This is a genomic window from Haloarchaeobius sp. FL176, from assembly GCF_024609245.1.
Taxonomy (GTDB): Archaea; Halobacteriota; Halobacteria; order Halobacteriales; family Natrialbaceae; genus Haloarchaeobius.
On record NZ_JANJYH010000004.1, the window covers coordinates 1 to 223,363 of the forward strand.

The following is a 223,363-nucleotide window of genomic DNA, read 5'->3' on the forward strand; positions in this document are numbered from 1 at the left end:
TGCTGGCGACGTGGCGCCAGCAGGGACGCAATCCATACGAAGAGCTTCGTCGAGTCGTCAGCAGCAATGATATGATCTCACGGGCTCACGCTGTGCCGGCTGTCGAGACCTCGGGGTAAACACATACAGCAGATCTATCCGTGCTAGTAGTAGTCGTCGAAGCCCTACGAGTCGCGAACGGCGTCTGCCGGTTCAAGGACAGCATCTCCGTACGGTCACTCGTCGTCCTCAGAGCGCTGTAGCCATTCAGAACGACTGCTCGGTCCCGGTTCCGTCTTCGGTCGCCGACTCGTACACCTCGGCAGCCGCTGCTGCGTCGAGCACCGCCGTCCCGACGCTCTCGACGACGATAATCTCCTCGTCGGACTCCCGCCCCGATTCACCCTCGAACACCGCCGAGAGCGGAATCAGGTCCTCGGCGGCCAGGTCGGTCGCCAGCAGGTCGCCGATCTCGGCGACCTCCTCGGGAACGTCCGCGAACACGCGGGCGGAGCGGTCGAACACCGCGGATTCGAGCTCCTGCATCTCACCGGTGTACGCGCCGACGGCGACGACGAGCGCGCCCGGCGCGAGCGCGTCGGCGGGGAACACCGGCTCCGGGCTAGTCGTCGCCGTCACGACGACGTTCGAATCCGCGACCGCGGCCGCGGGTGAGTCGACGGCCTCGGCGGGGATATCGTGGTCCCGGAGATCGGCCGCGCAGTCGTGGCGCGAGTCGCTCGGCGAGTAGACCTCGACCGACGCTACGTCACAGAGCGCCGCGATGGCGCGGGTCTGCCAGCGCGCCTGCGTGCCGGCGCCGAGCACGCCCACGCGGAGCGGCTCCCCCGCTGCCAGGTCACGGGCCGCCAGCCCGCCGATACAGCCGGTCCGGGCGTTCGTGATCCGTCCGCCGTTCATGAACGAGACAGGCTGGCCGGTCCGCGCGTCGGCGAGGACGACCTGCGCGTGGATGGTCGGCAGCCCGTACTCGGCGTTGCCCTCGTGGACGCCGACCAGCTTCGTCGCGAAGTACGGCTCTCCGTGGACGTACGCGGGCATCGCCAGGCCCATCCCCAGCGGCTCCGGCCCGTCGAGCCCAGTCCCGACGTCGTAGTGCGGACGCTCCGGGCGTTCGACCTCGCCACGGCCCTGCTTCACGAGCGCGTCCTCCACCACGGGTGCGAGCGACGGGAGGTCGACCAGCGACGCGACCTCGTCGTCGGCGAGCACGAGTACCATGTCCGGGGAGTGGCCGAGTGGCGTGTTAACTGTTTCCGGCCGATTCACTTCGCAAGCCGGGCCTCGTAGTAGACCTCGTGGTGGTGCTCCACGTCGACCACCGACCACGGCGTCCCCACACAGCTGTCCCGCAGGCGGTCGGGGGAGAACAGCAGGAAGTGCAGCGCCCGGCCGAGAATCCGGTCGCCGTCACGCGGTTCGTACTCGAAGTGGAACGCGCGGTGGGCGAAGCCGTCGCGGGGGTCGGGCCGGTAGCCGAACAGCGCCTCGTCGACCAGGTTCGGGTCGTAGTTGTCCACCTGTGCGGTGGCCTCGCTGTCGGTGATGTGGGCGAGGTCCGACAGCAGCGAGCGCACGCCCGCGACCGAGTGCGCGAGCCCGACCTGCGTGCCGTTCAGCAGCACCGAGCGGAACTGATCGCGGCGGAACGGCAGGTCGAACATGTCCGCGACGGCGACCGACTCGACGCCGCGCTCGCGCGCCGCCTGCACCGCGCCGGGACTCACGTCCACACCCAGCACCTCGGTCCCGCGGTCCTCGAAGAACCGGACGTGCTGGCCCGCGCCGCAGCCGAGGTCGAGCACCGGGCCGTCGAGGGCGGCGAACCGCTCGCACCGTTCCTCGTCCCAGTCTTCGTGGCTGCCGAAGTAGTTCTCCTCGATGTGGCCGTCCATCCGGTCCACGCCGTCGACGTACCGACAGTCGCCGAGTTCGCCGCGCTGATAGTCCCGCATCGCCGTGCCGAGTGCATCTGCGCTCATACACGTAAGCCAACACACCGCAATTGTAATAATATTGTAATGAATGGCGGTAACGTGCCACATCTGTGAAAGCCTCACGTCTGCAAGGGGCGCTACAGGCCTGGAGAAAACACTTACCGGCCCCGCAGGATGACGCGAGTGTGCCAGCACGCCGTCGGTTCCTCCAGACGCTCGCTGGAGCCGGAGTCGCCTCGCTCGCCGGCTGTTCGTTCGGCGGCGAGTATCACGACTTCGAGGCCGAGAATCGGGGTGACGATGCCGAGACCGTCCGCGTGGCGTGGGACGACCACGAAGAGCAGTTCTCGCTCGACCCGGACGAGTCCGTCTCGCGGCACGACCTGCTTCCCGACGAAGGGACGACCACCATCGAGGTCAGCGCCGCGAACGCCTATGAGGAGCTGGAGTGGACCGGGAGCGGCACGCTCGCGGTAGACATCGACGTCTTCGACGTATCCATCGACAGAGTCTACGACGACTGAAAATCGAAGCGTCGGCTACCCGAACGGCCCGCCACCGCCGCCGCCGAGGCCGCCCATGCCGCCACCACCGCCGCCGCCCTGCTGTTGCATCTTCTTCATCATGCGCTGCATGTCGCCGTCCATGCCGCCCTGGAACTGCTTCAGGGTCTGCTCCATCATCTTGTGCTGCTGGAGCAGCTCGCGGATCTTCTCCTCGGGCTGGCCGGAGCCCCGCGAGATACGCTCGACCTGGGACTGCCCGACCGAGCGCGGGTTCTCCATCTCACCGTCGGTCATCGAGTCCATGATGACCTCGAAGCTGCGCATGCGCTCCTGGGTGACGTCCATCGCGTCGTCGGGCAGCTGGTCCTTCAGCCCGCCGCCGCCGAAGCCCGGAATCATGTCCATCACCTGGTCGAGCGGCCCCATGCGGTTCATCGCGTCCATCTGCTTCTTCATGTCCTTCAGGGTGAACTGGCCCTGGAGCATGTCCTCGGGGTCCCAGTCTTCCTCTTCCTCCTGGGTTTCCTCCATCGCCCGCTCGACGCGCTCGACGAGCGAGCCCAGGTCGCCCATGCCGAGCAGCCGGGAGATGAACCCTTCGGGCTCGAAGCGCTCGATGTCCGGGACCTCCTCGCCGGTGCCGAGGAAGGCGATCGAGGAGTCCGTCTCGTTGACGGCGGTCAGCGCACCGCCACCCTTCGCCGTCCCGTCGAGCTTCGTGATGACGACACCGCCGATACCGACGGACTCGTCGAACTGCTGGGCCTGCTCCTTCGCACCCTGTCCGATGGCCGCGTCGAGCACGAGCAGCGAGATGTCCGGGTCGACGGTCGCCTCTATCTCCTCGATCTCGTCGATGAGGTCGTCCTCCAGCGCGTGGCGACCCGCCGTGTCGACGATGTGGACGTCGGCGTCCTCGGTCGCTTCGAGCCCCTTGCGGGCGATGTCGACCGGGTCGTCGTTGTCCGGGTCGCCGTAGAAGTCGACCTCGGCGCGCTCGCACATCTGCTTGGCCTGGTCGTACGCACCCGGGCGGAAGGTGTCCGTCTGGATGACCGCCGGGCGGAGCCCCTTCTTCGAGAACCACCACGCCATCTTCGCCGCGGACGTCGTCTTCCCCGACCCCTGCAGACCGGCGAGCATGATGGTCTGCTCCTCCAGCGGGAGCTCCGTCGAGTCCCCGATGAGGTCGACCAGCTCCTCGTAGACGATGCGGAGGACGAAGTCACGCGCCGGTGTGCCCGACGGCGGCTCCTCCTCCAGCGCGCGCTGTTTGATGTTGTCCGACAGCTCCATCACGAGGGAGACGTCCACGTCCGCCTGCAGCAGCGAGCGCTGAATCTCTTTGACGACCTCCTCGACGTCCTCCTCGGAGATGCGTGACTTCCCGCGGAGTTTGTCGAGGGTGCCTCGGAGAGAGCTCCCCAAATCGTCGAGTACCATTATTGAATACCCGTACGTGGCTCCCGCCTAAAGGCCTTTTTCTCGCACGGAGCCGGCACCGATACCCACTCCTGCGGATCTCGAATCGGCAGCAACCTCTCGATTTGACTACCGAAACTGGCTTCTGGGACCGCTTTTAACTCCGGTCGTCGTACGACCACGTGCAGCACGTCGCCAGCTGTCATCCCACCCACTTCCATCATCCCGATGGCACCCTGGCGATTCTTTTCACTCTACCACCCCGAGTCTTCTCTCTAAAAATGTCAGTTTAGTGTATACAGTCCCGATAAAACAGTTATGTGAGCGACAAACCCGCTAGCAAAGACTAACAAAGTTATACGTCCGATGAAATCAACAGCGATCATCAGTATTCCCCCAGTCAGGAGGCCAGTTGTGATTAATACGAGTATATTATCTTCCACAAATACTCTGGATTCTTCTAATAGATTAGTGCCTTGAATAAAAAAGCTCAGAGACGCAACGACGACGAACGCCAGGCTAGCTCCAAGAATTGATGAACCCGACAGCACTTGCTCTGAGTGCCTTCCGCTAACACTATAGGTACCCGCAAGCAGGACGGCACCGACCACAGAGGTCGTGAAAATACGCCGCTTGAGATGTTCTCTTTCTTCGGATTCCTGTAGCACGCTCATATGGAGCTATTACTAATAGAAATAGTTTAACGTTCCCCCCTGAGACGACGACCGTTCGTCCCCATCTCTCTCATCCACTCGCAACTCCCAGAGTGGAGTTGCTTACGCCTCGTCGCCGAGGAGCCGCCCGACGACGACCTCGGGGTCGAACCGTTCGAGGTGGTCGTAGCCCTGTCCGACGCCGAGGAACAGGATGGGCTTGCCCGTGACGTGGGCGACCGAGATGGCCGCGCCGCCGTTGGAGTCGGCGTCCGCCTTCGTGAGGATTGAGCCGTCGATGGTGACGGCCTCGTCGAACTGCTCGGCGCGTCGAACCGCGTCCTGTCCCGCGACCGCCTCGTCGACGAACAGCGTCATGTCGGGGTCGACGACCCGCCCGATCTTCTCGAGCTGGTCCATCAGCCCCTCGTTCGTGTGCAGGCGACCCGCCGTGTCGCCCAGCACCACGTCGACCTCGTTCGCCTCGGCGTACTCGACGGCGTCGTAGATGACCGCCGCCGGGTCACCGCCCTGCTGGTGCGAGATGAGCTTCCGGTCGAGCGCCTCGGCGTGCTCGCCGATCTGCTCGTTCGCCCCGGCACGGTAGGTGTCGCCGTTCGCGAGCACCGACGAGTAGCCCCGTTCCGCGAGGTAGCGGGACATCTTCGCGATGCTCGTCGTCTTCCCGACGCCGTTGACGCCGGTGAAGATGATGACGAGGGGCTTGTCGGCGTCGGCGATGCGCTGTTCGAAGTCGAACTGTCCGACCGAGATGACCTCGAGCAGCGCATCGCGGAGTGCGTCCTCGACGATGCCCCCGGTCGATTCGGTGAACTTGCGGCGCTCGCCGATGAGCTCTTCCTCGACGCGGTCGAGAATCTCCTCGGCGACGCTCATCTCCACGTCGGACTCGAGCAGCGCCATCTTGAGGTCCCAGAGCGGCTCCTTCAGGTCCTCCTCCTCGATGACGAACTTCCCCGTCGCCGCGGCCTTCATCTTCGCCCCGAAGCCCGTCGACTTCTCTTCCTCTTCGGTGGCTTCGTCGGACGGCTCGTCGGCGGCCGGTTCGTCGGCGGTCGTGGACGCCTCGTCGGCGTCCTCCGCGACCGGCTCCGCCACGGCGGACTCGGCAGCCGGGGCGTCCTGCTCGGTCGCCTCCTCGGCGACCGTCGCGGCCTCCGCAGTCTCGCCCTCGGGAGCCTCGGTCGCGGCCTCCTCCTCGGCGGCCTTCTCCTCGGCCGTCTCCTCGACGTCTTCGCGGAAACTGCCGAGCTTCTCCTTCAGGCTGTCGAACATCGTCGCTTACTCGTCGTCGGCCTCTTCCTGCTGCTGGGCCTGCTGCATCTGCTGCTGGAGCTGCTGCTGCTGGGCCTGCTGGGCCTGCTGCTGGAGCTGCTCGTTCTCGCTTTCCAGCTCGGCGATCTCGTCCTGCACGTCCTCGATGCGGTCGTCGACGTTCTCTTTCTTCGTCTCGAGCGTGTCGATAGCGCCTTCCTGGTCGCGCTCCGCGGCGTAGCCGCCGCCGAGACCGACGACGATCTCGTCGATGTCCTCGACCGTCGCGCGGATGTAGGCGTCGCCGCCGAGCGGCACCTGCACGACCGAGTCCGACTCGAGCGTCTCGAGCGCTTCGATTGCCTCGTCGATCTCGGTCTGCTCGTTGCGAAGGTCCGTGACCTCGCCCTCGAGCTCCTCGATCTCCTCCTGGATGGCCTGCATCTCCTGCTGGAGCTGCTGCATCTGGCCACCGCCGCCACCACCGCCCATCATTGTGCCTCGACCTCCGTGACGTCCATCTGCGTGCGCTTCAGCCCGTGCTGGCTGCCGAATGTCGCGAACGTACGCTCACGTGCGACGTTCTCGTTGGGCGCGTCGACTGTCGTCTCGAAGGGTCGGTCACCCTCGCGTGCCTGGAACGTCCCGCGGACAGTAAACTGACTCATGGCCGCTACTCGGTCGGGCAGATGGAAGAATGTTCCCTTCTGTCCGTGCGCGTGTCGGTTCGGAGTGGTGTCCGGAGCCAGTCGGTGGCGGTGCACGCGCCCCCGTGTTCGACGCGAAAACCCTCAGCAGTCGTCGGAGTCGTGCGGGTCGACACCCGCTCGAAGCTCTCCCCACCGCCGTCGGGGTTTACACTTGTCGTAAACTTCGGCTAGAAGCGACAGCAGAAGCGCCGAAGCTCAGTCCACGAGCCCGAGCGCGTCCTCGATACGTCCGAGTTCGGGACCTGTCGTGTCCCCACCGGCCACGTAGCCGTTGTCGTTGACGACGAGGCCAGAGCCGACGAGCGGTGCACCGTAGTTGACGGTGCCGACGTCGGCCGGGACGCCGAGCAGGTCCTCGAGCGCGTCGAGCTCTGCGTCGGTCGACTTGGGGTGACAGAGCACGCCCTTGTTCGTCGCGACGGCGGCGGTGCCGACGGTGCGCACACCCGCGAGGTCGCCACGTTCGACGGGCACGTCGAGAGTGTCCTCGACGATGGCGACGGCGTCGTCCGAGAGGTCCGGGTGGACGTACGCGCCAGTGTCGTTCGCGAGGACGATGTTCCCGACGGCGTTGTGCCGACCGGGCAGCTCGCCGAGCGTGCCATCGATGGCGTCATCGAGGCGCTCGCGCTCGTTGTCGCGGATTCGGCTGGTGACGAGCAGGCCGCTGGAGTTCCCCGTCGCGAGCGCGCCGACAGTGGAGGAGCCGGCGACGTTCGTGGGGATGGCCGGCACCGAAAGCTCGTCGGCGAGCTGGCTCTGGAGGGACTCGTCGAGGTCGGGGCGACACAGCAGACAGGTGTCGGTGGCCCGCGCGAAGACGCCGACGTAGGGAGACCCGGCGAACGCGGTCCGTAGCACGGCTTCGTTACTCCGCGTGTTCGGCTTCCACGATCGACTCGCCGTCCTCGTCGAAGCGGGCGGCGCGAACGCGGAGCTTGCTCGGGGGCTTCTTGCGACCGCGCGACCAGACCGCCTCGTTGATAGAGGGGTCGAGGCGCACGGCGTCGCCGTCGACACTGAAGTGCTGCGCGAGGTGGTCCCGTATGAGGGACATCGCCTTGTCGGCGCGCTTGTGCTTCGCTTCCGCGTTCACGTCGCGGAGCGGCACGGTGATGACGCGCTCCTCGAAGTCGTTCGCGCTCATTATTCGTCGGTGTCGTTACGCCGCCAGTTCCGGCGCTTGTAGTTGCGCTGGGTCTCCATGTCGGTCTTGAGCATAACCCATGCAGGCACCCGGCTGTTCTGTCGCTCGAGCTTGGCGAGGCGCTTTTTCTTCGCCTTCGACTTCTTACCCATAGTGCCCGCAGATACCCCGTCCGCGTTTATAGTGTTGTTCTTTTCGAGCCGCCATCCGCGACCGGGCGGTTCGGGCCCGTTCGCCGCCGTGCCGGAGCACTACAGCGGGAATCGCGCGACGGTCTCGTACTCCGGCCCATCGTCGGTCAACGTGCTCTCGGTCAGGCGGACCTCGTCGACGTGCATCGAGCCGACAGTGGGGTCCGTCTCGCGGACCAGCTCCTGTACCCGCTCCTTCCCGCCCGCGTGGCGCATCCGTCCGAGGGTGACGTGCGGTGTGAACGCGTGGTCCTCGGGCGAGAACCCGATGGCCGTCGTCTCGGCCTCGATGCCCTCGTGGAGCGTGACGAGGTCGTCGCCACCGTCACGGAGCCCGACCCAGACGACGTTGATGTAGTCGAGCGACGGGAAGACGCCGAGTCCCCCGAACGTCGCCTCGAACGGCTCGACGGCAGCGCGGTCGACGCCGGCGGCGACGGCATCCTCGACTCGCCCGCGGCGGGCCTCGCTCACCTCCCCGAGGAACTTGAGCGTGACGTGGACGCTCTGGGGGTCCGTCGGGTCCAGCCCGGAGACTCCGCCGAACCGCTCCTGCACCGAGGCCACGTCGTCGGCGAGGGCGTCGGGGAGGTCGACACTGACAAACAGTCGCATAGGTCACCAGATGCCCGACTGCGACTTGAAACTATCTCCCGTTCAATCGCAAGCAGAGAGCGGGTTCTTACCCGGTCCGTACGTCGCAACCCTTACCCGTCCGGACCGCCAACCGCGGTGTATGACTGACGAGGACCCAAAGCACGAGTTCTCCGAGGGTCAGGGCTTCTCCGACCCGTACGAGGGCTTCGACCTCGACCCCCCAGAGCTGGGCGTCGACCCGAGCAAGGTCGACCCCGTCGACTCCCGCGTCGTCACCGACATGCTCGACCGGGAGAGCCTCGACAGCGGCAACGTCGACGCCGACGCGCTCATCGACGTCGGCCTGAACTACATGGGCATCAACCGCCACGAGCAGGCCGCCGACGCGTTCGAGCGCGCCGCGCGCTTCGCCGAAGACGAGCTCGTCGAGCAGGAGGGCTGGGTGAACAAAGGTGTCGCCCACGCCGAGATGGAAGAGTGGGACGCCGCCATCGGCGCGTACCGGGAGGCGCTGCACATCGACGACGACTCGGAACACGCCGCCTCCGCCGAGACGAACCTCGCCTACGCACTGTGGGAGTCCGGCGACGTGTCCCGCGCGCTCGAACACGCGGAGCGGGCCGTCGAGCTCGACTCGCGGTTCGCACAGGCGTGGTACAACCGCGGCTTCTTCCTGCTCGAGCGCGGGCTGGCCGAGGACGCGCTGAACTGCCTCGACAACGCCATCCGCCTCGACATGCGGAACGCGGACGTGCTCGAGGAGAAGGCCCGCGCGCTGGAGGAGCTCGATAGACACCAGGAGGCCGAGGAGATCGCCGAGGAGGCCGAGGCCATCCGCCGGCAGCAGGAGGAGGAACTCGTCGACGGATGATACTCAACGAGCGACGGACCGAGGAGGGACTGCTCGTCTCCGTCTGCGACCCGGACGTCCTCGGCGAGACGTTCGAGGACGGCGACCTCTCGCTGACCGTCTCCGAGGAGTTCTACGCCGGCGACGAGGTCGACGAGGACCAGGTCATCGACAGCCTGCACCGCGCCAGCGTCGCCAACATCGTCGGCGAGCGCTCGGTCACCGTCGCCATCGACGCCGGCATCGTCGAGGAGGCGAACGTGCTGACCATCGAGGACACGCTCCACGCACAGCTGCTCCGCCTCGGGTAGCGCCGGCGTACCTGACCGCCGGTCGACCGCGGCAGCCGTGCCCCGCGAGAACGTCCCGCACAGCCGCGCAACGCGGGCCGCTAGAGGAAACGTTAACCCGGCCGGGCTGGTTGCTTGCGGCATGAAGGTTCTCGTAACGGACCCCATCGCGGACGCGGGTCTGGACGTGTTCCGCGACGCGGGGCACGAGGTCGAGACGGCGTACGAGGTCTCCGGCGACGAACTGCTCTCGGCAGTGAGCGACGCGAACGCGCTCGTCGTCCGGTCTGGAACGGAGGTCACCGAGGAGGTGTTCGCGGCGGCCCCCGACCTCGTCATCGTCGGGCGGGCCGGCATCGGCGTCGACAACATCGACATCGACGCCGCCACCGAGCACGGCGTCATCGTCGCGAACGCGCCCGAGGGCAACGTCCGCGCGGCCGCCGAGCACACGGTCGCGATGGCCTTCGCCGCGGCGCGCTCCATCCCGCAGGCACACATCCGACTGAAGGGTGGGGAGTGGGCCAAGGGCGACTACCTCGGCACCGAGGTCAACGGCAAGACGCTCGGCGTCGTCGGCCTCGGTCGCGTCGGCCAGGAGGTCGCGAAGAAGTGCGGCTCGCTCGGGATGGACATCGTCGCGTTCGACCCGTACATCTCGGAGGACCGCGCCGACCAGCTCGGCGCCGAGCTCGTCGATCTCGACGGCTGTCTCGACCGCGCCGACTTCCTCACGGTCCACGTCCCACTGACCGAGGAGACGGCGGGCATGATCGGCGAAGAGGAGCTCGCCCAGCTCGAGGGTGGGTACGTCGTCAACTGCGCCCGCGGCGGCGTCGTCGACGAGCCGGCGCTGGCCGAGGCGGTCGAGGACGGCGTGCTCGCCGGCGCGGCGGTCGACGTGTTCGCCGACGAGCCCGTCAGCGAGGACAACCCGCTGCTCGGGGTCGACGACGTGGTCGTCACGCCCCACCTCGGGGCGAGCACCGAGGCCGCACAGGAGAACGTCGCGACCTCGACGGCCGAGCAGATCGTCGCCGCGTTCGCGGGCGAGCCCGTCATGAACGCGCTGAACGCGCCCTCCATCGACGAGACGGCGTTCCCGCGCGTCCAGCCCTACGTCGAACTCGCCGAGACCGCCGGCAAGGTCGCCGCACAGCTGCTCGACGACCGCATCTCGAACGTCGAGGTCGTCTACCAGGGCGACATCGCCGAGGAGGACGTCGACTTCGTCACCGCCAGCGCGCTCAAGGGCGTGTTCGAGCCGCTCGAGTGGCAGGTCAACGCCGTCAACGCCCCGCGCATCGCCGAGGAGCGCGGCGTCGATGTCACCGAGTCGAAGACTCGCTCGGCCGAGGACTTCCAGAGCCTCGTCACGGTGAAAGTCGCCGACGGCGACCGCGAGGTCTCGGTCTGTGGTACCCTGTTCGCGGGCGACGACCCGCGCATCGTCCGCGTCGACGGCTACCGCGTCGACGCCATCCCGCACGGGCGCATGGTCGTCGCGCGCAACGCGGACGAACCGGGCGTCATCGGCCTCATCGGGAGCGTCATGGGCGACTACGGCGTGAACATCGCGGGGATGTTCAACGCCCGAGAGACCATCGGCGGCGAGGCGCTCACCGTCTACAACGTCGACGGCGAGGTGCCCGAGGGAGCGATGGAGGAACTGCTCGGCGACGGGCGCATCATCGAGGTGCGCCAGATCGTCCTCGACGACGACTGAGCGCGGCCGGAACGACACATCACCGCCTTCTTCCGACGACGACCCACCTACAGCGACAGCGCGTGCCAGAGCCGGCCGACGAGCGTCCGCCCGCCGTCCGTCCGGAGCTCGCGGTCCTCGTCGGCGTCGCGGGCCGCGAGCGCGGTCTCGTACTGCTCCCGCAGCGCGTTCACCTGTGACTCGCGCGCTTCGAGGTCTCGTTCGAGGAGCGCGACCTGCGCACGCAACGCCGCGGGGTCGGTCGGCGTGTGGTCGGTGTCGCGCTTGTCGGTCGGTTCCTCCCCCGGCTGGGCCGACGACGGGTCGGGTTGGGCGTTTCGGGACACGGACGGTATGCTACGGTCACACACTACAAAAATCGGCGGCAGACTCCCGAACGACGGCCGTCTGACTGGCGGGTGAAAGTGGTCCCGTTCAGCTGCCGAGGTGGTCGAGAACGCCGGCGGTGTCGCCGGGCACCGGCTCGGGGTCGGCACCGGCCGCGGCGGCCGCGTCGGGGTCCTTCAGCAGGTGGCCCGTGGTCAGGCAGACGACGCGCTCGTCGGCGCTCACGTCGCCGCGTTCGCGGAGCTTCCGGAGGCCGGCGAGGCTGGCCGCCGAGGCGGGTTCGACGCCGATGCCCTCGCCCGCGAGGTCGCGCTGGGCCTGCGTGATGGCGTCGTCCTCGACGGCGACGGCGGTGCCGCCCGTCTCGCGGATGCCCGGCAGGGCCTTCGGCGCGTTGACCGGGTTGCCGATGCGGATGGCGGTCGCCACGGTCTCGACGTGGTCCCAGCGCCGGGTCTCGTCGTTGCCCTCCTCGACGGCCTCGACCATGGGGGCCGCGCCGGCGGCCTGCACGCCGGTCAGCTTCGGCACCTCGTCGCGGTCCATCGCGCCCGCCTGGACGAGTTCGCGGAAGCACTTGTACAGCGCCGCGGTGTTGCCGGCGTTGCCCACGGGCAGGACGATGCGGTCGGGGTACTCGCCGTAGTCCGCCTCGTGCGCCTCCAGTATCTCCAGCCCGATGGTCTTCTGGCCCTCCAGCCGGAACGGGTTGAGCGAGTTGAGCAGGTACGCCTCCCCGCGCGACGCGAGGTCCTGCACGATGTCGAGGCAGGTGTCGAAGTTGCCATCGACCTCCAGGATGCGCGCGCCGTGGAGGCTCGCCTGGGCGACCTTCCCCGCGGCGACCTTCCCGGCCGGCAGCAGCACGAGCGTTTCCAGCCCGGCACGTGCGCCGTAGGCAGCCAGCGCGGCGGAGGTGTTGCCCGTCGAGGCGCAGGCGAGCCGACCGACGCCGAGCGCCTGGGCGGTCCGGACGCCGACGGTCATCCCGCGGTCCTTGAACGAGCCCGTGGGGTTCATCCCCTCGTGCTTGACCCGGAGGCTCTCGACGCCGACCTCCTCCTCGAGCCGGGGGACGCGGTGGAACTGGGTGTCGCCCTCGGGGAGGCTCACGCCCTCCTCGAACGGGAGCGCGGCCGCGTAGCGCCAGACGCCGCGACCGGAGAAGTCGTCCCAGGTCGGCAGGTCCTCGTAGCGGACCTCCAGCAGCGAACCGCAGTCACACGTGTAGCGGACGGACTCGAACGGCGCGTAGGCGTCGCTGCAGTCGATGCATTCGAGCCAGACGCCGTCGACGGCGGCCGGCGGTGCCGAGGGAGCCTCGGCCGAGAGCGAGAGCGAACTCATTATCGTGGGGTGGCGCTACGCGGGGAAAAAGACGCAGGTTCGTGCGAAGTGATGCCGAAGTCGCAGGCTCAGGCCTCGCCGTCGAACTCGTCGATGGCGCCGTGGACCTGCTCGGTCCACTCGTCGAGGGCCGCGTGGAGCATCTCCTTCGCCTCGGGCAGTTCGACGCCGGTGTACTGGTAGACGTAGCCGCCGGAGTCGAGGAGTCGACGCTCGCGCGCGACGAGCCCGCGTTCGAGCAGCGTCGACAGCGACCGGTTGACGTTGCTGCGGTCGCGTTCGAGCTGGTTCGCCAGCTCCTCGACGGTGCTGCCGGGCTCGTCGAGCAGCAGCAGGTAGGTGCGTGTCTCGTGTTCGTGGATGCCGAAGACGCAGCTCATCACCTGGCGGAAGCCCGGCTCGGGCTGGTCGAGCAGGTCGCCGAGGTCACCGGGGGACGCGTCGCTCATGAGCGAACGCAGGGCGGGTGTGACCTAAAGCCTACGCACCGCGACCGCACTACTCCTCCCGCACTGGCACGTAGCCCTGGTTCTCGATGCACTCGCGCATCGCGGCCTCGGTCTCGTGCTTGTGGAGGGTCGTCGGCGTGTCACAGTAGAAGATCGTCCCGTCGTGTCTGAGCGTCACCTCGTGTTCCGACCCGAGCAGTTCGGTGACGACGCGGACGCGCCGTCCCTCCCGGAGCGCGGCGAGTATCTCGTCGGCCTCCAGTTCGCCGGCACGGACGCGAAGCGGCTCTGTCATCCTGTCTAACTGCTCGCTTCGACACCTTCGCTCTTTTCCCTCGCGGCGGAGCGCGGGCAGCGGGCGGCGGGTTTGTTCGCCACGCTCGGTGACCGACGGCACGAAAATCGCGAGACGAGGCCCGGGCGACCGGCGGTCAACAATCCGGCGTCGAGCGGCGGTCGTCGACGCGCAGTCGCCGACCGTGGTGGTCCGGCTAGCCAGGGCACCGACAGTCAGACCTATTCTTTACCGGAGGTATCATACAATAGATATATCTGGATAGGCGGTCGAGCTAGCGTATGGCACACTCACCGGAGCGTCCCGAACTGTACGTCTGTGGCGACTGCCAGATCGTGTACGCCGGGACCGTCGCTGAACACATGGAGAGCGGCGACCACGTGTACGAATCGCCGACGGAGTGCGAGGTCTGTGGGGCGACCGACTTCGTCGAGAACAGCCAGTGGCCCCACCACCACGACTGACGCCTACCCGACGAGCGTCGCGAGCAGCGCCTTCTGGGCGTGCATCCGGTTCTCGGCCTGCTGCCAGACGACCGAGCGGTCGCTCTCGATCGTCTCGTCGGTGATCTCCTGCCCACGGACCGCGGGGAGACAGTGCATCACCTTCGCGTCGGTGCCGTCGAGCAGCGATTCGCTCACGATGAAGCCGTCGAAGTCGTCGACCTTGTCGTCGTCCTCGCCCATGCTCACCCAGACGTCGGTGTAGACGACGTCGGCGTCAGCGACGGCGGGCTCCGGGTCGGTCGTGACCGTGGGCGGTGTCCCGACCTCGGCTGCCGCCTCGAGCACCTCGTCGTCCAGTCCGTGTCCCTCGGGACAGGCGACGGTGAGGTCGATGCCGGCCATCGCACAGCCCACGGCGAAGGAGCTGGCGACGTTGTTGCCGTCACCGACCCACGCCGCGGTAACGTCGTCGAAGTCGCCGAACAGCTCCTGGATTGTGAGCAGGTCGGCGAGCGTCTGGCACGGGTGCGCGTCGTCGGTCAGGCCGTTGACCACCGGCACCTCGGCGTAGGCCGCCAGCTCGGTCAGGTCGTCGTGGTCGAACACGCGAGCCATGATGGCGTCGACGTAGCCCGAGAGCGCACGGGCGGTGTCTTTCACCGGTTCGCCGCGGTCGAGCTGGGTGTCTTCCGGGCCGAGGAAGACCGCGTGGCCGCCGAGCTGTGTCATCCCCGTCTCGAAGGAGACGCGGGTGCGCGTCGACGGCTTCTCGAACAGCATCGCGAGGGTCTTGTCGCCGAGCTCGCCGTGGGGCTCGCCGTGTTCGACGGCGCTCTTGTACTCGGCCGCGAGGTCGAGCACCGACTGGAGCTCGGCCGCCGACAGGTCGTCGACGGTGAGGAAGTGCTTCGGTGGCTGTGCTGGGTTCGTTGCTGTCACGTCAGTGTGTGTGCTCATTGCAGGTCGTCGCAGACGGTCTCGAGGACCGCGATTGCGCGGTCGTACTCGGGCAGTGCGAGGCGTTCGTCGGGCGCGTGGTCGAGGGCCGAGTCGCCCGGGCCGTAGGTGGCCATGGGGCAGTCCCACGCGCCGGCGAACAGGTTCACGTCGGCCGTTCCGGTCTTCTTGAGGAGGCGAGGGGAGCCCCCTCGCTCTCGGATACCGACGCGGAACGCTCGCCCGACCTCGCTGCGCGGGCTGTCGAGCACGGGCGGGATGGCGTCGCGCCACGCGACGGTGCCCGTGTCGAGTTCGGCCTCCGCCATCGTGCGTATCTCCTCGGCGCTGCTCCCCGGCGGGATGCGGAACTGCACGTCCACTGTCGTCGCCACGGAGAGCCCGTCGTCGGCGACGCCGCCGGTCACGTCCACCGGCTTGGCCGTCACCGACTCGAAGACGGCGTCGTCCGGGCTGTCGAATGCGGCCTCGACCCGATTCCACCACGACATCGCGTGCTGGATGGCGTTGGGCTCCGGGCGCGACGTGTGGCCCGCCTCCGTCTCGGCGCGGTAGGTCCCGGCGAGGAAGCCGCGGTACCCAAGCGTCAGGGCGTCCCAGCCCGAGGGCTCGCCGTTGACGACTGCGTCGGGAGCGTCGCGGTCGTCGACCAGATGGCGCGCGCCGCGGGAGTCGGTCTCCTCGCCGACGACGCCGACGAAGGAGACGCCCGTCCGCACCGCCGCGACGGCCATCGCACAGAGCGGGCCGGTCGCGTCGACGCTCCCCCGGCCCCGGAGGACGGCCGCATCCCGGGGTACCTCGTCACCGCCGCCCCAGGGAGCGGGCTCGTCGGTGTCGCCGGCTTCGGGGTGCTCGATGCCGACGGGCACGTCGCCCGGCACGGTGTCGATGTGGGAGGTCAGCAGGACCGCGTCGTCGCCCGGCGCGCGGACGTTGCCGACGTCGTCCAGCCACGCCTCGCGGCCGTGGTCCCGCAGGAAGTCGCGCAGGTGCTCGGCGGCCGCGCGCTCCTCGCCGGTCGGCGACGGGATGGCGACCATCGACTCGAGCAGGTCGCGTGCCTCGGCGTCCGAGACGGGCGTAGCTGCCTCGCTCACGCCTCCATCACCTCCAGCGTGGCTTCGAGCGCCGTGGCGACCTCGTCGGCGTGCTCCCGGGTCATCGTCAGCGGCGGGAGCAGGCGCACGACCGTCCGACCAGCCGGCAGCGCGAGGATCTGGTGGTTCATCGCGAGGTCGCGCAGGACGCGGTTCGCGCCGCGCCCGACCTCGATACCGACGAGCAGGCCCTCGCCGCGTACGTCCCGCACCGGCAGTTCGGAGAGGCGGTCGACGAGGTAGTCACCTACCTCGGCTGCCTGCCCGGGCAGGTCCGCGTCGACGATGGTGTCGAGCGTCGCCGTCGCCGCGGCGGAGACTGCGGGGCCACCGGAGAACGTCGAGCCGTGCGGCCCGGCGTCCTCGGCGACCCAGTCGGCACAGAGCGTCGCGCCCATGGGTAGGCCGTTCGCGAGCCCCTTCGCCGTCGTCACCACGTCAGGCGTGACGCCGGCGGCCTCGCAGGCCCAGAACGTGCCGGTGCGGCCGAGCCCGGTCTGGACCTCGTCGAAGACGAGTGCCGCGCCGTGGTCGCCGGTCGCCTCGCGGGCGGCCTGCAGGAACTCCGTCGTGCTGGGATTCACGCCGCCCTCGCCCTGCACGGGTTCGAGGATGACCGCGGCCGTCTCGTCGTCGACGGCCTCGCGGATGGCCGCGCTGTCGCCGTAGTCCACGAACTCCACGTCGTCGAGCAGCGGCTCGAACGGCGCGCGGTACTTTGGCTTCCACGTCGTCGACAGCGCGCCCATCGTCCGGCCGTGGAAGCCCCGCTTGGTGGCGACGAACTTCGTCCCGCCGGTAGCGCTCCGGGCGAACTTCAGCGCCGCCTCGTTCGCCTCGGTGCCGGAGTTACAGAGCCAGACGTTGTCCACGCCGGGCGGCGCGACCGACGCCAGCTTCTCGTACAGCTCGTCGCGGGCGCTCGTCGGGTACGAGCCCTGGACGTAGGTGAGGTCGGCGAGCTGTGACTGGGCCGCCTCGACGACGTCGGGGTGGCCGTGGCCGGCGGGCACGCAGGCGTAGCTCGCGCCCACGTCCAGGTACTCGGTGCCCGAGTCGTCGTAGAGGAACACGTCCTCCCCGCGCTCGATGGTGATGGGCTTGCGCGAGAAGACGAAATCGTTCGGCATTCAGCCGCTCACCTCCGATTCGTCGGCGTCCGCGTCGTCGGCGTCCGCGCCGTCGTCGAGCGCACCCGGAAGCAGCGTCGTTCCGTCGCCGGCCAGTGCGGACTGGATGGGTGCGTCGGCGTTCGCCGTGGCGACGACCACCGAGGACGCGCCGCCGGAGAGCGCCTCCTCGGCGGCGAGCACCTTCCGGGTCATGAACCCCTCCGCGGCGGCTTCGAGGGCGTCCCAGTCGGCCGCCGTCTCGACGGTGTCGATACGCGTCGACTCGTCGCCGGGGTCCGCGTAGACGCCCGACACGTCGGTGAGGACGACGAGGTCCGCGCCGAGCGCGCCCGCCACCGCGGCAGCCGCGCGGTCGGCGTCGGCGTTGACCGCGGTGTACGTACCGTCGCCCTCCGCGCCGAGCATCGGGACGGTCACGACGGGCGTGTAGCCGCCCGAGAGCATGGTCTCGAGGAGGTCGACGTTCACCGACTCGATGGTGCCGGAGTGGTCGCCGCGGCGGATCTTCTTCTTGCCGTCCTCCAGCACGCGGACCGCGGACTTGCGCGGGCCGGAGAGCAGGCCGCCGTCGACGCCCGAGAGCCCGACCGCGTTCACGCCCTCGCTCTGGAGCGACTCGACGAGCCCCGTGTTGAGCTTGCCCGGCATGACCATCTTGAACACCTCGACCGTCTCCTCGTCGGTGAACCGTCCGACGACGCCGCCGGGCGTCTCGACGTACTCGGGCTCCATGCCGAGCGATTCGAGCGTCTCGTCGACGGCCGTGGAGCCGCCGTGAACGACGACGACCTCCTCACCTGATTCGACGAGGTCCGCAACGTCGGCGAGCGCACCTTCGGGGTCGACGGCGCGTGCACCGCCGACCTTCACGACGACAGCCATCTACGGACTCCCCACGGGGTGCAGCCCCGCGAACTCGAGCCCTGCTGTCTCCTCGAAGCCGAGCGCGACGTTGGCGGCGTGGACCGCCTGCCCGGCCGAGCCCTTCATCACGTTGTCGATGGCCGAGAACACCACGATGCGCTCGTTTCCGGGGTCCAGCTCGAAGCCAACGTCGGCGTAGTTCGTGCCGGCGACGGCCTTCGGCTCGGGGTAGCGGTAGGAGCCCGAGCCGCCAGCGACGAGCCGGACGAACGGCTCCGCCTCGTACGCGCCGCGGTAGGCCGTCCAGAGCTCCTTCTTCGAGACGGGGCCGTCGGGGAACACGTGGCAGGTCGCGCTCGCGCCACGCACCATGTCGACGGCGTGGCAGGTGAAGGAGACGGAGAGTCCGAGCCACTCCTCGATCTCGGCCTCGTGACGGTGGCCTGTCGGCGCGTAGGGCCGGACGACGCCCGAGCGCTCGGCGTGGCTGGAGGCCGCGCCGCCGCCCGCGCCGCCCTCCGAGGAGCCGACCTTCACGTCGACGACGACGTGGGCGCCGTCGAGGATGTCGGCGTCGGCGAGGGGCTTCAGTCCGAGCAGCGTCGCCGTCGCGTTGCAGCCGCCGGAGGCGATGATGTCCGCGCTCCCCAGGTTCTCGCGGTTGAGCTCCGGCAATGCGTACTCCGCGACGTCCAGGTACTCGGGGGCTGCGTGGCCGTCGTACCACTCGTCGTACTGTCCCTCGGTGGCGAGGCGGAAGTCCGCCGAGAGGTCGACGAGCAGGTCCGACGCCTCGGAGTACTCGTCGACGTGCTCCATCGTGACGCCGTGGGGCGTCGCCGTGAACAGCACGTCGACCGATTCGAGTTCCGAGGGCTCCGAGAAGCGCAGCTCGCGTCCACGGAGGTTCGGGTGGACGCCGCCGATGGACTTGCCGGCGTACTCGCGGCTCGTCGCCTGGACGAGCTCGACGTTCGGGTGGCCGTCGAGTAGACGAAGGAGCTCGCCGCCGGCGAAGCCGGAGCCGCCGACGACGCCCGCGGTGACGGTCTCCGTCTCGGTGTCGGCGTCGGCCGTAGCGGTGGTCCCCACTACGCCGTCACCTCCGCGGTCTCGAGTCCGGGCTCGACGACGGACTCCAGCCAGTCGACGACCGTCGCGGGCACGTCGACGGCGGTCGCGTCGTTGAGCGACTTGAACTCGACGGTGTGGTTGACCTCGTGGACGGTGTAGCCGCCGTCCTCGGTCTCCATCAGGTCCACACCAAGGAGCCCGCCACCGACCGCGTCGCTGGCGCGCTGGACGAGCTCGCAGACCTCGTCGTCGAGGTCGAACTCCTCGGTGTCCGCGCCCTTGGCGGCGTTCGTGAGCCAGTGGTCCGACGAGCGCGCCATCGCCGCGACGGGCTCCCCGTCGGTGGCGAGCACGCGCAGGTCGCGGTCCGGCTTGCCGACGAACTCCTGGACGTAGAACACCGAGTGCTCGTAGTGCCCGAGCGTCGACTTGTGCTCGAGGATCGCCTCGGCGGCCGAGCGCGACTCGACCTTCGCCATCAGACGGCCCCAGGAGCCGACGACCGGCTTGAGGACGCAGGGGTAGCCGAACTCCTCGATAGCCGCGATGGCGGCGTCGGTCGTGAACGCGACCTTCGTGTCGGGCGTGGGGACGCCCGCGTCGGCGAGCGCGAGGCTCGTCTTCGCCTTGTCCGCGCAGATGTCCGCTGTCTCGGCCGCGTTGACGACCGGGATGCCGTATGCCTCGCAGAACTGCGTCGCGTACAGACTCCGCGAGGTCGCCATGCAGCGGTCGAGCACCACGTCGAGCCCGTCGAACGACTCGGGAGCCTCGTGGAGGTCGAACTGCTGTTTCCGCACGTCGATCTTGACGACTTCGTGGTCGCGGTCGCGCAGTTCCGCGAGCAGGAGCTTCTCGTCCCGGCGGATGCGCGAGTAGAGCAGTCCGACCTTCACGCAGCCCACCTCGACCCACGGGCTCGCGTCGGGAGTGCCTGTGCCAGCCCCGTCATCCTACTCACCCCAGTCCTCGGCCAGCTCGGGCGCCACGTCCAGTGTGACGGGGTCCGTGTCGATCACTTCGAGTTCGGCACCGCAGGTGGTACAGTCGACGATCTCTCCGGCTTCGAGGTCCTCGTGCAGGGACAGTGCTGCCCCGCATTCGACGCATTCTGTCATCACCTGTTGTTCGAGCCCGACATCACTTAAAGATTGCGAACATACCAAAAAAATTATAAAACTAGAGAAGCCTCTAAGTGCCTCAGACAACCAATGGCCAGCGAACTCGAACTATTATATCGAGTTCTAAATATTCCGTCCCCGTCGGGGGACTGGTGGGAGTGGTGGCCGTGGTGCCACCGCCGTATCGTGCCTAGACATAGTCGGTCACCGCTTCGGTGAGTTCGTCGTGGGAGGCGTCGATGCCCTCGGCGATGCCCTCGACGACCGCCTGGTCGCTGGTGAGGGAGCGTTCGGCCTCGTTCAGTGCGTCGACGACGGCGTCGGGTGCGGGGCCGCCGGCCGAGTCGCGCATCGTCACGCTGGCGGCCGGGTCAAGCGCCGTCTCGACCGCCTCGCGCTCGACGTACGCCGCGATGGACTCGCCGAGGATCTGCTCGGTCGCCTCGTCGATGATGGCGTAGTCGGGCTCGGTGTCCGTCGCGCTCGCCAGTTCGCCGGCCGTGGCGACGACCTCGTGGGCCGTGCGGAACGGCAGGCCGGCCATCGCGAGCAGGTCGGCGACGCCGGTCGCCGTCGAGAAGTTCGACCCGGCCTCGGCGGCCAGCGTCTCCTCGTTCCACGTCGCGGTGGCGACCCCACCCGCCGCGACCTCGGTCGCCTCGGTGACGGCGTCGACCGTCGCCCAGACGTGCGGCGTCGCGTTCTGCAGGTCGCGGTTGTACGCGCGGGGCAGCCCCTTCAGCGTCGTCAACAGTCCGGTCAGGCTTCCGGAAGCGTCGCCCGCGACCGAGCGGACGAGCTCGAACGTGTCCGGGTTCTTCTTCTGGGGCATGATGGAAGAGGTCGACGAGTAGTCGTCCGAGAGCTCCAGATAGCCCTGGTTCGCGAAGAGGATCACGTCCTCCGCGAGCCCCGACAGCGTGGTCGAGAGCGCGGCCAGCGCGGCCGCCGACTCCACGAGGAAGTCACGCGCGGCGACGGCGTCCGTCGCGTTCGTGATGACCTCGTCGAAGCCGAGCAGCTCGGCGGTGCGCTCGCGGTCGACATCGAAGGGCGTGCCGGCGAACGCGGCCGCGCCGAGCGGCGAACGGTTCACGCGCTCGAACGCGTCGAGCAGGCGCTCTGTGTCGCGCGCAAGTGCCGACTCGTAGGACAGCAGGTAGTGTCCCACCGTCGTCGGCTGGGCGTGCTGCAGGTGCGTGAAGCCGGGCATCGTCGTCTCGGCGTGTGCTTCGGCGGCCTCGAACAGCACGGCGCGCAGGTCACAGACCGCTACCGCCGCGTCGAGGAGGTCCTCGCGCAGGCGGTAGCGGATGCACGTCGCCACCTCGTCGTTGCGCGAACGAGCGGTGTGCATCTTCCCGCCGTCGGGGCCGACCTGCTCGACGACCGCCGTCTCGATGGCCTCGTGGACGTCCTCGCCGTCGGGGAGCGCCGCGTGCCCCTCGACCTCGACGACGTTCAGCGCGGTGAGTATCTTCGATGCGGTGTCGTCGTCGATGACGTCCTGTTCGGCGAGCATGACGACGTGCGCGCGGTCGACGGCCACGTCGGCCGCGAAGATGCGCTCGTCGTCGGCGAGCGACGAGAGGAAGCCACGGGCCGGGCCGCCGCTGAAGCGGTCGCCGCGGACCGCGGTCCCGTCGCTCCCGCCGAGGCTGTCGGCGTCGTCGCCGTCGAGGGGGAACTCGCCGTCGTCGCCGCCGAAGCCGGACATCTCAGTCGTCCGCTGTGAGTTCGACATCGGTCTCGTCCTCGTCTGTGCTACCCGCGTTGGCGAGGCGGGCCTGGAAGCCGTGGTACTTGGCGACACCCGTCGCGTCCGCCTGTGCGATGCCGTCGACGGTCTCCGTGTCGAACGATGCCGCCGACTCGGAGTAGACCGCGTGTTCGCTCTCGCGGCCGACCGGGCGGACCGTCCCGCCCTGAAGCTTCACCGTGACCGTCCCGGTCACTTTCTCCTGGCTCGCCGCGACGTAGGCGTTCAGCGACTTCATGATGGGTGCGTGGATGAGCCCCTCGTAGGCCTTCTTCGCCCACTGCTGTTCGACCTGGGGCTTGAACTCGCGCTCGTCGGCCGTGAACACGAGCTGTTCGAGCGCCTCGTGGGCCGTGAGGAGCACCGTCGCGGCCGGGTGCTCGTAGTTCTCGCGCACCTTCAGGCCGAGCATGCGGTCCTCCATCATGTCCGTGCGGCCGACGCCGTACGCGCCGGCGTACTCGTTGAGGAACTCGATGAGTTCGACCGCGCCGAGCGCGCCACCCTCGCCGTCAGCGGTGGTCGCGGAGACGGGGTAGCCCTGCTCGAACTCGATGGTGATGGTCGTCGTCTCGCCCGTGGGCGCGTCGGTCCAGTCGTAGATGTCCTCCGGCGGCTGGTAGCTCGGGTCCTCGAGGTTCTTCCCCTCGACCGAGCGGCTCCAGAGGTTCGTGTCGACCGACCAGTCGCCCTCGTTGCCGCCCTCGACGGGCAGGCCCTTCTCGGCGGCGTACTCCTGCTCCCACTCGCGGGTGAGCCCGAGTTCGCGCACCGGCGCGATGACCTCGAGGTCGGAGTCGCGCCAGACCGCCTCGAAGCGGAGCTGGTCGTTGCCCTTGCCCGTGCAGCCGTGGGCGATGCCGGTACAGCCCTGCTCGATGGCGACCTCGAGGATGGCTTCCGCGATGACCGGGCGGGCCATCGCGGTCCCGAGCGGGTAGCCCTGGTACGTCGCGTTCGCGGTCACGGAGTCGAGGCAGAGCTCGGCGAACTCGTCCTTCGCGTCGACCACGTAGAGCTCCAGCCCGAGCGCCTCGGCGGTCTCCTCGGCCTCGTCGAACTCGGCCGCCGGTTGGCCGACGTCGACGGTGACGCCGATGACCTCGTCGTAGCCGTACTCCTCCTCGAGCAGCGGGACACAGACCGTCGTGTCCAGGCCGCCGGAGAACGCGAGTGCTACTTTGCCGCCCGATTCTTGTGTGCTGCCGTCCGATGTCGTGTGTGTCATTGAATGTCGTGGAAACTGGCGGACTGACGTCCGCCGGAGTTAGTTGCAAACTGTGCCCAGCGCTGGGGATGAATGAGTGTGGCCCTAACGGGCCGGTCGTGGTCGCGGTCGTCGGACGGCAACACCGCTCGCCGAAGAAGTGCGAGCGCGGGGGTCGCGGTGTTGCTTCATCGTACTCACTGTTACAACGAGGCCGGTATTAAAGCCTTGCGGGCAGGCAACGCTTGCACGTCAGGCGATTGCGCGGCTCGTGCGAACACCCCCCACGGATTGGGCCCCGTTTTATCATCACCCGCGCTGAACGACCGTCTATGTTCGATGGACTCGACCACAGAGCCGACATCGAGGCCGAATCGCTCCTGCTGATCGTCCTCGGGCTCGTCGTGGTCTGGATCGCACTGGAGGTCGTCAGCGAGCTGCTCGGCCTGCTCGGCTGGCTGCTCGGGCCGTTCAAGCCGGTGCTCGGGCTGGCCATCGTCGTCATCATCGTCCTGTGGCTGACCGACCGGCTCTGACCGCCAGCCTCTTCTCTCGCGACGCTCGAGTACGACCGTGTTCAGCCTGAACGTCCCGGTCCCCGGCTCTGTCTCGCGGCTCGCCAACGAGCTCCAGCCGGCGCTGTTCGGCTTCGAGCGCGTCCGCGACGAGCACACCCTGCTGGCAAAGCGCATCGGCGACCCGGACAACTTCGACGCCCGTACGCACGAAGTCCGCCTCGCCCTCCGCGGGCAGCCCGCCTTCGAGGTGCAGGTGACCGGCGTCGACTACTTCGCACAGCCCGCCGTCGGCACCGCACCGGTCGTCTACCTCACCGTCGAGAGTCCCGGCCTGCGCGCCCTCCACGACTCGCTGGTCGACGAGTTCGGCGCCATCGACGGGCTGGAGGGCGCAGACTACACGCCACACGTCACGCTCGCCCGCGACGGCGACGTGGCGAGCGCCGAGCGCGCCGCGGAGCACGACGTGGAGCCCGTGACGTGGACCGTCACCGAACTGGAGTTCTTCGACGCGCAGTACCGGGAGGTCGCCGGGCGGGTCTCGTTGCCGGCGTGAGGCGTTCGCGGACCGTGTGAACGCCCACGCCCCGTCGTGGTACCACGTCTCTCGGAAGTGTTATCCCTCGTCCGAGTGAATGTTTTGTTGTAATGGCAAACGGTAAGGTTGACTTCTTCAACGACACAGGCGGCTACGGTTTCATCGAGACTGAGGATGCGGACGAGGACGTTTTCTTCCACATGGAGGACGTTGGCGGACCGGACCTCGAAGAGGGACAGGAGATCGAATTCGACATCGAGGACGCCCCCAAGGGCCCCCGCGCGACGAACGTCGTCCGTAACTAACTACGAGATTCGTCCGTCGCCTCACGCGACCGGTCGATAATTTCGTTCTACCACTCTCACACTCCCGAGCGGCTGCTCTAGGCGTCGGCAAAGTCGATTCCGGCTCCATGGGCGGTCGACGAGCTGTGCTTCGGCGCGTAGAACCGGGCGGTCACGAGCCAGGCGCCGTTGCCGACGTAGTCATCGCGTCCGGAACCGTGTCACGAGTGCACCGAGAACCTGGCAGCGACTCCGTAGTCCGTTTCGTAGTCGTTCTCGACCTCCTGCTCCGACGTGACGCCCCAGTACACGAATCGATACTCCCCACTCCTGAGCGGCGCACAGACGTGGTACGTCGGCGAGTGGCGAACTGCATCCGACGCACCGTCCTGCGTGAACGTGAGTTCCCACCGGAACCCCTCCCCGGGGTCGTGTCTCACGCCCTCGTCCGACCACCCCGCGAACACCTCCTCCCGTCCGAAGATGGTCCGCCACCGGTCCGAGTCACGGTACTGGATGTCGAACTTGCCTCTGTTCCCGGAGCTGTTGGTCTCGCCCGAGACGTTCTCCAGCGTCGCGAGGAGCGTCTCCCCCACCGAGATCGGTTGGTCCTCGATTCGAAGGATGTACCCGGCGAGTCGTCCGTAGCTCTCTACGACCCAGTACGGGTCGATGGACCGGTAGCCGTCTCGGCAGGACTCGGCCACGCCAGCACTCCCGTCAGGTACCGGCGTAGCCGTTCCAATCTCTGTGGTCGCTGGCGTCTCGTCGGCTGTTTCGGTCCGCGTAGTTGTCTGCCGTCTCGTCGTTCTCTCCGAGCCGTCCTGGGTGTCACTGGTCCCGAGACACCCTGCGGTAGCGCCGGGGAGCGTAGCGGTCATCGTGAGTAGTTTCCGGCGGGTCGGAGGACACATATCACAGTAACAGTCCCGGTTATGACAAATTATCTTTGTCAACCAACCGATTTCTTACGGCTGCGGCGGCTCCCCGTCGTAGCCGTCCATGTCCTGGTAGAAGTTCAGCATGGCGAACTTCAGCTTCTCCGGACTGAGGTCGAGCATCTCGTCGCGCTCCTCGGGCGGGAACGTGTCGCGGACGCTGTACTTGCCCATCTCGCCCTTGCTCTTGGCGGTGTAGCGCTCGTCGAGCAGGATGCGCACCCCGAAGTCCTCGGGCGAGCGGATGACCCGGCCGATGGCCTGTCTGGTCTTCCTGACGGTGGGAATCTCGACGGCGTAGCGCCAGCCGGCCTCGCGCTCGCCTTTCCGGCCGAACGCCTCGCCGTAGGCTTCCTGTACGGCCTCGGCGCGGTCGTCGAGGTGCGGGTACGGCACGCCGAGCACGACCACGGTGCGGGCGTCGTCACCGTCGAAGCTCACGCCTTCCGAGAGGGTTCCCCAGAGCGACGTGAAGAGCACGCCGTTCTCGTCGTCGGTGAACCGCTGGCGGAGGTCCTCGGCGCGGACCCCGGGCTCGTCGAGGTACACCGTGGCGTCGGTCTCGCCGCGGAGACGCGTCGCGTAGCGCTCGGCCTCGGCGTAGTTCGGCGTGAACACGAGGGTGTTACCCGGAGTGAACTCGACCGCGTCGGCGAGCGTCGAGCCGACGGTCTCCTGCACCTCGGCGTCGTTGCGGGCGCTGGCGAACAGCGCGGGCGTGGAGACGGCGTAGGTGCGCCGGCGCTCCGGCGGGAACTGGAGGCCGAACGCCATCGTCACCGGCTCAGTCAGCCCGAGCACGTCGTTGGTGACGTTGAACGGACGGAGGGTCGCGCTCATCAGCACCGTCGCGTGGACCTCCTCGAACAGGTCCCGCGTCACGTCCTGCGGGATGCAGTTGTACACCTCGGCTCGCCCGTACACCTCGTCGGTGCTCTGGTCGCGACGGACCGAGGCGACCGGGTACAGCCCCTCGTCGGTGCCCTCGCGCATCCACGCACCGACGAAGGCCGCCGCCTGAAGCGTCTGGCACTCCTGACGGGTCGTCGCCTCGCCGTTCTTGTACGCCTCCTCGTAGGCGTCGTCGAGGTCCGAGCCGAGCGTCACCGCCGCCTCGAGGTCGGTCTTGTAGCCCGGGCCGCTGTACAGCTGGAGGAACGTGAGCGTGAGGTCGTCGCGCCGGTCCTCGTTGGCGACGGTCACGTCGACCCAGTCGTCGCCGACGCGTTCGCGCTCGCCGAAGCCGAACGAGTCCTCGTACGTCTCCACGAGCGCGTTCCGGAACGGCCGGAGGACGTTCTCCGCGCGCTCGGCGCGGCTGTCGTCGCTCTCCGCCAGCTCCTCGAGCGCCGCGTCGAGCGTCTGCTCGGTCAGCGTGCGGGTCGCGTGGTCCCGGGCGGCACCCTCGACATTGTGCGCCTCGTCGAACACCGTGATGACGTCCTCCGGCTCGCGCCCCAGCCAGCGGAAGAACTGCTCGCGGATGTTCGGGTCGAGCAGGTGATGGTAGTTGCAGACGACGAGGTCGACGCCCTCCATCGACTCCTTCAGTAGCTCGTAGCCGCACATCGTCCGCTCGTGGGCGTAGTCGTACACGTCGTCCGGCGTGCGCACGTCGTCGAACAGCCACGACCGGAACCCCTCGACGTCGCCGGTGAGGTTGTTCCGGTAGTGGTCGCAGACGTTCTTCTCCTCCGAGATGGCGGTGGCGCGCTCCTCGACGGTCTCGAGCTCGTCCACGACCGCCTGCCGGGCCTCTGCGGCGTCGGCCTCGCCCGTCTGGGCCTGTGCCAGGAGTTCGCGCTCGCGCTCGCGCAGTTCCGCGGCCTCGCGTCGCGTGTCGACCAGTTCGCGGGTGTTGTCCCGCAGCACCTGACACTCCTCGTAGCCCACGTCGATGTGGCACATCGAGGCCTTTCCGCGGAAGACGACCGCGCGGATGGGTTCCTGTCTGGTGATGGCACGGGCCTCCGCGACGAACTGGCGCATCTGCTGGTGGACGTCGGTCGTGATGACGACCGTCTTGTCCGCCTCGCGGGCGTACTCCAGCGCCGGGACCAGCGCGGAGAGCGTCTTCCCCGTCCCACAGGCCCCCTCGAACAGCACGTCCTGGCCGCGCTCCAGGGACGTGTGGATACGCGTCATCGCGCTGTCCTGGTTGGCGTATGGCGTGTCGTACGGGAAGAACCGCATGTACGCGTCGGTGTCGGCCACACCCGCCTTTGGCCGGCTTCGGATAAAATGGTTCGTGACTGCCGACCGTAGGACGGAACCGGCCATCTCGCCGCGCGGAGGGTTACGTACGTCGTAAACTTCGGGGCAGGCGAACCGCTTCGATGCGGGCCCACCTTCTCCGACGCTTCTGGGATGGTCGCGGTGCCCGCCGAGTCCGTCTCCGCCGAGCAGTTCGAGCGAGTCGCAGCCCAGGCCTCCAGCCGAGCACGTCCGGCTGTCACTCCCACAGAGCTAAGAGTCATCGAGACATATGGTACCACATGCCAGTGCCCGGCTACGACCTCGACGATCTGGACGAATCACTCCGGGAACGCCTCGCACAGCGGGCCCTGCAGGAGATGCTCGACGACGACGAACTCGCTCGGCTGGAGGCCGGTGAGGGCCTGACCGACGTGCTAGAACCGGAGGAGATCAGTCGACTGCTCGAGACCGAGGCGAGCTGAGCTACGCCGCCGCCGCGTCGGTGCCCGAACCGTCGTCGAGCTCCGACTCCGGCTCGATGTACACCGTCTTCACCGCGCTGTCGCGTGCCTTCAGCTCCGTCTCAATGGCGCCGATGGCGTCGTCGATCTCGGCGGTGTCGAGGCCAGCCTCGAACGAGACGTCGGCGGTGACGACGAGCCGACCGGGGCCGAAGTACACCGTCCGGAAGTCGTTGACCGAGATGACGCCGTCACCGTCCCTGATGACGCCCCGAAGCTCGGACTCCTCGTCCTCGGGCATGGACTCGCCGAGCAGGAGCCGCTTGTTCTCCCACGCCAGCGCGACGGCGAAGAACATGAGCAACAGCCCGATGAGCAGCGCCGAGACGGCGTCGTAGATGGGGTCTCCGGTGGACCGCGTGAGGAAGACGCCGAACAGCGCGATGCCGGCACCGCCCATCGCGATGGTGTCCTCGGTGAACGCCGTCAGCGTCGTCACGTCGCTGGTCTTGCGGAACGCCTCGCGGTAGCCCGACCAGCCGTGCTGCTCCATCTGCAGCTTCAGCGCCTTGTTCGCCTTCCAGAGCGCCCACGCCTCGAAGATGATGGCACCGATGAGCACGGCGTAGTTGACCCAGACTCCCGGGAACGTAAAGCCCAGCACAGTCGGGTCCTGCATCTCCGGCATGTGGGGGTGCATGATGGCGTTGTAGCCGTGCTTCGCGGACTCCCAGCCCGCGATACCGAACAGCAGCACACTGACAAGGAAGGAGTAGAAGAACTGTGCCTTCCCGTAGCCAAAGGGATGACTACGGCTCGCCTCCTTGTCGGAGTAGCGGATACCGACCAGCAGGAACACCTGGTTCCCGGTGTCGGAGACCGAGTGATACGTCTCGGACAGCATCGCCGGGCTCATCGTCAGGAGATAGCCGACGAACTTCAGTATCGCAATCGCCGCGTTGGCGATGAGTGCGGCGATGACGACTGACTTGCTCGATGCCATTGTCTACTCGACTGACATGCAGGCAAAAAACCGTTCCGGAGCGGCTTCGACCGTCGCGCGGGCGGCGGCGCGTTTCAGGGGCCGGCGTACGTCCAGGTGGAGCCGTCGTCGGAGGGGCCGTCGACGCCGGGGAGCCGGCCGAGCCGCGGACGGACGAACGCCCACCACGCATCGGCCGTGTCGTAGCCCGCCTTGTGGCCCGGGTACACCTCGCGCCTGAACGCCCGGTCGCTGGTCCGTCCCTCCTCGGCGAGGAACTCCCAGGCCCGTTCGAGCGCGTCGCGCCGCCAGTCCTGCATCATCTCGCTCACGCCCGGTACGTCGAGCTCGGCGATGGTGCGCTCTACCGCCGCGCGACGGGCCGTCTCGGGGTCGATGCTGCCGCCCGGATGGACGTCCGGGGAGAGGTAGTACGCCGTGAGCGCGTCGTCGCCGTCCACCAGCTCGGCCGCTTCGAGCTCGCCCGCTTCGACGAGCGCCGACAGCGTCGCGGCGGTGTGGTCACGGCCAACGTCGATCTCCTCGGCGACCCCCTCCGCCGTTCGCGGGCCGAGCGAGTCGAACGTCGCGAGGACGACTGCGCGGGGTGGTGCGTCTTCCGCCTCGGGACGCTCGCGCTCCTGTGCCATGTCCCACCGTTGCGGCGGTGGCACCAAAGTGGTTTCTGTCGAACGAAACACACGTCACCCCGGGGCACCTACCACTGCGCATGCTCGTCGTCTGCTCCGACACGCACTCACACACCGGGCACGCCCTGACCGGCCGGACTCGCGAGGCGGTCGCAGCCGCCGGTCTCGTCGTCCACGCAGGCGATTTCGTCTCGCCGGACGCCCTCGACGCCTTCTACGAGGTGGCTCCCGAGCTCCGCGCGGTCCACGGCAACGCCGACGACCCAGCCGTCACCGAGCGGCTCCCGACCGCCCGCGTCGTCGAGTACGCTGGCGTCCGCATCGCGGTGACACACCGACAGAGCGGCGGGCCGACCGGCCTGCGGATGTTCGGCCGGGAGAAGGATGCGGACCTCGTCGTCTCCGGCCACACGCACCGGCCGACCGTCGTCGAGACCGACGAACTGACCATGTTGAATCCCGGGAGTCACGCCCAGCCGCGGGGGAACCAGCCCGGCCACGCCGAACTCGAACGGACCGACGACCGCCTCTCGGGCCGCATCGTCCGGCCCGACGGCACGCTCATCGAGGAGTTCTCGGTGAGGGCGACGGGTCGCGACACGCGGGAGTAAGCGTCTGGCAGCGGGTGTCTGACACGTGGGATGAAGGGAGCGGGGTGCCACAGCGACGGTCGCGGGTCGACGTGCCCCGGGGCGCGTGTCATGACAGGTGGAGGGCCGAAGCCCCGGGGTACACGTCTACCGACGACGTACGTATCAAAAGACCTACTGATAGCACAAAGCAGCGTTTCACCTACCGGTTCGCCGTGTACCAGTAGGCGAAGCCGGCGGCGAGGATGAGCGTCCCACCGAGCATGAACGCCAGTCCCGGAGAGACCGACGAGCCGGCTGAATCGACCGCGACGCGTGTCGCCGCCGTCGTCGTCTCGACCGCCGTGGTCGCCGTCTCGTTCGGGTTGTTCGCGACTGTCTCGGTGGACGGTGGGGGGAGCGGCTCCCCGCTCGGGGGAGTGCCGCCGCCGAAGTCGAAGAACGAGCCGAGTCCGCCACCGAACGTCTGCTGGACGAGCAACGACCCCACCGCGAGCAGCCCGAACGCACCTAGCAGTCGGGAGATGGCCGCCTTCAGTCCCGTCGACTGTTCCGAGCCGCCGGCGAAGACCACGAGCGGCTGGTCGGCTGGCGCGTACACCTTCATCTCCCTGCCCTTCGCGGAGTACGCCGTATCCACCACCTCGATGATGTCGGCGTCCTCCAGTTTCTCCAGATGGTACTGCGTGTTCTGGAGGGAGGTGTCGACCGCGTCGGCGAGCTGGGAGGGCGTCGCGGGTTCGTCGTGGAGCGCGGTCAACACCTCACGCGCCGTCGACGAGGAGAGTGCCCCGATGAGGTCGTCGGCGTCGTCGCTGTCGAGGCCGATGACGCGAGGCTCCGCGTCGTCGGCAGCCGACGTGTCCGGAGAGGAGGGCAACAGATCCGCCATACCGTAGGGATGGGTATCGTCGAACATGAACGTTTGTATATCTTCGATAACTATTTGTCTTTCCAGAATCGCAAGACAGCGGCGCTATTGGTACCCCTTACCACACCGCTACCAGCAGTGATTTCCGCGGGAAAGGATAACGAGACGCTAGACCAGCTCGCCCCCGATCAGTTCCCACGGGAAACGTCGAAACGCATTTGTCTCGAGCCGCGAAACGAAGACCCATGCAGACACCCGTCCCCGCACAGGTCGACGGCTTCTTCGAGGACCCGTTCACGCTGTTCGTCGTCGTCGTGCTACTCGCGCTCATCTTCTTCTTCTACTTGCTGTTCCGGCGCACCATGCTCGGCTTCAAGGAAGGCATGGACGAGGGCTCGGGGAAGAACTAGAGCACCGACTCGACCCGCTCCACCGCCGCCGCGACCGCCGCCTCGTCCACGTCCCAGTGCGTGCAGAACCGGACGACGTACTCGCCGAAGGCCGAACCCAGCACGTCCTCGTCCGCGCAGCGCTCGAGGAACGCCTCCGCGGTCAGTCCGCTCTCCGTCGTGTCCACGAGCACGATGTTCGTGTCCGGCTCGACCGCCGACAGCCCCGCAATCTCGTCCAGCCCGGCCGCCAGCGTCCGCGCGTTCTCGTGGTCTTCGGCCAGCCGCTCGACGTTGGCGAGGGCCTGTAGCCCCGGCCCGGCGATGATGCCCGCCTGCCGCATCCCGCCGCCGAACAGCTTGCGGTTCCGGCGTGCACGCTCGATGAACTCGGCCGGGCCCGCGAGGATGGAACCGACCGGCGCACCAAGCCCCTTCGAGAGACAGAACATCACGGAGTCGACGTGCTCGGTGATGTCGCTTGCCGGGACGCCCAGCGACACCGCCGCGTTGAACAGCCGCGCGCCGTCGAGATGTACCGGCACGTCGAGGTCGTGGGCCGCCTCGGCCGCCGCCGCGATCTCGTCGGGCGTGATGGCCACCCCCCCCTTCGAGTTGTGCGAGTTCTCCAGCGTCAACAGGCCCGTACCGGGGCGGTGCAGGTCCTCCGCGACGTAGCCCTCGTGCACCTGCTCGGGCGTCGGCACGCCGCGCTCGCCTCCGTCGAACGTCCGCACCTGCAGTGAGGAGAGCTGGGCCATCCCGCCGAGCTCCCACTTCACGACGTGACTCTCCCGCCCCGAGAGCACCTCCTGCCCGCGGTCGGTGTGGGTGCGCACCGCGACCTGATTGCCCATCGTCCCTGTCGGGACGAACAGCGCGTCCTCCATGCCCACGAGTTCCGCGGCCTCACTCTCGAGCTCGTTCACCGTCGGGTCCTCCTCGTACACGTCGTCACCGACCGGTGCTGACGCGGCCGCCTCGCGCATGGCGTCGTCCGGCTTCGTGACCGTGTCGCTGCGTAGGTCGATCATCGTGTGTGAGTGTGTGGGGACCGGGTGCAAATAGCTCGTGGTCCGAGCGCGTGAGCTGTCCGTGTCCGCCCACCCGACCATGGTAGGTGTTGACATATCACTTAAGATTCTGGCCGCCGTCGTTCCACACATGAGCCAGCAAGACGAGCAGCCACGCATCAGCTTCGGCATGAGCATCTACAGCGAGGACGGAACCAAACTCGGCCACGTCCGTGGGTTCGACGAGCACGGCTTCTACGTGACCGCCGAAGACGGCATCGAGGGGCTGAGCATCGGGCATCACCGCAGCGGCCACGAGTTCGGCGAAGGCGAGCTGATGTGGCGCTGCTGGGAGTGCGGCGAGATGGGCACACTCGACACCGATATCCCCGACGAGTGCCCGGGCTGTGGGACCGAGAAGGAGGACATCTACTACTGGACCGAAGACTGACCGGCACGCTTTTTCTCCGTCGGCCACCCACGTCGAGCCATGCGAATCGTCGTCTACGGCGCGGGCAGCCTCGGCAGCCTCCTCGGCGGGCTGCTCCAGGCGGACGGGCACGACGTGACCCTCGTCGGCCGGGACCCCCACGTCGCAACCGTCCAGTCGTCGGGCCTCCGGGTCGAGACACGGGAGAGCACCGAGACGGTCCACCCCAACGCGACGACCGACGGGACCGGCCTCGATGCCGACCTCGCGCTCGTGACGGTGAAGGCGTTCGACACCGAAACCGCCGCGGCCGACCTCGCCACCGGCAGCTTCGACGCAGTCTGCTCGCTCCAGAACGGGCTGGGCAACGAGTCGACCCTCGCCGCCCACGTCGACTGCCCCGTCTACGCCGGCACCGCCACCTACGGGGCCATCCTCCACGAACCCGGCCGCGTCGAGTGCACGGGCGTCGGCGAGGTCGTCGTCGGCTTCCACGAGGGCGGGACCGGACCCGCGGACGACCTGCTCGAACGCGCGCTCGTCGGCGGCGGCCTCGTCGCCGCGGTGGTCGACGACATGCCCCGCCGGCTCTGGAAGAAGCTCGCGGTCAACGCCGGCATCAACACCGTCACCGCGCTGACCCGGAGCGAGAACGGCGCGCTGCTGGACGGCACGGCGAACGGGCTCGCGCGCGATGCGGCCCGCGAGACCGCCCGCGTCGCCCGCGGCCACGACGTGCGCCTGTCGAACCGCGAGGCCGTCGCCGCGGTCGAGGACGTCGCCGAGGCGACCGCCGCGAACACCTCCTCCATGCTGCAGGACGTCGAATCGGGCCGCCACACCGAGGTCGACGCCATCACCGGCTACGTCGTCGACCGCGCCGGCGAGGTTCGGGACGCCGACGTCGACGTGCCGGTCTGTGCGACGACGGCGCGGTTGCTGAGGGCGTGGGAGGAAGCGCGAGGACTCCGGTGAGGGTGGCCGTCGAGATTGGGTTCCTCAGGCACTTCGATTCCTGAAACGGCTGTTAGGTAGAGATACGAGTCTAACGGAGGGGTCTACGCGGATAGGGAAGACAGTCATAATGAATTTACCAACAGAGTGTGCACGTGGTGATATGGCAGTTGCATCCGTCGCGCGGTACACGGGAAGCGCGCTCGACCTGACCATCGGCGTTGGGCTGCTTGGTATCGCCGCCTTGCACGCCGCTGCGGGCGTTCCTATCGCTATTCTCCCAGCGATTGGCGGTATCGGGCTACTCGGGGCAGGAGTAGCACTCGCACCAATAGGTCGGCGGCGGGTGCGTCAACACGCAACTGCCCGTGACGACGTGATGATCTTCGTCGGGACACTCGTCGTTGCGGCCATCACGCTCGTCGGCTTCTTCGTGCTCGGAACGAGCTTCTAACTGACGCTCGGTGGTGTGTTAGACCCACGATCTGCACTGACCAGTTTCAGACCCTCGCCGTCACCCACAGCGCTGCGATTCCACCGACCACCAGCGCGAACACGAAGCTCTCGACGCGGTAGAGCGTCGTCACCGCAAAGGCCGTATCGGCGGGGAGCTGCCCGATTTCGACGAGCAGGCCAGTCAATGCCCCCTCCACGGCCCCCAGCCCGCCGGGCGTCGGCACCATGCCGGCGACCGTGCTCGCGGGGACGATGAAGAACACGAGCAGGAGCTGCATCGACGCGTCGACCGCCTGGAGCGCGGCGACCATCGGCAGCGTGAAGAAGAGCCAGCCGACGTAGGAGTAGCCGAGCGCTCGGGCGAGCTCCCGGGGTTCGGCGGCGATGGTCTCGATAGAGCCGTAGAACCGCTCGATGCGCTCGCGGGTTCCGTCGACGCTCACCCGGCTCGTGACGCGAGCGACCGGCCGGACGAGCCAGACGACGAGCGCCTCGACCGCACCGCGGTGCCGCCAGCCGAACCAGACCACGAGCGGGATGCTCACCGCGAGCAGCCCCAGTACGAGCACGAGATTGCCGACCGTCTCGGTGTCTCCGAGCGAGGTCTGGACGACCAGATAGGCGGTGCCGACCGCCGCGAAGTTGAAAAAGGGGAGCAGGTTCAGCAGGTCCGCGGTGACGACGCTCGCGAGACTCTGCTCGTAGTCCGCCTCGGTGTCGCGGGCGAGCACGTAGGCGATGAACGGCTCGCCACCGGCCTGCCCGAACGGGGTGACGTAGTTCGCGAACGTCGCCGCGAAGTAGGTGACGACGAGCTTCCGGTACGGCACCTCGACGCCGCCGACGGCGAGGACGATCTGCCACGCCCGCCCCCACGCCGCCAGACAGCAGAACGTCGAGAGACAGCCCGCGGCGACCCAGGCGGGGTCAGCCCTCGCGAGCTGGTCGAGCGTGCGCTCCCAGCCGACTGCGGTCCCGAGGAGGTAGACGAGCAGCAGCGAGATACCGAACCCGAGCCCCATCTTCGCGAGCGTCCTGCGAGCGAACAGGTCCCCGAACGCCCCACCAGATGTCCCGCTCACGCTACTCCATGTACCCGAGGTCCTGTAGTCGTTCCTTCGCGGTGTCACTCATCTCGTCGAACTCGCCGTCGCCGTCGTCGCTCGACCAGTCGCCGTCCCACTCGTCGGCGACGCGCTCCTCGAACGCGGCGAGGGCGGCCTCGACCTCGCGCTCGACCGGGTCGTCCTCGCCGCGGCGGTCGTCGGCCTCGTCGGGGTCCTCGTCGAGCCGGTAGAACTCGTCGGGGATGCGCTCGTTGCGGATGTACTTGCCGTCCGTCCGGCGGGCCGCGCGCATCCGGGAGTAGAACCGGGACTCCTCGTCGAGCGTGATGCCGGCGTCCGCGGCCTTCCCTTCCAGCTGTTTGAGCTCGACGACTGGTCGGGAGTACTCGACGAAGGCGTACTCGCCCTGCTCGCGGTGTCCGTGGGAGTCGTCCAGCAGCGACCGAGCAGGGTCGAGGTCGACGCCGTCGTCGGCGGCCGTCTCCACGCCCGCGTGGTCGAGAACGGTGTGATAGAGGTCGAGCAGCTCGAACTGTCGGTCGTAGCGGCCCGGATCGAGGTCGGAGTGCTTGACCATGCAGGGGACGTTCACCAGCGGGTCGTAGATGCCGAACTCGTGGCCGTAGAGGCCGTGCTCGCCGAACAGCTCGCCGTGGTCCGCACAGACGACGACGAGCGTGTCCTCCCAGTGGCCCTCGGCCTTGAGCCAGTCGAACAGCCGCGTGAGCTCGGCGTCGATGTGGTGTATCTCGGCGTCGTACAGCCCGCGGATGTCGTCCCACTCGTCGGCGTCGATGTCGCGGGCCCCGGAGTTGTACTCCTTCGAGTTCTGGCAGACCGTCGCCGAGTCCACACCGGGGGCGAACTCCTCGCGATGCTCGTCCGGTGGGTGGTACGGCAGGTGGGCGTCCATCAGGTTGACGAACTGGAACCAGTGCTCGCCGTCGGCCTCGGCCTCCGCGATGAACTCCTGCGTGCGGTCGATGACCTGTGGCGTCTTCGAGTCCGCGCCCTCGCTCGAGGCGGTGTACTCGTGGATCTTGTTGCCGACCGAGACCATCCAGTCGGCGACCCGTCGCAGGGTCGGGCTGTCGTTCATCGCCTTCCAGGCGCGGGCGATGGGCCCGGAGAGGAACTCGCCGGGCATCACCTCGAAGAAGTTGTCCTGGTCGTCGAAGCCGTCGGTGAGGTGGGTGTACGGCGTGATCCACGCGTTCGAGGAGTAACACGCCGTGCGATGCGTCGAAGCGAGCGTCTCCGCGAGCGTCGTCGCCCCTTCCAGATACGGGTTCTCCTGGCTCGCCCCGTGCTGGCTCGGGTACAGCCCGGTGAACAGCGAGGCGTGCACCGGGAGCGTCCACGGTGCCTGCGCGACGGCACCCTCGTACACTGCAGCCTCCGACGCGAACGCCTCCAGACCCGGCGTCGTCGGGCGGTCGTACCCGTAGACGGACAGGTGGTCCTTCCTGACCGTGTCCATCACCACGAAGAGGACGTTCCGCCCGTCTGTAGGGTTCATACTCGGCTTCGGGGGGACGAAGGATTAAGAACTGTTGTTTTGCCCGGAGCGAACGCCGGTTCGACGGCGGTGACTCAGAACGGGGCCTGCGGCCCTTCGTCCGTCTCGCTGCCGTCGTCGCCGTCCTCGACGGTCTCGCCGGGGAACGAGGGTGACATGCCGCCACCGCCGCCGCCGCCACCACCGTCCATGCCGGTGTCGGCGTGGACCTGCTCAATCTCGGGGATCTCCTTGACCATGCGGCTCTTGATGGCCTGGATGGTCATCGGGGAGATACCACAGCCGGAGCAGGCACCACCGAGGAGGATGGTGACCTCGCCCGTCTCGCGGTTGAGGTCCTGAATGGCCGCACTGCCGCCGTGCATCTGAATCTGCGGGAAGTTCCGACGGAGGAAGTTGGTGACGCGCTCCTCCAGGTCGTCGCCGCCCTGTGTCTCGGTGCTCATACCGCGAGCTTCGGGACGGGCGTCCCTAAACTTTGCGCACCACGTATTCGCCCGGCGATGACGGGCGTTCCCCTCGATTCACCCGCGGCCGCGATGTCACGAACGTTTATTCGACGCGGTATCGTCTCTCGGCCAGAGATGAACGTACTCGAAGTGATACTGGAGGCGATCGATGGGTTCCGAGACGGCGGTGCGACGGAAGCCATCTCGGAAGGTGTCGAGGAGGCCGCAGAGCAGGAGACCGGCCGCGAACTCTGACTCGTTGCGCGACACCGGCCATCGGTGAGCGGCCGCCGGCATCGTGTCGTGCGGCCAAGATACCGGGAACGACCCGTCGAACTGGAGAACACGCCGACGGGAGAGCTCGCCGGGGGGTGAGCCCGACTACAGCCCGAAGACCCGCCGGAGCTCGCTCCGGATCTCCTCGCGGTACCGCTCCATCACCGCGTCGAACTTCTCCTCGTCGACGACCACGGCCGTGAGTCGGTCGTACGCGTCGTCGGGGAGCTCGACGGTGAACCCCTCGTCCTCGTCGTAGAACGGCTCGGACTCGTTGAGCACCTGCTGGTCGATGCCGTGGACGAGCTGCGAGTCGAACTCGTCGTTCATCGTCTCGAACGCGTTCTTGTAGGCGCGCTGGAGCTTCGGGAAGTAGTCGACGTACTTCTCCGCCTCGAAGCGGTCCGGGTCGAACTCGGTCATGCGTGGACGAAGGGACAGGGCAGTCAAAAGTGGGGCGTTTCCGAGGTCCGGGAGTCGGCCGTGCTCAGGACGCCGCCGTCAGCGCCGGTTCCGCTCGACCACGGCGAGTGACCCGTCGACGACCAGTTCGAGCTCGTCGTCGGCCAGCGAGACCGTGAGCGAGAGGCGGAGCGGCTCCTCGGACAGCAGTGCGACCGACCGGTCGGTCGCGGCGAAGGGAATCTCCCACGAGGGCGTCCGCACGACGTCGAGACCCCGTTCGAGGCAGAACGAGACGACCGCCGGGTCGTAGAGCAGTGCCTCGCCGAGCGAGAGGTAGAACTGGTCGCCGCAGTTCTCACAGAGGCGGTAGACCCTGACGACTGCGGTCTCGTCGTCGTCGAACGGTATCTCCGGCGACCGCCTGATCTCCGTCCCGACCGCTGCACCGCAGGTCGGACAGTCGCCGTTCGCGAACGCGAACCGTTTCTGCCGGCAGTGGCCCACGAACCGCTCGACTGCGTCGTCTCCGTCGGCGTTCAGGACTGCCGGTGGGACGCCGAGTATCTCGTACAGGTGCTCGCAGTCCCGACACTCGACCCTCGCGACTCCGTCCTCGAAGGTCGCCTGAAGCGTCCCGTCGCAGTAGTAACAGTCGACGTCGAGGTCGTGGGTCGATGCCGGCCCGGCCCTGTCGAACGTGCCGGCCCGGAGCGCCTGATAGACGAGACGGCCCTCCACGCGCATCCGGTAGCCGTCCTCGGTCTTCTCGACGAACGTCCCGAGCAGGCGCTGCAGGTGGTAGTTGAACTGGCTACTCGGGATGTCGAGGTCGGCCCGGGCCCGCAGTTCCGAGAACGACACGGTGGGTCGGACCCCCGCCTCGACGCGGGCGTCCCCGAGCGTCTCGACGATCGCCGCGCGCTGCTCGTTCCCGAGCAGCTCGAACGGGTCCGTCTGTGTGTCGTCCGTCGACGGTCGGCTCTCGTCTTCCATGGGTCCAAGCGGGCGCGTCTCTCACCTCGTACCTACTACGACCGTTCCGGGAGGAACGACAAAAAATCATCCCGTGGCCGCGTGTGGAGCCGCGGGGTGGAGCCGCGGGGTGGAGCCGCCGAATCGCTCCAGTGCAACCGAGTACCTCGGCTCTCGCTGCCGACCGGCGGAACCGCCGTGCGGCGCTGGGAGCCGTTTTCGTATAGTGATATCTGATTTATCTCCAATGAGCCGACGAACAGCCGGCAGACACAGAAACTCGTCTCAGGCAGCGAACTGGCTGAAATCGAGCTTTCACCTTGGAATCGCGTTATGTGTGTCGCGAAAAAAGAGGGCCGTATGTCCCCACGAAAGCGACGCTCGTTCCTCGCGCTGGCGACGGCGACGGCCGCGTCGCTGGCCGGCTGTAGCACCAGTTCGACGCCCGGGAACGACCCCACAGCGGACGTGCCCACCGACCTCCCGACGACGGCACCACCGGGCAGCCTCGTCGACGACTGGCAGTTCGACCCGGCCGACATCGGCCAGGGTGGCGGCTCTGGTTCGAAGGGCGGCAGCGGCGGCGGGAATGTCACCTACACCGCGCAGACCTCCGCCGGCAACGCCGTGGGCCTCGCCGCCGGCGGCGCGAAAGACGTGAACAACTTCCGCCAGAACGTCGAGGACGGATTCCTCCCGCTTCCCAGCGACATGCCCTACGAGGGGCTCTTCTACGACTACTACTTCGACACCGGGAGCGCTGGCGACTGCGACTCGCTGTTCTGCCCGCGCTACGCGCCCGCCATCTCGGCCGACCCGCTATCGGGCGAGACCGAGCGCTACCTCTCGGTCGGCCTGAACTCCGGACTCGATGCCGCCGACTTCGAGCGGAAACGCCTCAACTTCGTCGTCGTGCTCGACGTCTCCGGCTCGATGGGGTCGCCGTTCGACGAGTACCACTACGACCAGAACGGCGGCGAGGAGACGGACGACACCCGCCCGAAGATCGAGGTTGCCCGCGACGCGCTCGCCTCGCTGACCGAGCAGCTCCGCCCGGGCGACCGCTTCGGTGTCGTCCTGTACAACAACCAGGCGACGGTCGCGAAGCCGCTGAACCCCGTCGAAACGACCGACATGGACGCCATCCGCGGCCACATCGAGGCCGACATCGACGCCGGCGGCGGCACGAACCTCTCGGCTGGACTGGACGAGGCCAGTGCCCTGTTCGACGACGTCGCAGACGCCGACCCCGACGTCTACGAGAACCGCATCGCCGTGCTCACGGACGCGATGCCGAACCTCGGCGACACCAGCGAGAACGGTCTCGAGAGCCGCCTCGAGACCGAGGCAGGGCGTGGTGTCCACTCGACGTTCGTCGGCGTCGGCGTCGACTTCAACACCGAGATCATCGACGCCATCACGAGCGTACGCGGCGCGAACCACTACTCGGTCCACTCCGCCGACGAGTTCGAACAGCGGCTCACCGACGGCTTCGAGTACATGGTCACGCCGCTCGTGTTCGACCTCTCGCTGGAACTAGACGCCACCGGCTACGAGATAGAGACGGTGTACGGCTCCTCTGCGGCCGAGGAGTCCACCGGCGAGGTCATGCACGTCAACACCCTGTTCGCCTCGGACCGCGAGGATGGGGAGACGAGAGGCGGGGTCGTGCTCGCGAAACTCCGACAGACCGGTGAGAGCGGTTCTCTGCAGCTACGAGCGAGCTGGGAGGACAGAGCGGGAGAGACGAGCGAGACGACCGCGACGGCCACCTTCCCCGACGGCGGCCCGGAGCAGTTCGCGGACACGGGCGTCCGGAAGGCGGTCCTGCTGACCCGCTACGCCGACCTCTGCCGCAACTGGGCGGTCGCTATGCGCGAGGACGACGGCGACCCGCCCGATGACGGCATCACCCCCGTCGACTACGACGACCTCGGACGCTGGGAGCGGCAGTCGACCGACCTGACCGTCTCGGCCGAGTACGCCGAGCGCTTCGAGTCGTTCGCCGACTACTTCGAGTCCGAGATGGCCGAAATCGGCGACGACAGCCTTTCGCGAGAGCTCGCAGTGCTCGAGCAGCTGGCCGACGCCGGCGTGACGACCCGGCGGTTCGGCCGGCTGCTGGAACGGTGAGAGTGTGACTGATGCCCGTTTTTGAGGCCTGTTTCGACTGTTTACGACCGTTCTGCTGATTTCTGGGCGACGAGTCCGCCCCTCGCGCTGCACCCCCCGGTAAATGGCATGTTACGATATAGAATACGTTACCGGTGGTTCCCCCACCGACTGCGAGGACATCTCAGTTCGTGCGGAGTCGCGACCGAATCGGGCTCAGGAGCCAGACCAGCGGCGACCTGCCGGCGGTCCGCATCCTCCGCGAGGAAACGAGTGTGGGTCACGGTTAGGACTCGCACGCAATGGGTTCCTAGCTCGCCTCCAGCCGTCGGTCGACCCAGTCGGCGAGATCCTCTCCCCAGTGACGCAGTCGGGTCGTCGCGAACACCATCACTACGATGCCGCCGAGAAGGTCGAACAGCAGGTCGAACATGCTGTCTTCGAGTCCGTAGAGGATGAGGACCGGCTGCTGTCCGAGCGCGATCGCGACCACGCGAGCGAGGAACTCCGCGGCCTCCCAGAGCACGCCCATCGCGAGCACGAACGCGAGCACGAACAGACCGGTGAACGGCGGCGGAAGGTGGATGTCGTCCCGGTGGACGTCGACGGCCCAGACGACGGTGTAGGCGACGACGGCGACGACGGTCGCCGAGAACGTGTGGGTCAGGTGGTCCCACCACCAGACGCGGTCGTACAGGCCGACCATACCGATGGAGTGCAGGAAGACGGCGGCGGAGACGACCAGCGTGAATCGTGGGTCGAGCAGGAGCTCCCGGTCACGCGCGAGCACGGCGGGGACCAGCGTCACGCCGAAGCCCGCGAGGGCGTTCACGACGACGCTGACGTTGCGGGCGAGGATGCCGAACGCGAGGATCCCGACGAGACCGACCTGGAGGGTCCGATTCAACAGCCGGAGGCGGTCCATACAGCGTGGTAGCTCCGGCGGCGACAAAAACCCACCCTCTGTCCTTGCAGAGGGGACAGATTAGTAAGGCCGCGTCCCATACGGAGGCGTGATGATGGCTATGACCCACGCGCTGGCGGGACTCGTCCTCGCCGCGCTCGCTGTCGCCGGCGGTGGCGACCCGGTGACGGTCGCGGTGGTGGGGCTCTCCGGGAGCCTGTTCCCCGACCTCGACATCTACGCCGGCCACCGGAAGACGCTGCACTACCCTGTGTACGGGTGGATTCCGGCAGGTCTGGCCGTGGCAGTCGCCGTCGCCGTTCCGACGAACGCGACCGTCGCTCTGGCGACGTTCCTCGTCGCCGCGGCGCTCCACCCGGTGATGGACATCTACGGCGGCGGCCTCGAACTCCGCCCGTGGGAGGGACGCTCCGAGCGTGCGGTGTACAGCCACTATCACGGCCGCTGGCTTCCCCCGAAGCGCCTTGTCCCCTACGACGGTTCACCCCACGACCTGGGGACGGCGGCCGTGCTGGCGGTCCCGGCGATGACGCTGCCCGACCCCGTGCCGGTGTTCGCGCTCACGCTGCTCGCCGTCGGCGCGGTGTACGTGGCACTCAGGAAGCGGCTCGCGGCGGTGTGGGCCGCGCTCGCCCGGGCGCTACCGGAGCCAGTCGCACGGCACGTGCCAGCACGTTTCTTCGAGTAATCCGGCTCAGCCGAGCTGTTCGCCCACGATTCGGTCTGCCTCTGCGACGAACGCTTCGACCTCACCCCGTGGAATCGTCGCCCCGGCCGCGACGACGTGGCCGCCGCCGTCGCCGCCGACCGACTGCGACGCCTCGCGCATCACGACCGACAGGTCGAGTCCCCTGCGAACGAGCGCACCGCTCCCCCGGGCGGAGACCTTGACCTCGGTGTCGCTCTCGTTTGCGAACGCCAGGATGGGCTTGCGAGGGTCGATACCCCCCGCGCCGAGGGCCATCCCGGCGACGATGCCGACGATGGTCTCGCGGATCCGGTCGTCGGCGTGGAACCACTGCACGTGCTCTTCCGTCGTCGTTCCCTCGTTCTTCACGAACTCCAGCCCCTCCGAGAGGTTCCGCCGGTGGTTCCGCAGCAGCGTGCGGGCCGACGTCAGCGCATCGTCGCGGTCGCCCAGACAGACCGCGAGCCCGACGTCCGCGCGCTCGTACCGTGCGGTGGCGTTCAACAGCGTGGAGAACTCGCTGGCGTCACGGAGCTCGGTGCCTTCGGGCTCGGCCGTGAGGGTGTACGTCGTCCCGACGAGTTCGTCGATCCGGTCGGCGGGCACGCCCGAGGCGACCGCCCGCTTGACCAGTGCGCTCGCGACGGTCTGGCGCTCGTCGGCGGTGAGGTCGACCCACCGACGCCACTCGCCGTCCGCCCGGCAGTCGACGTCGAGGTCTTCGAGGAACGCCACCGCGCCGTTGTGGTCGTTCGTCACGCCGGGAATCTGTACGTCGCTCGCGTACTCCAGCAGCTTCGGGAGCGGGCGGGTCTGCTTGCCGTACACCGCGAGGTCGGTGCCGCTCTCGACGACCCCCGCCGCGACGCCGTCGTCGACGATGGCCGCGTTCGCGCCGTGGAGCTCGCCGTCCTGGTCCTGCATGTCCCCGACCGCACCGACGATGGCCAGCCGTGCGAGGTCGCGGTTGTCGCCGTCGCCCTCGAGCGCCCTCGCCAGCACGTAGGCCGCACCCGCGCCCGACAGCTCCGAGCCGCCGTCGATGCCCTCGAGCAGTGGGTTCAGGTGGAACTCGGTGTCGGCGTCGCCGGGCTGGTGGTGGTCCGCGATGACCGGCGTGAACGCGCCGCGCTCCGCGTGGGGGACAATGTCGTCGATCTGGCCGCTGCCAAAGTCGGTGAACAGCACGGTGTCGTAGTCAGTTTCGGCGATGGCGGCGATGCGGTCCGCGTCGAGTTGCTTCTCGAAGACGACCTCGTGGTCGATGTCGGCGCGTTCGAGCGCGCTGGAGGCGACGGCCGCGCTGGTGAGCCCGTCGGCGTCGATGTGCGAGGCGAGCAGCACCTCGTCGGCCGCGCGCAGGCGCTCGGCGCACGCGTCGGCCCTGTCGGCGAGTTTCGGGACGGGGGCGCTGGCAGACATTCGTCGGAGGATGGGTCGTAATCGCGGTTAAAGCCTCGGATGAACCCTTCCGGACGCTCGATCAGGGCACGCTTTTCACGGCCGTCGCCGTAGCGCAGGCCATGCCCGACGCCGGTGCAACACCGACGGTCGACGCACCCCGGAGCGGCAAGCGGGTGCGCTATCTGGCGACGGCCGAGGAGACCGACGGCGAGTACGCCCGGTTCGAGATGTGGCTGGCCCCACCGCCGGACTCGCACGGGCCGATGCGGCACATCCACCCGAAGCAGGATGAGTACCTCGAAGTTCGTGACGGAACTCTCGGCGTCTGGCACGACGGTACGGAACGGCTGCTCGGCCCCGGCGAGAGCGTGACGATTCCGTCTGGCGACCCCCATCGGTTCTGGAACGCGGGCGACGGCGAACTCCACCTCGTCGGCGAAGTCCGCCCCGCACTCCACACGGAACTGTTCATGTACGTCACCTACGGCCTCGGCCGCGACTACGCGACGACGCCGTCCGGCATGCCGCTCAACCCGCTGCGGCTCGCGCCGGTCGTCGACGAGTTCGACGACCTGCTCTACCTCTCACACCTCCCGGCGTGGGTCCAGCGTGCCGGCGTGCGTGCGCTGGCCCCCGTCGCTCGCCGTCTCGGGTACGGCCACGAGTACCCGGAGTACGTGCCGGCCGAGCGGCGGCACCTGCTCGATGCCGACTGAGGAAACGAGCCACCCGGCACGTGTCCGACTCCGCCCCCGTTCTCGCGCCGACAACCCGGAGAGCCACCGGAGTCCCCGAGCAGCGCGGTTCGCCGGAGCCCGCCGTTCACAGCCGCATCCGTATTCTGTATCGTGATATTTGATTTATTTCCTGTCTGCGTCGCTCGTCGCCTGCGACGAGCCGACGGCTCCGAGAACGCTCGAATCGTCCGAGAAGCGCCGATAGAATCAGTCGCGGTACGTCGGTGCGGCCGCCTCGACGACCGCACAGGCCAGCTCCTCGAAGTCGGCGTGCTCTGGCACCACGTCGACCGCGACACCCTCGCCCTCCGCGGTCTCCCGGGTGGGGGGGCCGATGACGCCGACGACCGCATCGGTCAGCCCATCGACCGCTTCGGCTCGAATCCCGCGCTCCTCGGCCGCGTCGAGGAAGTTCTCGACGGTCAGCGACGAGGTGAAACAGACCGCATCGAGCTCGCCGGCGGCGGCCAGTTCGGCCGACTCACCCGCACCGTCGGGTCGGACGAGTTCGTACAGCACTGTCTCGTGGACGTACGCGCCGGCCGACCCGAGCCCCTCGAGCAGCACCTCGCTGCCGTGATCGCTGCGGGCGACCTCGACCCGCGAACCGTCGACGCGGTCCCCGAGTGCCTCGACCAGTCCGGTCGAGGTGTACTCCTCGGGGACGAGGTCGACCCCGTACCCTTGCTCGCGCAGTGCCTCGGCGGTCGCGGAACCGATGGCACAGACGGTCGTCCCGCCCGATTCCCAGCCCGTCTCGCGGGCGATTTCGGCACCGGTCTTGCTCGTCAGGATGGTGTACTCGGCGTCGGCCCGGGGCGACGCGCCCGTCTCGCGCACTTCGAGCATCGGGTCCGGGACCGGCGTCGCACCGAGTGATTCGACGAGTTCGACGGCGTCGCGCAGGCGCTCGTCGTCCGGGCGGAACACGGCGACCGTGGTGTCTCTCGTGGTCATGTGCGGGTTCTCAGGAACTCGACGACGCGGTCTCTCGTCCCGGCCACGTCCCCGATGACGGTGATTGCGGGCGGTTCGATACCTGCATCGTCGCGGACGTCGACGATTGTGTCGAGTGTGCCGGTCGCGACCTGCATGTCGGGCCAGGTGGCGCGCTCGACCAGCGCGACGGGCGTCGCGGGATCCATGCCCGCCTCACGGAGCGCGGCCGTGTAGTCGGGCAGCTTCCCGACGCCCATCAGGACGACGAGTGTACCACCCGTGGCCGCGAGCGCCTCCCAGTCGACCGCGGACTCCTCTTTCGTGGGGTCCTCGTGACCCGTGACGAAGGAGACGGAGGAGGCGTGGTCGCGGTGCGTAACGGGGATACCTGCGACGCCGGGCCCCGCGATGGCCGACGTGACCCCGGGGACGTACTCGAACGGGATGTCGTGTGCGGCCAGGTGTTCGGCCTCCTCGCCGCCACGGCCGAAGACGAACGGGTCGCCGCCCTTGAGCCGGACGACCGTCTTGCCCTCCTCGGCGAGTTCGACCAACCGCCTGTTGGTGTACTCCTGGGGCGTCCACTCCCCGCCGGCACGCTTGCCGACATCCTCGCGGCGCTTCTCGTCGATGGTGCCCAGTATCTCCGGGCCGGGGAGCTTGTCGTGCAGCACCACGTCGGCCTCGTCGAGCAGCCGGCGGGCCTTCACGGTCATGAGGTCGGGGTCGCCGGGGCCGCTCCCGACGAGGTAGACGAACCCCGTCATCGCTCGCGAGCGGCCGCGACGTGGTCGTCCGCGCCGGCGTCACGCAGGTTCCCGGCGAACTCCTTGGCCGCCGCGACGTGGGTCTCGACCGGGATGTCACGGCGCTGCTGGACGACGTCGTCGCCGTCGGGGTGCAGCACCTGTGCGGCCGTGTGGACGTACTCGCCCTGCAGGACGGCGTGGACACCGATGGGGGCGATGCAGCCACCGTTCAGCCCGGCGAGGACGGTCCGCTCGACGGTGGTCTCGACCCGGGTCCGCGGGAAGTCGAGCACCTCGTGCAGCTCCTCGGCGGTCTCGTCGTCGCGTGCCGTGACGGCGAGTGCGCCCTGCCCGGCCGCGGGGACGAACGACTCGTTCGAGAGCCGCTGGAACTCGATGTGGTGGGCCAGCCCGGAGCGCTGGAGTCCGGCTTCGGCGAGGACGATGGCGTCGTACTCCGTCTCGACCTCGCGGCCGAGCGCGCGACGCTCGATCTCGCTCCGGTCGTCGAACCACTCCTCGACGGGCAGGTCGTACTCCGGCTCGTCGTCCCCCGCGTTGCCGTCCGTCTCCGCCTCCGTCCGACGTTCGTGTTCGGCCTGGAGCGCCGGTGCGAGCACCTTCTCGACCCGTGTATCGACGTTGCCGCGCACGGGTTCGACGGTCAGGTCGTCGCGTTCGTGCAGCAGCTGTGCCTGCCGACGCATCGAGGCGGTGCCGACGACTGCGCCGGACTCGAGGTCCTCGAGTCCGGTGCCGTCGGGCGTCACCAGCACGTCACCGGCCGGTGCGCGCTCGGGGATGCCCGCGACGACGAGGTCGTCGGGCATCTCGGTCGGCATGTCCTTCATCGAGTGGACGGCGGCGTCGACCTCGCCGTCGAGCACTTTCTCGTCGAGCGAGCGGACGAACGCTCCGGTCTTGCCGAGGTTCGCGATGAGCTCGTCGCGGATCTTGTCGCCCTCGGTCTCGACCTCCACGAGCTCCACCTCGTAGCGTCGCTCCTCCAGCGCATCGCGTACCGTCGTCGCCTGGCGGATGGCGAGGTCGGAGCCCCGCGTCGCCAGCCGAATCGTCCCACGTGTTCTCATGCGAGGCAGTCGGTGGCCGACGGTGAAAAGCCCACCAGTTTGCACTCGGCAAGGCCGCCGCGGACGTGACGGCCCAGGCGACCGCCGAGTCGGCCGTTTTCGGCCGTTGGAAGCTTCTTTGCCCCCGTCAACGCAGTTGCGGTTGAATCAGCGATGAATCCCATACGACGATACAAAATCAGTCGCGGTCGGCCACGATCGCGTAGAACGGGTCACCGCCGAGCCCGGGCAGGACCGAGCGCCGCGAGTCACTGACCGTCTCGATCCGCCCGAAGCCGCCAGCCTCGCAGTACTCCCGGACGAGGGTGGCGCGCTCGTCCATCGACCGCTCGCGCCAGGCCCGGATTGCCTTCGTGTGGAACGTCCGGTTCGAGAAGGAGACGACGAGGACGCCCTCGGGCGCGAGGACGCGGTGGAACTCGCGGAAGACCGCGGTCGGGTACTGGAGGTACTGCACGGAGACGGCACACAACACCGCGTCGAAGCTCGCGTCGTCGAACGGGAGCAGCTGGTTCTCGTTGAGGTTCTGGACGATGCACTCGTCGAGGCGCGGGTTCTCGGCGAGTTCAGCCTCGTTCAGCCCGTGGCCGACGACGCGGGCGAACTCGCGGTCGTCGGGGAGGTGTGACACCCAGCTCGACATCGCGTCGAGCACGCGGTCGCCGTCGGCGAGCTGTTCGCGGTAGAGGTCGGTGAGCCGCTCGCGGAAGCCCTCGTCGACGTGCTGGACGAACCGCGGCTGGTCGTAGAACGCATCGTCCGGGCTCGGGTCGGACTTGCGACGGTCGGCCTCGGAGAGGGCCAGGTCGTCGGTCATCGGTGGAAGTAGGTGCCGGAGCAAGAAAGAGGCCGCGACGGGTCTGTCGGACGGTTCGAGCCCGAGCCGGCTACAGCGCCGCTTTGTACGCCTCGAGCGTCTCCTCGACGTCCTCCTCGGTGTGGGCGTAGGAGACGAACTGGGACTCGAACTGGTTCTGGCTGAGGAACACGCCCTGCTCTTTCATCTGCGGCCAGAAGACGCGCCGCCAGCGGTCGGTCTCGCCCGACGCCACGTCGCCGCCGTTCTTCGGGCAGTACTCGTAGCGCGGGCAGGCCGTGCGCTGGCGACAGCCGGCCTCGCACTGGCCGTCGAGGTCGTCCGGGCCCTCGCGGGTGAAGAGAACCTTGAACATGGAGTCGAGACCGGCGACGGTGTACTCGGGGGCCTGGTCGGCGCAAATCTCGGTCAGCCCCCGGCGCAGTTTCTCGCCGAGGGAGTTGACGTGGTCGTACACGTCGTTCTCGGCGGCGAACGTGAGGGTTTCCAGCCCGGCGGCCATCGTGACAGGATGGCCGGAGAACGTGCCCGCCTGGAACACGTCGCCCGAGGGCGTGAAGTGCCGCATGATTTTCGCCTTGCCGCCGATGGCACCGACGGGGAAGCCACCGCCGATGATCTTCCCGAACGTGGTGATGTCGGGGTCGATGCCGAACTCGCCCTGGGCGCACTGGAGGCCGCCGACGCGGAAGCCGGTGATGACCTCGTCGAAGACGAGCAGCGAGCCGTGATCGTCACAGAGGTCGGCGAGGGTCTCGTGGTACTCGTCGGCGGGCGTGACGATGCCGTAGTTCGCGAGCACCGGCTCGACGAGCACGCAAGCGATGTCGTCGCCGTGCTCCTCGAAGACGTGCTGGGCGGCCTCGTGGTCGTTGAACGGCACCGCGATGGTGTGCTCGGCGAAGTCGTCGGGGATGCCCGGGCTGGAGGGGTGGACGTGCGCGCCCTCGCCCTCGACGAGCGTGGAGTCGTTCGCGCCGTGGTAGCTGCCCTGCATGACGACGACCTTGTCGCGGCCCGTGTAGGCGCGGGCGAGGCGGACCGCGGAGACGGTCGCCTCCGTCCCGGAGTTGACGAACCGAATCATCTCGACGCTCGGGACGTGTCGGGTGACGAACTCGGCGTGCTCGACCTCGATGGGCGTCGGCGCGCCGAACATCGGGCCGTTGCTCGCGTGTTTCTGGACCGCCGACTCGACCGGCTGCGGGAGGTCGTGCCCGAGCAGGAGCGGCCCGAGCCCCATCACCCAGTCGACGTACCGGTTGCCGTCGGCGTCGACGACGTGGCCGCCGTCGCCGCGCTCGACGAAGAAGGGGTACGGCTCGATGGCCGCCCGCACCGACGAGTTCACCCCGCCGGGCATGACCGACAGCGCCCGGTCGTACAGATTCCGCGAGTTCTCCTCGTTCATAATCGGGCGTTCGGAGGAGGACGTAAAAGGATTGTCTCACTGCGCGTCGTCCCCGAGCCCGCGGATCATGTTGAGCGTTGGCACCACGCAACTGCTATTTACGGGCCTCTCCTCGGCCGAACTGTGAGACGTCACGAGAACCTGTTCGGGTTCCTCGCCCTCGCCGCGCTCTGGGGCGCGTCGTACCCGGCCATCCGCGCCGCGAAGGCCGGCGTCGACCCGCTGCTCATGGCGGCGCTCCGGTTCGACGCCATCGGCGTGGTCGTGCTGGCGTACGCGCTGGCCCGCGGCCAGTCCGTCGTCCCCGGGAGGGCCGACGTCCGGGCCGTCCTCGTCGGCGGCGTCGGCATCGTCGCCGTCCACAACGGCCTGCTGTTCGTCGGGCAGGCGCGAGTCACGGGGGCTATCGGGTCGGTCGTGCTCGCGACGGTGCCAATCTGGAGCGTCGGCTTCGCCGCCGCGTTCCTCGACACCGCCCGGCCGACGCCCTCGCGGGTCGCCGGCGTCTGTCTCGGGCTCGTCGGCACCGTCGTCCTCGCCGTTCCCGGTCCGATGGCGGTCGACGCCCCCGACCCAGTCGGAGTCGGACTACTGTTCACGAGCGCGGCGGCGTTCGCGCTCGCGGCCGTGGGGCTCCGCCGGGAAAGTCCGGACCTCGGCGTCGCCGCTCGCCAGGGCTGGATGATGCTCGTCGGCGGCCCGCTGCTCCACGTCGCGAGCCTTCTCGCCGGCGAGCCACAGAGCGTCTCGGTCACCCCCCGGGTCGCCATCGCCTTCGGCTACCTCGTCTTCGCCGCCGGGGCCGTCGGCTACCTGCTGTACTTCGGGCTGCTCGACCGCCTCGGGCCGGTCGAGATCAACCTCGTCAGCTACGTCGCTCCCGTGTTCGCGACGCTCGTCGGCTGGTACTGGCTCGGCGAGGTCGTCTCCACGAACACCGTCGTCGGCTTTCTCGTCATCTGCGTCGGGTTCGTGCTCGTGAAGCGGGAGGCGCTGCGGGCGGCCATCGCGGGGTAGTCGTTTCGCGACCGTGACGTCTGAACCGGCTGCGGTTTCTCACCCCGGAGGAGACAGATATCAGGCTCCGTTCGAATCCTCGACTCGTGCTGGATTTGGTGTGTATCGGTGAGTACAGAGGCTGTACGCAGTACGGTGAACTGAGATGAGAAACGGGCTGACGGCCCACCATTTACAACTCCGGAGAAGGTATCACGAGGTATGTCAATAGAGAACATACTTAGTACAAGTGCTGATTCGATGAGTGACGAGCAAATAAAAGAGTTCCTGACAGAGCAAGGCGTCGGAACACTCTCACTTCCCGACGGAGAAATCCCATACGCGGTGCCGATGTCATTCGGATACGATGGGGACTCGACCCTCTATTTCCTGTTCCTTCTGTTCGGAACGGAGAGTCGTAAAGAGACACTGAGTGACCGCGCACAGGGGGCCCGCTTTGTCGTCTATTCTGCCCAGTCCATGTACGACTGGCAAAGCGTGAATCTCACCGGACAGATCAGCGCGGTTCCCGAGGATGAGTGGGACGAACTCCGGAGCGCCATGGAGAACGCTTGGCATCCTAATCTGTTCAGTTCGGCCCACCCGATGCGAGGTATCCAAGGATATCAACTCCAGATAGACGAGTGGACAGGCATCCAACAAACGGAATAGTCTCTATCAGTTGAGGGCTGGATGTGCTCGAGGGAAGCTTGTACGGCTCCGACTGGCGTTTTCTTTGACGTACTTCTGTAATGGATATGCAGCTCTACCGAACGGGTGTTTCACCGGAGGTAGTGTCTGGTCGATCGGATTTCGGGCGAGCCAGATAGTGGAAACCTTCGGTCTCGGCATCTCCACGACCCTCAGCGAGCGGAAGACGGCCAGAGGGAGTCTCGCAATCTCGGGAACCGGGACAGCGGGGACTTTCGAAGCGTTCGAACCTGTCCTCGCACCAGACGAGGTCGCACCTGAACACCTGCGGTCCCCCGGAAGAAAGCCGAAAACTGGAGCCGGGTCAGACCGCGTCGGGGCCGGTCTTGCCGGTGCGGACCTGGTAGGCGTCCGCCACCGGCAGGACGAATATCTTGCCGTCGCCTTTCTCGCCGGTGTGGGCGGCGTCGGCGATGGCCTCCGCCACGTCCTCGGCGGGGATGTCCGCGACGACGCACTCGACTTTCACCTTCTGGTGGAGGTCGACGACGTACTCCTCGCCGCGCCACTGGCTCTTCTTGGCGGGCTGTGAACCGCGACCGGAGACGTCGGTCACCGTCAGCGAGGGTGCGCCGACCTCCGCGAGCGCGCGCTTGACGTCGGTCAGGCGGTCGGGCCGGATGATGGCCACGACCATCTCGATGTCGGCGTCAGTCATCGGACTCACCTCCCTCGACGGGGTCGGTCGAAGCGGCCTCCTCGACACCGCCGTCGGTCTGGACGGGGCCGCTGCCGCCGTCCGCGCTCACGGTCCGGCGAGACGCCTCGGGACCGCTGTCGCCGACGAACTCGGGGTACGTCGAGATGCCGTGCTCGCCCGCGTCGAGGCCGGCCTCCTCCTCTTCCTCGGAGACGCGGAGACCGATGGTCGCATCGACCACGAGACCGGTGACGCCGGTCGCGAGGACCGTCCAGATGCCGATGACCGCGACGCCGACGATCTGCATGGCGAGCTGGTCGACGCCGAGGAACGCCCAGCTGTCGCCCAGAATCGCAGTCCCGGAGCCGGACGTAGCGAACACCGGAATGAGGATGGTGCCGACCGCACCGGCCGCGCCGTGGACCGCGAAGACGCCACAGACGTCGTCGATCTGCAGCGTGTCGACGGTCCAGCGGTAGGCGGGCAGCACCAGCGCGCCGCCGATTGCGCCGATGAGCAGGCCACCCCACCAGGTGACGTGCGGGACTGCACCCGTGACCGCAACGAGGCCGGCCAGCAGGCCGTTGGCCATCCAGAGCGGGTCGGGCTTGCCCTGCCACGCCGTCGAGACGGCCATCGCGGCGACCGCGCCGGCACCCATGCCGAGCGTCGTCACGAGGACGACACGGCCGAGCGCCGCGCCCATGAAGGTGAGCGAGCCGTCCTCCGCGACCGCCAGCACCGTCGCCTGCGTGCCGACGTTGAAGCCGTACCAGCCGAACGCGAGGATGAGCGTCCCGAGCACCGCGAGCAGCATCGAGTGCCCCGGGATGGGCTGGCTGTCGCCGTTCTCGTCGAAGCGGCCCTTGCGCGGGCCGACCATCTTCGCCGCCACGAGGCCGGCGAGGCCGCCGACCATGTGGACGACGGTCGCGCCAGCGAAGTCGAGGTAGCCGACGCCGAGGGCTTCACCGATGAAGCCGCCGGTGCCGTCGGCCGTCGGTCCCGAGAGCAGGCCACCGGCCCAGGTGAGCCCCTGGACGGTCGGGTAGATGAGCGCCGTCAGCACCACCACGAAGACGACGTACGCCGTGAAGTCCATGCGTTCCGCGACCGCGCCGGAGACGATGGTCGCCGCCGTCATCGCGAAGACGGCCCCGAACACCCAGTTGATCCAGCCGGTCGAGCCCGGTGCGCCGATGTAGGAGAACGCGGCCATCACGTCGAGGCTCGCCCCGGACGTGAGCATCCCGACGATGCTCGCGAGGCCGGCCCCGACGATGAAGTACGTCAGGACGCCGAGCGCCCAGTCCGTCATGTTCTTCGTCAGCACGTTGCCGACGTTCTTCGCCCGGACCTGGCCGGCCTCCAGCAGCGCGAACCCCGGCTGCATGAAGAAGATCAGGAAGCAGACCACCAGCACCCAGACGTAGTTGATGCTGTCAGCGATTGCCTGTGCCTCCGTCTGCAGGGGCAGGAGCTCTAGCATCCCACCACCCTCGAACCCGCGCAAATGTTGCCACTTTCTGCACGTTCGTCCATGTTTTCCACCAATACCGCCATACTCGTGCTCATGTTCTACGGTCACAGGACATGGGAGAGAACAATATAATGGTTAGCGTTAACATACGTCCACAATCCCCCATCCTAATGTGCATTCGTCCATCTTAATAGCAAATATAATCCATACAAGGTTGTTTATCGAGCAGTTCCGTGGGCGTATGTAGCCCAGAACCGAACAGTCGTGGACGGGGCGAGCGACGGCGTGGACAGGCGTCGCGCCTACGGAAGCGACCGCGCCACGTCCTCCGCGAAGTAGGTGAGGATCAGGTCCGCACCGGCGCGCTTGATCGAGAGCAACGACTCGTGAGCGACCGCCTCGAGGTCGAGCCAGCCCTTCTCCGCCGCGGCGTGCAGCATCGCGTACTCGCCGGAGACGTTGTAGGCGGCGACGGGGTGGTCGAACTCCCGGCGCACGTCCGCGACGACGTCGAGGTACGACAGCGCGGGCTTGACCATCAGTACGTCCGCGCCCTGCTCGACGTCGAGCGCGACCTCGCGCACCGCCTCGCGACGGTTCGCGGGGTCCATCTGGTAGTGCCGCCGGTCGCCGAACGCGGGCGCGCCGTCCGCCGCGTCGCGGAACGGGCCGTAGAACGCCGACTCGTACTTCGCCGCGTAGCTCATGATCGGCACCTCGGTGTGGCCGTCCTCGTCCAGCGCTTCCCGGATTGCCGCGACCATCCCGTCCATCATCCCCGACGGCGCGACCATGTCCGCTCCCGCGCGGGCATGCGAGACGGCGATTCGCTCCAGCGCGGGCAGCGTCGCGTCGTTGTCCACGGTGAGCCCGTCGTGTTCGCGTGCGTCCTCCTCCAGCAGTCCGCAGTGGCCGTGGTCGGTGTACTCGCACATGCAGACGTCCGTGACGACGTAGGCGTCCGTCTCCGACTTGATGCGCCGGGTCGCCTCCTGGACGACGCCGTCGCCTGCCCAGGCGCGCGAGCCCTCGGCGTCCTTCTCCGTCGGGATACCGAACAGCATCACCGCCTCCACGCCCGTCTCCAGCACCGCCTCCACGCGGGCGACGGCCTCGTCCACCGGCACCCGCTCGTGGCCCGGCATCGACTCGATGGGCACCCGCTCGTCGGTCGTCGCGTCGACGAACACCGGCGCGATGAGGTCCGACGGCGCGAGGCTCGTCTCGCTGACCAGCCCACGCACCCCGTCGCCGCGCAGCCGCCGCGGTCGGTTACTGAGGTCCATACTCGGTGCTCTGTCGGCGAGCGTAAAAACCGCACCGTCCGCGGAGCGTCGGGTCCGGGCGCGGACCAACGCGGCCGCGGAGGCCGCGGGACCGCGGTCAGCCGAACGCGACGAACGAGGCGACCCCGACACCGAGCATGAGGACCCCGACACCGAGCACGAAGGCGGCCCCACCCCAGGTCGCGATACGGTGGGCCAGCGTCGATTCGAGGTCGAACGGCTCCCCTTCGGGGACGTTCGAGAGCGCGAGCACGAAGGTGCCCGTCGCCGCGAGCGCGAGGACGGCGACCGCGAACGCCCCGGCGAGCACGAGACTGGCGACGGTCGCGAGCCCGCCGACCAGGCACATACCGATGCCGACGACGTAGCACTGTCTCGGCTCCATCGTCGCCCGGCAGTACCGCCACCGGCGGGATGAAACCACCGCCTCGGAGCTGTGGTCGTCGCGGTGCGGAAACGATTTATCCGCCGGCCGACCAGTCGAGAGGGATGGCAGACGAACGCGCGGACGGTGGCTACGGGACCGCAGACACCACCGAGCGGGGCCGTCTCCGGACCTTCGCCGAGGACTACGGCCTGCTCGTCGTCGCGGGCACGTTCTTCCTCGCGGGCATCGCGGGCATCGCGCTGTTCGTCTGGGGCGACGAGGCGCTGGCGCGCTCGCTCATCGACCGGTACGGGCTGGCCGCACTGTTCGCCATCTTCGTGCTGGAGGGCGCGATGCTGCTGTACTTCGCGCCCAGCGAGGCGCTGGTCCCGGTGAGTATCGGCGTCCTTGCGGGCGGTGGCGCGGACGTTGGGATGGTGGTGCTCATCCTCGCCATCGCCGTGGCTGGCGCGACCGCCGGCCAGACGCTACTGTTCCTGCTCGCCCAGCGCGGGGGTCGGGAGTGGCTGCTCGCGAAGCCGTGGTTCCGCGTGAGCGAGGCCCAGCTAGACCGTTTCGACGGCTGGTTCCACCGGTACGGCCGCCCCGCGGTCCCGGTGAGCAACGCGCTGCTGTTCACCCGCGGGATGCTGACGGTGCCCGCCGGCGTGAGCGAGATGCGGGCCCGCGAGTTCGCCGCGCTGTCGGCGCTCGGGACGCTGGTGTTCGAGTCCTGGCTCGCGGCCGCGGCGGTACTGGCGGTCGAGCTGAACCCCTTCGGGCTGTTCTGAGGTGTGCGACAGGGACACAGCCTCCCGCAACGGCTTAGTGTTGCTCGGATGACGGTACCGCCATGCCCGGTCCAGTTTTCGAGACTGGCGAACGAGTCACCCTCCGAACCGTCGAAGACGAGGACGCCGAGTTCCTCGCCACCCACTCGAACGACCCGCGCATCCGCGACCCGATGACGCTCGTCGGCCCGACGAGCCTCGGCGAGCAGCGCGAGCACATCGGCGACGACGGCGACGGCGCGCAGTTCCTCGTCTGCGTCGAGGGCGACGACGCCGGCTACGACGAGCGCTTCGTCACCGACGACGGCGTCGAGCCCATCGGCTTCGTGATATTCTTCCACGTGAACGAACGCGCCGGCAACGGCGAGGTCGCGTACTGGCTCTCCCCGGCGGCCCACGGCGAGGGCTACTCGACGGAGGCCGTCTCGCTCGTCCTCGACTACGCGTTCGGGAACCGCCGCCTCCACCGCATCGAGGCCCGAGCGCTGTCGACGAACGAGGCCTCGCGCGGCCTGCTCGAATCCCTCGGCTTCCACGAGGAGGGCGTCTCCCGCGACGCGAAGTTCGTCCGCGGCGAGTACGTCGACGTCTACGACTACGGCCTGCTCGCCGACGAGTGGCTCGATCAGGACTGACACCCTCTCGGCAGCCCCTCGTCACGCCACAACACACCTCCGCAACCGCTTTTTGCCGGGCGGCAGCACGTTGCTTTATGCCCGGTGCCGCCTTCCTCGCCGACGACCGCGTCACCCTCCGAACCATCGAACGTGAGGACTGCTCGTTCCTCACCGAGCATCGGAACCGCGAGCGAGTCCGCCGCCCGTTCGCCTGGCCGTTCCCAGCCAACGAGGCAGAGATGACGGAGTACTTCGAGAACGTCATCTGCGACGACGACTCAATCCACCTGCTGATTTGCGACGACGACGAACCCGTCGGCTTCGTCTCCGTCTCGGTCGAGGACGAACGAACCCGCTGGGGCGACCTCGGCGTCTGGGTCGTCCCCGAACACTGGGGCGAAGGCTACGCCACTGCCGCCGCCGAACTGATCGTCGACTACGCCTTCGCGGAGCGCAACCTCCACCGCCTGCTGGCCCGCCCGCTGGCGACGAACGAAGCCTCCGCCCGCATCTGGGAGAAGCTCGGCTTCACCCACGAGGGTACCCTCCGCGAACAGGAGTTCGACGGCGGCGAGTACGTCGACATGCACTACTACGGCCTGCTCGAAGACGAGTGGCGCGAGCGCGACGCCGACTGAGAACCCCTCACACACCGCCGTAACGGCTTTCCTCCGGCACACTCGACCTGTGCTCATGCCAGGAGCCGCCTTCCTGTCCGGCGAGCGCGTCACCCTCCGGACCATCGAGGAAGAGGACCTCGACGTCCTCAACCGGAACATCAACGACCCACGCGTCCGTCGGCCACTGACCAGCGCCGACCCGTCCAACAGCGAGCAGACACGCGAGTTCTTCGAGAACGTCGTCTCCGACGACGACGGCGTGAACCTGCTCATCTGCGTCGAGCGCGAGGACGAACCCGAGCCCGTCGGCGACATCGCACTGTTCAAGATACACGGCCGGACGCGCTGGGCCGAGATCGCCATCAGCATCGCGCCCGAGCACTGGGGCAACGGCTACGCGACCGAGGCGAGCGAGCTGCTCGTCGACTACGCGTTCACCGAGCGGAACCTCCACCGCCTCCAGACCCGCGTCATCGAGCCCAACGAGGCCTCCGCGAACATCTGGGAGAAGCTCGGCTTCACCCACGAGGGGACCCTCCGCGAGAACCAGTACTACGACGGCGAGTACGTCGGCACGCGGTACTACGGGCTGCTGGCGGAGGAATGGGGGTAATGCCGCTCTCGGGCGACGAACTCGACCGCTGGCTCTCCGGGACGGTTGCGTCCGGTGTCGAGACCGACGAGGACGATATCAGTACTATCATCTGGGGCCGAGAACTCCGCTCGGCGACGGCGTAGCACGGCTCACGCAACGTTCAATACCTATATCAGCGTACCTAGAGGTATGGTATTCGAGAAGATCACCCTCGTAGAGCTGCGTGTCGAAGACGCCCACGTCGGCGGCGGACTCCCCGTCGAGAACGACGACGAGCGGGCCCACGAGTCGATGGACACCGTCGAGTCGAACGAGCGACGCTCGATGGGTGGCCGCGTCCGCCGCGCCGCCAGCCTCGGCGCGCTCGTCGGGGGAGTCGTCGCCGTCGGTGCGGTCGCCCGCCGCATCCGTGGCCGCCGTGGCATGGACGACACTACCGACGAGCACGAGATCGCACTCGAGGGCGAAGACGACGTCGAGCTGACCGCCTGACGAGGGCGGTTGGTTCGCGTGGGCCGGTGCCCCGGCCGCCACACGACCCAGTGGCCGCGCTTTAATACCGCGACCCGCAAGGTGCAGCCATGGAAACTCGACGTTCGAACGGCCGCACCACCCGGAGGCAACGATGGTAGACCTCGTGTTCTCCGCCGTGCAGGTCGTCGCCGCACTGTTCCTCGTCGCCCTGAACGGCTTCTTCGTCGCCTCCGAGTTCGCCTTCGTCCGGGTCCGTGCCACCTCGGTCGAACAGCTGGCCGAGGAGGGACTCGCCGGCTCTGCCGCCCTCGAAGGCGTGATAGAGAACCTCGACGACTACCTCGCAGCGACCCAGCTCGGCATCACGCTCGCCTCGCTGGGCCTCGGCTGGGTCGGCGAACCCGCCGTCGCCGCGCTCATCGAACCCGTCCTCGAACCGTTCCTCTCGGGGGAGCTCATCCACCTCGTCGCGTTCGCGCTCGGGTTCGGCATCATCACGTTCCTCCACGTCGTCTTCGGCGAACTCGCCCCGAAGACCATCGCCATCGCCGACGCCGAGCGCGTTTCGCTGCTGCTCGCGCCGCCGATGGCCGCCTCGTACTACCTGTTCAAACCCGGCATCGTCGTGTTCAACGGGGCCGCCAACGCCTTCACCCGCGTGCTCGGCGTCCCGCCGGTGTCCGAGACCGACGAGACGATGGAGGAGCGCGAGATCCGCCGCGTCCTGATGCGCTCCGGCGAGGAGGGCAACGTCGAGATGGCAGAGGTCGACATGATCGAACGCGTCTTCGACCTCGACGACACCACTGTCCGCGAGGTGATGGTACCCCGCCCCGACGTGGTGAGCATCTCGGCCGACACGTCGCTGTCCGACCTCCGCGCGACGGTCCTCGACGCCGAACACACGCGCTACCCCGTCGTCGACGCCGAGGACCCCGACCAGGTGGTCGGTTACGTCGACGTGAAGGACCTCCTCCGCGCCACGGCGTCCGACCTCGAGTCCGCGACCGCCGGTGACCTCGCACGCGACGTCATCGTCGTCCCCGAGACGACGACCGTCAGCGACCTCCTCCTGCAGTTCCGCGAGGAGCAGCGTCAGATGGCCGTCGTCATCGACGAGTGGGGTGTCCTCGAGGGGATCGCCACCGTCGAGGACGTCGTCGAGGCCATCGTCGGCGACCTCCGCGACGAGTTCGACGCCGAGATCCGCGAGCACTCCATCCGCCGGCAGGACGACGGCAGCTACGACGCCGACGGCTCGGTCACGCTCTCGGACGTCAACGAGGAGCTCGACACCGCGTTCGAGAGCGACGGCTTCGAGACTCTCGGCGGCTTCGTCCTCGAACACCTCGACCGACTCCCCGAGGTCGGCGACACCATCGAGACCGGCGACTACGCCATCGAGGTGACGGGCGTCGACGGCGCACGCATCTCGACGCTGCTGCTCCGCCGTGTAGACGACGACGAAGACGCGAGCGCGGCGTAGCCCGTCGTCGAGGCTGCTCGACAGCCACGAACAGCACCGTTTTGTGTCGAGCAGGCAATATCGAGTCGATGAGCAGCATCCGTCCGAGGGAGCTGGACGAACGCCTCGACTCTGCCGCCGGCGGCGAGCCGTTCCTCCTCGACATCCGCCCCGAACCGGCGTTCGAGTCTGGCGCCATCGACGGGAGCCACAACGTCCCCGTGTACGACGAGTTGCGCCAGGGCGACGCGTCGGCACTGCGCGAGCGGCTGGACGACGTTCCCGCCGACCGGGACGTGGTCGTCGTCTGCAAGATGGGCGTCGTCGCCAGACAGGCCACGGGCGTCCTCGACGACGAGGGGTACGACGCGGCGACGCTCCTGGGTGGGATGAGCGGCTGGCGGGGCTACCAGAACGGCTCGCTCGGCTACCGGCTCCGCTCGCTCCTCTGGCGGTTCCGGTAGTTCGCTGTGGGCGAACGTCTCCCGCTGTGAACCGCGGCGTGGTCAGTCGCCCAGAATCTCCTGGTTGAGCACCCCGAGGTGCCGGAGGTCCCGATACCGTTCCTCGTAGTCCAGCCCGTAGCCCACGAAGAACGAATCCGGGAGCAGGAACCCGCTGTACGCGGGGTCGACGTCCACGTCCCGGTCGAAATCCACCTCGAACAGCGTCGCGATGCTGACCGAGTTCGGGTCGAACGCCTCGACCCGGTCCCGGAGCGTCGCCAGCGTGTTCCCCTCGTGGAGGATGTCCTCGACCAGGAGGACGTCCTTCCCGGCGAGGCGCTCCTCGTCGAAGAACTGGACGTCCGGCGTGGCGGCGGCTGGCCCGGACTGGTAGCGCGAGGAGTGAACGATACCCTCGCTGTAGGGCACCGCGAGTTCGAGCTCGCGCAGGAGGTCAACGAAGAAGCGCATCGCGCCCTTGAGCACACAGATCGGGTAGAAGTCGGGGTTCGAGCGGTGCTCGTCTGTGACCGCCGCAGCGAGCTGCGCCACGCGGTCTTCGATCTCGTCCCGTGGAATCAACACCCCCTCGAGATCCGACCGGTACGCCTCGCTGATCTGGAACTGGTCCACCGTGTAGCACTCGCGGTCCCGGACGTCGATGGGTGACTGCATCGGTCTCAGGTAGCCGTGTCGCTCCCCGTGCATAAATACGATGTCGCTCCTTCGCGGTGTCTATCTCGTGGCGGGCCCGAACGGACCGTGACCCGAAACGTAATCTGCCGAACGTGCGGACACTCTACTATGGGCGACGCAGACCTGACCCACTACGAAGTCGGAGCATCGCGTGTCAGCCCGAAGCGGACCCGTGTCGACACCGGTGATGCGGAGTTCACCGTCGGCAAGGACGTGAACCCCGTGGAGTACTTCCTCGGCTCCGTCCTGGCCTGCCTCAACTCGACCGCGACGATGGTCGCCCGCGACATGGACATCGACATCACGTCGCTGGAGGCGAGCGTCGAGGGTGACCTGAACTACGCCACCTACCGCGGCGAGGAGGTCGACGACCGCGCCGGCCTCCAGGGGCTGGCGGTGACGCTCTCGGTCGAGACGGCGGACGACGCCGACCTCGACGCCTGGCTCGCGGCGGTGGAAGACCGGTGTCCCGTCACCGACAACGTCGAGAACGAGACCAGCGTCAGCGTCACTCTCGGCTGAACTGTCCCGGTGGGCGTCCACGACGGCCCGTCACGAACTGACCGGCCTCCGTCCGAGATGGCGTCGAGCCCACTGGCAGATTCTCTCACGACGACGCCTCGACAACGGAGCACGGGACCGCACCGTTCTCCGACGTTCCACAGCCGGCGAAACTCCAGAGCGTGCGCCAGCGATGCGAAACGGGGGCGGCCGTGCGGTCACGGAGGCCCGCCTCGTGTTCTGACGAGAGAGACCGTTCGTGTCAGAACGGCGGGACGATGTACGCGTCGGTGGGCGTCGCCAGTTCAAGCACGCCCAGCACGAGGGTCCCGAGTACGGCCAGGAGGACGACGGTCCGAACCGACCACAGCCACAGCGTCGAGAGGTCCGGCAACCCCTCGGCTCCCTGGCGGACCTCGTCGACGGCGTCCCGCGCGACTATCCAACCGACGAAGAAGACGACGAGAAACACCGTCAGCGGGAGAAAGAGGTTCACTGCGATGGCGTCGAACCAGCTGAGCCAGTCGGTGTCCCACGCCGACGGGACTCCCAGAACGAACAGTACGAGGCCGAGGCCGCTGGCGACGACGGGTCGGGAAGCGTCGTAGGTATCGACGAGATAGGAGACGACCACTTCCAGTAACGAGATCGAACTCGACAGCGACGCGATGAGGACGATGGAGAAGAAGACGACCCCGACGACTCCCCCGAAGGGGAGCTCCCCCAGCGCGGTCGGGACCGAGATGAAGATCGCACCCGGACCGGCCGTGTCCGGCGAGACACCCTCGGCGAACAGGAGCGGAAAGACGATCAGCCCGGCGAGGACCCCCACGAACGTGTTGAACGCGGCGATGGTCGCGCCGTCGACGACCAGGTTGTCGTCCTCACCGATGTACGAGGCGTACGTGATCATGACCGAGAACCCCAGCGACAGCGAGAACAGCGCCTGCCCGACGGCAGCGGGAACGATGCTCCCGAAGTTCGCGACCAGCACCTCGACGTCAGGCGCGAGGAAGTACGCGAACCCCTCGCCGGCGTTCGGCAGCGTCGCCCCGAACACTGCGAGTCCCATCATCAGGACCACGACGCTGGGGACCATGAACTTCGTCGCCAGCTCGATGCCGTCTTCGACACCGAGGGCAACGATACCGACGGTCAGAGCCAGGAAGACAGCGTGGAGCACCACGGCCTCGGGACCAGCCGAAACGGTCCCGAAGTACGCCGCGGGGTCGTCGACGTACCCGCCCGTGGCGCTCGCGCCGATGTACCGGAGCACCCAGCCCCCGATCACGCTGTAGTACGACAGGACCCAGAAGCCGGTGAACACGCCCAGTGCGCCGGCAACCCTCCAGTTCGGCCGTCCGAGCCTCTCGAAGGCCGTGATCGCATTGATGTTCGCTCGGCGTCCCACGACGAACTCGGCGAGGACCGCCGGGATGCCGATCACCACGACGGCGACCAGGTACACCACCAGGAACGTCGCTCCGCCGTTCTCCGCGGTCTGGAACGGGAACCGCCAGATGTTCCCTAACCCGACTGCGCTCCCGATCGACGCCAGGAGGAATCCGATGCGTGTAGCCCAGGTCTCGCGTTCGACCATCTCGCTCTACCTGGATGATAGGGGAACGAAAAACTGCCGAATTAAGGGGTGATGGAGCGTGTTAGCGGGAGACGCCCCCCTGTGTTCAGCACGACTGGCTGCACCGTGACCGTGCCTGGTCTGACGGACAGCGATAACCGAGCAGTGGGTTCGTTCTCGCCTCGTTCAGAATCGTCCGGCAGGTCCGGAAGTGACCCCGACTGCCGGGTGCCTCGACTGCCGGGTTCTCCGTCTGCACGACCGACCAATCGCCGTACGTGAGTTGCTCTCAGCCCGGTACCGTTTCGCAACACTCAAATATCCAAGCACAGTACTATGCTCTGTAATCCCGGACGAAGCGACGGACGGGAGACGTGTCAGTCCATTGGGGTAGTGGCCAATCCTGTTGCCTTCTGGGGGCAACGACCCTGGTTCGAATCCAGGATGGACTACTTTTCACACTTTCAGACCCCCAGAGCCTGTTCTACCGGTCTACAAGTGAGCTGTACTTTCCGCCACTTTGCGGCCCGAGATACCGGCTTCGAACGAACGCGATGTGTTCTGTCAGACGGGCCCCGGGCGTTCGTCGGCCTGCCCGCCAGCGACCAGTGCCCTCCCGTTCACGGGTTGAGTCGCCTCGGTCCTGTCCGCAGTGCCGGTGGTCGCCGTCGACATCGTTCACGGAAGCCCTGATGTCGCCCCCGACCGGGTTCGCCGGGCTCGCGCCACCGCTCGTCGTCCGCCGTCTCGGCTACGGGGCACGCAGCGAGTCGTCGGGCGGGGCGACGCCGTCCGAGCCCCCGGGTGAGTAGCGGCCTCTCCGAGCCTGTCCGGTAGAGACATCGGGATTCGATTGCCCCTACCGGTCGAGCGGTCCCGCGAACAGACTGCGCTCCGGGTCGGAGCCCTTCCGAGCCATCGCGACCGTGTTCGGTGCCTCCTCGCGGATCGTGGCCGTTGTCGACCCGAATACGAAGCGTCGTAATCGACCCTTCTGCGGTGCGCCGATGACCGTCACGTCGTGATAGCCCGATTGCTCGATTATCTCCGACGTGACGTCGTCGTCGTCGATGATACGGGTGTCCACGTCGACCGTGTCCGGCACTCGTGCTGCGCCCGCTTCGAGCAGCGCCGTCGCTTCCGGGCGACTCAGCCTGGCGTCGCTCGGTTCGAGGACGTGCACGAGTTCGAGCCACGCCCCGGTGGCTGCAGCGACCGCACTGGCGACGTCCACGGCGGCTCCGGAGTGCTCCCCCCCAGCGATCGGGACGAGTATCGACGCGACAGACCCGGATTCGGGGCTCTCGCTGACGACGACCGTATCACAGCCCGTGCACTTCGCGATCTGGGCCTCCAACCGCTCCGACGTATCGTCCCCGAGCACGATGGTATTGACGTGGAACCGCGCCGTCGCCGTGTCGACCGTCTCGATGGGACTCGGCCCTGTGAGGGTCTGGCCGAGTACGTCGAGGTCGCCCAAAAGTTTGTTCCGTGCGTGCAGGACCGTCTCCGCCACGTCACGACTCGTCTCGTACGTCGGGGTGTCGGTCCCGCTTTCGACCTCACCGATCAGTAGTTCCGTGTCCAGCGCCGTCGCAATTGCCCCAGCGATAGAGAGAACGGTCTCGGACTCCCGCTGAAAGAACGGGTACAGCGTCCGTCGCTTCGACGCGCTCGCTCCACTGCCGATCAACGGACGCTCCCGGCTGTCCGGTGAGTCACTCATCGGCCAGGTGTTTTCGGTACGGACATATAGAACTACCTCTGCTTTCATGACCGTAATTAGATCCCGAATTGTTGCGCATTCATCAAACAACACGGGTAAGAAACAGATAGGTTAAGTCTCTCCGGGATTCACACCGGGACAGACAGATGGCTCGTAGAGTTCGGTCGACGACGATCATAGACTCGAATATTTCAGGTCCACCGGGGCGACGAGTACTCCGAAACCGGCTGGCTTGGGGTGCCCAGTAACCAGCCATGTACATCATCATCGTCGGGGCGGGAGACATCGGAACGCCACTGATCGACATCGCGACTCGGTCGGGGAACGAGGTCGTCGTCATCGAGCGCGACCCCGACAAGGCCGAGCACGTCGCGGGCGAGCACGACTGTCTCGTCCTCAACGCCGACGCGACCACGAAGGAGACGATCAGCGACGCTGGAGGGGAGCAGGCCGACGCGATCATCTCGACGACGGACCAGGACGCGACGAACATCATGGTGTGTCTCCTCGCCAAGGAGTTCGACATCCCGGCCATCCTCTCCGTCGTCCACAACCCCGAGCACATGGGGCTGTTCCGCCAGATCGGCGTGAACACGATGCAGAACCCCCAGCAGCTCATCGCGGAGTACCTCTACCGGGCCGTTGCCCGCCCCGCCATCGTCGACTTCATGCGGATCGGCGAGGAGGCGGAGGTGTTCGAGATAGAGGTGACGCCGGACGCCCCGATTTCGGGGAAGACACTGAACGAAGCCGCCGCCTCGGGTCTCCTCGACGACGATATGCTCGTCGTGGCGATCGAACGGAACGGGGAAGGGCACCCGATAACGCCGCGGGGGAACACCACGATAGAGGCCGGTGACCTCCTCACGGTGTACTCTGGTGTCGGGGCCGACCCGGCGGTCACGGACATCTTCGGCCACGACGAGGACCGGACGTGATGTGGACTGACGCGCGTGGATATCGGACGAGACGGACTCCCGGATACGAGAGATGAACGTGTCGTACGCACCTGTCGGGCGCGACGTCGGCCGCATGCTCCAGGCGCTCTCCGGACTGGTACGGATCACGATCCTCGTCGCGCTGGTCTGGGGAGAGTACTACGTGCTGCCAGCGCTCCTGCTCTCCGCACTCGTCACGTTCGCGAGCGGTCGGCTGCTCACCCACGCCTTCCGAGACGCGTCGGACCCGGGGAAACTTCACGGGATGATGGTCGCGGCGGCCGGCTGGTTCTCCGTCGCGCTGTTCGGCTCGCTCCCGTTCTTCCTCATCGCCTGGACCATCGCTCTCGACCCGATGCTTCTGGACCCGCCGGCGCTGAGCGGCCGCGCCGCGTCGACCGTCGGCGCGTTCAGAGAACCGCTCAACGCGGTGTTCGAGTCGATGAGCGGGTTCACCGGGACCGGTCTGACGATGACCGACGACGAGTCGGCACTGCCACGGACACTGCAGTGGTGGCGAACGTTCATCGAGTGGGTCGGTGGTGTCGGCGTCATCGTCCTGACGACGGCGATTCTCGCCCGCCCGGGGAGCGGCTCGCTGACGCTGTACGAGAGCGAGGCCCGGTCGGAGAAGATACACCCGAGCATCGTCTCGACGGTCCGGACCATCTGGTGGATCTTCCTGCTGTTCACGTTCGTCTCGATACTCGTCCTCTGGCTGGCCGGGATGCCGCTGTGGGGAGCGATCAACCACGCGATGACCGGGCTCGCCACCGGTGGGTTCTCCATCACGGACAACTCCATCGCGACCTACGAGAGCGCCGTGATCGACTTCGCGCTAGTTCCCGTGATGGTCCTCGGCAGTATCGCCTTCCCCATCCACTACCTGATACTGCAGGGCGACCTGAAAAACCTCTACACCGACCTCCAGACGCGATGGGTGTTCGGCTTCTTCGGGCTCGGCTCGGCGCTGCTCTCGGCGATGCTGTACGCGAGTGGCACCTACAGCTCCCTGTTCGACGCCGTGCGGTACGGGCTGTTCCAGTTCGTCTCCGCGATGTCCTGTACCGGGTTCCAGACCGCGGTCGACGCGACGAACGTCGCCCTCGGGAAGTGGTCGACACAGGCACAGTTGACCGTCACGTTCGGGATGGTCGTCGGAGCCGCAGCCGGCTCGACCGTCGGCGGCATCAAGCTCATCCGACTCGCGACGCTCGTGAAGGGGATTCGGTACCGGATAATGGACGTGTTCGTCCCCGATACGGCGGTCCGACGGCTCGACATCGACGACAGGCGGCTCACCGAGGAGGAGGCGAACCGCGAGCTGGGGGAGGCAGCCATCATCTCGGTGCTCTGGTTCGTGTTCCTCGCCATGACCACGTTCGTCCTCCTGCTGGTCCTGCCCGAGAGCCAGTACACGCTGGAGAACGTCGTCTTCGAGGTCGCGAGCGCCCAGGGGAACGTCGGCCTCTCGTCCGGTATCACCGGTCCGGGCATGCCGACGGTCGGGAAGCTCTTCTTCCTGTTCAACATGTGGATCGGGCGACTGGAGATCATCCCAGTCCTCGTGTTGCTCAGAGCGTTGTTCACCCGTGGAGGGCTGTACCGATGAGAGTCGACGAGCTCCCCGTGCTCCACCACGTCTTCGACTCCGGACCGGACGACCCGGTGTTCGATACGCTCCTCCTCGGTGGCCCGCCGCTCATCGGAGTCATCGCCGTCGTCGGCCGGGAACCCGTGTCGGTCGTGCTCGTCGTGCTCTACCTGCTGGCGTTCGCCGGCTATCTTCCCTACAAGTGGGTCAGGAACCGACGGCAGGAAGCGTAAACAGAAACGGTTTGCCAGCACGGACCCAACGGGTACGGTATGGACTACCGGCTGGATGAAATCGACAAGCGAATCCTCTATCATCTGGCACTCGAAGCGCGTGACACCTCAGCGCCGGACATCGCGGAGGAGGTGAACGTGTCCGCGGGGACGATCCGGAACCGGATCAACCAGTTGGAGGAGCGAGGTATCATCAGGGGCTACCACGCCGACATCGACTACGAACGGGCGGAGGGGATGCTCACGAACCGGTTCAAGTGTACGAGTGCGGCGGCCGACCGCGCGAAGCTGGCGAAGCAGATCCTCCAGATACCGGGCATCGTGAACATCCGTGAGATCATGACCGGGAAGGCCGACCTGGAGATCAAAGCGATCGGGAACGACACCCGAGACCTCACGCGTATCGGGGATGCGATCCTCGAACTGGGCGTGGAGATCGAGGACCAGGACATCATCAAGCGCGAGCACTTCCGGCCGTATCAGCCGTACGGCCCGGCCGAGACGCGACACTCGCCGTCGGTCACCGACTTCATGAGTCTCGCCGGCGACGCCGAAATCGTCGAGCTCACGGTGCAAGAGAGGGCACCGATTACGGGAGCCACGCTTCGAGAGGCGAACGCCGATGGGCTCCTCGAGGAGGGGCTGCTCGTCGTCGCGCTCGAACGCGACGGCGAGATCCTCACGCCACACGGTGAAACACGGCTCGAATCGGGCGATCTCGTCACCATCTTCGTCCACAAGGGCCAGAGTGACCGGATCGAATCGGTGTTCGCTCCGCAGGAAGCCTGACGGGCCACCGCTCCTCGTGCCCCGGGTTGTGGCGTCGTGTGCCGTCCAACCGGTGAACGCTGTTCTCTATTCCTAACTCAGCACCCCTTCGATTGGCGATTGCGAACAGTTCGGCGGCCGGGTCGTCACGGCTCGCGGCGCGGAGGAGGCACCCCGGTCGGTGCGCGACGCCCTCGTCGAGCGGCTGGCCGACTGATACGGCGTGTGAGCCGGCGCCCCCGGATGCCCCATCGTGACCGCCACCTCCGTCGTCGACCTCGACAGCACGAACACCTTTCAGGCCACCCGTCGTCAGTGTCCGGCACCGAAAGCCAATGACTGCCCACCGGGACCGGACGACTGCCAGTCGTGGTCAAGTATGAGCGTGGCCATCGACATCATCCGGATCGTCGTCACCATCATGGGTATCGGCGTCGCCGCACAGGTGCTCGCAGACCGCCTGCAGGTCCCGAGTGTGCTCTTTCTCATCGTCTCGGGAGTGCTGGTCGGCCCGGAGGGACTGGGGCTGGTCGATCCGGACATCTTCGGGGACGCACTGCCGGCTATCGTCGGCCTGAGCGTTGCGATAATCGTCTTCGAGGGAGCGTTCCACCTCCACGTGAACCGGCTGCGTGAGGCCCCGAGGGAGACGCTCAGGCTCGTCACCGTCGGCGCGTTGCTCTCGCTGGTCGGGACGGCGCTGGTCGTTCGGTTCGCGCTCGGTACGTCGTGGGACGTGGCGCTGCTGATCGGGGCGCTGCTGGTCGCGACCGGCCCCACCGTGATCACACCGATCATGGACGTCGTCCCGGTCCGTGAACGGGTCGCGACCACGCTGGAGACCGAAGGTGTCGTCAACGACGTGACTGCCGCCATCCTCGCGCTCGTCATGTTCGAGTACGTGCTGCTCGGGTCGAGCGGCCTCCCGACGCTCGTCCAGAAGTTCACGGTGCGGCTCGGACTCGGCATCCTGGTCGGCTGTGCCGTCGCTGCCGCCGTCTGGTACCTCCTCAACCACGTGAGCCTCTCGGTCGAGAACGCGCCACAGAACGCCCGACTCGTCGTCCTCATCGCGGCTATCGGGACGTACGGGCTCGCCGAGATACTCGCCGCGGAGGCGGGTATGGCCGGCGAACTCGGCTCCGAGTCCGGTATCGCCGCCGTCGCCGCCGCCGGCTTCGTCCTCGGGAACGTCTCGCTCCCGTACCGCGAACAGATCGAGCAGTTCAAAGGCGACATCACGCTCATCGTCCTCACGTTCGTGTTCATCACCCTGGCGTCGTTGCTGACGCTCGACGACTTCCTCGCCCTCGGGCTCGGCGGGGTCGTCGCCGTCGTCGCCATCGCGGGGGTCGTCCGGCCCGCCCTCGTGTTGCTCTGTACGGTCGGTGACCGGTTCACCGTCGAGGAGCGCCTCTACCTGAGTGCGATCGGCCCGCGGGGTATCATTCCGGCGAGCGTCGCGACGCTGTTCGCACTCGAACTCCGGCCGGAGAACCCGGAAGCCGCGACGACGCTCGTGGGCGCGGTGTTCCTGGTCATCTTCGCGACCGTCGTGTTTGAAGGCGGACTAGCTCGTCATCTCGCACAGAGACTGAACGTGATTCCGATGCGAGCGATAATCGTCGGTGGGGGACGCGTCGGACGCGCCCTCGCCGAGCGACTCGAAGACCGTGGCGAGGAGGTCCTGATACTCGATTCCGACGAGACGGCCGTCGAGCGACTCCGGCGTGACGGGTTCTCCGCCCGGCACGGAGACGGAACGCAACGGGAGGTACTCGAGAAAACCGGCGCGGGGAACGCCAAGGTCATCGCCGCAGCGACCGCGAACGACGAGGCGAACCTGCTCATCGGCCAGCTCGCGAAGAACAGGTTCGGCGTCGACACCGTCGTCGCACGCGTCAACAGCCCCGACAACGTGGAGGCGTTCGAGAACCTCGATATCGAGGCGATATCCAGCGGGATGTCCATCGCGTGGTCGATGGACAACGTCATCGAGCGGCCCGGCATCGCGCGCTGGATGACCGAACTGGACCGGGAGGGCGACGTCCAAGAGGTCGAGGTGACGACGGACCAGATCGTCGGGACGTCCGTCTCGGAGCTCCAGGCGGAGCTCCCCGAGGACTGTCACCTCGCGCTCATCACGCGGGACGAGAACAACCGACTACCGCGCGCGGACGACGTCGTGACACACGGGGACCACCTGACGTTCATCGGGCGAAAGGAGGCCGTCCGGCAGGCACTCGAGTACTGTAACTCCTCGAATCTATCCTGACGGGGGAGGCAGCAGCAACCGCCGAGCCGTCAGCGGACGGCTTCGAGACGGTCGATGACGCGGTCGGCGACGACGGGGTCGTACGTCCAGTATCCGAAGAACTCGTTGTCGCCGACCTCCTGGGCGAGGAGCGTGGCCTTGTCCTCGTCGCGGCCGTTGCCGTCGTAGACCACCCACCAGTGGCGGCTGACTTCCTCGCTGTCGTTCGCGTGGACGTGGATGTCGAGGTCGTCAGGGCGGTCCCAGTCGGCCTCCCCGTAGACGTGGACGTCCAGAGGGACCGTCGAGAGGTTCCGGTAGACGTTCTTCTGGAGGTTCACCTTCGAGAGCTGCTGGAAGCCGGCGTGGAGTTCGCCGTCGCGGTGGTTCCACGCGCGGAACTCGACGATGCGGGAGGCGAGCACCATGCGCCGCTTGTCGTAGCTGTCGAAGCGGGTGTCGTCGAGCTGTGTCACGACTGCGGGCAGCGAGTCGTCCGGCTGCCGGTCGCCGGCGCTGGCGTTCGCGTATCGGGCCACGCGCCCCAGCGGACTCCCCGCGAGGAACTGCCCGTCCGACTCCAGGAGGAGGGCGTCCGTCGGTCGTTGGCTGTCGGTCTGCTCGACGTGGAGATCCACGCCGTGCTTCGAGAGGTAGTTCGAGACCGTCTCGGCGTTCGCCCTGTCAGTGACGTTCACTGCGCGGGCGGTCTTCTGGTCGGTCTCGGCCCGGTCCAGAATCGTTCCGAGTGTTTCGGTCGCCCCGTCTGTGGTGGCCATGGCTCTAGTGGGGACTACACTGATTAACGGGCCACGAACGGCGAACACATTGCCGGGACAACAGGTAGACGGGCGGCGGGTGTGGTGGGTGTACCGACCGCATCGTCGGAACAGCGCCCGCGCGTCACACCACGACGACCGCGCCTTTCATACCGAGTCCCTCGTGGGGTTCACAGACGTACAGGACCGTCCCCGGTTCGTCGAAGACGTGCTCGAAGGTGTGGCCCTCCTCGCTGGTCTGCTCGCTCGCGAACGCCGCGCCGTGTCTGGCGGCGACGTTGTGGATGCTGCCCTGGCCGGTCCACGTCCAGGTGACGGTGGTCCCCTGGTCGACACGGACGGCGGCCGGGCCGAACCCGTAGAAGGCACCGTTGGCCTCGACGCCGACGTCGACGACGACGGCGTCGCTGCCCGTCCGGTCGGCGACGCCGTCGAAGTTGCTCGTCTCCGAGAGGAACGATTCGACGGTCGGCTGGCTGGCCGTCTCGGTGCCCGGGTCGGCGGTCGTCGAGCGGGCCGTCGTCGCCGGGAGTTCGGTGGTGGCGTCGGGCTGGTCCGTCCCGTCGTTGCTCGAATCGCCGCCCAGACAGCCGGCGACGCTTCCGACGAGCGCGACGCAGGCGCTCCGGACGAAGGTGCGCCGGTAGTGAACAATACTCATGGTAGATAGTACTCTGGTCCGGGAGCACCCTAAAAGAAGTTTGGACCGTCCGGCCTGTTGCTCCCACAGAGCAACGCCGAGTTGACAGGTATAACGTCGGGTTTACGTCGTCCGACCGTTCAACCGTCACCTGGATTTATCAGTCGGAGGTCGGTGGCTAGTGTGTTACTCCATGACACACGACGGACTCCGTAACCAGATCGAGGAGACGAGTAGGCGAAGGTTCGTCGCGGCCCTGAGCGTCGCCGCGAGCGGCGCACTCGCGGGGTGTAACACGTCGGGAAGCGACGACACGGAAACCCCGATGGACACCCAGACGGCCCGGGAGACGACGACAGAGCCAACCACGACCACGACCGAGGAGCCCGAGGACCCGCCGGAGCCGGGCGAGCGCATCACCTCCGCCCGTCGCATCGGCCCACGGGACGTCAGCGACTTCGGCTTCCGGGAGCTGTGGACCTACCGGAAGCGACAGGCGGTCGAGGCGCTGGTCGCCGACCCGGCGGTCAACGACCTCGCCAGCGACTGGGTCGCCTCCTTCGAGGCGTACGACCCGCTGACGAACCGGCTCGACGCGGTCAGCGTGCAGGGGACGACCGGGATGAGCGTCGAGGGCGGGCGCGAGTCCGGCGAGTTCGAGGTGACCGCCACCGACCGGCAGGTGGCGTACGGGCTCGTCGACCGGCGGACCGACGACCTGCTCGGGCTCCACATCACCGACCCCATCGACGTGACGTGGGCCCGCGGGGGCTGGAACGAGACCCAGCGAGCGCGCCACGACTTCGTCCTCGACCGGGACGAGGTCTGGCAACACCTCGAGGGGAACGACTGGTACCCGATGGTGAAGGCGGCGGAGATAATCACCGGGTACGAGGACTACCCACACGGCGAGGTCTCGAACGTCATCTACTACGTGGACGACGGCGACCAGCTGTTCGTCGTCAGCGGCTTCATCCACGTCGCCGGCGAGGAGCTCGAACTGCTCGACCTCCACGTCGTCGAGGACTTCGTCGAACACCCCATCATGGAGATCGCCCGGGAGACGAACCCGCCGGGGGAGTCGGTGCTCGGCGAGGTGCCGGTGCCGCCGATGCTCCAGCGCCCGCAGATCACGGCCCCGAACGGCTACCACCGCATCGAGGAGCCGTCGAACACCATCGAGCAGGACGGCTGGAGCGTCGAGTGGTCCGGGCCGCGGACCGTCGGTGCCGAGGTGAGCGCGAGCTACAACGGCTCGCCGGTGTTCTCGCTCACCGCGCCGTTCAGCACCTCCACGGGGTACGACCTCCCCGAGCGGAACGGGCGGAACACGCGCGAGTTCATGTTCCCGACCGACGAGCCGGTGTTCAGCGGCGAGCTGCTGTTCTGGGACATCCACAGCCTCAGCCTCGGCGGCCCGGGCATCCTCGGCTCGACGGAGTACCCGGCCGAGGACGGCCGGCCGAGCGGGTTCAACATCCGTACGCACTACCACACCGGCGCGGTGGAGAACGCCCGTGACTTCCACTCCGGGCACCGCTTCGCCCCGTACAACTACTACATCAACTACCAGTTCTACGAGGACGGCGTGTTCATGCCCGTCTGGATGCGCCAGGGGCCGGGCTACGTCACCGAGTTCTACTCCTACCGCGACCGGGAGAACTCCGGTCCCGCCCAGTACTACCTCGAGAACTGGCTCACCGTCCCGACGCCCGGCACGACCGACGGCGTCGAGACGAAGGTGTTCGACGGCGACGAGTGGACGACGCCCGAGTCGGAGTTCTACCACGTCGGCGACGAGGAGAGCGTCATCCGCTTTGCCAATCCCGACGGGAGCGAGACCATCGACGTGGCGCTCGACGACACGCAGGAGGCCGTCGTCGTCCGCCCGCACGAGAACGAGATCGGCGAGGCCCTGCGCGTGCTCAACGCGCAGGCAGAGCTCGGCTTCTACCACCCCGCCCAGTACGTCGACGGGGAGCCGATCCAGGGCGAGAGCGTCCTCTTCTGGCTCCTGATGGAGGGCCGGACCGACGAGGTGCCCCACAGCTCGGGCATGACGACGTTCACCCAGCTGGCGGAGTTCGACCTCAGCGGCTACTGAGCGGGGGATCGCGGCCCCTCCTCGCGGCCGACCAGCCCCGAACAACGTACAAAGGTAAAGTGACCGTACCCCGGAGTACGGCTATGAGCGACGACGAGATCGACGACGTGGACAGTGCCATCCTGTACGCGCTCCAGGAGGACGCCCGCAACATGTCGTCGGGCGACATCGCGGAGCGAACTGGTACCTCCGACAGCACCGTCCGCAAGCGCATCCAGCGTCTCGAGTCCGAGGGCATCATCAAGGGGTACAGCGCCGACGTGGACTACCAGCGGTCGGGCTACCCCCTCCGGATGCTGCTGTTCTGCACCGCGTCCATCCCCGAGCGTGGCGAGTTGCTCCCGGACATCATGGAGATCGAGGGCGTCGTCTCCGTCCAGGAGCTGGTCACCGGGGAGCAGAACCTGCTCGTCACCGCCGTCGGCGAGTCCGACGAGGATATCACCCCCGTCGCGCAGGCGCTGCTGGACCTGGGTGTGACGGTCGCGGACGAAGTGCTCGTCCGCAGTCACGAGATGAAGCCGTTCAGCAATTTCGACCCCGAGCAGGCGGGGACCCGCGACTAGAGCAGGACGCGTTTCACGTCCAGTTCCGTCGCGCGGCGGACGACCGCCGCCACCGGGTCGTCCGAGCCGGCCAGATTGTCCGAGTCGCCGTCGAGCACGAGCAGTGCGGCCCGCTTCCCGGGTGCGACGACGCCGCAGTCGAGGCCCGCGATCTCGGCACCAGCGGTGGTCGCCATCCGGAGCACCTCCCGGACGGTCACGTCGAACTCGCGCTCCGTGTACGCCATCTCGCGGAGCATCGACGGCGGGTTCAGCATGACGTTGTCGGTGCCGAGTGCGACGGTCGTGTGGTCGAGCAGTTCCCGCATCGGTGCCCTCCCGACATCGAGCACGGCGTTCGTCCGCGGGCAGGCGACGACGGGGACGGACTGGTCGGCGACCCGGTCGAGGTGCTCGCGCCCGGCGTGGACCATGTGGACGAGCAGGTCCGGCTCCAGGTCGAGCGCGGGGTGGATGTCCGACGCGTCGGGCTCGCCGGCGTGGATTGCGAAGGGGACGCCGCGGTCCCTGGCGGTGGCGCGCTCGTCGGTGAAGTCGTCGTCGTTCGCGCCGCTCGCCCCGTAGCCGTCGGCGACGTCGAGCACCGACACCTCGTCGCTCCCGAAGATGAAGGGCTCGACGGCGAGCGGCGCGGCGGCCTCGCAGAGCGCGCGGGCACCCTCGACGCCGAACTCGCGGAAGTCCAGACAGGAGACGGTCCCGGTCCGTCCCACGTGCCGGAGCGTCCGGCGCATCGCGGTCACGAGTTCCTCGTGGCTGGCGGCCGCAAGCCGGCGGTGCTTCAGGCTATCCGGGGGGACGACCGCCGCCTCGAGCGAGAGGCCGACGGCGGCGTCCTTCGCCACGGAGTCGCCGAGGTGCGTGTGGGCGTTGACGAACGCCGGCAGGACGATATCGTCGCTGTCGACGTGCGCCTCCTCGACGGCGTCGATGCGGCCGTCCGCGACGACGACGCGGCCCCGTATCGGCTCGAACGACTCGCCCGCCAGGATGGTCCCCGAGAGCGTCTCCATGTCGGGACCGCGGGGCGCTGGAACGATATGGTTTCCCATCGGAGATAGGCGAACAGTTCGGGAATGCAAGAGGGAATGTAACCGCATCCGTTCGCCCGCAGGAGTTGTGCGTATGATTCTCACCCAGCCGTGAATTCCGCCGTCACGGGCCGCCTCGCCGCCAACCAGCAACCACCCATGAACGACCATTATGTTCATGGGAGTTGGTTTTCGAGAACGTTTTGGTCGGTTAGAAAGTTTTAATAACCATATCGTTCGTAGAGTGGGGTAGAACGACCGACTGCCGACGCGGGAGGATTCGACTCCGCGTCGGTGGGGCCGGTCACCGACGGAGCAACCGATGACAGGAGACGAACGGCCGACGGCGGTGGGACAGCTACAGACCCCGACGAACGAGCGCGCACGGCTCCCGGCGACGCTGACGCGAGTCGTGTGGCTGCTATGGGCCGCGAGCCTCGTCGTGCTGGCCGCCCGGTGGTGGCGCGGCGAGGGCTGGGAACTGGCCGGGGTCGTGGCGGTCGACGGCCTGACCGTCGTGCTCTGGACGGCGGTCACGTTCTTCGGCGGCATCGTCCACAGCTACGCGCGGCGCTACATGGCCGGGAACGAGACCATCGACCGCTTCTTCGGCCGCGTGTTCGCGTTCACGCTGGTCGTGCTGCTCCTCGTCGCCGCGGACAGCCTCGTGCTGTTCTGGCTCGCCTGGCTCGCGATGGGGCTCCTGATGGCCGACCTCATCGGGCACGTCGAGGGGTGGCCCCAGGCGCGGGCCGCCGGGGCACTCGCCCGCCGGTACTTCCTGGCGAGCAGCGCGCTCCTCGGCGTCGCACTCGCGACGCTGTGGTGGGAGACCGGCGCGACGACCGTCTCGGCTCTCGCCGACGGGGTCGCGACCGCGTCCCAGCCGGTGGTCCTCCTCGCAGCCGGCGCGCTCGTGGTGGCGGCGACTGTCCAGTCCGCGCTCGTCCCGTTCCACAGGTGGCTGCTCTCGTCGATGACGGCACCGACGCCCGCGTCGGCGCTGATGCACGCCGGCTTCGTCAACGCGGGCGGCATCCTGCTGGTGCGGTTCGCCCCGGTCGTCACCGTCGAGGCGGCCGTCATGCTCGCTGTGGTACTCGTCGGGGTTGCCAGCGCGCTCGGCGGGAAGCTCCTGAAGACCGTCCAGACGGACATCAAGGGTAAGCTCGGCTGCTCGACGGTCGGGCAGATGGGCTTCATGCTCGTGCAGGCCGGCCTCGGCTTCTTCGGGGCCGCGATCACCCACCTGGTCCTGCACGGCTTCTACAAGGCCTACCAGTTCCTCGCGTCGGGGGACCGCGTCGAGCACACGTCACCGACCGTGGACGGCCGCGACGGCGCGACCGGCCCGGTCGGCGTCGCAGTCGTCGCACTCACCGCGCTCGCCGGCGGCGGCCTGTTCGCCGTGCTCACCGGGAAGGGGACCGCGCTCGACGGCGGGCTCCTGCTCGCGGGGCTCGTCGTCCTGACGGTGCTCCAGGCTGCCCGCGAAGTCGTCCGGCAGTCTGACGTGCCGCCGGTGGTCCGCTACGGGTCCGTCCCGCTCGTCGCGCTGCCGGCCATTGCCGTCTACGCCGCGGTGTACGGCGTCGTCGAGGGGCTGCTCCACGGCCTCCCGGCGGTCGGCGACCCCGTGGCCCTAACACCGGTTCACGGCCTCGTCGCCGTGGCGTTCGGCCTGACGTACCTCGCCGTCGAGACCGGCGTCTACCGCCACAGCGAGCGCCTCTACGTGGCGCTGCTGAACGCCGGGCAGCCGGCTCGCGAGACCATGCTGACCGACACGGAGGACTACAATGAGTACTGAACCCGCAATCGAGGAGCGCATCGACGCGGCGGCCGACGTGGTCGGCTCGGTCTGGCCGCTGCACTCGTTCGTGACCGCCAACCCGCTCGCCGGCTTCGAGGACCGGCCGTTTCACGAGGCCGTCGCCGACGCCGAGCAGCTGCTCGGCGGCACCGGCTACCCGGGCGCCGACGTGTTCCGCGCCGCGTGGGAGCGCGGCGACATCGACGCCGAGGTGCTGCGGTCGGAGCTGGCCGCACACGGCTACGACGACGACCCGGCGGCGTCGCTCGACCGGCTGGCCGCCGCCGGGTCGGTCGGGACGCCGGCGTCGGACGTGGAGACGGCCACCGACCGGGTCGACGCTGTCCTGACGAAGTGGCTGGCGGCGTTCCTCGACCAGGGGCGCGCGCAGTGGCCGATGCCGAACCGCGAGCAGGGGTTCTACGCGGCGGTCCGGCAGCTTGCCCCCCACGACGACGCCATCCCCGGTGGGGCGGCGTTCGCCGACCGGCCCGCCGACCCCGTCGCCGCCGTCCGCGAGGTACTGACCGATTACCCCGTCAGCAAGTGGCGCGACATCTTCGAGTTCCAGCTGGCGGCGCTGCCGGGCTGGACGGGCTTCCTGAAGCAGCGTGCCGCGGCCGGGGACGCCTGGCAGACGGCGTCCCCCATCACGCTGACCGGGTATCTGGCGGTCCGGCTAACGCTCGTCGACCTGTTCGACGCCCCCGTGGTCCCGGAGGAGACGTCCGACGGCCCGGAGGGCGGGACGGAGACGCCCGGTTCCGGCCTGCCCCTGCCAGAGGTCTGGCTGCGCGCGTGGGAGGCGAGCTACCGTGGCGAGCTGGTCGACGCGGTCAGCGACGCGAGCGAGGCCGCTTCCCAGCGCGACGACGCCGACCGCGAGCGTCCCGACGCCCAGCTGGTGTTCTGCATCGACACCCGCTCCGAGATACTTCGCCGTCACGTCGAGGCCGCCGGCGACTACGAGACCCACGGCTACGCCGGCTTCTTCGGCGTGCCGATGCGGTACACCGGCTACGGTTCCGACGTGAGCGTCGACGCCTGCCCGCCCATCCTCGACGCCCAGCACCGCATCGCGGAGCGTCCCACAGGTGACGGGGGCGACGAGCAGGACGCACACGACAGCTGGCACGCCGCCGTGGCCGCGGGGAAGGCGGCGGTCAAGCGCCTGCAGTCCAACGCCGCAACCGCCTTCAGCTTCGTCGAGAGCGCGGGGGCGGGCTACGGGGCCGCGCTCGCCGCCCGGACGCTCGTGCCGGGGCGCGTCCACGACCTGCTGGACGCGGCCGACGAGCGCGTGCCCGACGAGCACGAGTTCTGCGAACCGTCGGTCGACTACAACCCGTACTCGGTCCACGAGCTGCGGGAGGGACTCACCCACGAAGAGAAGGTCGAGTACGCCGCGACCGCGTTCGAGCTGCTGGGCTGGGAGCGCTTCGGTCGGCTCGTCGTCTTCACCGGCCACGCCAGCGAGACGGCGAACAACCCGTTCGACTCGAGCCTCGACTGCGGGGCCTGTGCCGGCAACGCCGGCGGCCCGAACGCCCGCGTCCTCGCCGCCATCTGCAACGACGAGGCGGTCCAGGCGGGACTCCGCGAGCGCGGCATCGAGATTCCGGGGGACACCGTCTTCGTCGCCGGCGAGCACAACACGACGACCGACGAGGTCGAGCTGTTCGACGGTCCGGTCCCCGAGAGCCACGCCACCGACCTCGAACGGCTCCGCGAGGACCTCGCGACCGCCCGGGCGAACGCCGCGGCCGAGCGCGCCGCGGACATGGGCGCGCCTGGCGACGCGGGCGTCCGCGAGACCGAGCGCCGCGCCGCCGACTGGGCGGAGACCCGCCCCGAGTGGGGGCTGGCCGGCAACGCGGGCTTCGTCGTCGGCCCGCGCGAGCTGACCGCGAATCTGGACCTCGACGGCCGGTCGTTCCTCCACTCCTACGACTGGTCGACCGACCCGAACGGCGACGCCCTCGAAGCCATCGTGGCCGGCCCGCTCGTCGTCACGCAGTGGATCAACGCGCAGTACTACTTCGCGACGGTCGACAACGCGGCCTACGGGAGCGGCTCGAAGGTGACCCAGAACCCCGTGGGCAACGTCGGCGTCTACCAGGGCAACGGCGGCGACCTCATGTCCGGGCTGCCGCTGCAGTCGCTGTACGCCACGGACGACGAACCCTACCACCAGCCGCTCCGGCTCTCGACGGTCGTCCACGCCCCCGTCGAGCACGTCACCGACGTGCTCGCCGACAACCCGACCGTGGCGGGTCTGCTCGACAACGGCTGGCTCTCGCTGACGGTCGTCGACCCCACGCAGGACCACCGCGCGTTCGAGTACGACGGCGAGCTGGAGTGGCTGCCGATGTCGGAGCCGGTGGCGGTGGCCCCGGAACCGACGGTCGAGCCGCAGGCCGCCGACGACTGAGCCCGGTCGACGGCACGAGGCCGACAGCCGGACGACGCCCCCATCCCACCCACCGCCACCGAAGGATTATGGGCGGCGCCGAGCAGAGAGGAGGTGTGAACACCCCCGCCGACCAGGTGTCCAGAGCGGAGGCCCAGGCGCTGCTCGAACGGAGCATCGGTCCCGACGCCGAGTTCCGGCCCCAGCAGTGGGACGCCATCGACGGACTGGTCAACGAGCAGGAGCGGCTCCTGCTCGTCCAGCGCACCGGCTGGGGCAAGAGCACGGTGTACTTCATCGCCACGAAGCTGCTCGGGGAGCGCGGCGCGGGACCGACGCTCATCGTCAGCCCCCTGCTGGCGCTGATGCGCAACCAGATACAGGACGCGAGCGCACAGCTCGACCTCGACGCGTACACCATTCACTCGAACAACACCGACGAGTGGGACGAGGCGAAGCGGCGCGTCGTCGACGGCGACTGCGACGTCCTGCTCGTCTCGCCCGAGCGCCTCGCGAACCAGGAGTTCCGGACCGAGGTGCTCGCCGAGATGCGCGAGGCGTTCGGCCTGCTGGTCGTCGACGAGGCGCACTGCATCTCGGACTGGGGGCACGACTTCCGGCCGGACTACCGGCGCATCAAACGCATCCTGCAGGAGCTGCCGGACCACATCCCGGTCGCGGCGACGACGGCGACGGCGAACGATCGGGTGGTCGACGACGTGACCGGACAGGTGCCCGACCTCCGGGTCGTCCGGGGCGACCTCGTGCGGGAGTCGCTGCGCATCCAGACCGTCGAGCTGGACTCCCGGGCGGACCGACTCGCCTGGCTGGCGGAGAACCTGCACGGGCTCCCGTCCTCGGGCATCGTCTACTGCCTGACCACCGACGAGGTCGAGGTCGTCGCGGCGTGGTTGAACCGGCAGGGGTTCGACGTCGAGCCCTACCACGGCGGCATGGACGGCGACCGACGGAGCGAGCTGGAGGACGCCCTCCTCGCGAACGAGGTCGACGCGCTGGTGGCGACGAACGCGCTCGGGATGGGGTTCAACAAGCCCGACCTGGGCTGGGTGGTCCACTTCCAGCGCCCGCCGAACCTCATCCGGTACTACCAGGAGATCGGGCGGGCGGGCCGCGGGCTCGACGAGGCCTTCGCCGTCTTGCTCTCGGGCGAGGCGGACGACGACATCGCCGAGTACTTCATCGAATCGGCGTTCCCGACGCCCGCGGAGTTCGACCTCGTGCTGGAGACCATCGAGGAGGCCGACGCGCCGCTGTACAAGTACGAGGTACTCCAGCGCGCGAACGTCTCGTGGAAGGTCGCGTCGAAGTGCCTGGACATCCTCCGGGTGGAGAACGCGGTGCTCCGGGTCGACGACGGCTTCGAGCGCACGACCAAGCGCTGGTCGTACGACCACGAGCGCATCGAGTCCATCACGGCCCAGCGCTACCGCGAGCTGCGGCAGATTCAGGATTTCGTCGCCACGGACGACTGCCTCACGCGGTTCGTCGACGACGTGCTCGACGGCTCGCTCGACGAACCGTGTGGGCAGTGCGCGAACTGCGCGGGCGACTTCTTCCCGCGAAGCGCGCAGGACGAGGCGCTCGTCGAGGCCGCGGTCGAGCACTACGAGGCCGAGTCGTGGAGCGAGCTCTCCCCGCGCTACTACATCCCTCGGCGCGAGGGCGGGAAGACGAAGATCGACGAGGACCGCAAGCCGGCGGACGGCCGCGCGCTCTGTAACTACGGCGACCCCGGCCTCGGCGAGACGGTGTGCGAGCAGTACGAACGCGAGGGGCACTACGGCGACGACGTGGTCGACGCGGCCGTCTCGCACGTCGTGGACGAGTGGGAACCCGATCCCGAACCCGCCTGGGTGACGGCCGTGCCGTCGCTCTCGGGCGATGGCCGTGTCGAGGACCTCGCCGCCCGCATCGCGGCGCGGCTGGGCGTGCCGTACGTCCCCGCCCTCCGGAAGGTCGAGGCGACCGCACCGCCCGAGGAACTGCAGAACGCCTACCAGAAGCGCTGGGACGTCGAGGGCGTCTTCGAGGTGCAGGGGCCGATGCAGGACGGTCCCGTCCTGCTGGTGGACGAACTCGTCGACACGCGCTGGGCGCTCACCGAAGCGGGGCTGATGCTCCGTGACGCCGATAGCGGTCCGGTGTACCCGTTCGCGCTCGCGAAGCGCACGCGGTGGTGAGCACGCCGCGGCGTTCGAGGCGCAAGAGCCATATTGACTGAACAGTCAGTTAGTACCGTGAGTCGAAACACGATTCCGCGTCCGTGGCTCGCGGCAGCGCTCGACGGCCTCGCCGTCGGCCTCGGCCACGCCTATCTCGGGCGGTGGCGCCGAGCGTTCGGCTGGCTACTCGTCTGGGCAGCCGTCGCCACGGCGGTCGTCCCGACCGTCCCGCTGTCCGGTGGGGCACTCCTGTCCGCGGACGCGCTGCTCCGATTGAGCCCGCTGGTCCTGATCTCGTCCGTCTGCGCGGCCGACGCGTACGTGCTCGCGCTCATGCGTGTCGACGCGTCGCCGGAGGCCGACAGCCCGCCCGACTGCCCGTCGTGCGGCGTGACCATCGACCCGGAGCTCGACTTCTGTCCGTGGTGCACGACCGAGTTCGAGACGGTCGAAGGCGGGGTGACCGAACGATGACGCGGGCTGGAGCCGTTCGGAAGATACTTTCGCGCGGTCCGACGAGTTGGGTGATGTATGACAGGTAGCGACGGGGAGTCCGCAGACACGAAGACGGCCATCATGGAGGCGACCTACCGGGCGCTCTGTCAGCACGGCTACGCCGATCTCACCATCCAGGACATCGCCGACGAGTTCGAGAAGTCGCGCTCCCTGCTGTTCTACCACTACGACACGAAAGAGGAGCTGCTCGTCGACTTCCTCCGGTACCTGCTGGACTGGTTCGCTGACGACCTCTCCGCCGACGCCGACGCGGAGCCACCCGCACAGCTCCGCGGGCTGCTGGAGCGGACGCTCCCGGCGGAGCTCGACGAAGAGGCGGAGAACTTCCACGTGGCGCTCGTCGAACTACGCTCGCAGGCCCCGTACGTGGACGAGTTCCGCGAGCAGTTCACCCGGACCGACGAGTTCCTCTCCGACACCATCGCCGCGTACATCGAGGCCGGCATCGAGGCGGGCGCGTTCCGTGACGTCGACGTCGACGAGACGGCCGCGATGCTGGTTGGACTCATCTACGGGACGATGTTCATCCGCGTCTCCACGGGTGACGAGACGTTCGCCAGGTCACTCCGGGACGCTGTCCTCGGCTACGTGGACCGGCTCGAAGCCTGAGCTGCTCGGGAGCGAAAGGCAGGAAACTGGGAGCTTGAGACGGCTCCCGGTCGACACGTGGGGTGCGGGACGTGTCTGTCGGCGGTGAGCTGGCAGTGTGGTGGAGTGCCAGCATGGTAACTGACTGCCCAGTCAGTATAGAACTTCCGATGTTGACTAATCAGTCAGTCAGCCGGTTGCAGCACGTTTATATGGACTGACTGGTTAGTCAGGGTCGATGGAAACCGTCAGTACGAACCTACAGACACCACCCGACGGAGGGTGCCGATGAGTCGGACCGACCGGCTCGTCGGAGCGATAACCGACCACACACGCATCGTCATCGCAGTGATGCTACTCCTCACCGCCGCCTTCGGCGCCGGTGTGGTGAACCTCGACCAGTCGTCCTCGCTCGACCAGTTCCAGAGCGATACGGAGGAGTCGAAGAAGCTCTCGTACATCAACGAGAACTTCTCCACCGGCGATCAGAACACGACGTCGGCACAACTCATCGTCCGGGACGACGACGTCCTCGACAAGGAGACGATGGTCGACGTCCTCGAACTCCAGCAGGAGTTCAGGCGGAACGGGACGATAAACGAGACGCTCGTCGAGCAGAACGCCATCGTCGGCATCCCGAACATCGTCGCGACCGCGGCCATCCAGGCCGACATCGGGGCCGAACTCCGGCGCACTAACGCCGAGTTCCAGCGGCTGAACCGGACCGTCGCCGAGGAGCGCGCTGCGCTCCAGCAGGCCGGTGCAGAGCTGGAACAGCGCGGTGCGACGCTCAACACGACGACCGAGGAGCTCCGTTCCGCGCTCGACACGCTCCGTGCGAACCCGAACGCGTCCGTGCGTACGGAGTTCGAGTCCGTCAGCTCGGCGACCACCGTCGAGTTTACTGACGAAGACTACGCGACGTTCGAGCGCGCGGCCGAGCAGCTCCGGAGTGCGGAGAACCGCAGCGCCGCCGAGGCCGCCTACCGCCTCGGGACCCAGGGCGTCCTCGCCGACCAGTTCGAGGCGCTCCAGTCCCAGCAGGAGACGCTACAGCAACGGCAGGCTGACCTCCGCGAGCAGGGCGAGGAGCTGAAGACGCTCGGTTCCGAACTCAAGTCGCTGAACGCCGAGCTACAGAACGCGAGCAACCCGACGCTCGACCGCCAGGTCGAGACGCTGCAGGCGATGAACGAGTCCGAGATCGACGACACCATCGAACTCGTCCTCGGCTCCGAGTCCGGCGGGCAGGCCTTCGCGTTCATGCCGACGTACTACGAGCCCGGCGAAACCTCCGTGAACGCGACGATGCTCGTCGTGACGCAGACGACGGCTAGCGAGGCGTCGGCCGGTGCCGCCTCTGACCGGCTCGTCGACTCGCAGCTCGCGATGGAGACGGTCGCCGCGAACGCCGACGTAGCGGCCGACGACGTCATCGTCTTCGGCACCGGGAAGATCTCCGACGAGATCAACCGGTCGATGACCGACTCGCTGGCCATCGTCGGCCCGCTCGCGCTGCTGTTCGTCATCATCGCGCTCGCCGTCGCCTACAGGGACGTGATCGACATCCTCCTCGGCCTGGCGGGCATCGGCGTCGTGCTGACGTGGACGTTCGGTGCGATGGGCTGGCTGGGCATCTCGTTCAACCAGATCATGATCGCGGTCCCGGTGTTGCTCATCGGGCTGTCTATCGACTACGCGATCCACATCTTCATGCGCCACCGCGAGGAGCGGCAGAACGAGAACACCCCCAGCAGCGTCTCCGGTGCGATGCGTGTCGCCCTCGCTGGCGTCGGCATCGCGCTGGTCTGGGTGACGGCGACGACCGTCATCGGGTTCCTCTCGAACCTCACGAGCCCGGTCCCGCCGATTCAGGACTTCGGCGTCGCGAGCGCCATCGGCATCAGCGCCGCGCTCGTCGTCTTCGGGCTGCTCGTGCCCGCACTGAAGATCGAGGTCGACGGCCTGCTCGAGAACCGCTTCGGCTGGGACCGCCGGAAAGAGGCCTTCGGGACCGGTGGCGGCCGGTTCAGTCAGATCCTCTCCGTCGGTGAGACCGCCGCGCGGAAGGCACCCTACATCGTCATCATCGCCGCCGTCCTGCTGAGCGCGGGCGGCGCCTACGGCGCGACCCAGGTGGACACCACGTTCAACCAGGAGGACTTCCTCGCGGAGGACCCGCCGGACTGGACGAAGGACCTCCCCGAGCCGTTCAAGCCCGGCGAGTACGACGCCAAGGCGAACCTCAACTACGTCAACGAGAACTTCCTTCGGCAGGACTCGCAGGCACAACTCCTCGTCGAAGGCGACGTCGCGTCGGCCGCGACACTCGAACAGCTCCAACAGGCACAGACGACTGCAGAGGAGAGCGACAGCGGCGTCGTGCAGGTACTCTCCAACGGTGAGGCCGACATCCGCGGGCCGCTCTCGGTGATGGAGCAGGTCGCCGCGAACAACGAGACGTTCAACGCGACACTCGCGGCCGCCGACACCGACGGCGACGGCGTCCCCGAACAGAACGTCGACGCCGTGTACGCCGAGCTGTTCACCGTCGCGCCCGACCAGGCGGCCGGAGTCATCCACCGGACCGACGGTGGCGACTACGAGGCCGTCCGGATGGTCATCTCGGTCCAGGGCACCGCGTCGATGGGCGAGACGACCGACGAGATGCGCGCCCTCGCGGCCAGCATCGAGGCCGACTCGGAGCTGACCGCGACCGCCACCGGGCAGACGATCCTGTTCGACATCGTCTCCGACCAGCTGCTCGATACGGTCATCGAGAGTCTGCTCATCACGCTCGTCGCCGTGTTCGCGTTCCTGATGTTCACCTACCGCATCACCGAGGGGAGCGCCCTCCTCGGGGCGGTGACGCTGGTGCCGGTCGTGCTCAGCGTCACGTGGATCCTCGGGACGATGTGGCTGCTCGACATCCCGTTCAACATCATGACGGGGATGATCACCAGCCTGACTGTCGGGCTGGGCGTCGCCTACAGCATCCACATCTCCGAGCGCTACAACCAGGAGCTCGAACGCGCCGACTCGATGTGGGACGCGATGGAGACGACCATCACCGGCACCGGCGGCGCGCTGCTCGGCTCGGCCGCCACCACGGTCGGCGGCTTCGGGGTGCTCAGCTTCGCCATCCTGCCGCCGCTCCAGCAGTTCGGTATCATCACCGGGCTGACGATCATCTACGCGTTCCTCGCGAGCGTGCTGGTGCTGCCGAGCCTGCTCGTCGTCTGGACGCGGTACGTCGACCCGGACATCGGCGAGTCGGAGTCGGAGACCGCGGCACCCGTCGGGACCACCGCACCGGAGGCGGAGGACTGAGCCGATGGTGTCCGAGTCCGAGGCGGTCGACGCACTCGAACGACTCGGGCTGACCAGCTACGAGGCCGGCGTCTTCGTCGCCCTGCAGAAGCTGGGCTCGGGCACCGCCCGGGAGATTGCCAGGTGCTCCGACGTTCCCCGGTCGCAGGTGTACACCACCGCCGAGTCGCTGGAGGACCGTGGGCTCATCGAGGAGCAACACGCCACGCCCATCGAGTACCGGGCGGTCGCACCCGACGAGGCACGGGCGCGACTGTCGGACCGGCGACGTGACGACGAGCGCCGGGCGTTCGACTACCTCACCGCCGTCGAGCACTCGCTCCAGGACCAGTCGGACACGTCGGCGGATATCTGGACCCTCCGGGGGCGCGACAACGTGACTCGCCGGGTCGTCCAGTTGCTCGACGAGGCCGACGACCGCGTCGTCTTCGGTACCGCCTCCGTCGAACTGTTCCCCAAGACGGTTCGGGACGTGCTCGCTGGGCTCGCCGAAGACGGCGTTCGGGTCGTCGTCGTGAGCCGTGACCCGGAGGTCCTGGCCCACGCCGAGTCGCTCCCGGGCGTGGACTCCTGGTCGCTCGACAGGTCGTACGTCACGGACATCGAGGGCGGGCGCCTGCTCACCATCGACGGGGAGGCAATCCTGCTCAGCGTGCTCGGGGCCGGCGTCGAGCAGTTCGACGAGGAGCACGCCCTCTGGAGCAGCGGCTCGCAGTTCGCGACGGCCCTGTTGCAGCTGGTCGACGGCTGGTTCGACCGGGAGCTGGCCGTGGCGTAGGCCGGGGCCGAACCAGTCGTCGCGTCCGAGCACCACACCGAGCCGACCGACGACCGGCGTCCGACGCCGAAGCCGGTCGTGCTCGCGACGCGGTGGTGAGTCCGCAACGAGTGAGAGGTATCCCCGTCCCCGACCACCGAAATGTACAGGCCGGTCCGCCGCGCGGGGGACGTATGGGGAAAACTGTCGACGACCTCCGGAACGAGATCAGGGAAGCCGTCGGGCGGTACGAGCGGGTCGAATCGACGGCGTTCACCAAGGAGGCGCTCGCTGCGATCTGCGAGGCGGTGGAGTACGACATCGAGGCGGGCTCGCTCCCGTCGAAATCACGGATGCGGGCGGGAATCCGCCGGCAGGTCGGCGAGCTGCCCGAGGACGACACCGACCGCGCGGGGACCGCGTTCAGGAAGGCGGAGCTCGAGGCCATCGCGGCCGCGCTCGCGGAGTAGCCGCCGACAGGGCCGGGGGAGCCCGACCGAGTGGCGGGTGTCGGCCCCGGTATCGACGAGACACCCTGCTGGTTCCGAGCCGACAGCAAAGCGGGGTCGTCCGGCGCGCTACCCGACGACCGTGGCGTCGGCGGAGGTGCCACCACGGTTGAACGACGTTATTTTCACCCGGACCACGTCGCCGACCGCCGCACCCGAGGGCACGTCCTCGGCGAAGACGACGAACCCCTCGACCTTGCCGACCGCAACGCGCTCGCCGGAGTGGTGGTCGCTGAACTCGGTGATGCCGAACTCGACGGTGTCGCCGATGTCGACCGGTGCGTCGCGCTGCTGGGCCGACTCGTGGGCGCGCTTCGACGCGCGGGCGTCGCTGCTGCCGCGTCGCCGAAGGCCGACCACGACGGCGACGAGGAGCACGACCGCTGCCACACCGCCGGCGATGTAGAGCTGCTGCATGGACGCGTGGTTGCCCTCGACCCGCATATAGGTTGGAGCTTCACTCCTCGGGACCGGTACGACGAGCACGAGGACGATTCGAACTGACCACCGGCGCGGACGGTCCGCCTACGGCTCGGGTGCCTGCCACGCAACCGCAACGCCGACGAGACCGAGCAGTCCCGCGACGAGGAACGCGACGTCGTAGCTCGTCGCGTCGATGAGAGCGCCCCCCACGATAGGTGCGGCGAACGCCCCCGCGAGCCCGACACTCGTCAGGAAGGCGACGGCCGTGGCGGCGACCGCCGGCTCGACGAGCTCGCGGACGTAGGCGAACACGAGGCCGAGGCAGAGCTGGATTGCGAAGCCGGCGACCAGCAGCGCGGCGACGACGAGCGCCACGGTGGGCAGGAAGGTGAAAGCGGCGACGACTGGTGTCGCAGCCACGAAGGACGCGAGCACGACCGGGCGACGGCGACCCCCGAACAGCCGGTCCGAGAGCACGCCGCCGCTGATGCGCGAGAGCACACCGACGGCCGGGAACAGCGCCGAGAGCGCGCCGCTCGCGACGAGCGTCAGCCCGAGTTCGTCGGTCAGGTAGGACGGCGCCCAGCTGTTGACGAACAGGTACAGCGAGTAGCTGAGGAAGCCGAGGATGCCGACGAGCCAGACGCGGCGGTCGGTGACGACCCGCGAGAGGTCCGCGAACGTGGGCGTCGGCGTGTCGGTCGCTCGACCGCTCCCGCGGCTGGTCGGCCAGAACAGCGCGAGGCCGACGAGGGAGAGCGCGGTGAACGCCGGGAAGACCGCGGGCCAGCCGAACGCTTCGGCGACCAGCGGTGCGGCAGCCTGCCCGACGGCGAAACCGACCGGGCCGCTGGCGGTGAACGTCGCGACGGCGGTCGCCTGGCGCTCGGACTCGAACGACCGCCCGACGACGTCGATACCGGCGTTCCAGACGACGACGTAGGCGAGCCCGCCGAGCACGCGCGAGGCGAGCACCAGCGCGAAGGACTCGATGCTCGCGGCGTACCAGCCCCAGACGCCGGCGACGAGCAGGAGGCCGACCGCGACGGCGACCGCGTGCCGGGAGTTCGTCCGGTCGAGGACGACGCCGGCCGGGATGCTGGCGACGACGGCGGTGCCGAACATCACGCTGACGATGAGCCCGGCCGCGGAAGGGCCGATGTCGAGCGACTGGCGGATGAGCGTCGTCACGCTCGCCGGCGCGAGCTCGTAGGCACCGAGCGAGACGGACATGATGCTCGCACCGACGAGCAGCCCCCAGCGGGCGCGCTCGCTGGAGACGGCCGGTCCCTCGGACGGCCCGTCCTCGCTGGTCGCGTCGGTCGTGGACACGGCACACCGGTTCCCCCGGTGGCCGTATCAAGCTGTTGTGGGAACTGTTCACTGATGTCACGTCTCGTTGCGGTCGGCGAGAGCGTGGCCCCTGCCGTCACGTGCGTACCCCCGGCCAGCACGACCGCTTCGAGTGGTTCGGCTGGGTCCGAACGACGCCTCAGTCGCTCGTTCTCCAGTTGAAACGGAGGGGGATACGGGAGACCAACACGGCTATTCGTGACGGGTACTTAGCGGCGCCCATGCGACGACGTACGTTCCTCGCGAGTTCCGCTGGTCTCGGTGTCGCCGGTCTCGCAGGCTGTCTCGGAGGCGGAAACGAAAACGTGACTGTGGCGGACGGGGAGACGATAACGCTCACACCCGTCGACAAGACGTACGAGTGGTTCCAGAGCGACGCCGCCCGGTTCGTGGACGCTCGTGGGACCGGCCAGTACGAGCAGTCCCACATCGTCGGGGCCGTGAGCAGTCCGGCCGCGAACCCGGGCGGGCCGGGCGACCCGGTGATGGACTGGCCCACCGACGCCCGCATCGTCTGCTACTGCGGCTGTCCCCACCACCTCTCGTCCCTGCGTGCCGCTCACCTCCAGAAGAACGGCTACTCGAACGTCTCCGTCATCGACGAGGGGTTCTTCGAGTGGGCGGACCGCGGCTATCCGATCACCGGCCAGTCGAGCACCGCGTTCTACGAGATCACCGGCGAGACGGACCCCGCGGATGCCGGCGAGATGGCCTGGGTGCGTGACCTCGCCTCGGACCAGGACGAGGCCGCACCCATCGCCGCGGACGGCTCGTACACCGTCCACGTCCGGTTCGCGGACATCACGGACGACACCGTGTTGACGCTCTCGACACCCTCGTACACCGTCGAGGCACCGCTGGGCAGGCTCACCGACGGACCCGTCACCGGCCCCTGACCCGGGGACGCGTTACCCTTGCGCCTGCTCGAGCAGGCAGGAGATGCTGCAGTAGTAGTGCCTGATCTGCTGGGTCGAACCCTTGTACTCCATCGGCTTGACGACCTCGATGTGCGTCTCTGCCTCTTCGTCGATATCGTCCATGCAGACGTTACACTGAGTCATGTCCTATCGAACCCCCGTGTGGTGCCACCCGTGCACTGAGACCGACCCCATGTGACTGGTGTACACGACCCTGCGGACTACACAATCATAAGGTTTGTAGCCACTCACGCGGCTCCACCCGGGATATTCCGGGTTCGACTGCCTCAGCGGCCGGTCTCGTACGCGCCGTCGCGCTCGCGACGGGCACGCTCGCGGACGACACTCGGCGTGCGACAGCGGCCCGGCTCGTCCGTGACCTGCGGGACGGTGCAGTTGTTGCAGTTCTCACAGAGTGCGCCGGTCCCCGGCGGCACCCCGCCGAGCAGCCGCGCCGGGAGCTTCGGTTCGGCGTAGAACGGCCGCGCCATGCCGACGAGGTCGCACGACTCGCCGAGCAGCCGGTCGATGCGACCGCGCTTCCGGATGCCGCCCTCCAGCATGACCGGCACGTCCACGGCCTCGCGGATACGGCGGGCGATATCGGCGTTCCACGCCGGCTCGAACCCGTAGAACAGCGACTCGACCCGGTTCCCGACCTTCACCGCCTCGGTGCGGAGTCGGCCCCCGAACGCCTCGTGGTACGCGGGCTGGAGCGACGACTCACCCCACGCCCTGGCGGGGTACTCGCCGCGGACGATGCTCATGTCCCAGACCACCGAGGTCTCGACCGGCGCGAGCGCGTCGTAGCCGATCTCCGCGAGCCGTTCGGCGACGACGACCGCGTCGTCGGCGTCGATGCGCCGGCGGACGACCGGCGGGCTTGGCGTCTCCACCGGCACCTTCGCCACCAGCGGCGCGTCGCCCGCCCGCTCGCGGAACTCGTCGTGCAGCAGTTCCAGGAACCGCACGCCGTCCGCGAACTCGTCGTCGCGCCGGTTGTAGAACGGGCTGAGGAACTGCTGGACGATGCCCATGTTGGCCCCGGCGACGTGGACGCCGTCGTAGCCCGCGTCGATGGCCCGTGCGCCCGCGGTTGCGAAGTCCCGGGCCAGCTCCCGCGCTTCCTGGGTCGAGAGGACGTGCGGCGAGAACTCGAGGAACCCTAACCGGTCGAGCAGCCGGAGCTGCCACGGCGGGCGCGAGACGGCGAGCTGCTCGAGCTCCGGATGTCGGGCTCGATAGCCGGCGTGCCACGTCTCCATGCTGCGGAGGCCGCCGTGTTCGAGCTGGCAGAAGATGTGACTCCCGTGCTCGTGGATTCGGTCGGTGAGCCGTTCGAGTTCGGCGACGAACGCGGGGTCGTGGACCCGGGTCATCTCCGGCGCGGCACAGCCGCCCTCGCCGCGGACGATGGTCGCACCCTGGCAGAGCAGGCCGGCACCGGCCGCCGCGCCCGGTTCGAGGTCGGCGATGAGCGTCTCGACCGCGCCGTCGCCGGTGCCCGCACACTCCAGCAACGGCGCACGGTAGAGCCGGTTCGGGAGGGTCAGCGACCCGATGTCGACCGGGTCGTCGAGCGTCGGCATGGGAAGGGGTTCGGCTGCGAGCGAGGAAAACCCGTGGGATGGTCGGCGGGACGAACTACTCCCCGTCGCCGTCACCCGCCGCCGTCACGTCGAACGCGGCGGGGTCGGCGTCCGCGACGGAGGGGAGTCGTCGGATCCGCGGGCGCAGCAGCGTGTACAGCCCCGTGAACCCGAAGCCGAGGGCGGCGAGACCCATGGTCGTCGTCGTTCCCAGCACCGCGGCGACGACCCCACCGACGAGCGAGCCGAGCGGCAGCGTCGCGCCGGAGGCGGTCCCCTTGACCGAGGAGACGCGTCCCAGCAGGTCCTTCGGGAACACCGTCTGGTTCAGCGTGGCGGTGAGCACCCCGCTCGCGCCGGCGGGCACCCACGAGAGCCCGAACAGGACGACGGTGAGCGCGGGCGTCGGCGCGTAGACCGCGGCGAGCCAGCAGCACGCGCCGAGCGAGTGGCCGACGAGCAGCAGTTTCCCGTACTGGACGCGCTCCAGAGAGGGGGCGACGACCGAGCCCACGAGCCGGCCGATGCCGAGCGCGCCGAGCAGCAGGCCGTAGACGGCGGGGCCGCCGAGGCCGTCGCCGAACGACGGCAGGATGGCGAGCGTGACGCCGACGGCGAAGTTAGCGACCGCCGTCATGAGTATCAGTTCGACGAAGACGCTCCCGCGGAGGGTGTCGATACCCGCGCGGAGGTCGTCGAGGTAGGCATCGAGGACTGACTCGTCGGTGCCGTCCTCGGTCTCGGTCGGCTGCTCGTCCTCGCTGTCGCCGGTTCGGATGCCGATACCGGCGAACAGCAGCGCGGCGAGCGCGAACGTCACCGAGTCGAACAGGAACAGCGTCGTCGCGCCGAAGACGGCGATGAACGCGCCGCCGAGCGCGTCGAACACCATGTCCAGCCCGAGCGTGACGGTCGCGAGCGTGGAGTTGGCCTTCGAGAGCCGCGTCTCGGGAACGATGCGGGGAAGCAGCGTCGTCTGCATCGGTGCCATCACCAGCGTCGACAGCACCAGCAGCGGGACGACGGCGAGGATGACCTCGACGGTCAGGTTTCCCGTCGCCGCCGCGAGCGGCAGGACGAGGACGACCACGCCCTGGACGACCTGCGAGCCCACGAGCACGGGCTTGAGCGGCAGGCGGTCCACGACGGGGCCGGCGAGTATCTGGAGCAGCCACGGCAACAGCAGCATCGAGTTCGCGATGCCGGTCAGCACCGTCGAGCCGCTGAGCTCGAAGACGAGCCAGAGGACGGCGACGGTGTAGAGGCTGTCCCCCGCGTTGGTGACGAACTGCCCGGCGAAGAAGCGCCGGAAGTCGCGGTTGTGCCGGAGCGGTCGCTGTCGGTCGGCGGGCGATGCGTGGTCGGCGGGCGGTTCGGCGTCGGTAGGCGATGCGTGGTCGGTCGACGAGCCGTTGTTGGTCGTCGATTCGTCTGTACGAGCTTCGGCGTCGTGTGAGTCGCGGCTCTGGGCCGGCGACTCGGTCGATGTCGGCATCTGTGTCTGTGTTCGAGTGGGACACTGCGGCTACGGACGTAGCGAGGCGAACCCGAGTGCTGCAGCTATCGGGCCCGCACAGAAGCCGGCGGCGAGCGGGGGTCGAACACCGGACGACCGAGATGCCGGCGAGTCATGGAACGCTCTACCCGTGCTGTGGACGGCCCCATATAAAGAACTGGGGCCGGTGTGACACAGGAACACATACGCGCCGGGAGACGAGCGAGCAATCACGACAGTTTAAACCACGACAGGAGCCAAGGGAGGGTAGATGAAGACAGCGGACGTGCCGGGAGTGCCCTCGGCCTTCGTCGACCAGCTCCACGAGCAGGGCATCGACGAGCTGTACCCGCCCCAGGCCGAGGCGGTCGAGGCCGGCGTGACCGACGGCCAGAGCCTCGTCGCCTCCGTCCCGACGGCGTCGGGGAAGACGCTCGTCGCCCAGCTGGCGATGCTGTCGGCGGTTCAGCGCGGCGGGAAGGCGCTGTACATCGTCCCGCTGCGGGCGTTGGCGTCGGAGAAGAAGGCCGAGTTCGAGGCGTTCGAGCAGTTCGGCGTGAGCGTCGGCGTCACGACGGGCAACTACGAGTCCGAGGGCGGCTGGCTCGCCGAGAAGGACATCGTCGTCGCGACGAGCGAGAAGGTCGACTCGCTGGTGCGCAACGGCGCGCCGTGGCTGGAGGACCTGACCTGCGTCGTCGCCGACGAGGTCCACCTCATCGACGACCGGAACCGCGGGCCGACGCTGGAGGTCACCCTCGCGAAGCTCCGGCAGGTGAATCCCGGGCTGCAGGTCGTCGCTCTCTCCGCGACGGTCGGCAACGCCGGGGACATCGCCGAGTGGCTGGACGCCGAACTCGTCGACTCGGACTGGCGGCCCATCGAGCTCCGGAAGGGCGTCCACTACGGGCAGGCGCTCCACTTCGAGGACGACACCACGAGGGAGGTGCCGGTCCGGGACGGCGAGAAGCAGACCGCCGGGCTGGTGCGCGATACGCTCTCCGAGGGGGGCTCCTCGCTGGTGTTCGTCAACTCCCGGCGGAACGCCGAGGCCGCGGCCCGGCGGCTCGGCGACGTGGTCGAGCCGTTCCTCGATAGCGAGACGAAGGAGACGCTCGCCGAACTCGCCGACGAGATACGGGACGTGAGCGACGCGGACACGAGCGACGACCTCGCCGACGCCGTCGCCAAGGGCGCGGCGTTCCACCACGCCGGGCTGGCCAGGGGACACCGCCAGCTCGTCGAGGACGCGTTCCGCGACCGTACGCTGAAGGTCGTGAGCGCGACGCCGACGCTCGCCGCCGGGGTGAACACACCGAGCCGACGGGTCGTCGTGCGAGACTGGCGGCGCTACGACGGCACCGGGATGCAGCCCCTCTCGGTGCTGGAGGTCCACCAGATGATGGGGCGGGCGGGCCGCCCGGGCCGCGACCCCTACGGCGAGGCCGTGCTGCTCGCGAACAGCCACGAGGACATCGAGGAGCTGCAAGCGCGGTACGTCGACGCCGAGCCCGAGGACGTGCGCTCGAAGCTGGCGGCCGAGCCGGCGATGCGGACCCACGTGCTGGCGACCATCGCGTCGGGCTTCGCCCGAACCCGCGAAGGCTTGCTGTCGTTCCTCGAACGCACGCTCTACGCCAGCCAGTCCACCGAGGAGGGGCGACTGGAGCGCGTCGCCGACAGCGTCGTCGACTACCTCGTCCAGAACGGCTTCGTCGAGCGCGACGGCGACGAGCTGACGGCGACGAACGTCGGCCACACCGTCTCGATGCTCTATCTGGACCCGATGAGCGCGGCGACCATCATCGACGGGCTGGAGTCCATCGCGGGCGCGACCGAGCCGACGACCGAGTTCGAGCCCGAGGAGACGACGGCGGGCTTCCAGACGTTCAGCCGGAGCGACGACGACGAGGAACAGGCCGCCGACGATGGCGACGCACCGGCCGCCGCGGACACCGGCGTCGAGAAGCCGACGCCGCTCGGGCTCTACCAGCTGCTCTCGCGAACGCCGGACATGTACGAGCTGTACCTGAAATCCGGCGACAGGGAGGAGTTCACCGAGGTGTTCTACGAACGCGAGGAGGAGCTGCTCGGGCCCGCGCCGACGGAGTACGAGGAGGACCGGTTCGAGGACTGGCTCTCTGCGCTCAAGACCGCCCGGATGCTGGAGGACTGGGCCGACGAGGTCGACGAGGACCGCATCACCGAGCGCTACGACGTGGGGCCGGGCGACCTGCGCGGGAAGGTCGAGACGGCGGAGTGGCTGCTCGGCGCGACCGAACGCGTCGCCGGCGAGCTCGACCTCCCCGGCCCGGTCACGGTCGGGGTTCGCGAGGCCAAGAAACGGGTGCAGGACGGCGTCCGCGAGGAGCTGCTCGAACTCGTCTCCGTGCGCGAGGTCGGCCGCAAGCGTGCCCGGCGGCTCTACGACGCCGGTATCGAGGATCGCGAGGCCCTCCGCACGGTCGACAAGTCGGTCGTGCTCGCCGCGCTGGGCGACCGGCCGAAGACCGCCGAGACCATCATGGGGAACGCCGGCCGGGAGGACCCCTCTGTCGAGGGCGTCGACCCCGCGAGCGAGGTGGTCGCGGACGGCGACGGCGACACCGACGACACCACGAGAGACGGGCAGGACGACGAACCGCAGAGCCAGACCAGCCTGGGTGACTTCTGATGCGGGTGGTCCAGGGCCGGACGACGGTCGCCGACGTGGACGACCTCCTCGCGTTCCTCGATGCCGTCGCCGACGAGCACGGCTGCGTCGTCCAGGCGTTCGACCCGCGGTACGTCGTCGACGAGGCCCACCTCCGCGTTGCGGTCGACCGCGCCGCGCGGGCCTGGCGGCGCGACGACGGCATCGCCCGCGACCCCGGCGTCGAGGTGCTGCTGTACGCCGCGGGCCGGCGGCAGATATCCCGCGCGCTCGAACTCGGCGTGGGCGAAGGCGACGACGTGCCGGTCGTCGCCGTGGTCGTGAGTGAGTTCCCCGACGAGCCGTTCGAGACGGACGACCGCGAGGCCGCCGCGGCGGACGCGCTCGCCACCGAGTGGGCCGACGACGAAGTGCTCGAAGGGGTCACCGACGAGGCCCAGGTCTGCGAGTTCTTCGACATCGGCGAGGCGGAGCGCGCCGCCACCGACGCCTCCCTCTCCGAGCTGGTCCGCGAGCGCGTGTCGCTGCTCGTCGTCGAGAAGTAGCCGGCAGCGCCGCCACGAACGGTCGCCGCCCCGTCAATCATTTACCCGTCTCGGACGAACGCCAGCGCATGCGAGTCGAGTTCGACCGGGACACCTGTATCGGGATGTTCCAGTGTGTGGCGGAGTGGGGCGAGGGGTTCGAGAAGGACACCGACGACGGGAAAGCCGACCTCGTCGGCGGTGAGGAGGTCGACGACGACATCTTCGTCCGCGAGGTTCCCGAGGGAGCGGAGCTGGATGCGAAGTTCGCGGCGCGGTCGTGTCCCGTCGACGCCATCGTCGTGTACGACGACGACGGGGAGCAGCTGGTGCCGTAGCGTGCGAACGACTGGCAAGTGCTTTAGGGTGGGAATCCGATAGGAGTATTCATGAGTGCGACTCCCCGGATTCTCGTCGTCGACGGCAACGAGGACCGGGCTGCGGAGACGGCGACTGTACTGACGGACCTCGGTGCCGACGCGGACATCGAGATCGCCGAGAGTGACGACGAGGCACTCTCTGCCATCGGGCGGGCGGTGCCGGACTGTGTCGTGAGCGAGCAGGAACTGGGCGAGCGGACCGGCCTGGAGCTGCTCGAGACCATCCGTGCGGTCCACGGGCGGGTGCCGGTCGTGCTGTGTACCGCGATGGGGAGCGAGCGGGTGGCCGAACGGGCCGTCGCGGCGGACGTCGACGGCTACGTGCGACGGGAAACCGGCGACTGGGAGGACCGACTCCGCGAGCGCGTCGACGCGTGTCTGGACGCCGACTCTGGCACGGACCGGCTGAAGGAGCGGGCGCTGGACGAGGCGCCGGTCGGCATCACCATCGCCGACGCGAACGCGCCGGACATGCCGCTGGTGTACGTCAACGAGTCGTTCGAGCGGCTCACCGGCTACGAGCGCGAGTTCGCCATCGGCCGGAACTGCCGGTTCCTCCAGGGCGAGGACTCGGACCCCGAGGCGATCCAGGCGATGCGTGACGCCATCGAAGCCCAGGAGTCGGAGTCGGTCGAACTGGTGAACTACACGAAAGACGGCGAGCGGTTCTGGAACCGTGTGGACATCGCACCGGTACGGAACAGCGCGGGCGAAGTGACTCACTACGTTGGCTTCCAGACGGACGTGACCGACCGCGTGGACGCCGAGCGTACGGCCGAACACCGCGCCGCGATGCTGGACACCGAGCGCGCGGGGCTCGAACACCTCCTCGACCGTGTCAACGGCGTGGTTCAGGAGACGACGCGGGCGCTGGTCGAGTCGACCACCCGGGCGGGCATCGAACGGAACGTCACCGAGCTGCTCGCCGACACCGACCCGTACACCTGCGCGTGGATCGGCGAACCGGACCTGGCGGACGACAGCATTCGGCCGAGCGCCATCGTCGGCGGGAGCAGTGATGACGACGCACTCGAGCTCAGCCGGAGCGACGGGCCGGTCGCCCGTGCCATCGAGACGGGCGAGGTGCAGGTCGCGACCGTCGAGGAGCTGTCGACGGCGGCGTGGCACGAGGCGCGAACCGACGGCCAGTTCGAGATGCTGGCGGCCATCCCGCTGGTGTACCGTGACGCGCGCTACGGCGTGCTGACGGTGTACACCTCCGACGCGGAGGCGCTGGACGAACGCGAGGCGGCCATCCTCGCTGCGCTCGGCCGGATGGTCGCGACGGCGGTGTCGGCGGCGGAGACGCGCCGCACGCTGACCGCGGACGACATCGTCGAGCTCTCGTTCCACGTCGACGACCCGGCGGTGTTCTTCGTGGACGTGGCACAGCAGGCGGACGCGACGCTCTCGTACGCGGGCTCGGTGTACCGCGACGACGACACGCTCGGGATGTTCTTCACCGTCGAGTCGGACGACCCCGACGCGGTGGTCGCGATCGCCGAGGAGCACGACGACGTGGCCGCGGCGAAGGTCATCACCCGGAACGAGGGCATCTCGCTCGTCGAGTTCAGCATCGGGAGCTCCGGACTGCTCTCGACGCTCGCGGAGTACGGCGGCGACGTGACCGACATCGAGGCGTCGCCGGAGACGACGACCGTGGAGGTCGAGCTTCCCCGGGAGGCAAACGCGCGGACCGTGGTCGACAACGTCGAGCAGGCGTTCGAGGGCGTCAGCCTGGGTGCGTACCGCGAGCGCCAGCGCGCCGCGACGACGAAACAGGAGTTCATCGCCGCGCTGGAGGACGAGCTGACCGACCGCCAGCTGACCGCCCTCCAGCGTGCGTACTTCGGGGACTTCTTCGAGTGGCCGCGCCCGACGAGCGGGGACGACCTCGCGGAGTCGATGGGCATCGCGCGCTCGACGTACCATCAGCACCTCCGTGCGGCCGAGCGCAAGCTGGTCGGCGAGTTCTTCGACCGACCGTAGCCCAACCAGTTGGGTGCAAAAGCTCGTTTTTTCGGCAGCCTCTAACTGGTTGGGTGTTAGAAGCGAGTTCGCTGGCCGAAGCCACTCACGAGCCACGGGCCATGTTAATATATGCCATGACATAGCAGGCAATTTTTGCACTGGCTCCCCTAACAAATTGGTGTGTCGTATTTACACCGTGAAAAAGACACAACTAGTTCGGCACTCATCATAATCCAGCGGGCATCGTATGTCTACCCGTAGCATGGCAGTACCAGGAGACGAAGCAATCTGGCTATGGATAGGCACGGCAGGCATGACACTCGGCACCCTCGCGTTCATCGCGATGGGCTGGAACGAGACTGACGACCGCAAGAAGACGTACTACATCGTCACGACGTTCATCCCAGCCATCGCAGCGGTGTCGTACTTCTCGATGGCGACAGGGTTCGGCGTCATCGACATCCCGAATCACGACTACCCGGTGTACTGGGCGCGGTACGCTGACTGGCTGTTCACCACGCCGCTACTCCTGCTCGACCTCGCGCTACTCGCCGGGGCGAGCCGGAACACCATCGGGACGCTCGTCGGCCTCGACATCGCGATGATCGTCACGGGGCTCGGCGGCGCACTGGCGACCGAGGGGGAGGCCCTCCGCATCGCCTGGTGGGGCATCAGCTGCGGGTTCTTCCTCGTCCTGCTGTACTTCTTGGTCGGGCGGCTCACCGCCCGCGCCCAGGAGCAGCCCGGCGAGGTCGGCAGCCTGTTCGGAACACTACGGAACCTGACGATGGTGCTCTGGTTCGCCTACCCGGTGGTGTGGCTCGTCGGCACCGAGGGGCTTGCCATCGTCGGAATCGTCCCCGAGACGGCCATCTTCATGGTGCTCGACCTGAGCGCGAAGGTCGGCTTCGGCTTCCTGCTGCTGCGGAGCCACGCCGTCCTCGACTCCGTCGAGACCGAGACCGGTGCCGCTGAGAGCCCGGAAGCCGCCTGAATCGCCACCGGACCACACCGCACAGCCACCGACACACCGCTGTAAACGTTCACCACATCCCATCCCCGATGACCAGCATCCCGTCGTACGCCGCGTTCCTCGTCGTGTTCGTGGGTATCCCTATCGCGATGCTGGTCCGCAGGGGTCGGCGCGAGCGTCGTCGCCACGCCGCGGTCGCAACCGGCCTGATGGTCGCGGCGGCGCTCGCGTACACGACACCCTGGGACAACTATCTCATCGGAGCGGGCGTCTGGTGGTACGGCGACGGCGCGGTCACCGCCCGCATCTGGCTGGCGCCCGTCGAGGAGTACCTGTTCATCGCGCTCCAGCCGGTGCTGGCCGCGCTCTGGATCTACCACCGCGGCTGGGCAGACGCCGGCACCGCCGCCCACGACCCCCCGGCGGCCGACGTGACGACCGACGGCGGCTACGTCACTACGCCAGTACCGCGAGACACGGCGAGGATGGCGTTCCCGCGCGTCGGTGGCGCACTCGCGTGGCTCGCCGTCGCCAGCGTCGGCCTCTGGGCGGTCACCACCGGCCGGGCGTACTACCTCGGCGCGATACTCGCGTGGGCCGCGCCGGTGCTCGCCCTCCAGTGGGCCATCGGCGGCGGCTTCCTCTGGACCATCCGACGGCGGCTGGGCCTGCTCGTCGCGGTCCCGACTGTCTACCTCTGGACGGCCGACTGGCTCGCGATCGAGCTCGGCATCTGGGCCATCTCGTCGACCCACACCATCGGCGTCGGCCTTCTCGGGCTCCCCGCCGAGGAGATGACGTTCTTCCTCGTCACGAACCTGCTCGTCGTCCAGGGAATCGTCCTCTTCCACCGGGTGGTCGAGCGATGGCGGTGAGCGAGACGGCCGTCCGCAAGCGGACCGTCGAGGTGCTGTTCGGTCCCGTCTGGCTCGTCCTCGCCGCGGTCGCGGGCGCGTTCGCGCTCGGCGCGCAGGTGTCGCCCACCCTCGCGGCGGTACCGCTCGTCGCCAGCGTGCTCGTCCTCGGGCTCCCCCACGGCGCGACCGACCACGTCGTCGCCGCCCACAGCGGGCTCTCGCAGCGAGCGTACCGGTTCGTCGCCGCCGTCTACCTCGTCCTCGGCGGGGCGTACCTCGTCGCGTGGTTTCTCGCCCCCGTCGCGTCGTTCGTCTTCTTCATCGCCCTCACGCTCGCCCACTGGGGGCAAGGCGACTGCTACGTGCTCTCCGAGCGCTCCGACGGGCGCTACCCGGCGTCGCGTGGCCACGCCGCGTTGCTCGTCGCGACCCGCGGCTCCCTCCCGATGCTCGTCCCGCTCGTCGCGTTCCCCGGCATCTACGAACGGGTGTTCGCGTGGACCGTGGGCCTGTACGGCGTCGGCCCCAACGCCGTCGCGTGGGCGTTCACGCCGACGGCCCGCACCGTCGTCGCCGGCGCCCTCGCCGTGCTGTTCGCGACGACCCTCGCCGTCGGCTACCGGGTCGACAGCGAGACGTGGCGGCTCGACGCCGCCGAAACCGGGCTACTCGTCGCCTTCTTCGGGCTCGTCCCGCCGCTTTTCGCTATCGGGCTCTACTTCACGCTCTGGCACTCGCTGCGCCACGTCGTCCGCACCGTCCTGCTCGACGAGCCGTCGGTCGACGCACTCGCCCGCGGCGACCGGCTGACCGCCGCCCTGCGGTACGTTCGCGACGCCGCGCCGAACACCGTCGGCGCGCTCGCTGTCCTCGCCGCCGTCTGGGTCGCGGTGCCACGGACGCCTGCCGGCGTCGAGGGCGCGGTCGCGGCGTATCTGGTGCTACTCGCCGTGCTCACGCTCCCGCATTTCCTCGTCGTGAGCGCGCTCGACCGGGCACAGGGGGTCTGGTCCGCGAGAGAGAGCTGACACCGGACCGAAGCATTCCGACACAACAGTTATGATATTCGGTGTCGATGCATCCCATAACCATGTCGACCGACGACTACACCGCTCGTCTCCGCGAGTGGGCGGAACTGCTCGACGTTCGGGTATCGGAGGCACAGGCACGTTCCGCACGCAGCGAGGTCGCCGGACCGCCGTCACAGCGTGACGGCGACGAACCGACGTAGGAACCGAGTTACGCGATCTTCTCGTACTGTTCCGAGAGCTTGTCGGCCGCCTCGCCGAGCTGGTCGCGCTCGAACTCCGAGAGGTCCCACTCGACGACCTCCTCGACGCCGTCACTGCCCAGCTTGACGGGGACGCCGAGACCGACGTCGTCGTGGCCGAACTCGCCCTGGAGCTTGACCGACGCCGGCAGCACCTCGCCGGTGTCGCGCAGGATGGCCTCGACCATGTGGGCGACGCCCGTCGCCGGGCCCCACTCGGTCGCGCCCTTGCGCTCGATGACGTTCATCGCCGACTGCTTGAGATCGCCGAGGATCTCCTCCTTCTCGTCGTCGCTGAACGCGGGGTCCGCACCGTCGACGCGGACCTTCGAGAAGACCGGGACCTGCGCGTCGCCGTGCTCGCCCAGGATGGTCGCCTCGACGTTCTGGACCTGCGTGTCGAAGCGCTCGGAGAGCACGTAGCGGAACCGTGCGGAGTCGAGTCGGCCACCGAAGCCGATGACCTTGTTCCGGTCACGGTCGCCCGCCTCGTACAGGTGACGGTTGAGCAGGTCGACCGGGTTCGACGTCGTCACGGTGACGAAGTCGTCGTTGTGCTCGGCCAGCGAGGAGCCGATGTCCTCCATGATAGGCGCGTTGTCGCCCGCGAGGTCGATGCGGGTCTGGCCAGGCTGGCGCGGGATGCCCGCCGTGATGACCACGACGTCCGAGCCGGCTGTGTCCGCGTAGCTGCCCTGGCGGACGGTCGTGTTCGAGTCGTACGCGATGCCGTGGTTGGCGTCCGCGGCCTGGCCGACCGTCACGTCCTCCTGGTCCGGGATGTCCACGAAGACGAGCTCGTCGACCACGTCACGAAGCGCGAGGTTGTAGCCTGCGGCGGCCCCGACGGTGCCGGCCGCACCGACTACGCTAACTTTCGCCATAACACTCGAAACTGCTCCCGATTCTCGGTTAAACGTGTCGAAGTCGGCATCTCTGGCGACCGCACGCGCGTGGCCCCGACGCGTCGGTCACTTGCCACCGCCGCTGCGCTGGCCGAGCACGTAGCCCCCACCGAGTACGAGGGCCGCACCGGCGACACCACCGGCGACGAGCGTCGGCGAGAGCCCGCCGGTCCCGCCGTCGCTGTCGCCGCCGTTCGACGCGGCGGTGCTGGTACCGTCCCCGCTGGCGGGGTCCTCGCCGTCGCCGCTGCTCGTCCCGGCGGCCGTCCCGTCGTCCGCGGCGGCGTCGTCACCGTCGGCGTCGACATCTGCGCCGCTGCCGTCGACCGTGACGGTGCCGCCCTCGACCGCGGTCGCCAGCTGGCTCGACTCGTCGTTCGCGGAGGTGTCCCCCCCGACGAACGCGAGGTCCGTCTCGTCGCCGCTCTCCCCGACGACGGTGAAGGTGACGCGTGCGACCGTCGGCGACTGCGTCCCGCTGGACTGGGACTGTGTCATGAACAGCCAGCCCTCGTTCGCGTTCTGCACCGGAGCGGAGAAGTCGGCACCCTCCGCTGACTCGAACCGCAGGACCGACGGGTCCCACGTGAGGTTCGCCTGATAGCCCGCGATGTTCTCCCCCTCGACGGCGACCGCAACGGTGACCGTCTCGCCCGGTTCGGCGCTCGCGTCGCCGACCGTTATCGTCGCTTCGGACTGGTCGGCCGCGACGACACCGGGCGTGAGCGCGCCGCAGACCGTCGCCAGGGCCAGCAGGACGACGAGTCCCGACGAATGATCGTTCGATGACATCGTTACCTCCGCTTTCGGCTACAGCGAGATAAACATGCATGCTCAGTGGGTGAGAAAAATACGCGGGTCGGCTGGCGTCGCACGATGACGGCGGGCCTGTCCGGCGGGGAACGCGAGGCGGTACCGAGGAGACGCAGGTTTTTCACCCGGCGGTGCCCTCCACACACGTATGAGTGAGGAGTTCGACAAGGAAGCCGAACGAGAGAAGCTGCGCGAGCAGTTCGCGACCGAGGAGGAGGAACGCGAGCAGACACGTCGGATGAGCGAACTCCTGCTGAAGGGCGCGACGATGACGAACAGACACTGCGACCGCTGTGGCGACCCCGTCTTCCGCCAGAACGGCCAGGAGTTCTGTCCGTCCTGTCAGGGTGGGGAACAGGCGGCCGCCCAGCAGCAACAGCAACAACAACAACAACAGCAGCAACAGTCGGCCAGCGAATCCGAGACGGAGGCAGCACCCGAGCTGGACGAGGCGTCGGAACCCGAGCCGACCACTGGCGGGCCAACTCGCGCCCGTGACCCCACCCCGTCGGAGGCAGCCGAGCTGCCGGACCAATCGCGCGCTCCCGACCGCGAGCGCGTCCAGCGGACGCCGCGGGTCGACGACCGAACCCCGACGACGGCGACGGATAGCACCGAGTTCGACGACGCGGCCGCTGCCATCGAGGAGACCATCCGGCGGTTCAGCGCGGCCGCCGCGAACACCGACGACCCCGCCCGGGCCCGTGAGTACCTGCAGACCGTCCGCGAGGCGACCGACACGCTGGCGGCGCTGCGCGGACGCTGAAGCGAGAACCCGCCTCTACCGGTCGGGCTCGTACTGGCTCCCGACGACCTCGCGGATCCGTTCTGCGGTGACGGAACCGACGCCGTCGACCTCGAGCAGCTCGTCCTCGGTGGCCGACAGGGCATCCTCGACGGTGCCGAAGTGCGCGAGCAGCGACCGGGCCGTCACCGGCCCGATGTCCGCGATGGCTCCGACGACGTACTCCTGTTGCTCGGTGAGCGTCTTCTTCGCCTTCTCGCCGTGGACCGACACCTCGCGGTCGTTCTTCGTCTGCTCGCGCCCGGCGATGACCGCGAGCAGGTCGCGGGTGTCGGCCTCGCTCTCGGTGCGGAGGACGCTGACGCCGAAGTCGACCGCGAGCGACGCGAGCGCGCCACGGACCGCGTTCGGGTGGATGTCACGCGTGCCGACGAGGCTGTCCGTTCCCTCGATGACGAGCACGGGCCGGGCGTAGTGCCCGGAGAGGTCCCTGAGCTGCTCGAACAGCGAGCGGTCGCTCCCGGTCAAGGTGTCGAGGAAGTCGGAGACGGACTTGCGCTCGACGGCGACGCGGTCCGAGAGCACGTAGTCACCCACCTCCAGGGTCTCCAGCCGGGTTGTCACGTCGTCACGCGTCGAGAGGTCGCGGGGAATCGACGAGTCCATCTCACGCTGGTCGATGACGACCTCCGCGAGGTCGTCGTCGGGGTCGGTCTCGGCTGTGGCGACGACGCCGTCGCTAGCGTCGACCTCGGTTGCTGACTCGCTGCCAGCATCCTCGCTCCCGTCGGTCGCTGTCTCGGACTCGTCGGTAGCGCCCCCGGACTCGTCGCCGCCGTCCTCGCTCTCGCCCCCGAACTCCTGCAGCCCGGGCTGCATCGCTGCCGCCGCCTCGCCCTCGTCGAACTCGCCGAGGCTGGTCTGGCCGTCGTCGAGGTCCGCGGCCACCTCGTCGGCGACCCCCTTCAGCTCGCGGAGCTCGGACTCCATCTGCTTCTCCTTGCGACGGGAGATCCAGAAGTACGCCTCGTCGCGGGTGTCCTCGGCCATGAGGACGACGACGCGGCCCTCGGTCTGCCGCCCGGTCCGGCCCTTGCGCTGGATGGACCGGATGGCCGTCGGCACCGGCTCGTAGAACAGCACGAGGTCGACCTCGGGAACGTCCAGCCCCTCCTCGGCGACGCTGGTGGAGACGAGCACCTCGAACTCGCCGTCCTTGAACGCCGAGAGCGCCGCCTGTTGCTCCTTCTGGGTCATTCCGTCGGAGCCCTCCTTGTCGCCCTGGCCGACGAACCGGCGCGTCTCGAAGTGGTTCGAGAGGAAGTCGGTGAGCGCCTCGGCGGTGTCACGCGACTCGGTGAAGACGATGACGCGCTCGCCGTCCTTGATGCCGAGCGTCTCCGCGAGCAGGATGCGCGCCTTCCGGTACTTCGGGTGGATGTCGTCGAACGAGTGAGCGCGGCGGATAGCCTCCTCGACCTTCGGCTCCGAGATCATCCGCTGGCTGGCCTTCGACGCACCCGACGACCGGGCGGCGTTCTGCTGGCGCTCGAAGTACCGGCAGGTCGCCTCGACCGACTGCGTCTCCACGTACGTGACGGCGGTCCGGAGCTTGCGGATCTCCGCGAGGAAGCTCATCCCCTCGTAGCCCGCCGACTGGTCGTTGTCCATCATCTGCCGGAGCTGGGCCTGTATCTCGTGTATCTCGCGCTCGGAGAGGTCCGGCGAGGTCTTTCTGGTGACCCCGAGCTCCTTGAGCTTGCCCAGCCGGTCCGAGATGACGTCGTTGAGCGCGTCGCGTATCTCGATGACCTCGTCGGGGAGCTGTATCTTCTCCCACTCGACCTCGGTGTCGTGGGTGTACTCGTCGACGTCGGCGTCCTCCTCGGTCATCACCTCGACCTCGCGGATGCCGAGGTTCTCACAGACCGCCTGTATCTCCTCGGCGTCACCACCGGGCGAGGCGCTCATCCCGGTGACGAGCGGGTCCGCGGCGTCGCCGTGGTAGCGTTCGGCGATGAAGTTGTAGGCGTAGTCGCCGGTCGCGCGGTGGCACTCGTCGAACGTGATATGGGTCACGTCCCGCAGCGAGATTCGCCCGCCGACGAGGTCGTTCTCGACGACCTGCGGCGTCGCGATGACTATCGTCGCGTCCTCCCAGAGCGCCGCGCGGTCGTCGGGGCTCACGTCGCCGGTGAACACCACGATCTCGTCGTCCGGAATCGTCAGCGCCTCGCGGTAGAACTCGGCGTGCTGCTGGACGAGGGGCTTCGTCGGCGCGAGCAGCAGCGACTTCCCGCCGACCTCATCGAGCCGACGGGCGGTCACCAGCAGGCTGACCGTCGTCTTCCCGAGGCCGGTCGGGAGACAGACGAGGGTGTGGTCCTCGGTCGCGGTACCGGCCAGTCTGAGCTGGTAGAGCCGTCGTTCGAGGAATCCGGGCGTGAGCAGCGAGTGCTCGATGGACTCCCCGTCGCTGTCCGTCGTCGCCATCTACCGCGGGTTTGGGCGTCGTCCGGGTTAAGGGTTCGCCGACCGTGGTGGAAGTGAAACGACGGGGGCGGTGATGGGACGGGACGATGCGCTGGCCCGTCAGTCGATGAGCTCGCCGACGAGTTCCACCAGCAGTTCCTCGTCGCCGACGATGGCGACGACGACGGCGAGCACGAGCAGGACGACGGCGGCCGCGATGACGAGTTCGAGTGTGGTCATGGTCCACCAGGACGATGTCCGTGCCTCGCCCGTGTAGTTTAGACCTACGTGGCTAGGACACCGCGGGAACCGGGACCGGCGCCGCCGTCGGCCGCGTCACACGAACCCAGTGACGACCGCGTCGACTGGCTCGCCGGTCGCGACGAGCACGGCCGCCGCCGTCGCCGACGCGAGGATGGGGATGGTGAGGTTGTCGTCGATGACGTACGTCGCGACGACCGGTTTGACGCCGTCGGCCAACGTCGCGGCCACCGCCGCCGCCACCGCCGCGGCGATAGGCAGGAACGGGACGGCGAACGTCAGCGAGACGGCGAACATCGTCCCGAGCACGCGCAGCGGCTTGACCCGCCGGAGCTCCCCGGAGCCGAGCAGTCCGCTGATCGGGTCGCCGATGGTCAGCATGTACATCGCGGGGACGGCCACCTCGGGGACGAACAGGAGGCCGGCGAACGTCCCGCCGAACATGTAGAGCGCGTAGCCCGCGAGGTTCTCCTGTTCGTACTCCCGGGTGAGCTTCTCGAAGATGGCCCAGTCGAGCCCGACGAACAGCCGGATGACCTCCAGGGTCAGTGCACTGACGGTCGCCAGAACGAGCACGTACCGGACCACCTGCCAGGGAAGCTCCGGGACGGCGTCGAGCTGGCCGACGACCCACGCAGTCGGCAGTATCGCCCCGCTCGCGTGGACCAGCCGTCTGGCGACCTCGTCGTCCATCTCAGTAGTCGTCGAACGTCGCGTCGCCGGTTCGGAGCGCGGTCAGCGTCTCGACGAGGTCGTCGAGGTCGACCCGGGTCTGGGCCGTGGAGTCGCGCTCGCGGATGGTCGCCGTGCCCTGCGGGTCGCCGTCGAGGGTGACACAGAACGGGGTGCCGACCTCGTCCTGCCGACGGTAGCGCCGGCCGATGGAGCCGGAGTCGTCGTAGGTGACTGACAGGCCCGCGTCACGAAGCTCCTGGGCGACCTCGCGTGCGCGCTCGGGCAGGTCATCTTGATCGGTGAGCGGGAAGACGCCGACGAACGTCGGGGCGACCTCGGGTTCGAGCGAGAGGTAGTTGCGGTGCTCGCCCTCGACCTCGTCCTCGCTGAAGGCGTGGTGGACGACCGTGTAGAGCGCGCGGTCGATGCCGAACGACGGCTCGACGACGTGGGGCGTGATGTGCTCGCCCGATTCGGTCACCTCGTCGACGCTGAAGTTCACGTGCTCGGTCGGTATCTCGTAGGCGTCGCCGTCGACCTCGACGGACACCACGTCGCCGTCGAACGCCGTGCGGTCGCGTTCGGCGAGCGTCTGGAGCGCCTCGGCGATGCCGGCGGCCGCACCGCCGAACTCCGGGCCGAGGTAGCTCATGTCCGGGTCGACGGTCGCGCGTTCGACCGTCTGCGGCTCGTCGTACTGCTTGAACAGCGTGAAGTCGTCGTCGGAGTGCTCGGCGTGCTTCGAGAGGTCGTAGTCGCTGCGGTACGCGAAGCCCGCAAGTTCGATCCAGTCGCCGTCGACCTCCGCCTCGGCGTCCCAGCAGTCCGCGGCGTAGTGCGCCAGCTCGCCGGGGAGGTGCTGGCGGAGCCGGAACCGCTCCATGTCGACGCCGACGCGGTCGTACCACTCCTTCGCGACGCCGAGGTAGTACGCCACCCACTCGTCGCCGATGACGCCCTCGTCGACCGCCTCGCCGATGGTCCACTCGGCCGCCTCCGCGTCGGGGTCCGCCTGCATCTCCGCGGAGTACAGCGGCGCGGTCACGTCGCGCACCGCGTCGAGGTCCGGCTCGTCCTCCTCGGGGTCGACGAACAGCTCGAGCTCGGCCTGCGTGAACTCCCGGACCCGGAGCAGCGACTTCCGCGGAGAGATCTCGTTGCGGTACGCGCGACCGATCTGCGTCACACCGAAGGGCAGCTGGTTGCGGGCGTACTCCTTCAGCTGCGGGAACTCCACGAAGATGCCCTGTGCCGTCTCCGGGCGCAGGTAGCCCGGCTGGGAGGAGCCGGGGCCGATGTTCGTCCCGAACATCAGGTTGAACGCCGTCACCGTCTGGCCGACGAGCCCGGCACCACAGGACGGGCAGACCAGCTCGTACTCCGCGATGAGCTCCTCGACCTCGGGGATCGGGTAGCTCTCGGCCTCCTCGATGTCGGTGTTGTCCTCGATGATGTGGTCGGCACGGTGGCTCTCGCCGCACTCCGGGCACTCGACGAGCATGTCGTCGAAGCCGTCGAGGTGACCCGACGCCTCGAACACCGGCTCGGGGGCGATGGTCGGCGCGTCGACCTCCAGATTGCCCTCCTGAATGGTGAACCGGTCGCGCCAGGCGTCCTCGATGTTGCGCTTGAGCGCCGCGCCCTGCGGCCCAAACGTGTAGAAGCCCGAGACACCGCCGTACGCGCCGCTGGCCTGGAAGAAGTAGCCCCGTCGCTTCGCGAGCTCGACGACGTCCGCCGACTCAGTCATACAGCGCCTCCAGCAAGTCGATGTCCCGGACGATGCCGACGAGCGGCTCGCCGGACACCATCGGGACCTGCTCGATGTCGTGCCGGATCATCAGCTGGGCGGCCTCGATGATCGTCTTCTTCGCGGACACCGTGACGATGTCCTCGGTCATGAACTCGGAGACGGGCGTCGCGGGAATCTCGACGTTCCGGGTCGGCAGGTAGCGGCCACCGACGGCCTTGATGCCCTCCCATGCCCAGTCGTCGTCCTGCCCGGCGATGGAGTCGCCGGTGTCGTCCTCGCCCTCGACGATGCGGGCGACCTCGACGATGTCGACCTCGGTGATCATGCCCGCGAGGTCGGTCTCGTCGTCGAGCACGACCGCGTACGGAACGTTCGCGTAGTAGAGCTGTCGCTCGACGACCGGCAGCGGCGTGCCGGTGTAGGTGGTGTTCACGTCGCGGGTCGCCACGTCGCCGACGACCGCGTCCGTCTCGACGTTCTCGCGGGCGATGGCGTGGATGACGTCGGTGATGGTGACGATACCCTCCAGCTCACCGTCGACCACCGGAACCCGGCGCGCACCCGCCTCCACCATGAGGCGCGCGACCTCGGTGAGGTCCGTCTCCTGGGTCGTCGTCGGCACCTCCTCGTCCATCAGCAGCGCCAGCTGGTCCTCGTCGGGGCGCTCGATGAGCAGATCGCGCGAGACGAGACCGCGGTACGCCTCGACGCCGTCCGTCTCTTTCACGACCGGGACAGATGAGAAACCGTACTCCTGGAGATACTCGAGCACGTCGTCGCGGGTGCCCGGCAGCTCGACGGTGACCAACTCTGAGCGGGGCGTCATCGCGTCGGCAACTATCATACCGGCGGGATACGTGCAAAAGCCGCTTAAAGGCCCTGTTTCTTCGTTGGGCCGTCACACGCGGCACCGACACCCACGGTGGCTGCCAACATGCCCCTCTGCCTTACATGAAGTCCGCGATGCCCGTCTGGCGGTTCGTGTCGTCCTCGAACACCGACGAGAGCGCCTTCTCCAGCTTCTCCAGCCGCTGGACGGTGTACGGCCGGCAGCCGAACTCCTCGGCCACCATCAGCGCCGTCTGCATGTACTTGTTGACCGACCCCTGGTGGACCGTGAGGTTCACCCGGCCACCACACTCCCGGCAGTCGCCGGTCAGCGGCATCCGTCGATACTTCTCCCCGCAGTCCAGACACCGCGTCTCCTGCCGCGAGAACGCCCGCAGGTTCCCGATGAGGTCCGGCAGGAAGTGGTACTCGATGATTCGCTCGGCCACGTCCGTCTCGTCGACCGCCCGGAGCTTCCGCGAGAGGTGTAGCTGGGCGTCCATCTTGTCCTGCATCGAGCCCAGCGTCTTGTACGCCGACAGCGCCGGCCCCATGTGGATGTCCGTGGTGTCGTGCGTGTGTGCGAAGTCGGTGTACTCCCGCTCCGTGCCGAGCGTCTCCTCGGCTATCTTCATGATGTCCTCGACCGCCTCCGGGTCCGCCATCTCCCGGGTCGCCTCGTAGAACTCGGTCGGGTACTCCCACATGATGTCCATGTTGTGCGCCTCGTCGTCGATCTCGGAGGGGTCGATGCGGCTGGACATGACGAGCGGCGCGTCCATCTTCCCGCCCCGCTGGTCCGGCAGGAACGCCTTCGAGAAGTTGAGCAGGCCGTCGAGCAGGAGCATGACGCAGTCCTCGTCGCCGTCGCACTGGCCACTGAACAGGTCGTTCGTGACCAACGTGTGCGTTTCTTCGACAGTGAGGCAGTACGTGTGGTCGATCTCAGATTCCACGTACTGAACATCGGTGACCTCGTCGAGCAGCACATCGCCACCGTCACCGAATAGCCGCTGCGAGCGAATCTCGGTCGACTCGATCACTTCGTTCAGCGTCTCCTCCTTTCGGTCGAGGTGGAAGCCGATCCGCTCCGAGAATCGGACTGCGTTCTCCGATGTAATCTTCAGAACGTTGGTTTCGAACTCCGGTGAGCCGTCGTAAAACTCCGCAACCACACCGGTGTCTATCGTCCGAGATTCAGTGTAACGGGTCGCCGAGATGCCGAACCGCTTGAGAGCAGCTAGGAGATCCTCAGCGAGCGAGTTACTGATAGTGTGGGCCCTGATGTCGACGCGGTCCGAAGACGTAGAGCCATCCCCACTGAAGTAACCCCTGAGGAAGCCACGGACGACCGGTTTCGGTGACGAGATTACGCAGTCGGGGATGGACTTCGTTTCCGCCCGAGTACCAGCTTCGAATACCTCCTCGAAAACGGTTGCTATGATGCGGTTCGAGACCGTGACTTTCCATTCGTTCTCCTCGAAAGCTTCGACGCCAAAAGACTGCTCGAAAGTCTCGATAATCTGGTCGCGAACCTTGGCGTCCGGCGTACAGATAGTCGTCTGATAGTATGATCCGGCTTCCTTTCTGGAGAACCCCTCAGCCGCGTAGTACCCGAGAAGCAGTCCGAGGTCTTCTGAGACGTGTATATGCCGGTCGACGCTGGTGGAGTCGCGGCGAACGCCAAGTCTAACATCGTCCGGAACCTGCTCAGCCAGATTCTCCGTCCCGAGTAACTCTGCCAGAACCGAGACGGGTATACTGTTCCGTGAGACCCAATTGTAGACGGTCGATTGACTGACACCCAACGTTTCTGCGGTGGATTTGCAGTAGCCGGGGCCAGTCGTTGCATCGTCCAGCAGTTGTTTCAGGTTCTCCTCTCCGATGTCACGGATAACTAAGTCCTCGTTCGGAAGCAAGTCGACCGTGAACAGTTCTTCAAGCAGGTCAAACTCCTGCTCTCGACCGTCGAAACCGATTTCCTCAGGTAACGGGAGCTGGTCGCCTTCGGAGACTGAACTCGCAGCAACAGACTCAATGCCGTCATTCCAGCGTTGCATCGTATGGTCGGGCGTCACCTCGATTTCCCGTCCACTCCTAGTCGTGATTTGAACCATGTGCTCCACCGCTCGATGCTTCGAGATGGAATCGACAGGTCTCCGAACGTTCGCACCGTCTGCGTCGATACTCGGCACGAACACGTTCCCATCGAGTTCCTGCACGAGCGTCCCGAAGTCGTCCTCCTCGGCGGACTCGGGCTCCAAACGCTCCTCGACGAACGACCGAATCTCGTCGTAGTGCGTCTCGCCGTCCTCGTCCTCGAACCAGATCTTCGTCTCCGGGTGGAAGCAGTTCCGGCGCTTCGCCGCATGAAAGTACGGATGTGCGTACCCGACTGCCGCGCTCGTGAACCCGACGACGCGCCCGACCGTCGCGGCGGAGGTGTGGGGAGCCATCCCGAAGACGAGCTCGCCGACGAGCTCCTCGCGCTCGTCCATCTCGTAGAACGGTTCGAGGCCGTAGTAGGACTCGAGGAGGTCGTCGACGAAGTCGGCGGTCTTGAGCATGTGCTCGGCCGCGCCGTCGGAGAGCACGATATCCTGTACCTTCAGCTCGACGAGCTGGTCGTCGTGACGGAGCTCGTCGCCGTGGACGTCGGTCTCGTAGCCCAGCGCGCGGAGCTGGTCGGCGGTGACGTCCAGCTCGGTGGCGCGGACGGCGGTGACCGGGAGGTCGGTCATGTCGTAGCGGACGGTGCCGTCCTTGAACGCGGTGACGCCGTGTTTCGCGCGGAGGACGCCCTTGGCCATTGGCTCGGGCGTCTTATTCGTCGAGGAGAGCCCCTTGACGCCCTTGAGAATCTCGAAGGAGTTCTCGCGTTCGCCGACCTCGTCCATGGCGTCCCAGTACTGCGACTTGAGGTCGATCTCGTGGAACTCGACGCTGGTGCCGTCGACCTCGCAGCGGTCGCAGTACACACGGCCGGCGTCGTCGGGTTCGAGCTCCTGCTCGCAGTCGGGGCAGAAGTAGTACGGCTCGGTGCGCTCGCCGCAGTCCGGACAGCGCGTCTCGAATGTCTGCTCGCCGCAGCCGGTGCACTCGCGGGTGCCGACCTGGGCCTCGATGCGGCCGGGGGTCGAGCGCATGTCGGGAGCGTGTTTCGCCCCTTCGGCGACCGAGCGCTGGCTACCGCCGGCCTCGCCGACGGGGAACAGGGTGTGGACGGCGGGCGAGAGGTCCCGGGACTCGGATTTCTCGGGGCGGCCCATCCGGTTGCCGATCCGGGTAGGGGCACGCTCGCGGACGGTGAACGGGGCGACCTCGTTGACGGCCTCGATGGCGTTGGTGCCGGGCGGTCGGTCGTCGTCGTGGTCGGTCGGCTCGGCGTCCTGTCCGGCGTCGACCGTGTCGTCGCTTGTTCCCCAGGTCAGCGCCCGGTCGGAGAGGTCGGAGAGCGTCCAGGTGCGGTGCAGCTCCTCGTCGATGCCGAGGCTCCGCAGGAAGGGGACGTAGTCGCGGACGAGGAGTTCGTCGTCGTTCTGGTGGTGCGGTTTCAGCAGCGTCTCGACCGTCTCCCGGACCTCGCCACGCCGGGGGACGTGCAGGGTGCCGTCCTCGATGTAGCCGTCGGCGACGGCGTCGGCGAGCTCGTCGAAGGCAGCGACGGAGATGTCGTGCCAGACGTAGGTGTACACCGGGTGGAGCGGCGCGTCGTACTCGGCCGTCCACTCGAGCGCCTGCTCGGCGCTGGGGTCGTCGAGGTTGACGTGCGGGGAGTCGCGGAGGGCCTGAACGTCCGCGCCGGCGTCGGCGAGCTCGCCGCGCCACCACTCGACGGTGTAGGAGGCTGGGGCGAGGGGGTGGTTGTTCTCGACGAACTCGCCGTAGTTGACCAGGTACTCGCCGAGGTCGAGGATGCGCTCGACGCCGTTGCGTATCTCGAGTGCCTCCTCGGGGTCGTCGACTTGGCGCACGTCGCCGTTTGCCAGCCGGACTGTCGGCCCCTCGATGGAGTCGACGGGGACGACGCCGGCGGCCTTGCCGGGTCGTTCGGTCTTGATCTGGGTTCCCGTCGCGAGGAAGTCGTCGACGAGGTGCATCGTCGCAGGGTGGACGCCGGCGGTCGCGAAGCCGTGGTTGCGCGCCCGGCCGTAGCGCAGCCGGAAGCCGCCCGACTCGCAAGGGTGGCTGAAGACGGGCCGGCCGGCGATGAGGTCACGCAGGAACTTCTGGCTCTTCTCGACGCGGGGCGGGCCGGTCGGGCCGTCGTCCGTCTCGCTCTCACCGCCACCGTCGTCGCCGGCGTCGGCCTCAGCGTCGTCCCCGTCGTCGCCTTCGGCCTCGTCGCCCGCGTCGCCGCTCTCGTCGTCGTAGTACGTGCCGTCGATGAGGTCCTGGAGCCACGGCCAGTCGACCTCGTCCAGGTTCTTCGTGTAGCGCTGGATCTTCGGGGCCTTCAGCGCGATACCCTCCGCGAGGACGAGGCACATCCCGCCACGGGCGGAGTTGGTGTCGACGCGTTCGAGGTCGCGGAAGCCGGAGACCTCCTCGTCGCCGGTCGCCTCCCCGTCGAGCATGATGGGCATGTGCTCGGCGATGAACTTCGTCTCCTTGTCCTTCGGCGAGTACTGGAGCCCGGTCTCCTTGTCGTACAGCGCGACCTCCTCGGCGTACCGCTCTATCTCGTCGCCGCGGGCCTTGAACTGGTCGATGTCGAGCAGGGCGCGGGCGTAATCGGCGACCAGTACCGAGAGCGCCTGTGCGGTGCCACCCGCGGAGCGGATGGGCCCCGCGTAGTAGACGTTGATGAACTCGGTGCCGTCGTCGTTCTCCAGCAGTTCGACACGGTCGATACCCTCGATGGGGGCCGCGACGACGCCCTCGGTGAGCAGGGCGACGGCGGTCCGGACGGCGCCCTCGACTTTCCCCTCGCGGGACTCGTAGTCGCCGACGCTCCCTTCGACGAAGTCCTCGACGAGTTCGAGCGCGGCCTCCTCGCGGGACATCTCGCCCTCGAGTTCGCGCACTCGCTCGGCGACGCCGTCGATGCCGAGGATGTTCTCGACGCGGTCGGCCATGTCGCGGGCGGTCGGAATCTCCACCTCGGGCTCGGGGTCCCCGCCGGTCGCCTTCGCACGCTGTGCGAGGTCGAACGCCTCGTCGAGACGCGATTCGATCCGTTCGAAGTAGCGCTCGTCTGCCTCCCGCATTATAGCCAGAGGTCCAGATCGGTGGTCTCGTCGTGCTCGCGGACGAGTGGGTCCTCGAACGCACGGACGTACAGCTCGCCGGCCCAGACGGTCGCGGCGTTCAGATGCCCGGCGAGCGCGCCGCCGCTCGGTCGCGAGAGCACGGCGTGGGTGTGTGCGAACGGCTCGCCGTCGAGGTCGGCGACGTTCCCGACACAGGCCGCGACTTCCAGGGGCTCGTCGAACGTCACCGCGTCGTACTCGCAGGTCTCCTGGTCGTAGAACCAGACTTCGGCGTCCTGGACCGCGCCGAGCCCGGTAAACCAGGCGGCCTCGATTCCCTCGTCCGCAGCCAGCGTCTCGAGCTGCGCGCGCCAGTCGCCGCCGGTGTCCAGCCGGCACAGGAACTCCCGCTCGGTGGCGACCTCCCGGTAGTGCATATCCCCGTGAAGGGGGGTCGACGGCAAAAAGGTAGTGTCATCGACGTGGCCGGAGCCACGGCTGGTCGGTGCTGCGTCGCGAGAAAGTCAGGTCGACGTTATCGCCAGGCCGGGAGGTCGGGTGCGTCTTCCGCCTGCATGGAGAGCCAGGCTCCATCCTCTGTGATGTCTGCGATGACGTACTCCTGAGCGGAGCCTTCACCATCGACAGACGCTACGACATCGCGCTCGTCGGGGAACTCCGACGAACCTGGCTCGGATGCTGCCATATGAGTCTCTCTCTCATGCCCACTGATAAACGCGTCGAATCAGTACTCTGGTTTACTCGTCTCGCACGCGAAGGGCTCGTCGTAGGTAACCCTCGTCCCCCGATACGGTCGGACGGTGTTCGACGAGCTCCGCGCTGAGAAGGCGTACTTTAATGCACCCGTACCAGCAACATTGCCGTGCTGGCAGTTGACATGCTCGTGTAGAAAAACCGTGTGACGAAGCGAATCTCACTTAAACGTTAGGGTATGTAAAACGGCCACAGACCTAAACGGTAATTTTAACCATATCGTCCCAAAAGGGGTGCGTGGGATGACAGACAATACCAGCATTGACCGCCGTCGCTTCCTGAAGGCGACCGGTGGCACAGCTTCTGCAGTTGCAGTCGCGGGATGTCTCGGCGGTGGCGATGACGGAGACAGTACCGACACGCCCGCGGACACCGAATCGATGGATACCGCGACGGAGCAGACAACCCGAGACACGGGTGAGGACCGCGAGCTCCTCGACAAGACGTTCCAGCTCATCAACTCCACGATGAGCACGCTCGACCCGGTGGCCGCGACGGACACCGCGTCAGGGACGGTCATTCAGAACGTCTTCGACGCGCTGATGAACTACCCGAACGGCGAGATCGAGGTCGTTCCACTCCTCGCCGCCGACTACGAGGTCTCCGACGACTTCACGACGTACACATTCAACATCAAGGAGGACGCCCAGTTCCACAACGGTGACGAGGTCACCGCACAGGACTTCATCTACTCCTTCGAGCGTCTCGCGGGCTCGTCCAACAGCCGCCGTCAGTACTTCACGGCGAGCGGCGCGATGGGCATCGAGCAGGAGACCGACGGCGACGGCAACTACGAGTGGGGCTCGCTCGGTGCGACGGCCGTCGACGACAAGACCCTCGAGCTCAGCCTTGAGACGCCGTTCGCGTCCACGCTCGAGATGCTCGCCTACACCTCGTTCTCCGCGATTCCGGAGGGCATCGTCGGTGACCACGGGGACTACGAGGGCGAGATGGCGTACGAGGACTTCGCACGCAACAACCCGATCGGCGCAGGTCCGTTCGAGTTCGAGAGCTGGGAGACCAACACCTCGTGTGACATCGTCCGCAACGAGGACTACCACGGCCCGGTCCCGCACGTCGCCGGTGTCCACTGGCAGGTCATCACGGACCCAGACGCTTCGTACAACTACGGGCAGAACAAGAACTCCGACCTCGTGTCGATGCCGACATCGCAGTACGACCCGAGCCTGGTCTCCGTCGAGCAGACGGACTCCAAGGGCCGCGAGATCGGTACCTACGGTCCGATGCGGAACGGCGAGACGGCCCAGTACCTCAAGTACTCGACCATCAACACGTTCTACCTCGGTCTGAACGCGAAGAACGTCGAGGCCCCGGCCCGCAAGGCCATGGCCTACGCGATGAACCAGGAAGAGGGTGTCGACGAAGTGTTCAAGGGTCGCGGCACGGCCGCGTACCACCTCACGCCGCCGGGTATCTACCCCGGTCAGGCCGAGGCCTACAAGGCCCACGCCGAAGAGCGCTATCCCTACGGCTACAACGAGACACTCCTCGGCGAGGCCCGTCAGGTGATGGAGGACGCCGGCTACGGTCCGAACAACAAGTACGAGGTCACGCTGACCACCTACGAGTCCGACACCTGGCAGGGACTGGGCACCATCCTCCGCGACAAGCTCGCGAACGCCCACGTCAACCTCCAGCTCGAGGAGGCACCGTTCTCGACGCTGCTCAACCGCGGCCGTAACGGGAACCTCGGCGCCTACTCGCTCGGGTGGGTCATGGACTGGCCCGCGCCGGACAACTTCCTCGGCCAGGCCGTCCCGGAGCTCACGAACACCGACCAGGAGGGCGGTGCACAGGGCTTCTACCTGGACTGGGACGACTCCGAATCGGACGCACCGCAGCGTGCGTCTGACGCCTGGGACCGCATCAAGAACAACCCGGCCCCGACCGAGGATGCCCAGCAGATTCGTAACGAAGCCTACGTCGAGATGGAGGAGGCGCTGTGGGACGACATGATCCTGCTGCCCGCCTACCACCGCGCAGACGAGCGCATGGCCTACGACTGGGTCGACATGCCGCGCGTCGGCGCCGGTGGCGGCAGCCGCCAGAAGCTCAACAACGTCTACCTGAACGACCGCAGCTAAATCGGGTTTCGGTCCCGTATCGGATTTTTCATTTTTCGGGCGCATAGCCCTTGCTACGTCCGGAAATACGACAGTTGAGGAACGCAAGACATAACCATGGGTGCGAAATACACTACCAGTAGAACAATGGTGATGGAAGTGGCTCACCGGAGGGACACGCCATGAGTCGCTGGGGGTACTTCGCCCGCAGACTCCTCCTGGCAGTCCCTGTGGTGCTGTTCGGCGTGACAATCACGTTCGCAATCATTCGACTGGGTCCACTCGACCCGGTTGCGGCCATCCTCGGTCCAAACACCCCGCCGTCGCAGTACGCGCGGGTCGAAGAGCAGCTCGGACTGAACCGGCCGTTGTGGGGACAGTACATCGAATACATGGTCGGCCTGTTCACGTTCGACCTCGGGAACTCCTACGTCATCCAGGAGAACACCAAGGCGATGACGCTCATCGTCCAGCACGCCCCGCGAACGCTCTGGCTGGGCTTCTGGTCGGTGCTCATCCCGCTGTTCATCGGCATCCCGCTCGGCTTCTACGCCGGGCTCAACCCGAACACGATGGGTGACTACTTCGCCTCCTTCGGCGGCATCATCTGGCGCGCGATGCCGAACTTCTGGCTCGGCGTCATCTTCTACTCGGTGCTGAGTCAGTCCGGGACCTACTCCGAGATGCTGACGTTCGGTCTCGTCAACTTCCAGTGGGACGCCTGGCTCGTCACCAACAACATCGGGACGCCGCCGCCACTGAACTTCTACAACTCGAACGGCACCGACCTGTTCACCATCGGCGGGACGACCATCTCCCTGTTCAGCTTCGACTGGGAGGTGTTCGTGCGCGCAGTGAAGATGGTGCTCCCGCCCGCTATCGTCCTCGGCTCGGCGTCGATGGGCAACGAGATGCGGCTGGGCCGGACGGCGGTGCTGGAGACGATCAACTCGAAGTACGTCGAGACTGCCCGCGCGAAGGGGCTCTCCCGACAGAAGATCGTCTGGAAGCACGTCTTCCGCAACGCGCTCATCCCGCTGGTCCCGATCATCCTGAACGAGGCGTTCCTGCTGATCGGTGGCTCCGTCATCATGGAAACAATCTTCGCCATCAACGGCATCGGCTACCTGTTCTTCCAGGCAGCCATCAATGGCGACATGCCACTGGTCGGCTCGTTGATGTACATCTTCATCCTCATCATCGTCTTCATGAACATCTTCCAGGACTTCCTCTACACGATCATCGACCCGCGAGTGGGGTACGAATAACATGAGCGAGGCAACTCAGAACAGAACGTTCTTCGGTCGAATCGCCGCGAACCCGACGCCAGCACTGATCTGGATCGGCGGCGCACTGCTCCTCCTCGCGGTGGAGTTCGGCGCCTTCGTCGACGCGCTGATCCTGTTCGGCGAGCAGATCAACCCGCTCGTCGGCGGAAGCCAGGACATCGGTGGCTGGTACGTCGACACGATGTACGACTCGCTCGGCTTCGCCGGCGGAACGGTGATGTCCGCACTGGGCGCACTCCTCGTCCTCGCGGTGTTCTCCGTCTTCGTCAAGGCGGCGTTCGTCCCGTTCAGCATCGTCGAGACGCTCGGGCTCGAGGACTTGCCCATCTCGGCGGACTTACTCGAGCGCTCCATCGTCGGAGCAGTGCTGGCGGTGCTGTGGCTCATCCTGCTGTACGAGCCGCTCGCGTTCCTGCCCGCACTCCCGCTCATCGGCGAGCCCACCTTCGCGCAGCTGATCCACGGCTTCGCACAGACGATGGCCGGCATCGCGGACTGGATCGTCGCGAACATCCCGACACTGCTCTCCCGGGACCTGATACCGAATCAGGGGTTCCTGCCGCCGGAAGGCGCCGCAGCCGAGTATCCCGCTGGCAGTGAGATTCTGGGTGCACGCATCGCCATCGGCTCGTACCACGGCACGTTCCTCGGTCTCTCCCCTGCCGCCGCGTGGGCCATCCGCGTGGTCACGATATACCTCTACGCCTTCGTCTGGCTCCTCTGGGTCTGGCAGGGCTACAAGACGTTCAGGCGGCACTACCGCTTCGCCGACTGGACGCCGCGCGACGACATGGTCGACCGGCTGAGCACCCACCGCTGGGGCCAGTTCGGCTTCGTGATCGTGTTCCTGTTCCTCGTGTTGGCGATGTTCGCTCCCGCGATGGGACCGACCACCACCACACAGAACATCTACAACCCGTACGGCCACGAGTTCCAGTACGTCGAGAACGGCCAGGTGGAGACGATCACCCACGGGTCGGCGAACCTGCAGTCTGCCTCCCAGGGGACGCCCGACAGCAACGTCGGCGTGATGAACTACGACGACTACGGTCGGTTCCACCCCATCGGGACACTGTCTGAACGCGCCAACGGCAAGGACTTGTTCACGTTCATGGCCGACGGCGCACGTGTGTCGCTGTTCATCGGCTTGCTGTCCATCGCGCTGAGCGGTTTCGTCGCGACCGCGCTCGCGATGGTGACGGCGTACTACAAGGGGCTCGCCGACCTCCTCGTCGTCGTCACCAGTGACTCGATCCAGGCACTCCCGGGGCTGTTGGTCTACATCCTGCTCTCGGTCGTGTTCTCGAGTCACCCCATCTCGAACATCTACAGCGGCGGGTTCCTGTTGGCACTCATCTTCGCGGCCACGGGCTGGCCGGCGCTGTGGCGCGCCATCCGTGGCCCCGCGTTCCAGGTGTCCGAGGAGGAGTGGATCGACGCAGCCAAGTCCTACGGTCAGCGACCGTCGGCCACGATGCGAAAGCACATGCTCCCCTACGTGGCGGGCTACCTGCTCATCTACGGGTCGCTCACCATCGGTGGGATCATCATCAGCGTCGCTGCACTCTCGTTCCTCGGCCTCGGCGTCGCACCGCCGACGCCGGAGTGGGGTCGTGCAGTCAACATCGGACGGCCGTACGTCACCACCGTCTCGTGGCACATCGCCACGATTCCGGGCCTGATGGTCGTCTTCGTCGTCACCGGCTTCAACGCGCTGGGTGACGGTATCCGTGACGCCATCGACCCGCAGTCCGAGGGAAGTGGTAGTGGCGAGGCCGCCGCCGCAGGGGGTGGTGGGTGATGTCGATGCAGACCCACAAGGAGGAGCCGATCCTCCGCATCAAGAACCTCCAGACCTCCTTCTTCACGGACAAGGAGGTCATCCGTGCGGTCGACGGCATCAGCTTCGACATCGACCACGGTGAGACGGTTGGTATCGTCGGCGAGTCCGGCTCGGGTAAGTCGGTGACGGCGCGCTCGATCATGGGCCTCGTCGAGAGCCCCGGACGGACGCTCCGCGGGAGCTCCATCCAGTTCCGCGACCCCGAGACCGTCGAGCGCTTCGCGAACACGTACACGGGGAAAACGGTCGACATCGGGGAGCTCGAGGAGAAGTCGAGCCTCGCCAACGTGGTCCAGGACGCGATGGACCAGCACGGCGCACAGCCACACGAGCTCACCGAGCACGAGAAGTACGCCGACCTGCCGCCGGAGCAGGTGAACGCACGCCAGATGGTCGCCGACGGCGCGGTCGGCTGGGACGACGTCATCGCCGCCGGCTACGCCGACGAGCTCAATCTCGTCGATTCGGACGACTTCGTCTTCGTGGAGGAGGGGCGAACCTCCGGTGACGGCGTCCGCGTCGACCGCGGCTACGTCGACATCACGCGTGCGGGCGAGCGAGAACTCCGACGGCTCCGCGGCGGGAACATCGCGATGGTGTTCCAGGACCCGCTGTCGTCGCTGAACCCGGTCTACACCGTCGGGAACCAGATCGAGGAGGCGTTGAGCCTCCACCGCGGGCTACAGGGCCAGGAGGCGACCCAGGAGGCCGTCAACCTGCTCGAAGCCGTCGGTATCCCCGACGCCCGACGTCGGGTCCGCGAGTACCCCCACCAGTTCTCCGGTGGGATGCGCCAGCGTGCGGTCATCGCGATGGCGCTCGCCTGCGAGCCCGAACTGCTCATCTGTGACGAGCCGACGACCGCACTCGACGTGACCATCCAGGCGCAGATTCTGGAGCTGCTCTCCGATATTCAGGAAGAACGTGGCCTGTCCATCATGTTCATCACGCACGACATGGGTGTCATCGCCGACATCTCCGACCGCGTGAACGTGATGTACGCCGGCGAGATCGTCGAGACGGCCGACGCGGAGTCGCTGTTCGGCAACCCGAAGCATCCCTACACGCAGGGGCTGCTCTCTTCGATTCCCGGCCGACAGGAGGGCGACCGGCTGGTCACCATCGAGGGTGACGTGCCGACGCCGAACGAGGAGGCGACGTACTGTCGCTTCGCGCCACGCTGTCCCGAGGCGTTCGACGAATGCCAGGCGATACACCCCGAATCCGTCTCGGTCGGGGAGAACGAAGCCAACCACACGGCGTCGTGTCTGCTCTATCCCGAGGACGTCCCGCAGACCGAGGCACTGGAGATTCACCGAGCCAAAGGCGGAAAAGGAGGTGGCCCTGAATGAGCAAGCAAGCGATGTCCGAGTCGCAGTCGACAGTCCAGGCAGAGCCGATGATACAGGTACGGAACCTGAAGACGTACTACCCCGGTGGCGGGCTCATCACCGACGAGCCGGTGAAGGCGGTCGACGGCGTGAGCTTCGACATCAAGAAAGGCGAGACGCTCGGCCTGGTCGGTGAGTCCGGCTGTGGCAAGTCCACGCTCGGGCGCACGCTCGTCCAGCTCGAGGAGGCCACGGCCGGGACGAGCCGCTTCCAGAAGCCGGCTGTCGTCGAGCAGATGGCGAACAGCTACGGTCGGCGAACCGTCGACCTCCGCGAGGTGTACGCCGACAACGACGCGACCGAGCTGGTGACGAAGCTGTTCGCCGACGGGGTCCGCCCGAAGGCCGTCGCTCCGGACCGTGGCTGGGAGAACGTCAGCGCGTCCGAGATCGACGCCGCCGACTTCGTCCAGCAGACCGGCCTGGAGGTCTCCGACGTCATCGACCAGGGCTTCGGCCCGAAGCTCGGCCTGTTCGACCAGAAGGACTTCGTCTTCATCCAGGAGGGTCGCATCGAGAACGGCGTCTACGAGGTCGAGCGCGGCTACGTCGACGTGACCGCGGCACCGAGCCGTGCACTGAAACGGCTCCGCGGTCGGCAGCTGGGCATCGTGTTCCAGGACCCCGAGTCGAGCCTGAACGACCGGATGACCGTCGGCGAGATCATCCGCGAGCCGCTCGACGTCCACAGCTGGGGGACGCCGCGGGAGCGCCGAGAGCGCGTCCGCGAACTGCTCGAAACCGTCGGACTGCGTCCGGAGCACTACTATCGCTACCCGCACCAGTTCTCGGGCGGGCAGCGCCAGCGCGTGGGTATCGCCCGCTCGCTCGCGCTCGAGCCGGACTTCCTGGTGCTCGACGAGCCAGTGTCGGCGCTGGACGTCTCCGTGCAGGCGAAGATCCTGAACCTGCTGGAGGACCTGCAGAACGAGTTCGGGCTGACGTACCTGTTCATCGCCCACGACCTGAGCGTCGTCCGGCACATCTGTGACCGGGTCGCGGTGATGTACCTCGGTAACCTGATGGAGATCGGCCCGGCGGACGGACTGTTCGAGAACCCCGGAAACCCGTACACCCACTCGCTGCTGTCGGCGATTCCGGAGCCGGACCCGTCCGCCTCCAAGGACCGCATCACGCTGCGCGGGACGCCGCCGAGCCCGCGCGACCCGCCGACCGGCTGTCCGTTCAGCACGCGCTGTCCGGTCAAGATACGGCCCGACGAGTACCAGCACATCGACGACGACATCTGGCAGCGTGTCGAGGTCTTCCGGGAGGTCATCCGCGAGCGGACCCGTGCCGACCGGTCGCTCACTGACCACGCCCGCGAACTCCTCGGGCGGTCGACGCGCTTCTCCGACGTGACGGAGATCACGGACGAGCTGTTCGGCGACGTCGACGTGCCGACGGAGGTCGCAGAGCACGTCCGCGAGGCGTCGAGCTTCGTCGAGAAGGGCCACGACAACAAGGCCCGGGAGTACCTGCTCGACCAGTTCGGCAGCATCTGTGACACCGACCGGCCGAAGCACTACAGCGTCAGCGACGACGGCCGGACGAGCTTCTGCCACCGACACGTCGACCGGTACGAGGACCCCGCGCCGGAGTTCGAGAAGCTCAAACAGAAGCGATGAGCGACCGCCCCCCGGAGGTAGTCGGAGCGATCCGACTCGGTCGGAAGACGCTGGACGCCCTGGCGTACGCGGTGCTACTGGTCGCCGTAGTCGCGGGGATGTCGGCGTTCTTCGAGCTCTCGGGGGAGGGGACGCTGTACCGGACCAAGTTCGTGCTGTTCTGGGTCGGCTTCGCGCTGCTCGCGTACGCGTCGTTCCAGCTGCGGCCGGACTCGCCGTCGAAGGTGAAGTCGAAAGACGAGTTCGTAACCAGCGGCGACGACCGGCAGAAGAAGGCGTCCGGGTCGGTCGGCGCGCAGTCGCCGACCCGGCTCGAACGCCTCGCCAGCTGGCTCCCGCCGATGCGGTGGGTCGAGGTGAACCCGGACGACCGGTTCTCGACGTACGCGAAGCAGTTCCTGGCGGCGGTGCTGATGCTCGTCACCTCGATGACGATGGAGTTCGTCTTCGGCATCGCAGCGGTGTAAGTGTCGCCGCCTGAGACGGTCAGACACGCTTATCCGGCTTCGTTTCGTGTATGCAGATATGCCCAAAGTCCCTGAGAGTGAACACGACGACGAGTACGTCGACCGCATCGCGAACAACGCCGATGTCCTGAAGAGTGCCTGGCAGGGCGCACTCGAGGACATGGAGGCGCTGGCGGACGAACGCGAGGAAGCTGGCTGGGAGACAGTCACGATGATGGCCGGCAACACCGGTACACAGCACCGCGAGGCTGGCGACGACGACGACGACCGCTTCGGGATGGTGTTCGTCGTGCCGTCGAACCACGGCGAGGAGTTCACCGAGGTCTTCGGGGACAGAGAGTTCCCCGAGTACGAGGTGTACCGCCGCGAGGTCGACGGGAACGTGTTCGTCGTCGTCGAGTACCGCGATCCGGAGACCGAGACCGCCATCTTCGTCGCCGCACAGTACGAGCTGCGCCACGCCCCCGGCATGGTCCACGACGCCGAGGACGCGGGCGAGTTCTACACGTACGTCCAGAAGCTCGACGGGACCATCCTCGGCGTGTTCAAGCACGACTCCCACGAGAAGTTCGTGCCCTACGCCGAGCGTATCGACGACTGGAAGCCCGAGGTCTGATTCTCTCCGCCGGGTTTCGCACCGAAACCGATAACCGAACACCGGCGCGAGTACCGGTATGGACCCACGAGTTCGTGAGCACGCACGTATCGTCGCCGAGCACTCCGCATCCCTCCAGCCCGGCGACAACGTGGTCATCGACGCCCACCCCGTCGCCGAGGACCTCGTCACGGCGCTGTTCGAGACGTGTGCCGACGTCGGTGCGAATCCGCTGGCGGTCAGCCAGCGCACCGGGACACGCTTCCGACGGGCGTACCTGCGCAACCACGAGGGCGAGTTCGAGCTGCCGAGCCACGAGATGGCGCTGTTCGAGGAGATGGACGTCTACATCGCCATCCGCGGCGACGCGAACGTGACCGAGACCGCAGACATCAACCCGGCGGTCTCCCGCGAGTACGGGAAAGCACGGAAACCGCTGCTCGACGAGCGACTCTCGAAGCGCTGGGTGCTCACGCAGTACCCCGCCGGTGCGAACGCCCAGCTCGCGGAGATGAGCACCGAGGGCTACGAGAACTTCGTCTGGGACGCAGTCAACAAGGACTGGGACGAGCAGGGCGAGTTCCAGGCACAGATGGTGGAGATTCTGGACCCCGCCGAGGAGGTCCGCATCGTCAGCGGCGACAGCGCCGAGGGAACCTCGGCGAGCAGCCAGAACTCTACGAGTTCTGGATACACGACCGACGTGACGATGTCCATCGCGGGCAACACGACCATCAACGACACGGGCAAGCACAACCTGCCCGGCGGCGAGGTGTTCACCGCACCCGTCCTCGACAGCGTGGAGGGCGAAGTGCTGTTCGACAAGCCGCTGTACCATCAGGGACGGGAGGTAACCGGCGTCTATCTCCGCTTCGAGGACGGCGAGGTCGTCGAGCACAGCGCCGAGAAGAACGAGGACGTGCTGACCGAGGTGCTGAACGCCGACGATGGCGCGCGCCGCCTCGGGGAGCTGGGCATCGGGATGAACCGCGACATCGACCAGTTCACGTACAACATGCTGTTCGACGAGAAGATGGGCGACACCGTCCACATGGCCGTCGGTCGCGCCTACGAGGCCAACGTCGGCGAGGAGAACGAGCGGAACGAGTCCGCCGTCCACGTCGACATGATCGTCGATATGAGCGAGGACAGCGTCATCGAGGTCGACGGCGAAGTCGTCCAGCGCGACGGCACCTTCAGGTTCGAAGACGGGTTCTGAGCTCGACGAGACACGTCACAGCTAACCGCGGCGCACCGCACTCTCCCGCTCGTCGCAAGGCAGTACGAACAGCGAGACGCTGGTGACGCCTCAGGAGCGAACGTCGACGCCATGCACCTCGAACCGCGCACCGTCCGCCTCGGCGAGTTCGACGGTCCAGCCGTGGTCCCGGGCGGTACGGTCGACGATGGCCAGCCCGAAGCCGGTGCCGTCCTCGTCGGCGGAGACGCCCATCTCGAAGAGGTCGTCACGGACAGCATCGGGGACGCCGACACCGTCGTCGGCGACGTAGAACCCGTCGTCGAGCGCGCCGACAGAGACGGTGAGAGCGGTGTCGTGGTCCGGCGAGCCGTGTTCGACACTGTTCCGGAAGCAGTTCTCGAGCAGGGTCTGAAGCCGACTGGGGTCGGCGTACACCGAGTCGTCCGCGTCGACGGCAAGTGTGGCGTCGCCGGTGTCGACGAGCTCCCAGGCGTCGACAGCCGCGGCGTGGAGCGATACCCACTCCTCGTCGAGCCCCTGGGTCTCCAGGCGGGCGAGGCGGAGCGTGTCGTCGATTATCTCCTCCATGCGGGCGTTCGCGTCGGCGACCTCGTCCAGTTCGGGGTCGTCGTGGCGCTCGCGGAGGAGGTCGACGTACCCCTGGGAGATGGTGAGCGGGTTCCGGAGGTCGTGGCTGACGACGCTGGCGAACTCGTCAAGTCGCTCGTTCGTCTCCTCGAGCAGCGCCTCGCGTTCGCGCTGTTCGGTCACGTCGTGGAGCACGACGAGCGAGCCCGTGACGCCCTCCCCGGGCGTGCGGATGTTCGAGACGGTGACCTCGACGTAGCGGGTTCCATCCGGCTCCTCGACCGTGAACGTGGTGTCGGCGGCGGTATCGAGGCCGAGGTAGTACTGCAGGTCGTCGACGCGGCGCCCGACGAGGTCGTCCACCCCGAGCAGCGAGCGCGCCGTCGGGTTGGCGTCGACGATGCGGCCGTCGGGGGCGACGACGAGCACACCGTCGGTCAGCTCCTCGACCAGCGTGGTCCGGGCGACCGGGACGAGTCGGAACAGTTCGTAGCGGAACAGCGCGACGAGCACGATGACGTTCGTCACGGAGAACACGAACGGGGTCAGGTCGACCGGCTGGAACGGGGTCACGCCGAGCAGGCTCCCGATGCTGATAGTGAACGGGAGCGCGCCGGCGACGAGCAACGCGCCCGTCTGCGGGCGGACCTTTTCGCCGGCTTCGCGGTAGTGCTGGGCCAACAGCACCAGTGACCCCACGTTCACAACGTAGGTGTAGAGGACGAACACGACCAGCAGCGGTCCGGGCGTCCCGTCGAGCGTCGAGAGGCTGCCGACACTTTCCGGGCCGACGTCGTTCACCAGCAGGTCGTTCGCGACGAAGAGACCGAGGAACGTGGCAGCAGGCACTGCCGCCAGCGGCCCGAGCACCCGGGCGCGGAACACGTCGACCGACCGGGTGTACTCCAGAACGAACGCCGGCCAGGCGACAGCGAGTGTCGTCATCCCGAGCCAGGAGACCACCGACAGCGCGGCCATCCCCTCCACCGTCGGCTCCCACAGCACCAGTGCCACGCCGAGACACCAGATGCCCGCCGAGCTGGCGACCAGGAGGAACGAGCGGCTTCCGGGTGCCGGCGTCGAACGCCAGAGCCGGACGACGAGGTAGGCGGTGATGACCACACTCGCCGCTGCCGACAGCAACATCAGCCCCGGGAGCAGCGGTGCAGCATCGACCATGGAGGTGACAGACGGCCGACCGCTATGTGTCTGCTGGGCGCCGTGCTAGCTCGTATCATGTCCCGTCAAAAGCCCGGGGAAATAGCTGTAAGCAGCCGATTTCGACAATCACTGTTCGGAAGCCCGGGCGATGCTCGACCGTCGCTCGCAGGGCGGCTCTGACATCCGAGCCCCCTTCACGAAGCAGGGCGGCGGCGGTTCAGGAACTCGGGTCGGGCAGCAGCATGGTGATCGACTTGTGGTAGCGCGAGTGGTGGACGTGGTGGTAGCCGTTCACTGTCCGCCCCCACACGTCGAGGTAGAACGTGTGGGCACACTGGCGGGCGGAGTCAGACTCGAGCGCGTACACCGACCACCAACCCGACGGCTCGCGGCTGTCCTGGATGCCGGCCCAGCTGACCGACGAGTCGTGGTCGTCGTAGCTGTCGCTCGCGATGGAGGCGCTCTCGTTGTCCCCCCAGAGCGTCCGTAGCGACCAGCTCCGGAGGTGGCCCTCGGGGTCGTGGGCGGTGAGCCCGAGCTGGAACTCGTCGGTGCCGCCGTCGACGATGCCACAGGCCCCGATCTCCTCCTCCGTGGACGCCGAACCGGACGGGAGCTTGTGGTAGATGGTCCCGATCTCGGCGCGCGGATGCTGGTTGTCGATGTGGACGTCGACGTGCTCCTGGTCGACGAGTGTGCTGCGGTCCCGGTCGCTGTAGAACTTCACCGTGATAGTGTGTTCGCCGTTGGTGAGCCAGCCAGTGCCGAGCTTGTAGCCCAGCCGGCTGTTGTACCAGATCTCGCCGGGGCGGTGGATTCGGTAGTACCCGCCGCTTGACGCGGAGACGGCCGTCGGCTCGAACCGGTTCGTGCTGGTCGTCCACTTGAGCTGACGCCAGCTCTGGCGTGGCTCGTCGCCGTCGACCAGCAGGCGGTAGTAGCGCGCCCCCTCGTCGTGGTAAGCGCGTTCGTGGTTGAGCATGATGGGGAGCCGCCCGCCGAACGGCGCGTTCTTCGTCTGGAGCGGGTAGCCCGGCCCCTGCGTGGTGGCGTAGCCGTCCGCGGAGATGTCGGTGACTGGCACGTGGCCGATACCCATGAACAGCGGCGCGTCCGCCGGGTAGAGGTCGGCGGCGAGGTCGACGGCCGCGAGCACGTCGTCACTGCAGACGAGGAGGTCGTCCTCGCTGACGAGCGCGACGCTCGACGGCCGGAACGGCACGTCGTCGACGAGCGTGTCCACGTCGAGCGTCGTGAGGTCGACCATGGAGACGGCGTTCTCGGGGTCGCGTTCGGTAAACACGACGCGGTCCTCCGTCGGGCTCCCCCACGAGAGCATGAACGGAGCGGTCAGGTTCCCGACCAACATCTCGTTCGCACCGGTCGCGAGCTCGATACGAGTGAGGACGCCGCTCGCGCCACCGTCGCGCTGTTCGGTGACGTAGGCGAACTGGCGGTCGTCGTCGACGAGCAGGCCGACAGCGCCGTCGAGCCCACTGTAGCGTTCGTCGACGGCGCCGGAGGTGAGGTCGATGCGGAGCAGCCGGCCGTCGTCGTCGTGCTCCACGACGTACGCCTGGTTGTGGTCATCGTCGAGCGCGAGCTGGTGTGGTCTCGTGAGCCCGCTCGCGAGCACGGTCGCCTGGCTCCGGTCGGCGTCGTCCAGGTCGACGCGGAGGACGTCGCCGCCGCGTTCGGTGACGTAAGCGTGGTTGCCGTCACTCCCGAGCACGATATCCTCCGGGCGGTCGTAGCCCGTTCCGAGCTCCTGATACGCGTCCTGCAGCTCGTAGGTCCGGTACCGGACCTGCAGGTCGTCTCCGTGGTCGAGCACCTCGACCTTCGCGTAGTTGTCGTCGTTCGTCCGGACCGCGAACACCGCACCCTCGAACAGCTCGTTGTCGGTGTCGCTGCCGCTCAGGTCCTGCGACCGGTCGTAGTCGAGGTCCTGCACCTCGGCCGACGAGATGCCGTCGTAGTCGACGTCCCCGAGGTACGCGATAGCGGCGTCCTCCAGCGAGACCAGTTTGCGCTCGCCGTCGGTGATGATCTCCCACCATACGTCGTCGTCGCCGGCGGCCCCCTGCTGGCCGGTATCGAGGTCGTACTGGTACGTTCCCACGATGGTGTCCGTCCCCGTCGAGACGGTCCCGACGGTGTCCCGGACGAGGTCGTAGCGTGCGATGCTACCGCCGTACTCGACGAAGTACAGCGCGCGTTCGCTCCGTCGGTAGTCACAGCCGATGGCGGCGTCGATTCCCGTGGCGATTGTTGTCACTTCCGTCATGTAATTGTCCTCCTGCGTGGGGCAGTAGACTCCCCCACACCTGCCGTTGTTCTCAGCTAGCATATATAAAGATAGCCGATAGTTATTGCCATAGAGCCACGTCCGTGGCTGCCAGTATGGGCTGAATACCGACGACGACGTGGTTCGCCAGCTTCCGTTTCAGCGCCCGGAGAAAGTTCAACGGCGCAGTATCACCGATAGTCTCGCAGATGCTGTCCGGTCGGCCGGCGACCGGGCACTAGATGCCTCGGGTGTCGGGTCGGCGTGACGCCGCTGCAGAGTAGTCGGTTCTCCGAACTATCGCCGGTCAGACCTCACCGCTGCCCGTACAGCGCTCGACTCACGAAGTGCTGTTTCAGCTCGCCCCCGGCATCGAACGTCTCCACGCGGCTCCGGACGAGGCCGACGCCGGGCCGGTAGTCCGCTTCGGTCTCCAGCACCTCCGTCTCGACGTGGAGCTCGTCCCCCGGCCGAACCGGGTTCGGCCAGCGCAGCTCGTCGACCCCGACCGCGCCCATCGCCGAGGTATCGGGGAAGATACCCGTGACCAGCAGCCGCATCGTGATGGCGCTGGTGTGCCAGCCACTCGCCACCAGCCCACCGAAGAGGCTCTCCGTAGCGGCCTCCTCGTCAGTGTGGAACGGCTGCGGGTCGTACTGCCCTGCGAACTCCATGATCTCCTCGGCTTCGACCGTGTAGCTGCCGTACTCGTCGGTGTCGCCGACCGCGATGTCCTCGAAGTACTCCATACTGCAGTCTCGGCTGGCGTCGACTAAAACCCCCATACTGCCCCGGGGAGTGGTCGGGGAGCCAACGCTTTTCTGTCGGCGAACGCTCCTGTGATACAATGTCGGTGCTCACGGACTGGCTACTCGTCGGTGGCCTCGTGGTCGCGAGTGTCCTGGTCCTCGTCCGCTCGGAGCTGGTCCGCCAGCGACGGGGCGTCTCCCCGGAGCGACGGCGCGCCCTCGCCGTCTTCCAGGCCGGGAGCGCACTGTTCGTCGTCACGATGGTCGCGTTCGAGAACGGTCTCGGGCTGCTCTCCCTCGGCGTCCACCCCGCCGTCCACGCGGTTGGCCTCCTCGTGGCGGCGGCCTGTACCCTGTACGGCTTCGTCCGGGTCAGGACGACGGAACGAACGACTACGACGCCCGAGTAGTCCGCACACTGGCCGACCCGCCCGGACGGTACTGGACCCCCCTCCGCATCGCCGGATCACACTCCGCGGCGACCCACCGCACGCGTCGGTCCCGTCCCCCTGTGGGGACCGACGGTTCCGGTCAGTGTTACCCGGCCGGCCGGGCCGCCGGGAACATCCCCGACGACGCACTCCCTCGTACTGTGTCGACATAAATCAATAGCGAGGCTAGCAGCCTAGCGTCTCTCTATCGCACATAAGCAACCATGACGTGGCAAGTGTCCGGGTGTTGACACAGGAGCAGGCACGATTTGAACCACGGTCGCCCCACTGCGTTCCGCTCCCCGATTCAAATCCCACGTTTGCTCGTCGTCGTCACTCACCAGTTCGTGACGACAGACGAGCACGATGGGAGTCCCGCGAGCGAGTGGGACTACATCGTGCGAGTGAGAGAAGCGAACGAGCACGATGGGATTTGAACCCACGACCATCGGATGTCTTCCCACACCACCAGAGGTGCGTGCGGATAGAAGTCCGACGCTCTATCCAGGCTGAGCTACGTGCCCTCGATTCCGGCTATGTCGCCATCGTAGAAAAACGGTCGGGATTCGACCGACGCGGCTGGTGCGACGAGTTCACACACCGGTCGAAGCGTTATCATGGGGGCGTACGTCGACAGGACCATGCAGCCGGCGACGGAACGGGCGCTCGAAACGTACTGGGCGGCGCAGCTCGGCGTTCCAGCCGACGCGTTCGAGCAGGACGGCGTGGTCGTCGGCGAGACGGCACACGACGACAATGTACAGATTTTCGTACGGGAGGGGACCGTCGCCGTCGGTGCGCCGTCGACGCTCGTCGCGGAGTGTCGGGCGCACGCCGACGAACTGGTGTCGGTAACGGTCGACGACCCGGCAGCACTCGGGCGGTGGGTTACAGACCGTATCGTCCCGGTCGAGACGGTGCTCGGCCCGGCGTTCTACGGCTACACGGACGCCGAGAGCGTCGCGCCCGTCGAGTCGCCGGCGCGAGTCCTGACAGCCACCGACGAGGGAGCGTACGGGCGGTTCCAGCGGGCGGTGCCGGCCGACGAGTGGGACGCAGGCGGTCCCGCGTTCGAACCCGGCGAGACGGTCGGTATCGAGGCAGACGGTCGGCTCGTCGCGGCGGCGGGCTACGAGGTGTGGGACGAGCGAATCGCGCACATCAGCGTCGTCACCCATCCCGACTACCGCTCGCGTGGCCTCGGCCGGACGGTGGTCTCGCGGGCGACGGAGCGGGCGCTCGACGCCGGGCTGTGGCCGCAGTACCGCACCCTCGACGCGTGGCCGTGGTCCGTCGCGCTCGCCGAGGGCCTGGGCTTCGAGCGGTTCGCGACGGGCTCGCTCGTCGTCGCTCAGCCGTCGAACCGGTAGAGCGAGGTCAGATACGGCAGGTAGTTGAACATCACGACGGCGACCGGAAGCCCCACGATGGACGCCGCGAGCGCCCACGCGAGGTTCGCCCAGAGGAAGCTGAGCCACCAGCCGACGAGCAGGAAGTAGCCCGCCCGGACGAGCAGCGAGTGCTGGCTGCGGCCGGTGTCGGCGTCGATGGGGTCGCGGCGCTCCTTCAGCGTCAGCAGCGTCGGAACGCGGTTGATTATCTTGATGCCGACGGGGAGGCCGACGACGGTGACGTTCAGGAACCACGCGACGTTGATGGCGAGGAACGTGAGCCACCAGCCGACGAGCAGGAACCACACGGCACGGGCGAAGAGGGAGCGGGCCATACCTGAACCGACGCACCGACCGGCGAAAAGGGTTGGCGCGGAGAGCGGTGGGGTTAAGCCGCCGTCACGACAAGTTCCGGCCGATGACCGTCATCGGAACAGTCGGCCTCCCCGGGAGCGGCAAGGGCGAGGCGGCGAACGTGGCCCGCGAGCACGACATCCCCGTCGTGACGATGGGCGACGTCATCCGGCAGGAGTGTCGCGACCGCGGGCTCGACCCGGCCGAGCACCACGGCCGCATCGCACAGGCGCTGCGCGAGGAGAACGGCCCCGACGCCATCGCCCAGCGGTCGCTACCCATGATCCGCGACCACCTCGCGGACCACGACACCGTGCTCGTGGATGGCCTGCGCTCGGGCGTCGAACTCGACAGGTTCGAGGCCGCGTTCGGTGACGACTTCGTACTCGTGAGCATCGAGGCACCCTTCGAGGTCCGGAAGGACCGACTGGCCGAGCGCGGCCGGGACCGGACCGACGGAGACGGCGAGAGCCTGCGGGAGCGCGACGAACGCGAGCGCGGCTTCGGCATGGACGACGCGATGGAACGGGCCGACCTCGTCATCGACAACACCGACACGCTGGCGGCGTTCCGCGAGCAGATCGAGGCGCTGCTCGCCGAGGGACCGGCGGCCGTCTCGGAGGTACGCGGATGATCTACAGCGTCGAGGTACAGGTCACCGCGCCGGTGACGGACACGGAGGTGACGGACCGTGTCGCCGACGCCATCCGGAACATCTTCCCGGAGGCCGAAGTCGAGGAGCATCCGGGGGAGCTGCTCGCGACGACCCACCAGGTCGACCACTTCTCCGAACTGCTGCACGAGCAGGCCATCCTCGACACGGCCCGGGGACAGTTCTTCGAGCACCGGGACGGGAACGTCGTCGAGTTCGACCTGAAGAAGCAGGCGGCGTTCCAGGGCGTGGTCAACTTCTCGGTCGGCAACCCCGACGAGCTGGGCGACATCCACGTCCGGATGCGGGTCACGGAGCCGTCCGTCGAGGCGTTCGTCGACCACGTCGCCCCGCCGACCGAGGGAGGCAAACCCGTCGAGTCGCGCGACGAGAGCTGACTACTCCAGAGCTGACACGTCGGCCGCGGTCGGCTCGTCCGGAAGTTTCTCGATGCAGTCGTAGCAGAGCAGGTGCTCGGAGTCGTCGCTGTCGAACGTCAACAGCATCCCTTCGGCGTCGTCGCTGCCGCCGAAGAACGACCAGAAGTCGCCGATACCGCCGCGGATTTTCACCGGAGTACCACAGGCGTCGCAAGGGTCCGTGCTCACGCTCCACCCTGGGGGCCGGACGGCGTTAGCTCTTTCCCGTGCTGCGGACCACCCAGGCGACGCCGACCGCGAGGACGTAGAGGTACACCAGAAACAGCACGACGGTCGGCGCGGTGACAGCCACCACGTTCGTCAGGAACCCTTCGACCAGTTCGTACCCCTCGACCAGCAGTGTGCCCGGTGTCTCGAGCGGCCCGAGTGTCGTGAGCCGTCCGAGTACGACCAGCGATGCCAGGAGTGCGAAGGCCGCGACCACCTCGCGGTTCGCGACCGCCCGGACACCACCGTTTCTGCCCATTACCATGTGAACGCCCTTCACGCTCATCTATGGAATAGGTTTGGGTGTGCTATAGCGCACTATCGAGCCCGGCGACTGTCGGGGGTATCGATTTGCCGCTGGCGCACGAACCCGCCACGCATGGAGGTCGACTGCGAGGGCTGTGCGGGCTGTTGTGTCGACTGGCGGCCCCTCGCGGACCGCCCGAGCGACCACGAGCGCCGTGGGCCGCACGAGCCCCTCGACGACGTCTACAACCTCGTGCCGCTGACCCGGGCGGAGGTTCGGCGCTTCTGTGACGACGGGGTGGGCGACGCGCTGGTCCCCCGGCTCTGGACCGCGCCCCCGGACGCGGACGACGCCGTCGTCGTCGACGGCCACCGGGTGGCGGCCATCGGCGGACAGCCGGCCTTTTTCGTCGGCTTGCGGAAGACGCCGAAGCCGGTCGCGCCGGTAGGCACGGACGAGACTCGCTGGCTCCGGAGCTGCGTGTTCCTCGACCCGCAGACGCTCCAGTGTCGTATCCACGGCGACGACCAGTACCCGTCGGAGTGTGCCGACTACCCGGGACACAACCTCCTGCTGGAGCGCGAGACAGAGTGCGAGCGCGTCGAGGAGGCGTTCGGCGACGACCGGCTGGTCGACGACGAGCCCCCCGAGTCGGTGGGTGGCCTCCTGCTCGGGCCACAGGCACTCGGCGAGAAGGTGTTCGTCCATCCGGAGCCGGGCGAACTGACGGGCATCGCGAGCCGGGCGGCCGCAGGGACGCTGACGCGGGCGGACCGCGCCGAGTTCGTCGGCTGGGCGGCCGCGTCGGCCCCCGGAACGACCGAGCACAGCGAGAGTCACTACGAGACGTATCGCGAGACAGTGCTGTCCACCGAGTCCTGGGTCACGAGTGCGGTCGAGGACTGGACCGCCTGGGCGACCGGCGACGGGGAGACTGCACCGGCCGCCTCGGTCGTCGAGCGTGTCGAGGACGAGGCCGGCGCACCCGGAACACCGGGGTGGGACGCCGTCGAGTGACCCAGGGCGGGAACGAGTCGGGGTGACGCTTTATGCAGGAGCCACCCTTTCGTGACGGTATGCGCGTGCTCGTCACCGGTGCGACCGGCTTCGTCGGCGGCCATCTCGTTCCCCCGTTGCGGGACGCTGGCCACGACGTGGTCGCGCTCGTCCGTGACCCCGACCGGTACGACGCCCCAGACGGCGTGACCGTGGTCGGCGGCGACCTGCTCGACCCCGAGACGCTCTCCCCCGCGTTCGAGGGCGTCGACGCGGCGTACTACCTCGTCCACTCGATGCAGTCCGGCGGGGACTTCGAGGACCGCGACCGCCGTGCGGCCCGGAACTTCGTCGACGCGGCCGACGACGCCGGCGTCGACCGGGTCGTCTACCTCGGGGGCCTCGGTGAGGAACGTGACCGGCTCTCCGAGCACCTGCGCTCGCGCCGCGAGGTCGAACACCTGCTCGAAGAGGGCGAGTTCGAGCTGACGACGCTCCGCGCGGCGATCATCGTCGGTGCGGGCAGCGCCAGTTTCCGGATGGTCTACCAGCTCGTCAAGCAGCTCCCCGTGATGGTGACGCCGAAGTGGGTGTCGACGCCGTGTCAGCCCATCGCCATCGACGACGTGGTCGCCTACCTCGTCGGCGTGCTGGACGTGCCGGAGACGGCCGACCGGACGTTCGAAATCGGTGGCCCGGACGTGCTCAGCTACCGCGAGATGCTGGAGACGACGGCACGGCTGACCGGGCAGCGGCTCCGTGTCCTCCCCGTACCGGTCCTCTCGCCGGAGCTGTCGGCGTACTGGGTCGGCCTCGTCACCAGCGTTCCGAAGGGAGTCGCACGGCCGCTCATCGCCGGGCTCCGGAACCCGGTCGTCGCCACCGACGACAGCATCATGGACCTCGTCGACGTCGAGCTGACGCCGTTCGAGGTCGCGGTCCGCCGAGCGCTGGCGAACGACGACGACGCACCGGAACCGGTCCCCGTGGAGGGGGCGAAATGAGCGACGGGTCGGCCGACCAGCCGAGCAGCGACGCGGCGACGGCAGGCACGCCCACGGAGTCGCCCCACGAGCCGAGGGAGCAGTTCGGGGAGACGTGGGTGTACGAGAGCATCGTCGGTGCGCTCCCGGGCATCGAGATCTCCGAACGTACGGCGATCACCATCCAGCTGCTCGGATTCGAGGCCGCACTGCTGGTGCTGGCGTGGTACTACGACCTCTGGTCGGCGGTACCGGCGGGGACGGCTGCCGTCGCGGTCGCCGCCGTCGGCAGCGCGCTGATGCTCCGTCTCGGTGACTCCATCCGGCGGCTCCCGACGCCCGACGGCTACCAGCGGCTCCTGTTCGGGTCGAGCGTCGAGGTCGTCCTCGGCGTACTCGCGTTCGTCGCGGTCGTCACCCACCTGTTCGTCGTCGACCCGGCGCGCTCGACGGACCCGCTCATCGAGAGCCTGTTCGGCCAGGAGCCGCCGGTGCTCGCGGTGTACCTGATGTTGCTCATCCTCTGGGACGTTGCCTACCGCATCGGCACCGGCTGGTGGGCGGGGGTCGTCGCTATCTGGCGGTCGTACGTCTACGAGTTCGACCGCGAGACCTCGTGGGCGTTCGCACGGGCCGACCTGCTGAACCTCTGGTTCGCTATCGCACAGCTGCTGCTCGTGCCCTTTATCATCGGCCGGCCGGTGCTCTCGGCGGTCGTCGTCGCCCACGTCGTGGCGGTCACGCTGGCCACGTCGCTCTCGGTGGGGCTGAGCATCCGTCGGCAGAACGACGCCTAATCGGACTTTATCTGCTCGAACTGCTCGAGCAGGTCCTCGGTCGACTCTCCCGAGTCGTACTCGACCTCCCCGTGATGGATGGTCCGCTCGTCGTCGAAGTCGGTATCGACCCGACTGGCCTGCTGCTCGCGCCGCTCGTGCTCGTCGTCGTCGTAGGCACCCATTGACATGGCAATACGAACCAGATGTTGGGTGTTACTCCTTATCAAACTATCGCCGGAAACGGGTGCAGAGGGGTGGTTCGAGGTGAGCCGTGGGTGTCGAATCCGGCAATGGAACCGCCACGACCATGCCTCACGTGGAGAGGACGGAGCGGTGGACGGAGTCGTCCGTCGGAACTGTCGTCCCGTTCGTCCGGGGGTCCGGACCAGGTCGGACGATTCCGGTCGTCGTCGCCCGCCAGACCGTCTCGTTCGTGACGTAGTAGTTCGCGGTGTAGCGGGTGTCGGAGACGGTGACGGCCCCCGAAGGGCCCGCCTCGCGGACACCAACCATGTACTCGACGTGTACGAAGGCACCTTGCCCCGTATCGGCGGTGATAGTGATATTATTCACGCTAATCTCAATGTTTTGTACCTGTCCTTGTGAGCCGTCAAGTATAATTTCGGTTCTTAAACTTTTCTCAGACTCACGAACAAAGCTTCTAACCGTCTCATTCGATAGCGATTCAGGCTCCCGAGGATATTTGATATCTGTCTCGTTGTTTGACACTGCAGTGCTGTTACCCTGATTCGCCGTTATTCCACCCACACAGCCGGTTATCGATACGACGACCAGCAGTATGGCAATCGCTTCATGTTCTTTCATATGTGGTTATCCCTTTCTGGGATATTAGAACTGATCCTCGTTGAAACCGTGTTTTTACCCAACTTCGCGGGACGGGTGTCCTGCCGGCCACCCGAACCCGTTTAAATCAAGCCGACCTATCCCCGGTGTGGCACGACCCCTCCGCTTCCGGCGCTCGCACGAACGCTGGGACGACGACCGCGTTCGCCGGGACCTGCTGGCAGACCTCGACGCGAACCTCGGTGCAGACCTCGTCTCGCCGCACTACAAGCCGCCGAACGGCTGGCAAGCGTGGCGCTTCGAGATGGACAACGGCGATATGGCGCTGTTCTGCTACGACGGCGACGTGGCGTACTGGCTCGGCAACACCGAGACGCCGAGTGCGCTCTGGCGGACGGACAAGTACGGCTGGGAGGCGGTCCCCTACGAGGTTACCCGGTGGGCCCAGCGCGAGCTGATCGCGGACCTCTCGGTGGAGGCGCCGTGGCTCGACGACTATCCGCACGTCCGCTGGTACTTCCTCACCGTGCTGATGTCGAAGGACGGCCGCGAGACCACCCGCGAGTTCCTCCACGAGCGCGCGTGTGGCTTCCCCGACGCCGACTCCGACCAGGCGCTGTCGTACCTCGAATCCGTGCTCACACCGGGCTACCTCGACGACGACCGCGAGGAGATGGCGGGTAAGCTGGGCACGAGCGAGACGATGGACTACTGGCGGATGTGCGCGGCCATCTCGGAGTTCGTCGCCGCGAAGCTGCTGGCGGACGCGGGCTACGACGTCACCCCCGAGATCGAAGTGACGACGGGTCACTTCCTCGACTACCGGGCGACAGAGCCCGACGGCACGAGCTACCTAGTCGAGGTCACGCGGCCGCGGCCGCCGGACCGCCGGAGCACGAACAGCCCCGTCGTCGCGGTGCGGGACACGGCGGAGGTGAAGACGAGCGGCCAGCTCGCGAACCACGGCGGTGGCGTCGTGCTGTTCGTCGACTGCTCGGGGTTCACTGACGAGCAGTGGGCGGCGGTCAAGGGCGAGCAGCCGGACGTTCGGCACAAGCCGGCCGTCGTCTACCGGGTGCGACCCGACGGCTTCGCGGAGGGCTACACGAAAGGCGACGTCCCGCTGTATCTCGACAGCGCGATGACGCTGCTGTAGCGGCGGCTACCGGACGTGAAAACGGTGATACAGGGGGCCGGGTGCGATTCTCAGAACGAGACGGTGTCGGGTGCCTCCGGGCTGCCCGGCGGCGTCGGGTCGCGGTCGGAGTAGCCCTTCCGGCCGACGGCGTCCTCCGAGACGCCGCCGACGAGGGTGAACCGGACGTCTTCCGGCCGCTGGAACGTCTCCTCACAGCGGATCCCTTCGAGAACCTCCGCTACCGTGTGTGACCCGTGAGTCAGGTCGAGCTGCGCGTCGCCGAGCTCCGCGGCGAGTTCGTCGGCTGTCAGTGGGTAGGTCTGGTTCTCGATTCGCTCGTCCGTTCCGTTGCGGAACATACCACGTCCTCTGTGAAAGATAATTATAAACATTGTCCATAAACGACCTTCGACCGACCCAGGTTCCTTGTACACCTTAAGGTGAGCGAACCGACGTGTCGGAACGCGTTTCCCCCGGCCGGTCGAACGGCGGGTATGGTGTACGCGGACCTCCACGTCCACACGACGAACTCCGACGGGACGATGACCATCGACGAGGTGCCGGCGGCCGCCGAGCGCGCCGACGTCGCCGTCGTCGCCGTCACCGACCACGACCGGACCCACCCGGCGCTCGACGCGCCGGTCGTCGAGCGGGACGGCGTGACCATCGTCCACGGCATCGAGCTCCGCGTCGAAGCCGGCGACCAGCGCGTCGACCTGCTCGGCTACGGCGTCGACGACGCCGACGGCGACCTGCAGGCGCTCGTCGGCCACCTCCAGACCGACCGCGAGCAGCGCGGTGCGGCCATCATTGCCAACGTGGAGGACCGTCTCGACGTCGACCTCGGGCTGGAGAGCCGCCCCGGGCTCGGCCGCCCACACATCGCCCGCGCCGTCGCCGACCACCCCGACACGGACTACGAGTACGGCGCGGTGTTCGAGCACCTCATCGGCGACGACGGCCCCTGCTTCGTCCCGCGCGACGTGCCCACCTTCGAGGAAGGTCGCGAACTGCTCTCGGCGGCCTGCGGGGTGGTCTCGCTCGCACATCCGTTCCGCTACCCGGACCCCGAGGCCGCGCTCGAACTCTGTGCCGACCTCCCCGCCGTCGAACGGTACTACGACTACGGGCACGCCGTCGATACCGAACTCGTCGAGCGCGCCGTCGAGGAGCACGACCTGCTCGTCACCGGCGGGAGCGACGCCCACGACGACGACCTCGGCATCACCGGGCTCGCCGAGGCGGAGTACGACCGCCTCGCCGAACAGTTCACCTGAATCGGCACGCAGTGCCGCCCCGGGCGGGGGCACCGTCGGCATCGCCCGCGAGCGTAGCGTTCAAACCGTTGCACCGCCAAGATGGATCCATGAAGTGCCACTACTGCGACCTCGATGCCGCGTTCGCGGTCGAATCCCAGGGCATCAAGGTCGGGCTGTGCGAAGAGCACTTCCGCGACCGTCTCGACGACCTCGCGGAGGCGGACGAACTCCAGCAGCTCAAGGAAGAAGTCGACGTGGACCGAACGTAGCGGGCGTTCTCTCTTCGACGACGCCGTCAGGCCGACCGGCTCGCGTCCACGTCGATGGCGTCGACCGGACAGACGTCGACACAGAGCATGCAGTCGATGCACTGCGCCTCGCTGGCGGGGTCCGCCTTGATCTCTGACTCCGGGTGGCCGGGCGTGTCCACCCACTCGAACACGTCGACGGGACAGTCCTCCAGACACGCGCCGTCGGCGAGGCAGATATCGAAATCGACGGCGACGTGCGTGCCGTGGATGCCGAGCTGGTCCGGTTCGTCGACGGGCCCCCAGACGGCGTGTCCGTCGTGGTCGTCGAGGACATCGCGGTTCTGGTCGAAGTTCGGGTCGATAGCCATAGCTGTCGGTCGGCGGCCGACCGGGAAAAACCACCCGACTCCATCACGAGATCAGTACAGCTCGCCGCCCAGCGGCACGTCCTCGTCCGGTGTGACCAGCACCGGGTTGCCGTCGTCGTCCGGGACGCCGACAGTCAGCGCCTCGGAGACGTAACCCGCGATGTTCACGGTGCCGAGGTCAGTCGCACAGAGCACCTGTCGACCGGGGAGTTCGGCCACGTCGTGGTGGTAGCCGAGCTGGGCGGCCGACCGGAGCTGCTCGTCGCCCACGTCGAGCGTGAGCTTCACGAGCTCGGGCTTTCGCGCCTCGGGGAACGGCTCGGCGTCGACGATCTCTGCGACACGAATCGTGCCGTCGAACGGGCCACTCATAGCCATTCGGTCGCGCCGTCCCCACCTAAAGCTCCCGCAGCCTGCAGCTATTTGCCGCCCGCTGCCGTCGCATCGTTCATGGAGAAGGTGACCATCGCGGACGCGAAACGGCGGATGGGCCCCGCCGACGTGAAACGGCCACTGACCGACGCCCTCGGCGCGACCGATTTCGCGCTCAACTACTACGAACTCGCGCCGGGCGACAGCCTCGGCTTCGGCTACCACCGCCACAGCGACCAGGAAGAGGTGTTCTACGTCCAGTCCGGCGTCGTCACGTTCGAGACGGAGTCGGGAGACGTACCGGTCGAGTCGGGCGATGTCGTCCGGTTCGCACCCGGCGAGTGGCAGCTCGGCAGCAACGAGAGCGACGAGCGCGCCGTCGTCCTCGCGATGGGCGCGCCGAAGGAGGCCGGCGAGCTCACCATGGTCCGGCACTGCGAGGACTGTGGCGAGCGAACGGAGCAGACGCTCTCGCTCACGGACGAACGCGACGCGGTCGTCAGCTCCTGCGTGGACTGTAGTGCGGAGACCGGCCGGTTTACCTGAGCCCCCACCGCCCTTCATGTCGGCGCGGTACCAACGTCCGCGTATGAACGCCTGGCCAACTATCGTCTACGATGACGACTGCGGGTTCTGCACGTGGAGCGCGCGGTACGCCGCGGCCCACGGCCCCTTCGTACTCGTCGGGTTCTCCGAGCTCACGGACGAGCAGCTGGCGCGGCTCCCGCCGGACTACGAGTCATGCGCGCACCTGTTCGTCGGCGACGAGACGTACTCCTGCGGGGCGGCCGCCGAGGAGATCGTCGCCCGGATGGACTCGTGGGAGCACCTGCCGATGGCCGCATTCCAGTTCCTGCCCGGGAGCGTTCGACAGGCGATCCGCGAACCGATATACCGGTCGGTGGCGGACCATCGGGACTTCTTCGGGAGAATCCGACGCTGCGAGCCACCGGCTCGGAGCGAGTGAAATGGAAGTGGGAAAGTCGACGCATCCGGAGTTACGTACGGGTGTAGTAAAATCTGTTTCGCTACCGCGACCAGTTGCCGGTAGGTCCCGGGTTCTTATGCCGGCGATGATCACCCCGCCTCGTCGGACACGAACTCGACGACGGCGTAGCCGGTGCAGACGAATCGCGCTTCACCGAACACCTCGCGGAAGCGCTCGGTCTCCTCGTCACCGAGGTCGACCGTACCCTGCTCGACAGCTGTCCGGAGCGGCTCGCGGCGGTCGGCCGACAGGACCCGGTCCTGTATCCTGACGAGCGTCGAGTTCTGGCCCACGCCGGCAGCGCGGAGTGTGAGCATGTGGTGGCCCATGTTGTCGCCGACGAGGGTACGCAGCCTGTACACGCCGCCGTCGGTCCGGAGGTAGTCGGCCGACCGGAAGGTGAAGAACGCGTCCGGAACGTCCGCGTGGCCGCCGGTGGTGTAGCTCCCCTCTGCCAGCAGCTGGTCGGCGATCTCGTGTTCGGCGTCGGTCAGATTCGCGTAGACCAGCACCTCGCCGCTGGCCTCGCTCTCGGCCGCCACCGTCGCTTCGACGCTGTACGTCGCCTCCTCGCCGAACCTGGCGTAGCTCGACGTGGGGTCGTACGTCTCACCCCGAAACCGGATGCGGTCGAACGCATCGAACACCAGCCGGTCGTCCTCGTCGACGGGCCCGTCCTCGGGCAGGTAGTCGACGCGACCGTCGGTCGCGGCGGCGTCGCTGACGAGCGTCCGGACGCGCTCGTTGGCGAGGACGGCGCTCGCGCCGTCGGGCACCGCCACGGGGTCGACGCGCTGGAGCTGCTGCACTGGCTCGGGCTCGGCCGTGAGTCGCGTCGTCGGGGCTGTCGTCCGGTTCGCCGTCGGCGTCCCGTCGTCGGCCGAATCGCCACCGAACAGACAGCCGCCGAGCGCGGCCGTCACTCCGAGACCGACTGTCGAAAGGAGGGCTCTGCGGGAGGGCATCGGACGTGGGTTCCCGACACGCGGGTAAGTGCTTTGTCCGGCTCAGCCGAGCAAATCGGCGAGTTCGTGCAGGCTTTCGAGCGTGTGGTCGGGCGCGACATCCTCGCCACCGGGGGGCGCTGCCCGCGCCTCGACCGGCGCCGTCCCGCCGCCCGGACACCACGCGACCCGTAGGCCGGCCCGGACCGCTCCACAGACGTCGTGGTGGAACGAGTCCCCGACGTAGAGCGCCCGGTCGGCCGGGACAGCGAGCTCCGTGAGGGCAGTTTCGAACGGTTCGGGGGCGGGCTTCGGTTCGCTCACCTCGTCGACGTACACCTCGGTCTCGAAGATGTCCGCGATGCCCAGGCTGTCGAGCTTGACCGCCTGCACCGTCCGTTCGCCGTTCGTGACGAGCCCGACGCGGTAGCCGTCCCGGGCTGATGCGAGTGCGGCCTCCGCTCCGGGCAGGAACTCGACCCGGTCGCGTGCGAGCACCGCCCCGAAGGCCTCGTACAGCGCCCGGGCGTCGGCGGGGTCGCCGCCGTGGCGCTCGGCAGCCCGCTCGAACGCTCTGATCCAGAAGTCGGCGTGGGTGCGGTCCCGCGGGAACGGCTGTTCGCTGGCGACGGCTTCGAGGTCGGCGTAGCTGCAGAACGGCTCGACGCCCGCCCGGTCGAACGCCTGCGGCAGTATCTCGCTGCCGTCCTGCTCGTACGTCGTCAGCGTGTCGTCGAGGTCGAACAGCACCGCGTCGATATCTCTCGTCGGTCCAGTTCCGTCGTTCCGTGGTCGTCCTGTCATGGATACTCCGCCGCGTGACGTGCGGCGGCCGGCGACAGCGTGGCCCAGCCACGGCTGTTGCCTGCTGAGAACGATATCGACTCGTCAGCGTGTCCCGTTCAGCGTTTCGGTCCCGCGCTCACAGCCGGCGTGCCAGCACGACGACGCCGAGGACGAGCAGGAGGACACCCCAGAGCACGTCGCTGCCGGGGAGCGCGGCGAGCACGAGGGTCACGATACCGGAGCTGACGAGCGACCAGCCGAGCGTCGAGGCCATGGTCGTGCTTCGGACGCCGGACGGGAATGGTTGGTGCCGCGGGTCGTCGGCCGCGAGTCTCCTTGCCGGCGCTCGCTCCGAATCGCTCCCAAGTAGGAGGTTCCTCGCTGGCGCCCCGAACCGCCCTGCTCACGGCTCGCTGCCGCTCGCCGTTCGCGAGTAGGAGGTTCTCACTCGCTAGCGCTCGTTCCGAACCTCCCTACTCGAACGCCGCGATACCGGTCAGGTCCTGGCCCAGGATGAGCGTGTGGATGTCGTGGGTGCCCTCGTAGGTGTACACCGTCTCCATGTTCGCCATGTGGCGCATCGGCGAGTAGTCCGAGGTGATGCCGTTGCCGCCGAGCATCTCGCGGGCGACGCGGGCCTGGTCGCGGGCCATCCGGACGTTGTTCCGCTTGGCCATCGAGACGTGCTGCGGGCGGAGGTCGCCGCGCTCTTTCAGCTCGGCGAGACGGTGGGCGAGCAGCTGGCTCGTGGTTATCTGTGTCGCCATCTCCGCGAGCTTCTCCTGCTGGAGCTGGAAGCTGGCGATGGGCGTCTCGAACTGCTCGCGGTCCGTCGCGTACTCGCGCGCGACCTCGAAGCAGTCACGCGCCGCGCCGACCGCGCCCCAGGCGATGCCGTAGCGGGCCTGCGTGAGACAGGAGAGCGGCCCCTTCATCCCCTTCACGCCGGGGAGGACGTTCTCCTCGGGCACGAACACGTCGTTCAGGCCGAACTCGCCGGTGATAGACGCCCGCAGCGAGAGCTTCTCCGTGATCTTGTTCACCGAGAAGCCATCGCGGTCGGTCTCCACGAGGAACCCGCGAACGGGGTTGTCGTCGCTGGACTTGTCCCGGGCCCAGACGACCGCCACGTCGGCGATGGGTGCGTTCGTGATCCACGTCTTCGAGCCGTTGAGCACGTAGCCGCCCTCCGCCGCCTCGGCGCGGGTCTCCATCGCGGAGGGGTTCGAACCGTGTTCGGGTTCGGTGAGGCCGAAGCAGCCGATCTTCTCGCCGCGGCCCATGTCGGGCAGCCACTGCTCTTTCTGTTCCTCGCTGCCGAAGGCGTGGATGGGGTACATGACGAGCGCGCCCTGCACGCTGGCCATCGACCGCAGGCCGGAGTCACACGCCTCCAGTTCCTGCATCAGCAGGCCGTACGCCGTCTCGGAGACGTTCGGCAGGTCGTAGCCGTCCAGGTTCGGGGCGTAGAAGCCCATCTCGCCCATCTCCGTGATGAGCTCGGTGGGGAACGTCCCCGCCTCGTAGTGGTCGGCGATATCGGGTCTGACGCGCTCCTCGACGAACTCGCGGGCGGTGTCGCGGATGAGCCGCTCCTCGTCGTCGAGGTCGGATTCGAGGCCGACGAAGTCGAGCATACAGTTGGTCAGGACCACGTGCTGAAAAATACTCCTAAATGTTGCCTCGGACCTGTCTGCCTGTTCCGGTCACGGTCGAACAGTCTCGCCGCGCTCGGCCGAAGGTTTACATATCTTGTAAACACTGACAGCCGGTGACAGCTTCGACCGCCCAGCCGGGTGCCCCCCGGATTACGAGACGCGCTGTTCGAGCAGGCGGTCGCCGCTCTCGGCACACGTCAGCGCGACGACGTCGTAGGCGTTACAGCAGGATTCGACGGTCTCCTCTTTCATCTCGACGGCACCCCCGTCGGGGCACTCTTCGAGGAAGACGCGAAGCCCGTTGAGCACGCGGCCGCGGGCGACGGGGTCGAGGTCGGCCCAGGCGTCGCGGTCGAAGGCGGCGAGTGCGTGGCCGCCCGCGATGTCGACCCGCAACGCGGTGCGGGAGGGCCACTCGCCGGCGCGCTGGCCGTCCCGTTCGAGGATGACGGCCTCCGCGCGGAAGTCGAGGTCGTAGTCGCCGTCGCCGAGGCCGAAGACGGTGCGGACGTCCTCGGGGCCGGGGTCCTCGATGGCTGCGAGCTCCTCGTCCCAGCGCTCGGTGAAGGACTCGGTGAGGCAGACGTCGTCGATGTCGTCACAGGGTTCGATGGCGCCGGCCTCGGAGAGGTACGTCTCCGGGTCGACCTCCCGGGTGTCGCCGGCCGACGGCATCGGATGTTCGGGCTCCTTCCCGAACAGTCGGAGGACGGACTCGGGCATGTAGCGCTTGGTGAGCGTCGGCGTGCCCGGGACCAGGTAGCCACGGAGCCAGATGCTCGCCGCGGAGAGGACGAGCACGAGGAGCGCGGCACCCCCGGCGACTGTGGTACTCGCGTTCGCGGCCATCAGGAGGGCGACGTCGACGACACTCGCCAGCACGAGTGCGATGAGGACGTTCACCGTCGTGCAGGGCCAGCAACGGTTCTCCCCCGTGTACTCCGGCTCTCGGACGCGAGACAGCACGGTCATGGTTGTTTACAGGAACGGCGCCGATTGTTATATTCGTTTCCCGGGTATCCGCTGGCGGGCAGTCGAACACGTGCCGGCCGAAGGTTAGTCGCTCGCGGTGGTCGCTCGCTCGTCGCGGACCGCGGCGGCGTACTGCAGGAAGTTGTCGAACAGCGTCTTGGCCTCGCAGGCCTTCGCGTAGTTCTCGTCGGTGATGCCGGCGACGACACGCGCCTTGCGCTCGTCGCTGAGCTCGTCCTTGCCCTCGGTGACGGTGCGGGCGGTCTCGGGGTCGTACTCGGGGTGGAACTGCACGCCGAAGACGTGGCCCTTCCGGAAGCCGTGGTTGCCGTACTCGTTGGTGGCGATCTCCTGGGCTCCGTCGGGGAGCTCGACGACCGCGTCGGAGTGGGTGGTGAAGACAGTGAAGCGGTCCGAGAGTCCGTCGAGCAGCGGGTCGGCACCGCTGCGCTCGACCTCGCGGTACCCGATCTCGTACTCGCCCATGTCGTCGACCTCGCCGCCGAGCGCCTCGGCGAGCAGCTGGTGGCCCCAGCAGACACCCAGGCAGGGGAGACCGCGTCCGGCGGCCTCGCGGGCGTACTCGCGTGCGGCACGAATCCACGGCTCGTCCCAGTACACCGACGAGCGCGACCCCGTGACGACCACGGCGTCGTACTCGAAGGTCTCGGGGAGCTTGCCGTCGGTGACGGAGAACTCCGCCACGTCGGCGTCTAGCTCCCGACGGAAGTTCCGACGGGTGTCCGCCCCGTCGTGGGCGGCGTTCAACAGCGCGATGCGGAGTCGGCTCATGCTCGAAGCCCACGGCACGGCCCCTAATGGGCGTTGCGCCCCGGCGAATCCTGCCGAGGAGCGATACGCCGGGCACGCCTAACTCTGTAGGACGAACCTCTACTGTCGATCGTGCCGAATGTACGGATGCGGTCGACGTGTCGGAGCACTCCACGAGCGGCCGACGGACGGACCGTGCCGTCGGCCACGGCGCGTCGGATTCCACGACCGCACCGCTTGCAAACCGACCCCACCCACCACCCCACCCCACCTGCCGCGACACACCGCACCCCTCGCCCACCACCGCCGCCCGCCCCCCGCTCGCGCCGGACAGTCCGGCCGTGCCATCCCGGGCCCTCCTACCATCCCTCCCTCCGAGCACTCGTCCCCGACCAGCGGCCTCAGTCCTCGCTGTCGAAAAAGCCCAGGAGCGCGTCGTTCACCGGACGTGACCGCTCGATACCGACGAAGTGCCCCGCGTCGGGGTACGCGAGCGCCTCGCCACGGGGCAGTTCCTCGGCGAGTCGACGCCCCGCCGCCGGCTCTATCAGCTCGTCGGCGCCGGGAACGACGACCAGCGTCGGGTTGTCGATCTCGTACAGCGGCTCGGCATCGAAGCCGTCGAGCGCCGCGCGCTGGTGCTCCCACGACTCCCGGTCCGCGTCCTCGTCGCCGCGCCAGCCCGCGATACCGTCGAGCACGTCGGACTGTTCTGCCCGGAACTCGGCTGAGAGCGCCGACGAGAGCGTCTCCCTGCAGGCAGTGGCGTCTGCGGGGTCGGCAAAGAACGGCTCCGGGTCGTAGGCGGTGCCGGTCGCGGCGCCGGCGAGCAGCCCCAGCTTCCGGACCCGGCCCGACGTGCGGGCGTAGTGCAGCGCGACCATCGCACCGAGGCCGCTCCCGACGAGGTGGACCGACTCCGTGCCGTGGTCCGAGAGTACGGCGTCGAGGTCGTTCGCGAGCGTCGCCACCGACAGCGGCCCCGCCGGGCGGTCAGACCCGTCGGTCCCGCGCATCGCCCACGTCAGCGTCTCGAACGGCCCGGCGAGGCCGGCGTGCTGCCAGCCCCAGAGCCACGGCCCGCAGCCGATGTCGGGGACGAACGCCACCGTCTCCCCGTCGCCGTCGGTCTCGTACCGGAGCGTCGTCCCGTCGCGTGTCGCGGTCGGCATGGCTGTTGGGAGCGGTCGCCACCGGAAAGTATTCACGGATGGTGACGACGGTACGATATGATGCGACGCCGCCAGTTCCTCGCCGCGACCGGTACTGCCCTCACCGTCGCCCTCGCCGGCTGTAGCGAACCGCCACACGTCGAACTCCGGCTGACGCCGCTCCACGACGCGGAGCTCGGCGAGCAGCTCGTTGCCGACGTCGACGACCTCTACGAAGACGAAGCGTCCGCCGCCGTCCGCGGTGCCGCCGAGAACGGCTCCTACGTCCGGAACGCGACCGACGAATCCGGGCCGCTGCTCGACGACGGGGAGCTCGTGCGCCACGACGGCGAGGTGTTCGCCGTCCGGACCGTCCGCGTCGGCGTTCAGGCCCGAACGTTGCAGGTGTTCACCGTGACCTACACCGGTCGCGGGGACGAGACGACCGTCGAACTCGGCGACGACGCCCGCATCGTCGCGTACTCGGACCTGCCCACCGCCGACCGGAGGATGTTCGACGACGCCTACCCGGAAAGCCTGGCCAGGGAGCCCGGTGCGATGGCCAGGTATCTCCGCCTGACCTACCCGGACGACGCCGAGTCGGTGTTCGTCCCGGAGCAGGAGTACGACGCTGTCGAGTACGAGGGCCGGACGTTCCAGGTCGAGTACGAGGGTGAGGACGTCGTCGAGAACGGCCGGTACCGCTACGAGCTCGAACCGGTCGCGCCCGACATCGAGACGTACGTCGACCGCGTCGTCGACGAGCACGTCTTCACGCTCGACCGGAGCACACTCTCCGAGGAGCAGCGCGAGATGGTCGCGACGGCCATCGACGAGAGCACGTACGAGGAGGAGAAGGAGATCTCCGACGCTTTCGCGGCTCTGGTCGAGCGAATCCGGGAGCACGAGCCCGTCGACAGGCACTCCTCGCAGCTGAACTACGTCCTCAACTACGACGGGATGACGTACCTCGCGGAGCTACACGACACCGATTTCGACTTCGATTCCGAGACCACCGAACCCTACCGCACGACGACGGACGACGAGCCTGCGACGGGAACGACGGTCGACGATAGCACAGCGACGAACGGCTCCGGCACCGTCGACGGTATCGACCACAACGCCGAGTATCCCACCACCGAACCCTACCGCACGACGCCCTCGGGCTGATCCCCAGCGGGACCCCCTCCTGATGTCACGGTCGCCCGGCGAGTCGGGCTTCTTTTGGGACGCCACCGCGAGGGTCCGACAATGCACGCGATCAAGGACAGCGTCCACGACTACATCGAGGTGTCGGGCGTCGTCGCCGACCTGCTCGACACGGCGGCGATGCAGCGGCTCCGCCACATCAAGCAGCTCTCGACGGTGCGGCTCGTCTACCCCTCCGCGAACCACACCCGCTTCGAGCACTCGCTGGGCGTCTACCACCTCGCCCGCCGGGGCTGTCGCCACCTCGACATCGAGGGTGGCCGCGCCGAGGCGGTGCAGGCCGCCGCCGTCCTCCACGACGTGGGCCACGGGCCGTACGGCCACCAGACCGAGGGCATCATCGAGCGCCGCCTCGGCCGGCACCACGACGAGGTACACGACCTGCTCGAGGAGACGGCGCTCGCCGACGTGCTCGAATCGCACGGCCTCTCGACGACGGTCGTCGCTGACCTCATCGACGGGCAAGGGAAACTCGGGCAGCTCGTCTCCGGCGAGCTCGACGCGGACCGCATGGACTACCTCGTTCGCGACGCCCACCACTCCGGGGTTCCCTACGGCACCATCGACCAGGCCCGTCTGCTCCGTGGGCTCACCTTCATCGACGGCGACCTCGCCCTGGCGGAGGGGAACCTCGCGACCGCCGAGTCGATGCTCGTCGCCCGGGCGCTGATGAACGCCACCGTCTACCGTCACCACGTCCCCCGCATCGCCGGCGAGATGCTCGAAAGCGCCTGCGAACGGCTACTCGACGGCACCGACCTGGACGCCGAACGCTTCGCCCGGATGGCCGACGACGAGCTGCTGGCCGCGCTCCGGGACCACGAGCCCACCGCCGAGGACGCTGCCCGCCTCGCCGAGCGCGACCTCTACAAGCGCGCGGTCTGGGCCGAACTCGACGACGTGCCCGACAGAATCGTTGATGCGGACCACGCGGACGAACGCGAAACCGAGCGTGCCATCGCCGAGACCGCCGGCGTTCCCGAGCGGGCCGTCCTCCTCGACGTCCCCGGCCGCCCCGCCATGCCCGAGTCCTCGACCCGCGTCGTCGTCAACGGCGAGGTCCGCCGGCTGCAGGACGCCTCGCCGCTGGTGCAGGGCCTTCAGGCCGCCAGCACCGTCCAGTGGCGCCTCGGCGTCTACGCCCCCGAGGAGCACGTCGAGCCCGTCCGCGAGGCCGCCCTCGAAACGCTCGACGTCCCCGCCTCCGGGACGCGCCCCTCCGGCGACCGCGAAGCCTTCGTTTAGCCAATACGTTTACAGTGGTGCGTCTCGGAATCGTATACGGGGTTACGACCCCCCAGATCGGATCAGTCGTTGCCTCCTGATCGATGCCCTGCTCGGCCGGGACCGAGTGGGGACTGGGATACGCCACTATCATATCCTTTTGGTGGCGCGAACCACGGTTCGTAGCTACGCCTGTCGATGTTCGGCGGAGCCGAAACCGATCGAGCAGACTCGCTCCTGACTGTTCAGTACCCGTTCCGCTGGTCGACCTCCTCGGCAGTCGGCAGCACGCCTTCCTCCGCGCCCTTGTAGTAGACGAACCCCCAGTAGGCGCCGTTGGCGAAGTAGGTGAACGTCCAGCCCCAGGCGAGGCCGATGAGGAACAGGACCACGCTGAACGAGGCGACGATGCGGAGGACGACGACCAGCAGGACGTACAGCAGCCCGTACTTGACGTAGTGCTTGGTGAACGCGAAGTCGAACGTGAGACTGGACGAGAAGGTCTTCGTGATGCTCCCCGTGACGGGGTAGACGGTCAGGGCGGCGGGGAACAGGTAGAAGCCGACGAGTACGAAGATCCAGGCGACCGCATCGTGGAGCATCGCGCCGGCGAGAATCGCCCCCAGCCAGACGGCTCCTGCGAGGGTGAACGCGACGACGTAGCCGACGCCGTCGGTGAGCATGTCGCCGTAGTCCGCGAACTCGGGCTGGGTGCGGCCCTGTGCGGCGTAGCGGGTGAGGCGGAACACGTAGCCGAACAGGAACACGAGCGGGAGGAACACGAGCAGCGGGCTGACCAGCACGACCGCCCCGGCCTTCAGGAGCGGGCCCCAGCCCCGCTGGGTCGGGTAGGAGAACGCGAAGTCGAACGCGCCCTTCCGTCGCCAGTCGATGTGTTTCACGCCGTCGTCGCCGTCGAGCCGGTTAGTCGGAGGACGGGCGGTCCCGCGACGACGCTCGTACTCGTCGCGACGTGCGCCGTGGTCCGGGTGCGGACTGTCGAAGTTCCAGCTGACACCGTCGGCTGTCGACGCTGCTTCGCCGGCCGCCCGGTCGCCGGCGCGCCGCCCATCGCCACCGGGAGCGCGCTGCTCGTCGGGCCGGCGGGGACCCTGGCGGTCACGGCGTCGGTCGTCGGGTGCGTCGGTCGGTCGTCGCCGCCCGTCGTCCGGTGCCAGTTCGGCCCGGCGTGAGCCGTGACTGTCGTCGGCCGGTGGGTCGCGTCCGGCGCTGGGTCGGTCGTCGGTCGAGGACTCCGGCCCTGTGGTCGGCTCCGTGTCCGCACGCCACTCGTCCCCGTCGCCGTCCCACGAGTAGCTCGGGTACGTGGACTCGTCGTCGTCCGGCCCGCCGTCGGCCGAGTCACCGCCCTCGTCCCCGGGTCGGCGGTCGGGAGTGCGTTCGTCGGCCGGGTCCTCCTCGTCCCGGCTCATACGACCGTCACCTGCCGAACGCTGTGGAACGCCATCTATTTGACACGATAGGAGGTGGGCGGAAAAAACCTTCCGGCAGCCGAGGCACCCACTACTCGTCCGTGGCCGGCAGCGGCTCGACCCGCCCGTCCTCGATGGCCTCGCCGTAGAGGTAGCCCCAGTACGCAGCCGGTACCAGCGCCGCGAGCGGCAGGAGGAACGCGGCGAAGGTGACGAACAGCAACACGAAAAACCCCACGACCAGCAGTCCGACCAGGAGCACGGTGTCGGCGAAGAAGTGGAGCGCGTACCGCCGGGTGAACGCGAACTCCGGCGTGCGGACGGCGGTCTCGCGGAGGTCCTCGGTCGCCGCGTACGTCGTGAACAGACCGGGCAGGAGGTACGACCCGACGAGTGCGAGCACGCTGGCGAGCAGGGCACTCTCGCTCGCGCTCAGGTACACCAGGGTCCCCAGTCCGCCGACGGCACCCCACCAGAGCACGGTGACGACGACGCCGCACTTCGCGATCCCCCAGATATCGTCGTAGCCGGGCGGCTCCTCGGCCCGTGCGGCCGCGCCAGCGAGCCGGGTGACGTAGCCGGCCGCCAGCACACCGGGCACGACGAGGAAGGAGAAGATGCCGAGGACGCCGGTGAGCAGGGCCGCCGATCCACCCTCCCGGAACGGGTACCTGAGGCTGAACGTCACCACGCCGGCGTCGAAGATACCGGGGTCCATCGCCTCGTCGGGCCGGGGTTCGGCGGGCGGTCGCTCGTACTGCGGGTCGCCGAGCCGGTCGACCCAGCGGTCCGAGCCAGCGTCCCCCCGTTCACTGGTGCCGTGGGTGGCAGGCTGCACCCGATCTGGCGGCGAGCGAGCCTCCTCGTCCCACGGACGCCGCTCGGTATCGCGAGGGCCGGCCGCGGTGTCGTCCCACCTCGGCTCGGGCTCGTCGTCGTCGCGGCTCACGGCCACACCTCGTGCGGCCGGCAGCACCGCTGTCGGGACATACTTCGAATCAGACGTGTCGGCACGAAAAACGTTCCGTCGGCTCAGTGGTCGAGGACGGCCCGGAGCACGTCGGCCGCGTCGTCGAGCGCGTCGTCGAGCGCGTCGGTGTCGGGGCCACCGCCCTGTGCGAAGTCCGGCGGGCCGCCACCGCCGCCGCCGACTTTCGACGCGAGCTCGCTCACGACCGCGCCGGCGTTGACCTCGCTCTCGTCGGGAACGGCGACGACGAACTGCGCGCCGTCGAGCCCGGAGCCCAGCACGGCGATCTTGCCCTCCTCGACGAGTGCGTTGGCGGTCGCACGCAGCTCGTCCATGTCGGCGTCGACGCGCTGGACGACCGCCGGCGTCCCACCGACGTCGACCTCCTCCGCGCCGTCCGCACCGGAGGCGCGGACCTCTGCGAGCTGCTCCTTGAGGTCCTCGATGGTCTTGCCCCGCGCCTTCCACTCCTCGAAGAAGCGAGCCGCCGTCTCGGGCACCTCCTTCGGGGTCACGTCGAGCACGCCGGCGGCGTCGTACAGCGCGTCTTCGGTCTCCTGGGTCGCCGTGATGGCGGCATCGCCGGCGGCGAAGCTGATGCGCTCGACGCCGTCCTGCACGCGCTCGGTCCTGTGGAGCTTGATGGCCCCGATGTCGCCGGTGCGGGCGACGTGCGTGCCACCGCAGGCCTGGACGTCCTCGGCGACGTGGATGAGCCGGATGTTCGTGCCCGGCGGGATACCGCCCTGGTAGAGGTCGAAGCCGTGCTTCTCCTCGGCCTCGTTCCGGTGGGGCCACTCCTGCTTGACCGGCGTGTTCTCCATCACCAGCTCGTTGGCGTAGCGCTCGATCTCCTTCGCCTCCTCGCGGGTGATTCGCTCGTAGTGGTGGACGTCGATGCGCGAGCCGTCGACGCCCTTCTGGGCGCCGGCCTGCCGGATGTGCTCGCCGAGCACCTGCCGAGCGGCGTGGATGACGACGTGCGTGGCGGTGTGGTTGCGCATCAGCTGCTTGCGGCGGTACGTGTCGATCTGGCCGCGGACGAACTCGCCCTTGCCCGGGCTCTCGTCGGTCCGGTGGAGAATGACCCCGTCGCGGCGCTGGACGTCGGTCACCTCGACGGTGACGTCGTCCGTCGAGAGGTTCCCCGTGTCGGCGGGCTGGCCACCGCCCTCCGGGTAGAACATCGTCTGGTCGAGCACCACGTCGTAGCCGTCCTCGCGCTCGAACACGTCGAGGACGACCGCCTCGAACTCGGTGCGCTGCTGGTCCTCGTAGTAGAGTCGCTCGGTCTCGGGCAGGTCGTCGAGGCGCTCGGCCTCGCTCTCGTCCGCCTCGTCGAAGGCCTCGGCGCTGTCGTGGCGCTCGGCGACGAGCGAGTAGAAGTCGTCGGGCACGTTGACGCGCGCGCCGGCCTCCTCGGCGATGGCCTCGACCATGTCCGGCTGGATGCCGTGGCTGTCGTACAGCTCGATGAGCTCGCTCGTCGGGATGGGCTCTGACTTGCGGGCGTACTCCTCGGCGAGCTGTTTGACGCGACGGCTGCCGCGATCGAGCGTCTCGCGGTACTTCTCGACCTCGGTGCGGACGATGTCGCGGACGGTGTCTCGGTTCTGGTAGCCCAGCCGGTCGGCCTGCATGTCGACCAGCTCGTCGAGTGGCGCGTCGACGCCGACGTTGTCACAGAGGCGCTTCGTGCGCCGCAGCACCATCCGGGCGAGGTAGCCCGTCGAGACGTTCGACGGGACGATGCCGTCGCCGAACATGTACGCGAGCGTGCGGCAGTGGTCGGCGATGGCGTAGATGTCCTCCAGCGGCTCCATCAGCGACTCCAGCCGGTCGACCTCGACGTCGAGCTTCTCGGCGATGTCGCCGCGGGCCGTCTCCATGTCCTCGGCCTCGTCGATGTCCATCCGCCCGGCGAGCTTGGCGGCGCGGTTGACGAGTCGTTCCTCGTCCTCGGAGAGGTCGATGCCGGCGTTCTCCTTGAGGAACGCGATCGTGTCGGGGTAGACGGCCTCGTACACCGTCGGCGTCCCCTGGGACATCCAGGTCCACCGCTCCAGCCCGTAGCCGGTGTCGACGATGTACGTGTCCATGAAGGAGTAGCGGTTGCCGTCCTTCATCTCGTAGTCGCCCTCGGGGTCCTGCTCCATGCACATGAAGACGAGCGTCGCCAGCTCGGCGCCGCGGTAGATGACCTCGATTGCGGGTCCGGCGTTGCCGCCGCCGACCCACGGGTCCTCGATGTACGTGATCTCGTCGAGGTTGGCCCCCAGCGACTCGAACAGCTCGTCGCAGTACTGCACCGTCTCGTCCTTCCAGTACACCTCGCCGTGGTAGGCGTAGGCGTCCTCGTCGACCTCCTCCTGCGTGTTGAACACGTGGTGGGCCATCATCTCGAACGCCATCGTGTGCCGGCCCGTCTTGCCCACGTTGTCGATGTCCTGCATCCGGATGCAGGGCTGGCTGATGGTCAGCGGGTTCGCCGGCGGCGGCGTCTGTCCGGAGGTGACGAGCGGCTGGAAGTCGTAGATAGAAGCCTGAGTCAGCAGCACGTCGTCCCGCCAGCGGTTCGCCGCCACGGGGTACGGCTCGATCCGTTCGTGGTCGTGTTCCTCGAAGAAGGAGAGGAACGCCTCCCGCATCTCCGCTAGCGTGTACTCCTCGTCGAAGCCGGGGTTGTCGATGAAGCTGTAGTCCTCGCAGGGTGGCTCACCGCACAGCTCCCGGTCGTGGTCGCGTGTCCAGAAGTGGGCGCCGCAGCCGGTACACTCCCGGCGTACGAACCCTTCCGTCTCGAAATAGTCGAGACGGTACTCCTCCTCAAGTTCGCTCATCGTTGTCCCACAGTGGCTCTTCGGTCGGTAAAACAGTTCCGCAACCGCCCTTCCTGCAAAATTCGCGACGCTGGGGCCGGGAGCCGCGGGCTGTCCAGCGTCGGTGGCTCCGCCCAGGTGGTCCGACGTGGTTACCGACCTCGGTTAAGTGGGCGGCCGTCCCACTGGACTGTATGTCTTCGGCGAACGACGGCGCGACCACCGGCTCGCAGTTCCCCGACGGCGACGAACTGCTCCGCGTCCTCGGCTTCGTCGTGCTGGTGAACGTCGTCGGCGCGACGCCGGCGGCCCTCGGTGGCCCCGACAGCGCGTGGTTCCAGGCGCTCGAGAAGCCGTGGTTCTACCCGCCCGGCTGGGCGTTCGGCGTCGCCTGGACCGTCCTCTTCTCGCTGCTGGGCGTCGCCCTCTACCGGGTCTGGCGCGAGGGCACGGAGCACGCCGCGGTCCGGCTCGCACTCGGCGCGTTCGCCCTCCAGATGGGGTTCAACGTGGCGTGGACGCCCACGTTCTTCACGCTCCAGCGGCCCAGTCTCGCGCTCGGCATCATCGCCGCCCTCTGGCTGCTCGTCGCCGGCACCATCGCCGCGTTCGACCGCGTCGACCGGGCCGCCGCCGCGCTGCTCGTGCCGTATCTCGCGTGGGTCAGCTTCGCGACGGTCCTGAACTACGCCATCTGGTCGCTGAACTGACCGCCAGCCGACCCCGGCGGCCGCAGAGTTAAACCCCACGCGGCGGTATCGCTTCCACAGTGAGAAGCTCCGAGACGGAGCGGGAGGTGACCGGCGTTCGAATCGCCGTGCTCGCCACCGACGAGGAGCACGCGCTGGCGGTCGCGACCGCCATCGGCGGCGAGTGTACGTTCGACGCCGCGACCGCCGCCGAGGAGATCGAATGCGGTCCCGACTGTCTCGTGGTCGCCGACGACCCGACCAGGGACGACGACCTCCCGGCGGCGGCCGCTGCGGTCGACGCCCCGACGGTCGTGTTCGCCGACGGCGACCCGACGGCAATCGGGGAACTCGCGGCCTTCGACGGTTTCGTCCGCGACGACGGCACCGACGGTGCGGCGACCCGGCTCGCGGACGAAATCGCCTGGCAGGTCGCCGGCGGCGACGACTACCCGACGGCCCTCAGAGAACGCACGGCCAAGGTGACACGCCTCCACCGCGTCGCGACGGAGCTCGTCGGCTACGAGGACGAGATGGCCGTCTACGACGCCGCGGTCAGGGCCGCCGAGGAGATTCTCGACCTCGACGTCGTCGGTATCGACGTCGTCGAGGACGGCTACTTCGTGCCGGTCGCGGTGTCCGGTGACATGGAGGAGAAGGGCTACGCAGCCGCCGGTGAGATCGCGGTCGACGAGGGTATCGCGGGCGAGACGTACCAGTCGGCGGAGTCCATCGTCGTCGACGACGTGCGCGAGCGCGACGACAACGCCGTCGACAAGTCCGACCCGGAGTACCGCTCCATCCTCTCGGTCCCCGTCGGTGACTTCGGCATCCTGCAGGCCGGCTCGCCGGACGTCGACGCGTTCGACGACCGAGACAGGGAACTCGTCGAACTGCTCGTGACCCACGTCGCCGAGACGGTCGAACGCCTCCGTGCCGAGAGCCACCTCCGCGACCAGCGGGACCGCCTCTCCGCGCTGTTCGAGAACGTTCCCGACCCGGTGGTCCGGTTCGCGCTCGTCGACGACGAGCTCCGTGTGCAGGAGGTCAACCCGGTGTTCGAGTCGACGTTCGGCTGGTCGACGGAGGAGGTGGTCGGCGAGGACATCGACCAGTACATCGTCCCCGATGGGTTCGAGGACGAGGCCGAGTCGCTGAACCAGAAGCTCCTCGCCGGCGAGAGCCTGCAGGTGGTCTCGCGCCGCAAGACCGAGGACGACATCCGAGACTTCCTGCTGCACGTCGTCCCGTTCGAGCGCGGCGAGCGCAGCCTCCAGGGCTTCGCCATCTACACCGACATCACCGAGGAGAAGCAGCGCCAGCGCGAGCTCGAACGCCAGAACGAGCGCCTCGACGCGTTCGCGAGCATCGTCAGCCACGACCTCCGGAACCCGCTCTCCATCGCACAGGGCTACCTCGACCTCGCGGAGGAGACCGGGGCCCCCGAACACTTCGACGAGATACGGCGTGCACACGGCCGGATGAACACGCTCATCGACGACCTGCTCACGCTCGCCAGACAGGGCGACGTCGTCGGCGAGATGGAGTCGGTCGAACTCGGGCCGGTCGCGACGCAGGCATGGGCCAGCGTCCGGACCGGCGACGCGACGCTGTCGGTCCTCGACAGCGTAACCGTCGACGCAGACCGCGACCGACTGGTCGAACTGCTCGAGAACCTGTTCCGGAACGCGGTGACCCACGGAACCGGGGAGGAGGACGACCCCGCGGGCCCCGGGGAGCCGTCCGGTCGCCGCCCGGACGGCGAGCCGCTCCATGTCACCGTCGGCCTGCTCGCGGACCGCCACGGCTTCTACGTCGACGACGACGGCGTCGGCTACGAGGGCGACGACGACCCCAGCCGAATCCTCGAATCCGGTTTCACGACGAGCGAGGTCGGGACCGGCCTGGGGCTGACCATCGTCCGGGAGATAGCCGAGGCGCACGGCTGGTCGGTCGACGTCGTCGACGACGACGGGCTCCGGTTCGAGTTCGTCGTCGAGTAGAACGGGACGGGGAGAGTCAGTTCGCGGTGCCGGCGTACCCACGGAGCAGGCCGTGGAACAGCCGGGCGTCGCCGCCGGTTGCGAGCAGTTCGTCGAGCAGTTCGTCCGCACGCTCCGCCTGCTCGTCGACGCACGCCTCCAGTTCGAGGTACTCCTCGGAGTCGTAAAGCTCGTGCTCGGGCTTTCTGGCCTCCAGGACCGCCTTCTTCGAGACCTGCGCGTAGTACTTCCGGAGCTCCTCGTCGTACTCGCTCCGGCGCTTGAGCCGTTCGAGACAGCGGTTCAGCGTCTCGCGGTCGACCGGCTTGACGAGGTAGTCGTCGAACCCCATCTCGATGATGTCGAAGTCCGGTTCGACGGCGGTGACGATGACGACCTGACAGTCGTTGCCGTCTTCGCGTACCCGTTCGAGCACCTCGTCGCCGGAGCGACCCGGCAACCGACGGTCGAGGACGACGATCTCCGTCTCCTCCGTCACGGCTTCGACAGCCTCGTCACCGTCTGCGACGGACGTGACGGCCCACTCTGCACCCAGCCAGGACGAGTAGAGGCTCGCCAACTCCGTGTTGTCCTCGACGACGAGGACGTCCGTACTACGTTCTCTCATGCTACCAGATAGTTCGTGTACGGACCATGATGTTATCCGGCATAAATGTCTCGGCCAGAACAAGGTCGAGACGGTTGATATTTGCGGCTTCAGGCCTCGAATTATACGATCACGATTGCTGCAACCGACTACTCCAGTGCGAGCGAGGCGAGCAGCGCCTCCAGCTGCACCCGCTCGTTCGCGCCGGTCGTGATGCGGTAGTCGGCCTCGCCGAGCCGGTCGAGCAGCCGGACTGCCGCCTGCTCCTCCAGTTCGAACTCCCACGCGGATCGGTGGATCTGGTCGATGATGTCGCCGCCAGCCAGCCCGCGCTCGGTGATGAGGTCGTCGAGCTTCGCTCGCGCCGCCACGAAGTCGCCGTTCAGCGCGTCGGTCACCATCGCCTCGACCTCCTCCGGCCGGGCCGTCGACGTGATGGCGTACACCGTCTCCTCGTCCACGGCGTCGCCCATCACCGACGCCGCCTGCAGCGCGTTGATGGCCTTGCGCATGTCGCCGTCGGCCGCGTAGACGAGCGCGTCGACGCCGTCTTCGGTGTACTCGATACCCTCCTCGCCGGCGATGTAGCGCACCTGCTCTGCGACCGCCTCGTCCGACAGTGGCGAGTAGCGGAACACCGCACATCGCGACTGGATGGGGTCGATGATCTGGCTGGAGTAGTTACACGAGAGGATGAACCGCGTGTTGTTCGAGAACTGCTCCATCGTCCGGCGCAGCGCCGACTGGGCGTCGCTGGTCAGCGCGTCCGCCTCGTCGAGGAAGATGATACGGTAGTCGTAGCCGCCGAAGGACGAGCGCGCGAAGTTCTTGATGCGGTCCCGAACCACGTCGATGCCGCGCTGGTCCGAGGCGTTCAGCTCGAGGAAGTTCTCCTGCCAGTCGTCACCGTAGATTTCTTTCGCAATACTGACAGAGGTCGCGGTCTTCCCGGTGCCCGCCGGCCCTGCGAACATGAGGTGGGGGATGTCGTCCTGCTCGACGTAGCTCCGGATGCGCCCGATGATGTCCTCGTGGCCCACCACCTCGTCGAGCCCGTCGGGGCGATACTTCTCTATCCAGACCTGCTTGCGACCCCCTGATTCGTCGCCGGTCGCCTCGGCCTCGCTCATGTGGCAGGCGAGGAGTCGTCCGGGCATAAAGCCCCCGAGACGAGCGCGCGAGTGGCACCTACCTCGGTGCACGACGACACCCTTAGGCGGACGGACCGCCAACCCCGAGCCATGCAGGTCACGGTCGACGTGAAGGGCGAGACCACCCACGAGGTCGACCTCCCGGAGCCGACGTACGCCGACGTGCTCAGGGCGGTCGACCTGAGTCCCCACGAGGTGAGCGTGCTCGTCGACGGTCGCCCCGTGCCCGAGGACCAGCCGGTCGAGTCGAGCGAGGTAACCGTCCTGCGGCTCATCAAGGGCGGATGACCGACCTCGCCGCGGAGTTCGAGCTTGCGAACGTCGGCCCGGGGCCGGACCCGTGCTCGCTGCGGGACCTCGCCGCCGACAACGCGTTCGTCGTGCTGCTGTTCCAGCGGGACTTCTACTGCACGAACTGCCGAAAGCAGGTCCAGGCGGTCGCGGAGCGGTACGACGAGTTCACCGAGCGCGAGGCCGTCGTCGCCTCGCTGCTGCCGGAGGAGCGCGAACGCGCCGCGGAGTGGCAGGAGAGCTACGACCTGCCGTACCCGCTGCTGGCGGACCCCGAGGCAGTCGCGAGCGACGCCTACGACCAGCCGGTGAAGTTCGGTATCCTCGGGAAGTTCAGCGACTTCCTCGGCCGGATGCCCGAGGCGGTCGTCGTCGACGCGCGCGGCGACGAACCGACCGTCGCGTGGTCCTACGCCGGCGAGTCGACGTTCGACCGGCCCTCGGTCGACGACGTGCTCGCCGAGCTCGACCGGCTCCGGGAGGCCGAGTCGGCCGCGACTGACGATGCCTGACCGGCCGTCGACCGCCGTCCGCGTGGCACGACCCGACGAACAGGAGGCCGTTGCGGCGGTGCTCGACGCGGCGATGCTCCGGACCGACGCGCTCGACGAGTCGCTCGCGCGTGAGGACGTGCTCGTCGCCGTCGTCGAAGACCGGCTGCTCGGGGCGCTGGTGCTCGTGCCGGGCGGGAGCGACGACGCGAAGGGGCCCGACGGACCGCACGTCGATGCCGTCGCGGTCCGCCCGAACCGACGCGGGCAGGGCATCGGGAGCGCGCTGGTCGAGTCCGCGCTGCCACGGTGCGGCCCGGAGGAGCGCCTGACCGCGGCGTTCGACGCCGACGTGCGGCCGTTCTACGCGTCGCTGGGGTTCGACATCGAAGAACGGGATGGCCGGCTGTTCGGGGTTCGGTGAAGGTCGGCGACGGTCGTTCGCTGCTACTCGAACAGCTCGTCGGGGTCGCGCTCCTCGGCGGGTGGGCGCTCCTCCTCGTCCCAGTCGCCTCGACTGGTGGCGCGGGCAGCGGTTCCCCGACCCGACCCGCCGCGGCCGTCGTCGGTGGCCGCCGCCAGCTCGCCGACGTTGTCGGCGATGCGCTCGACGGCGGTGACGAGCCGGTAGAGGAGCGACAGAGCGAACAGCGCCACGAGCACCACGACCCCGAGCAGGAGGGTCGCACGGAGGAACGAGTAGAGGACGACGACGGAACCGACCGCAAACAGGACGGCGTTCAGGGTTTTCTCGTCCATATTCGACGTCTTCCGACTCCCGTGGTATAGGCCTGTCGAGAGGCTTAGGAGTCCGGGTCGGTGGCTGGGACGTGCGCCTCGACGAGCTCCTTCCCGTCCGCCAGAATCGCGTCGACGCGCTCGGGGCTCCCGGCCTCGGCGTAGACGCGCATCTTCGGCTCGGTGCCGCTCGGGCGGACGAGCAGCCAGGAGCCATCCTCGCACAGCAGCTTGAAGCCGTCCTTCGTCACCACGTCGGCGACGGACTCCCCGGCGACCTCGTCGGGGATGTCGTCGCCGAGTGCGTCCACGACCCGCGCCTTCTCCGAATCCGGGCAGTCGACGCTCAGCTTGGACTGGTGAATCTCGCCGAACTCGTCGAGCAGCGCGTCGACGCGTTCGTCGTAGGGGCGCTCGCTCTCGACGGCGGCGGCGAGCAGCGCCATCAGCACGCCGTCCTTCTCGCGGATGTGGCCCCGGACCGCGAAGCCGCCGGACTCCTCGCCGACCATCAGCGCGTCGTGCTCGCCCATCGCCTGCGCGACCCACTTGAAGCCGACCGGCGTCTCGTACACCTCCTCGCCGTGGGCCTCGGCGATGCGGTCGAGCAGGAACGTCGTCGAGACGGTGCGGACGACCGGTCCCGAATCCGACTCGAGCAGGTAGTCGTACGTCGCCGCGAAGAAGAGGTTCTCGTCGAGGAAGCCCCGTTCGGGCGTGACGACGGCGATGCGGTCTGCGTCCCCGTCGTTGGCGATGCCGAGGTCGGCGTCGCGCTCGCGGACCGCCTGGACGAGCTCCTGCAGGTTCTCCTCGCTTGGCTCCGGCGACGACCCGCCGAACTCGGGGTCACGCTCGCAGCGGAGCCGGTCGACCGTCGCACCGGCCGACGCCAGCAGCGCGTCGGTGGTGTCGCGGCCGGAGCCGTGCATCGCGTCGTAGACGACGTGCAGGCCGTCGAGGTCCGCGCCAACGAGGTCCATCGCGTGCTCGGCGTGCGGCGTCACCTCGTCGACTTCGTAGACGGTGCCGTGCTGCTCGGCCGGCAGCGGGTCGGGTTCCGCGAGGCGCCCGGCGATGGCGTCCGTCGCCTCGGGCAGCGCCGGCGAGCCGTCGCCCATGATGAACTTCACGCCGTTGTACTCGGGCGGGTTGTGGCTCGCGGTTATCATCAGCGCGCCGGCGAGGTCCCGCTCCTGGGACTGCCAGGCCGTCAGTGGCGTCGGGCGGTCCCGTCCCTCGGGCATCACTACGTCGAAGCCGTTGGCACAGAGCACGCGCGCCAGCTCCTCCGCGAACTCCGGCGAGGAGGCCCGCGCGTCGTAGCCGACGGCGACGGTCCCGCCCTCGTGGCCCTCGTCGCGCAGGTAGGTCGCGACGCCCTGCCCGACTATGCGGACCCGGGGAGCGGTGAACTCGTCGAGTGTCGCACGCCAGCCGTCGGTGCCGAACGAAATCGCATCCATACGCCACCCATCCACCGCCGGTGCGATAAAACCCCGCCGACTGCACCCTGTTCGTGGGGTTCGTGGCCGGGGTGTCCGAGCAAGGGTAGGGCCTCTCCGCACGGGGAGACGACAGTTGAAGACCATCTCCGGCAGCCGCCCTCGCTGGTGTCGTCGACAGCACCGACAGCCCGGGGCGTCGTTTTCGGGGGACTCACACCCCAAGGTCACGGAACCCCTCCGGCTCCGCACGCTCTCCCCACCGGAACCTCTAATTGTGTCGCCGCGGGGTAGGGAGTTGTGGTAGACGTTGGTCCACTCTCCGGGACGCTGCCCGACCTGTTGCGACTGGCGACCGTACCCGTCTTCGGCGTGCTCGCGTACCGCGACATCCAGACGCGGCGCATCGACAGCATCACCTGGGTCCCGCTCACCCTGCTCGGCGTGCTCCTGCTGGGTGTCGAGTGGCAGCGGGCGGCCGCCGCCGGCGGGACCGACATGCGCGTTTTCGTGCTCACGACCGCCATCAGCGTCGGCTTCGTCGTCTCGATGGCGTACGTGTTCCACTTCCTCGGCGCGTTCGGCGGGGCGGACGCCCGGGCGCTGATGACCATCGCGGTGCTGTACCCGAGCTATCCGGGCTACGTCGGCGGCGAGGTGCTGTCGGTCGCCGGCGTCACGCTCCCGGTGGCCGAGCCGGCACCGGTCGCGGTGCTTTCGTTCACCATCCTGACCAACGCCGTGGCCTGGGGCATCGCGTACCCGCTGCTGCTCGCGGCGCGCAACGGGGCGATGGGGCACGTCTCGAAGCGGATGTTCGTCGGGATTCCGGTGCGCTGGGACGCCGTGCCGGAGACCCACGGCAAGCTCCTCGACTCGGGGAGCAAGGGTCTCGGGGAACGACTCCGTGCGCTCGCGTATCCGCGGGGCGCGGGCCTCGACCTCGACGCCGTCCGGATGTATCTGCGCTGGCGCGGGGCGGCGCTCGGCGAGCTCCGGGACGACCCCGAGCGGTTCCGGGACCCCGACTCGCTCCCCGAGGAGCCGAACGACCCAACCGACGGTGCGGTCGACCGCGACGTGGCGACCGACGGTGGGGAGCCGATGGACGGCGCCGAATCCGTCGAGGAGACTGCGTCGTTGGACGACGACGGATCCAACGACAGCCCCGACGACGACCCCTGGGGCGCGGGGGCGTTCCTCGACGCCATCGAGGGCGACGCCTACGGTACGTCGCCCGAGCGACTGCGCGAGGGGCTCGACCGACTGACGACCGAGGAGCGGCTGTGGATCACGCCGGGCATCCCGTTCCTCGTGCCGGTTTTCCTCGGCCTGGTCGCCGCGTTCGTCTACGGCGACCTGCTCGTCGGGCTGCTCCGGGCGCTCGGGCTCATCTAGACGACGTACTCGTCGTACACCGGGTAGAGCACGTTCCAGAGGACCGTGACTGCCATCCCGACCGCGATGACTGCGAGCCACAGCGGCCGCGTGCCGTCGGTGTAGCCGAGCGCGAGCAGCGCCATCGTGCCGAAGAAGAGGCCGACGCAGGCGAGGAGACTGCCGAGCGAGAGCGAGACGAGTACAGGTGCCTCCCTGAACTGGTCGCCGAGACTGGCCATGTGCGGTGGTCCGTCCGCGCCGACATAACCGTGTCGCCGGTGGGTCGCGGCATGGGGTGCGACCCCACCAAATCGCGAGGAGCCACAACGTTCATCATCAACCTTTCAATCGGCCGAAACTACCTTTAGGCGACGAGTCTTTCCATTGACAACGACTGGGGATGGGGTCCCCTCCTAGCTACCATGACCGACCTAGATGCAGTCGAGGACGGCCGGAACGTCCTCGTGACCACCAAATCGACGAATAACGACCACTGCAGCGACCTGCTCGAGACGGGTGACCCGAACACGCGAGCAGAACTGACCGTCTCGCTGCCCGAGGCACAGGCCGAACAGACCGGGTTCGGCAGTGCCGCGAACACCCAGCCGGCACGCAAGGGAACCATCTCGGTCGGCGACGTGCTCCGGTCGGCCGGCGAAGGCGGCCCGGACTTCGGCGCGCCGGTCGTGATGGACGCCGTCGAAGACCCCGACGACCTCCAGGGCATCGGCACCGCGATCAGCCGCTACTGCCAGCACTGGAACGAGGAGGGCTACGATATCGTCGTCTGCTTCGACTCGCTGACCGAGCTGCTCGACCACGCCGGCCCCGAAGTCGTCTTCCAGTTCTGCCACGTGCTCACCAGCCGCCTCGACTCGGTCGACGCGCTCGCGCACTTCCACCTCGACCCCGACGAACACAGCGACGAGACCGTCGCCACCTTCCAGTCCATCTTCGACGAGACCGTCGGCGAGACGACCGAAGCCGACGCCATCGAGGCGTTCGCCGAGGCCACCGACGACGACATCGCGGCCCTCACCGAGAGCTGGAGCGCCGAGGCGAACTACTCCATCGTCGGCGACGACGACTACGCCCGACCCGACGAGGTCAGCGAGGCCTCGGACGACGACATCGCGGACTCGCTGCCCGTCGAGTGACCCGAAGTGATTTACGTGGTGGTCAAGTAACATGTTAGCAATCCCGGGGGGTCGGGGTGGATACACATGAGTGAACACGGCGCGGACGGTGGGCCGAGAACAGTCCTTCTCCTCGACGAGATGGCCGAAGACGAGACCGGCGAGCACTGCGACGGGCTGATGGGCGGCCCAGCCGCGGACCAGCGCGCCGAACTCGTCGTCTCGTTTCCCGAGGACGTGACCGACAGGCTCGACTTCAGCTCGCTCTCCGGCGGGCGACAGCCCGAGAAACGGGGTATCGTCACCGTCGGCGAGACGATGCAGGCCGCCGGCGCCGGCCGGCCGGACTTCAGCGATCCGCTCGTCGAGCAGACGGTCGCCGACCCGACCGACCTCCAGCAGCTCGGCGAAGTCATCAGCAACTTCTGTAACGTCTGGGGCGACGCCGGCTACGATATCGTCGTCTGCTTCGACTCGCTGACCGACCTGCTCGCGGCGAACGACCCGGAGATCGTCTTCCAGTTCTGCCACGTGCTGTCGGGCCGGCTCGAATCGGTCGACGCGGTGGCGCACTTCCACCTCGACCCGAACGCACACGGCCAGCAACTGCAGCTCACCTTCGAACAGATGTTCGACGAGACGCTCGTCGAGGAGATCGACGTCGAGCACCTCGTCCCCGGCGGGAGCAGCCGGGCCAGCGACGCCGACGTGGCCCGTGAGACCGAGACCATCGAGCTCGACGACCCCGACGAGACTCCGGCTGCGAACGACGGCGCCGCGACCGACTCCCCGCCAGCGGCCCGCCAGTCCGGCGAGGCCTCCGACGACGACATCGCCGATGCGTTGCCCGACTGAGGCGGACCGGCGCGGTGCTCGAACCGCCACCCGCAGTCCGTAGCCTTTTCTTCCAGGCATACCTCTTCGGAGCCTGTGGCCGCGCTCACACCCGAGATACTGCTGGTCTTCGCACTCGTCACCGTCGTCCTCGTCCTGTTCGCGACGGAGCCGGTGCCCGTCGACATCACCGCACTCGGACTGATGGTCGCGCTCATGGTCCTCGGCCCGCTCTCCCAGCAGCTGGCCGCGGCGGGACTCATCGGCGGGCCGGTCGAGCTCCTGCCGGACAACCCGACCGACGGGCTCGCGGGGTTCGCGTCGACGGCGACCATCACCGTGCTGGCGATGTTCATCCTCTCCGACGGCGTCCAGCGCACGGGCATCGTCCAGATCCTCGGACGGAAACTCGCCGCGCTCACCGGCGACTCGGAGACGAAACAGCTCGGGGCGACGATGGGGGTCGTCGCCCCGCTCTCGGGCTTCATCAACAACACCGCGGCCGTCGCCATCCTCCTCCCGATGGTCACCGACATCGCCCACGAGGGCAACACGTCGCCGTCGAAGCTGCTCATCCCGCTGTCGTACGCCTCGATGTTCGGCGGCACGCTCACGCTCATCGGCACGTCGACGAACATCCTCGCCAGCGAAATCGCCGCCGACGTCGCCAGCGACGTGGCCGACCCCAGCCCCGCCGTCGTCGCGCTGCAGGACGGCTTCTCGATGTTCGAGTTCACCGCCCTCGGCGTCGTCGTCACGGTCGTCGGCTTCGTCTACTTCCTCGTCGTCGGGCGCTACCTGCTGCCGTCACGCATCGAGCCCGAGGACGACCTCGCCGCCGAGTTCCGCCTCTCGGAGTACCTCACCGAGGTCGTCGTCCGCGAGGACTCCCCGCTCGTCGGCCAGACCGTCCGCGACGCGCTCGCCGAGACCGAGTTCGACGTCGACCTCGTCCAGCTCATCCGGGACGACGAGGTGTTCCTCGAACCGCTCGGCCCGAAGACCATCCAGGCCGGCGATCTCTTCACCGTCCGGACCGACCGGGAGACGCTCGTCGAACTCCTCGACGTGGAGGGGATGGCCGTCGTCCCCGAGTTCGAGGTCACCGAAGACGAGCTCGAACGCGCCGACCCCGCCGCCGAGAACCTCGTCGAGATCGTCGTCGCACCCGGCTCGCACGTCGTCGGCGAGTCCATCTCCTCGGTCAACTTCCGCCAGCGCTACGACGCGACCGTGCTCGCACTCCGCCGTGGCGGCGAACTCATCCGGAAGCGGATGGACGACATCGTCCTCCGCGTCGGCGACACGCTGCTCGTCCAGGGCACCGCCGACAGCATCCAGCGCCTCGACGACAACCGCGACTTCATCGTCGCCCAGGAGATCGAGCGCCACGACTACCGCGAGGAGAAGATACCCGTCGCAATCGGCGTCATCCTCGCCGTCGTCGGCCTCGCGGCGGTCGATCTCCTCCCAATCGTCGTCTCCGCCCTCGCCGGAGCCGTCGCCATGGTCCTCACCGGCTGTCTCAAACCCGGCGAGGTGTACGACGCCGTCCAGTGGGACGTCATCGTCCTGCTCGCAGGTGTCATCCCGCTCGGCACCGCCATGCAACACACCGGCGCGGCGCTGTACCTCGCTGACCTGCTCGTGGCGACCGAGGCGTACCTGCCGGCCATCGCCGTGCTCGGGCTGTTCTACATCCTCACCGCGGCGCTGACGAACGTCGTCTCGAACAACGCCAGCGTCGTGCTCATGATCCCCGTCGCCTTCGACACGGCCGCCAAGCTCGGCGCGTCGCCGTACGCGTTCGTCCTCGCGGTCACGTTCGCCGCCTCGACCGCGTTCATGACTCCTGTCGGCTACCAGACCAACCTGTTCGTCTACGGCCCTGGCGGCTACAAATTCACGGACTACACCCTGGTTGGAACGCCGTTACAGCTGATATTCGCGGTCGTGACGACGCTCGGCATCGCGGCGCTGTGGGGCATCTGAGTCGAGCGGGGTGGAACGAAACGTTTTACCCACGATAGAACTGATTTATATGCGCGGGCCGGTGGGGTAGCTTGGTAACCTTCAGCGTTTGGGACGCTGTACCCCCGGTTCAAATCCGGGCCGGCCCACTGACTTCTCTCGACGTCCAGCCCCCGACACGAACGGCTCGGGCAGCAGTGATGTCGAGCTCGGCACCAGCCGGTCGACCGAGCCGTCCACCGTCCTCACACCCCACGGCCTCGCCCTCGGCACAGAGCCAGTCGACCAGCGCCGCCACCACCCGTTCGTGTGCCGTCGTGGTCGAGATGGTCGCCTCGCCGTCGCCGTCCTGCGCGCCGTAGTTCCCGAACTGGGCGTGGTTCATCCCCTCTACGGAGACGAACGTCGCGTCCGCGGGGAGGAACCGCCGGTTCGACTCGAAGCGCTCCCGGTTCAGCACGCCGTCGCGGGTGCCGGTGATGGCGACCGTCGCCAGCCCCGAGTCGCTCACGTTCACGTCGCAGTACGACGCCGCGAGGACCACTCCGCCGACCCGGTCCGCGTTGCCGTTCGCGTACCGGCAGGCCATCGCGCCGCCGAGGGAGTGGCCGCCGACGTACCAGGAATCGATGCCGTTCTCGTTCGAAACGACGGGCGAGGCGGCATCGCTGTCCAGCACCGCGAGGTTCAGCGGGACGGCGGGGACGACGACGGTGACGCCGCGCTCGGCCAGCGGCGCGAGCGTGCGGACGTACGACCCCGGCTCGACGCGCCCGCCGGGGTAGAACACGAGACCGGCGCGCTCGCCGTCCGGCGGCTGGTCGTTGGGCCGGACGACGTAGCCGCCGTAGCCCGACTCGACGGTCACGTCGTACTCGGATTCCACGGCGGCTGGTGACTCGGTCGGCCCGTAGGCGAGGTAGTCGAAGTAGACCCACGCGCCGACGCCGACGAGGAGGGCGAGGAGGACGACCGTCACGACGGCGTACGGTGCGAGCCGACGCGCCCAGTCACGCAGTCGCTCGTCGTCGCCGGGCGTGAGCCACTGCAGGCGCTCGCGCATACCGACACCTCCGGCGGCGGGCGAGTAACACTTTCGCCTCGCTTTGCCAAGCTACTTACCCGATGGTGGCCTTAGTCCGTGCCGATGGACGCAGGGGACAACGCCGAGCTCGTCGACGCCTTTCTGGAGTTCTACAGGAACTACTACCGCGACGAGATCGGGAGACTCGCACAGGAGTACCCCAGCGAACGCAAGTCGCTGTACATCGACTGGGACGACCTGTTCACGTTCGACCGCGACCTGGCCGACGACTACCGCAACCAGCCCGAGCAGCTCCAGGAGTACGCCGAGGAGGCGCTCCGGCTGTACGACCTGCCCGTCGACGTCAGCCTCGGGCAGGCACACGTTCGCATCGAGCCCCTGCCAGACGCGACCGAGATCCGGTCGATTCGCTCCCGGCACGTCAACACGCTCGTGACCGTCCGGGGCATCGTCCGCAAGGCGACCGACGTCAAGTCGAAGATGCAGGTCGCCGCCTTCGAGTGCCAGCGCTGTGGCACCCTCACCCGCATCCCGCAGTCCACCGGTACCTTCCAGGAACCCCACGAGTGCCAGGGCTGTGAGCGACAGGGCCCCTTCGTGCTGAACCACGACCAAAGCGAGTTCGTGGACGCCCAGAAGATCCGCGTGCAGGAGTCCCCCGAGGGGCTGCGCGGCGGCGAGACGCCACAGGCCATCGACATCCACATCGAGGACGACATCACCGGCGAAGTGACCCCGGGCGACCACGTCGCCGCCACCGGCATTCTCCGGCTCGAACAGCAGGGCAACCAGCAGGAGAAGACGCCCCTGTTCGACCACTACCTCGAGGGCGTCTCGGTGCGTATCGACCAGGAGCAGTTCGAGGACATGGAGATCTCCGAGGCCGACAAGGAGGAGATCGTCGCGCTCTCGAACGAGCCGGACATCTACGAGCAGATGGTCGGCTCCATCGCGCCCTCCATCTTCGGCTACGACCAGGAGAAGCTCGCGATGATCCTCCAGCTGTTCTCCGGCGTCACGAAGTTCCTCCCCGACGAGTCCCGGATTCGGGGCGACCTTCATATGCTGCTGATAGGGGACCCCGGAACGGGGAAGTGCGTCAAGGGAGACACCCGTGTCACCCTCGCAGACGGCTCGGAGCTCGAAATCGGTGACCTCGTCGAGTCCAACCTCGACGAGCCGAAAGAAATCGACGATGGATGGTGGGACGAGGTCAGTATCGAGCTGCCGTCGCTCCAGCCCGACGGCACGATAGGGACGGAGCAGGCGACGAAGGTCTGGAAGCGTGAAGCTCCGGAGACGATGTACCGAATTCGCACGGACACCGGGAAGGAAATCGAGGTCACGCCGTCGCATCCGCTGTTCGTTCCCGCTGGAGCAGGCTTCCGTGCGGTCGAGTCGCGGGAATTGGCCGAGGGCGACTTCGTCGCAGCTCCCAACCGTCTCGCTCACGATTACGATGACAAACTCGATATCGACTACCGGCAGGCAATCTCCCACAACGCGATTCCGCTCGATCTCCCTGACGAGTGGACGGCGTCGCTGGCACGACTGCTTGGGTACATCGTCGCCGAGGGGTACGTCGAGCAGCGCGCCGACAACACCGGGTTCGTCAGCATCACGAACGACGACAGGGAGATTCTGGACGACAGCATCGAGGCACTCGAAGCACTCGGATTGAACTGGACCGAACGAGGAGCACACGAGGGGAACTCTGCACGCGAAGTTATGTGCTCCGCGGGAGGGTTCGTCAGCTTCCTCGAATCATTCGATTCGTCGTTGCTCGAATCCTCAGCCGAGCAGTGCGTTCCCGACCCGATATTCCGCACGTCACCGGCGGTACAGCGGTCGTTCCTGAAGGCGTACATCGACGGCGAGTGTCACATTTCGTCGTCACAGCGTGAGATATCAGTCGCCTCAATGAGTCGGGAGTTGCTCGATGGTGTCCGGACTCTGCTGCTCTCGTTCGGTATCACGGCACAGCTCCACGAGAAAGAAGGTGGCAGCTACAGGCTCAGAATCAGCGGTGACGCGTTCGCACGTTACGTCGAACAGATAGGCTTCGTGACCGAGCGAAAAGCAGCGGCAGCAGCCGCACACGAGGGAGTCGAATCCAACACGAACACAGACGTCGTTCCCGATGTCGGCGATACACTCCGTCGGGTTCGAGAATCTCTCGGGCTGACGCAGTCCGAATGTGGACTCCCCCGGTCGACGTACCAACACTACGAACGTGGCGACCGAAATCCGAGCCGAGAGAGCCTTGAGGTGGTCGTGAAGACGTTCGAAGACAGTCTCTCGGAGACGGAGTACCGCGATGTGTCGGAGGTCGTCGCCGACGGCGGGTCGATAGCGCACGAGGTTGCTGTACTCCGCCGGCTCTGTGACAGCGACCTGCAGTGGGAACGCATCGAGTCCATCGAGTCCGTCACGCCCGACTACGACTGGGTGTACGACCTCGAAGTCGCGGGCACCCACAACTACCTCTCGAACAATCTGGTCTCGCACAACTCCCAGATGCTCAGCTACATCCGTCACATTGCCCCCCGCTCCGTCTACACCTCCGGGAAGGGGTCCAGCTCGGCTGGTCTCACCGCCGCGGCTGTGAGGGACGACTTCGGCGACGGCCAGCAGTGGACCCTCGAAGCTGGCGCGCTCGTGCTCGCCGACCAGGGTATCGCGGCTGTCGACGAACTCGACAAGATGGCCGCGGACGACCGCAGTGCGATGCACCAGGCGCTCGAACAGCAGGAAATCTCGGTGTCGAAGGCGGGTATCAACGCGACGCTGAAGTCGCGCTGTTCGCTGCTGGGGGCGGCGAACCCGAAGTACGGCCGGTTCGACCAGTACGAGCCCATCAGCGAGCAGATCGACCTGGAGCCGGCGCTCATCTCGCGGTTCGACCTCATCTTCACGGTGACGGACAAGCCGGACGAGGAGCACGACCGCGACCTCGCCCAGCACATCCTGACGACGAACTACGCGGGGGAGCTGAACACGCAGAAGACGGAGCTGACGAACGTCGGCGTCGATCAGGCAGAGATCGACGAGATGTCGGAGACGGTGGACCCGGTCATCGACCCGGAGCTGATGCGGAAGTACATCGCGTACTCGAAGCAGAACTGCTATCCACGGATGACCCAGGAGGCACGGGACGCCATCGAGCAGTTCTACGTGGACCTGCGCTCGAAGGGGATGGAGGAGGACGCACCGGTGCCGGTGACGGCGCGCCAGCTGGAGGCGCTGGTGCGGCTGGCGGAGGCGTCGGCGCGAGTCCGGCTCTCCGACACGGTCGAGGAGTCCGACGCGGACCGGGCCATCACCATCGTACGTGACTGCCTGAAGGACATCGGGGTGGACCCGGAGACGGGCGAGTTCGACGCGGACGTGGTCGAGACGGGGACGTCGAAGACCCAGCGCGACCGCATCAAGAACCTCAAGCAGCTCATCGGCGACATCGAAGAAGACTACGACGAGGGCGCACCGGTCGACGTGGTGCTCGACCGCGCCGACGAGATCGGGATGGATACCTCGAAGGCCGAACACGAGATCGAGAAGCTCAAACAGAAGGGCGAGGTGTACGAGCCCCGCACGGACCACATCCGGACGACTTGATGGACCGAATCTCCGCACTGCGGAACGTCGAGGATGCGCTGGCGGCGTTCGAGGACGGCGACTGCGACCTGGCCGACCTCGAACGGCGCGTACAGACCATCCTGCGGACGTACGTCAGCGAGTTCGACGTGGGAGAGTCGCTGGCGGTGTACCGGGTCGTGCCGGCGGACGGAGATAGCGACAACTCGACCGACGGCAGCAGCGGACTCGTCCTCGTCGCGGGTGGGCCGAACGAGGCCCGGGCGCAAGCCCGCGAGCTCGCAGACGACCTCCCCGCGTCGCTGTCGGTCGAGCGCGTCTCGGACTGACCGGTGACTTTTTTACACCTCGTTTCGCACGAAACTGCGTGTTCCTCGTCATCACGTACTCGACTGCGGCGCGGGAGACGCTCCGGAACCTCTGTCGGGCGCACGAGGATGCGGTCGTGCGGCGGTTCGGGCGGGCGGCGCTGTTCGACCGGACCGAGTTCGGCGCGTTCTGTGCGCTGCGGCTCCGGGCGAAACACGGCGGCGACGTCCAGGTCGACCGGACCCGGCCCCTGAACGAGTTCGACCCGACGTACGAGCGCGTCCGTGCGGCGGCCGAGGCGTACGAGGAGCGGGACTCGCCGTACACGCCGTACGAGCGGTTCGCGACCGGCACCGAGCACCCATCACCGGGCGAGATGCGGGCACGGGAACTGTGAAGGTCGTCTACGGCGCGTGGTCCGCGACGGGGACGGCGGTCGACCTCCGGAAGCGCGGGCTCACCGCCGAGACGGTGCTGCGAGCGGTCCGGGCTGACGGCGCGGTCGGCACCGAGACCGGAATGCAGGGACGAGGGCCGACGCTCCGCATCGACTGTCCGGAGCCCGGTCCGGTCCACGAAGCCGTGGGTGTCGTCGGGGGCGACGGTGCGGTGTGCACGCGAGCGACGCTCGCCGCGGTGGCACGGCAGCGAGGGCTGACACCACCGCAAGCCGACCGTATCGCGGCGCTGGAACGGGAGCTGGCAGCGGTCGACACGGACGACGGTGCTGCGAGCGAACGCCAGCGAGCACGCAAGCGCGTGTCGGAGGTCGGCACCAAGGAGGCAGCCCTCCACGAGCGCGTCGCGTCGCTGCGGGGCGCGCTGCGCGAGCGGCGCGAACTCGGCGAGCCGACCGAGGAGCTGGAACGGGAGCTGCGCGAGGCGACACGGGAGCTGACCGAGGCGGAGACCGACCGTATCGCCGCCGAGGAGGCACTGGCGGCGGCCCGTCGTGCGGCCCGGGACGCCAGAGACGCGCGGGAGCGACGGCTCGCCATCGAGGACGACCTGGCGAACGCCCGGCGGGCGGCGCGGGCGTGGCTCGTCACGCGGGTCGTCGACGAGTTCGCGGACGCACTGGCGTCGATGCCGGGCTCGGCGGTCCCGGGCGATACACCCGGCACGTACGAGGGAGACGACGTGACGGCGGCGCTGGCGGTCGTCAGGGTCGCCGACGTGGCCGCGCCGACCGTGCTGTCGTGCGAACGGTTCCCGTCTGCGGGGGCCGCCGCGGCGGCACTGGACGCGCCGATTCTCACGGTTTAAGCCCGAACGCGGGACCAGAGGGGGTATGGTCGAACTCGACGTGCAGACGGAACGACGCGACTGCGTGACGTTCGTGGCGGCGACGGTCCGCAACGACGGGCGTACCGGGCGACGGGTGACGCTGCGGACGGGCCTCGACCCGGTGTGGCCGCCGCGCCGACAGGGGGTTCCGGCGGCAGGCTGGGACGAGGACAGGGTCACCCTGACCGTGGCAGCGGGCCGGGAACGGGGCGTCGGCTTCGCGACGCCAGCCGCACCCAACGAGCCGGTGCTGACGGTCGTGGAGACGGCGACGGTGGACGGCAATGCGAGCGAGACGGCGACGGAGCCGACCCCCGAGCACGTCGTCCGCGCGCTCGGCGATCCGACACCGCCCGCGGACGCGGTGCCGGTCGCCGGGCGGACCGAGGCGGCGACCGAGGAGGAGTCACGATGAGGGTCGCCGTGACGGGGGGGAAGGGCGGGGTCGGCAAATCGACGGTCGCGTACAACCTCGGCGCGGTGGCGGATGCGGTCGTCGTCGACGGCGACCTCGGGATGGCCGACCTGCCCGGCAGCGCGGGACCGGACCTCCACGACGTGCTCGCGGACCGGGCGGAGCCGGTCGAGGCCGTCCGAGAGGGTGGTCCCGTCGACATGCTACCGTGTGGCCGGTCGCTCGCCGGCGCGCGGGCAGCCGACGTTCGTGGGCTCGTCGCGGCCGTGCGGTCCGTCGAGCGCGCCTACGGCGACGTGGTCGTGGACTGCCCGGCGGGCCTCGCCGCCGATGCCGGGATGCCGCTGCTCGCCGCCGACCGGACGGTCCTAGTGGCGCTGCCCGACGCGTTCGCGCTGCCCGACGCGCTGCGGACGCGAGCGCTGGCCCGGGAACTCGACGCCGGGCTGGCACAGGTCGTGCTGAATCGGACGGGGACGAACCCGCCGCGGGCGGCCGTCGAGCGCGCGCTCGGCGCACCGGTGACGACAGTCCCCGAGTCCGACCCGCTCGCCCGGGCGACCGCGACGGGGCAGCCGGTGACGGCGACGGCCCCCGATTCGGCGGCCGCCGAGGCGTTCCACGCGCTCGCGGCGGCTATCACGCCCCCTCGTCGCGGAGCGCGTAGAACCCCGCGCGGACGGTGACCGAGGACACGTCGGCCACCGCGGCGGCCTCGGCCTGCGTGAGGTCGCGGTCGTGCTCCCGTGCGGCGGGGTAGAGGCACGCTGCGGCGAACCCGCCGGGATTGCGGCCCGCCGCGATGCCGTCCTCGACCGCGTCGCCCGCGAGGTCGCGGGCACGGGATTCGACGGCTCGTGGGAGGTCGAGCTCGGTCGCGTAGCGGGCGAGGTACTCGCGGGGGTCGATGGGACCGGTCGGCAGGCCGAGCTCGCGATTGAGGGCGTCGTAGGCGGCCTTCAGCTCGGCGGCGGTCGCGCGGGCGGGCTCGATCACCTCGTCGATGGTGCGCGAGATGTTCTGCACGCGGCAGACGGCGTACACCGTCGCGGCCGCGAACCCCTCCAGCGACCGGCCCTGAAGGAGGTCCTCGTTCTGGGCGGACTCGAACAGCGCGCAGGCCTGGTCACGGACGTGCGTCGGGAGCGACAGCGCGCCGACGACGCGGCGAACCTCGGTGAAGGCGTACACCTTGTTGCGCTCGCGCTTGGAGCCGGTACGGGCGCGGTTGTGCTGGCGGCGCATCCGGGCGACCGAGCGGCGCTTGCGACCGGTCAGCCGTGTCGTCTCGCCGCGCCCGTAGCCGATCTCGGTCGAGAGCCCGCGGTCGTGTCGGGAGCGCGTGAGCGGCGCACCGGTGCGCTTTCCCGACGCCTCGCCGTCGGTGCTCGACCGCCACTCCGGCCCGCGGTCGATGCGGTCGGCCCCGACGACCAGGCCGCACTCGCTGCAGACCGTCTCGTCTCGCTCGCGCTGGAGGTGACCGCTACATTCGGGACAGCTCGTCTGAGCCTTGCTCATACCTGAAGGTTCGTCCCGACAGGTTATTTAAACACACCTGGTGGCTGGATTGAACCGGGGTGGACGGTGGCTCGAACCTACCGGTGACCGGTCGGTTCGGGCCCTCGCCACCGGTCGGCAGCGGCGCTCGACCCGTGTCTTTTTATTCAGTCGCGGGCGAAGCGATAGCTATGGGGCTGGCGGACATCGCCGAGGGACTGTGTGTGACGACGGAGCAGCGCGACCGCGGCGTCGCCGTCGCCGACGAGACCACGGGTGACCTGCCCGACCGGCTGCTCGACTACGCCGACGACCTGCCGTGTCCCGTCGAGACCGCGGCGGCGGTCGTCGACGCCTACGTCGGTGGAAGCGCGGTCGACGCGGCCGGCCACGAGGCCGGTGTCGCACCGACGACGGCTGCGAAGGTGCTCCACCTGCTCGGACTCGAGGGCGTCTCACCGGTCTCACCGCAGGGCCGCGAGCTGGTGCGTGACTGGCTCGCCGGCGAACTCTCGCGGACCGACGCACGGGCGCTCAGCGGCGCGGGCGAACGCGAGTTCGCGCTGGCGGCGTTCGTCGAGAGCCACGAGCCACTGCCCGGTGCGGAGGACGTGGTCGCGGACGCCTTCTCGCGGTCCGACGACGCGTCGGTCGCGAAGCGAGACGCCCTCGCGGAGACGATGAGCGGCGCGGACGACTTCCTCTGAGGCGGTTCAGACGCCGGCAGGCGTCTCGACACCAGCGCCGTCGAACAGCTGGTACATCACAGCCTGCGAGCTGTAGTTGAGCGCGGTGAACAGCCCGCCGACGACGGAGTAGCCGAGCAGGAACTCGGGGCCGGGGATGGTCGCCGAGACGGTCGAGGAGCCGACCGCGGTGTACCGGAGGACCATCGCGGACTGGGAGACCAGCTCCCGGTTCTCCGCGGAGAACGAGAAGGCCCCGCCGGTCTCGATGGCACCCGGGAACGGGATACCGAAGGCGTAGGCGACGAGGAGTGCGGCGAGCGCCGAGAGCAGCCCGGTGACGAGCTGGACGCCCAGCACGGTCAGGACGTTGCCACCGGCACGGTCCCAGCTCCGGCGCACCGCGTCGGTGGCGGTCTCGCCGTCGATGAACGCGGCGGGGAGCGCGAGGTGGAGGCGCAGCGCCACGTACAGCACCGGGAGGGCGATACCGACGATGCCGACGACGACGGCGAGCACGAGCAACGGCGGGAAGACGAAGCCGGCGAGCGCGACGACCCCCACGATCATGACGCCGGCGAGGATGACCGACCCGGCGATGATGGCGATGATGACGGTCGCGCCGATGGCCGAGAGGGTGCGTCGGAGGTAGCTGCGGTCGGTCGCGGGCGTTTCGGCGAGTGCCTGGTGGGTCAGTACGACCGCGAGGCCGCCGACGACCGGTGAGGCGACGTTCGAGACGTAGGGGACGAACCCCAGTGCCACCACCGCGACGCCGGCGAGGAGGATGCGAGGATCGGCGGAGAGGGCGTCGGCCGCACGCGAGAGCACGCCGACGGTCCCAACGTCGGACGTACGGGCGGGTTCTACTGCCATACGAGAACAGATATGTAACTTGCTGTAAAGTTTTTTTCGTCTCTCAGAACGAGAGGCGGGTTCGGAGCCCCTCCTTCGGGAACTCCACGTCGAGCTGGGTCTCGAAGACGGCCTCGGCGGTGGTTGCGATGCTGCGGGCGAACGGTCCCGTCGCATCCTCGATACAAACCGGGGCGTCGGTGACCCCGCGGACGTCGCTCTCAGGGACGGCGACGTCCGCCGATTCGACCGGGGTCGAGTCCCCCGTCGCCGGCGCCGCGGCCCCGTTCGCGACGACGCGGTGTGGCTCGACCCCGAGGTCGGCGAGCCGGTCCCGGGTGCGGGCGAGCGTGTCCACGCCGCGCTTCGAAGACGGGACGACGCAGGCGACGGTGTCGGTCGCGCTGACCGCCGCGATGGAGGGGTTGTCCGCCACCGGCGGGGTGTCCACGAGGACGTGGTCGTAGGCGACCGTCGCGTCGCGGAGCTCCTGGCCGAAGCGCTCGGCCGCCTCGCCCGACTTCGCCCGGGCAATGCGCTCGAACGGTGCGTAGGTGGGGCAGACGCTCACGTCGCCGGACGTGTCCACTTGGAGGTCGACCATCGCCGCCTCCGGCGTCACCTCCTCGTCGGTGAGCAGCCGTGTCAGGTCCGCGTCGATACGTCCGTGGAGGTACTGGCTCAGGCCTTGCGTGGCGAACGCGGCATCGAACACCGCCACGTCCCGCCCGTCGCGCGCCAGCGTCGTCGCCAGCTCGACCGTCAGTCGGGTCGCACCCGCGCCGCCGGTGACGCCCATCACGGCCGCCGACCGGTCCTGTTCGAACATACAAATTACTCTCCCGCTACCGCGTAAAAAATGTCCGAATCGGCTCGGTCAGTCGAGTGCAGTCCCGATAGCGTCGGCGATGTCGTCGAGCTCGTCGTCGCTCACGTCGGTCGGCCCGTCGAACAGCGCGTGGATTGGCCCGTAGCCGTCGCCCTCGTAGCGCGGCACGACGTGGTAGTGGACGTGGGGCACCTCCTGGCCGGCCGCCTCACCGTTGTTGCACGCGACCGTCGTTGCGTCTGCGTCCATCCCCGCCTCCACCGCGGGCGCGACCTCGTGGACGGCCGCCGCGAGCGCGGCGCTCTCCTCGGCCGGCAGCTCGCCGAGCGTCTCGTGGTGGTGCTTCGGGATGACCAGCGTGTGCCCCGGCGCGAGCGGGTTCACGTCCAGGAACGCGAACGCGTGGTCGTCCTCGTAGACGGTTCGGCTCGGGATCTCACCCGAAACGATCTGACAGAAGAGGCAGTCCTCCATGTGTCGTGGGTCTGCTGGCGTGGTGAAGAAGCTTTCCCGCCAGTGGGGTCGCTGGTGGGTGTTTCGGCCCGTTCCCGACCCCCTTCGTTTCCTGTGGAGTGTTTTCTGACACCACCTGGCAACGGAACGGTGTGTCACCGCCCAGCTACGCGTGGCGTCGCCGCCGGGGTGCCGCTGGGGTGTCGCCGTCCGGTCGGGTGGCGGGCTCGCTGGCCGTGCGCCAGCCGCAGAGGTTTACAATATTCGTGGACTTTCGAGTCGGGGAGCCGGGCGACGGGTGACGACCCGGCGAGGTCGTCCACCCACGACCCAGCGGGCAGTGTCCGCCGACAGGAAAAGACCCATATCACCGACGGCCGAGTTTTCGACAATGACAGATGCGGTTTCAGCGCTGGACTTCGGCACGGACGGCCTGGTCCCGGTCGTCGCGCAGGATGTCGATTCCGAGGCGGTGTTGATGCTCGCCTACGCGAACGAGGAGGCGGTCGAACGGACCGTCGAGACCGGACGGGCACACTACTACTCCCGGTCGCGCGACGAGCTGTGGGAGAAGGGCGCGACGAGCGGACACACGCAGGTCGTCGAGGGGGTCCGGAAGGACTGCGACGGCGACGCCCTCCTCTACCGCGTCCACCAGGACGGCGGTGCGTGCCACACGGGGTTCCGGTCGTGCTTCCACCGGACCGTCGAGGGCGAGACGGTCGGCGAACAGGTGTTCGACCCCGACGACGTGTATGAGTGACGCCATCGAGCGCCTGCAGAGGGCGCGCGAGCGGGTCGAGTCGGCCGAGGCGGCGGTCGAGCGCCACGACCAGCTCGAAGCCGTCGAGTCGGCACACCGCGCGGCGATGGAGCTGCTGGACCGCTACGACGAGACGGCGACCGGGACGGGCGACTTCCAGTCGTTCGTCAAGTTCCAGGACGAGTTCACGACGACAGTCGAGGGCCTGGACGACGACCTGCCGCGCCGGGACGCCTTCGAGGAGGCCCTCGACGTGGTGGACCAGCGCCGGCTCTCGGAGTCCGACTTCGCGGCGGCCCGGGAGGCACTCCAGCCGGCGTCGGAGCTGGTGGGCCTGCTCGACGAGGAGCGCGAGGCGCGTGCGGAGCTCCGGGAGGCCGAGCGCGAGGCGAAGCGACGGCTGCAGGACATCGAGGACGCCATCGCGGAGCGCGAACGGCTGGTCGAGCTCGGCGATGCGGACCTGGACGCACCGGTCGAGCAGCTCGAGGACCCTATCGAGAGGTTCAACGAGGCAGTCGTCACCGCGTTCGCCGACTACCGCACCGAGGTGAGTGCACGCGAGCTGCTGGAGTTCGCGGCGAGCGCGGCGCACTACCCGCTCGTGGACGTCCAGCAACCGCCCGCGGACCTCGTCGAGTACGTCGAATCCCACGCGGCCGGCACGGAGACGGTACCGCGGCTGCTCGAACTAGCGGACTACTCGCCGTCGAAGCTGGACCACTACGTCGACGACGCCACCGCGCTGAAGCGGGCGGTGGCGACCCGCCAGACCTACCTCGACCGGCTCGACGGCTCGGCGCTCCAGCTCGACTGGCCGCCGGGGCCCGCGGCGGCGCTGCGCCGGCGCTGCGAGGAGCGCATCCCGCTGGTCGCACGCGTCGCCGGCGAGGAAGTGGTCGCGATGCTGCGGACGGTGCGCGAGCTGACCTGGAACGACGACTACGGGCGACTGCAGACGGCGGCGGCCGCGCTCGACGAGCTCGACGCCGAGGGTCGCGAGCGGCTGGCCTCCGGCTCCGTCGCGGACGAGCTGGCGGAACTGCGGGAGGAACGAGAGACGTTACAGGCGGCCCTCTAGGCGGACTCCCTGGCCTCGAGGAGCGCTTCGGACATCCCGTCGACGAGCTCGTTCGCGCGGGTGGCGTCGTGCGCCTCGGCGTAGACGCGCACCAGCGGTTCCGTGCCCGAGGGACGCGCGAGCACCCACGCGTCGCCGTAGTCGAGCCGGAAACCGTCCTTCGTGTCCAGGTCGGCGTCGGCGTCGTCGGCGCGCTCCTCGGCGGCGGCGAGCATCGCGGTCCGTTCGGCCTCGCGCTCGTACTCGACGTTCCGGCGGACGTTGTGGTAGCCGCCGTAGGGCGCGACGACCTCGCTGACGGGCGCCTCGGCGAGCAGTTCGAGGAAGCGTGCGGCGGTGTAGGCTCCGTCACGGGCGATGTGGTAGTCTGGGAAGAAGATGCCCCCGTTGCCCTCGCCGGCGAGCGGGACGTGCTCTCCCGTAGCGAGCAGTTCGCGGACGCGAGTGATGATGTTCGTCGAACCGATGGGCGTCAGCTCGAGCCGTGCGCCGGTCTCCTCGACGACGTCGACGAGCCGCTGGGAGACGTTCACCGCCGAGACGGTGACGTCTTCGGGCCCGAGTTCGGCGGCGGCGAGCGCCGCGAGCGTGGCGTCGCCCTCGACGTACTCGCCGGTCTCGTCGTAGAAGATGGCGCGGTCGGCGTCGCCATCGTGTGCGATGCCCACGTCGGCGTCGGTCGCGCGAACGAGGTCGCCGAGGTCGCTCAGGTTCCCCGGGACTGGTTCGGGGTCGCGCCCGGGGAAGTGGCCGTCCGGCTGTGCGTTGACCGTGACGACGCGACAGCCCAATCGCCGGAAGAACTCGGGCGAGGTGAGCGCGCCGGCGCCGTGACCGGGGTCGAGCGCGACCGTCAGGTCCGCATCGGCGATGGTCTCCCGGTCGACCGCATCGAGCACGCGGTCGACGTAGCGGTCGGCGGCGTCCTCGACGCGGGTGCTCCGGCCGACCGCGTCCCACGTCGCCGGCTCGAACGTCTCGCCGAGGAAGATGTCCTCGACGCGTTCGAGGTCGGGGACGGCGAGCTCGACGCCGTCGTCGCCGACGAGTTTGACGCCGTTGTACTCCGCCGGGTTGTGGCTGGCCGTGATCATCATCGCCGGCAGGCCCTCGGCCTCGGCGTAGGCCTGTGCGCCCGGTGTCGGCACGCGGCCAAGCCGGTCCACGTCGACCCCGACGCTCGTGAGCCCGGCCGCGGCTGCGTCGGCGAGCATCTCGCCCGTTGCCCGTGTGTCCCGCGCGATGGCGACCCGGTCGGCACCCCACGCCGTGCCGGCCGCCTTGGCAACGCGGAGGACGAACGTCGGCGTCAGCGCCTCGTTGGCGACGCCGCGAGTCCCGCTGGAACCGAATACCTTCATTCGAGTGCGTCTGCGTGCGGTGGCGTCAAATGGATTCCGAACCTGCCGCGGGGGGTCATCTCCCGTCTCCGGGCTCGAACCCCACCTTTATTTCTCGTCGGGAACCATCGTTCGATTGGAATGACAGTCCTCTCCACTCAGGACGAAGGGAAGTACCTCATGGACATCGAAGGCGAGCAGATCGGCATCGTGACCGAGGTCGACGCCGAGGCGCAGGTCGCCTACGTCGAGCCCGAGGCCGGCATCTCCGAGGCGCTGGTCCAGAGCTTCGGCTTCGGCGACGCCGACGACGACGATATCGAGGTCCACGCGGACTCCGTCGAGACCGTCACCGACACCGAGCTCCGCGTCGCGACCGACCTCTGAGTCGGGAGTCCCCGCTCACACGCCGACCACATCGTTTTCCACCCCGGCCGACCCACGTTCAGCCATGAGCGCCGAGAAGGACATCAGCCTCGACGAGAAGCGGGTCTACGACGGCGACGAGCGCAAGGCGACGCTGTACGTGGCCTCGGGCGTCGGCTGCGTCGCGGTCGACGTGGTGGACGAGCGCGTCGGCGGGTTCGAGCTCGTGGCACGCGGAACGGCCCGGGACGTGGCTGCCGGCGGCGGTGTGGTCGCCGTGGCCACCGCCGAGGACGTGCTCGTCGGCCGGGTCGGCACCGACGCAGCGGACACCCACGTCGACGCGTTCGAGGGGACAGGCCACGGCGCGGCGGTGGCTGTCGCCGTCGCCGACACGGACGAGCCGGCGATTCTCGCGGCGGGCCCCGACGGCGGGCTCTCGCGGCGGTCGGTCGACGGGGATGGCGACTGGACCGACTGCGGCACCGTCGAGAGCGAGGTTCGCTCGCTCTCCGGCGACCTCTGTGCCGCCGCCGACGGCGTGTACCGCGTCGGCAGCGAGCCAACTCACGTCGGCCTCGACGACGCCCGGGACGTGAGCGCAGTCGGCACGCCACGCGCAGCCACCGGCAGCGGCCTCTACCGCCTCGGCAACGGCTGGCTGGACGAACTCGCGGGGGCCGCGACCCTGGTCGAAAGCGACGGCGGTGAGACGGGGACCAGAGACGCCGACGAGCCCGAGCGGGCCCACGCCGTCGTCGACGACGAGCTGGTCGCCCTCTCCGCCGGCGAGTGGGTCAGCTACCCGGACCAGCCCGAGGGAGGGGTCGTCGGGGTCGCCTACGACCGGACGACGTACCTCGTGACGAGCGAGGGTCGGGTGTTCGCGGCGGCCGAGGACGGCTGGCGCGCGCAGTCGCTCGGCGTACCGGACGTGGTGGGTGTCGCGGCCGTCGGGCCGACCTGACCCCATCTGGCGGGGCCGTCTCGGGACCGGAACGTGACACACTCGGCATAACGAAAGTGGAATTAGGCAGGCCGGCGAGCACTCCCACATGATACTCCCAGGCTCGGCCTCCCAGTCGCTGGCGGCCGAACTCGCGGCCGCACTCGGCGAGCCCATCGCGCCCGTCGAGTACGAGCGGTTCCCCGACGGGGAGCTGCTCGTCCGTATCGGCGATGCCTCGCCCGAGCGTGCCATCGTCGTGGCATCGACCGCGACGAGCGACGCGTTCGTCGAACTGCTCCAGCTACAGGACGCCGCCCGCGAGGCCGGCGCGAGCGAGGTCGTCACCGTCCTACCGTACATGGGCTACGCCCGGCAGGACGAGGCGTTCAACCCCGGCGAGCCGGTCTCCTCGCGGGCCGTCGCCCGGGCCATCTCGACCGGTGCCGACCGCGTACTCACGGTCAACCCGCACGAGGCGGGCGTCTGCGAGTTCTTCGACCCGCCCGCGGTCGCGCTCGACGCCGCGCCACGGCTCGCCGAACCGCTCCCCGAGGACCTGAGCGAGCCGCTCTTTCTCGCACCGGACGAGGGGGCCTGCGACCTCGCCGAGTCTGTCCGGGACGCCTACGGCCGCGGCGAGACGGACTACTTCGAGAAGGTCCGGCACTCCGGCTCCGAGGTCGAGGTCAGCCCCAGCGACGCCGGCGTAGCCGGCCGGGACGTCGTCGTCGTCGACGACATCGTCGCCACCGGCTCGACGATGAGCGAGTCCATCGGCGTGCTGAACGACCGCGACGCGGCCCGCGTGTCCGTCGCGACGATCCACCCGCTGCTCGCGCGGAACGCACCGACGAAGCTCGCCCGTGCCGGCGTCGAGGCCGTCTACGGCACTGACACGCTCGAACGCCCCGTCAGCGCCGTCTCCGTGGCACCGGTTGTCGCGGGAGAACTATCGGAATAAAAACACGGATTCTTTATACCTCGTAGCGTTCCTACAGTACGTAGCCCCTCAAGGGGCGGTGGTGTGGCCATGCACGGGATACTACACAAATCACTCAAGGGGTTCGTCGGGGAGCACGTGCCGGGGACGACCTGGGACGAGGTACTGGACGCGGCGGGCATCGAGCCGAAGCTCTACCTCCCGGTGTCACGATATCCGGACGAGGAGTTCACCGACGCCATCGCGGTCGTCGCCGAACAGACGGGCACCGCGGAGCCGGTCGTCCAGCGCAACGTCGGAACGTACCTCGCACCGGAGCTGCTCAACACGTTCAAGGCACACGTCAAGACCGGCTGGGGCACGAAGGAGGTCGTCGCCAACCTCGAAGAGATCTACCGACAGATCGAGACCGGCGACGACGAGGCCGCGTTCCCGACCGTCTCGACGGACCGCATCGCCGCCGACACGTACATCGTCCAGTACCAGTCCGAGCGCCGGCTCTGTCACCTCGCGAAGGGCATCATCGAGGGCATCGCCGACGAGTTCGACGAGGAGGTCACCGTCTCCGAGGGCGCGTGTATGCACGACGGCGACGGGCACTGCGAGCTGACCGTCGAGTTCGCGTAGGCCGGCCGAAACTGACGTTCCGCTTACTGCCGCCGCTGCAATCCGAGTCCCGCGAGCAGACCGACCAGCGCCGCCACTGCCGCCGTGACACCGAACCCGGGCATCGGCAAGGAGCCGCCCGCACCGTCGTCGTCGCTGCCGCCCACGCTTCCGTTCTCGGTGTCGGTGCCGCCGGCCGTCGTCTCCGGCTCGACCGCGCTGACGCTCACCTGTTCGCCGCCGACGCGAACGACGTGCTCGCCGGCCTCGCCGATCGTCACCGTCCCGGTGTAGGTGAGCCGGCTCGTGGGCGGTAGTCGGACCGTCTCCGTGCGGCTCTCCTCACCGTCGAGCGACAGCGAAACCTCGCCCGCCGCCGGCCAGGCCGCCTCGTTGTCGACGGTTGCCCGGACCGTGAACGGCTCGCCGACCGTGACCGACTCGGGGGCCTCGATACTCGTCACCCGCGGGGTCGCCGGGTCGCGCACGGTGACGGTCAGCTCGCGGTTGGCGACGCGAACGTCGTAGGTCCCGGCCTCGTCGAACGTTCGCTCGAACGTGACCGTCGCCGTCTCGCCGGGGTCGAGCTCGCCCGAGTCAGTCGTCTCGACCGTGCCGTCGACGACGAATCGGGTCTCGTACGTGCCGATGCCACCACCGACGTTCTCGACGGTGGCTTCCACGGACAGCGTCTCGCCGGCGGCGAGCGTCGGTGAATTGCCGACGGTCGCGTTCCGGTACGGCCCCGCGACCGCCGGCGAGCCCTCGGCGAGCATGTACGCGAACGAGGCAGGCACCGCTCCGAACAGCTCGGCGTGCGTGTCCCGGGACCAGGTGTCCGGCACGTCCGAGCCCGTCGTGTATCGGTCGGCGTACGACCGCGTGTCCGTCCCCGCTGCCGCCTCGACCGCCGACAGGATGTCGGCGTTGTCGACGTTGTCCTCCTGACCGTTGAGCCGCCGGAACACCCGCTGGAACGTCGCGCCGTCGGTCGCGGCCCGGAGCCGGCGGTCGATAGCCCCCGTGACGAGCGAGCCCTTGAGGTAGTTCGCGTTGTTGCTCCACGTCGTCGGCTCGGCGAGCACCGCCGTCGACTGCGGGTCCCCGCTCCCCCGTTCGAGCTTCTCGCGGAACGCGTCGAAACCGATGTGGCCCTGTTCGTACGCGAGCAGCGCGGCGTAGTAGTCCGCCGTCGCCTCGGTCAGCCAGCGCCCCGACCGGTTCGTGCGGAACTCCTGTCTCGTGTGGACGTACTCGTGCAGCCAGACGTTGTTCGCCCGGTCGAGCCGCGCGTCGGCGACGACCCAAGCGTCCGTGTCGCCGTACTGGAGGCCGGCGGAGGACCAGTCCAGCGACTGCGGCGCGGCGATGACGAGCGCGGTCTCGTCGCGCTGGCCGACCCGGAGCTGCTCGCTCGCGTTCGCGATGCTCGCCAGCACGGCCTCGGGCGACTCGCGCATCGCCGCCGCCTCGGGCACTGCGAGCGTTATCTCCTGTCCGTCGACCGTCTCGCTGTAGGTCCTCATCGGCCCGAGGTAGGCCATGTAGCCGCCCGTCGTCCCCTCGCCGGCGACCGTGACGTGCTTCTCGAGGTCGACGTCGTCCGCCCCCCGCCAGCGCCACGAGCTGCCCAGCCCGGGGACGCGGGTGATGGCCCAGTCGCCGGTGTCCGCGAAGGCGTACTGGGCCGCCTGCGTGTCGGCGGTCGTAGCACCCAGCCCCTCGGCCAGGGCGGCGCGTCCGCCGGTGTCGTCCGTCTCGTTGGCGTCGTAGGTGAACGTCACCGTCCCGCCGGTGCCCGCGCCGGTCCAGGCGTACCCCTCGCCACCGTCGCGCTCGAAGTGCTCGGTCGACTGGACGTCGGCGCTGGGCTGGAGCTGCAGCCGCAGCTCCGTCACCTCGTCGGGGATGTCGAAGCTGACCACCGCCCGTATCTCGCCGGGGCTGTCCGGCGTCAGATGCAGCGTGAGCGTCCGCGTGATCGTCGGGACCGACTGCTGACCCGCCGCGTGGACCGGTTCGTTCGTCGGGAGAGCGTCGGCGTCCGCGCCGGACGCGCGGACAGGCTGGGTGTCGTCGGTCGGCTCGGAGACGGGCGTCGCGGCGGGGACGGCGGCCAGCGAGACCAGAAGGATCGAGATGAGCGCCACCCGTCGGTGCATGAAGCGACGAACGGACGGCGAAAAGATGTGTCTTGTGCCCGGCTCAGTCGTCGGCTGTCGCCTCGGCGACGGGTTCGACCGCGAGCGTCATCGTGACGCCCTCGACCTCCCAGGCCTTGCGGTGGCCGTCCTCGACGGCCCCGAACTCGGCGCGGGTCTCCTCGGTGATGAGGTCCTCGTGGCGGCGCACGAGGTCGGCGACGCGCTCGTCTTCGACATCGACCTCGAGGCGGATCTCGGCGTCGATGTCGAGTTCGAGGTCCTTGCGCATCTCCTGTACCCGGCGGACGACCTCGCGGGCGTAGCCCTCGCTCTCGATCGCCTCGGTGAGGGTGGCGTCGACGTAGACGACGCCGCGCTCGTCGCCGGCGACGTCGAACCGGCTTCCGGTGACGCTCTCGGGCGTCTCGCTGACGAACTCGACCATCGACGCTTCGAGGTCGGGCTCGCCGACGGCATCGCGGAGCGCGTCGAGGTCGGGCGCGTCGATTCGGGCGTCGTTGAGCGCGTTCATGACCTCCGGTGCGCGGTCGCCGAAGGCCGGGCCGAGCTCGCCCATGTCGGCGCGGGCGGCGTAGGCCAGTTCGCCCCAGTCCGTCTCGGGCGAGACGAGCTCGATCTCGCGGGCGTTCAGCCGGTCAGCGAGCAGTGCGCGGTGGCGCTCGACGGCCTCGTAGGCCCGCTCGTCGTCGGGGACGACGACGACGCGCTGGACGGGCCAGCGGAGCTTCCGGTCGGCCTGCTGGCGGGCGTTCGAGCCGGCTTCCTCGACCGCGCGGAGCAGCTCGACGTCGGTCTCCAGCTGCTCGTCGGCCCAGAACTCGTCGGGCTCGGGCCAGTCGCACATGTGGACGGTGTCGTGGCCCGCCTCGCCGGTCAGCGAGTTGTAGATGCGGTCGCTGATGAAGGGCGCGTACGGCGCGAGCAGCTTCACGACGTCGCTGAGGACGGCGTAGAAGGTGGCGTAGGCCGCCTCCTTCGAGGCGCTCTCCTCCTCCTCCCACATCCGCTCGCGGACGACCTGGATGTAGAACCGGGAGACGTCCTCGACGACGAACGAAAGCAACGCGTCGAGCGCACGGTCGGGCCGGCGCTCGTCGAGCCACTGCTCGCTCATCTCGGCCTTGACGGACTGGAGCCGCGCGAGCACCCACTCGTCGACGAGTTCGGTCTCCACGTCGGTGACGTCGACCGTCGCGGGGTCGAAGCCGTCCATCCGCATGTACGGGAGCGGGAACCGGAACACGTTCCAGAGGATGTTCAGGTCTCGGGTCATGTTCTCCATCTCGTCCCACGAGAAGCGCATGTCCTCCTCCTGCGGGTTGCGCGAGAGCAGGAACAGGCGCATCGGGTCGACGCCGTACTCGTCGATGACCTCCTTCGGGTCGACGAGGATGCCCTTGGACTTGGACATCGTGCGGCCGTCGGGCATGAGCGCCCACCCGTGCATCAGCACCTCCTCGTAGGGTATCTCGCCGAGGGCGGCGCTACCCATGCCGAGCTGCGACCAGAACCAGCCGCGGGTCTGGTCGTGGGCCTCCATGATGAGGTCGGCGGGCCACAGCTCCTCGAAGTCGTCCGCCTCGCTCGGGTAGTCGAGGGTCCCCCACGACGCGACCGAGGAGTCGAGCCAGACGTCGAACACGTCGGGGACGCGGGTCGCCTCGGCGCCGCAGCCGCCACAGTCCATCGTGAGGTCGTCGACCGTCGGCTTGTGCAGGTCCACCTCGCTCGGGTCGACGTCCTGGTGGACGCGGTCGGCGAGCTCCTCGCGTGTGCCGACGACGTTGAGGTGGTCGCAGTCCTCGTCGTCGCACGTCCAGATGGGGATGGGGATGCCCCAGTAGCGCTGCCGGGAGACGTTCCAGTCCGGCGAGCCCTCGACGAAGTCGCGGAACCGGTTGTCACGCGCGTCGGGCGGATGCCACTCGCTGTCCTCGATGTTCGCCAGCAGCTCCTCTTTGATGTCGCTCACCGTGATGAACCACTGGTCGGTGACGAGCCGGACGATGTCGGTGTCGCAGCGCCAGCACTTCCCCTCGCCCTCGACCACGTAGTTCTCGTCGTGGGCGAGCAGCAGCCCCTTCTCGTCGAGGTCGGCGATGACGTTCTCGTTGGCGTCGCGGACGAACTGGCCGGCGTACTCCCCGCCGGAGTCGCCGTAGCGGCCGTCGCTCTCGACCGGACAGAAGATCTCCAGGCCGAGCTCGCTACCGCGCTCGAAGTCCTCCTCACCGTGCCCGGGTGCGGAGTGGACCATCCCGGACTTGTCGCCGGCGTCGGCGTACTCGGCCGTGTACACCTGTCCTGCGCCCTCGCCCTGCGGATGTTCCGGCACCTCCTCGCCGAGCGGGTGCTCGTACTGCTTGCCGACGAGGTCGTCGCTGTCCAGCGCTTCGAGGACCTCGTAGTCGTCGTAGCGGCCGGCCTTCAGGACGGTCTCGACCTGGCTCGCCGCGACGTACAGCACGTCCACCTCACCGTCGCGTTCCGCGCGGACCTTCGCGTACTCGGCACCGTCCTCGACGGCGACGAACGTGTTCGCGGGGATGGTCCACGGGGTCGTCGTCCAGATGACGAGGCTGCCCTCCTCGCCGACGAGGGGGAATCGCACGTAGATGGCGGGCTTGTGGACGTCGTGCCGTTCGACCTCGTTGTTCGCGATGGCGGTCTCGCAGCGCGGGCACTGGTTGATCGAGCGCTGGCCCTGCTCGACGAGGCCGCGGTCGTGGGCCCGGTCGAACCCCCACCAGGCGGCCTCCATGTACTCGGGCGCGACCGTCTTGTACGGGTCATCCCAGTCCATCCAGACGCCGAAGGACTGGAAGTCCTCCTGAAGCCCCTGGAGCTGCTCGTCCGCGAACTCCTTGCACGCCTCGATGAAGGCGTCCTCGCCGAACTCCTCGATGTCCTTCTTGTTCTCGAAGCCGAGTTGCTCTTCGACCTTCGTCTCGATGGGCAGCCCGTGCATGTCGTAGCCCGGGCGGTCGGTCACGTCGTAGCCCTGCATCCGGTAGAAGCGGATGAATGCGTCCTTCAGGGACTTGTTCCACGTCGTCCCCATGTGCGCCGCACCGGAGGTGTACGGCGGGCCGTCCACGAAGAAGAACCGTTCACCGTCGGCTCGGTGCTCCTTCGTCTGCTCGTAGGCGTCGACGTCGTCCCAGTACGAGAACATCCCGTCCTCGACCGTGTCCGGGTCGTACTGGTCCGACACCTCCCCGAATCGTTCCATGTCGGAGGTGTCTCGCTCCGACATTAAAGGACAATCGGTCCTGCAGACGGCGGCACGTCACCCAGCAATGAGGACGATCAACCGTCGTCGGTGAGCCGGTACGACCGGCCGCCGTCGATGACGACCATCTCCCGCTCGGGCTCCCGAAAGATGCTCTCGGGATACTCGTGTGTCTGTTCGCCCCGATCGGTGGCAAAGATGCTCTCCTGTCCCCCTTCCCGCATACGCGTGGCTTTGCGGTGCGTTGACATTAGTTTGGCGGCCCCCGTCTCGCGGTTCCCTTTCGTGGTCAGGGCCGGTGGAGCCGGCAACGCCGCTCAGTTACTCGGCCACGACGCGACGAACGCGCGGCAGGACCTGCTCGTAGCCGACGAGGTAGACTGCGGCGTAGAGGATGGCGGCACCCATGAACGCGTACCAGACGGTCATGACCGAGAGCCCGTCCACGAGGAACGTGTGCCAGCTCTCCAGTTCGGCACCGGCGCCGAGCACCGTCAGCAGACCCGCGACCAGCGAGTAGCCGGCGATGTGCAGCAGTTCCGGCAGCAGTTCCGGTAGCAGTTCCAGCAGTGTCAGTGACATGCCTGTCTGGAGGCGTCTGTGCCTCATCTATCTTTCGGGAACGGCACTGCGAGCGCGAAAGAGCTTTCAACAATCACCGACGACACGGCACCATGCAACAGCGAAATTCAGTCGACTACACCCGTCTGACGAGAGTCGGTTTCCTCCTCGGTCTCGGCCTGTTCGTCGCCGGTGCCGGCGCCGAGTTGGCCGGGCACGCCATCTGGGGCACGCTCCCCGCGTGGGAGGAGACCCTGCTGACCGACTCCGTGGCGCTCGGCATCATCGTCGCGTTCTGCTCGGTGTTCGGCTTCGGCATCGCCATGCCGCTGATGGAGTGACGGAGTCCCCTCGCGCCGACGACCGGCTCGTCGGGTGACCACCGTCACTCAGGTGCGTTTTTCGGGGCGGCGGTCGGAGGACGCGGTATGCCAGTCCCCGAGACGGGCCAGACCGACACGTTCACCCGGGAGTTCACGACCGACGACGTGCGCCAGTTCGCCGACGTCTCCGCCGACACCGGGAGCCACCACGAGGAGCCGGACGACGACGGTCGTCTGCTCGTCCACGGGCTGCTCACGGCGACGCTCCCGACGAAGATCGGCGGTGACTACGACGTGCTCGCCGACCGGATGTCGTTCGAGTTCCCGCGCCCGGTCTACACCGGCGAGACGGTCACCTGCGAGGTGACGTTCCACACCGTCGAACCGACCGACAGTGGCCACCGCGTCGCCGCCGACGGCGTCTACCGGAACGGGGCCGACGAGGTGGTGCTCCGGTTCGAGTTCAGGGGCATCGTCCGAGGAGCCGACGGCGACGACTGACCGGTCACGCGGTTCGCGCGACGGGTGCCCGGTACCCCGCCGCCATCCGGCGGGTGGAAGTGTCGAAACCGGGCGGCTCGTGGGGTCGAACCCGTTCGTGAGCGCCCCCGACTACTTTCACTTCCGCCGCGCTACGCTCACCTCTTTTGTGCTACTGTCCGTGGTTACCATCGGCGTCAGCGGGCACAGGTCCCCGGCTCCCGACGCACGCCGCACTGCGTCGCAAAACGACGACAGCGGCGGAGGTGATGACACTCGACACACAGCTTCGCGTGGCACTCGCGACCGGCGGCGTCACCCTGCTATCGCAGGGGATGCCGTCCGGCTGGCTCCTGCTGGCCGTCGCGGTGTTCGCGCCCAGAACCGACCGCCGTGAGGAACAGTCCGAGTGAGAACAGCCATACCGACCCGCGACGACAACTGACGCGCTTTTGTACGTCGGCACCCGAGTCCGGAGCAATGACGAGTTCGCCGACGGTCCTTGCAGTCTCGGGGAGTCTCCGCGACACGAGCTACACGCACAGCGCGCTGGCGCACGTCCTGCGGGCGGCCGAGGACGAGGGCGCAGACACAGAGCTACTGGACCTCCGGGCCGCCGACGTGCCGATGTTCGACCCGGACGTAGACGGTCAGGGCGTCGAGCGCTACACCCGGATGGTCCGAGCGGCCGACGCAGTCGTGCTCGGGACGCCGGTGTACCACGGCTCGTACTCGGGCGTGCTGAAGAACTTCCACGACTACTGCGGCTTCGACGACTACGAGGACACGCCGGTCGCGCTGGTCGCGGCTGCTGGCGGCGGCTCCTACGGCAGCACGCTCGAGCACCTGCGGAGCACGGTCAGGGGAGTTCACGGCCACGTCATCCCTCGACAGGTCGGTATCCGGGGTGCTTCCTCGAAGTTCGCCCCGGACCCGGACGGACCGGACGGTCGTGCCGTCACCGACGCCGACATCGCGGACCGACTGGCGACGCTCGGCGAGGACATCGTCGCGGCGGCCCGCCGGTTCGAGTAGTCAGTCGTCGACGAGTCGCTCTTTCTCCCGGCGTGAGAGCTGTTTGATCTCGTACTCGCGGGACATCGCGGTGCCGCGGTCGTCGTATGACTCGACGTGGACGAGTTCGACCGGCGTCCGCCCGCGGGTGTACTTCGCACCCTCGCCAGCGTCGTGTTCGGCGACGCGGCGGTCCACGTCGGTTGTGTAGCCGGTGTAGAGCGTGCCGTCGGCACAGCGCAGCACGTAGACGTGGTGGTCACTCACGGCTGGTCGGTTCAGGGTGGGGGTACTGAAAGGCTTCGCGTCCCGCGCGAGCGGCTCCTTTCAGGGCTTCTGTGCGCGGCGCTTTGCTTCTTCGGCGATCCCCGCGTTAGCCGAGCAGTTCACGCACGCGAGTATCTCTCCGTGTTCGTCGGCGAACACGCGGGCGAACTGTTCCGAAACATGGGAACCGCAGTTGTCACACGATGGCATGGTGGGGTCCGTCGGACGTGCCTCCGGTACTCCTCGCTTAGATTCGGACCACCAAATACCTGTTCCAGATTCCCACCCAAATTCGTACAAAGACAAACGAAATTGTGGAATGGAAACCTCTAGTTTGTACTCGCTGTCGGTGTTTGTGGTGAACGGAATAAAACTTATTACAGATGGAAACAGGGTGCGAGGCGTCCAGTAGCGATGCGTGACTGCGGACGGCCCGGAATGGAGTATAATCGCAAGCCTGCAGCCCCTTCGTATCGCAGTCCGGTGGTTTCGGCGCCATCGGGACCGGGAACCGACCTGTCCGTTCCGAAGCGTGTCACTGCTACACGACCGTCTCAGGGCCTATGCCGGGACTATTTGGCAAGTATTATAAAGGGTGCGTGGGAATCACCGCTCGTATGGCAGACCTCATCGTCAAGGCAGCCGTCAAGGAAGCGCTTCAGGACAAGAACGTCGCATCGGACTTCTACGACGCACTCGACGAGGAAGTCGAGGAACTCCTCGAGGACGCCGCCCGACGCGCGGAGGCGAACGACCGGAAGACGGTCCAGCCGCGCGACCTGTAAGCGCGTTTCCTTCACTTCTAATCGTTTCTTCCCCCGGTAGCGACGGCGATGTCGCCCGGGCGGGACTCATCCACGTCCAGCGACTACGCCGTCACTCACCGCGTACGTCGACGCCGTCTGTGCTTCCGACGTGGACGGCGTCGGCGAGACCGACGAACAGCCCCTGCTCGACGACGCCCGGAAGCGCCGAGAGCTCGGTCGCGAGCGACGCCGGGTCCCCGATGGGACCGAAGTCGCAGTCGAGCACGACGTTCCCGTTGTCGGTGACGACCGGGCCGTCCTTGTGCGCTGCCGCCCGGAGCGTCGGCTCGCCACCCAGGGCACGGACGCTTCCGGCGACGGTCGGCCGGGCGTCCGGCAGCACCTCCACCGGTACCGGGTAGTCGAGCGGGTCGACCAGCTTCGAGGGGTCGACGACGACGACGAACCGGTCCGCCGCCGCGTCGACGATCTTCTCCCTGGCGTGGGCCGCACCGCCGCCCTTGACGAGGTCGAACCCTCCATCGCCACGTTCGGCCACCTGGTCCGCCCCGTCGATAGCGATGTCGACCCCGTCGACCGCATCGAGACTCGTCAGGGGAATCCCCGCGTCGAGCGCGAGCTGGCGGGACTGGAACGACGTGGGGATGCCCCGCACGTCGAGCCCCGAATCGACCGCCTGGCCCAGCGCGTGGATGGTGTGGGCGGCCGTCGAGCCGGTGCCCAGTCCCACGACGTCGCCGTCGTCGACGAGGTCGGCGGCGTGCTCGCCCGCCCGTCGCTTCGCCTCGGAACTACCCTCCGTGTTCTTCATGCGGCCACGTGCGTCGGGCTGGTTCTAATGCGTTCCCGTACGCGGTGATGCACCAGCTATATAGTTTTTATTTGACATTCCTCCGAGCCCTCGAGTGGCCATCGGAGGCTTCCGGGACAGACCGCTGTCGGGGACGACAGCGTCGCACTCGTTGGGACGCACCTTTTTGTCCACGACGACCCTTCGGAAGTGTATGAATTCTACAGGGGGCAGCGCGGCCGTCTCGCTCGAGGCGGTCACGAAGACGTACATGGTCGGCGAACCGGTCCACGCGCTGGACGGCGTCGACCTGGAGATTCCCCGTGGCTCCTACGTCGCCGTGATGGGTCCGAGCGGCTCCGGCAAGTCGACGCTGATGAACGTCATCGGCTGTCTCGACACGCCGACCGAGGGGATGGTGTACCTCGACGGCCAGGAGGTCACCGCGATGTCGGACCGCGAGCGAACCCGCATCCGCGGCGAGGAGGTCGGCTTCGTCTTCCAGACGTTCAACCTCATGCCACGGCTCACCGCCGTCGAGAACGTCGCGCTCCCGCTCGTCTTCCGGGGGATTTCAGTGGACGAGCGCCGTGAACGCGCGGCAGAACTGCTGGAGCGGGTGGGGCTCGGGGACCGCCTCGACCACGTCCCGAACATGCTCTCCGGTGGGCAGCGCCAGCGCGTCGCCATCGCCCGCGCGCTCGTGAGCGACCCGGCGCTCATCCTCGCCGACGAGCCGACGGGTAACCTCGACACCGAGACGGGCGAGAACATCATGACGCTGTTCGAGGAGCTGCACGCCGAGGGCAACACCGTCGTGATGGTCACCCACGAGCGACCCATCGCCGAGCACGCCGAGCGCGTCGTCCACCTGCTCGACGGCGAGATCGAGCGTATCGAGGAGCTGGAGGCGGTGGGGACGGAGGTGGAGTCGTGAAGCCCCTGACGAACCTTCGGATGTCCTGGCGGGCCATTCGTAGCCACAAGCTCCGGTCGACGCTGACGACGCTCGGCGTCATCATCGGCGTCGCCGCCGTCATCACGTTCGTCACGCTCGGCGCGAGCCTCCAGGCGGGTATCATCGGCGATATCAGCCCGGACGACCGACAGAACGTCTACGGCTGGGCCGCCCCCGAGGAGTCCTCGAACCAGGGACCGCTCGCCGGCGCACAGCCGGTGTTCACGCAGCCCGACGTCGACGGCCTCTCCGAACAACCCGGCGTGCGGGCGGCGTACGGCTACACGTCGATTCCGACGCAGAGCGTCGGGTTCGGTGGTGAGCGGATACCCAGGCAGGACGCGGTGGTCGCGACGGGGGTGGACTACGTCGACGAGGACGAGATCGCCGACGGGCGTCGCTTCGAGTACGGCCAGCGCGAGGCCGTGCTCAACCCGGCGATGGCCAACGCCTTCGAGCGGAACGTCACCGTCGGCGACACCATCACCGTCACCATCGTCGGCGGCTTCGCGGTGAACGCGACGGTCGTCGGTATCACGGAGGACTCGGAGGCCCGCTCGCCGTTCGAGGGCTTCGGTCCCGGCCCGCGAGTGTACCTGCCGCTCGATCCCTACTACACCCAGCTCGTCGCCGAGGCACAGGAGACCCCGCGGTTCCCCGCCATCGTGGTCGAGGCCAACAGCATCGATGACGTCGACCGCGCGAAGGAGTCCACCCGCAGCTACCTGGAGACCGAGTCCGACGCCCGGGAACAGGCCGAGGCGGCGAACCTCACCTACGAGCTCCAGACCAGCACCGAGCTGCTCGGCCAGCTCCAGGCCGTCCTCGACCAGCTCCAGGCGTTCGTGGTCGGCATCGCGGGGCTGTCGCTGCTCGTCGGGAGCATCGGTATCGCCAACATCATGCTCGTCTCCGTCACCGAGCGCACCCGCGAGATCGGCATCATGAAGGCCGTCGGCGCGCAGAAACGGGACATCCTGACGCTGTTCGTCACCGAGGCGGTCATCGTCGGTATCATCGGCTCGATACTCGGGACGCTGCTCGGAATCGTCGGCGGCTGGGCCGGGGCCCAGTACATCGACATCCCACTGACGTACCCCGTCGAGTGGTTCGGCATCGCTATCGCCGTCGGCATCCTCGTCGGCGTCGGCGCGGGCCTCTACCCGGCCTGGCGCGGTGCCAGAACCGACCCCATCGACGCGCTCAGATACGAGTGACCTGGCCTTCGCGGTCGGGAGATTGAGACGCGAGGGGGACCCTGCTGCGTCGATGTGGTGACCCGGCAGCCGCCGGACTGTGAGAGTGGGGCGGAGGCGAGCACCGATTCCCGACGCACGCCGACGGTGGTTAGGAACTTCGTAATCCTCTGCGGGTCCGGTCGGTGGTCGCGATAGTCCAGCAGTCGGGGTGCCAGACCGACCGCGCGACGCGGAGCGGTTCCTGTTCGATGCTCGTTGCCCTGCTGTGGAGTGGACAGGAAGAACCTGTAGCTACCGCCCGGCGGGCAGTGGGTGCGGAGAGAGATAATCAGTTAGATGCGACGCTCGAAGGACAGAGATCGACGCTCGAACGTCGAAGGGACCTCAGATGACGCGGTTCTCCCTTTTGACGTAATACGAGCGTTTAACAAACTCCTGTTCATAATCCAGAGTACGATGACAGAACGAAGCGAGATAGTCGGTATCCGTCTCACCCCAGAGGAGAGAGAGGAATTTGAGGAGTTCCTACGAGAAGAGAATGAATTCGACAGCCTGAGCCGCCTTTTCCGGGTTACAGCGTATCGATATATGACCAGCGGAGATGAAGAGGCAACAGTCAATCAGGACGAAATTATTCGTGCTGTGGATACGTCAGTAACACCACTGGCAGAACGACTTGATCGGATTGAAGAGCACGTCCTATCCATTGATTCAAGCGTCACAAATGACGATAAAATTGACCGGTTAGCACGTGACCTCTATTCTTCACTGCCGGTTCATTCCACAGGAAATGATCTGCCGGATTTTGATGAGGTCGGTCAATTCGACACGCCAAGTGATCTAGCCTTAGCCCAAGCCATTTCAACACCGGAGGTGTGGGCACAGTATTTCGACGAAGATCTCGCCGATGTCAGGCGGGCCTGTGCACGAATGTTGGAGTACTATCCTGACGTGGGATTCGTTGAAGATACAACCGAAGAGGCAGAGGCAGATATCCCAAGACACGACAATTTGTCGATTGGGGGGTCATCAAGTCATACAGATTCCACATCTGATTCCTCACCCAGAGTCTCTGTCGGGGATGAATCACTATCGGCAGGATCAAACGAAGAAGATCCAGATAAAAGTACAGTCCGTCGATACTATAAAGAATCGGGTGCCTAAGTTGCCTCCAAGATATAAGGACGTAGAAGACTGCCGGGACCTAATCGAACAGTACATCGGACAGTTAGTTACGGGGACAGACAACGATAATCCGGACCTCCGTGACGAGGGCAGCACCAGACGTTACAAACAAGATCTCAGGTGGTACGATCACTGGCTGGATGAGATCGAAGTGGAATCGCCAGTTGACGTGAAACCCGCACAAGCCAACGCAACTGGTCAAGCGCTGGCTGCGAAATTTAATGGCACAACAGATCTATATCGATGGGATCGGATCTACGCATTTCACGACTGGTTGGTGAGGATGGATTCTGCGGAATCAAATCCTTTCGAGAGATGGAATGACAGAAAGGATGAGATATTCGGATTCTCGAAGAGCTCGGAGCAATCCAGTCAATTAGGAGAAGAGGAAACATACGCACTCTCACAAGATGAGATCAGACAGATGGAGGAGAATGTTAAGAGACACCGAATTCGAGATCAGCTCATCATTAGACTCCTCTGGCAAACGGGAATGCGGAGGGGGGAGGCTTCGGGTTTATTAATCAGTGACATTGACCAAGATGAAAGGGAGATCACAGTACGTGAGTCCGTCGCTAAGAACGATAAGAAGCGAGTGGTAGCTTACCAACGATCGCTTGACGGCTTACTGGTTGAATGGTTAGAAAACGGCTACAGAGACGAAAAATCAGCTACAACAGACCACGACCGACTCTTCGTTGGTGAGAAGGGCGCACCACTATCAGGTGACCGAATTAACAAGATTGCAATCCAAGCGGCTGACGAAGCGGGGTTTAATCGAAAAATCTACGCAGACGCCAATGCACCAATTGATAGTGAGGGTAATAAGAAACCAAACCGATGGCTGGTCACCGCTCACAGCATCAGACACGGGTTTGGAACCTACATGGTCAATGACACTGACGCTGGGCTTTGGGAAGTTTCAAAGTTGATGGGCCACTCTTCAGTGAAAGTGACAGAGAACACTTATGTTGAAGACGATCCACGATCTGGGTTGGATCATCTCCATCAGTATGGCCCAGATTAAATTCAGACACCGAGGGGTTCCCGGTCATTATTCTCGCCTCGTACGTCTTCGAATCATATCATACCTGCACGCCACTCACTGACTGACTAATCCGCTCGTAAAACTGACTGCGAGCTCCTACTCGATGTAATCGTATGCTTCCCCGCGCACAATCCTCGATATGACTGACTGTCCAGTACCGAATTCGTCCGCGAGTTCCCCCTGAGTCACGTCCTCCTGCTCGTACCGGTTCCTGATCGCTCTGACAGTGTCGTGCGCGAGGGCGTGCTTGTGCTGGCCGTGCTTAACCGTATCCTTCGCATTCTCCGCCTGTGTGCCGGCATACAAGTGATTGGGGTTCACGCACGCCCGGTTCCCGCACGCGTGATTAATCTGCATATCACCCGGGATGGGTCCGTTCTCCATGCGGTATGCGATGCGGTGTGCGTGTTTCGCGCCGTTGAGGTGGAACGCGCCGTATCCCGCTCTGAATGTTCCGCGCTTCCACTCCCAACACTCGTCCTCACCGCGAACATCGACCTTCTCCCAGAACCTGTCGCAGACGTGTTGAGCTGCGTCTGGGATCGCTCTCGCGCCTGAATGGGCACTCACGAGTCTGCACCTCCAGTTTCAATTGTGTCCTCAACTATGGACTGGAACTTACCCCACCGACCAGAGTGCACAAGCAACAACCGCTGTCCCAGTACATCCACGCCTACAGGCACATCGTTCGCCGGGCGCTCGATGACATGCCACGATAGTGTTTCTGTCGTCAACCACCGGTCGCCGTCAGGTGCACGTGTAACAATCCCGCCAAACGCCCACCGCTGCTTGAGTAGGTGTAAAATCCCGCATTCTCCCCATTTCCACGCGATTTCCGGCGGCACCCGACAATGAGTTACCTCCGACCAATGCCCACTAATGAAGTCTTTCTCTGACCGGGTGAGCTCGCTCACGCTGTTCGACTGCCATGCCACCGTCTCCGAAGTGTCGTTCTGAGTTGGCAATTTACTCACCTCCGACGTGCCGGATACGCCCCTCACTGAGCTTGTACACCTCTCCCTTGTTCAACTGGGAGAGGACATGTCGCGTCTTTTCCTCGGACACCCCCTCCTCATGCCGGGCGGCCTCAACGACAGCCTTAATTTCTACACTATCGTGGCAGCTCCGCGCTACAAGCGCGTCAATGACTCGTGTGACGGTGTCCATACGGTCTTGCTGATTCATACCATCACTGTCACCACCGTCTGCCCGAACCTGTGTCGCGCCTTCAAGTTCGTCCATCCGTTCCGTAACGGACTCGCGGTTCAGAGTCGAAGCGGCTCCGTCCTCATACACATCAACGACATCACCCCGCTCGTCTGTGTTCAACTTCGACTCAGCCTCTACATCCGAGCCGTCAACCGGCTCGAACTGCTCAGTCCTCTCGGACCACGCGAATTCGAATCGGTTGAGGATGCGGTCCTTATACTCGTTTACTACTATCCGGTTCTCTGAGCTCACCTCGATACCTGCACGGTGAGCTGCCCGAACGAACTCTTCGCTGTCGAACGCCGGCGGGGGCGTCTCGTAGTCGCCGCCGAGTTCGGAAACAATCTCTGTCGTCTTTTTCGATTTCCAAGTATTCGGCGGGAAGAAGACATCTTGGGCGTTGTCCCTCTCCCAGCGCTTCACATCCTTGTATTCCACCACTCGCGGTGTGTACTTGTTATGGAAGTGGGACGTCCCGGTGGTCTCAGCATCGATGGCGTCTTCAAGATCATCCTCGGAGAAGCTAGGGCCGAGAGATCGGGCGATCTTCCGGGTGACACGCTCAGTATGCGAGAGGGTGTCCGCAGTATCGGAACCGTCGTCGGTTGCCTCCGCGAATGCCTTTTCGGCTTCGGGGACCACGCGCTCGAATTTCTCAACAAGGCGCTCCTCCCGACTCCCGCCAAGGTACCACGCAATCACGCCACGGAGAACCTCGTGTTTTGAGAAACGGTTTGCCGAGGCGTACTGCTCCATCTCCTGTTTGACGTCCTCGTGGACGCGCACGAATTGCCGACTCGACTCGGTGTTAGCGAGAGACGGAACCTCGGTAGGATTTTTATTTCCGTTTGTCTCACAGGAGAGTCCCGCAGCCTCCAAGAGACGGTTAGCATAGTCCTCCAAGGCGTGGATGTCACGGTACTCACGCCAAGACTCCTCAATCTGGATGCCAGCGTAGAGACGGGATTCCCCCCACTCTTCCTCAACTTTGGCGATGTATTCGGCCCATCGGTCGTCCGGGACTTCCCAGCCGAGTTTCACACGGGACGAAGTGGTCACGCCGACCACCTCGTGAGCGGCGACGTGACAGACTGGCACGAGAGTGTCAGCCTGTATGTATTTACGTAACGTTCTGGCACGTAAGAGTAGTAGTAGTAGCAGTGATCAAGAGGAAGAAGTTGGTTCGCGGGTCGGTCGCTATCGCACTTGAGCCGCTCCCGTCCGGTGTATTTCCCGTTCTTCGCCTCCGTTCGTGAGTGCCGGGGGGAGCTTTCGGAAGCCGTCTCGAAAAAAATATTCTTTATTGAGGGCGACCCTACTCGTTGCAGAAATCGCCACGATTGAGACGGTGACGTCCTCACGAGTTCGGCCGTTTCGTCTGCCCCACTCGCGTCTTGGTCGTTACTAACGTCTAACTTATTACTGATCGTCTTATCAGTCGTGGTCGCTGTGTTGCGTGTTGTGTCTCGCATCGTGTTACCCTAGCCGTGAAGCTGACTGCTGGGCAACACGAGTACCGCGCGAGACTGACCATCCCCGCGATTCGCAAACCACGGTCAGTAAGGGATTGTGTCGGGCTCGTGTGCGTCTATATCTCCTTATGGGTCTCGTACGTAAAAATGTAATACCCCTGAAGGTCTGAAACGTCATAAAGTGGCGACACTCCTCTATCCCAGCCCAGAAACAGCCCCTACCCGCCCTGATTCATAGACCGCACTAAAACTAAACTCACCGTACAACTGGTTCGAGAAGTTGCTGTGTTAGAATGTATTGGGGTGAGCGAACTTGTCTTAGGTCCGGGCTGATGTTGAAGGGCGACGGCCGCTCGCGTGTGCTCCGGATGACTGACGGTCTGGCTCGATAGCTACTGTGTTTCTGCAGTGCCGCGTATGAGTGCCTCTTGAGCGACTGTGTCGTGACTAGTGAGCACTTTGCGGCGGATATTGAGAACGTCTCGCAAGTCGGTCGAATCTGCGCCGACCTCGTCGCCTGGCACCCCAATGTGCGTGACACTGGTGGCTGATCGTGGTGCGTAACACTACCTCGAAGCCCAGCGGCGCGTGAGCTCCAATTGCCAGGACAACTGCTCCTCAGAAATCAGAGTCGGTTACGGAGTTGCTGGAACGTTAGCATCGAGTCAATCCCCGGGGCATCAATCGCATCGAGTTCCTCGGTTAACTCCCCAATTTTCACTCGTCCGGACTCAATTCCGCGGAGTCTCTTTCGATCAATGTTTACTGGAATCGTGTCCCCCGCGGTCAACGCTCGCAACACGTTACCGGCGACTTCATGGTTACGAACCACCCATACGGACTCCCCATCGGCGTCCGCTAACACTCGGTAGTCATGCCGGAGGCTCGAATAGTCGTTAATTCCGCTGCTCACGTCGTCAGGCACCCCGGGGTCAGCGCTGACACGTCCACCCTCCACCTCGACTGTAGCGATACGATTGAAGTCAGTATCAACGACGACTAAGTCAGTCCGGCTCCCGCCCTCTCGCGGTGAGACTTCGACCCGGGTGACGTCGTCGCGCGCTGCGTAGTACTGTCGGGTGAGCTCAACACCGACTCGGTGCGGGGTATCATCACCGGCGTCACCGATATCGAATCCGTGCTTCTTCGTCATCCTGCACGCTTGCTGACCAGCTGGTGTGACACTGTAGTACCGACGTCGCGCAACCCCTGTATGGAGTTTCAGATATCCTAATGCCTGCAGCTTGTCGTCGTCAATATCATATAGCGTTTTGATCGTGGATGACATCGATTCGCGGAGGTTGTACCCATCAAGCTCACCGTTCATCGCTTTCACGACAGCCTTCAGGAATACGGCTTCATCGCTCGTTATCCCGTACTTTTCCAAATGACGAGCGGTGAACCCGCCGGCATCGACTCGGGTGAGCGGGACGGGTGCGGTGTCACTCCTGCTTTGTCGGAACGGGTCGTGTGGATCGCGTGGATCCGGTGTGTACTCCCGCATTGTGTTGTTTTTCTGGTTCAGGTATAATGTCTCCTTGCTGTGGGGATCTTCGTGTGGTTTTCACACGGGGATGACACTCACCCTGACCGTAGTCACTGTCTCGAAGCCCAGTGGCGCATGAGCGCCCGGGACCCCAAGTGGGGCGAAAACGTCTCAACTCTCTGGGAGGTAAATCCTCCACCTCATCTATACCCAAACACATATGCGGGCGTGAGAGGCGATATTACACCCTGGCAAAACCCTTCTGTGGTCGCAGAACTCTTTGTAGCGTCTATAAGAGCCTTAGCTACCGCGCGGAGTTTTCAAAACTTAGATGTTTGAGATGATTGCCCTGAATGGGTTTCCGCGCATGGTTTTCGCATCCCGTTGTTTCGTTTTCGCACGGGGTTTCGCCACGGCCACACCTATTCCGCGTAGGGTTTTCACATGGGTGCGGAACCCCCCTGCGGAAACTTATGGGCGTGGCGGCACCACCTTGACATGTGATGACAGAGACAGAGTTGGACGATGAAAATCAGATGACCTTGGCGGACATCGATAACATCGATGACACTGACAGTGACGGTGACAAGTACTGCGTGATTGTGCACCAACCAACACGGCGCGAACTAGGCGATGCGTCACGGTCGTGCTTAGCGCACGCGAACCAGATTGTCGATGGGCGCGGAGTCGATTCTACTGACCGTGCAAAAGCCGGCCGTAACATCACGACCGGTGAGCTGTACGATCGCGCAGTCCCTATAACGGGCGGTGGGATTGCGGTAGGTGTGGTCCGCGAACCTATCGTGACGAATGGTGTGAGCGTGAGCGAGAAGACCGACGACATTCGTCACGTCGTCGTTGACAGTCTCAATACGCTCGGTGAGGATCATGCAGAGATACGTGACAGGGTCGAAACGCTGGTCAGTGCGGGTGTAACTGTCTACCTGAACGATACTGCTGCAGAGATTGACAGTGCGAACTGCGACGCGTTGCTGGCTGGGTTGCTGTCGCTCGATAAGGCCGGGGTTGAGCTGCAGCGGGAGGCTGAGGTGCAGGACGTCCGGGACTGGATCGGGTCGAAGGAACTCCCTGACCGTGGGCGCGCGCCATTGGGGTTCGAATATGTCGATGGTGAGCTGGTGACTGCAGAGAATTACGATGAGGTGCGCGCGGTGCTGTCGCTGGCCCGCGCTGACCCTGACGGTGATCGGGAACTGTCGAAGCGGAAGGCTGCGGATCGTCTCGGCGTTGCTCCGCGGACGATCGGGCGTGCGCTCGATAACCTCGCTCGGTACGGGCTCGAAGGGGAGGACACTGAGGAGTGAGCGGTCTAGGGTGTCTGCCCCTCACCCGCGGGTTAGAGCCAGTCGTTGACTCTGGGCGATAACATTGTGCGGTCACTGTGGGTGATCGCAAGGGGTGGCAAGGGAGAACACAGATCCTGACCCCAGTGGTTGGGGGTACAGAGTTGCCGCTTTGCGTTACCGGGTAGTATGGTCGTGGTGGCAGTGCGTGGTCCGTCCTGTTAGTGTTCTGTGTTCGTGCTCGCTTTTCGTGTCCGTTGGGGGCGATAACATTTCGTGCTAACACTGCGCGGTCACTGTGGGCAATAACACTGTCCGACCACCGTGGTTGCTCACCGTGGGTGGCTGGGGAGAACACGATTCCTGACCACAGTAGTTGACAAGAAACCGGCTACTGTTCGCGCTCTGCGCTCAATTCTTCTTCCAATTCATCGAGCTCTTCATCGTCCACCTGACCCTCGGCCCCGTCTTCACCGCCTAGGTTGCCGATCGGGCGTCTAAACATCCGTTTGAGTTGGGTGAGGGTGGCTGCGGCGCGGCGGGTCTCCCCGTCCTCGTCACCGTCCATGGTGTGAGAGACGCCTCCAGTTGACAAAAGAGTCAGTGCCGGTTGGTATCGGCAGTATGGTCGTGCTGGCAGGGCACCCCGACTACTGCCAGACCGGCCGTTGACAGTAAGACGTCTCCCGACGGTCACGGGGGGTACTTGAACGTCTCCTCAATACGCTGGTGGAGTTTGTGATCCGAGGATTCCGAGGAAATCCGGAACTCGCTAATGTCTTCTAATGTAACACTCCCGGTGAGCTCTCCGGGCTTTCCCATCACCTGTTCCACGGACACGTTCTCGTTCATGTCTGTGTTACAATTTCGGGCCTATTATTCGTGAGAACGAGAAAACCTGGAATATAGAGAATACCGTAGTTTTAGAAGACGGCCTTAATTCAATTGGAGTGCCCCGTATTTTTCAGTTCGTTCATTGAACGCGTCTTCACCACCTTCGAGAATCTTTTTTGCTTTTCTGCGTACGTCAGGATCGTCAATTGAGCCACGTTCCTGAATGAATCCCTGTCGGCCGTTGCAGAACATGACGTTGATTTTCTCAGCATCCCCTAGTATTGGGAGATTGGCGTTATGCGTGGCGGCGATAATCTGGCGGTTTTCCTTGACTTGGCTAGCCATTTCTACGACTTCATCATAGATATATTCGTTATCAAGCATATCTTCGGGTTGGTCAACAATAAGAGGCTTCTCACGTTCCAGCATTGCGATAGACAAGAGTGCCGTACACTTCTGACCGTCCGACATGTCGTCAAGAGCTTTCCACTCTCCTTCATGCTGAATCTCAATTATGGGTTTGTCATGAAGCTCTTTGATTTGGAGTTCATGAAGCTGATTCCTGAGGTTATCGAATCCTACTACATTCTCCGCGGCAGTCGGTGTCAATCCAACATCATCGATGAGCCGTTGGGTATCCTTACCACGGATAATCTCGAACAGTATCTCTGGATCAAACTCTTCAGTGATAGATTCCTTATCGGTGGTCCGAACATTCGACCCATTCAGAACGTCATTAAACCAGGATTGGAAACTCTCCCGGTCTCCGTCTGGGTCTAATCGGACTCGAATATTATGAAGTGATTCGGTAATATTCGTAATTCCCGCCCGTCTTGTATCCGTGATCCCACGACGAACATCCCGCAGTTGACTCAGGAGTTCTTGTCGTTCATTTTCTAAATCTTGGATTTCATTTTCTTTCTCATCCAAATCATTCTCTAAAGCATCGAGTTCCGCCGCTTCATCTTTTAGCTCGAAGTATTCGTCAATATCGACGCCTGTTTCGTCCTCAATTTCGTCTGCTAGCCGTTGATACTCGGTTTGTCTATCGTCTTCCCGCTCGCTCCATTCATCAATTGAATCGGACAGTTGGCTCCTCGCAGCCTCAATACGATCTTCAATGTCACTAATTGCCTGAACAACATCGTCCTGTGCTTCTTCAGCAATCTGATTGGCCTCCGCAAGCAGTTCATTGTTCGGTGTGTCTTCTGGTTCGGTAGCGGGTACCGTCGGGAGCTCTTCCTCCGTAGGAATTGTATCGGCTAGGTCGTCTATTGAGTCTTCAAGTCGGTCTAAGTGAGTCTTTTCATCATCCCAGGAGTTCTGATCATCAAGAAATTCCTCGACACCGCTATCTTCCATCAGCGCCAAGTTTTCTCGAACGGCATCATAATCCGTAATGTCGCTTTCTATCCGATCTCGGGCTGTCCGTGCACTATTCAACGCCTGCGCGTTACTCCGGAGTTCTGATTTCAACTCTTCCCGCTCGCGTTTCTGCTCGCCAAAATCGAAGTATGAGTCAATCAGGTCAAGCTGGTCAGAGGTGTTTCGGGCTTGTGCGAGTAACTGACCTTGGCTGTGAATTTCCAGGTCAAAGAACTCGTCCCGGAACGTTTCGATCCCAATATCTGCTTCCGTCCCGTCTGCCCGATTCACAACTGGGTCTTCACCGTATGTCCGACAAACCCAGTAGGTGTCTCCAGCCTCAGTTATCACCTGTACCTTGATCTCGCCGTCAGGAGCCATCGTGGCCTCAATCAAGCTGTGGTAATCCTCCCTAATTCGGTCCGGACGGGGATCAATATCAAACGCGTACCTGACTTGCTGTATTACCGATGATTTTCCGGTTCCCTTACCGCCAATGAGGGAATTCAGGTTGGGACTGAGTTGAACTGCCCTATCATCGAAAAAGGGCCCATCGAAGCGGATTGCGTTGATATACGGATGGTCGTATTCAGCCTTTTCAAAGCGGATGCGTGACTCAGGATCAGATAACGCAGTCTGGAATCCCTCGAATGAGGGTTCGGTCATCTTCAAGTACGTGAATCCCCGGCCGAGATCATCTGGATGGTGGGCGTCTGAGGACCGGACTGCTGGGAATGCCGGGAATTCCTCACGAATAGCTGGGTCAACAACTTCAATTGCAGCGACTAAGTCTGGGTTGAAGATCTTATCTCGAATGTTTCCAGATTCTGTTTCTTCAAGTGCCCCAGAGTTAGCATCAATATGCGCGAGTACTGCCAAGCCACCTCGTTCTCTAATTTCACTACAGATTTCTGGGATACTCTGGGAAGCTTGCGTACTGCTTGGATCTGTCGGGTCGATGCTAATGGTATGCAATAGTGCCGTGATTTCGTCTACCTTTTGGGGAGGGAAAATCCCGACTAGGTGAATCTGATTATCCCCACCCTGGGGTGTAGTTATCTCAACTCCCGGGAGAATTTGAAGTTCCTCTTCCCGCTCTTCTGCCGCATCTTGTAGTTCATCAAACCAGCCAGTGCAGTTGTGGTCAGCGGCGACCACAAGTTCGAGTCCTTCTTCGACAAACGCGTCTACTAGGTCCTCTGGTGAAATATCGGCCTCATAATCGTATGAGCCAGGAGTATGGACGTGGAGGTCCGCTTTACGAAATTCCGCACCACTATTCCCACGGGTAACCGGATTCATAGTAAATTCATCTAAATCGTATTAATGTAAGTCTTGATATCAGCAACCCCACACATTCACCGTCGCTTTAAATTGTATTAATATAAGAAGGTAATTTCACTCAGTAGTTCTAAAAATAGCCATATACGGTCGTGGATCTCCGCAATAACGTCGGACCGACTTTTCGCTGTATGGGATCCTGCTATGTCGGTTCGCACTCACATTTTGTATTGAATACTTCTAGTCAAATGTGTGGAAATACCTGTGGCGTTCAGAAATTGACTATATTGTACTGATCTGAGAAGGCGTCTTTGTCGGCCATATTTGTATCCGCGATTCCGAGGATGAGTTGGAACTCCGGAAGGAAATCTGGGAGTTGCTGAAGGAAATTCGTGATGTCCGGAGTGTTTCTAGTGTCTGGTGACTCGGAATACGGGGAGTCGATGATGAATAAGCGTAGTGGGAGCGTATCTCCGTGTTTTGTTAGCTGATTAAGCACTGCTGTATGGAACAGGAGGGCCGTGAGTTTGCCCTCGTTAGAGTTTTCGTTCGGACGATCAGATGGAATATCGTCCCCATCACGAACACGAATAGTAAAGTCATATCCGCCGTCTGAATCGAAATCCACGGTAAAGGCGTCCGATAGTGTTCCTTCCTCAAAAATATCCAATAGGTTCTCCATCGTCGTTGCCAGATTAGTCCGTATCTCTTCGCGCTCTCTGTTGATCTGATTCTGGACGACCCTTTCAAATGTTTTCAGAGAGTCTTTTTTCTCGACCTTCTTTTTTCGACTCTCGTAAACTTCCTCAAGTTCAGGGAGGCGATCTTCCTGCATGTCTTCAATTGTCTCACGCTTGGCGTTGAGCTCAATCTGTAGATTTGTTGCTTTTTCGTTCAGTTCCTCCACTGTAGACTGCAATTCGTTCTTTCTGTCCAGCAACTCTTTCTCGTCAGATTGCTGAATTTGAGCTCTTACGTTCTCAAGTTCCGTCTCGTAATCGTCAATGCGAGATTCCAGAAGTTCTATCTCACCCTGAATACGCTGCCGTTGTTCCTGCGCTTCCTCTAATGCTTCTTCCCGCTGTTCGCGTTCAACGATTTTCTCCTCCACATCGCGTTCCGTCCCAACTTCAATGCGTTCCGACGGGACACTTTTTCTACAGAGGGGGCAATCTCCATCGTTCAGGAGCCGACGGCGTTGGTCATCATCAACCTCGTTTGTACAGATTGGGCACCGATCTGGGACGCTCATGTACTTCTGGAGTTCTTGGGAGGGTTCGTGAAGATGCTCCCCCATATCCATTTCTTGGTACCGGTTGATCTTCTGCTCAACCGTCCTAAGCTGCGACAGATACTCTTGCCGCTCATCCTGAAGCTTATTGATCTGCCGCTTTATCTCTGTCTCCTGTGCTTCTAAATCCTCAAGCTCGTCTTTATGACCTAGCAAGTCCTGCGTCCTACGTAGTTCTGATTTCCGGTCGTTAAGCTTCGCTTCTACTTGCTCCTGTTCCCCCTGAAGAGACTCTATGTCGTCTTGGAGTTTCGAGACCCTGCTTTCCACATCTGCGAGATCCTCTGCCGCAGTCTTTTCGTCCTCCGATAGTTCAAGTTCGTTGTTGCGGTATCGGGAACTCTCGGTAATGACAGAGGCAAGATTAATCCCGAACAGCATATCGAGGTACTTGCTCTTCTTCTGCCATTTCAAGAAGATCTTGAAATTCCCAGGCATCAAGCAAAACAAAGAGAAGGTATTGTATCTTCCGAGCTGCTTGGATTCAATCGGCCAAAGCCCCACTGCTCGTGATACTTCTTCTTGAGTATTCGGGCTACCCCATCCGAGATCATCCAAGTCCTGTGGATCAGTATTCAGTCGGATAGTTTCGCTATAACCGCTTCCGTTGGTTAGAGTACGGCGGATTAAATGATCAGAACCGTCTACGGACCAGTTCCCAGTTGTAACGAGTGTCGATTTACCATCTCGAATCGGTCCAGTGAGCTTAATTCGCTGATCCTCTTGTCGTCCAAGAAGATTAAATCTGACAGCCTCTAGTGAGCTTGTCTTTCCCTCTTCATTCTCTCCAAATAAGATCGTTCTCTCATTCCCGAAGTCAATTGAGTTCTCCTTAATCACTCTGAAATTCTCGATATCCAAATGTCGGAGTTTCAGCTCATCAACAGAGTACTCAAGACTTCCATAGTTGTCTACTAGAAGCGACTCACAAAGATCCGTATGTTCCTCCGGAACCCCTTCCTCAGAGACCCGTTCCAAGATCTCGTCGATAACTTCGTCACGCTCGGGCATTTTCAAACTCACCCCTCAGGTCTTCCAGATACTCGATCTCCGTTTCTTGGAACTTATTTTCCGGGCCGATGAGTAGCTCCCCGCCTTTAGTTGTTGTCCGAACATCGTCTATTTGATTCACGTACTCCGTGAGTTCTGAGTGGGTCATCTGAGCTACCTTTTGTATCTCTTCAGTCTGAGCTTGATTCCACGCACTGATGATGAAACTGTCAGTGCTTTCAATTTGGTCGTAGAATCGCTCAACCATAATCTCTCCTTGGGCAGAGAGTTCAATTGCATACTGGTGATTTCGTTCTGCTACTTCACCAGTCCCATCGGAGCCTACCACTGGTTCGTCAATTAGCTCCCATGCAAAGAGTCGGTTTTTGTCTTCGTAGACGTCCTCAGAGTATGGGCCCGACTCACGGTTGGCGTAGCGATATCGGTATCCGGTTTTGCTGAGCAGTCCGAATCTGCTGTTCGCTAGTGAGTAGTTTTCTTGATTCACTAGGTTGTGATTGACCAGGTAGACGAGCTTCTGAAGCTTGAATCTGGATTCGATTTTCTTCGAACTGCTCAGCTCAGAGTAGTCACGAACTAGCTTCAGAAGCATTAGGAGGTCAAGTAGTTCGTCAAAAGTGAACCGGATCTCGTGCCATTGGTCAACAGAAGCGTCTAAGTCGATCGTTCCATCATTGATAGCACTGATTTTGGAGGGTGGAGCTTCTACGTCCTCTAAAACCGCAAGGACTCGACCATCGGCTAGAACGTCCTCCACTAAGAACGAGTGGTATTCATCGTCTGCTGTGGGCGTCCCGTCACGGCTTGCTGTGGCATCGGCGTACGCCGCAGAAACGGCGGTTATGTACTGTTCGTAAGTTTCATCGGTGAATTCAAACTCTGATCCCCGTTCTATAACCCGTGTCAGAACCTTCCATTCGTTGGGCATTATATCCCCAGCCGTTCACAGATTTCATTATTCCAGGACTTGACCCGTTCTTTTCCACTGGTATGAGTCGGGTTGAAATCAGAGAAATGCACCTTAGCGTATGCAAATAGAGTATCTCTACTGTAAGCGACGGAGGTCCGCTTGTACTCACGTTCGATTTCTTTCGCTTTATCGTACCCGCCCTCCTCTGTGCAGATTATTGCTTCAGCATAATTCGGGAAGAGAGAGGGGTCCAAGAAGGAATCAAGGCAAGAGTAGTCCTCTCCCTGAAGACACTCTTCCCAATGAATGAGCCAGACAGAATTCTGGAGAAGCCGGGAAGAGTTCGACACGTCTTCTAATGGATGGAAGTACTCCTGGACGGTTAACTCATCTCCGTCTATCCGTGCCTTGATTTCACGGGCGAGCTCAGAGAAGTCGGAGCCGAAGCACCGTCCACTTTCGGAGAGAACCAGAAGATATTGCTCGTGGGGGCTTACGACGTCCAGACTATCATAGCGTTTTTCAATCATATCGGGTTGAGAGATCCTGCAATCTTGATTTTATACGTTGAAATTCTTCATGTTCCGTCCGAAGTTCTTGATTGCGGCCTTTATTATGCTTTTGCCCTTTAATAACGAGCTCCTTGGCTTGGCCGTTGTGCCCTTTGAAACTGGAAACCCAGGTATCAAACTCCTCAGCGAATACGTTCCCTGCTTCGGTACGAGCATTCGAGAAAATGTCGTTGAGCTCGTCGCAGCTGTCTTCGAATGCATTAAGCTGGTCTCTTTGCGCTTGCGTGTTGTCCTCTTTCTCTACCCATGCTGTGTTTCCAACCCAGTCTTCAACCGTATCTTCAAGGTATTCTACGGCTGGCAGCTGGTCGTCCAATTCGTCATGGTAGCCGACAGTGAGTATCGCAGCAAAAGCCGTAGTGAAGAGCAGGCTTAGGAAGATATCCAGGGTATTGATTTGGCTTAGGCCGCTTACGGCGACGATTAACAGGGTGTATCCGGAAGCTACGACAGCTGCTGCAATAAGATGGTAGAGAAGTGTAGATAGGAGGACTGCTGTAAGGTTGTGCATCTGTGGGGAAATAGAGCGTTTACACATATTTCGTGCGAACAAAAAAGTAATCACTACAAATATCACGGAGATAGCGGTATAGATACCGATGAATAGAGGTGGTTTGCTGACTGATATTGTGAGAGGGCGTGCGAATTGATACGTTAAAAGAAGCGCTACAAACTGGATAATAATTGCTTTCAGTACGTAGTGGATGCCCAAACCGAATGTGACGTATTCGTGAAGGTGGCTGTTGTAGTTATCTTCAGTCACGATCGGACACCTCCTTGTGAAATATATGTGATGATGGGAGCGGCAAATAGATTCTTGTATAGTGTAACGTCGCGCGTTACCGTGAGGCGTCGCAGGGCGGCTGACAGATGACAACTAGCCATCCTCAGATGATAATCACTTCCGGACGAGACACACTTATGCTACTTGTTTGGTACGCCTCTTCGTTCTCGAATCCGATTGTTCCGCCATTTACGCGGAAGGTCAGCCCTGAGATTCGATCAATCGCCGCCCCAATGTCCTCATAAGAAATGGAGATATTTTTCTTGGAGGAAATCACGGATCATCGCCACTTCGATTCAATACTTGTCCGGTAGCGTAGCCCGAGCACCGATGTGTTGCAGCAATCCTTTATCGTCTGAGGGGGATAGCGATCGCGGACATCCTCTAAGTTCTCGTGGGATTCGATGAGGTGCGTCAGCGCTGCGTCAATGACGTCACTCCTCGGCGGGTCATCGTCTGCTCCGTCAGCAACTATCTCGCTCGCTTTGTCAAAGAGGGTCTTTCGCTCATCGTTCAGCTTCAGGCTGGTTCGGTCGGTTGCCATTGTTTCTTTAAGTACGTGAGTATGCACTGGGGGTAGCAATGCGTTGTTCTGGAGTGAATGAGAGCCTGTTCTGTATAAAGGCGTTGTCGGCATCTGACGTGATCGGCGCGGACGCCGGCTCAAGTAGGTGCGAATTTATGCACCTATCACGCTGACAACGCGCTTCGAGGTGCATACATTGGGACAGTCGTATACATTCACGCGCGACCCCGTGGGTTGGCCTCGAAGATCCGGCTCCCGATGTCTAAGTTGCCATTTGTTTCGCATACAGGCTGTTGCTTTTGGATTGCCGTATAAAGTTGGAAAGTTGCCCACTGGGTGTCCAGGCCTTGTGGCTGTATCCAGAAATCGGGAGTGTAGATATGATCATTCTCTGCCGTTCTGCCAAGTTATTTCAGGAGCTGTCCGAGGACGTCTGCCTGCCAGTAGGCGATAGCCGGATGTACGCTCTTTTCGCCAGTCTCTGGATTTATCGCCGTTATTCCGACATCTGCGCAGTGAATGCCTGCGAGATTGTCTCCGAGGACAGGCGAACCACTGTACCCCCTGTGGCTGGGAGTACTATCATCGACACCGGTAACGATTCCTAATGCAATCTGATCGGTGGAAGGTGATCCCTCCTGGTGAGTGGGGAAGTCGTCTTGAAGCGTGAGAATGTACGGCTCAGTGATCGTCTGTGCGTAGGTCTCCCTGTCGTACGGGTCGGGGTCCGGGAAGGATGGTCCAGGGTAGCCGATGATATCAAGGAGTTCAGGCGAGTTCTCGGAGGTAATGTCGTCAAGCGTCCAGACGACATACCCGTAGTCTTCGGGCGAGAAGGTGATGGGGACGCCGATCACGTCAATGCCGGCATCAAGAAGAATGCCTGATTGTTCGGTGAGATCGACCCGTTTCACCGTGAAGGTGGGATCATCTCGCAGGTAGATGTCAATCGTTGGGAGGTAGTCCTCGGTTCGGTAAGAAAGCGAGAGTTGGCCCGTGGCGAGGGTTGACGCGTCTGTAGGCAGGAGGTTGTGGCGAGCGGTAATGAGGTAGGTTTGATCCTCGGCGTTGAAGAAGAAGCCGCTTGCGCGCATGTATTCGCCACAGATGATCGGACAGCTGACGTGAGGGTCTATTTTTGCCAATTTCATAGTTCAGTTCGTATCCATGTACCACTCAATCCGGTAGCCTGTTAGTAAAACCGGGAACGCTGTCATCGGAATCAGATGACGAATTATGCCATATACTTATATTGGAGCGGGATTGTAGACTGAATCGGATTATGACTGGACTGGATCGAAACCGTGGAGTTCTGACGAAAGATGACAGACAATATCTGCTCGGGCGAAAGAACCTAAATCGAGATAGTGAACGAAACGCGCGGCTCCGGATTCGGAACCGAGCTCGGAATGCACTCTACGACTTCGAATACCTCGCAACAGAACTAGCAAGCAAAGACAGAACCCAACTAGCTGTGGACGACGGGATTGCCGACGAAGAGTTATTCACCGCCGCAGAAGATGCGATCGCGTTCCTGTTCTCCCTCTGCCAGCACGCACCCAATTCAGAGTCATATTCACCTGACGATCGGTTCCGTGACATCCTCAAGAACGGGGTCGAGAAAGGACTTACAGAGGACCAAACTGTTCTTGACTTTAACCTCGACCTACAGTACGGCCTTCCACGCGAAGCACAAGCCCGAATTCAACGAAAGCTCCAGCAGGGAGAGAGCCTAACATTCGTCGAACTCCGGGAGGCCCTCAACAACGACTACCTCAACGATACCTACCTCTTCCGTCCGCTTGACGCAGCAGATGGACTCCCAAAGAATGTCGAAGGAAAAGATCTGCTCTCACACGAGGATTACTGACAGTACAGCGAGAACGCGGTTCTCATATTCCAGATACGATGTAGAGAGGGGGTCCTCAAACGCTTCCAGATCCACCTCTTCGTGGAGGTTGCCCGAACCGACGACTTTCGCAATTGTGACGCTGATCGGTTTTGGGATAATGAGTTGAGTATTAGTGCTGCTGTCGCCAGTTCGGGTTCTTCGGGTGTTACGTGCTTCTCCTCCTCTAACCGAGCTAATTCTTCGTCACGTTCACGCTGAAGGGATTCCAATTGGCATTTCGCGTTTCCGATGGGTACCGACATATCCTTTCCTCGCTCATCCTGCTGTTCGTACGTCTCTAATCGCCCTTCGTACCGTTCTAATGATAGCGACACGATAAAAGCGGTCTTCAGCATCCCCGATACAGTTGACCGATTCAACGGTCAAATACGGAAAAGTACGGTCCGGAAATTGATGTGAGAAATCGCTGAGTCCTCACCAGGATACGAATACAACCAAGATCGGGAAACACTGGGAGTTGATGTGAACAGGGTGAAACGCCACGATCTGGAGAATGCGGACCTACTACAGATCGAGGATGATGAGTTAATCCTCATAGGAGACGACGCTTAAGATTCGCTGAGAGGCCTCTATTCGTCGATAAATTCGAAATTCTTGATGTATTCCTCTAGTCGTTAGAAGTACTGCAGGCTCTACATCGAAGAGAGTCTTTGATGGTATTCAGTGGATTCTCTACGCTCAACACACTATCACATGAAGAACACTGGACGGTATCCGTAGTTCCGATCCCGCTCCCGTACCCGAGCGTCACCGTTCGGGAAACTCCTTGTTCGACCAGTTCGATATCAATCTCTCCCCGTTCGTACTCTACCTGTGTTACCGTGAGAGGAGTCACTCGAATATCCAACGCATGCCGCTTTCGTATCTCTTCCTGCTTCTGGGGAAACCCCTGGTCTCGCTGTTCGTGCAGAACACCCAATTCCGAATCGACCTCTTCATACTCACCTTTTGCCTCTTTCCGTTTCTTCAGTGCCTCCACGCGATCGTTCTGATCACTGCCATTGATCGCTTCACTCAGCTCATCGATCTTCAAAGACAGCTTAGAACGTTCCTCCTCCAGTTCTTGGATCCGTTGTTGTTGCAGTTGGCGGTACTCTTCGACCTCTGCGTCCGCTGCTCTGGATGCCTCATTATGGACTTCCTCAATCTCGTTCTGGATGCTATTCATCAGCTGATCCTGGGCTGTGTTAAGCAGTGATCGTGCGTCTGTCTCCGACAATGACGATTGCGTGGTAGTGGGAGAGTCGTTCGTGGTTATCGACATCATTTGAAGAAACGTCTCTTCCAACGCTGGAAGTCTCTGTTCCGAGCGATGGTCAATAGCGATGGCGCGAAGGAACTCTTGTTGGTACTCACTGACGGTTTCGATACTCACCTCGAAGAGAACTACAATCGCTGTGCGGTCGTAATACGGAGTGAACTGGGCCTCTATGACTTCGACGTCGCCTTCTTTGATCCACTGTGGGATTTCTACGTCGTCTCGATCGGCTTCTATCGATAGGTTCCCAGTAGGGCGACGCTCAGTTGCCTCTCTGAGAATCCGCTGAAAAAACTCACTCTCCGGATGAAGAGACTCTCCAGTAGCATCTTCGTCTCTGTCTGCGTCACAAAGCAACGATAGGCTTCCCGCCGGCAATTCCGTATCCTCATTGTCTGGGATCGCAACTTCCCAGGTGTCCCCTCGTTTCTCAATGGTGCCGCCGAGTGACTTCAAGTAGCACTCGGTGAATTCCTCGACGAGAGACTGCGTGACTGCGAGTGCTGCCTCAGTCATCGCTTTCCCCCAGGTCGAATCCTTCGAAAACTCCGTTGTTGAACTCCTCTAGTTTGTCCGCGAGTTCCCGTTGTTCCTGCAGATCGACGGCCATCGCATCGAAATCGTTCTCCAGATCGACCTCTGAACCAGCATTAACCAGCCGGTCGAAAATCTGGTCCTCAAAGCTCGTACCGGACTCTTCTAACCGACTCAAGATCGAACTTAGCTCGCCCACGCTCTGTTGGAACAGGTCGATTTTGTGGTAGAGCCGCTCCAGGACGTATTCTTCAACAGTGTCCTTTAGCGCCATGTTGAAGACGAAGACGTCCCGTTTCTGTCCGATCCGGTGAACACGTCCAATACGTTGTTCAACGCGCATTGGATTCCATGGTAAGTCTAAATTTACTAACAGGTTACAGAACTGAAGGTTTCGACCTTCGCTCATTGCATCAGTTGAAACAAGGATTCCACCTTCTTCCTCAAAGTCCTCCACGATCTGTTCTTTCTCACTACTGGAGTGTCCACCGTGGAACGCGTGGACGGTATACCCTTCCGAGGCGAGACGATCAAGCACTTGGCGTTGAGTCGCGCGAAACTGGGTGAAGACGATCACACGCCCCATTTCGACGGTGTCACGAACTTCTTCGACGATATCCAGAAGACGCTCCTGTTTCGTTACTGTATCAATCTCTTCGATCAGATCCAGAATGGACTCCAGTTCGTCCGCGTGGGTGAGTTCAGACTGCTCATAGAGTCGTTTCTCGATTGTCTCCTTGAGCGCTACAGGACTGCTAACGACTTCCTTCTGGAGGAGCATCAACACGAGCTTCTGACCCTGATCCTGGCTGTAGGCCCCCTTGACGTAGTCAGAGACTGCCTGGTAGAGTTCGCGTTCCTTCGGGGTTGGATTGAACGTCCGTGTGTCGATTGTCCGGTCCGTGAAGTCAATATCCGTGTCCTCCCGTCGGTTTCGGATCATAACCTTGTTTAGGCGGTCCTGTAGTTCGTCTCGATTCACCAGCGTCTCCTGATTGCTGTTGACAAAGTACTGGTGGAAGACATCGCGGGTGCCGAACAGCCCAGGTCGGAGTAGCGAGACGACGTTGTAGAGGTCGGTCAGCTCGTTCTGAATCGGCGTCGCCGTCAGGAAGAACGCGTAGTTGTAGGAGAGCCGGTCAATCAGGTCGTAGCGGTCCGTCTCCTCGTTTTTGACGTAGTGCGCCTCGTCAAGAACCAGAACGTCCCAGTCACGGTCGAGAACCGTCTGGCGGTGTCTCTCACTCTTCGCGGTGTCGATGCTCGCAATGATGTAGTCATGCGCGTCGAAGTCCTCGAATTCATCGTCGTAGTTGCAGACGAATTCAAGGCCGAACTTCTCCCGGAGTTCAGCCTGCCACTGTTTCGCCAGCTGCGCAGGCGTGAGGATGAGGACTGACTCGTCCGTCTCTCGAAAGTGCATCTCCTTGAGAATCATCCCAACTTCGATGGTCTTCCCGAGCCCGACCTCGTCAGCGAGAAGGGCCTTCCCGTCCATTTCGAAGAGGGCCCGATAGGCTGCGTCCACCTGATGTTCCAGTAGCTTGACGGAGTTTTCGTCCAACTCTTTCAGCGAGCGAAGTTCGGAGTCCGGCTGGCCCGCTTGGAGACGAACAGCTTGGATGCTCTGTAAATGATCCTCCTCTGCACCATCCTCAGACAATGAATCGAGAAGATCGTCCGCAGACTCGTGTGTGACCTCAACATCAACGAGGTCGTAACTTCCCATAGTCTCGTAGAGACAGGTTCGCGTGAAATACGTTTTGTGACCGACCGAAGCAGGCGAGCACGTCTGATTGGTCCTGAGAAGCGAGGATGTTCGCAGGATCATAGTGTTTATTGGGTGTCCAAGAGGTGTGTTTAAGTATCAAGATGGCACAGACAGGATCCTTGTCGAACACCCTCGAAGACACGGTAACTCTCAGCCGTGAGCTTCGGGAAGAGGGGCAAATCGATGGCCAGGTAAAGCTCTACAACGTTGACGACGACGACGAATTCGAATCCGACGCGGACCTTTTCTTCGACCGGACGCTGATGACGCAGGGACTCCGCGAGGCGATCTCGATTCTCCGTGATTCGCTAACGGGCGATGATCCGCGCGGTACGCACATTCTCTACGGGCCGTACGGCAGTGGGAAGTCCCACCAGATGGTGGCGCTGTACCACTGCTTCGACGACCCCAGCGCAGCAGGTACGTGGGCAAGCGACTCGGTCGAGGGCTTCGAGACGGCACTTCCCGAGTCGGCGACTCCGGTTACAGTCGCTATGCAAAACGAGCAGTACGAGTATCTCTGGGAACCGTTTTTCGAGGCGCTCGATTACGATCCTGGAACGTTCAGCTCGGGCGGGTATCCCGATATGCAGACGATTCAGGACGCCGTCGGCGACGACACAGTCGCATTCTTCGTGGACGAACTGGAGGACTGGTTCGATACACTCCAGGGCGACCGGAAAAGTGCGAACAAAGCCTTCCTCCAGTCGCTGCTCGAATCAACGGCGCTCTCTGATCTCGAACTCTACACTATCGTCTCTGTTCTGCGTGAGGGCTCCGAGGTCCACGACATCCTGAACCGGGAACAGGCGGTCGAGGTCAACATGAACAACCAGGTGGACAAACGCGAGGTCCTTCGTCACCGCCTGATCGATTCCGTGAACGAGAACGCCGCCCGCGAGATCGTCAATGGGTACTACGACGCGTACGATCAGTCCGATCACGTCTCCATTCCCGATGACCTGCTGGCGGAGATGCACGATCTGTATCCGTTCCACCCTGTGCTTCTGGATGCGCTTGAGACGCGGTACTACGCTGACGAGGATAACCAGAACACGCGAGGGATGATCTACCTCTTCTCGAAGGTTCTCTTGGAGATGCAGGATCAGACGGATCTGATCACGCACGGTGATATCGACGCTATCGAGTTTGAGGACGAGCTGGCGAAGATCAACTACGAACGACTGAACGCCGCAACCGGTGACATCAAAAGCCGAATCGACACAGAGGAAGTGCCTCACGGTCGTCGTATCCTGAACACGATCCTGTTGTACTCGCTGAAGCCGAGCGAGGGCGAGGGTGCAGAGGTTTCGGAGATCGTCATGGGTGCCTACCAGACTGGCGATCTCGTCTCCGACGTTGTCCTCAACCTCGAACGTCTCCACGGTGTCGCGTGGCATCTCCACAAGCTGAACGGAAAGTACGCGATCCGCGACCGGCAGAACCCGAACGCGCTCATCCGAAACGCGGCCGTAGACGTCTCCGAGACATCGGCGAAGGCTGAAGTCGCGGATTTCATCACCGATATCTTCGGGTCGAACGCACACCCGGTCGGATTCCGGACGAACGACATGCGAGACATCCCGGACGACCGTGAGGTCAAGGTCGTCGTGAAGGACGACCAGTGGACGAACGAGGAGGTCGAGAAAGTCATCACGAACGACGGACGTGGCCGCGAGTGGCGTAACACGCTCGTGTTCGTCCAACCCTCGGGCGACAAGGCCATCGAGTCGGGGACACGGTACATCGATAAGGCGCGGTACATCGAGGGCGCACGGCAGGTACTCGCCGACGAATCCCTCGATGACGAAATCCGGACGTCGATCAAGGGTATGCGGGAACAGGAGGAGAACGAACTCCGCGAAGAACTCCAGCTCCTGTACGGTGAGGTGCTTGACGGGAACGACCTGCTCAACGACTGGGGACAGATGACGCCGATGGAACTCGACGTCTACGTTCACGATGAGGCAGAGCTGAATGCGTCGAACATCGCGGACTCAGCATCTGCCGATCCGTTTGACCTCCAGTCGGACGTCTGGGCTATCGCTGAGGACCTTCTGGAGCGACGCGGAGAAATCTCGGTTGAAGATATCTACGAGCAGTTCCTCCGCGACCCGGACCTCCCGATCCCCGGCAGTGCGAACGACGTGCTGAATGCGACCGTCAAAGCGCTCTCGGACAAACCGGTGCTCGCCCGTGAC

At 66.4% G+C, this 223,363-nt stretch carries 226 protein-coding genes, 3 tRNA genes and 1 pseudogene (1 of these 230 cut by a window edge); 111 read left to right on the top strand and 119 right to left on the bottom strand.

All coding sequences use genetic code 11. The features are described from left to right. Window positions 1-246: 246 nt before the first annotated feature. Entirely contained in the window at window positions 247-1,221 is a 975-nt protein-coding gene (locus tag NO978_RS08505) for an ornithine cyclodeaminase family protein (protein ID WP_257299148.1), read from the bottom strand. Window positions 1,222-1,265: 44 nt separating this feature from the next. Continuing rightward, window positions 1,266-1,982, bottom strand: a complete 717-nt coding sequence (locus NO978_RS08510) for a bifunctional 2-polyprenyl-6-hydroxyphenol methylase/3-demethylubiquinol 3-O-methyltransferase UbiG (protein WP_257299149.1) — start codon at window positions 1,980-1,982, stop codon at window positions 1,266-1,268. A gap of 140 nt (window positions 1,983-2,122) precedes the next feature. Here NO978_RS08510 and NO978_RS08515 point away from each other — a divergent pair, with 140 nt between their 5' ends. After that, entirely contained in the window at window positions 2,123-2,461 is a 339-nt protein-coding gene (locus tag NO978_RS08515) for a hypothetical protein (protein ID WP_257299150.1), read from the top strand. A gap of 15 nt (window positions 2,462-2,476) precedes the next feature. On the opposite strand, the gene NO978_RS08520 is transcribed toward NO978_RS08515, so the two are convergent. The 9 genes from NO978_RS08520 to thpR all read right to left on the bottom strand — a co-directional run bounded on the left by NO978_RS08520 (window position 2,477) and on the right by thpR (window position 8,456). Then, on the bottom strand, window positions 2,477-3,886 hold the full coding sequence (locus NO978_RS08520; RefSeq protein WP_257299151.1) for a signal recognition particle protein Srp54: 1,410 nt from the start codon (window positions 3,884-3,886) through the stop codon (window positions 2,477-2,479). A 263-nt stretch (window positions 3,887-4,149) separates the two neighbouring features. Then, on the bottom strand, window positions 4,150-4,539 hold the full coding sequence (locus NO978_RS08525) for a hypothetical protein (RefSeq protein ID WP_257299152.1): 390 nt from the start codon (window positions 4,537-4,539) through the stop codon (window positions 4,150-4,152). 102 nt (window positions 4,540-4,641) lie between these two features. Next, complete coding sequence (ftsY, locus tag NO978_RS08530; protein ID WP_257299153.1) at window positions 4,642-5,814, bottom strand: signal recognition particle-docking protein FtsY; 1,173 nt, start codon at window positions 5,812-5,814, stop codon at window positions 4,642-4,644. 6 nt (window positions 5,815-5,820) lie between these two features. Next, window positions 5,821-6,288 (bottom strand): prefoldin subunit alpha, encoded by a 468-nt coding sequence (gene pfdA / locus NO978_RS08535; RefSeq protein ID WP_257299154.1) that lies wholly within the window; start codon window positions 6,286-6,288, stop codon window positions 5,821-5,823. Beyond that, a complete protein-coding gene (rpl18a, locus tag NO978_RS08540) occupies window positions 6,285-6,461 on the bottom strand; it encodes a 50S ribosomal protein L18Ae (protein WP_257299155.1) in 177 nt (58 codons plus the stop codon). The genes pfdA and rpl18a overlap by 4 nt, the downstream gene beginning before the upstream one ends. Window positions 6,462-6,698: 237 nt before the next feature. Further along, window positions 6,699-7,364: a translation initiation factor IF-6 gene (locus tag NO978_RS08545; protein ID WP_257299156.1), complete on the bottom strand. Its 666-nt coding sequence runs from the start codon at window positions 7,362-7,364 to the stop codon at window positions 6,699-6,701. A gap of 7 nt (window positions 7,365-7,371) precedes the next feature. Then, on the bottom strand, window positions 7,372-7,650 hold the full coding sequence (locus NO978_RS08550; RefSeq protein WP_089732351.1) for a 50S ribosomal protein L31e: 279 nt from the start codon (window positions 7,648-7,650) through the stop codon (window positions 7,372-7,374). Continuing rightward, window positions 7,650-7,802 carry a 50S ribosomal protein L39e gene (locus tag NO978_RS08555; protein ID WP_089732352.1) on the bottom strand — a complete coding sequence of 51 codons (153 nt, stop codon included), beginning with the start codon at window positions 7,800-7,802 and terminating at the stop codon, window positions 7,650-7,652. The genes NO978_RS08550 and NO978_RS08555 overlap by 1 nt, the downstream gene beginning before the upstream one ends. 99 nt (window positions 7,803-7,901) lie before the next feature. Then, window positions 7,902-8,456, bottom strand: coding sequence for an RNA 2',3'-cyclic phosphodiesterase (thpR, locus tag NO978_RS08560; protein WP_257299157.1), 555 nt, complete (start codon window positions 8,454-8,456; stop codon window positions 7,902-7,904). A gap of 121 nt (window positions 8,457-8,577) precedes the next feature. Between thpR and NO978_RS08565 the strand changes: the two are divergent. From NO978_RS08565 to serA, 3 genes and pseudogenes are all read left to right on the top strand, one after another. Further along, window positions 8,578-9,303: pseudogene (locus tag NO978_RS08565) on the top strand (tetratricopeptide repeat protein); the annotation flags it as partial. A gap of 2 nt (window positions 9,304-9,305) precedes the next feature. After that, window positions 9,306-9,599, top strand: coding sequence for a DUF424 domain-containing protein (locus NO978_RS08570; protein ID WP_257299159.1), 294 nt, complete (start codon window positions 9,306-9,308; stop codon window positions 9,597-9,599). Between the two features lie 121 nt (window positions 9,600-9,720). Then, window positions 9,721-11,304, top strand: a complete 1,584-nt coding sequence (serA, locus tag NO978_RS08575; RefSeq protein ID WP_257299160.1) for a phosphoglycerate dehydrogenase — start codon at window positions 9,721-9,723, stop codon at window positions 11,302-11,304. Window positions 11,305-11,351: 47 nt separating this feature from the next. On the opposite strand, the gene NO978_RS08580 is transcribed toward serA, so the two are convergent. The 4 genes from NO978_RS08580 to NO978_RS08595 all read right to left on the bottom strand — a co-directional run bounded on the left by NO978_RS08580 (window position 11,352) and on the right by NO978_RS08595 (window position 13,722). Then, window positions 11,352-11,630, bottom strand: a complete 279-nt coding sequence (locus NO978_RS08580; protein ID WP_257299161.1) for a hypothetical protein — start codon at window positions 11,628-11,630, stop codon at window positions 11,352-11,354. Window positions 11,631-11,718: 88 nt separating this feature from the next. Then, a complete protein-coding gene (thrC, locus tag NO978_RS08585) occupies window positions 11,719-12,978 on the bottom strand; it encodes a threonine synthase (RefSeq protein ID WP_257299162.1) in 1,260 nt (419 codons plus the stop codon). Window positions 12,979-13,046: 68 nt separating this feature from the next. After that, window positions 13,047-13,427, bottom strand: a complete 381-nt coding sequence (locus NO978_RS08590; protein WP_257299163.1) for a helix-turn-helix domain-containing protein — start codon at window positions 13,425-13,427, stop codon at window positions 13,047-13,049. A gap of 49 nt (window positions 13,428-13,476) precedes the next feature. After that, window positions 13,477-13,722, bottom strand: a complete 246-nt coding sequence (locus NO978_RS08595) for a hypothetical protein (protein ID WP_257299164.1) — start codon at window positions 13,720-13,722, stop codon at window positions 13,477-13,479. A gap of 281 nt (window positions 13,723-14,003) precedes the next feature. Here NO978_RS08595 and NO978_RS08600 point away from each other — a divergent pair, with 281 nt between their 5' ends. Beyond that, window positions 14,004-14,186, top strand: coding sequence for a hypothetical protein (locus NO978_RS08600; protein ID WP_257299165.1), 183 nt, complete (start codon window positions 14,004-14,006; stop codon window positions 14,184-14,186). A 3-nt stretch (window positions 14,187-14,189) separates the two neighbouring features. Here the strand turns inward: NO978_RS08600 and argF are convergent, their stop codons facing one another. The 9 genes from argF to NO978_RS08645 all read right to left on the bottom strand — a co-directional run bounded on the left by argF (window position 14,190) and on the right by NO978_RS08645 (window position 23,404). Beyond that, window positions 14,190-15,125 (bottom strand): ornithine carbamoyltransferase, encoded by a 936-nt coding sequence (argF, locus tag NO978_RS08605; protein ID WP_257299166.1) that lies wholly within the window; start codon window positions 15,123-15,125, stop codon window positions 14,190-14,192. Then, window positions 15,122-16,225, bottom strand: a complete 1,104-nt coding sequence (locus NO978_RS08610; protein ID WP_257299167.1) for a [LysW]-lysine hydrolase — start codon at window positions 16,223-16,225, stop codon at window positions 15,122-15,124. The genes argF and NO978_RS08610 overlap by 4 nt, the downstream gene beginning before the upstream one ends. Then, window positions 16,222-17,355: an aspartate aminotransferase family protein gene (locus tag NO978_RS08615; protein WP_257299168.1), complete on the bottom strand. Its 1,134-nt coding sequence runs from the start codon at window positions 17,353-17,355 to the stop codon at window positions 16,222-16,224. The genes NO978_RS08610 and NO978_RS08615 overlap by 4 nt, the downstream gene beginning before the upstream one ends. Further along, the gene (locus NO978_RS08620) at window positions 17,356-18,240 is read right to left on the bottom strand and encodes an acetylglutamate/acetylaminoadipate kinase (protein WP_257299170.1); all 885 of its coding nucleotides are present in this window, start codon (window positions 18,238-18,240) and stop codon (window positions 17,356-17,358) included. After that, window positions 18,241-19,314 (bottom strand): N-acetyl-gamma-glutamyl-phosphate reductase, encoded by a 1,074-nt coding sequence (argC, locus tag NO978_RS08625; RefSeq protein ID WP_257299172.1) that lies wholly within the window; start codon window positions 19,312-19,314, stop codon window positions 18,241-18,243. It abuts the gene before it with no gap. Further along, window positions 19,314-20,192, bottom strand: a complete 879-nt coding sequence (gene lysX / locus NO978_RS08630) for a lysine biosynthesis protein LysX (protein WP_257299174.1) — start codon at window positions 20,190-20,192, stop codon at window positions 19,314-19,316. The genes argC and lysX overlap by 1 nt, the downstream gene beginning before the upstream one ends. A gap of 57 nt (window positions 20,193-20,249) precedes the next feature. Beyond that, a complete protein-coding gene (lysW, locus tag NO978_RS08635; protein ID WP_089732366.1) occupies window positions 20,250-20,414 on the bottom strand; it encodes a lysine biosynthesis protein LysW in 165 nt (54 codons plus the stop codon). Between the two features lie 193 nt (window positions 20,415-20,607). Continuing rightward, entirely contained in the window at window positions 20,608-22,161 is a 1,554-nt protein-coding gene (argH, locus tag NO978_RS08640; RefSeq protein ID WP_369684128.1) for an argininosuccinate lyase, read from the bottom strand. Beyond that, entirely contained in the window at window positions 22,136-23,404 is a 1,269-nt protein-coding gene (locus tag NO978_RS08645; protein ID WP_257299175.1) for an argininosuccinate synthase, read from the bottom strand. The genes argH and NO978_RS08645 overlap by 26 nt, the downstream gene beginning before the upstream one ends. Before the next feature lie 311 nt (window positions 23,405-23,715). On the opposite strand from NO978_RS08645, the gene NO978_RS08650 reads away from it, so the two are divergent. The 3 genes from NO978_RS08650 to NO978_RS08660 all read left to right on the top strand — a co-directional run bounded on the left by NO978_RS08650 (window position 23,716) and on the right by NO978_RS08660 (window position 24,744). Next, window positions 23,716-23,919 carry a hypothetical protein gene (locus NO978_RS08650; protein ID WP_257299176.1) on the top strand — a complete coding sequence of 68 codons (204 nt, stop codon included), beginning with the start codon at window positions 23,716-23,718 and terminating at the stop codon, window positions 23,917-23,919. Window positions 23,920-23,956: 37 nt separating this feature from the next. Next, entirely contained in the window at window positions 23,957-24,457 is a 501-nt protein-coding gene (locus tag NO978_RS08655) for a 2'-5' RNA ligase family protein (protein WP_257299177.1), read from the top strand. 92 nt (window positions 24,458-24,549) lie between these two features. Beyond that, window positions 24,550-24,744: a cold-shock protein gene (locus NO978_RS08660; RefSeq protein WP_089732371.1), complete on the top strand. Its 195-nt coding sequence runs from the start codon at window positions 24,550-24,552 to the stop codon at window positions 24,742-24,744. A 200-nt stretch (window positions 24,745-24,944) separates the two neighbouring features. Here the strand turns inward: NO978_RS08660 and NO978_RS08665 are convergent, their stop codons facing one another. Both NO978_RS08665 and NO978_RS08670 read right to left on the bottom strand, forming a co-directional pair. Then, window positions 24,945-25,430, bottom strand: coding sequence for a hypothetical protein (locus tag NO978_RS08665; RefSeq protein ID WP_257299178.1), 486 nt, complete (start codon window positions 25,428-25,430; stop codon window positions 24,945-24,947). Window positions 25,431-25,691: 261 nt separating this feature from the next. Beyond that, window positions 25,692-27,875 carry an ATP-dependent DNA helicase gene (locus NO978_RS08670; protein WP_257299179.1) on the bottom strand — a complete coding sequence of 728 codons (2,184 nt, stop codon included), beginning with the start codon at window positions 27,873-27,875 and terminating at the stop codon, window positions 25,692-25,694. Window positions 27,876-28,156: 281 nt separating this feature from the next. On the opposite strand from NO978_RS08670, the gene NO978_RS08675 reads away from it, so the two are divergent. After that, window positions 28,157-28,339, top strand: coding sequence for a hypothetical protein (locus NO978_RS08675; protein ID WP_257299180.1), 183 nt, complete (start codon window positions 28,157-28,159; stop codon window positions 28,337-28,339). Between the two features lies 1 nt (window position 28,340). Here NO978_RS08675 and NO978_RS08680 read toward each other — a convergent pair whose 3' ends face one another. Next, entirely contained in the window at window positions 28,341-29,321 is a 981-nt protein-coding gene (locus NO978_RS08680) for a cation diffusion facilitator family transporter (RefSeq protein ID WP_257299181.1), read from the bottom strand. A 74-nt stretch (window positions 29,322-29,395) separates the two neighbouring features. Beyond that, window positions 29,396-29,950 (bottom strand): hypothetical protein, encoded by a 555-nt coding sequence (locus tag NO978_RS08685; RefSeq protein ID WP_257299182.1) that lies wholly within the window; start codon window positions 29,948-29,950, stop codon window positions 29,396-29,398. A gap of 80 nt (window positions 29,951-30,030) precedes the next feature. Between NO978_RS08685 and NO978_RS08690 the strand changes: the two genes are divergently transcribed. Then, a complete protein-coding gene (locus tag NO978_RS08690) occupies window positions 30,031-30,561 on the top strand; it encodes a metallophosphoesterase (protein WP_257299183.1) in 531 nt (176 codons plus the stop codon). 181 nt (window positions 30,562-30,742) lie between these two features. On the opposite strand, the gene NO978_RS08695 is transcribed toward NO978_RS08690, so the two are convergent. Continuing rightward, window positions 30,743-31,432, bottom strand: coding sequence for a helix-turn-helix domain-containing protein (locus tag NO978_RS08695; protein ID WP_257299185.1), 690 nt, complete (start codon window positions 31,430-31,432; stop codon window positions 30,743-30,745). Between the two features lie 224 nt (window positions 31,433-31,656). Between NO978_RS08695 and NO978_RS08700 the strand changes: the two genes are divergently transcribed. Beyond that, window positions 31,657-31,821 carry a hypothetical protein gene (locus tag NO978_RS08700; RefSeq protein ID WP_257299186.1) on the top strand — a complete coding sequence of 55 codons (165 nt, stop codon included), beginning with the start codon at window positions 31,657-31,659 and terminating at the stop codon, window positions 31,819-31,821. Here NO978_RS08700 and NO978_RS08705 read toward each other — a convergent pair. Next, the gene (locus NO978_RS08705) at window positions 31,818-32,834 is read right to left on the bottom strand and encodes a low specificity L-threonine aldolase (RefSeq protein WP_257299187.1); all 1,017 of its coding nucleotides are present in this window, start codon (window positions 32,832-32,834) and stop codon (window positions 31,818-31,820) included. The genes NO978_RS08700 and NO978_RS08705 overlap by 4 nt on opposite strands. 130 nt (window positions 32,835-32,964) lie before the next feature. On the opposite strand from NO978_RS08705, the gene NO978_RS08710 reads away from it, so the two are divergent. The 3 genes from NO978_RS08710 to NO978_RS08720 all read left to right on the top strand — a co-directional run bounded on the left by NO978_RS08710 (window position 32,965) and on the right by NO978_RS08720 (window position 34,651). After that, window positions 32,965-33,264, top strand: coding sequence for a hypothetical protein (locus NO978_RS08710; RefSeq protein WP_257299188.1), 300 nt, complete (start codon window positions 32,965-32,967; stop codon window positions 33,262-33,264). 39 nt (window positions 33,265-33,303) lie between these two features. Then, window positions 33,304-34,218: a ketopantoate reductase family protein gene (locus tag NO978_RS08715; protein ID WP_257299189.1), complete on the top strand. Its 915-nt coding sequence runs from the start codon at window positions 33,304-33,306 to the stop codon at window positions 34,216-34,218. Between the two features lie 142 nt (window positions 34,219-34,360). Further along, window positions 34,361-34,651: a hypothetical protein gene (locus NO978_RS08720; protein WP_257299190.1), complete on the top strand. Its 291-nt coding sequence runs from the start codon at window positions 34,361-34,363 to the stop codon at window positions 34,649-34,651. Between the two features lie 46 nt (window positions 34,652-34,697). On the opposite strand, the gene NO978_RS08725 is transcribed toward NO978_RS08720, so the two are convergent. The 5 genes from NO978_RS08725 to NO978_RS08745 form a co-directional block, all read right to left on the bottom strand. Further along, a complete protein-coding gene (locus tag NO978_RS08725) occupies window positions 34,698-35,735 on the bottom strand; it encodes a lysylphosphatidylglycerol synthase transmembrane domain-containing protein (RefSeq protein WP_257299191.1) in 1,038 nt (345 codons plus the stop codon). Window position 35,736: 1 nt separating this feature from the next. Further along, window positions 35,737-37,239, bottom strand: coding sequence for a sulfatase-like hydrolase/transferase (locus NO978_RS08730; RefSeq protein WP_257299192.1), 1,503 nt, complete (start codon window positions 37,237-37,239; stop codon window positions 35,737-35,739). 74 nt (window positions 37,240-37,313) lie between these two features. Further along, window positions 37,314-37,685: a NifU family protein gene (locus tag NO978_RS08735; protein ID WP_257299193.1), complete on the bottom strand. Its 372-nt coding sequence runs from the start codon at window positions 37,683-37,685 to the stop codon at window positions 37,314-37,316. 384 nt (window positions 37,686-38,069) lie between these two features. Further along, window positions 38,070-38,387: a DUF5783 family protein gene (locus NO978_RS08740; protein ID WP_257299195.1), complete on the bottom strand. Its 318-nt coding sequence runs from the start codon at window positions 38,385-38,387 to the stop codon at window positions 38,070-38,072. 78 nt (window positions 38,388-38,465) lie between these two features. Further along, on the bottom strand, window positions 38,466-39,362 hold the full coding sequence (locus NO978_RS08745) for a hypothetical protein (RefSeq protein ID WP_257299196.1): 897 nt from the start codon (window positions 39,360-39,362) through the stop codon (window positions 38,466-38,468). 339 nt (window positions 39,363-39,701) lie between these two features. Here NO978_RS08745 and NO978_RS08750 point away from each other — a divergent pair, with 339 nt between their 5' ends. Further along, a complete protein-coding gene (locus tag NO978_RS08750; RefSeq protein WP_257299197.1) occupies window positions 39,702-41,474 on the top strand; it encodes a VWA domain-containing protein in 1,773 nt (590 codons plus the stop codon). Between the two features lie 289 nt (window positions 41,475-41,763). Here the strand turns inward: NO978_RS08750 and NO978_RS08755 are convergent, their stop codons facing one another. Then, window positions 41,764-42,378, bottom strand: a complete 615-nt coding sequence (locus NO978_RS08755) for a hypothetical protein (RefSeq protein ID WP_257299198.1) — start codon at window positions 42,376-42,378, stop codon at window positions 41,764-41,766. A 91-nt stretch (window positions 42,379-42,469) separates the two neighbouring features. Here NO978_RS08755 and NO978_RS08760 point away from each other — a divergent pair, with 91 nt between their 5' ends. Then, complete coding sequence (locus NO978_RS08760; RefSeq protein WP_369684129.1) at window positions 42,470-43,066, top strand: metal-dependent hydrolase; 597 nt, start codon at window positions 42,470-42,472, stop codon at window positions 43,064-43,066. Window positions 43,067-43,072: 6 nt separating this feature from the next. Here the strand turns inward: NO978_RS08760 and NO978_RS08765 are convergent, their stop codons facing one another. Then, window positions 43,073-44,488, bottom strand: a complete 1,416-nt coding sequence (locus tag NO978_RS08765) for a DHH family phosphoesterase (RefSeq protein ID WP_257299200.1) — start codon at window positions 44,486-44,488, stop codon at window positions 43,073-43,075. A 101-nt stretch (window positions 44,489-44,589) separates the two neighbouring features. Between NO978_RS08765 and NO978_RS08770 the strand changes: the two genes are divergently transcribed. Further along, window positions 44,590-45,186: a cupin domain-containing protein gene (locus NO978_RS08770; protein WP_257299201.1), complete on the top strand. Its 597-nt coding sequence runs from the start codon at window positions 44,590-44,592 to the stop codon at window positions 45,184-45,186. Between the two features lie 228 nt (window positions 45,187-45,414). Here NO978_RS08770 and NO978_RS08775 read toward each other — a convergent pair whose 3' ends face one another. From NO978_RS08775 to NO978_RS08795, 5 genes are all read right to left on the bottom strand, one after another. Further along, window positions 45,415-46,164 (bottom strand): uroporphyrinogen-III synthase, encoded by a 750-nt coding sequence (locus NO978_RS08775; RefSeq protein WP_257299203.1) that lies wholly within the window; start codon window positions 46,162-46,164, stop codon window positions 45,415-45,417. Continuing rightward, window positions 46,161-46,913, bottom strand: a complete 753-nt coding sequence (gene cobA, locus NO978_RS08780; RefSeq protein WP_257299204.1) for a uroporphyrinogen-III C-methyltransferase — start codon at window positions 46,911-46,913, stop codon at window positions 46,161-46,163. The genes NO978_RS08775 and cobA overlap by 4 nt, the downstream gene beginning before the upstream one ends. Next, the gene (gene hemC, locus NO978_RS08785) at window positions 46,910-47,986 is read right to left on the bottom strand and encodes a hydroxymethylbilane synthase (RefSeq protein ID WP_257299205.1); all 1,077 of its coding nucleotides are present in this window, start codon (window positions 47,984-47,986) and stop codon (window positions 46,910-46,912) included. Before hemC ends, cobA begins: the two co-directional genes overlap by 4 nt. Before the next feature lie 178 nt (window positions 47,987-48,164). Continuing rightward, complete coding sequence (locus NO978_RS08790; protein WP_257299207.1) at window positions 48,165-48,803, bottom strand: class I SAM-dependent methyltransferase; 639 nt, start codon at window positions 48,801-48,803, stop codon at window positions 48,165-48,167. Window positions 48,804-48,873: 70 nt separating this feature from the next. Next, the gene (locus tag NO978_RS08795) at window positions 48,874-50,214 is read right to left on the bottom strand and encodes a glutamate-1-semialdehyde 2,1-aminomutase (protein ID WP_257299208.1); all 1,341 of its coding nucleotides are present in this window, start codon (window positions 50,212-50,214) and stop codon (window positions 48,874-48,876) included. A 123-nt stretch (window positions 50,215-50,337) separates the two neighbouring features. Here NO978_RS08795 and NO978_RS08800 point away from each other — a divergent pair, with 123 nt between their 5' ends. Both NO978_RS08800 and NO978_RS08805 read left to right on the top strand, forming a co-directional pair. Continuing rightward, window positions 50,338-51,231, top strand: a complete 894-nt coding sequence (locus NO978_RS08800) for an EamA family transporter (protein ID WP_257299209.1) — start codon at window positions 50,338-50,340, stop codon at window positions 51,229-51,231. Between the two features lie 201 nt (window positions 51,232-51,432). Continuing rightward, window positions 51,433-51,882, top strand: a complete 450-nt coding sequence (locus NO978_RS08805; RefSeq protein WP_257299211.1) for a pyridoxamine 5'-phosphate oxidase family protein — start codon at window positions 51,433-51,435, stop codon at window positions 51,880-51,882. A 343-nt stretch (window positions 51,883-52,225) separates the two neighbouring features. Here the strand turns inward: NO978_RS08805 and NO978_RS08810 are convergent, their stop codons facing one another. From NO978_RS08810 to NO978_RS08825, 4 genes are all read right to left on the bottom strand, one after another. After that, window positions 52,226-52,579, bottom strand: a complete 354-nt coding sequence (locus NO978_RS08810) for a P-II family nitrogen regulator (RefSeq protein WP_257299212.1) — start codon at window positions 52,577-52,579, stop codon at window positions 52,226-52,228. Further along, complete coding sequence (locus NO978_RS08815) at window positions 52,572-54,050, bottom strand: ammonium transporter (protein WP_257299213.1); 1,479 nt, start codon at window positions 54,048-54,050, stop codon at window positions 52,572-52,574. Before NO978_RS08815 ends, NO978_RS08810 begins: the two co-directional genes overlap by 8 nt. Before the next feature lie 293 nt (window positions 54,051-54,343). After that, window positions 54,344-55,327: a porphobilinogen synthase gene (gene hemB / locus NO978_RS08820; protein WP_257299214.1), complete on the bottom strand. Its 984-nt coding sequence runs from the start codon at window positions 55,325-55,327 to the stop codon at window positions 54,344-54,346. Window positions 55,328-55,424: 97 nt separating this feature from the next. Continuing rightward, a complete protein-coding gene (locus NO978_RS08825) occupies window positions 55,425-55,712 on the bottom strand; it encodes a hypothetical protein (RefSeq protein WP_257299216.1) in 288 nt (95 codons plus the stop codon). 104 nt (window positions 55,713-55,816) lie between these two features. Between NO978_RS08825 and NO978_RS08830 the strand changes: the two genes are divergently transcribed. From NO978_RS08830 to NO978_RS08865, 8 genes are all read left to right on the top strand, one after another. Then, complete coding sequence (locus NO978_RS08830; protein ID WP_257299217.1) at window positions 55,817-56,485, top strand: DedA family protein; 669 nt, start codon at window positions 55,817-55,819, stop codon at window positions 56,483-56,485. 62 nt (window positions 56,486-56,547) lie between these two features. After that, complete coding sequence (locus tag NO978_RS08835; protein ID WP_257299218.1) at window positions 56,548-57,120, top strand: GNAT family N-acetyltransferase; 573 nt, start codon at window positions 56,548-56,550, stop codon at window positions 57,118-57,120. Between the two features lie 77 nt (window positions 57,121-57,197). Beyond that, window positions 57,198-57,740, top strand: coding sequence for a GNAT family N-acetyltransferase (locus tag NO978_RS08840; protein WP_257299219.1), 543 nt, complete (start codon window positions 57,198-57,200; stop codon window positions 57,738-57,740). Window positions 57,741-57,795: 55 nt separating this feature from the next. Next, on the top strand, window positions 57,796-58,335 hold the full coding sequence (locus NO978_RS08845) for a GNAT family N-acetyltransferase (protein WP_257299220.1): 540 nt from the start codon (window positions 57,796-57,798) through the stop codon (window positions 58,333-58,335). Beyond that, on the top strand, window positions 58,335-58,460 hold the full coding sequence (locus tag NO978_RS08850; RefSeq protein WP_257299221.1) for a hypothetical protein: 126 nt from the start codon (window positions 58,335-58,337) through the stop codon (window positions 58,458-58,460). The genes NO978_RS08845 and NO978_RS08850 overlap by 1 nt, the downstream gene beginning before the upstream one ends. 46 nt (window positions 58,461-58,506) lie before the next feature. Continuing rightward, the gene (locus NO978_RS08855) at window positions 58,507-58,809 is read left to right on the top strand and encodes a hypothetical protein (protein ID WP_257299222.1); all 303 of its coding nucleotides are present in this window, start codon (window positions 58,507-58,509) and stop codon (window positions 58,807-58,809) included. 133 nt (window positions 58,810-58,942) lie between these two features. Then, on the top strand, window positions 58,943-60,277 hold the full coding sequence (locus tag NO978_RS08860) for a hemolysin family protein (RefSeq protein WP_257299223.1): 1,335 nt from the start codon (window positions 58,943-58,945) through the stop codon (window positions 60,275-60,277). A 68-nt stretch (window positions 60,278-60,345) separates the two neighbouring features. After that, the gene (locus tag NO978_RS08865) at window positions 60,346-60,720 is read left to right on the top strand and encodes a rhodanese-like domain-containing protein (protein WP_257299224.1); all 375 of its coding nucleotides are present in this window, start codon (window positions 60,346-60,348) and stop codon (window positions 60,718-60,720) included. 42 nt (window positions 60,721-60,762) lie between these two features. On the opposite strand, the gene NO978_RS08870 is transcribed toward NO978_RS08865, so the two are convergent. Further along, window positions 60,763-61,377 carry a phosphoribosyltransferase gene (locus NO978_RS08870; protein ID WP_257299225.1) on the bottom strand — a complete coding sequence of 205 codons (615 nt, stop codon included), beginning with the start codon at window positions 61,375-61,377 and terminating at the stop codon, window positions 60,763-60,765. Between the two features lie 129 nt (window positions 61,378-61,506). On the opposite strand from NO978_RS08870, the gene NO978_RS08875 reads away from it, so the two are divergent. Next, complete coding sequence (locus NO978_RS08875) at window positions 61,507-61,920, top strand: OsmC family protein (RefSeq protein WP_257299226.1); 414 nt, start codon at window positions 61,507-61,509, stop codon at window positions 61,918-61,920. A gap of 241 nt (window positions 61,921-62,161) precedes the next feature. On the opposite strand, the gene NO978_RS08880 is transcribed toward NO978_RS08875, so the two are convergent. After that, entirely contained in the window at window positions 62,162-63,499 is a 1,338-nt protein-coding gene (locus NO978_RS08880) for a sodium-dependent transporter (RefSeq protein ID WP_257299227.1), read from the bottom strand. A gap of 358 nt (window positions 63,500-63,857) precedes the next feature. On the opposite strand from NO978_RS08880, the gene NO978_RS08885 reads away from it, so the two are divergent. Then, window positions 63,858-63,930 (top strand) — tRNA-Gln (locus NO978_RS08885). A gap of 407 nt (window positions 63,931-64,337) precedes the next feature. Here NO978_RS08885 and NO978_RS08890 read toward each other — a convergent pair. After that, window positions 64,338-65,204, bottom strand: coding sequence for a universal stress protein (locus NO978_RS08890; protein ID WP_257299228.1), 867 nt, complete (start codon window positions 65,202-65,204; stop codon window positions 64,338-64,340). 254 nt (window positions 65,205-65,458) lie between these two features. On the opposite strand from NO978_RS08890, the gene NO978_RS08895 reads away from it, so the two are divergent. From NO978_RS08895 to NO978_RS08915, 5 genes are all read left to right on the top strand, one after another. Further along, on the top strand, window positions 65,459-66,142 hold the full coding sequence (locus NO978_RS08895; RefSeq protein ID WP_257299229.1) for a TrkA family potassium uptake protein: 684 nt from the start codon (window positions 65,459-65,461) through the stop codon (window positions 66,140-66,142). Between the two features lie 52 nt (window positions 66,143-66,194). Continuing rightward, complete coding sequence (locus NO978_RS08900; protein ID WP_257299230.1) at window positions 66,195-67,754, top strand: TrkH family potassium uptake protein; 1,560 nt, start codon at window positions 66,195-66,197, stop codon at window positions 67,752-67,754. Then, complete coding sequence (locus NO978_RS08905; protein ID WP_257299231.1) at window positions 67,751-67,969, top strand: hypothetical protein; 219 nt, start codon at window positions 67,751-67,753, stop codon at window positions 67,967-67,969. Before NO978_RS08900 ends, NO978_RS08905 begins: the two co-directional genes overlap by 4 nt. 39 nt (window positions 67,970-68,008) lie before the next feature. After that, window positions 68,009-68,758: an Lrp/AsnC family transcriptional regulator gene (locus tag NO978_RS08910; protein ID WP_257299232.1), complete on the top strand. Its 750-nt coding sequence runs from the start codon at window positions 68,009-68,011 to the stop codon at window positions 68,756-68,758. A gap of 358 nt (window positions 68,759-69,116) precedes the next feature. Beyond that, on the top strand, window positions 69,117-71,012 hold the full coding sequence (locus NO978_RS08915) for a cation:proton antiporter (RefSeq protein WP_257299233.1): 1,896 nt from the start codon (window positions 69,117-69,119) through the stop codon (window positions 71,010-71,012). A gap of 29 nt (window positions 71,013-71,041) precedes the next feature. Here the strand turns inward: NO978_RS08915 and NO978_RS08920 are convergent, their stop codons facing one another. Further along, entirely contained in the window at window positions 71,042-71,770 is a 729-nt protein-coding gene (locus tag NO978_RS08920) for a DICT sensory domain-containing protein (protein ID WP_257299234.1), read from the bottom strand. A gap of 124 nt (window positions 71,771-71,894) precedes the next feature. Then, window positions 71,895-72,431 (bottom strand): halocyanin domain-containing protein, encoded by a 537-nt coding sequence (locus NO978_RS08925; RefSeq protein ID WP_257299236.1) that lies wholly within the window; start codon window positions 72,429-72,431, stop codon window positions 71,895-71,897. A gap of 172 nt (window positions 72,432-72,603) precedes the next feature. Between NO978_RS08925 and NO978_RS08930 the strand changes: the two genes are divergently transcribed. Both NO978_RS08930 and NO978_RS08935 read left to right on the top strand, forming a co-directional pair. Further along, window positions 72,604-74,514, top strand: coding sequence for a hypothetical protein (locus tag NO978_RS08930; protein WP_257299237.1), 1,911 nt, complete (start codon window positions 72,604-72,606; stop codon window positions 74,512-74,514). Between the two features lie 83 nt (window positions 74,515-74,597). After that, window positions 74,598-75,080, top strand: a complete 483-nt coding sequence (locus tag NO978_RS08935) for an Lrp/AsnC family transcriptional regulator (protein ID WP_257299238.1) — start codon at window positions 74,598-74,600, stop codon at window positions 75,078-75,080. On the opposite strand, the gene NO978_RS08940 is transcribed toward NO978_RS08935, so the two are convergent. Further along, a complete protein-coding gene (locus NO978_RS08940) occupies window positions 75,077-76,093 on the bottom strand; it encodes an amidohydrolase family protein (protein ID WP_257299240.1) in 1,017 nt (338 codons plus the stop codon). The two genes, NO978_RS08935 and NO978_RS08940, sit on opposite strands and share 4 nt — an antisense overlap. A 340-nt stretch (window positions 76,094-76,433) precedes the next feature. Between NO978_RS08940 and NO978_RS08945 the strand changes: the two genes are divergently transcribed. From NO978_RS08945 to NO978_RS08980, 8 genes are all read left to right on the top strand, one after another. After that, the gene (locus NO978_RS08945) at window positions 76,434-77,921 is read left to right on the top strand and encodes a proton-conducting transporter membrane subunit (protein ID WP_257299242.1); all 1,488 of its coding nucleotides are present in this window, start codon (window positions 76,434-76,436) and stop codon (window positions 77,919-77,921) included. Then, entirely contained in the window at window positions 77,911-80,355 is a 2,445-nt protein-coding gene (locus tag NO978_RS08950; protein WP_257299244.1) for a DUF2309 domain-containing protein, read from the top strand. The genes NO978_RS08945 and NO978_RS08950 overlap by 11 nt, the downstream gene beginning before the upstream one ends. 95 nt (window positions 80,356-80,450) lie before the next feature. Further along, window positions 80,451-82,535: a RecQ family ATP-dependent DNA helicase gene (locus NO978_RS08955; RefSeq protein ID WP_257299245.1), complete on the top strand. Its 2,085-nt coding sequence runs from the start codon at window positions 80,451-80,453 to the stop codon at window positions 82,533-82,535. Window positions 82,536-82,592: 57 nt separating this feature from the next. Beyond that, window positions 82,593-82,991 (top strand): zinc ribbon domain-containing protein, encoded by a 399-nt coding sequence (locus NO978_RS08960; protein ID WP_257299247.1) that lies wholly within the window; start codon window positions 82,593-82,595, stop codon window positions 82,989-82,991. Between the two features lie 57 nt (window positions 82,992-83,048). Then, on the top strand, window positions 83,049-83,642 hold the full coding sequence (locus NO978_RS08965; RefSeq protein WP_257299248.1) for a TetR/AcrR family transcriptional regulator: 594 nt from the start codon (window positions 83,049-83,051) through the stop codon (window positions 83,640-83,642). 267 nt (window positions 83,643-83,909) lie between these two features. Then, window positions 83,910-86,951 (top strand): MMPL family transporter, encoded by a 3,042-nt coding sequence (locus tag NO978_RS08970; protein ID WP_257299249.1) that lies wholly within the window; start codon window positions 83,910-83,912, stop codon window positions 86,949-86,951. Window positions 86,952-86,955: 4 nt separating this feature from the next. Beyond that, complete coding sequence (locus NO978_RS08975) at window positions 86,956-87,729, top strand: TrmB family transcriptional regulator (RefSeq protein WP_257299250.1); 774 nt, start codon at window positions 86,956-86,958, stop codon at window positions 87,727-87,729. 173 nt (window positions 87,730-87,902) lie between these two features. Continuing rightward, on the top strand, window positions 87,903-88,178 hold the full coding sequence (locus tag NO978_RS08980) for a hypothetical protein (RefSeq protein ID WP_257299251.1): 276 nt from the start codon (window positions 87,903-87,905) through the stop codon (window positions 88,176-88,178). 108 nt (window positions 88,179-88,286) lie between these two features. On the opposite strand, the gene NO978_RS08985 is transcribed toward NO978_RS08980, so the two are convergent. Both NO978_RS08985 and NO978_RS08990 read right to left on the bottom strand, forming a co-directional pair. Continuing rightward, the gene (locus NO978_RS08985) at window positions 88,287-88,634 is read right to left on the bottom strand and encodes a TRAM domain-containing protein (RefSeq protein WP_257299252.1); all 348 of its coding nucleotides are present in this window, start codon (window positions 88,632-88,634) and stop codon (window positions 88,287-88,289) included. Window positions 88,635-88,742: 108 nt separating this feature from the next. Beyond that, the gene (locus NO978_RS08990; protein ID WP_257299253.1) at window positions 88,743-89,972 is read right to left on the bottom strand and encodes an MFS transporter; all 1,230 of its coding nucleotides are present in this window, start codon (window positions 89,970-89,972) and stop codon (window positions 88,743-88,745) included. A gap of 242 nt (window positions 89,973-90,214) precedes the next feature. Here NO978_RS08990 and NO978_RS08995 point away from each other — a divergent pair, with 242 nt between their 5' ends. Then, window positions 90,215-90,889: a rhodanese-like domain-containing protein gene (locus NO978_RS08995; protein WP_257299254.1), complete on the top strand. Its 675-nt coding sequence runs from the start codon at window positions 90,215-90,217 to the stop codon at window positions 90,887-90,889. Between the two features lie 12 nt (window positions 90,890-90,901). Here the strand turns inward: NO978_RS08995 and NO978_RS09000 are convergent, their stop codons facing one another. The 3 genes from NO978_RS09000 to NO978_RS09010 all read right to left on the bottom strand — a co-directional run bounded on the left by NO978_RS09000 (window position 90,902) and on the right by NO978_RS09010 (window position 93,994). After that, entirely contained in the window at window positions 90,902-91,054 is a 153-nt protein-coding gene (locus NO978_RS09000) for a hypothetical protein (RefSeq protein ID WP_175526494.1), read from the bottom strand. A gap of 143 nt (window positions 91,055-91,197) precedes the next feature. Further along, entirely contained in the window at window positions 91,198-92,499 is a 1,302-nt protein-coding gene (locus NO978_RS09005; protein ID WP_257299255.1) for an NADH:flavin oxidoreductase, read from the bottom strand. Between the two features lie 55 nt (window positions 92,500-92,554). After that, a complete protein-coding gene (locus NO978_RS09010; RefSeq protein WP_257299257.1) occupies window positions 92,555-93,994 on the bottom strand; it encodes an MFS transporter in 1,440 nt (479 codons plus the stop codon). A gap of 271 nt (window positions 93,995-94,265) precedes the next feature. Here NO978_RS09010 and NO978_RS09015 point away from each other — a divergent pair, with 271 nt between their 5' ends. From NO978_RS09015 to NO978_RS09050, 8 genes are all read left to right on the top strand, one after another. Next, entirely contained in the window at window positions 94,266-96,668 is a 2,403-nt protein-coding gene (locus NO978_RS09015; RefSeq protein WP_257299258.1) for an ATP-dependent DNA helicase, read from the top strand. Next, a complete protein-coding gene (cgi121, locus tag NO978_RS09020) occupies window positions 96,668-97,192 on the top strand; it encodes a KEOPS complex subunit Cgi121 (protein ID WP_257299259.1) in 525 nt (174 codons plus the stop codon). Before NO978_RS09015 ends, cgi121 begins: the two co-directional genes overlap by 1 nt. A gap of 68 nt (window positions 97,193-97,260) precedes the next feature. Then, window positions 97,261-97,509, top strand: a complete 249-nt coding sequence (locus NO978_RS09025) for a ferredoxin (protein WP_257299261.1) — start codon at window positions 97,261-97,263, stop codon at window positions 97,507-97,509. A 51-nt stretch (window positions 97,510-97,560) separates the two neighbouring features. Continuing rightward, window positions 97,561-99,540 (top strand): bacterio-opsin activator domain-containing protein, encoded by a 1,980-nt coding sequence (locus tag NO978_RS09030; RefSeq protein WP_257299262.1) that lies wholly within the window; start codon window positions 97,561-97,563, stop codon window positions 99,538-99,540. A 244-nt stretch (window positions 99,541-99,784) separates the two neighbouring features. Continuing rightward, window positions 99,785-100,516, top strand: coding sequence for a bacteriorhodopsin (locus NO978_RS09035; protein ID WP_257299264.1), 732 nt, complete (start codon window positions 99,785-99,787; stop codon window positions 100,514-100,516). Window positions 100,517-100,584: 68 nt separating this feature from the next. Further along, window positions 100,585-101,370 carry a lycopene cyclase domain-containing protein gene (locus tag NO978_RS09040; protein ID WP_257299265.1) on the top strand — a complete coding sequence of 262 codons (786 nt, stop codon included), beginning with the start codon at window positions 100,585-100,587 and terminating at the stop codon, window positions 101,368-101,370. Continuing rightward, window positions 101,361-102,380 carry a Brp/Blh family beta-carotene 15,15'-dioxygenase gene (locus NO978_RS09045; RefSeq protein WP_257299266.1) on the top strand — a complete coding sequence of 340 codons (1,020 nt, stop codon included), beginning with the start codon at window positions 101,361-101,363 and terminating at the stop codon, window positions 102,378-102,380. Before NO978_RS09040 ends, NO978_RS09045 begins: the two co-directional genes overlap by 10 nt. Window positions 102,381-102,442: 62 nt before the next feature. Further along, window positions 102,443-102,583 (top strand): hypothetical protein, encoded by a 141-nt coding sequence (locus NO978_RS09050; protein ID WP_257299268.1) that lies wholly within the window; start codon window positions 102,443-102,445, stop codon window positions 102,581-102,583. Between the two features lie 8 nt (window positions 102,584-102,591). Here NO978_RS09050 and mdh read toward each other — a convergent pair whose 3' ends face one another. Together mdh and NO978_RS09060 are read right to left on the bottom strand one after the other, a co-directional pair. Beyond that, window positions 102,592-103,506 carry a malate dehydrogenase gene (mdh, locus tag NO978_RS09055; protein WP_257299270.1) on the bottom strand — a complete coding sequence of 305 codons (915 nt, stop codon included), beginning with the start codon at window positions 103,504-103,506 and terminating at the stop codon, window positions 102,592-102,594. An 87-nt stretch (window positions 103,507-103,593) separates the two neighbouring features. Further along, complete coding sequence (locus NO978_RS09060) at window positions 103,594-104,319, bottom strand: cohesin domain-containing protein (protein WP_257299271.1); 726 nt, start codon at window positions 104,317-104,319, stop codon at window positions 103,594-103,596. A 169-nt stretch (window positions 104,320-104,488) separates the two neighbouring features. On the opposite strand from NO978_RS09060, the gene NO978_RS09065 reads away from it, so the two are divergent. After that, on the top strand, window positions 104,489-105,106 hold the full coding sequence (locus NO978_RS09065) for an Sjogren's syndrome/scleroderma autoantigen 1 family protein (protein WP_257299272.1): 618 nt from the start codon (window positions 104,489-104,491) through the stop codon (window positions 105,104-105,106). Window positions 105,107-105,121: 15 nt separating this feature from the next. Here the strand turns inward: NO978_RS09065 and NO978_RS09070 are convergent, their stop codons facing one another. The 7 genes from NO978_RS09070 to NO978_RS09100 all read right to left on the bottom strand — a co-directional run bounded on the left by NO978_RS09070 (window position 105,122) and on the right by NO978_RS09100 (window position 116,972). Continuing rightward, window positions 105,122-107,578, bottom strand: a complete 2,457-nt coding sequence (locus NO978_RS09070) for a DEAD/DEAH box helicase (protein WP_257299273.1) — start codon at window positions 107,576-107,578, stop codon at window positions 105,122-105,124. 315 nt (window positions 107,579-107,893) lie between these two features. Continuing rightward, window positions 107,894-108,511, bottom strand: coding sequence for a dolichol kinase (locus NO978_RS09075; RefSeq protein ID WP_257299274.1), 618 nt, complete (start codon window positions 108,509-108,511; stop codon window positions 107,894-107,896). A 1-nt stretch (window position 108,512) separates the two neighbouring features. Beyond that, window positions 108,513-110,243: a glycine--tRNA ligase gene (glyS, locus tag NO978_RS09080; protein ID WP_257299275.1), complete on the bottom strand. Its 1,731-nt coding sequence runs from the start codon at window positions 110,241-110,243 to the stop codon at window positions 108,513-108,515. Further along, window positions 110,236-111,090, bottom strand: coding sequence for a CBS domain-containing protein (locus NO978_RS09085; RefSeq protein WP_257299276.1), 855 nt, complete (start codon window positions 111,088-111,090; stop codon window positions 110,236-110,238). The genes glyS and NO978_RS09085 overlap by 8 nt, the downstream gene beginning before the upstream one ends. A gap of 103 nt (window positions 111,091-111,193) precedes the next feature. Continuing rightward, window positions 111,194-116,284, bottom strand: a complete 5,091-nt coding sequence (locus NO978_RS09090; protein ID WP_257299277.1) for an LAGLIDADG family homing endonuclease — start codon at window positions 116,282-116,284, stop codon at window positions 111,194-111,196. Then, a complete protein-coding gene (locus tag NO978_RS09095) occupies window positions 116,284-116,703 on the bottom strand; it encodes a PPC domain-containing DNA-binding protein (protein WP_257299278.1) in 420 nt (139 codons plus the stop codon). Before NO978_RS09095 ends, NO978_RS09090 begins: the two co-directional genes overlap by 1 nt. 98 nt (window positions 116,704-116,801) lie before the next feature. Beyond that, window positions 116,802-116,972 (bottom strand): hypothetical protein, encoded by a 171-nt coding sequence (locus NO978_RS09100; protein ID WP_175526334.1) that lies wholly within the window; start codon window positions 116,970-116,972, stop codon window positions 116,802-116,804. Window positions 116,973-117,282: 310 nt separating this feature from the next. Here NO978_RS09100 and NO978_RS09105 point away from each other — a divergent pair, with 310 nt between their 5' ends. The 8 genes from NO978_RS09105 (at window position 117,283) to NO978_RS09145 (ending at window position 127,556) form a co-directional block, all read left to right on the top strand. Further along, window positions 117,283-119,145, top strand: a complete 1,863-nt coding sequence (locus NO978_RS09105; RefSeq protein WP_257299279.1) for an ABC transporter substrate-binding protein — start codon at window positions 117,283-117,285, stop codon at window positions 119,143-119,145. Between the two features lie 161 nt (window positions 119,146-119,306). Next, on the top strand, window positions 119,307-120,392 hold the full coding sequence (locus NO978_RS09110) for an ABC transporter permease (RefSeq protein ID WP_257299280.1): 1,086 nt from the start codon (window positions 119,307-119,309) through the stop codon (window positions 120,390-120,392). Between the two features lies 1 nt (window position 120,393). Next, entirely contained in the window at window positions 120,394-122,214 is a 1,821-nt protein-coding gene (locus NO978_RS09115; RefSeq protein ID WP_257299281.1) for an ABC transporter permease, read from the top strand. Next, on the top strand, window positions 122,214-123,608 hold the full coding sequence (locus tag NO978_RS09120) for an ABC transporter ATP-binding protein (protein ID WP_257299282.1): 1,395 nt from the start codon (window positions 122,214-122,216) through the stop codon (window positions 123,606-123,608). Before NO978_RS09115 ends, NO978_RS09120 begins: the two co-directional genes overlap by 1 nt. Next, entirely contained in the window at window positions 123,605-125,275 is a 1,671-nt protein-coding gene (locus tag NO978_RS09130) for an ABC transporter ATP-binding protein (RefSeq protein ID WP_303647252.1), read from the top strand. The genes NO978_RS09120 and NO978_RS09130 overlap by 4 nt, the downstream gene beginning before the upstream one ends. After that, entirely contained in the window at window positions 125,272-125,742 is a 471-nt protein-coding gene (locus tag NO978_RS09135) for a hypothetical protein (RefSeq protein ID WP_257299283.1), read from the top strand. The genes NO978_RS09130 and NO978_RS09135 overlap by 4 nt, the downstream gene beginning before the upstream one ends. Before the next feature lie 58 nt (window positions 125,743-125,800). After that, window positions 125,801-126,358, top strand: a complete 558-nt coding sequence (locus NO978_RS09140; RefSeq protein ID WP_257299284.1) for a hypothetical protein — start codon at window positions 125,801-125,803, stop codon at window positions 126,356-126,358. A gap of 58 nt (window positions 126,359-126,416) precedes the next feature. Next, on the top strand, window positions 126,417-127,556 hold the full coding sequence (locus NO978_RS09145; RefSeq protein WP_257299285.1) for an aminopeptidase: 1,140 nt from the start codon (window positions 126,417-126,419) through the stop codon (window positions 127,554-127,556). A gap of 90 nt (window positions 127,557-127,646) precedes the next feature. On the opposite strand, the gene NO978_RS09150 is transcribed toward NO978_RS09145, so the two are convergent. The 3 genes from NO978_RS09150 to NO978_RS09160 form a co-directional block, all read right to left on the bottom strand. Then, window positions 127,647-129,305: a histidine kinase N-terminal 7TM domain-containing protein gene (locus tag NO978_RS09150; RefSeq protein WP_257299286.1), complete on the bottom strand. Its 1,659-nt coding sequence runs from the start codon at window positions 129,303-129,305 to the stop codon at window positions 127,647-127,649. Between the two features lie 199 nt (window positions 129,306-129,504). Continuing rightward, window positions 129,505-131,574 carry a YncE family protein gene (locus NO978_RS09155; protein WP_257299287.1) on the bottom strand — a complete coding sequence of 690 codons (2,070 nt, stop codon included), beginning with the start codon at window positions 131,572-131,574 and terminating at the stop codon, window positions 129,505-129,507. Between the two features lie 314 nt (window positions 131,575-131,888). Next, window positions 131,889-132,323 (bottom strand): MaoC family dehydratase, encoded by a 435-nt coding sequence (locus NO978_RS09160; protein WP_257299288.1) that lies wholly within the window; start codon window positions 132,321-132,323, stop codon window positions 131,889-131,891. Window positions 132,324-132,421: 98 nt separating this feature from the next. On the opposite strand from NO978_RS09160, the gene NO978_RS09165 reads away from it, so the two are divergent. Continuing rightward, the gene (locus tag NO978_RS09165; RefSeq protein WP_257299289.1) at window positions 132,422-132,733 is read left to right on the top strand and encodes a hypothetical protein; all 312 of its coding nucleotides are present in this window, start codon (window positions 132,422-132,424) and stop codon (window positions 132,731-132,733) included. Between the two features lie 439 nt (window positions 132,734-133,172). Here NO978_RS09165 and NO978_RS09170 read toward each other — a convergent pair. Next, window positions 133,173-133,278 (bottom strand) — tRNA-Arg (locus NO978_RS09170). Window positions 133,279-133,395: 117 nt separating this feature from the next. Here NO978_RS09170 and NO978_RS09175 point away from each other — a divergent pair. After that, the gene (locus NO978_RS09175; protein ID WP_257299290.1) at window positions 133,396-134,124 is read left to right on the top strand and encodes a GNAT family N-acetyltransferase; all 729 of its coding nucleotides are present in this window, start codon (window positions 133,396-133,398) and stop codon (window positions 134,122-134,124) included. On the opposite strand, the gene NO978_RS09180 is transcribed toward NO978_RS09175, so the two are convergent. After that, entirely contained in the window at window positions 134,106-134,480 is a 375-nt protein-coding gene (locus tag NO978_RS09180) for a YccF domain-containing protein (protein WP_257299291.1), read from the bottom strand. The genes NO978_RS09175 and NO978_RS09180 overlap by 19 nt on opposite strands. 83 nt (window positions 134,481-134,563) lie before the next feature. Here NO978_RS09180 and NO978_RS09185 point away from each other — a divergent pair, with 83 nt between their 5' ends. Next, window positions 134,564-135,133 (top strand): AAA family ATPase, encoded by a 570-nt coding sequence (locus NO978_RS09185; RefSeq protein ID WP_257299292.1) that lies wholly within the window; start codon window positions 134,564-134,566, stop codon window positions 135,131-135,133. Next, a complete protein-coding gene (locus NO978_RS09190) occupies window positions 135,130-135,549 on the top strand; it encodes an RNA-binding domain-containing protein (RefSeq protein WP_257299293.1) in 420 nt (139 codons plus the stop codon). Before NO978_RS09185 ends, NO978_RS09190 begins: the two co-directional genes overlap by 4 nt. On the opposite strand, the gene NO978_RS09195 is transcribed toward NO978_RS09190, so the two are convergent. Continuing rightward, a complete protein-coding gene (locus NO978_RS09195; protein WP_257299294.1) occupies window positions 135,550-135,759 on the bottom strand; it encodes a hypothetical protein in 210 nt (69 codons plus the stop codon). A 25-nt stretch (window positions 135,760-135,784) separates the two neighbouring features. Further along, window positions 135,785-136,063: a hypothetical protein gene (locus NO978_RS09200; RefSeq protein ID WP_257299295.1), complete on the bottom strand. Its 279-nt coding sequence runs from the start codon at window positions 136,061-136,063 to the stop codon at window positions 135,785-135,787. A gap of 114 nt (window positions 136,064-136,177) precedes the next feature. Between NO978_RS09200 and NO978_RS09205 the strand changes: the two genes are divergently transcribed. The 3 genes from NO978_RS09205 to NO978_RS09215 are packed head-to-tail and all read left to right on the top strand — an operon-like array spanning window position 136,178 to window position 138,821. Beyond that, window positions 136,178-137,062, top strand: coding sequence for a YkgJ family cysteine cluster protein (locus tag NO978_RS09205; protein ID WP_257299296.1), 885 nt, complete (start codon window positions 136,178-136,180; stop codon window positions 137,060-137,062). Window positions 137,063-137,121: 59 nt separating this feature from the next. Then, window positions 137,122-138,045 carry an NAD(P)H-binding protein gene (locus tag NO978_RS09210; protein ID WP_257299297.1) on the top strand — a complete coding sequence of 308 codons (924 nt, stop codon included), beginning with the start codon at window positions 137,122-137,124 and terminating at the stop codon, window positions 138,043-138,045. Further along, a complete protein-coding gene (locus NO978_RS09215) occupies window positions 138,042-138,821 on the top strand; it encodes a hypothetical protein (RefSeq protein WP_257299298.1) in 780 nt (259 codons plus the stop codon). Before NO978_RS09210 ends, NO978_RS09215 begins: the two co-directional genes overlap by 4 nt. On the opposite strand, the gene NO978_RS09220 is transcribed toward NO978_RS09215, so the two are convergent. Together NO978_RS09220 and NO978_RS09225 are read right to left on the bottom strand one after the other, a co-directional pair. Continuing rightward, a complete protein-coding gene (locus tag NO978_RS09220; protein ID WP_175526333.1) occupies window positions 138,818-138,991 on the bottom strand; it encodes a DUF5786 family protein in 174 nt (57 codons plus the stop codon). The genes NO978_RS09215 and NO978_RS09220 overlap by 4 nt on opposite strands. Before the next feature lie 124 nt (window positions 138,992-139,115). Then, window positions 139,116-139,376 carry a hypothetical protein gene (locus tag NO978_RS09225; RefSeq protein WP_257299299.1) on the bottom strand — a complete coding sequence of 87 codons (261 nt, stop codon included), beginning with the start codon at window positions 139,374-139,376 and terminating at the stop codon, window positions 139,116-139,118. A 379-nt stretch (window positions 139,377-139,755) separates the two neighbouring features. Between NO978_RS09225 and NO978_RS09230 the strand changes: the two genes are divergently transcribed. Then, window positions 139,756-140,763, top strand: coding sequence for a DUF5784 family protein (locus NO978_RS09230; protein ID WP_257299300.1), 1,008 nt, complete (start codon window positions 139,756-139,758; stop codon window positions 140,761-140,763). 50 nt (window positions 140,764-140,813) lie between these two features. Here the strand turns inward: NO978_RS09230 and NO978_RS09235 are convergent, their stop codons facing one another. Next, on the bottom strand, window positions 140,814-141,104 hold the full coding sequence (locus NO978_RS09235; RefSeq protein ID WP_257299301.1) for a DUF2795 domain-containing protein: 291 nt from the start codon (window positions 141,102-141,104) through the stop codon (window positions 140,814-140,816). Window positions 141,105-141,239: 135 nt separating this feature from the next. On the opposite strand from NO978_RS09235, the gene NO978_RS09240 reads away from it, so the two are divergent. Both NO978_RS09240 and NO978_RS09245 read left to right on the top strand, forming a co-directional pair. Continuing rightward, window positions 141,240-142,022 carry a PHP domain-containing protein gene (locus NO978_RS09240; RefSeq protein WP_257299302.1) on the top strand — a complete coding sequence of 261 codons (783 nt, stop codon included), beginning with the start codon at window positions 141,240-141,242 and terminating at the stop codon, window positions 142,020-142,022. 89 nt (window positions 142,023-142,111) lie between these two features. Then, a complete protein-coding gene (locus NO978_RS09245; protein ID WP_175526332.1) occupies window positions 142,112-142,273 on the top strand; it encodes a DUF6757 family protein in 162 nt (53 codons plus the stop codon). A 26-nt stretch (window positions 142,274-142,299) separates the two neighbouring features. On the opposite strand, the gene NO978_RS09250 is transcribed toward NO978_RS09245, so the two are convergent. Beyond that, window positions 142,300-142,623, bottom strand: coding sequence for a ferredoxin family protein (locus NO978_RS09250; RefSeq protein ID WP_257299303.1), 324 nt, complete (start codon window positions 142,621-142,623; stop codon window positions 142,300-142,302). A gap of 51 nt (window positions 142,624-142,674) precedes the next feature. Then, entirely contained in the window at window positions 142,675-142,995 is a 321-nt protein-coding gene (locus NO978_RS09255; RefSeq protein WP_257299304.1) for a tRNA-binding protein, read from the bottom strand. Between the two features lie 78 nt (window positions 142,996-143,073). Between NO978_RS09255 and NO978_RS09260 the strand changes: the two genes are divergently transcribed. Beyond that, window positions 143,074-143,541, top strand: a complete 468-nt coding sequence (locus NO978_RS09260; RefSeq protein WP_257299305.1) for a cupin domain-containing protein — start codon at window positions 143,074-143,076, stop codon at window positions 143,539-143,541. 43 nt (window positions 143,542-143,584) lie between these two features. After that, the gene (locus NO978_RS09265) at window positions 143,585-143,962 is read left to right on the top strand and encodes a thiol-disulfide oxidoreductase DCC family protein (RefSeq protein WP_257299306.1); all 378 of its coding nucleotides are present in this window, start codon (window positions 143,585-143,587) and stop codon (window positions 143,960-143,962) included. 110 nt (window positions 143,963-144,072) lie between these two features. Here the strand turns inward: NO978_RS09265 and NO978_RS09270 are convergent, their stop codons facing one another. The 7 genes from NO978_RS09270 to NO978_RS09300 form a co-directional block, all read right to left on the bottom strand. Beyond that, a complete protein-coding gene (locus tag NO978_RS09270) occupies window positions 144,073-144,948 on the bottom strand; it encodes a hypothetical protein (RefSeq protein WP_257299307.1) in 876 nt (291 codons plus the stop codon). A 42-nt stretch (window positions 144,949-144,990) separates the two neighbouring features. Next, complete coding sequence (locus NO978_RS09275) at window positions 144,991-145,731, bottom strand: HAD family hydrolase (protein ID WP_257299308.1); 741 nt, start codon at window positions 145,729-145,731, stop codon at window positions 144,991-144,993. Between the two features lie 118 nt (window positions 145,732-145,849). Then, on the bottom strand, window positions 145,850-145,987 hold the full coding sequence (locus NO978_RS09280) for a hypothetical protein (protein WP_257299309.1): 138 nt from the start codon (window positions 145,985-145,987) through the stop codon (window positions 145,850-145,852). Window positions 145,988-146,186: 199 nt separating this feature from the next. Continuing rightward, complete coding sequence (locus tag NO978_RS09285) at window positions 146,187-147,350, bottom strand: acyl-CoA dehydrogenase family protein (RefSeq protein WP_257299310.1); 1,164 nt, start codon at window positions 147,348-147,350, stop codon at window positions 146,187-146,189. Window positions 147,351-147,521: 171 nt separating this feature from the next. After that, window positions 147,522-148,343, bottom strand: coding sequence for a hypothetical protein (locus NO978_RS09290; RefSeq protein WP_257299311.1), 822 nt, complete (start codon window positions 148,341-148,343; stop codon window positions 147,522-147,524). Between the two features lie 84 nt (window positions 148,344-148,427). Continuing rightward, complete coding sequence (locus NO978_RS09295) at window positions 148,428-149,135, bottom strand: type 1 glutamine amidotransferase (protein WP_257299312.1); 708 nt, start codon at window positions 149,133-149,135, stop codon at window positions 148,428-148,430. A 380-nt stretch (window positions 149,136-149,515) separates the two neighbouring features. After that, window positions 149,516-150,286, bottom strand: a complete 771-nt coding sequence (locus tag NO978_RS09300) for an alpha/beta fold hydrolase (RefSeq protein WP_257299313.1) — start codon at window positions 150,284-150,286, stop codon at window positions 149,516-149,518. A 57-nt stretch (window positions 150,287-150,343) separates the two neighbouring features. Here NO978_RS09300 and NO978_RS09305 point away from each other — a divergent pair, with 57 nt between their 5' ends. Both NO978_RS09305 and NO978_RS09310 read left to right on the top strand, forming a co-directional pair. After that, complete coding sequence (locus NO978_RS09305; protein ID WP_257299314.1) at window positions 150,344-151,435, top strand: hypothetical protein; 1,092 nt, start codon at window positions 150,344-150,346, stop codon at window positions 151,433-151,435. 81 nt (window positions 151,436-151,516) lie between these two features. Further along, a complete protein-coding gene (locus NO978_RS09310) occupies window positions 151,517-152,719 on the top strand; it encodes an HD domain-containing protein (protein ID WP_257299315.1) in 1,203 nt (400 codons plus the stop codon). A gap of 224 nt (window positions 152,720-152,943) precedes the next feature. On the opposite strand, the gene NO978_RS09315 is transcribed toward NO978_RS09310, so the two are convergent. The 3 genes from NO978_RS09315 to alaS all read right to left on the bottom strand — a co-directional run bounded on the left by NO978_RS09315 (window position 152,944) and on the right by alaS (window position 157,941). Continuing rightward, window positions 152,944-154,131 carry a DUF4013 domain-containing protein gene (locus NO978_RS09315; protein WP_257299316.1) on the bottom strand — a complete coding sequence of 396 codons (1,188 nt, stop codon included), beginning with the start codon at window positions 154,129-154,131 and terminating at the stop codon, window positions 152,944-152,946. Window positions 154,132-154,222: 91 nt separating this feature from the next. Continuing rightward, window positions 154,223-155,080 (bottom strand): hypothetical protein, encoded by an 858-nt coding sequence (locus tag NO978_RS09320; RefSeq protein ID WP_257299317.1) that lies wholly within the window; start codon window positions 155,078-155,080, stop codon window positions 154,223-154,225. A gap of 83 nt (window positions 155,081-155,163) precedes the next feature. Then, on the bottom strand, window positions 155,164-157,941 hold the full coding sequence (alaS, locus tag NO978_RS09325; RefSeq protein WP_257299318.1) for an alanine--tRNA ligase: 2,778 nt from the start codon (window positions 157,939-157,941) through the stop codon (window positions 155,164-155,166). 173 nt (window positions 157,942-158,114) lie between these two features. Between alaS and NO978_RS09330 the strand changes: the two genes are divergently transcribed. Both NO978_RS09330 and NO978_RS09335 read left to right on the top strand, forming a co-directional pair. Next, window positions 158,115-158,630 (top strand): TspO/MBR family protein, encoded by a 516-nt coding sequence (locus NO978_RS09330; protein ID WP_257299319.1) that lies wholly within the window; start codon window positions 158,115-158,117, stop codon window positions 158,628-158,630. Window positions 158,631-158,689: 59 nt separating this feature from the next. Then, window positions 158,690-160,612, top strand: a complete 1,923-nt coding sequence (locus tag NO978_RS09335; RefSeq protein WP_257299320.1) for a PAS domain S-box protein — start codon at window positions 158,690-158,692, stop codon at window positions 160,610-160,612. Window positions 160,613-160,628: 16 nt separating this feature from the next. Here the strand turns inward: NO978_RS09335 and NO978_RS09340 are convergent, their stop codons facing one another. After that, window positions 160,629-161,219 carry a response regulator gene (locus tag NO978_RS09340; protein ID WP_257299321.1) on the bottom strand — a complete coding sequence of 197 codons (591 nt, stop codon included), beginning with the start codon at window positions 161,217-161,219 and terminating at the stop codon, window positions 160,629-160,631. Between the two features lie 128 nt (window positions 161,220-161,347). Beyond that, window positions 161,348-162,328, bottom strand: coding sequence for a replication factor C small subunit (locus NO978_RS09345; protein WP_257299322.1), 981 nt, complete (start codon window positions 162,326-162,328; stop codon window positions 161,348-161,350). Window positions 162,329-162,439: 111 nt separating this feature from the next. Here NO978_RS09345 and NO978_RS09350 point away from each other — a divergent pair, with 111 nt between their 5' ends. From NO978_RS09350 to NO978_RS09360, 3 genes are read left to right on the top strand one after another with little or no spacing between them, the layout of a single operon-like run. Further along, window positions 162,440-162,637 (top strand): ubiquitin-like small modifier protein 2, encoded by a 198-nt coding sequence (locus NO978_RS09350; RefSeq protein WP_257299323.1) that lies wholly within the window; start codon window positions 162,440-162,442, stop codon window positions 162,635-162,637. Beyond that, the gene (locus NO978_RS09355; protein WP_257299324.1) at window positions 162,634-163,152 is read left to right on the top strand and encodes a peroxiredoxin; all 519 of its coding nucleotides are present in this window, start codon (window positions 162,634-162,636) and stop codon (window positions 163,150-163,152) included. Before NO978_RS09350 ends, NO978_RS09355 begins: the two co-directional genes overlap by 4 nt. Further along, window positions 163,145-163,555: a GNAT family N-acetyltransferase gene (locus NO978_RS09360; protein WP_257299325.1), complete on the top strand. Its 411-nt coding sequence runs from the start codon at window positions 163,145-163,147 to the stop codon at window positions 163,553-163,555. The genes NO978_RS09355 and NO978_RS09360 overlap by 8 nt, the downstream gene beginning before the upstream one ends. A 23-nt stretch (window positions 163,556-163,578) precedes the next feature. Here NO978_RS09360 and NO978_RS09365 read toward each other — a convergent pair whose 3' ends face one another. Both NO978_RS09365 and NO978_RS09370 read right to left on the bottom strand, forming a co-directional pair. Continuing rightward, window positions 163,579-163,890: a hypothetical protein gene (locus NO978_RS09365; RefSeq protein ID WP_257299326.1), complete on the bottom strand. Its 312-nt coding sequence runs from the start codon at window positions 163,888-163,890 to the stop codon at window positions 163,579-163,581. A 44-nt stretch (window positions 163,891-163,934) separates the two neighbouring features. Continuing rightward, the gene (locus NO978_RS09370) at window positions 163,935-165,335 is read right to left on the bottom strand and encodes a phosphoglucomutase/phosphomannomutase family protein (RefSeq protein WP_257299327.1); all 1,401 of its coding nucleotides are present in this window, start codon (window positions 165,333-165,335) and stop codon (window positions 163,935-163,937) included. Window positions 165,336-165,614: 279 nt separating this feature from the next. On the opposite strand from NO978_RS09370, the gene NO978_RS09375 reads away from it, so the two are divergent. Then, window positions 165,615-166,712 (top strand): A24 family peptidase C-terminal domain-containing protein, encoded by a 1,098-nt coding sequence (locus tag NO978_RS09375; protein ID WP_257299328.1) that lies wholly within the window; start codon window positions 165,615-165,617, stop codon window positions 166,710-166,712. On the opposite strand, the gene NO978_RS09380 is transcribed toward NO978_RS09375, so the two are convergent. After that, window positions 166,709-166,933 carry a hypothetical protein gene (locus NO978_RS09380; protein ID WP_257299329.1) on the bottom strand — a complete coding sequence of 75 codons (225 nt, stop codon included), beginning with the start codon at window positions 166,931-166,933 and terminating at the stop codon, window positions 166,709-166,711. The two genes, NO978_RS09375 and NO978_RS09380, sit on opposite strands and share 4 nt — an antisense overlap. A gap of 183 nt (window positions 166,934-167,116) precedes the next feature. Between NO978_RS09380 and NO978_RS09385 the strand changes: the two genes are divergently transcribed. The 4 genes from NO978_RS09385 (at window position 167,117) to NO978_RS09400 (ending at window position 170,784) form a co-directional block, all read left to right on the top strand. Next, entirely contained in the window at window positions 167,117-167,851 is a 735-nt protein-coding gene (locus tag NO978_RS09385; RefSeq protein ID WP_257299330.1) for a hypothetical protein, read from the top strand. 66 nt (window positions 167,852-167,917) lie between these two features. Continuing rightward, a complete protein-coding gene (locus NO978_RS09390; RefSeq protein WP_257299331.1) occupies window positions 167,918-168,685 on the top strand; it encodes a hypothetical protein in 768 nt (255 codons plus the stop codon). Window positions 168,686-168,760: 75 nt separating this feature from the next. Next, window positions 168,761-170,656, top strand: coding sequence for an SLC13 family permease (locus NO978_RS09395; RefSeq protein ID WP_369684131.1), 1,896 nt, complete (start codon window positions 168,761-168,763; stop codon window positions 170,654-170,656). Window positions 170,657-170,711: 55 nt separating this feature from the next. Beyond that, window positions 170,712-170,784: transfer RNA gene (locus NO978_RS09400), tRNA-Pro, on the top strand. Here NO978_RS09400 and NO978_RS09405 read toward each other — a convergent pair. Beyond that, entirely contained in the window at window positions 170,766-171,698 is a 933-nt protein-coding gene (locus tag NO978_RS09405) for an alpha/beta hydrolase (protein WP_257299332.1), read from the bottom strand. The two genes, NO978_RS09400 and NO978_RS09405, sit on opposite strands and share 19 nt — an antisense overlap. An 84-nt stretch (window positions 171,699-171,782) precedes the next feature. Here NO978_RS09405 and NO978_RS09410 point away from each other — a divergent pair, with 84 nt between their 5' ends. From NO978_RS09410 to NO978_RS09435, 6 genes are read left to right on the top strand one after another with little or no spacing between them, the layout of a single operon-like run. After that, the gene (locus tag NO978_RS09410; protein WP_257299333.1) at window positions 171,783-175,295 is read left to right on the top strand and encodes an LAGLIDADG family homing endonuclease; all 3,513 of its coding nucleotides are present in this window, start codon (window positions 171,783-171,785) and stop codon (window positions 175,293-175,295) included. Then, a complete protein-coding gene (locus tag NO978_RS09415) occupies window positions 175,295-175,603 on the top strand; it encodes a hypothetical protein (RefSeq protein WP_257299334.1) in 309 nt (102 codons plus the stop codon). The genes NO978_RS09410 and NO978_RS09415 overlap by 1 nt, the downstream gene beginning before the upstream one ends. Window positions 175,604-175,641: 38 nt before the next feature. Further along, a complete protein-coding gene (locus tag NO978_RS09420) occupies window positions 175,642-175,980 on the top strand; it encodes a hypothetical protein (RefSeq protein ID WP_257299335.1) in 339 nt (112 codons plus the stop codon). Next, on the top strand, window positions 175,977-176,849 hold the full coding sequence (locus tag NO978_RS09425) for a hypothetical protein (protein ID WP_257299336.1): 873 nt from the start codon (window positions 175,977-175,979) through the stop codon (window positions 176,847-176,849). The genes NO978_RS09420 and NO978_RS09425 overlap by 4 nt, the downstream gene beginning before the upstream one ends. Window positions 176,850-176,874: 25 nt before the next feature. After that, window positions 176,875-177,285, top strand: a complete 411-nt coding sequence (locus NO978_RS09430) for a hypothetical protein (RefSeq protein WP_257299337.1) — start codon at window positions 176,875-176,877, stop codon at window positions 177,283-177,285. After that, window positions 177,282-177,971, top strand: coding sequence for a MinD/ParA family protein (locus tag NO978_RS09435; protein ID WP_257299338.1), 690 nt, complete (start codon window positions 177,282-177,284; stop codon window positions 177,969-177,971). The genes NO978_RS09430 and NO978_RS09435 overlap by 4 nt, the downstream gene beginning before the upstream one ends. Here the strand turns inward: NO978_RS09435 and NO978_RS09440 are convergent. Then, entirely contained in the window at window positions 177,925-178,806 is an 882-nt protein-coding gene (locus tag NO978_RS09440) for a transcription initiation factor IIB family protein (protein ID WP_257299339.1), read from the bottom strand. The genes NO978_RS09435 and NO978_RS09440 overlap by 47 nt on opposite strands. Before the next feature lie 170 nt (window positions 178,807-178,976). Here NO978_RS09440 and NO978_RS09445 point away from each other — a divergent pair, with 170 nt between their 5' ends. After that, entirely contained in the window at window positions 178,977-179,492 is a 516-nt protein-coding gene (locus tag NO978_RS09445) for a hypothetical protein (protein WP_257299340.1), read from the top strand. A 6-nt stretch (window positions 179,493-179,498) separates the two neighbouring features. Here the strand turns inward: NO978_RS09445 and NO978_RS09450 are convergent, their stop codons facing one another. Genes NO978_RS09450 through NO978_RS09460 form a run of 3 tightly spaced genes read right to left on the bottom strand, consistent with a single transcriptional unit; the run spans window position 179,499 to window position 181,629 of the window. Then, window positions 179,499-180,347: a hypothetical protein gene (locus NO978_RS09450; protein ID WP_257299341.1), complete on the bottom strand. Its 849-nt coding sequence runs from the start codon at window positions 180,345-180,347 to the stop codon at window positions 179,499-179,501. 43 nt (window positions 180,348-180,390) lie between these two features. Continuing rightward, window positions 180,391-181,155 (bottom strand): ParA family protein, encoded by a 765-nt coding sequence (locus NO978_RS09455; protein ID WP_257299342.1) that lies wholly within the window; start codon window positions 181,153-181,155, stop codon window positions 180,391-180,393. A 48-nt stretch (window positions 181,156-181,203) separates the two neighbouring features. After that, the gene (locus tag NO978_RS09460; RefSeq protein ID WP_257299343.1) at window positions 181,204-181,629 is read right to left on the bottom strand and encodes an HIT family protein; all 426 of its coding nucleotides are present in this window, start codon (window positions 181,627-181,629) and stop codon (window positions 181,204-181,206) included. A 370-nt stretch (window positions 181,630-181,999) separates the two neighbouring features. Between NO978_RS09460 and hisI the strand changes: the two genes are divergently transcribed. After that, window positions 182,000-182,371, top strand: a complete 372-nt coding sequence (hisI, locus tag NO978_RS09465) for a phosphoribosyl-AMP cyclohydrolase (RefSeq protein ID WP_257299344.1) — start codon at window positions 182,000-182,002, stop codon at window positions 182,369-182,371. After that, window positions 182,364-183,452, top strand: coding sequence for a hypothetical protein (locus NO978_RS09470; protein ID WP_257299345.1), 1,089 nt, complete (start codon window positions 182,364-182,366; stop codon window positions 183,450-183,452). Before hisI ends, NO978_RS09470 begins: the two co-directional genes overlap by 8 nt. On the opposite strand, the gene glmM is transcribed toward NO978_RS09470, so the two are convergent. Further along, on the bottom strand, window positions 183,449-184,813 hold the full coding sequence (glmM, locus tag NO978_RS09475; RefSeq protein ID WP_257299346.1) for a phosphoglucosamine mutase: 1,365 nt from the start codon (window positions 184,811-184,813) through the stop codon (window positions 183,449-183,451). The genes NO978_RS09470 and glmM overlap by 4 nt on opposite strands. 120 nt (window positions 184,814-184,933) lie before the next feature. Here glmM and NO978_RS09480 point away from each other — a divergent pair, with 120 nt between their 5' ends. The 4 genes from NO978_RS09480 to NO978_RS09495 all read left to right on the top strand — a co-directional run bounded on the left by NO978_RS09480 (window position 184,934) and on the right by NO978_RS09495 (window position 187,674). Further along, complete coding sequence (locus NO978_RS09480; RefSeq protein WP_257299347.1) at window positions 184,934-185,179, top strand: hypothetical protein; 246 nt, start codon at window positions 184,934-184,936, stop codon at window positions 185,177-185,179. A gap of 64 nt (window positions 185,180-185,243) precedes the next feature. Next, the gene (locus NO978_RS09485) at window positions 185,244-186,125 is read left to right on the top strand and encodes a hypothetical protein (protein ID WP_257299348.1); all 882 of its coding nucleotides are present in this window, start codon (window positions 185,244-185,246) and stop codon (window positions 186,123-186,125) included. An 88-nt stretch (window positions 186,126-186,213) separates the two neighbouring features. Next, window positions 186,214-187,068, top strand: a complete 855-nt coding sequence (locus NO978_RS09490; protein WP_257299349.1) for a ribose-phosphate diphosphokinase — start codon at window positions 186,214-186,216, stop codon at window positions 187,066-187,068. Window positions 187,069-187,137: 69 nt separating this feature from the next. Continuing rightward, window positions 187,138-187,674: a heme NO-binding domain-containing protein gene (locus tag NO978_RS09495; protein ID WP_257299350.1), complete on the top strand. Its 537-nt coding sequence runs from the start codon at window positions 187,138-187,140 to the stop codon at window positions 187,672-187,674. Between the two features lie 23 nt (window positions 187,675-187,697). Here the strand turns inward: NO978_RS09495 and NO978_RS09500 are convergent, their stop codons facing one another. The 4 genes from NO978_RS09500 to NO978_RS09515 form a co-directional block, all read right to left on the bottom strand. Beyond that, window positions 187,698-189,815 carry a CARDB domain-containing protein gene (locus NO978_RS09500; RefSeq protein ID WP_257299351.1) on the bottom strand — a complete coding sequence of 706 codons (2,118 nt, stop codon included), beginning with the start codon at window positions 189,813-189,815 and terminating at the stop codon, window positions 187,698-187,700. A gap of 43 nt (window positions 189,816-189,858) precedes the next feature. After that, window positions 189,859-193,050, bottom strand: coding sequence for an isoleucine--tRNA ligase (gene ileS, locus NO978_RS09505; RefSeq protein ID WP_257299352.1), 3,192 nt, complete (start codon window positions 193,048-193,050; stop codon window positions 189,859-189,861). 77 nt (window positions 193,051-193,127) lie between these two features. Beyond that, complete coding sequence (locus NO978_RS09510; RefSeq protein WP_257299353.1) at window positions 193,128-193,274, bottom strand: hypothetical protein; 147 nt, start codon at window positions 193,272-193,274, stop codon at window positions 193,128-193,130. A 97-nt stretch (window positions 193,275-193,371) separates the two neighbouring features. Beyond that, entirely contained in the window at window positions 193,372-193,632 is a 261-nt protein-coding gene (locus NO978_RS09515; protein ID WP_257299354.1) for a hypothetical protein, read from the bottom strand. Window positions 193,633-193,724: 92 nt separating this feature from the next. Here NO978_RS09515 and NO978_RS09520 point away from each other — a divergent pair, with 92 nt between their 5' ends. From NO978_RS09520 to NO978_RS09535, 4 genes are all read left to right on the top strand, one after another. Next, complete coding sequence (locus tag NO978_RS09520; protein WP_257299355.1) at window positions 193,725-193,952, top strand: hypothetical protein; 228 nt, start codon at window positions 193,725-193,727, stop codon at window positions 193,950-193,952. Between the two features lie 87 nt (window positions 193,953-194,039). After that, on the top strand, window positions 194,040-194,435 hold the full coding sequence (locus NO978_RS09525; RefSeq protein ID WP_257299356.1) for a dehydratase: 396 nt from the start codon (window positions 194,040-194,042) through the stop codon (window positions 194,433-194,435). Window positions 194,436-194,683: 248 nt separating this feature from the next. Then, window positions 194,684-194,827, top strand: a complete 144-nt coding sequence (locus NO978_RS09530; RefSeq protein WP_257299357.1) for a hypothetical protein — start codon at window positions 194,684-194,686, stop codon at window positions 194,825-194,827. 67 nt (window positions 194,828-194,894) lie between these two features. Continuing rightward, window positions 194,895-195,449, top strand: a complete 555-nt coding sequence (locus tag NO978_RS09535; RefSeq protein WP_257299358.1) for an NADPH-dependent FMN reductase — start codon at window positions 194,895-194,897, stop codon at window positions 195,447-195,449. Here the strand turns inward: NO978_RS09535 and NO978_RS09540 are convergent, their stop codons facing one another. Then, window positions 195,450-195,695: a GIY-YIG nuclease family protein gene (locus tag NO978_RS09540; protein ID WP_257299359.1), complete on the bottom strand. Its 246-nt coding sequence runs from the start codon at window positions 195,693-195,695 to the stop codon at window positions 195,450-195,452. 617 nt (window positions 195,696-196,312) lie between these two features. On the opposite strand from NO978_RS09540, the gene NO978_RS09545 reads away from it, so the two are divergent. Beyond that, on the top strand, window positions 196,313-196,480 hold the full coding sequence (locus NO978_RS09545) for a DUF1931 family protein (RefSeq protein WP_089731142.1): 168 nt from the start codon (window positions 196,313-196,315) through the stop codon (window positions 196,478-196,480). Window positions 196,481-196,571: 91 nt separating this feature from the next. On the opposite strand, the gene rpiA is transcribed toward NO978_RS09545, so the two are convergent. Continuing rightward, window positions 196,572-197,273, bottom strand: a complete 702-nt coding sequence (gene rpiA, locus NO978_RS09550; RefSeq protein WP_257299360.1) for a ribose-5-phosphate isomerase RpiA — start codon at window positions 197,271-197,273, stop codon at window positions 196,572-196,574. Between the two features lie 193 nt (window positions 197,274-197,466). Between rpiA and NO978_RS09555 the strand changes: the two genes are divergently transcribed. The 4 genes from NO978_RS09555 (at window position 197,467) to NO978_RS09570 (ending at window position 201,621) form a co-directional block, all read left to right on the top strand. Further along, a complete protein-coding gene (locus NO978_RS09555; protein ID WP_257299361.1) occupies window positions 197,467-198,189 on the top strand; it encodes an ABC transporter ATP-binding protein in 723 nt (240 codons plus the stop codon). Next, on the top strand, window positions 198,186-199,427 hold the full coding sequence (locus NO978_RS09560) for an ABC transporter permease (RefSeq protein WP_257299362.1): 1,242 nt from the start codon (window positions 198,186-198,188) through the stop codon (window positions 199,425-199,427). The genes NO978_RS09555 and NO978_RS09560 overlap by 4 nt, the downstream gene beginning before the upstream one ends. 438 nt (window positions 199,428-199,865) lie before the next feature. Next, complete coding sequence (locus tag NO978_RS09565) at window positions 199,866-200,573, top strand: hypothetical protein (RefSeq protein ID WP_248651673.1); 708 nt, start codon at window positions 199,866-199,868, stop codon at window positions 200,571-200,573. Then, complete coding sequence (locus tag NO978_RS09570; protein WP_257299363.1) at window positions 200,566-201,621, top strand: site-specific integrase; 1,056 nt, start codon at window positions 200,566-200,568, stop codon at window positions 201,619-201,621. Before NO978_RS09565 ends, NO978_RS09570 begins: the two co-directional genes overlap by 8 nt. Before the next feature lie 117 nt (window positions 201,622-201,738). Here the strand turns inward: NO978_RS09570 and NO978_RS19955 are convergent, their stop codons facing one another. The 3 genes from NO978_RS19955 to NO978_RS09585 form a co-directional block, all read right to left on the bottom strand. Continuing rightward, window positions 201,739-202,212 carry an HNH endonuclease gene (locus tag NO978_RS19955; protein WP_257299364.1) on the bottom strand — a complete coding sequence of 158 codons (474 nt, stop codon included), beginning with the start codon at window positions 202,210-202,212 and terminating at the stop codon, window positions 201,739-201,741. A gap of 396 nt (window positions 202,213-202,608) precedes the next feature. Next, on the bottom strand, window positions 202,609-203,910 hold the full coding sequence (locus NO978_RS09580; protein ID WP_257299365.1) for a hypothetical protein: 1,302 nt from the start codon (window positions 203,908-203,910) through the stop codon (window positions 202,609-202,611). Window positions 203,911-204,948: 1,038 nt separating this feature from the next. Further along, entirely contained in the window at window positions 204,949-205,827 is an 879-nt protein-coding gene (locus NO978_RS09585) for a hypothetical protein (protein WP_257299366.1), read from the bottom strand. A gap of 485 nt (window positions 205,828-206,312) precedes the next feature. Between NO978_RS09585 and NO978_RS09590 the strand changes: the two genes are divergently transcribed. Continuing rightward, window positions 206,313-207,134, top strand: coding sequence for a hypothetical protein (locus NO978_RS09590; RefSeq protein ID WP_257299367.1), 822 nt, complete (start codon window positions 206,313-206,315; stop codon window positions 207,132-207,134). A gap of 370 nt (window positions 207,135-207,504) precedes the next feature. Here the strand turns inward: NO978_RS09590 and NO978_RS09595 are convergent, their stop codons facing one another. The 9 genes from NO978_RS09595 to NO978_RS09635 form a co-directional block, all read right to left on the bottom strand. Further along, window positions 207,505-207,681 carry a hypothetical protein gene (locus NO978_RS09595; RefSeq protein ID WP_257299368.1) on the bottom strand — a complete coding sequence of 59 codons (177 nt, stop codon included), beginning with the start codon at window positions 207,679-207,681 and terminating at the stop codon, window positions 207,505-207,507. Between the two features lie 125 nt (window positions 207,682-207,806). Further along, entirely contained in the window at window positions 207,807-207,965 is a 159-nt protein-coding gene (locus NO978_RS09600) for a hypothetical protein (protein WP_257299369.1), read from the bottom strand. A gap of 84 nt (window positions 207,966-208,049) precedes the next feature. Then, window positions 208,050-210,614 carry a TrlF family AAA-like ATPase gene (locus NO978_RS09605; RefSeq protein ID WP_257299370.1) on the bottom strand — a complete coding sequence of 855 codons (2,565 nt, stop codon included), beginning with the start codon at window positions 210,612-210,614 and terminating at the stop codon, window positions 208,050-208,052. A gap of 250 nt (window positions 210,615-210,864) precedes the next feature. Continuing rightward, window positions 210,865-212,895 carry an AAA family ATPase gene (locus tag NO978_RS09610; RefSeq protein WP_257299371.1) on the bottom strand — a complete coding sequence of 677 codons (2,031 nt, stop codon included), beginning with the start codon at window positions 212,893-212,895 and terminating at the stop codon, window positions 210,865-210,867. After that, a complete protein-coding gene (locus NO978_RS09615; RefSeq protein ID WP_257299372.1) occupies window positions 212,882-213,823 on the bottom strand; it encodes a hypothetical protein in 942 nt (313 codons plus the stop codon). The genes NO978_RS09610 and NO978_RS09615 overlap by 14 nt, the downstream gene beginning before the upstream one ends. Continuing rightward, window positions 213,823-214,335 carry a hypothetical protein gene (locus NO978_RS09620; RefSeq protein ID WP_257299373.1) on the bottom strand — a complete coding sequence of 171 codons (513 nt, stop codon included), beginning with the start codon at window positions 214,333-214,335 and terminating at the stop codon, window positions 213,823-213,825. The genes NO978_RS09615 and NO978_RS09620 overlap by 1 nt, the downstream gene beginning before the upstream one ends. Next, a complete protein-coding gene (locus NO978_RS09625; RefSeq protein ID WP_257299374.1) occupies window positions 214,328-215,140 on the bottom strand; it encodes a hypothetical protein in 813 nt (270 codons plus the stop codon). The genes NO978_RS09620 and NO978_RS09625 overlap by 8 nt, the downstream gene beginning before the upstream one ends. A gap of 301 nt (window positions 215,141-215,441) precedes the next feature. After that, window positions 215,442-215,705, bottom strand: coding sequence for a hypothetical protein (locus NO978_RS09630; protein WP_257299375.1), 264 nt, complete (start codon window positions 215,703-215,705; stop codon window positions 215,442-215,444). A gap of 389 nt (window positions 215,706-216,094) precedes the next feature. Next, on the bottom strand, window positions 216,095-216,838 hold the full coding sequence (locus NO978_RS09635; RefSeq protein ID WP_257299376.1) for a hypothetical protein: 744 nt from the start codon (window positions 216,836-216,838) through the stop codon (window positions 216,095-216,097). Window positions 216,839-216,969: 131 nt separating this feature from the next. Between NO978_RS09635 and NO978_RS09640 the strand changes: the two genes are divergently transcribed. Beyond that, window positions 216,970-217,557: a hypothetical protein gene (locus NO978_RS09640; protein ID WP_257299377.1), complete on the top strand. Its 588-nt coding sequence runs from the start codon at window positions 216,970-216,972 to the stop codon at window positions 217,555-217,557. Window positions 217,558-218,206: 649 nt separating this feature from the next. Here the strand turns inward: NO978_RS09640 and NO978_RS09645 are convergent. Together NO978_RS09645 and NO978_RS09650 are read right to left on the bottom strand one after the other, a co-directional pair. Then, window positions 218,207-219,373, bottom strand: a complete 1,167-nt coding sequence (locus NO978_RS09645) for a hypothetical protein (protein ID WP_257299378.1) — start codon at window positions 219,371-219,373, stop codon at window positions 218,207-218,209. Next, entirely contained in the window at window positions 219,366-221,120 is a 1,755-nt protein-coding gene (locus NO978_RS09650; protein WP_257299379.1) for a DEAD/DEAH box helicase, read from the bottom strand. Before NO978_RS09650 ends, NO978_RS09645 begins: the two co-directional genes overlap by 8 nt. Before the next feature lie 143 nt (window positions 221,121-221,263). Between NO978_RS09650 and NO978_RS09655 the strand changes: the two genes are divergently transcribed. Further along, window positions 221,264-223,363, top strand: partial view of a DUF499 domain-containing protein gene (locus NO978_RS09655; RefSeq protein WP_257299380.1) — the 5' portion only. Its footprint extends 1,107 nt past the window's final position; 2,100 of the gene's 3,207 nt are visible here — the first part of the coding sequence; it begins with the start codon at window positions 221,264-221,266; its stop codon lies off the right edge, out of view.

Excerpts from the sequence above, each read along its gene's own strand:
- NO978_RS08835 (WP_257299218.1), top strand. The coding sequence starts at position 56,548 with ATGCCCGGTCCAGTTTTCGAGACTGGCGAACGAGTCACCCTCCGAACC.
- NO978_RS09350 (WP_257299323.1), top strand. The coding sequence starts at position 162,440 with ATGCAGGTCACGGTCGACGTGAAGGGCGAGACCACCCACGAGGTCGAC.
- NO978_RS08965 (WP_257299248.1), top strand. The coding sequence starts at position 83,049 with ATGACAGGTAGCGACGGGGAGTCCGCAGACACGAAGACGGCCATCATG.
- NO978_RS09645 (WP_257299378.1), bottom strand. The coding sequence starts at position 219,373 with ATGACTGAGGCAGCACTCGCAGTCACGCAGTCTCTCGTCGAGGAATTC.
- NO978_RS09210 (WP_257299297.1), top strand. The coding sequence starts at position 137,122 with ATGCGCGTGCTCGTCACCGGTGCGACCGGCTTCGTCGGCGGCCATCTC.
- NO978_RS08660 (WP_089732371.1), top strand. The coding sequence starts at position 24,550 with ATGGCAAACGGTAAGGTTGACTTCTTCAACGACACAGGCGGCTACGGT.
- NO978_RS09175 (WP_257299290.1), top strand. The coding sequence starts at position 133,396 with ATGCAGCCGGCGACGGAACGGGCGCTCGAAACGTACTGGGCGGCGCAG.
- NO978_RS08760 (WP_369684129.1), top strand. The coding sequence starts at position 42,470 with ATGATGGCTATGACCCACGCGCTGGCGGGACTCGTCCTCGCCGCGCTC.
- NO978_RS09180 (WP_257299291.1), bottom strand. The coding sequence starts at position 134,480 with ATGGCCCGCTCCCTCTTCGCCCGTGCCGTGTGGTTCCTGCTCGTCGGC.
- NO978_RS09605 (WP_257299370.1), bottom strand. The coding sequence starts at position 210,614 with ATGAATCCGGTTACCCGTGGGAATAGTGGTGCGGAATTTCGTAAAGCG.
- NO978_RS09535 (WP_257299358.1), top strand. The coding sequence starts at position 194,895 with ATGACGAGTTCGCCGACGGTCCTTGCAGTCTCGGGGAGTCTCCGCGAC.
- NO978_RS08750 (WP_257299197.1), top strand. The coding sequence starts at position 39,702 with ATGTCCCCACGAAAGCGACGCTCGTTCCTCGCGCTGGCGACGGCGACG.
- NO978_RS08740 (WP_257299195.1), bottom strand. The coding sequence starts at position 38,387 with ATGACCGAGTTCGACCCGGACCGCTTCGAGGCGGAGAAGTACGTCGAC.
- NO978_RS09305 (WP_257299314.1), top strand. The coding sequence starts at position 150,344 with ATGATGCGACGCCGCCAGTTCCTCGCCGCGACCGGTACTGCCCTCACC.
- NO978_RS08705 (WP_257299187.1), bottom strand. The coding sequence starts at position 32,834 with ATGATCGACCTACGCAGCGACACGGTCACGAAGCCGGACGACGCCATG.
- NO978_RS09515 (WP_257299354.1), bottom strand. The coding sequence starts at position 193,632 with ATGTCACTGACACTGCTGGAACTGCTACCGGAACTGCTGCCGGAACTG.
- hemC (WP_257299205.1), bottom strand. The coding sequence starts at position 47,986 with ATGAGAACACGTGGGACGATTCGGCTGGCGACGCGGGGCTCCGACCTC.
- NO978_RS09345 (WP_257299322.1), bottom strand. The coding sequence starts at position 162,328 with ATGAGCGAGGCCGAGGCGACCGGCGACGAATCAGGGGGTCGCAAGCAG.
- NO978_RS09520 (WP_257299355.1), top strand. The coding sequence starts at position 193,725 with ATGCAACAGCGAAATTCAGTCGACTACACCCGTCTGACGAGAGTCGGT.
- NO978_RS09640 (WP_257299377.1), top strand. The coding sequence starts at position 216,970 with ATGACTGGACTGGATCGAAACCGTGGAGTTCTGACGAAAGATGACAGA.
- NO978_RS09340 (WP_257299321.1), bottom strand. The coding sequence starts at position 161,219 with ATGAGAGAACGTAGTACGGACGTCCTCGTCGTCGAGGACAACACGGAG.
- NO978_RS08905 (WP_257299231.1), top strand. The coding sequence starts at position 67,751 with ATGAGAGTCGACGAGCTCCCCGTGCTCCACCACGTCTTCGACTCCGGA.
- NO978_RS08870 (WP_257299225.1), bottom strand. The coding sequence starts at position 61,377 with ATGCAGTCACCCATCGACGTCCGGGACCGCGAGTGCTACACGGTGGAC.
- NO978_RS09445 (WP_257299340.1), top strand. The coding sequence starts at position 178,977 with ATGGGGCTGGCGGACATCGCCGAGGGACTGTGTGTGACGACGGAGCAG.
- NO978_RS08520 (WP_257299151.1), bottom strand. The coding sequence starts at position 3,886 with ATGGTACTCGACGATTTGGGGAGCTCTCTCCGAGGCACCCTCGACAAA.
- NO978_RS08615 (WP_257299168.1), bottom strand. The coding sequence starts at position 17,355 with ATGCCGAACGATTTCGTCTTCTCGCGCAAGCCCATCACCATCGAGCGC.
- NO978_RS09315 (WP_257299316.1), bottom strand. The coding sequence starts at position 154,131 with ATGAGCCGGGACGAGGAGGACCCGGCCGACGAACGCACTCCCGACCGC.
- NO978_RS08550 (WP_089732351.1), bottom strand. The coding sequence starts at position 7,650 with ATGAGCGCGAACGACTTCGAGGAGCGCGTCATCACCGTGCCGCTCCGC.
- NO978_RS09455 (WP_257299342.1), bottom strand. The coding sequence starts at position 181,155 with ATGTTCGAACAGGACCGGTCGGCGGCCGTGATGGGCGTCACCGGCGGC.
- NO978_RS09295 (WP_257299312.1), bottom strand. The coding sequence starts at position 149,135 with ATGAGCCGACTCCGCATCGCGCTGTTGAACGCCGCCCACGACGGGGCG.
- NO978_RS09365 (WP_257299326.1), bottom strand. The coding sequence starts at position 163,890 with ATGGACGAGAAAACCCTGAACGCCGTCCTGTTTGCGGTCGGTTCCGTC.
- NO978_RS08890 (WP_257299228.1), bottom strand. The coding sequence starts at position 65,204 with ATGAGTGACTCACCGGACAGCCGGGAGCGTCCGTTGATCGGCAGTGGA.
- NO978_RS08920 (WP_257299234.1), bottom strand. The coding sequence starts at position 71,770 with ATGGCCACCACAGACGGGGCGACCGAAACACTCGGAACGATTCTGGAC.
- NO978_RS09610 (WP_257299371.1), bottom strand. The coding sequence starts at position 212,895 with ATGCCCGAGCGTGACGAAGTTATCGACGAGATCTTGGAACGGGTCTCT.
- NO978_RS08985 (WP_257299252.1), bottom strand. The coding sequence starts at position 88,634 with ATGCAGCAGCTCTACATCGCCGGCGGTGTGGCAGCGGTCGTGCTCCTC.
- NO978_RS09060 (WP_257299271.1), bottom strand. The coding sequence starts at position 104,319 with ATGTCATCGAACGATCATTCGTCGGGACTCGTCGTCCTGCTGGCCCTG.
- hisI (WP_257299344.1), top strand. The coding sequence starts at position 182,000 with ATGACAGATGCGGTTTCAGCGCTGGACTTCGGCACGGACGGCCTGGTC.
- NO978_RS08945 (WP_257299242.1), top strand. The coding sequence starts at position 76,434 with ATGACAGGAGACGAACGGCCGACGGCGGTGGGACAGCTACAGACCCCG.
- NO978_RS09620 (WP_257299373.1), bottom strand. The coding sequence starts at position 214,335 with ATGATTGAAAAACGCTATGATAGTCTGGACGTCGTAAGCCCCCACGAG.
- argF (WP_257299166.1), bottom strand. The coding sequence starts at position 15,125 with ATGAGCACACACACTGACGTGACAGCAACGAACCCAGCACAGCCACCG.
- NO978_RS09085 (WP_257299276.1), bottom strand. The coding sequence starts at position 111,090 with ATGATAGTTGCCGACGCGATGACGCCCCGCTCAGAGTTGGTCACCGTC.
- ileS (WP_257299352.1), bottom strand. The coding sequence starts at position 193,050 with ATGGAACGATTCGGGGAGGTGTCGGACCAGTACGACCCGGACACGGTC.
- NO978_RS08595 (WP_257299164.1), bottom strand. The coding sequence starts at position 13,722 with ATGACAGAGCCGCTTCGCGTCCGTGCCGGCGAACTGGAGGCCGACGAG.
- NO978_RS08865 (WP_257299224.1), top strand. The coding sequence starts at position 60,346 with ATGAGCAGCATCCGTCCGAGGGAGCTGGACGAACGCCTCGACTCTGCC.
- NO978_RS09545 (WP_089731142.1), top strand. The coding sequence starts at position 196,313 with ATGGCAGACCTCATCGTCAAGGCAGCCGTCAAGGAAGCGCTTCAGGAC.
- NO978_RS09255 (WP_257299304.1), bottom strand. The coding sequence starts at position 142,995 with ATGAGTGGCCCGTTCGACGGCACGATTCGTGTCGCAGAGATCGTCGAC.
- NO978_RS09495 (WP_257299350.1), top strand. The coding sequence starts at position 187,138 with ATGCACGGGATACTACACAAATCACTCAAGGGGTTCGTCGGGGAGCAC.
- NO978_RS09630 (WP_257299375.1), bottom strand. The coding sequence starts at position 215,705 with ATGGCAACCGACCGAACCAGCCTGAAGCTGAACGATGAGCGAAAGACC.
- NO978_RS08720 (WP_257299190.1), top strand. The coding sequence starts at position 34,361 with ATGGCAGTTGCATCCGTCGCGCGGTACACGGGAAGCGCGCTCGACCTG.
- NO978_RS09585 (WP_257299366.1), bottom strand. The coding sequence starts at position 205,827 with ATGCGGGAGTACACACCGGATCCACGCGATCCACACGACCCGTTCCGA.
- NO978_RS09615 (WP_257299372.1), bottom strand. The coding sequence starts at position 213,823 with ATGCCCAACGAATGGAAGGTTCTGACACGGGTTATAGAACGGGGATCA.
- NO978_RS08770 (WP_257299201.1), top strand. The coding sequence starts at position 44,590 with ATGCCCGACGCCGGTGCAACACCGACGGTCGACGCACCCCGGAGCGGC.
- NO978_RS08685 (WP_257299182.1), bottom strand. The coding sequence starts at position 29,950 with ATGGCACAGGAGCGCGAGCGTCCCGAGGCGGAAGACGCACCACCCCGC.
- NO978_RS09240 (WP_257299302.1), top strand. The coding sequence starts at position 141,240 with ATGGTGTACGCGGACCTCCACGTCCACACGACGAACTCCGACGGGACG.
- NO978_RS09300 (WP_257299313.1), bottom strand. The coding sequence starts at position 150,286 with ATGCCGACCGCGACACGCGACGGGACGACGCTCCGGTACGAGACCGAC.
- NO978_RS09245 (WP_175526332.1), top strand. The coding sequence starts at position 142,112 with ATGAAGTGCCACTACTGCGACCTCGATGCCGCGTTCGCGGTCGAATCC.
- NO978_RS09075 (WP_257299274.1), bottom strand. The coding sequence starts at position 108,511 with ATGGACGACGAGGTCGCCAGACGGCTGGTCCACGCGAGCGGGGCGATA.
- NO978_RS08815 (WP_257299213.1), bottom strand. The coding sequence starts at position 54,050 with ATGCTAGAGCTCCTGCCCCTGCAGACGGAGGCACAGGCAATCGCTGAC.
- NO978_RS09215 (WP_257299298.1), top strand. The coding sequence starts at position 138,042 with ATGAGCGACGGGTCGGCCGACCAGCCGAGCAGCGACGCGGCGACGGCA.
- rpl18a (WP_257299155.1), bottom strand. The coding sequence starts at position 6,461 with ATGAGTCAGTTTACTGTCCGCGGGACGTTCCAGGCACGCGAGGGTGAC.
- NO978_RS09390 (WP_257299331.1), top strand. The coding sequence starts at position 167,918 with ATGAGTGAACACGGCGCGGACGGTGGGCCGAGAACAGTCCTTCTCCTC.
- NO978_RS09145 (WP_257299285.1), top strand. The coding sequence starts at position 126,417 with ATGGACCCACGAGTTCGTGAGCACGCACGTATCGTCGCCGAGCACTCC.
- NO978_RS09000 (WP_175526494.1), bottom strand. The coding sequence starts at position 91,054 with ATGACTCAGTGTAACGTCTGCATGGACGATATCGACGAAGAGGCAGAG.
- NO978_RS09010 (WP_257299257.1), bottom strand. The coding sequence starts at position 93,994 with ATGCCGACATCGACCGAGTCGCCGGCCCAGAGCCGCGACTCACACGAC.
- thrC (WP_257299162.1), bottom strand. The coding sequence starts at position 12,978 with ATGAGTTCGCTCTCGCTCTCGGCCGAGGCTCCCTCGGCACCGCCGGCC.
- NO978_RS08910 (WP_257299232.1), top strand. The coding sequence starts at position 68,009 with ATGGACTACCGGCTGGATGAAATCGACAAGCGAATCCTCTATCATCTG.
- NO978_RS09430 (WP_257299337.1), top strand. The coding sequence starts at position 176,875 with ATGGTCGAACTCGACGTGCAGACGGAACGACGCGACTGCGTGACGTTC.
- NO978_RS08555 (WP_089732352.1), bottom strand. The coding sequence starts at position 7,802 with ATGGGTAAGAAGTCGAAGGCGAAGAAAAAGCGCCTCGCCAAGCTCGAG.
- NO978_RS08620 (WP_257299170.1), bottom strand. The coding sequence starts at position 18,240 with ATGGCTGTCGTCGTGAAGGTCGGCGGTGCACGCGCCGTCGACCCCGAA.
- NO978_RS08825 (WP_257299216.1), bottom strand. The coding sequence starts at position 55,712 with ATGGAGCCGAGACAGTGCTACGTCGTCGGCATCGGTATGTGCCTGGTC.
- NO978_RS09310 (WP_257299315.1), top strand. The coding sequence starts at position 151,517 with ATGCACGCGATCAAGGACAGCGTCCACGACTACATCGAGGTGTCGGGC.
- NO978_RS08995 (WP_257299254.1), top strand. The coding sequence starts at position 90,215 with ATGCGACGACGTACGTTCCTCGCGAGTTCCGCTGGTCTCGGTGTCGCC.
- NO978_RS08840 (WP_257299219.1), top strand. The coding sequence starts at position 57,198 with ATGCCCGGTGCCGCCTTCCTCGCCGACGACCGCGTCACCCTCCGAACC.
- NO978_RS09530 (WP_257299357.1), top strand. The coding sequence starts at position 194,684 with ATGACACTCGACACACAGCTTCGCGTGGCACTCGCGACCGGCGGCGTC.
- pfdA (WP_257299154.1), bottom strand. The coding sequence starts at position 6,288 with ATGATGGGCGGTGGTGGCGGCGGTGGCCAGATGCAGCAGCTCCAGCAG.
- NO978_RS08570 (WP_257299159.1), top strand. The coding sequence starts at position 9,306 with ATGATACTCAACGAGCGACGGACCGAGGAGGGACTGCTCGTCTCCGTC.
- NO978_RS09600 (WP_257299369.1), bottom strand. The coding sequence starts at position 207,965 with ATGAACGAGAACGTGTCCGTGGAACAGGTGATGGGAAAGCCCGGAGAG.
- NO978_RS09285 (WP_257299310.1), bottom strand. The coding sequence starts at position 147,350 with ATGCTCGACTTCGTCGGCCTCGAATCCGACCTCGACGACGAGGAGCGG.
- NO978_RS08975 (WP_257299250.1), top strand. The coding sequence starts at position 86,956 with ATGGTGTCCGAGTCCGAGGCGGTCGACGCACTCGAACGACTCGGGCTG.
- NO978_RS09385 (WP_257299330.1), top strand. The coding sequence starts at position 167,117 with ATGACCGACCTAGATGCAGTCGAGGACGGCCGGAACGTCCTCGTGACC.
- NO978_RS08935 (WP_257299238.1), top strand. The coding sequence starts at position 74,598 with ATGAGCGACGACGAGATCGACGACGTGGACAGTGCCATCCTGTACGCG.
- cobA (WP_257299204.1), bottom strand. The coding sequence starts at position 46,913 with ATGACGGGGTTCGTCTACCTCGTCGGGAGCGGCCCCGGCGACCCCGAC.
- NO978_RS08680 (WP_257299181.1), bottom strand. The coding sequence starts at position 29,321 with ATGGCATCGAGCAAGTCAGTCGTCATCGCCGCACTCATCGCCAACGCG.
- NO978_RS08895 (WP_257299229.1), top strand. The coding sequence starts at position 65,459 with ATGTACATCATCATCGTCGGGGCGGGAGACATCGGAACGCCACTGATC.
- NO978_RS08745 (WP_257299196.1), bottom strand. The coding sequence starts at position 39,362 with ATGGAAGACGAGAGCCGACCGTCGACGGACGACACACAGACGGACCCG.
- NO978_RS09120 (WP_257299282.1), top strand. The coding sequence starts at position 122,214 with ATGTCGATGCAGACCCACAAGGAGGAGCCGATCCTCCGCATCAAGAAC.
- glyS (WP_257299275.1), bottom strand. The coding sequence starts at position 110,243 with ATGACTGAGTCGGCGGACGTCGTCGAGCTCGCGAAGCGACGGGGCTAC.
- glmM (WP_257299346.1), bottom strand. The coding sequence starts at position 184,813 with ATGAAGGTATTCGGTTCCAGCGGGACTCGCGGCGTCGCCAACGAGGCG.
- NO978_RS08940 (WP_257299240.1), bottom strand. The coding sequence starts at position 76,093 with ATGGAGACGCTCTCGGGGACCATCCTGGCGGGCGAGTCGTTCGAGCCG.
- NO978_RS08855 (WP_257299222.1), top strand. The coding sequence starts at position 58,507 with ATGGTATTCGAGAAGATCACCCTCGTAGAGCTGCGTGTCGAAGACGCC.
- NO978_RS09035 (WP_257299264.1), top strand. The coding sequence starts at position 99,785 with ATGGCAGTACCAGGAGACGAAGCAATCTGGCTATGGATAGGCACGGCA.
- NO978_RS09115 (WP_257299281.1), top strand. The coding sequence starts at position 120,394 with ATGAGCGAGGCAACTCAGAACAGAACGTTCTTCGGTCGAATCGCCGCG.
- NO978_RS09185 (WP_257299292.1), top strand. The coding sequence starts at position 134,564 with ATGACCGTCATCGGAACAGTCGGCCTCCCCGGGAGCGGCAAGGGCGAG.
- NO978_RS08950 (WP_257299244.1), top strand. The coding sequence starts at position 77,911 with ATGAGTACTGAACCCGCAATCGAGGAGCGCATCGACGCGGCGGCCGAC.
- NO978_RS09200 (WP_257299295.1), bottom strand. The coding sequence starts at position 136,063 with ATGGTAATGGGCAGAAACGGTGGTGTCCGGGCGGTCGCGAACCGCGAG.
- NO978_RS08650 (WP_257299176.1), top strand. The coding sequence starts at position 23,716 with ATGTTCGATGGACTCGACCACAGAGCCGACATCGAGGCCGAATCGCTC.
- argH (WP_369684128.1), bottom strand. The coding sequence starts at position 22,161 with ATGTCGAACTCACAGCGGACGACTGAGATGTCCGGCTTCGGCGGCGAC.
- NO978_RS08930 (WP_257299237.1), top strand. The coding sequence starts at position 72,604 with ATGACACACGACGGACTCCGTAACCAGATCGAGGAGACGAGTAGGCGA.
- NO978_RS08735 (WP_257299193.1), bottom strand. The coding sequence starts at position 37,685 with ATGAGCACCGAGACACAGGGCGGCGACGACCTGGAGGAGCGCGTCACC.
- NO978_RS08970 (WP_257299249.1), top strand. The coding sequence starts at position 83,910 with ATGAGTCGGACCGACCGGCTCGTCGGAGCGATAACCGACCACACACGC.
- NO978_RS09485 (WP_257299348.1), top strand. The coding sequence starts at position 185,244 with ATGAGCGCCGAGAAGGACATCAGCCTCGACGAGAAGCGGGTCTACGAC.
- NO978_RS09265 (WP_257299306.1), top strand. The coding sequence starts at position 143,585 with ATGAACGCCTGGCCAACTATCGTCTACGATGACGACTGCGGGTTCTGC.
- serA (WP_257299160.1), top strand. The coding sequence starts at position 9,721 with ATGAAGGTTCTCGTAACGGACCCCATCGCGGACGCGGGTCTGGACGTG.
- rpiA (WP_257299360.1), bottom strand. The coding sequence starts at position 197,273 with ATGAAGAACACGGAGGGTAGTTCCGAGGCGAAGCGACGGGCGGGCGAG.
- NO978_RS09220 (WP_175526333.1), bottom strand. The coding sequence starts at position 138,991 with ATGTCAATGGGTGCCTACGACGACGACGAGCACGAGCGGCGCGAGCAG.
- NO978_RS09415 (WP_257299334.1), top strand. The coding sequence starts at position 175,295 with ATGGACCGAATCTCCGCACTGCGGAACGTCGAGGATGCGCTGGCGGCG.
- NO978_RS09435 (WP_257299338.1), top strand. The coding sequence starts at position 177,282 with ATGAGGGTCGCCGTGACGGGGGGGAAGGGCGGGGTCGGCAAATCGACG.
- NO978_RS09150 (WP_257299286.1), bottom strand. The coding sequence starts at position 129,305 with ATGGTCGATGCTGCACCGCTGCTCCCGGGGCTGATGTTGCTGTCGGCA.
- lysW (WP_089732366.1), bottom strand. The coding sequence starts at position 20,414 with ATGACAGAATGCGTCGAATGCGGGGCAGCACTGTCCCTGCACGAGGAC.
- NO978_RS09135 (WP_257299283.1), top strand. The coding sequence starts at position 125,272 with ATGAGCGACCGCCCCCCGGAGGTAGTCGGAGCGATCCGACTCGGTCGG.
- NO978_RS08755 (WP_257299198.1), bottom strand. The coding sequence starts at position 42,378 with ATGGACCGCCTCCGGCTGTTGAATCGGACCCTCCAGGTCGGTCTCGTC.
- NO978_RS09470 (WP_257299345.1), top strand. The coding sequence starts at position 182,364 with ATGAGTGACGCCATCGAGCGCCTGCAGAGGGCGCGCGAGCGGGTCGAG.
- NO978_RS09500 (WP_257299351.1), bottom strand. The coding sequence starts at position 189,815 with ATGCACCGACGGGTGGCGCTCATCTCGATCCTTCTGGTCTCGCTGGCC.
- NO978_RS09635 (WP_257299376.1), bottom strand. The coding sequence starts at position 216,838 with ATGAAATTGGCAAAAATAGACCCTCACGTCAGCTGTCCGATCATCTGT.
- NO978_RS08600 (WP_257299165.1), top strand. The coding sequence starts at position 14,004 with ATGGCACACTCACCGGAGCGTCCCGAACTGTACGTCTGTGGCGACTGC.
- NO978_RS08790 (WP_257299207.1), bottom strand. The coding sequence starts at position 48,803 with ATGACCGACGACCTGGCCCTCTCCGAGGCCGACCGTCGCAAGTCCGAC.
- NO978_RS09025 (WP_257299261.1), top strand. The coding sequence starts at position 97,261 with ATGCGAGTCGAGTTCGACCGGGACACCTGTATCGGGATGTTCCAGTGT.
- NO978_RS09110 (WP_257299280.1), top strand. The coding sequence starts at position 119,307 with ATGAGTCGCTGGGGGTACTTCGCCCGCAGACTCCTCCTGGCAGTCCCT.
- NO978_RS08880 (WP_257299227.1), bottom strand. The coding sequence starts at position 63,499 with ATGGTCGAACGCGAGACCTGGGCTACACGCATCGGATTCCTCCTGGCG.
- NO978_RS09480 (WP_257299347.1), top strand. The coding sequence starts at position 184,934 with ATGACAGTCCTCTCCACTCAGGACGAAGGGAAGTACCTCATGGACATC.
- NO978_RS09360 (WP_257299325.1), top strand. The coding sequence starts at position 163,145 with ATGCCTGACCGGCCGTCGACCGCCGTCCGCGTGGCACGACCCGACGAA.
- NO978_RS08510 (WP_257299149.1), bottom strand. The coding sequence starts at position 1,982 with ATGAGCGCAGATGCACTCGGCACGGCGATGCGGGACTATCAGCGCGGC.
- NO978_RS08900 (WP_257299230.1), top strand. The coding sequence starts at position 66,195 with ATGAACGTGTCGTACGCACCTGTCGGGCGCGACGTCGGCCGCATGCTC.
- NO978_RS09235 (WP_257299301.1), bottom strand. The coding sequence starts at position 141,104 with ATGTTCCGCAACGGAACGGACGAGCGAATCGAGAACCAGACCTACCCA.
- thpR (WP_257299157.1), bottom strand. The coding sequence starts at position 8,456 with ATGCGACTGTTTGTCAGTGTCGACCTCCCCGACGCCCTCGCCGACGAC.
- NO978_RS09405 (WP_257299332.1), bottom strand. The coding sequence starts at position 171,698 with ATGCGCGAGCGCCTGCAGTGGCTCACGCCCGGCGACGACGAGCGACTG.
- NO978_RS08690 (WP_257299183.1), top strand. The coding sequence starts at position 30,031 with ATGCTCGTCGTCTGCTCCGACACGCACTCACACACCGGGCACGCCCTG.
- NO978_RS09595 (WP_257299368.1), bottom strand. The coding sequence starts at position 207,681 with ATGGACGGTGACGAGGACGGGGAGACCCGCCGCGCCGCAGCCACCCTC.
- hemB (WP_257299214.1), bottom strand. The coding sequence starts at position 55,327 with ATGGACCTCAGTAACCGACCGCGGCGGCTGCGCGGCGACGGGGTGCGT.
- NO978_RS08765 (WP_257299200.1), bottom strand. The coding sequence starts at position 44,488 with ATGTCTGCCAGCGCCCCCGTCCCGAAACTCGCCGACAGGGCCGACGCG.
- NO978_RS09460 (WP_257299343.1), bottom strand. The coding sequence starts at position 181,629 with ATGGAGGACTGCCTCTTCTGTCAGATCGTTTCGGGTGAGATCCCGAGC.
- NO978_RS08795 (WP_257299208.1), bottom strand. The coding sequence starts at position 50,214 with ATGAACGAGGAGAACTCGCGGAATCTGTACGACCGGGCGCTGTCGGTC.
- NO978_RS08860 (WP_257299223.1), top strand. The coding sequence starts at position 58,943 with ATGGTAGACCTCGTGTTCTCCGCCGTGCAGGTCGTCGCCGCACTGTTC.
- NO978_RS09380 (WP_257299329.1), bottom strand. The coding sequence starts at position 166,933 with ATGGCCAGTCTCGGCGACCAGTTCAGGGAGGCACCTGTACTCGTCTCG.
- NO978_RS08925 (WP_257299236.1), bottom strand. The coding sequence starts at position 72,431 with ATGAGTATTGTTCACTACCGGCGCACCTTCGTCCGGAGCGCCTGCGTC.
- NO978_RS09590 (WP_257299367.1), top strand. The coding sequence starts at position 206,313 with ATGACAGAGACAGAGTTGGACGATGAAAATCAGATGACCTTGGCGGAC.
- NO978_RS09450 (WP_257299341.1), bottom strand. The coding sequence starts at position 180,347 with ATGGCAGTAGAACCCGCCCGTACGTCCGACGTTGGGACCGTCGGCGTG.
- NO978_RS09015 (WP_257299258.1), top strand. The coding sequence starts at position 94,266 with ATGAAGACAGCGGACGTGCCGGGAGTGCCCTCGGCCTTCGTCGACCAG.
- NO978_RS09555 (WP_257299361.1), top strand. The coding sequence starts at position 197,467 with ATGAATTCTACAGGGGGCAGCGCGGCCGTCTCGCTCGAGGCGGTCACG.
- NO978_RS08525 (WP_257299152.1), bottom strand. The coding sequence starts at position 4,539 with ATGAGCGTGCTACAGGAATCCGAAGAAAGAGAACATCTCAAGCGGCGT.
- NO978_RS09040 (WP_257299265.1), top strand. The coding sequence starts at position 100,585 with ATGACCAGCATCCCGTCGTACGCCGCGTTCCTCGTCGTGTTCGTGGGT.
- NO978_RS09440 (WP_257299339.1), bottom strand. The coding sequence starts at position 178,806 with ATGAGCAAGGCTCAGACGAGCTGTCCCGAATGTAGCGGTCACCTCCAG.
- NO978_RS09140 (WP_257299284.1), top strand. The coding sequence starts at position 125,801 with ATGCCCAAAGTCCCTGAGAGTGAACACGACGACGAGTACGTCGACCGC.
- NO978_RS09490 (WP_257299349.1), top strand. The coding sequence starts at position 186,214 with ATGATACTCCCAGGCTCGGCCTCCCAGTCGCTGGCGGCCGAACTCGCG.
- NO978_RS09290 (WP_257299311.1), bottom strand. The coding sequence starts at position 148,343 with ATGACCGTGCTGTCTCGCGTCCGAGAGCCGGAGTACACGGGGGAGAAC.
- NO978_RS08805 (WP_257299211.1), top strand. The coding sequence starts at position 51,433 with ATGTCAATAGAGAACATACTTAGTACAAGTGCTGATTCGATGAGTGAC.
- cgi121 (WP_257299259.1), top strand. The coding sequence starts at position 96,668 with ATGCGGGTGGTCCAGGGCCGGACGACGGTCGCCGACGTGGACGACCTC.
- NO978_RS09525 (WP_257299356.1), top strand. The coding sequence starts at position 194,040 with ATGCCAGTCCCCGAGACGGGCCAGACCGACACGTTCACCCGGGAGTTC.
- NO978_RS09650 (WP_257299379.1), bottom strand. The coding sequence starts at position 221,120 with ATGGGAAGTTACGACCTCGTTGATGTTGAGGTCACACACGAGTCTGCG.
- NO978_RS08710 (WP_257299188.1), top strand. The coding sequence starts at position 32,965 with ATGAGCCAGCAAGACGAGCAGCCACGCATCAGCTTCGGCATGAGCATC.
- NO978_RS08875 (WP_257299226.1), top strand. The coding sequence starts at position 61,507 with ATGGGCGACGCAGACCTGACCCACTACGAAGTCGGAGCATCGCGTGTC.
- mdh (WP_257299270.1), bottom strand. The coding sequence starts at position 103,506 with ATGGCGAAAGTTAGCGTAGTCGGTGCGGCCGGCACCGTCGGGGCCGCC.
- NO978_RS08845 (WP_257299220.1), top strand. The coding sequence starts at position 57,796 with ATGCCAGGAGCCGCCTTCCTGTCCGGCGAGCGCGTCACCCTCCGGACC.
- NO978_RS09260 (WP_257299305.1), top strand. The coding sequence starts at position 143,074 with ATGGAGAAGGTGACCATCGCGGACGCGAAACGGCGGATGGGCCCCGCC.
- NO978_RS09130 (WP_303647252.1), top strand. The coding sequence starts at position 123,605 with ATGAGCAAGCAAGCGATGTCCGAGTCGCAGTCGACAGTCCAGGCAGAG.
- NO978_RS08915 (WP_257299233.1), top strand. The coding sequence starts at position 69,117 with ATGAGCGTGGCCATCGACATCATCCGGATCGTCGTCACCATCATGGGT.
- NO978_RS09065 (WP_257299272.1), top strand. The coding sequence starts at position 104,489 with ATGAGTGAGGAGTTCGACAAGGAAGCCGAACGAGAGAAGCTGCGCGAG.
- NO978_RS09275 (WP_257299308.1), bottom strand. The coding sequence starts at position 145,731 with ATGACAGGACGACCACGGAACGACGGAACTGGACCGACGAGAGATATC.
- NO978_RS08830 (WP_257299217.1), top strand. The coding sequence starts at position 55,817 with ATGGCAGACGAACGCGCGGACGGTGGCTACGGGACCGCAGACACCACC.
- NO978_RS09070 (WP_257299273.1), bottom strand. The coding sequence starts at position 107,578 with ATGGCGACGACGGACAGCGACGGGGAGTCCATCGAGCACTCGCTGCTC.
- NO978_RS08695 (WP_257299185.1), bottom strand. The coding sequence starts at position 31,432 with ATGGCGGATCTGTTGCCCTCCTCTCCGGACACGTCGGCTGCCGACGAC.
- NO978_RS09510 (WP_257299353.1), bottom strand. The coding sequence starts at position 193,274 with ATGCGGGAAGGGGGACAGGAGAGCATCTTTGCCACCGATCGGGGCGAA.
- NO978_RS09045 (WP_257299266.1), top strand. The coding sequence starts at position 101,361 with ATGGCGGTGAGCGAGACGGCCGTCCGCAAGCGGACCGTCGAGGTGCTG.
- NO978_RS09155 (WP_257299287.1), bottom strand. The coding sequence starts at position 131,574 with ATGACGGAAGTGACAACAATCGCCACGGGAATCGACGCCGCCATCGGC.
- NO978_RS08675 (WP_257299180.1), top strand. The coding sequence starts at position 28,157 with ATGCCAGTGCCCGGCTACGACCTCGACGATCTGGACGAATCACTCCGG.
- NO978_RS09090 (WP_257299277.1), bottom strand. The coding sequence starts at position 116,284 with ATGCGGGAGGCAGACGAGCGCTACTTCGAACGGATCGAATCGCGTCTC.
- NO978_RS09355 (WP_257299324.1), top strand. The coding sequence starts at position 162,634 with ATGACCGACCTCGCCGCGGAGTTCGAGCTTGCGAACGTCGGCCCGGGG.
- NO978_RS08980 (WP_257299251.1), top strand. The coding sequence starts at position 87,903 with ATGGGGAAAACTGTCGACGACCTCCGGAACGAGATCAGGGAAGCCGTC.
- alaS (WP_257299318.1), bottom strand. The coding sequence starts at position 157,941 with ATGAGCGAACTTGAGGAGGAGTACCGTCTCGACTATTTCGAGACGGAA.
- NO978_RS09270 (WP_257299307.1), bottom strand. The coding sequence starts at position 144,948 with ATGCCCTCCCGCAGAGCCCTCCTTTCGACAGTCGGTCTCGGAGTGACG.
- NO978_RS09105 (WP_257299279.1), top strand. The coding sequence starts at position 117,283 with ATGACAGACAATACCAGCATTGACCGCCGTCGCTTCCTGAAGGCGACC.
- NO978_RS08590 (WP_257299163.1), bottom strand. The coding sequence starts at position 13,427 with ATGAGCGACGCGTCCCCCGGTGACCTCGGCGACCTGCTCGACCAGCCC.
- NO978_RS09100 (WP_175526334.1), bottom strand. The coding sequence starts at position 116,972 with ATGGCAGCATCCGAGCCAGGTTCGTCGGAGTTCCCCGACGAGCGCGAT.
- NO978_RS09370 (WP_257299327.1), bottom strand. The coding sequence starts at position 165,335 with ATGGATGCGATTTCGTTCGGCACCGACGGCTGGCGTGCGACACTCGAC.
- NO978_RS09250 (WP_257299303.1), bottom strand. The coding sequence starts at position 142,623 with ATGGCTATCGACCCGAACTTCGACCAGAACCGCGATGTCCTCGACGAC.
- NO978_RS09160 (WP_257299288.1), bottom strand. The coding sequence starts at position 132,323 with ATGGAGTACTTCGAGGACATCGCGGTCGGCGACACCGACGAGTACGGC.
- NO978_RS09205 (WP_257299296.1), top strand. The coding sequence starts at position 136,178 with ATGGAGGTCGACTGCGAGGGCTGTGCGGGCTGTTGTGTCGACTGGCGG.
- NO978_RS08715 (WP_257299189.1), top strand. The coding sequence starts at position 33,304 with ATGCGAATCGTCGTCTACGGCGCGGGCAGCCTCGGCAGCCTCCTCGGC.
- NO978_RS08700 (WP_257299186.1), top strand. The coding sequence starts at position 31,657 with ATGCAGACACCCGTCCCCGCACAGGTCGACGGCTTCTTCGAGGACCCG.
- NO978_RS08775 (WP_257299203.1), bottom strand. The coding sequence starts at position 46,164 with ATGACCACGAGAGACACCACGGTCGCCGTGTTCCGCCCGGACGACGAG.
- NO978_RS09565 (WP_248651673.1), top strand. The coding sequence starts at position 199,866 with ATGACAGAACGAAGCGAGATAGTCGGTATCCGTCTCACCCCAGAGGAG.
- NO978_RS09410 (WP_257299333.1), top strand. The coding sequence starts at position 171,783 with ATGGACGCAGGGGACAACGCCGAGCTCGTCGACGCCTTTCTGGAGTTC.
- ftsY (WP_257299153.1), bottom strand. The coding sequence starts at position 5,814 with ATGTTCGACAGCCTGAAGGAGAAGCTCGGCAGTTTCCGCGAAGACGTC.
- NO978_RS08645 (WP_257299175.1), bottom strand. The coding sequence starts at position 23,404 with ATGACACACACGACATCGGACGGCAGCACACAAGAATCGGGCGGCAAA.
- NO978_RS09190 (WP_257299293.1), top strand. The coding sequence starts at position 135,130 with ATGATCTACAGCGTCGAGGTACAGGTCACCGCGCCGGTGACGGACACG.
- NO978_RS09330 (WP_257299319.1), top strand. The coding sequence starts at position 158,115 with ATGTCTTCGGCGAACGACGGCGCGACCACCGGCTCGCAGTTCCCCGAC.
- NO978_RS08810 (WP_257299212.1), bottom strand. The coding sequence starts at position 52,579 with ATGACTGACGCCGACATCGAGATGGTCGTGGCCATCATCCGGCCCGAC.
- NO978_RS09005 (WP_257299255.1), bottom strand. The coding sequence starts at position 92,499 with ATGCCGACGCTCGACGACCCGGTCGACATCGGGTCGCTGACCCTCCCG.
- NO978_RS09095 (WP_257299278.1), bottom strand. The coding sequence starts at position 116,703 with ATGCACTACCGGGAGGTCGCCACCGAGCGGGAGTTCCTGTGCCGGCTG.
- NO978_RS09165 (WP_257299289.1), top strand. The coding sequence starts at position 132,422 with ATGTCGGTGCTCACGGACTGGCTACTCGTCGGTGGCCTCGTGGTCGCG.
- NO978_RS08505 (WP_257299148.1), bottom strand. The coding sequence starts at position 1,221 with ATGGTACTCGTGCTCGCCGACGACGAGGTCGCGTCGCTGGTCGACCTC.
- NO978_RS09030 (WP_257299262.1), top strand. The coding sequence starts at position 97,561 with ATGAGTGCGACTCCCCGGATTCTCGTCGTCGACGGCAACGAGGACCGG.
- NO978_RS09280 (WP_257299309.1), bottom strand. The coding sequence starts at position 145,987 with ATGGCCTCGACGCTCGGCTGGTCGCTCGTCAGCTCCGGTATCGTGACC.
- NO978_RS09050 (WP_257299268.1), top strand. The coding sequence starts at position 102,443 with ATGTCGACCGACGACTACACCGCTCGTCTCCGCGAGTGGGCGGAACTG.
- NO978_RS08850 (WP_257299221.1), top strand. The coding sequence starts at position 58,335 with ATGCCGCTCTCGGGCGACGAACTCGACCGCTGGCTCTCCGGGACGGTT.
- NO978_RS08730 (WP_257299192.1), bottom strand. The coding sequence starts at position 37,239 with ATGAACCCTACAGACGGGCGGAACGTCCTCTTCGTGGTGATGGACACG.